This is a genomic window from Variovorax sp. 10L426, assembly GCF_056395305.1.
The window spans coordinates 220221-383722 of sequence record NZ_JBFTJF010000004.1; the positions used below are offsets into that span (position 1 = coordinate 220221).

At 64.0% G+C, this 163502-nt stretch carries 160 protein-coding genes, 2 tRNA genes, 1 pseudogene and 1 riboswitch (1 of these 164 only partly in view); of the genes and pseudogenes, 99 read left to right on the forward strand and 64 right to left on the reverse strand.

Going from position 1 to position 163502, the window contains the following annotated elements; genetic code table 11:
- From ppsA to dnaB, 7 genes are all read left to right on the forward strand, one after another.
- Positions 1 to 999 carry the 3' end of a phosphoenolpyruvate synthase gene (gene ppsA / locus AC1DHL_RS07675; RefSeq protein WP_478161586.1) on the forward strand. 1395 nt of this gene lie to the left of the window's left edge, so only the last 999 of its 2394 coding nucleotides appear in the window; its start codon lies off the left edge, out of view; its stop codon occupies positions 997 to 999.
- 210 nt (positions 1000 to 1209) lie between these two features.
- Positions 1210 to 1710, forward strand: a complete 501-nt coding sequence (locus AC1DHL_RS07680) for a hypothetical protein (RefSeq protein WP_478161587.1) — start codon at positions 1210 to 1212, stop codon at positions 1708 to 1710.
- A 101-nt stretch (positions 1711 to 1811) separates the two neighbouring features.
- Positions 1812 to 2186: a 30S ribosomal protein S6 gene (rpsF, locus tag AC1DHL_RS07685; RefSeq protein ID WP_093109828.1), complete on the forward strand. Its 375-nt coding sequence runs from the start codon at positions 1812 to 1814 to the stop codon at positions 2184 to 2186.
- A gap of 4 nt (positions 2187 to 2190) precedes the next feature.
- The gene (gene priB / locus AC1DHL_RS07690; protein WP_478097136.1) at positions 2191 to 2493 is read left to right on the forward strand and encodes a primosomal replication protein N; all 303 of its coding nucleotides are present in this window, start codon (positions 2191 to 2193) and stop codon (positions 2491 to 2493) included.
- 21 nt (positions 2494 to 2514) lie between these two features.
- Positions 2515 to 2796 carry a 30S ribosomal protein S18 gene (gene rpsR, locus AC1DHL_RS07695; protein ID WP_007830781.1) on the forward strand — a complete coding sequence of 94 codons (282 nt, stop codon included), beginning with the start codon at positions 2515 to 2517 and terminating at the stop codon, positions 2794 to 2796.
- A 12-nt stretch (positions 2797 to 2808) separates the two neighbouring features.
- Entirely contained in the window at positions 2809 to 3261 is a 453-nt protein-coding gene (rplI, locus tag AC1DHL_RS07700; protein ID WP_478097134.1) for a 50S ribosomal protein L9, read from the forward strand.
- Between the two features lie 167 nt (positions 3262 to 3428).
- On the forward strand, positions 3429 to 4832 hold the full coding sequence (dnaB, locus tag AC1DHL_RS07705; protein WP_478097133.1) for a replicative DNA helicase: 1404 nt from the start codon (positions 3429 to 3431) through the stop codon (positions 4830 to 4832).
- On the opposite strand, the gene AC1DHL_RS07710 is transcribed toward dnaB, so the two are convergent.
- From AC1DHL_RS07710 to AC1DHL_RS07745, 8 genes are all read right to left on the reverse strand, one after another.
- Entirely contained in the window at positions 4833 to 5549 is a 717-nt protein-coding gene (locus AC1DHL_RS07710) for a helix-turn-helix transcriptional regulator (RefSeq protein ID WP_478161588.1), read from the reverse strand. It lies immediately after the preceding gene.
- A gap of 8 nt (positions 5550 to 5557) precedes the next feature.
- Positions 5558 to 6043, reverse strand: a complete 486-nt coding sequence (locus AC1DHL_RS07715; RefSeq protein WP_478161589.1) for an MGMT family protein — start codon at positions 6041 to 6043, stop codon at positions 5558 to 5560.
- Between the two features lies 1 nt (position 6044).
- Complete coding sequence (locus tag AC1DHL_RS07720; protein ID WP_478161590.1) at positions 6045 to 6500, reverse strand: GyrI-like domain-containing protein; 456 nt, start codon at positions 6498 to 6500, stop codon at positions 6045 to 6047.
- Positions 6501 to 6519: 19 nt separating this feature from the next.
- A complete protein-coding gene (locus tag AC1DHL_RS07725) occupies positions 6520 to 6969 on the reverse strand; it encodes an EVE domain-containing protein (protein WP_478097127.1) in 450 nt (149 codons plus the stop codon).
- 5 nt (positions 6970 to 6974) lie between these two features.
- Entirely contained in the window at positions 6975 to 7346 is a 372-nt protein-coding gene (locus AC1DHL_RS07730) for a VOC family protein (RefSeq protein WP_478097125.1), read from the reverse strand.
- A 126-nt stretch (positions 7347 to 7472) separates the two neighbouring features.
- On the reverse strand, positions 7473 to 9215 hold the full coding sequence (locus tag AC1DHL_RS07735) for a PhoH family protein (protein WP_478097123.1): 1743 nt from the start codon (positions 9213 to 9215) through the stop codon (positions 7473 to 7475).
- A 191-nt stretch (positions 9216 to 9406) separates the two neighbouring features.
- A complete protein-coding gene (locus AC1DHL_RS07740) occupies positions 9407 to 9883 on the reverse strand; it encodes a peroxiredoxin (RefSeq protein WP_021006537.1) in 477 nt (158 codons plus the stop codon).
- Positions 9884 to 10012: 129 nt separating this feature from the next.
- On the reverse strand, positions 10013 to 10399 hold the full coding sequence (locus AC1DHL_RS07745; protein ID WP_478097121.1) for an Mth938-like domain-containing protein: 387 nt from the start codon (positions 10397 to 10399) through the stop codon (positions 10013 to 10015).
- Positions 10400 to 10465: 66 nt separating this feature from the next.
- On the opposite strand from AC1DHL_RS07745, the gene AC1DHL_RS07750 reads away from it, so the two are divergent.
- From AC1DHL_RS07750 to moaD, 6 genes are read left to right on the forward strand one after another with little or no spacing between them, the layout of a single operon-like run.
- Positions 10466 to 11689: a pyridoxal phosphate-dependent aminotransferase gene (locus AC1DHL_RS07750; RefSeq protein ID WP_478097119.1), complete on the forward strand. Its 1224-nt coding sequence runs from the start codon at positions 10466 to 10468 to the stop codon at positions 11687 to 11689.
- Between the two features lie 51 nt (positions 11690 to 11740).
- Positions 11741 to 13063, forward strand: a complete 1323-nt coding sequence (locus AC1DHL_RS07755) for a homoserine dehydrogenase (protein ID WP_478161591.1) — start codon at positions 11741 to 11743, stop codon at positions 13061 to 13063.
- Positions 13063 to 14559, forward strand: coding sequence for a threonine synthase (locus AC1DHL_RS07760; RefSeq protein ID WP_478161592.1), 1497 nt, complete (start codon positions 13063 to 13065; stop codon positions 14557 to 14559). The genes AC1DHL_RS07755 and AC1DHL_RS07760 overlap by 1 nt, the downstream gene beginning before the upstream one ends.
- A 13-nt stretch (positions 14560 to 14572) precedes the next feature.
- Positions 14573 to 15118: a molybdopterin-guanine dinucleotide biosynthesis protein B gene (mobB, locus tag AC1DHL_RS07765; RefSeq protein ID WP_478097113.1), complete on the forward strand. Its 546-nt coding sequence runs from the start codon at positions 14573 to 14575 to the stop codon at positions 15116 to 15118.
- Positions 15111 to 16358, forward strand: coding sequence for a molybdopterin molybdotransferase MoeA (locus AC1DHL_RS07770; RefSeq protein ID WP_478161593.1), 1248 nt, complete (start codon positions 15111 to 15113; stop codon positions 16356 to 16358). The genes mobB and AC1DHL_RS07770 overlap by 8 nt, the downstream gene beginning before the upstream one ends.
- Positions 16359 to 16360: 2 nt before the next feature.
- The gene (gene moaD, locus AC1DHL_RS07775) at positions 16361 to 16612 is read left to right on the forward strand and encodes a molybdopterin converting factor subunit 1 (RefSeq protein ID WP_478097109.1); all 252 of its coding nucleotides are present in this window, start codon (positions 16361 to 16363) and stop codon (positions 16610 to 16612) included.
- Here the strand turns inward: moaD and dapA are convergent.
- Entirely contained in the window at positions 16599 to 17486 is an 888-nt protein-coding gene (dapA, locus tag AC1DHL_RS07780) for a 4-hydroxy-tetrahydrodipicolinate synthase (protein WP_478161594.1), read from the reverse strand. The two genes, moaD and dapA, sit on opposite strands and share 14 nt — an antisense overlap.
- A gap of 251 nt (positions 17487 to 17737) precedes the next feature.
- Here dapA and AC1DHL_RS07785 point away from each other — a divergent pair, with 251 nt between their 5' ends.
- Positions 17738 to 18214: a molybdenum cofactor biosynthesis protein MoaE gene (locus AC1DHL_RS07785; RefSeq protein ID WP_478161595.1), complete on the forward strand. Its 477-nt coding sequence runs from the start codon at positions 17738 to 17740 to the stop codon at positions 18212 to 18214.
- A gap of 5 nt (positions 18215 to 18219) precedes the next feature.
- On the opposite strand, the gene AC1DHL_RS07790 is transcribed toward AC1DHL_RS07785, so the two are convergent.
- Positions 18220 to 19212 (reverse strand): Bug family tripartite tricarboxylate transporter substrate binding protein, encoded by a 993-nt coding sequence (locus tag AC1DHL_RS07790; RefSeq protein WP_478161596.1) that lies wholly within the window; start codon positions 19210 to 19212, stop codon positions 18220 to 18222.
- A gap of 91 nt (positions 19213 to 19303) precedes the next feature.
- Between AC1DHL_RS07790 and clpB the strand changes: the two genes are divergently transcribed.
- Genes clpB through arfB form a run of 3 tightly spaced genes read left to right on the forward strand, consistent with a single transcriptional unit; the run spans position 19304 to position 22676 of the window.
- A complete protein-coding gene (clpB, locus tag AC1DHL_RS07795) occupies positions 19304 to 21925 on the forward strand; it encodes an ATP-dependent chaperone ClpB (RefSeq protein WP_478161597.1) in 2622 nt (873 codons plus the stop codon).
- A gap of 5 nt (positions 21926 to 21930) precedes the next feature.
- Positions 21931 to 22260 carry a hypothetical protein gene (locus AC1DHL_RS07800; protein ID WP_478097099.1) on the forward strand — a complete coding sequence of 110 codons (330 nt, stop codon included), beginning with the start codon at positions 21931 to 21933 and terminating at the stop codon, positions 22258 to 22260.
- Between the two features lie 8 nt (positions 22261 to 22268).
- On the forward strand, positions 22269 to 22676 hold the full coding sequence (arfB, locus tag AC1DHL_RS07805; protein WP_478097528.1) for an alternative ribosome rescue aminoacyl-tRNA hydrolase ArfB: 408 nt from the start codon (positions 22269 to 22271) through the stop codon (positions 22674 to 22676).
- On the opposite strand, the gene AC1DHL_RS07810 is transcribed toward arfB, so the two are convergent.
- Both AC1DHL_RS07810 and AC1DHL_RS07815 read right to left on the reverse strand, forming a co-directional pair.
- Positions 22645 to 24366 carry a SulP family inorganic anion transporter gene (locus AC1DHL_RS07810; protein ID WP_478161598.1) on the reverse strand — a complete coding sequence of 574 codons (1722 nt, stop codon included), beginning with the start codon at positions 24364 to 24366 and terminating at the stop codon, positions 22645 to 22647. The two genes, arfB and AC1DHL_RS07810, sit on opposite strands and share 32 nt — an antisense overlap.
- Before the next feature lie 75 nt (positions 24367 to 24441).
- Positions 24442 to 25320: an AraC family transcriptional regulator gene (locus AC1DHL_RS07815; protein ID WP_478097095.1), complete on the reverse strand. Its 879-nt coding sequence runs from the start codon at positions 25318 to 25320 to the stop codon at positions 24442 to 24444.
- 89 nt (positions 25321 to 25409) lie between these two features.
- Between AC1DHL_RS07815 and AC1DHL_RS07820 the strand changes: the two genes are divergently transcribed.
- Positions 25410 to 26651 (forward strand): MFS transporter, encoded by a 1242-nt coding sequence (locus AC1DHL_RS07820; protein ID WP_478161599.1) that lies wholly within the window; start codon positions 25410 to 25412, stop codon positions 26649 to 26651.
- A gap of 33 nt (positions 26652 to 26684) precedes the next feature.
- On the opposite strand, the pseudogene arsC reads toward AC1DHL_RS07820, so the two are convergent.
- From arsC to AC1DHL_RS07835, 3 genes and pseudogenes are all read right to left on the reverse strand, one after another.
- Positions 26685 to 27050: pseudogene (arsC, locus tag AC1DHL_RS07825) on the reverse strand (arsenate reductase (glutaredoxin)); the annotation flags it as partial.
- A 33-nt stretch (positions 27051 to 27083) separates the two neighbouring features.
- Complete coding sequence (locus AC1DHL_RS07830) at positions 27084 to 27596, reverse strand: 6,7-dimethyl-8-ribityllumazine synthase (protein WP_478161600.1); 513 nt, start codon at positions 27594 to 27596, stop codon at positions 27084 to 27086.
- An 86-nt stretch (positions 27597 to 27682) separates the two neighbouring features.
- Positions 27683 to 27840, reverse strand: a riboswitch (FMN riboswitch).
- A gap of 57 nt (positions 27841 to 27897) precedes the next feature.
- Positions 27898 to 29028, reverse strand: coding sequence for a DNA glycosylase AlkZ-like family protein (locus AC1DHL_RS07835; protein WP_478161601.1), 1131 nt, complete (start codon positions 29026 to 29028; stop codon positions 27898 to 27900).
- A 115-nt stretch (positions 29029 to 29143) separates the two neighbouring features.
- Between AC1DHL_RS07835 and AC1DHL_RS07840 the strand changes: the two genes are divergently transcribed.
- A complete protein-coding gene (locus tag AC1DHL_RS07840; protein WP_478161602.1) occupies positions 29144 to 29611 on the forward strand; it encodes a C40 family peptidase in 468 nt (155 codons plus the stop codon).
- A gap of 18 nt (positions 29612 to 29629) precedes the next feature.
- Here the strand turns inward: AC1DHL_RS07840 and AC1DHL_RS07845 are convergent, their stop codons facing one another.
- The 8 genes from AC1DHL_RS07845 to AC1DHL_RS07880 all read right to left on the reverse strand — a co-directional run bounded on the left by AC1DHL_RS07845 (position 29630) and on the right by AC1DHL_RS07880 (position 37778).
- Positions 29630 to 30508: a sugar phosphate isomerase/epimerase family protein gene (locus AC1DHL_RS07845; RefSeq protein ID WP_478161603.1), complete on the reverse strand. Its 879-nt coding sequence runs from the start codon at positions 30506 to 30508 to the stop codon at positions 29630 to 29632.
- A 6-nt stretch (positions 30509 to 30514) separates the two neighbouring features.
- Positions 30515 to 31702 (reverse strand): dihydrodipicolinate synthase family protein, encoded by a 1188-nt coding sequence (locus tag AC1DHL_RS07850; RefSeq protein WP_478161604.1) that lies wholly within the window; start codon positions 31700 to 31702, stop codon positions 30515 to 30517.
- An 8-nt stretch (positions 31703 to 31710) separates the two neighbouring features.
- Positions 31711 to 32874: a Gfo/Idh/MocA family protein gene (locus AC1DHL_RS07855; protein ID WP_478161605.1), complete on the reverse strand. Its 1164-nt coding sequence runs from the start codon at positions 32872 to 32874 to the stop codon at positions 31711 to 31713.
- 38 nt (positions 32875 to 32912) lie between these two features.
- Positions 32913 to 34283 carry an enolase C-terminal domain-like protein gene (locus AC1DHL_RS07860; protein ID WP_478161606.1) on the reverse strand — a complete coding sequence of 457 codons (1371 nt, stop codon included), beginning with the start codon at positions 34281 to 34283 and terminating at the stop codon, positions 32913 to 32915.
- A 78-nt stretch (positions 34284 to 34361) separates the two neighbouring features.
- Positions 34362 to 35144, reverse strand: a complete 783-nt coding sequence (locus tag AC1DHL_RS07865; protein WP_478161607.1) for an ABC transporter ATP-binding protein — start codon at positions 35142 to 35144, stop codon at positions 34362 to 34364.
- 65 nt (positions 35145 to 35209) lie between these two features.
- Positions 35210 to 36211, reverse strand: coding sequence for an ABC transporter substrate-binding protein (locus AC1DHL_RS07870; protein ID WP_478097075.1), 1002 nt, complete (start codon positions 36209 to 36211; stop codon positions 35210 to 35212).
- Between the two features lie 34 nt (positions 36212 to 36245).
- Positions 36246 to 37019 (reverse strand): ABC transporter permease, encoded by a 774-nt coding sequence (locus tag AC1DHL_RS07875; protein ID WP_478097073.1) that lies wholly within the window; start codon positions 37017 to 37019, stop codon positions 36246 to 36248.
- 105 nt (positions 37020 to 37124) lie between these two features.
- Positions 37125 to 37778, reverse strand: a complete 654-nt coding sequence (locus tag AC1DHL_RS07880) for a TetR/AcrR family transcriptional regulator (RefSeq protein ID WP_478161608.1) — start codon at positions 37776 to 37778, stop codon at positions 37125 to 37127.
- Positions 37779 to 37874: 96 nt separating this feature from the next.
- Between AC1DHL_RS07880 and AC1DHL_RS07885 the strand changes: the two genes are divergently transcribed.
- On the forward strand, positions 37875 to 39593 hold the full coding sequence (locus tag AC1DHL_RS07885) for a thiamine pyrophosphate-binding protein (RefSeq protein WP_478161609.1): 1719 nt from the start codon (positions 37875 to 37877) through the stop codon (positions 39591 to 39593).
- Between the two features lie 78 nt (positions 39594 to 39671).
- On the opposite strand, the gene AC1DHL_RS07890 is transcribed toward AC1DHL_RS07885, so the two are convergent.
- Both AC1DHL_RS07890 and AC1DHL_RS07895 read right to left on the reverse strand, forming a co-directional pair.
- Entirely contained in the window at positions 39672 to 40091 is a 420-nt protein-coding gene (locus AC1DHL_RS07890; protein ID WP_478097067.1) for an SWIB/MDM2 domain-containing protein, read from the reverse strand.
- Positions 40092 to 40274: 183 nt separating this feature from the next.
- Positions 40275 to 41141: a DMT family transporter gene (locus AC1DHL_RS07895; RefSeq protein ID WP_478161610.1), complete on the reverse strand. Its 867-nt coding sequence runs from the start codon at positions 41139 to 41141 to the stop codon at positions 40275 to 40277.
- A gap of 91 nt (positions 41142 to 41232) precedes the next feature.
- On the opposite strand from AC1DHL_RS07895, the gene AC1DHL_RS07900 reads away from it, so the two are divergent.
- Together AC1DHL_RS07900 and aceA are read left to right on the forward strand one after the other, a co-directional pair.
- On the forward strand, positions 41233 to 41628 hold the full coding sequence (locus AC1DHL_RS07900; RefSeq protein WP_478161611.1) for a gamma-glutamylcyclotransferase family protein: 396 nt from the start codon (positions 41233 to 41235) through the stop codon (positions 41626 to 41628).
- A 244-nt stretch (positions 41629 to 41872) separates the two neighbouring features.
- Positions 41873 to 43204, forward strand: a complete 1332-nt coding sequence (aceA, locus tag AC1DHL_RS07905) for an isocitrate lyase (protein WP_478097061.1) — start codon at positions 41873 to 41875, stop codon at positions 43202 to 43204.
- 69 nt (positions 43205 to 43273) lie between these two features.
- Here the strand turns inward: aceA and AC1DHL_RS07910 are convergent, their stop codons facing one another.
- On the reverse strand, positions 43274 to 44236 hold the full coding sequence (locus AC1DHL_RS07910) for a GlxA family transcriptional regulator (protein WP_478161612.1): 963 nt from the start codon (positions 44234 to 44236) through the stop codon (positions 43274 to 43276).
- 116 nt (positions 44237 to 44352) lie between these two features.
- Here AC1DHL_RS07910 and AC1DHL_RS07915 point away from each other — a divergent pair, with 116 nt between their 5' ends.
- From AC1DHL_RS07915 to AC1DHL_RS07960, 10 genes are all read left to right on the forward strand, one after another.
- A complete protein-coding gene (locus AC1DHL_RS07915) occupies positions 44353 to 44664 on the forward strand; it encodes a putative quinol monooxygenase (RefSeq protein ID WP_478097057.1) in 312 nt (103 codons plus the stop codon).
- 214 nt (positions 44665 to 44878) lie between these two features.
- Positions 44879 to 46786 carry a threonine--tRNA ligase gene (gene thrS, locus AC1DHL_RS07920; RefSeq protein WP_478097055.1) on the forward strand — a complete coding sequence of 636 codons (1908 nt, stop codon included), beginning with the start codon at positions 44879 to 44881 and terminating at the stop codon, positions 46784 to 46786.
- Between the two features lie 96 nt (positions 46787 to 46882).
- Positions 46883 to 47494, forward strand: a complete 612-nt coding sequence (gene infC / locus AC1DHL_RS07925) for a translation initiation factor IF-3 (protein WP_478097526.1) — start codon at positions 46883 to 46885, stop codon at positions 47492 to 47494.
- Positions 47495 to 47648: 154 nt separating this feature from the next.
- Complete coding sequence (gene rpmI, locus AC1DHL_RS07930; RefSeq protein ID WP_028253491.1) at positions 47649 to 47852, forward strand: 50S ribosomal protein L35; 204 nt, start codon at positions 47649 to 47651, stop codon at positions 47850 to 47852.
- A gap of 24 nt (positions 47853 to 47876) precedes the next feature.
- On the forward strand, positions 47877 to 48236 hold the full coding sequence (rplT, locus tag AC1DHL_RS07935; RefSeq protein WP_028253492.1) for a 50S ribosomal protein L20: 360 nt from the start codon (positions 47877 to 47879) through the stop codon (positions 48234 to 48236).
- 130 nt (positions 48237 to 48366) lie between these two features.
- A complete protein-coding gene (gene pheS, locus AC1DHL_RS07940) occupies positions 48367 to 49443 on the forward strand; it encodes a phenylalanine--tRNA ligase subunit alpha (RefSeq protein ID WP_478097052.1) in 1077 nt (358 codons plus the stop codon).
- A gap of 19 nt (positions 49444 to 49462) precedes the next feature.
- Positions 49463 to 51898: a phenylalanine--tRNA ligase subunit beta gene (pheT, locus tag AC1DHL_RS07945; RefSeq protein ID WP_478161613.1), complete on the forward strand. Its 2436-nt coding sequence runs from the start codon at positions 49463 to 49465 to the stop codon at positions 51896 to 51898.
- Positions 51895 to 52266, forward strand: a complete 372-nt coding sequence (locus AC1DHL_RS07950; RefSeq protein WP_478161614.1) for an integration host factor subunit alpha — start codon at positions 51895 to 51897, stop codon at positions 52264 to 52266. The genes pheT and AC1DHL_RS07950 overlap by 4 nt, the downstream gene beginning before the upstream one ends.
- Positions 52267 to 52331: 65 nt before the next feature.
- Positions 52332 to 52805: a MerR family transcriptional regulator gene (locus AC1DHL_RS07955; protein WP_478097524.1), complete on the forward strand. Its 474-nt coding sequence runs from the start codon at positions 52332 to 52334 to the stop codon at positions 52803 to 52805.
- A 26-nt stretch (positions 52806 to 52831) separates the two neighbouring features.
- Positions 52832 to 52908, forward strand: a tRNA-Pro gene (locus AC1DHL_RS07960).
- Between the two features lie 1054 nt (positions 52909 to 53962).
- Here AC1DHL_RS07960 and AC1DHL_RS07965 read toward each other — a convergent pair.
- The 4 genes from AC1DHL_RS07965 to AC1DHL_RS07980 all read right to left on the reverse strand — a co-directional run bounded on the left by AC1DHL_RS07965 (position 53963) and on the right by AC1DHL_RS07980 (position 56252).
- Positions 53963 to 54760, reverse strand: coding sequence for a YceI family protein (locus AC1DHL_RS07965; protein ID WP_478161615.1), 798 nt, complete (start codon positions 54758 to 54760; stop codon positions 53963 to 53965).
- 1 nt (position 54761) lies between these two features.
- Complete coding sequence (locus tag AC1DHL_RS07970; protein WP_478161616.1) at positions 54762 to 55322, reverse strand: YceI family protein; 561 nt, start codon at positions 55320 to 55322, stop codon at positions 54762 to 54764.
- Between the two features lie 2 nt (positions 55323 to 55324).
- Complete coding sequence (locus tag AC1DHL_RS07975) at positions 55325 to 55891, reverse strand: cytochrome b (protein WP_478161617.1); 567 nt, start codon at positions 55889 to 55891, stop codon at positions 55325 to 55327.
- A 73-nt stretch (positions 55892 to 55964) separates the two neighbouring features.
- A complete protein-coding gene (locus AC1DHL_RS07980; protein ID WP_478161618.1) occupies positions 55965 to 56252 on the reverse strand; it encodes a hypothetical protein in 288 nt (95 codons plus the stop codon).
- Positions 56253 to 56361: 109 nt separating this feature from the next.
- Here AC1DHL_RS07980 and AC1DHL_RS07985 point away from each other — a divergent pair, with 109 nt between their 5' ends.
- Complete coding sequence (locus AC1DHL_RS07985; RefSeq protein WP_478161619.1) at positions 56362 to 56796, forward strand: DUF1810 domain-containing protein; 435 nt, start codon at positions 56362 to 56364, stop codon at positions 56794 to 56796.
- On the opposite strand, the gene AC1DHL_RS07990 is transcribed toward AC1DHL_RS07985, so the two are convergent.
- From AC1DHL_RS07990 to AC1DHL_RS08005, 4 genes are all read right to left on the reverse strand, one after another.
- Positions 56793 to 57329: a murein hydrolase activator EnvC family protein gene (locus AC1DHL_RS07990; protein WP_478161620.1), complete on the reverse strand. Its 537-nt coding sequence runs from the start codon at positions 57327 to 57329 to the stop codon at positions 56793 to 56795. The two genes, AC1DHL_RS07985 and AC1DHL_RS07990, sit on opposite strands and share 4 nt — an antisense overlap.
- Before the next feature lie 105 nt (positions 57330 to 57434).
- The gene (locus tag AC1DHL_RS07995; RefSeq protein WP_478161621.1) at positions 57435 to 57911 is read right to left on the reverse strand and encodes a CreA family protein; all 477 of its coding nucleotides are present in this window, start codon (positions 57909 to 57911) and stop codon (positions 57435 to 57437) included.
- Positions 57908 to 58459, reverse strand: coding sequence for an NUDIX hydrolase (locus AC1DHL_RS08000; RefSeq protein ID WP_478161622.1), 552 nt, complete (start codon positions 58457 to 58459; stop codon positions 57908 to 57910). The genes AC1DHL_RS07995 and AC1DHL_RS08000 overlap by 4 nt, the downstream gene beginning before the upstream one ends.
- 15 nt (positions 58460 to 58474) lie before the next feature.
- Positions 58475 to 59176 (reverse strand): fumarylacetoacetate hydrolase family protein, encoded by a 702-nt coding sequence (locus AC1DHL_RS08005; RefSeq protein WP_478161623.1) that lies wholly within the window; start codon positions 59174 to 59176, stop codon positions 58475 to 58477.
- Between the two features lie 103 nt (positions 59177 to 59279).
- Here AC1DHL_RS08005 and maiA point away from each other — a divergent pair, with 103 nt between their 5' ends.
- Positions 59280 to 59918: a maleylacetoacetate isomerase gene (gene maiA, locus AC1DHL_RS08010; protein ID WP_478097522.1), complete on the forward strand. Its 639-nt coding sequence runs from the start codon at positions 59280 to 59282 to the stop codon at positions 59916 to 59918.
- On the forward strand, positions 59915 to 60670 hold the full coding sequence (pgeF, locus tag AC1DHL_RS08015; protein ID WP_478161624.1) for a peptidoglycan editing factor PgeF: 756 nt from the start codon (positions 59915 to 59917) through the stop codon (positions 60668 to 60670). The genes maiA and pgeF overlap by 4 nt, the downstream gene beginning before the upstream one ends.
- Here the strand turns inward: pgeF and AC1DHL_RS08020 are convergent.
- Positions 60602 to 60889: a hypothetical protein gene (locus AC1DHL_RS08020; protein WP_478096995.1), complete on the reverse strand. Its 288-nt coding sequence runs from the start codon at positions 60887 to 60889 to the stop codon at positions 60602 to 60604. The two genes, pgeF and AC1DHL_RS08020, sit on opposite strands and share 69 nt — an antisense overlap.
- A gap of 105 nt (positions 60890 to 60994) precedes the next feature.
- On the opposite strand from AC1DHL_RS08020, the gene phaC reads away from it, so the two are divergent.
- The 4 genes from phaC to AC1DHL_RS08040 all read left to right on the forward strand — a co-directional run bounded on the left by phaC (position 60995) and on the right by AC1DHL_RS08040 (position 65948).
- Positions 60995 to 62728 (forward strand): class I poly(R)-hydroxyalkanoic acid synthase, encoded by a 1734-nt coding sequence (gene phaC, locus AC1DHL_RS08025; protein ID WP_478161625.1) that lies wholly within the window; start codon positions 60995 to 60997, stop codon positions 62726 to 62728.
- A 59-nt stretch (positions 62729 to 62787) separates the two neighbouring features.
- Positions 62788 to 63966, forward strand: coding sequence for an acetyl-CoA C-acetyltransferase (locus AC1DHL_RS08030; RefSeq protein WP_478096991.1), 1179 nt, complete (start codon positions 62788 to 62790; stop codon positions 63964 to 63966).
- A gap of 114 nt (positions 63967 to 64080) precedes the next feature.
- Positions 64081 to 64764, forward strand: a complete 684-nt coding sequence (locus AC1DHL_RS08035; RefSeq protein ID WP_478096989.1) for an RraA family protein — start codon at positions 64081 to 64083, stop codon at positions 64762 to 64764.
- Positions 64765 to 64910: 146 nt separating this feature from the next.
- On the forward strand, positions 64911 to 65948 hold the full coding sequence (locus AC1DHL_RS08040; protein ID WP_478161626.1) for a tripartite tricarboxylate transporter substrate-binding protein: 1038 nt from the start codon (positions 64911 to 64913) through the stop codon (positions 65946 to 65948).
- 22 nt (positions 65949 to 65970) lie between these two features.
- On the opposite strand, the gene AC1DHL_RS08045 is transcribed toward AC1DHL_RS08040, so the two are convergent.
- The 5 genes from AC1DHL_RS08045 to AC1DHL_RS08065 are packed head-to-tail and all read right to left on the reverse strand — an operon-like array spanning position 65971 to position 71046.
- Positions 65971 to 66846, reverse strand: coding sequence for an endonuclease/exonuclease/phosphatase family protein (locus tag AC1DHL_RS08045; RefSeq protein WP_478161627.1), 876 nt, complete (start codon positions 66844 to 66846; stop codon positions 65971 to 65973).
- Positions 66843 to 67682 carry a carbohydrate ABC transporter permease gene (locus AC1DHL_RS08050; RefSeq protein WP_478096979.1) on the reverse strand — a complete coding sequence of 280 codons (840 nt, stop codon included), beginning with the start codon at positions 67680 to 67682 and terminating at the stop codon, positions 66843 to 66845. Before AC1DHL_RS08050 ends, AC1DHL_RS08045 begins: the two co-directional genes overlap by 4 nt.
- A 58-nt stretch (positions 67683 to 67740) precedes the next feature.
- Positions 67741 to 68643 carry a carbohydrate ABC transporter permease gene (locus AC1DHL_RS08055; protein ID WP_478161628.1) on the reverse strand — a complete coding sequence of 301 codons (903 nt, stop codon included), beginning with the start codon at positions 68641 to 68643 and terminating at the stop codon, positions 67741 to 67743.
- 14 nt (positions 68644 to 68657) lie between these two features.
- On the reverse strand, positions 68658 to 69962 hold the full coding sequence (locus AC1DHL_RS08060; protein ID WP_478161629.1) for an ABC transporter substrate-binding protein: 1305 nt from the start codon (positions 69960 to 69962) through the stop codon (positions 68658 to 68660).
- Between the two features lie 43 nt (positions 69963 to 70005).
- Positions 70006 to 71046 (reverse strand): ABC transporter ATP-binding protein, encoded by a 1041-nt coding sequence (locus AC1DHL_RS08065; RefSeq protein ID WP_478161630.1) that lies wholly within the window; start codon positions 71044 to 71046, stop codon positions 70006 to 70008.
- Positions 71047 to 71179: 133 nt separating this feature from the next.
- Between AC1DHL_RS08065 and phbB the strand changes: the two genes are divergently transcribed.
- The 3 genes from phbB (at position 71180) to AC1DHL_RS08080 (ending at position 75122) form a co-directional block, all read left to right on the forward strand.
- Positions 71180 to 71917: an acetoacetyl-CoA reductase gene (gene phbB, locus AC1DHL_RS08070; protein ID WP_478096972.1), complete on the forward strand. Its 738-nt coding sequence runs from the start codon at positions 71180 to 71182 to the stop codon at positions 71915 to 71917.
- Between the two features lie 135 nt (positions 71918 to 72052).
- On the forward strand, positions 72053 to 73393 hold the full coding sequence (locus AC1DHL_RS08075) for a dicarboxylate/amino acid:cation symporter (RefSeq protein ID WP_478096970.1): 1341 nt from the start codon (positions 72053 to 72055) through the stop codon (positions 73391 to 73393).
- Positions 73394 to 73430: 37 nt separating this feature from the next.
- On the forward strand, positions 73431 to 75122 hold the full coding sequence (locus AC1DHL_RS08080) for a cation:proton antiporter domain-containing protein (RefSeq protein WP_478161631.1): 1692 nt from the start codon (positions 73431 to 73433) through the stop codon (positions 75120 to 75122).
- A gap of 5 nt (positions 75123 to 75127) precedes the next feature.
- On the opposite strand, the gene AC1DHL_RS08085 is transcribed toward AC1DHL_RS08080, so the two are convergent.
- The gene (locus AC1DHL_RS08085; RefSeq protein WP_478161632.1) at positions 75128 to 75532 is read right to left on the reverse strand and encodes a hypothetical protein; all 405 of its coding nucleotides are present in this window, start codon (positions 75530 to 75532) and stop codon (positions 75128 to 75130) included.
- A gap of 222 nt (positions 75533 to 75754) precedes the next feature.
- Between AC1DHL_RS08085 and AC1DHL_RS08090 the strand changes: the two genes are divergently transcribed.
- Both AC1DHL_RS08090 and AC1DHL_RS08095 read left to right on the forward strand, forming a co-directional pair.
- On the forward strand, positions 75755 to 75973 hold the full coding sequence (locus tag AC1DHL_RS08090; protein WP_478096964.1) for a hypothetical protein: 219 nt from the start codon (positions 75755 to 75757) through the stop codon (positions 75971 to 75973).
- Positions 75974 to 76002: 29 nt separating this feature from the next.
- Complete coding sequence (locus tag AC1DHL_RS08095; RefSeq protein ID WP_478096962.1) at positions 76003 to 76575, forward strand: hypothetical protein; 573 nt, start codon at positions 76003 to 76005, stop codon at positions 76573 to 76575.
- Positions 76576 to 76578: 3 nt separating this feature from the next.
- Here the strand turns inward: AC1DHL_RS08095 and xylB are convergent, their stop codons facing one another.
- From xylB to AC1DHL_RS08145, 10 genes are all read right to left on the reverse strand, one after another.
- Positions 76579 to 78045, reverse strand: coding sequence for a xylulokinase (gene xylB / locus AC1DHL_RS08100; protein WP_478161633.1), 1467 nt, complete (start codon positions 78043 to 78045; stop codon positions 76579 to 76581).
- Positions 78046 to 78060: 15 nt separating this feature from the next.
- The gene (locus AC1DHL_RS08105) at positions 78061 to 78999 is read right to left on the reverse strand and encodes an AraC family transcriptional regulator (protein WP_478096958.1); all 939 of its coding nucleotides are present in this window, start codon (positions 78997 to 78999) and stop codon (positions 78061 to 78063) included.
- Between the two features lie 22 nt (positions 79000 to 79021).
- Positions 79022 to 79810 (reverse strand): L-iditol 2-dehydrogenase, encoded by a 789-nt coding sequence (locus AC1DHL_RS08110; RefSeq protein WP_478161634.1) that lies wholly within the window; start codon positions 79808 to 79810, stop codon positions 79022 to 79024.
- Positions 79807 to 81225 carry a D-arabinitol 4-dehydrogenase gene (gene dalD, locus AC1DHL_RS08115; protein ID WP_478161635.1) on the reverse strand — a complete coding sequence of 473 codons (1419 nt, stop codon included), beginning with the start codon at positions 81223 to 81225 and terminating at the stop codon, positions 79807 to 79809. The genes AC1DHL_RS08110 and dalD overlap by 4 nt, the downstream gene beginning before the upstream one ends.
- 9 nt (positions 81226 to 81234) lie before the next feature.
- A complete protein-coding gene (locus AC1DHL_RS08120) occupies positions 81235 to 82269 on the reverse strand; it encodes an ABC transporter ATP-binding protein (RefSeq protein ID WP_478161636.1) in 1035 nt (344 codons plus the stop codon).
- A 17-nt stretch (positions 82270 to 82286) separates the two neighbouring features.
- Positions 82287 to 83111 carry a carbohydrate ABC transporter permease gene (locus AC1DHL_RS08125; RefSeq protein WP_478161637.1) on the reverse strand — a complete coding sequence of 275 codons (825 nt, stop codon included), beginning with the start codon at positions 83109 to 83111 and terminating at the stop codon, positions 82287 to 82289.
- A 10-nt stretch (positions 83112 to 83121) separates the two neighbouring features.
- Positions 83122 to 83979: a carbohydrate ABC transporter permease gene (locus AC1DHL_RS08130; protein WP_478161638.1), complete on the reverse strand. Its 858-nt coding sequence runs from the start codon at positions 83977 to 83979 to the stop codon at positions 83122 to 83124.
- Positions 83980 to 84016: 37 nt separating this feature from the next.
- The gene (locus AC1DHL_RS08135) at positions 84017 to 85324 is read right to left on the reverse strand and encodes an ABC transporter substrate-binding protein (protein WP_478161639.1); all 1308 of its coding nucleotides are present in this window, start codon (positions 85322 to 85324) and stop codon (positions 84017 to 84019) included.
- A gap of 171 nt (positions 85325 to 85495) precedes the next feature.
- On the reverse strand, positions 85496 to 86659 hold the full coding sequence (locus tag AC1DHL_RS08140) for an MFS transporter (protein WP_478097520.1): 1164 nt from the start codon (positions 86657 to 86659) through the stop codon (positions 85496 to 85498).
- A gap of 84 nt (positions 86660 to 86743) precedes the next feature.
- On the reverse strand, positions 86744 to 87949 hold the full coding sequence (locus AC1DHL_RS08145; RefSeq protein WP_478161640.1) for an MFS transporter: 1206 nt from the start codon (positions 87947 to 87949) through the stop codon (positions 86744 to 86746).
- 193 nt (positions 87950 to 88142) lie between these two features.
- Between AC1DHL_RS08145 and AC1DHL_RS08150 the strand changes: the two genes are divergently transcribed.
- Positions 88143 to 89291 (forward strand): DUF2235 domain-containing protein, encoded by a 1149-nt coding sequence (locus AC1DHL_RS08150; RefSeq protein ID WP_478161641.1) that lies wholly within the window; start codon positions 88143 to 88145, stop codon positions 89289 to 89291.
- Between the two features lie 3 nt (positions 89292 to 89294).
- On the opposite strand, the gene AC1DHL_RS08155 is transcribed toward AC1DHL_RS08150, so the two are convergent.
- A complete protein-coding gene (locus AC1DHL_RS08155; protein WP_478161642.1) occupies positions 89295 to 90851 on the reverse strand; it encodes an aryl-sulfate sulfotransferase in 1557 nt (518 codons plus the stop codon).
- Between the two features lie 189 nt (positions 90852 to 91040).
- Between AC1DHL_RS08155 and dusA the strand changes: the two genes are divergently transcribed.
- Entirely contained in the window at positions 91041 to 92045 is a 1005-nt protein-coding gene (gene dusA, locus AC1DHL_RS08160; RefSeq protein ID WP_478161643.1) for a tRNA dihydrouridine(20/20a) synthase DusA, read from the forward strand.
- On the opposite strand, the gene AC1DHL_RS08165 is transcribed toward dusA, so the two are convergent.
- From AC1DHL_RS08165 to AC1DHL_RS08185, 5 genes are all read right to left on the reverse strand, one after another.
- Positions 92018 to 92797: an amino acid ABC transporter ATP-binding protein gene (locus AC1DHL_RS08165; protein ID WP_478161706.1), complete on the reverse strand. Its 780-nt coding sequence runs from the start codon at positions 92795 to 92797 to the stop codon at positions 92018 to 92020. The two genes, dusA and AC1DHL_RS08165, sit on opposite strands and share 28 nt — an antisense overlap.
- Positions 92798 to 92811: 14 nt before the next feature.
- Entirely contained in the window at positions 92812 to 93480 is a 669-nt protein-coding gene (locus AC1DHL_RS08170; RefSeq protein ID WP_478161644.1) for an amino acid ABC transporter permease, read from the reverse strand.
- Between the two features lie 13 nt (positions 93481 to 93493).
- Positions 93494 to 94333, reverse strand: coding sequence for a transporter substrate-binding domain-containing protein (locus AC1DHL_RS08175; protein ID WP_478096931.1), 840 nt, complete (start codon positions 94331 to 94333; stop codon positions 93494 to 93496).
- Between the two features lie 42 nt (positions 94334 to 94375).
- Positions 94376 to 95113 carry an SDR family NAD(P)-dependent oxidoreductase gene (locus tag AC1DHL_RS08180; RefSeq protein ID WP_478161645.1) on the reverse strand — a complete coding sequence of 246 codons (738 nt, stop codon included), beginning with the start codon at positions 95111 to 95113 and terminating at the stop codon, positions 94376 to 94378.
- A 113-nt stretch (positions 95114 to 95226) separates the two neighbouring features.
- Positions 95227 to 95874 carry a GntR family transcriptional regulator gene (locus tag AC1DHL_RS08185; protein ID WP_478161646.1) on the reverse strand — a complete coding sequence of 216 codons (648 nt, stop codon included), beginning with the start codon at positions 95872 to 95874 and terminating at the stop codon, positions 95227 to 95229.
- 126 nt (positions 95875 to 96000) lie between these two features.
- On the opposite strand from AC1DHL_RS08185, the gene scpA reads away from it, so the two are divergent.
- The 5 genes from scpA (at position 96001) to AC1DHL_RS08210 (ending at position 103419) form a co-directional block, all read left to right on the forward strand.
- Entirely contained in the window at positions 96001 to 98160 is a 2160-nt protein-coding gene (gene scpA / locus AC1DHL_RS08190; protein ID WP_478161647.1) for a methylmalonyl-CoA mutase, read from the forward strand.
- A 78-nt stretch (positions 98161 to 98238) separates the two neighbouring features.
- Positions 98239 to 99297: a methylmalonyl Co-A mutase-associated GTPase MeaB gene (gene meaB, locus AC1DHL_RS08195; protein WP_478161648.1), complete on the forward strand. Its 1059-nt coding sequence runs from the start codon at positions 98239 to 98241 to the stop codon at positions 99295 to 99297.
- A gap of 47 nt (positions 99298 to 99344) precedes the next feature.
- Positions 99345 to 100877, forward strand: coding sequence for an acyl-CoA carboxylase subunit beta (locus AC1DHL_RS08200; protein ID WP_478161649.1), 1533 nt, complete (start codon positions 99345 to 99347; stop codon positions 100875 to 100877).
- 17 nt (positions 100878 to 100894) lie between these two features.
- Positions 100895 to 102943, forward strand: a complete 2049-nt coding sequence (locus AC1DHL_RS08205) for an acetyl-CoA carboxylase biotin carboxylase subunit (protein WP_478161650.1) — start codon at positions 100895 to 100897, stop codon at positions 102941 to 102943.
- A complete protein-coding gene (locus AC1DHL_RS08210) occupies positions 102943 to 103419 on the forward strand; it encodes a VOC family protein (protein ID WP_478161651.1) in 477 nt (158 codons plus the stop codon). The genes AC1DHL_RS08205 and AC1DHL_RS08210 overlap by 1 nt, the downstream gene beginning before the upstream one ends.
- 133 nt (positions 103420 to 103552) lie before the next feature.
- Here AC1DHL_RS08210 and AC1DHL_RS08215 read toward each other — a convergent pair whose 3' ends face one another.
- The 4 genes from AC1DHL_RS08215 to AC1DHL_RS08230 form a co-directional block, all read right to left on the reverse strand.
- Positions 103553 to 104182, reverse strand: a complete 630-nt coding sequence (locus AC1DHL_RS08215) for a LysE family translocator (RefSeq protein WP_478161652.1) — start codon at positions 104180 to 104182, stop codon at positions 103553 to 103555.
- Positions 104179 to 104814, reverse strand: a complete 636-nt coding sequence (locus tag AC1DHL_RS08220; protein ID WP_478161653.1) for an RnfABCDGE type electron transport complex subunit B — start codon at positions 104812 to 104814, stop codon at positions 104179 to 104181. The genes AC1DHL_RS08215 and AC1DHL_RS08220 overlap by 4 nt, the downstream gene beginning before the upstream one ends.
- 4 nt (positions 104815 to 104818) lie before the next feature.
- Positions 104819 to 106225, reverse strand: a complete 1407-nt coding sequence (locus AC1DHL_RS08225) for a polyhydroxyalkanoate depolymerase (RefSeq protein WP_478161654.1) — start codon at positions 106223 to 106225, stop codon at positions 104819 to 104821.
- Positions 106226 to 106416: 191 nt separating this feature from the next.
- Positions 106417 to 107613 (reverse strand): amino acid aminotransferase, encoded by a 1197-nt coding sequence (locus tag AC1DHL_RS08230; protein WP_478161655.1) that lies wholly within the window; start codon positions 107611 to 107613, stop codon positions 106417 to 106419.
- Positions 107614 to 107726: 113 nt separating this feature from the next.
- Between AC1DHL_RS08230 and uvrB the strand changes: the two genes are divergently transcribed.
- The 36 genes from uvrB (at position 107727) to AC1DHL_RS08410 (ending at position 138111) form a co-directional block, all read left to right on the forward strand.
- Positions 107727 to 109859, forward strand: a complete 2133-nt coding sequence (gene uvrB / locus AC1DHL_RS08235; RefSeq protein WP_478096907.1) for an excinuclease ABC subunit UvrB — start codon at positions 107727 to 107729, stop codon at positions 109857 to 109859.
- A gap of 214 nt (positions 109860 to 110073) precedes the next feature.
- The gene (gene iscR, locus AC1DHL_RS08240; RefSeq protein WP_028253560.1) at positions 110074 to 110610 is read left to right on the forward strand and encodes a Fe-S cluster assembly transcriptional regulator IscR; all 537 of its coding nucleotides are present in this window, start codon (positions 110074 to 110076) and stop codon (positions 110608 to 110610) included.
- 72 nt (positions 110611 to 110682) lie between these two features.
- Complete coding sequence (locus AC1DHL_RS08245) at positions 110683 to 111903, forward strand: IscS subfamily cysteine desulfurase (RefSeq protein ID WP_478161656.1); 1221 nt, start codon at positions 110683 to 110685, stop codon at positions 111901 to 111903.
- A 19-nt stretch (positions 111904 to 111922) separates the two neighbouring features.
- Positions 111923 to 112336 (forward strand): Fe-S cluster assembly scaffold IscU, encoded by a 414-nt coding sequence (gene iscU, locus AC1DHL_RS08250; RefSeq protein WP_478096903.1) that lies wholly within the window; start codon positions 111923 to 111925, stop codon positions 112334 to 112336.
- A 1-nt stretch (position 112337) separates the two neighbouring features.
- The gene (gene iscA, locus AC1DHL_RS08255; protein ID WP_184524123.1) at positions 112338 to 112661 is read left to right on the forward strand and encodes an iron-sulfur cluster assembly protein IscA; all 324 of its coding nucleotides are present in this window, start codon (positions 112338 to 112340) and stop codon (positions 112659 to 112661) included.
- A gap of 58 nt (positions 112662 to 112719) precedes the next feature.
- Positions 112720 to 113238 carry a Fe-S protein assembly co-chaperone HscB gene (hscB, locus tag AC1DHL_RS08260; protein ID WP_478161657.1) on the forward strand — a complete coding sequence of 173 codons (519 nt, stop codon included), beginning with the start codon at positions 112720 to 112722 and terminating at the stop codon, positions 113236 to 113238.
- A gap of 4 nt (positions 113239 to 113242) precedes the next feature.
- Positions 113243 to 115099: a Fe-S protein assembly chaperone HscA gene (hscA, locus tag AC1DHL_RS08265; protein WP_478161658.1), complete on the forward strand. Its 1857-nt coding sequence runs from the start codon at positions 113243 to 113245 to the stop codon at positions 115097 to 115099.
- A gap of 8 nt (positions 115100 to 115107) precedes the next feature.
- Positions 115108 to 115446 carry an ISC system 2Fe-2S type ferredoxin gene (fdx, locus tag AC1DHL_RS08270; RefSeq protein WP_478161659.1) on the forward strand — a complete coding sequence of 113 codons (339 nt, stop codon included), beginning with the start codon at positions 115108 to 115110 and terminating at the stop codon, positions 115444 to 115446.
- Positions 115446 to 116165, forward strand: a complete 720-nt coding sequence (gene dnaQ, locus AC1DHL_RS08275; RefSeq protein ID WP_478161660.1) for a DNA polymerase III subunit epsilon — start codon at positions 115446 to 115448, stop codon at positions 116163 to 116165. Before fdx ends, dnaQ begins: the two co-directional genes overlap by 1 nt.
- Positions 116166 to 116228: 63 nt before the next feature.
- Positions 116229 to 116303 (forward strand) — tRNA-Val (locus tag AC1DHL_RS08280).
- Between the two features lie 355 nt (positions 116304 to 116658).
- The gene (locus AC1DHL_RS08285; protein WP_478161661.1) at positions 116659 to 116925 is read left to right on the forward strand and encodes a flagellar biosynthetic protein FliQ; all 267 of its coding nucleotides are present in this window, start codon (positions 116659 to 116661) and stop codon (positions 116923 to 116925) included.
- A gap of 12 nt (positions 116926 to 116937) precedes the next feature.
- Positions 116938 to 117759 carry a flagellar biosynthetic protein FliR gene (locus tag AC1DHL_RS08290; RefSeq protein ID WP_478161662.1) on the forward strand — a complete coding sequence of 274 codons (822 nt, stop codon included), beginning with the start codon at positions 116938 to 116940 and terminating at the stop codon, positions 117757 to 117759.
- Entirely contained in the window at positions 117759 to 118850 is a 1092-nt protein-coding gene (locus AC1DHL_RS08295; RefSeq protein ID WP_478161663.1) for an EscU/YscU/HrcU family type III secretion system export apparatus switch protein, read from the forward strand. The genes AC1DHL_RS08290 and AC1DHL_RS08295 overlap by 1 nt, the downstream gene beginning before the upstream one ends.
- Complete coding sequence (gene flhA, locus AC1DHL_RS08300; protein ID WP_478161664.1) at positions 118847 to 120946, forward strand: flagellar biosynthesis protein FlhA; 2100 nt, start codon at positions 118847 to 118849, stop codon at positions 120944 to 120946. The genes AC1DHL_RS08295 and flhA overlap by 4 nt, the downstream gene beginning before the upstream one ends.
- 20 nt (positions 120947 to 120966) lie before the next feature.
- Positions 120967 to 121743, forward strand: coding sequence for a flagellar hook-basal body protein (locus AC1DHL_RS08305; protein WP_478161665.1), 777 nt, complete (start codon positions 120967 to 120969; stop codon positions 121741 to 121743).
- 52 nt (positions 121744 to 121795) lie between these two features.
- On the forward strand, positions 121796 to 122581 hold the full coding sequence (gene flgG, locus AC1DHL_RS08310; RefSeq protein ID WP_478096886.1) for a flagellar basal-body rod protein FlgG: 786 nt from the start codon (positions 121796 to 121798) through the stop codon (positions 122579 to 122581).
- The gene (gene flgA, locus AC1DHL_RS08315; protein WP_478161666.1) at positions 122565 to 123611 is read left to right on the forward strand and encodes a flagellar basal body P-ring formation chaperone FlgA; all 1047 of its coding nucleotides are present in this window, start codon (positions 122565 to 122567) and stop codon (positions 123609 to 123611) included. Before flgG ends, flgA begins: the two co-directional genes overlap by 17 nt.
- Entirely contained in the window at positions 123608 to 124189 is a 582-nt protein-coding gene (locus tag AC1DHL_RS08320; protein WP_478161667.1) for a flagellar basal body L-ring protein FlgH, read from the forward strand. The genes flgA and AC1DHL_RS08320 overlap by 4 nt, the downstream gene beginning before the upstream one ends.
- A complete protein-coding gene (locus tag AC1DHL_RS08325) occupies positions 124189 to 125322 on the forward strand; it encodes a flagellar basal body P-ring protein FlgI (protein WP_478161668.1) in 1134 nt (377 codons plus the stop codon). Before AC1DHL_RS08320 ends, AC1DHL_RS08325 begins: the two co-directional genes overlap by 1 nt.
- A 49-nt stretch (positions 125323 to 125371) precedes the next feature.
- Positions 125372 to 125755, forward strand: a complete 384-nt coding sequence (flgB, locus tag AC1DHL_RS08330) for a flagellar basal body rod protein FlgB (protein WP_478096878.1) — start codon at positions 125372 to 125374, stop codon at positions 125753 to 125755.
- A 2-nt stretch (positions 125756 to 125757) separates the two neighbouring features.
- A complete protein-coding gene (gene flgC, locus AC1DHL_RS08335; RefSeq protein WP_478161669.1) occupies positions 125758 to 126225 on the forward strand; it encodes a flagellar basal body rod protein FlgC in 468 nt (155 codons plus the stop codon).
- Positions 126222 to 126563 (forward strand): flagellar hook-basal body complex protein FliE, encoded by a 342-nt coding sequence (gene fliE, locus AC1DHL_RS08340; RefSeq protein WP_478161670.1) that lies wholly within the window; start codon positions 126222 to 126224, stop codon positions 126561 to 126563. The genes flgC and fliE overlap by 4 nt, the downstream gene beginning before the upstream one ends.
- Positions 126560 to 128017, forward strand: coding sequence for a flagellar basal-body MS-ring/collar protein FliF (gene fliF / locus AC1DHL_RS08345; RefSeq protein ID WP_478161671.1), 1458 nt, complete (start codon positions 126560 to 126562; stop codon positions 128015 to 128017). Before fliE ends, fliF begins: the two co-directional genes overlap by 4 nt.
- Positions 128018 to 128136: 119 nt before the next feature.
- A complete protein-coding gene (locus AC1DHL_RS08350) occupies positions 128137 to 128613 on the forward strand; it encodes a hypothetical protein (protein ID WP_478161672.1) in 477 nt (158 codons plus the stop codon).
- Positions 128610 to 129371, forward strand: a complete 762-nt coding sequence (locus AC1DHL_RS08355) for a FliH/SctL family protein (RefSeq protein WP_478161673.1) — start codon at positions 128610 to 128612, stop codon at positions 129369 to 129371. The genes AC1DHL_RS08350 and AC1DHL_RS08355 overlap by 4 nt, the downstream gene beginning before the upstream one ends.
- A 1-nt stretch (position 129372) precedes the next feature.
- Positions 129373 to 130731 carry a FliI/YscN family ATPase gene (locus tag AC1DHL_RS08360; RefSeq protein ID WP_478161674.1) on the forward strand — a complete coding sequence of 453 codons (1359 nt, stop codon included), beginning with the start codon at positions 129373 to 129375 and terminating at the stop codon, positions 130729 to 130731.
- The gene (locus AC1DHL_RS08365; protein ID WP_478161675.1) at positions 130728 to 131237 is read left to right on the forward strand and encodes a hypothetical protein; all 510 of its coding nucleotides are present in this window, start codon (positions 130728 to 130730) and stop codon (positions 131235 to 131237) included. Before AC1DHL_RS08360 ends, AC1DHL_RS08365 begins: the two co-directional genes overlap by 4 nt.
- Entirely contained in the window at positions 131234 to 132022 is a 789-nt protein-coding gene (locus AC1DHL_RS08370) for a hypothetical protein (RefSeq protein WP_478161676.1), read from the forward strand. The genes AC1DHL_RS08365 and AC1DHL_RS08370 overlap by 4 nt, the downstream gene beginning before the upstream one ends.
- A complete protein-coding gene (locus AC1DHL_RS08375; protein WP_478161677.1) occupies positions 132022 to 132423 on the forward strand; it encodes a flagellar hook capping FlgD N-terminal domain-containing protein in 402 nt (133 codons plus the stop codon). Before AC1DHL_RS08370 ends, AC1DHL_RS08375 begins: the two co-directional genes overlap by 1 nt.
- 27 nt (positions 132424 to 132450) lie before the next feature.
- Complete coding sequence (locus AC1DHL_RS08380; protein WP_478161678.1) at positions 132451 to 133641, forward strand: flagellar hook protein FlgE; 1191 nt, start codon at positions 132451 to 132453, stop codon at positions 133639 to 133641.
- An 8-nt stretch (positions 133642 to 133649) separates the two neighbouring features.
- The gene (locus tag AC1DHL_RS08385) at positions 133650 to 134519 is read left to right on the forward strand and encodes a FliM/FliN family flagellar motor switch protein (RefSeq protein ID WP_478161679.1); all 870 of its coding nucleotides are present in this window, start codon (positions 133650 to 133652) and stop codon (positions 134517 to 134519) included.
- 13 nt (positions 134520 to 134532) lie between these two features.
- The gene (locus tag AC1DHL_RS08390; protein ID WP_478161680.1) at positions 134533 to 134886 is read left to right on the forward strand and encodes a FliM/FliN family flagellar motor switch protein; all 354 of its coding nucleotides are present in this window, start codon (positions 134533 to 134535) and stop codon (positions 134884 to 134886) included.
- Between the two features lie 3 nt (positions 134887 to 134889).
- Positions 134890 to 135348: a flagellar biosynthetic protein FliO gene (locus AC1DHL_RS08395; protein WP_478161681.1), complete on the forward strand. Its 459-nt coding sequence runs from the start codon at positions 134890 to 134892 to the stop codon at positions 135346 to 135348.
- Positions 135345 to 136070: a flagellar type III secretion system pore protein FliP gene (fliP, locus tag AC1DHL_RS08400; RefSeq protein ID WP_478161682.1), complete on the forward strand. Its 726-nt coding sequence runs from the start codon at positions 135345 to 135347 to the stop codon at positions 136068 to 136070. Before AC1DHL_RS08395 ends, fliP begins: the two co-directional genes overlap by 4 nt.
- Before the next feature lie 10 nt (positions 136071 to 136080).
- The gene (locus AC1DHL_RS08405) at positions 136081 to 136848 is read left to right on the forward strand and encodes a sigma-70 family RNA polymerase sigma factor (protein WP_478161683.1); all 768 of its coding nucleotides are present in this window, start codon (positions 136081 to 136083) and stop codon (positions 136846 to 136848) included.
- Positions 136849 to 136887: 39 nt separating this feature from the next.
- Positions 136888 to 138111 (forward strand): tetratricopeptide repeat protein, encoded by a 1224-nt coding sequence (locus AC1DHL_RS08410; protein WP_478161684.1) that lies wholly within the window; start codon positions 136888 to 136890, stop codon positions 138109 to 138111.
- Here the strand turns inward: AC1DHL_RS08410 and AC1DHL_RS08415 are convergent.
- Both AC1DHL_RS08415 and AC1DHL_RS08420 read right to left on the reverse strand, forming a co-directional pair.
- Positions 138108 to 138485, reverse strand: a complete 378-nt coding sequence (locus AC1DHL_RS08415; RefSeq protein WP_478161685.1) for a hypothetical protein — start codon at positions 138483 to 138485, stop codon at positions 138108 to 138110. The genes AC1DHL_RS08410 and AC1DHL_RS08415 overlap by 4 nt on opposite strands.
- Before the next feature lie 18 nt (positions 138486 to 138503).
- The gene (locus tag AC1DHL_RS08420; protein ID WP_478161686.1) at positions 138504 to 139091 is read right to left on the reverse strand and encodes a hypothetical protein; all 588 of its coding nucleotides are present in this window, start codon (positions 139089 to 139091) and stop codon (positions 138504 to 138506) included.
- 146 nt (positions 139092 to 139237) lie between these two features.
- Here AC1DHL_RS08420 and AC1DHL_RS08425 point away from each other — a divergent pair, with 146 nt between their 5' ends.
- The 4 genes from AC1DHL_RS08425 (at position 139238) to AC1DHL_RS08440 (ending at position 158815) form a co-directional block, all read left to right on the forward strand.
- Entirely contained in the window at positions 139238 to 154279 is a 15042-nt protein-coding gene (locus AC1DHL_RS08425; RefSeq protein ID WP_478161687.1) for a LysM peptidoglycan-binding domain-containing protein, read from the forward strand.
- Positions 154263 to 154856, forward strand: a complete 594-nt coding sequence (locus AC1DHL_RS08430; protein ID WP_478096834.1) for a hypothetical protein — start codon at positions 154263 to 154265, stop codon at positions 154854 to 154856. The genes AC1DHL_RS08425 and AC1DHL_RS08430 overlap by 17 nt, the downstream gene beginning before the upstream one ends.
- A gap of 217 nt (positions 154857 to 155073) precedes the next feature.
- On the forward strand, positions 155074 to 158511 hold the full coding sequence (locus AC1DHL_RS08435; RefSeq protein ID WP_478161688.1) for a LysM peptidoglycan-binding domain-containing protein: 3438 nt from the start codon (positions 155074 to 155076) through the stop codon (positions 158509 to 158511).
- A 7-nt stretch (positions 158512 to 158518) separates the two neighbouring features.
- Complete coding sequence (locus tag AC1DHL_RS08440) at positions 158519 to 158815, forward strand: hypothetical protein (protein WP_478161689.1); 297 nt, start codon at positions 158519 to 158521, stop codon at positions 158813 to 158815.
- On the opposite strand, the gene AC1DHL_RS08445 is transcribed toward AC1DHL_RS08440, so the two are convergent.
- Positions 158806 to 159117 carry a hypothetical protein gene (locus AC1DHL_RS08445; protein ID WP_478161690.1) on the reverse strand — a complete coding sequence of 104 codons (312 nt, stop codon included), beginning with the start codon at positions 159115 to 159117 and terminating at the stop codon, positions 158806 to 158808. The two genes, AC1DHL_RS08440 and AC1DHL_RS08445, sit on opposite strands and share 10 nt — an antisense overlap.
- Between AC1DHL_RS08445 and AC1DHL_RS08450 the strand changes: the two genes are divergently transcribed.
- The 8 genes from AC1DHL_RS08450 (at position 159116) to AC1DHL_RS08485 (ending at position 163319) form a co-directional block, all read left to right on the forward strand.
- Entirely contained in the window at positions 159116 to 159376 is a 261-nt protein-coding gene (locus AC1DHL_RS08450; protein WP_478161691.1) for a hypothetical protein, read from the forward strand. The two genes, AC1DHL_RS08445 and AC1DHL_RS08450, sit on opposite strands and share 2 nt — an antisense overlap.
- Positions 159377 to 159383: 7 nt before the next feature.
- Complete coding sequence (locus AC1DHL_RS08455) at positions 159384 to 159620, forward strand: hypothetical protein (RefSeq protein WP_478161692.1); 237 nt, start codon at positions 159384 to 159386, stop codon at positions 159618 to 159620.
- A 44-nt stretch (positions 159621 to 159664) separates the two neighbouring features.
- On the forward strand, positions 159665 to 160114 hold the full coding sequence (locus AC1DHL_RS08460; RefSeq protein WP_478161693.1) for a hypothetical protein: 450 nt from the start codon (positions 159665 to 159667) through the stop codon (positions 160112 to 160114).
- 365 nt (positions 160115 to 160479) lie between these two features.
- Positions 160480 to 160692, forward strand: coding sequence for a hypothetical protein (locus AC1DHL_RS08465; RefSeq protein ID WP_478161694.1), 213 nt, complete (start codon positions 160480 to 160482; stop codon positions 160690 to 160692).
- Positions 160693 to 160881: 189 nt separating this feature from the next.
- Positions 160882 to 161172 carry a Mu transposase domain-containing protein gene (locus tag AC1DHL_RS08470; RefSeq protein WP_478161695.1) on the forward strand — a complete coding sequence of 97 codons (291 nt, stop codon included), beginning with the start codon at positions 160882 to 160884 and terminating at the stop codon, positions 161170 to 161172.
- 503 nt (positions 161173 to 161675) lie between these two features.
- On the forward strand, positions 161676 to 162365 hold the full coding sequence (locus AC1DHL_RS08475) for a hypothetical protein (RefSeq protein ID WP_478161696.1): 690 nt from the start codon (positions 161676 to 161678) through the stop codon (positions 162363 to 162365).
- A 154-nt stretch (positions 162366 to 162519) separates the two neighbouring features.
- Positions 162520 to 162717, forward strand: coding sequence for a hypothetical protein (locus tag AC1DHL_RS08480; RefSeq protein WP_478161697.1), 198 nt, complete (start codon positions 162520 to 162522; stop codon positions 162715 to 162717).
- 11 nt (positions 162718 to 162728) lie between these two features.
- On the forward strand, positions 162729 to 163319 hold the full coding sequence (locus AC1DHL_RS08485) for a hypothetical protein (protein WP_478161698.1): 591 nt from the start codon (positions 162729 to 162731) through the stop codon (positions 163317 to 163319).
- The last annotated feature ends 183 nt before the right edge of the window (positions 163320 to 163502 follow it).

Consider the following 163502-nt stretch of genomic DNA (forward strand, 5'->3'; position numbering starts at 1 on the left):
TTCATCTACGACGGGCTCCTCGAAACCGAAGTGACTGAAGTCAAGCGGGGAGAGATGCCGGACATCGACCTCAAGGTGATGATGAATGTCGGCAATCCGCAATTGGCCTTCGACTTCGCTCAATTGCCGAACCATGGCGTCGGTCTGGCGCGGCTGGAATTCATCATCAACAACAACATCGGAGTGCACCCCAAGGCGATCCTCGACTACCCGAATGTCGACGCCGATCTCAAGAAGGCGGTCGAATCGGTCGCGCGTGGGCATGCATCCCCGCGTGCGTTCTACGTCGACAAGGTGGCGGAGGGTATCGCGACCATCGGCGCCGCTTTCTGGCCGAAGCCGGTGATTGTTCGCCTGTCCGACTTCAAGTCGAACGAATACCGCAAGCTGATCGGTGGAAGCCGCTACGAACCCGAGGAAGAAAACCCGATGCTCGGCTTCCGTGGTGCAGCACGCTATCTCAGCGAGGATTTTGGCGAGGCGTTTGCCATGGAGTGCGAGGCGCTCAAGCGCGTGCGCAATGAAATGGGCCTGACCAATGTCCAGATCATGGTGCCTTTCGTGCGCACGCTCGGCCAAGCCCAGCGGGTGACGGAGCTATTGGGCGAACACGGCCTGAGGCGAGGGGAAAACGAACTCAAGCTGATCATGATGTGTGAGGTGCCGAGCAATGCCGTCCTGCCGGAGGAGTTCCTGGAGTTCTTCGACGGCTTCTCGATCGGATCCAACGATCTGACCCAGCTTACGCTGGGTCTTGATCGCGACTCCGGACTCGAATTGCTCGCAGCGGACTTCGATGAGCGCGATCCGGCCGTCAAGGCTTTGCTCAGTCGCGTGATCAAGGCCTGCAAGGCGCAGGGCAAGTACGTCGGCATCTGTGGACAGGGCCCCAGCGACCATCCCGACTTTGCCCTGTGGTTGGCGGAGCAGGGTATCGAGTCGATTTCGCTCAACCCTGACAGCGTGATTGATACCTGGAAGCAACTTGCTCAACGCTAAAGGGAAGGCGCGGCGGGGACGACCGAACTGTCACCGCTGCGCAACGACTTAGGTCACACGGATCGTTGTAATCCCTATGTCAGCTTGTTGTATTTGCAACCAGATGCATCTTTGATGTCAAACTTGCCTCCCAAGGGGGCGCAGTACAGGGGGCGTACACGCTGGTCGGCTGACCAGCGTTGAGTGCGTTCCGACTTTGGCGTCGAAAGCATGATTCTTGTCAAGACAGAAGCTGGGCACCAGGTGCTCAAGGATCGATCGTTGCGGCTGACCGCGCGACAGCGCTCCGCGTTCATTCTTTTTGACGGCAAGCGGTCCGTGAGCGATGTGATCGATGCCGGGGTAGGCATCACCCGAGAGGTGATAGATCAACTTGTCCAACTCGGGTTGCTCGAGAATTCACATGGATCGGTGGGGAGCGCCAGCTCAGGCGCGGTGCCGGCGCAGCTCCGATCCGTTTCCGCGGAGCCGGCGCCGGCGGCCATCGTCCCTCAGCCAGTTGATGGTCGCTCGAATCAGCAGCGCTACAAGGATGCGTATCCCATCGCGACGCAGCTCACCGGAGGGCTCGGATTGCGCGGATTCAGGCTCAACCTGTCGGTGGAGAAGACCTCTACCTATGAGGAATTGCTCGACCTACTTCCAAAAATCCGGGGTGCCGTGGGCCCGGAGAAGGTCGTGGCGCTGGAGCGCGCATTGATCGGCGATTGAACGGGCAAGCGCCTGCTATAATTTCTGGCTTTGCCTTGCCACACCGCGACCGACGCTGCGGGTGGCTTAATCCCTTCTACGGAAGACCCACAAGGAGCGCTATGCGTCACTACGAAATCATCTTGCTGATCCACCCGGATCAAAGCGAACAAGTTCCAGCCATGCTGGAGCGCTACAAAGGCCTGATCACGGCCGGCGGCGGCAAGGTCCACCGCGTTGAAGACTGGGGCCGTCGTCAACTGGCCTATCAGATCAACAAGCTCAACAAGGCGCACTACCTGTGCGTGAACATCGAAGCTGAACAAGCTGTGATGGCCGAACTGGAGCATGCGTTCAAGTTCAACGACGCCGTTCTGCGCCACCTCACCGTGGTCAAGAAGAAGGCCGAAACCGGCCCTTCGTCGATGATGAAGACGGTCGAGCGCGAAGAGGCCCGCAAGGCCCAGCAGGCCGAATACGCCGCCAACAACAACTGATTGTGTGAGTGCCGCCGCAGTCAATCAGCTCGTGCTGACTGCCTGCGTCGCCGAAATCGGAGTTCTGCGTTTTACGCCCGCCGGTCTACCCGCTGTCGATTTGAGACTCGAACACGAGTCGACGATTTCCGAGGCAGGACAGCTCAGGCAGGTTAAAACGGCCCTCAAAGCCGTTGCGTTCGGCGTAGTTGCCGAACGACTCGCAAGGCAGGCTCTTGGAAGTCTCTGGCGTTTTCAGGGTTTCCTCGCCACTCCGGGCAACGGCAAGCATGCGGTTCTACACATCCAGGACTTTCAGCAAGATTAATTTTCGATAAGAGGTCCCCAAATGGCCACGTTCAAGAAATTCAACAAAGACAAGCGCCCGAAGCGCAATACCCAGTCGCTGCTGTTCAAGCGCAAGCGCTTCTGCCGCTTCACCGTCGCTGGTGTCGAAGAAATCGACTACAAGGACATCGACACCCTGCGCGATTTCATCAGCGAAAACGGCAAGATCATTCCCGCTCGCCTGACCGGCACGCGCGCTATCTATCAGCGTCAGCTCAACACTGCGATCAAGCGCGCGCGCTTCCTCGCAATGGTGCCGTACAGCGACCAACACCGCGTCTAAGGAGCAGACAACATGCAAGTCATTCTTCTCGACAAGGTTGTGAACCTCGGTGTGCTGGGCGAGATCGTCAAGGTCAAGGACGGCTACGCACGGAATTTTCTGATTCCTACGGGCCGTGCTCGCCGCGCAACTGAAGCCAACAAGGCCGAATTCGAAGCCAAGCGCGTCGAGCTCGAAAAGGCGGCGGCGGCCAAGTTGGCCGAATCGCAAGCCCAGGGCGAAAAGCTCACAGGCACTACAGTCAAGCTGACGCAGAAGGCTGGCGTTGACGGCCGTCTGTTCGGCTCTGTGACCAACCATGACATCGCTGACGAACTCAACAAGCTCGGCTACAAGGTTGCAAAGTCGCAGGTGCGTATGCCCAACGGTCCGATCAAGATCGTCGGCGACAGCACCGTCAGCGTTGCACTGCATACCGACGTGGTGGTTGAAATCGCCGTGACGGTGTACGGCGAAAGCGCCTGATCGCATTGCGGGCTCACACCCGTGCCAAGAGCCGCCTTCGGGCGGCTTTTTTTTCGGCCGGCCGTGTTGTCCCGCACGCTGCACCGGAAGATCACCGTTTATTCACAGCCTTGTCCACGTGACGCCGAGCGATGCGCGGCTTAGCATGCAGGGTTGCAAGGAACTCAATGTCCGCTGTTTTTTCCTACGCCGATAACGACCCGTCGACAGATCGCCAGATCGCGCAGCTACGCATCCCCCCGCATTCGATTGAAGCCGAATCGAGCGTGCTCGGCGGCCTTCTGCTCGACAACGGCGCTTGGGACCGCATGGGTGACGTTGTGGTGGACAGCGATTTCTATCGGCATGAGCACAAGCTGATCTATGCGGCCATCGGCACGCTGATCAACGCCAGCAAGCCTGCGGACGTGATCACCGTCTACGAGCAGTTGCAGAACCTCGGCAAGGCCGAGGAGATCGGTGGTCTTGCCTATCTCAATTCGCTCGCGCAGTACGTGCCGAGCGCGAGCAACATCCGCCGCTATGCAGAGATCGTGCGCGAGCGCTCGATCTTGCGAAAGTTGGTGAGCGCCAGCGACGAGATCGCGACCAACGCGTTCAACACGCAGGGCAAGCCGGTCGACAAGATCCTGGACGAGGCTGAGCAGAAGATCTTCAATATCGGCGAAGAAGGCTCGCGCATGAAGCAAGGCTTCCAGGGCATGGACTCCCTGGTGGTCGAGTTGCTTGACCGCGTGACCGAGATGGCCGAGAACCCCAACGACATTACTGGTGTCCGCACAGGTTTCTACGAATTCGACAAGATGACCTCGGGCCTGCAGCCGGGCGACATGATCGTGCTGGCCGCACGTCCGTCCATGGGCAAGACGTCGCTGGCAATCAATATTGCCGAGCACGTCGCGCTCAACGAAGGGTTGCCGGTTGCGGTGTTCTCGATGGAAATGGGTGCCTCGCAGCTCGCGGTGCGTATCGTCGGTTCAATCGGGCGAATCGACCAAGGGCACCTGCGGACCGGCAAGCTCACTGACGAAGAATGGCCGCGCTTGACCGAGGCGATCGAGAAGTTGCGCAACGTGTCGCTGCACATCGACGAAACACCGGGTCTCACCACCAGCGAACTGCGCGCCAATGCCCGTCGGCTCGCCCGGCAGTACGGGAAACTTGGCCTGATCGTGGTCGACTACCTTCAGCTGATGAGTGTGTCGAGCAGCATGAACGACGAGAATCGAGCCACCGCCGTTGGTGAAATCTCGCGTGGATTGAAGATGCTGGCGAAGGAGCTCAAATGCCCCGTGATCGCGCTGTCGCAGCTCAGCCGCGGGGTGGAAAGCCGGACTGACAAGCGCCCCATGATGAGCGATCTGCGCGAGTCCGGTGCCATCGAGCAGGACGCCGACATCATCATGTTCATCTACCGCGACGACTACTACGACAAGAACAGCAAAGAGCCGGGCGTCGCCGAAGTGATCATCAGCAAGCACCGGAACGGCCCGACCGGCACCGTCAAGCTTGCATTCCTCAAGCCGCTCACCAAGTTTGAAAATCTCGCCATGGGTAGCGACGATTTTTGATCAGCTGTTTTGGCGCTCGGGCGAATTTGCTTTTTGCGAGTCCGACTGGAGTCGCCGAAGCATGTCGGCCAGGGTTTTGCCTGGTTCGTCGCGAAAACGCTCCGGCAGGACTTCGATCTGATTGATGCGATCGATCCTGAAGCCGCGAAAGTCCTCGCGAAGTTCGCACCAGGCGGAGAAGGTCCATACCTTGCCCCAATAGAAGCAGCCCAGCGGTCGCACTGTGCGCTGGCTCGGCGCTCCGGTGACATCGCGATAGTCCATGCGCAGCTTCTGGCGTGCCTGCACCGCTTCGCGCAATGTCTGCAACCGGGCGCGTGTGCCGTCGTCGAGTGAATACGCTGGCGCATAAAGCGCGAGGCTCTCGGCCGACACGCGCGCCGCAGGCGGCAGTACCGACAGAATTTTTCCCAGCGCCGATTCGATGTCGCGCGCCATGGCAGCATCCACCCAACTCTGCGCCAAGCGCGCCGATGCGACCAATGCCGCGGCTTCGTCCTGGGTGAACATAAGCGGTGGCAGATCGAAGCCCGAGCCTAGTCGATAGCCGACGCCCGCTTCGCCTTCGACCGGCACTCCTTGAAGCTGCAGGTCGGCGATGTCGCGGTAAACGGTGCGTTCGGAAATCTCCAGGCGCTGTGCGAGAAAAGCGGCCGTCGTGAGACGGCGTCCGCGAATGATCTGGACGATCTGGAAAAGGCGGTCGGCACGGCGCATAGCAACGATCAGCTTCCGATCAGCTTCTTCTCGAAGTCTTCGACGAAATAGCGCCGTCCGCGCTGGACCACGGTGTGGCCCTCGGATTCGAGCCGCTGCATGAGTTCATCGAGACCGCCCGGGTATTTGAGATTCAACTCGCCGTTGCCTTTCAGGGTTCGCCAGTACGGAGTGATTTCTGTCAGACCCGCCTTTTTGTCTTCGTCCGCTGCCCGCGCCGCCATGCTCGCGAAGATCGCAGTGGTCACCGCGCAGCCGATGGTTGTGCCGTGTTCACGGGCGAGATGATCGTTGATGCCAAGCACGGTGGCGAGGCGGCCTTCGGGTACCCGCCTCATTGCCGCGTCGACTTCACGCGGCGAGGGTGTCACGATGGTTCCATACCCGAATCGCCCCTGCATGCGTTCCGGAATCGGTTTGACGTTCGGCAGGTGCGCGTAGCCTGCGAGTCGTTCTCGCCAGCTCTTGCCGCGCCTGTCGGGGGTCGATTTCATGTCAGTCCAACTGCACCCCGATGTGGATGGCCACCTGCTCGGGGCCGCTGTAGGCCTCGAAGTCGCTGCGGTAGCAACGTTTGATTTCGGGATGTGCCTCGAAATACTGCCAGATCGTCTGCCACACGGCGAGCACCATTTGCGGCATTTCACCCTGTCCAGTAAAGACCAGGTAGTCGCCGCCTTCGATGCGCACCGCTGCAGGCGCATCAGTGACTGCAACGCCGGTGGTGATGTCGAAGGCACCGTGCGCGTCGGTCTCGTAGCCCGAATAGACGCCGTAGAGGTGCATGTCGGCCTTGCGATTCGGCGTTTTCTCGTAGATGCGCTCGTCGAAGAAGCGGGTCCACAGTGAGCCGATTCGCGCATTTTGCGGATTGGTTTCGTCGCGATTGGTGGTGCGCGTTGTGAGGCCGGCGACGTGGAAGGCATCCAGCCGCTGAAGTTCGGGTTGCATGCTTTTCTCCATGAAGAAATCAAAATTCCAATGACTGGAGGTCGGCGTTCATCGCGCCGGCGATCAGACGAATATCGTGCTCATCGACTTCGAACAGGCCGAAGCGAAACTTGGAACTCCATCGCGTGGGGTCTTCGACGAAGTCGAACCGGTCAATCAGAGGCAGGATCGGTGCTTCGCGCGCTGCCGCGTAACGTACGTCCCGACGCCATGGCACGAAGCCATTGCCCATAGCTGCTTCGTAGGGCGTGTCTCCGTGAACGACACCAATCGACACGAAGCTTTGCAGTTTGTCGGCGCGGCCGAGTTCGGTCGTGGGTGAGTAGTAGGCAACGCGGTCGCCGGCGGAGATGCGTTTGAGGGGCGCGAGCTGGCCGTGCCCCACCTGCATGAAGCCGCCTTTCGGATCGTCGCGGCCGCGACGAGCGTGCTCCGCGCTCGCGACCGCGATCCAATTCTTGCGTGTCATCGCCTTCAGACCAGCGCGTGCAGGCCGACCTCGTTGCCCTCGGTATCGCGCAGATGAGCGAAGAAGCCCATTCCCGCCGGCAATTCGGTTTTCAGGAGAATGACTTGCCCGCCCGCCTCCGCCACGCGCCCAAGTGCGGCATCGATGCTCGGTGCGCAGTCGAGGTAGATGCGGACCCCGCTGCCCGATGCAGCCACCTTGGTGGCGCCGGCCGTCAGGCATCCGCCGGTTGCGGGGCTTTCATACGGAAAGACGGCCATGACGCCGCCGCCGAAATCCTCGCGCTTCAGTGTCCGACCAAGAACCTTTTCGTAGAACGACTGCGCGCGATCCATGTTGGCAACCGGGATTTCGAACCAATTGATGGATGTGGTCATGAGTGGCTTCCTCAAGCAGTGAATGAAGCCCTCATGCTGCGCGACAGCTCCTGACAGCGTGTTGTCAGGAGCGTTGGCAGAGGCAAAAAAGGGCGCCTCAGCGCCCTGGGAGCAAGCGGCTGCGGCCTACAGAACGTCGCTCGCGAAGTCCGCCAGGCGTGAGCGTTCGCCGCGCGCCAGGGTGATGTGCCCGCTGTGCGGCCAACCCTTGAACTTGTCGACCGCGAAAGTCAGGCCCGACGAACCTTCCGTGAGATAGGGTGTATCGATCTGTGCCAGATTGCCCATGCAGATGATCTTGGTGCCAGGACCTGCACGGGTGACCAGCGTTTTCATCTGCTTCGGCGTCAGATTCTGCGCCTCGTCGATGATCACGTACTTGTTGAGGAAGGTACGCCCTCGCATGAAGTTCATGCTCTTGATCTTGATCTTGCTGCGGATCAGCTCATTGGTGGCGGCGCGGCCCCATTCGCCCGCGCCGCCGCCATCGCCCTTGGCGAGGAATTCGAGGTTGTCGTCGAGCGCACCCATCCAAGGGCCCATCTTTTCTTCTTCCGTGCCCGGAAGGAAGCCGATGTCCTCGCCCACGCTCACGGTCGCGCGAGTCATGATGATCTCCGTGTAGCGACGATCGTCGAGGACCTGCGTCAGGCCGGAGGCCAGCGCCATCAACGTCTTGCCAGTCCCTGCCGTGCCGGTCAGTGTGACGAAATCGACTTCGGGATCCATCAGCAGGTTCATCGCAAAGTTCTGCTCGCGATTGCGCGTGTTTACGCCCCAGACCGCGTTCTTGACCGAACCGTAGTCCTTGAGCGTCTTGAGGACAGCCGTCTTGTCCCGAATTTCGGTCACTCGCGCATACATGCTCGGCTCGCCAGGCGCCTCGAAGTAGACGAATTGATTGATGTACAGGTTAGGAACGATGGGTCCGCTGATCCGGTAGAACGTGCTGCTACCGCTCTGCCAGCTTTCGATCGTCTTGCTCTGGCGAGTCCAGAAGTCCGCCGGCAACGCGAGCGACCCGGAATACAGGAGGTCTCCATCTTCCAGGGTCTTGTCGTTTTGGTAGTCGTCGGCGGCGAGGCCGAGCGCGCGTGCCTTGACGCGCATGTTGATGTCCTTCGACACCAGCACTACTTCCTGCTTCGGGCGGCCCGGCGCATCCTTGACGTAGAGGTCGCGCAGCGCCTGGACCACACCCAGAATCTGGTTGTCCGCCTTGCCCTGCGGCAGGCTGGTCGGCAAGGAATAGTCCAGCGGGGCCGTCTGGAAGAACAGCTTGCCGCCGGCCTCGCGGTGACCGGTGGTGTCGAGCTTCAACCCCTTGCCGATGTCGGCGCCTTGCGCGGCGGCCAGTGCATCGAGGGTACGGCTGGTCTGGCGGCCGTTCCGTGCGACTTCCGTTGTCCCTTTTTTATGGCCGTCGAGTTCTTCCAGGACGATCATCGGCAGGAAGATGTCGTGCTCCTCGAAGCGGAAGAGGCACATCGGGTCGTGCAGCAGCACATTGGTATCCAGAACGAAAAGCTTGGCGGGGCCATTCGCCTTGCTGCGTTTGGAGCGAGTGTGGCCTTGCTGCTCCGGGACGAGCGCGCTTGCGCGTGGCTCTATGCGACGAGGCGGCGCTTCTTGCGGTACAGGTGCAGGCGTCTTCGCCCTGGGCAGCGGCGGTGCTTCAATGGCGCCTCCGCCTTCGGCGGCGTGCCGGTCGAACAGTTCAAGTGGCCGAGGCCCGTTCGTTCCGGCTTCTTCCGACCTGCGATCAGAGGAGCGACGGCCACTCCTTCCGTGCGAGGAGCGGGCCGGTGCATCGTGTGCGTCCGGCGAAAGCAATGCGGCGCGTTTTGTAGGGGCGGGGGGCAGAGGCATGGGGCGGTTTGCTCGCAAAAGTGGAGGGGCCAGAAAGCGAAAAAGCCGCCTGAAGACCTGGGCGGCTTTGTTCGGTGGATGCGGTCGCGGAGCTCAACGGCATGGGGCCATTATGCACATCGCGTGTGTCGCCTCCTGTGTTCGTTGCGCGCCGCCAACGCGACTGCGCAAAACCTCACACACTTTGCAGATCAGGCTGCTTTCTTGAGCGCCTTGACAGCTTTGAGCACGTCGTCAACGTGGCCTGGGACCTTGAGCCCGCGCCATTCCGCCTTCAGCACACCATCGGCGCCGATGAGAAAGGTGCTGCGCTCGATGCCCTTGACTTTCTTGCCGTACATGATCTTGTTCTTGACCACGCCGAACATGTGACACATCTTTTCTTCGGTGTCTGCGATCAGTTCGAAGGGAAGTTCGAGCTTGGCCTTGAATTCGTCGTGCGACTTCATGTTGTCGCGCGACACGCCGAACACCGTAGCGCCGGCTTTTTCGAAATCCTTGTATCGGTCCCTGAACTGCATGGCTTCGGTGGTGCAGCCTGGCGTGTTGTCCTTGGGATAAAAGTACATGACCAGAACGTGGCCGAGATGAGAGGTGTTCGAGACCTTCAGGCCGCCGGTGGCATTGGCGTCGAATTCGGGGATGGGTTTGTTGACAACGATCGCCATGAAACTTGTTTTCTCCGTTTGATTCCATGCCCGCCCACATCGGATGCGTCGGGTTCATGGAGGATTGGTCGTTGCTAACTGAGGGCTGGCCGCCGGTTTGCAACCCGCGATTTTACCTCGAAAAGCCTCCTACTGCCCAGCGGCAGGCCTCTCGACCAACAGGGCCGCCACGACGTGCCGTCCTTCGCTCGCGAGGATGTTGTAGGTGCGGCAGGCTGCGGGCGTATCCATGGTTTCTACGCCGGTGCGCTGCGCCATGAGCGGTTGAAGCCAGGCGGCCTGCGGAAAACGGATGCGCCCACCGCTGCCGAAGATGATCAATTCGGCACCCAGGGAGGCCAACTGGGCGAAGTGTTCTGGGCCCAGTTGATCGAAACGGCTGCAATCCCATTCGAAACGCTCGCCGCGAGAGCCAACGACGACGCTCGATTCAACCCGTTCGTTGTTGATGGCCACCCAGCCCGGGCCGTGTGCAGTGAGTGTCTGGACGTCGGATTTGTCGGGCTGGAGCTTCATCTGGAGGGGCGGGGAACTGTGGTCAAATTATAGGTTTTCCCCTGCGCTGACCCCCTTGGAGGGACTTTGAAACCGCTGAAGAAATCGGCCAAGCTGGCCAATGTGCTCTACGACATCCGCGGTCCGATCATGGACGCCGCCAAGCAGATGGAGGAAGAGGGCCAGAAGATCATCAAGCTCAACATCGGCAACCTCGCCGTGTTCGGCTTCGATGCGCCTGAAGAGGTCCAGCAGGACATGATCCGCAACCTGCCGGCCTCGGCCGGCTATTCGGATAGCAAGGGTATTTTTGCGGCACGCAAGGCCGTGATGCACGAGACGCAGAAGCAGGGCATCGCGGGCGTGACGCTGGACGATATCTATCTCGGCAACGGTGCCAGCGAACTGATCGCCATGGCCACCAACGCGCTGCTCAACGACGGTGACGAGTTGCTGCTGCCGACGCCGGACTATCCCCTCTGGACCGCCGTCGCCAGCCTGTCGGGCGGCAAGCCGGTGCACTACCTCTGCGACGAGGACAACGGCTGGATGCCGAGCCTCGACGACATTCGCTCCAAGATCACTTCCCGCACCAAGGGGATCGTGGTCATCAACCCGAACAATCCGACGGGTGCGCTGTATTCCACCGACTTGCTAAAGGGCATCGTGGCTATTGCGCGCGAGCACGGGCTCGTGATCTTCGCCGACGAGGTTTACGACAAGGTGCTGTACGACGGCGTCAAGCACACCGCCATCGCGAGCCTGTCGACGGATGTGCTCACGCTCACTTTCAATTCGCTGTCCAAGAGCTACCGCTCGTGCGGCTATCGGTCAGGCTGGGTCGTGGTGTCAGGCGACAAGAAGTTGGCGCGCGACTATATCGAGGGGCTGAACATGCTCTCGAACATGCGCCTGTGCGCCAACGTGCCGGGCCAGTGGGCGATCCAGACGGCGCTGGGCGGCTATCAGAGCATCAACGACCTTGTGGGCGCCGGTGGCCGGCTGCGTCGTCAGCGGGATCTGGCTTACGAGTTGATCACGGCGATTCCGGGCGTGACTTGCGTCAAGCCTAGCGCAGCGCTCTACATGTTCCCGAAACTCGATCCGAAGGTTTACCCGATCGAGGATGACCGCCAGTTCTTCCTCGACTTGCTGAAGGAAACCAAGGTGATGCTCGTGCAGGGCACCGGCTTCAACTGGCCGACACCGGACCACTTCCGTATCGTGTTCCTGCCTCACGAAGAAGACCTGCGCGAAGCTGTCGGGCGTATCGCCGGTTTCCTCGAGCGCTATCGAACCCGGCTCGCCTGAGCGTCCGAGCGCCAGGTCTTTCCGAACATCCTTGCTTTCCAAGACGAACCCATGAAACCCATTCAAGTTGGCCTGCTCGGCATCGGCACGGTCGGTAGCGGCACCTTCAACGTGCTCCAGCGCAACCAGGAAGAGATCAAGCGTCGCGCGGGCCGTGGCATCGAGATCACGATGGTTGCGGACCTCGACACGGTGCGCGCCGAGGCCGTGGTCGGCGACAGCGTGAAAGTGGTCGGCGACGCACGTGAGGTGATCGCCAACCCCGACATCGACATCGTGATCGAACTGATCGGCGGCTACGGCATCGCCAAACAACTGGTGCTCGAGGCGATCGCTGCCGGCAAGCACGTGGTGACGGCCAACAAGGCCCTGCTTGCGGTGCACGGCACCGAGATCTTCGCGGCCGCGCACGACAGGGGTGTGATGGTGGCGTTCGAAGCCGCCGTGGCGGGCGGAATCCCGATCATCAAGGCGCTGCGTGAAGGCCTTACGGCCAACAGCATCCAGTGGATCGCCGGGATCATCAACGGCACCACCAATTTCATCCTGTCGGAGATGCGTGACAAGGGTCTGGACTTCGCCACCGTGCTGAAAGAAGCGCAACGCCTGGGCTATGCCGAGGCCGATCCGACCTTCGACATCGAGGGCGTCGACGCCGCGCACAAGGTCACGCTGATGAGCGCCATCGCTTTCGGCATCCCGGTGCAGTTCGACAAGGCCCACGTCGAGGGCATCACGAAGTTGGCCGCACAGGACATCAAGTATGCCGAGCAACTTGGTTACCGCATCAAGCTGCTGGGCGTGACCAAACGCGTGGCGCAGGGCATCGAGTTGCGCGTGCATCCAGCACTGGTGCCGTCCAAACGATTGCTTGCCAACGTCGAGGGGGCCATGAACGCGGTGGTGGTCAACGGCGACGCCGTCGGCACCACGCTCTACTACGGCAAGGGCGCCGGCAGCGAGCCGACCGCCAGCGCGGTGATCGCCGACCTCGTCGATATCGCGCGACTGCACACGGCCGACGCGGCGCATCGTGTTCCTCACCTTGCCTTCCATCCGGATGCGATGAGCGACCTGAAGGTCCTGCCGATGTCCGAGGTGGTGACCAGCTACTACCTGCGCTTGCGCGTGGCCGACGAGGCCGGCGTGCTCGCGAAGGTCACCGGTTTGCTGGCCAATGCCGGCATCAGCATCGATGCAGTGCTGCAGCGCGAAGCGGACGAAGTGGGCGGCGAAGGTTCGACGCAGACCGACCTGATCATCCTGACGCACGACACCCGCGAAGGCACGCTCGACGCCGCGCTGGTCGAGTTGCAGGCCCTGCCGACCGTGCTGGCGCCGATCGTTCGGCTTCGCAAGGAAGAGCTGTCCTGATGCGCTACCTTTCCACGCGCGGCCACCCCGACCGCCGCCGCTTCTGCGAAATCCTCCTGGAAGGCCTCGCGCCCGACGGCGGTTTGTACCTGCCCGAGCAATACCCCGCAGTCGACGCCGCCTTGCTAGCCAAATGGCGGGGACTGAGCTATGCCGAACTCGCCTTCGAGATCCTCTCGCTCTACATCGACGACATCCCGTCGCCCGATCTGAAAGCCATCTGCGCCAAGACCTATACCGCCGAGGTGTTCGGTACCGCGGAGATCGTGCCGCTGCGCGAACTGGAAGACGGCGTCTACCTCGAAGCGCTGTCCAACGGCCCGACGCTGGCCTTCAAGGACATGGCGATGCAACTGCTCGGCAACTTGTTCGAGTACGAACTGGCCCGTCGCGGTGAAGAGCTGAACATCCTCGGCGCGACGAGCGGAGACACCGGCAGCGCTGCCGAATACGCGATGCGTGGGAAGAAGGGCGTGCGCGTCTTCATGACCTCGCCCGACGGCCGCATGAGTCCTTTCCAGCAGGCGCAGATGTTCAGCCTGCAGGACGCGAACATCCACAACCTCGCGATCACAGGCGTTTTCGACGATTGCCAGGACATCGTCAAGGCTGTGTCGAACGACCTGGCCTTCAAGCGCAAGTACAAGATCGGCACTGTCAATTCGATCAACTGGGCGCGGCTGCTGGCGCAGGTTGTCTACTACTTTGCCGGCTATTTCCAGGCTACACCAGCCCCCACCCTCGGCACCGGCGTGTCCTCGCTGCCCCCCGAGGGGGTTCTTTCGTCTTGGGGCGGCCCGGCGACGAAAGGCAGCAACGACAAGCAGGTGAGCTTCACGGTGCCCTCGGGCAACTTCGGCAATGTCTGCGCCGGTCACGTGGCTCGCATGATGGGGCTGCCGATTCGCACCCTCGTGGTTGCGACCAACGAGAACGACGTGCTCGACGAGTTCTTCCGTACCGGCGTCTACCGTGTGCGCTCGGCGGCCGACACACACGAGACGTCGAGTCCATCGATGGATATTTCCAAGGCCAGCAATTTCGAGCGTTTCATGTTCGATCTCGTGGGGCGCGATGCGGTCAAAGCGCGTGGCCTGTTCGAAGGCGAACTTGGCCGTGCCGGCCGCTTCGACCTGAGCGGGGACCCGGACTTTGCACAGGCTGCGACGCGCTTCGGCTTTGCCAGCAGCCGCAGCACGCACGCGGACCGGCTTGCGACCATCCGTGATACCGACAAGCGCTTCGCCACGCTGATCGACACGCACACGGCCGACGGCCTGAAGGCCGCGCGCGAACATCTCACACCGGGCGTGCCGATGATCGTCCTTGAGACCGCACTGCCGATCAAGTTCGCCGAGACCATCGTCGAGGCGCTGGGCCACGAGCCCGAGCGGCCGGCGCGCTTCCAGGGGATCGAGGCACTTCCCAAACGGGTCGTCAAGCTGCCGGCCAATGTCGAAGCAGTCAAGACCTATATCGCCACACACTGCGACTGACGCCGCAGGACGCATGAAAGTCATCGGCTTCGCGGGCTTCTCGGGAGCGGGAAAGACGACGCTGGTCGAGCAACTCATCCCTGCGCTCAAGCGCAAAGGTCAGCGCGTTTCGGTGGTCAAGCATGCCCACCACAAGTTCGACATCGACCATCCCGGCAAGGACACGTACCGCCATCGCGAAGCGGGCGCCTTCGAGGTCGTGGTCGCATCGGACAAGCGGCTCGCGCTCATTCGCGAGTTCGAGCAGCCGACCCAGCTCGATGTGCATGACCTGATCGCTGAACTCGACGGGCGTGTCGACTGGGTGCTGGTCGAAGGCTTCAAGCACAGCGATCTGCTCAAGATCGAGGTGTGGCGAGAACCGGCGGAAGGCGAGGAGCCGCGACCGGCGCGCTATACCGAAGATCGCTTTATTGTCGGCATCGCGACCGACACGCCGGACAGGCTGCCCCAGCACACTGAATTGCCGATCTTTGACCTCGACGACATCGATGGCATCTGCGCGTGGCTGCTGCTGCATACCGATCGTTTCGACTACAAGGTGAATCACCATGGCTGAGACTTCCTCGCGCCCCCCCCTGATGGCCCTCGACGAGGCGCTGGCTCGCCTGCTGGCTGCGGCTTCGCCGTTGCTCGGCGCAGAGAGTGTTTCGACCTTCGATGCCGACGGCCGCGTGCTGGCGCAAGACGTCACGTCGGGCCTCACAGTGCCGCCTCGCGACAACAGCTCGATGGATGGCTACGCGGTTCGCGCGGGTGATTGCGCCGCGGCTGGCGCCGTCATGCGAGTGGCCCAGCGCATTCCGGCCGGGACCGTCGGCACGCCTCTCGAGGCCGGCACTGCCGCACGTATCTTCACGGGCGCACAGATCCCCGAAGGGGCCGATGCAGTAGTGATGCAGGAAGACACGAGCGCGTTGCCCGAAGAGGGCGGTCTTGGCAGCGTGCGGATAGACATCGTGCCGACCGCCGGGCAGTGGATCCGCCGTGCCGGTGAAGACGTTGCCGCCGGCGACGTGGTGCTGTCGAAAGGCGAACGGCTCACGCCCGCAGGGCTAGGCTTGGCCGCGAGTGTGGGCCTGGCCAAGCTTCTGGTTTCGAGGCGGCCGCGTGTTGCCCTGCTGTCGACCGGCGACGAACTCGTCATGCCGGGCGAGGTTGCACCCGGAGCGATGAAAGCGGGTTCCATCTACAACTCCAACCGTTTCTTCATGCGGGCGCTGCTGAAGCGATTCGGCTGCGAGGTCAACGATCTCGGCATCGTGCCGGATCGCCGCGAAGCGACCATCGAGGCGCTGCGCGAGGCGGCGCTCCACAACGACCTGATCATCACCACCGGCGGTGTCTCCGTCGGCGAGGAAGATCACATCAAGGCGGCGGTGCAGCATCTGGGCCAACTGGATCTCTGGTCGCTGTCGATGAAGCCCGGCAAACCCTTCGCCTACGGGCGAATCGGCAATGCCCACCTCACCGGCCTGCCAGGCAATCCGGTGTCGAGTTTCCTGACTTTCCTGCTGCTGGTGCGACCGTTCCTGCTCACCCTCCAGGGTGCGAAACGCGTGGCGGTCGAGCCTGTCGCGATGCGCGCTGATTTCGACTGGCCGCGCGCCGACCGGAGGCGCGAATTCCTGCGTGCGCGGCGCAACGCAGCGGGCGGCCTTGACGTCTTCTCGAACCAGAGTTCCGGTGTGTTGACCTCGACCGTCTGGGGCGATGGCGTGATTGATACGCCCGCCAGCCAGCCATTCAAAGCGGGAGACACGGTGCAGTTCATTCCCTTCGCGTCGCTGCTGGCCTGAACATGAAGGTCAACGTTCGCTACTTCGCCTCGGTGCGCGAGGCGCTCGGAACCGGCGCCGAGTCCATCGAAACCGACGCGCGGGACCTCGGCGCGCTGCGCAATGAACTCATCGCGCGCGGCGAACCGCACGCCAGCGTTCTCGCGCGAGGCCGGGTCGTGCGGATGGCGCTCGACCAGATCATGAGCGGCGAGAGTGCCCCGCTGCGCGACGGCAGCGAGGTCGCCTTCTTCCCGCCCGTCACTGGCGGCTGATCGAGGCCTGGATTTCCAGCAGGCGTTCGCGCAAGTCGGCGGGCGCGCGCGTCATCGGCGAACGCAACTCGTCGAGCAGCAAGCCCTCGTGAGCCAGAACGGCCTTCAGCGGCCCCGGGTTTGCATCCGCGAACAGTGATTCGATGAGCGGCAGCAGTGGGCTCCACATCTGCCGCGCTTGTGTCAGCTTCCCCTCGCGAAGCATGCGAATCACGTTGACGAAGCGCTCAGTCTGCAGGTGGGCGCTGGCGGCAATCGCACCCGCACCGCCTTCGGCGACGGTGCTGAAGATCTGGCCATCCTCCCCTGCGAGCACCTGGAGCCGGCCGTCTGCGATCAGGGCTCGGGTCTTCGCCGCATCGCCACCGCAGTCCTTGATCGCCCGGATGCGTGGATGCGCCGCAAGCGTAAGGAGCGTCTCGCGCGTTGTTGAAACCCCGGTGCGGTAAGGGATGTCGTAGATCAGGATGGGTGCCGCGCTGGCGTCCGAGATGGCACGGAACCAATCCAGCAGGCCAGCCTGCGAGGGCCGGATGTAGCTCGGCGCAGGCACAAGCACGCCGGCGATTTCTTGCTCGCCCAGTCGTCGCACCCAAGCTAGCGTCTTGCCGAGGTGGTAGCCGGAAATCCCCATGATCCGCGGCGTGGCGGGCGCGGCGCGGGCGACGGTCGCCAGAACTTCCAGTTGCTCGCTCTCGTCGAGCGCGGCCGCTTCGCCCGTCGAGCCGCAGACCACGAAGCCCGCAATGCCAGTGGGCGCAAGCCGCTCGACCAGGCGCTTCAGCGCGACATGGTCCACCGCACCGTCACGGAATGGCGTGACCAGCGGAATCCAGAGTCCGGAGAAATCGGGGGAGGGTGATGTGTCTTGCACGCAAGTTTCCTTTCGGGAGTCGACCGATGGAAGAAACCACCGTCGGATGCGCGCACACAACCAGCTTCGGCCCGGGCCTTGCAGTTCCGTCGCTCATCCGACGACGGAACCGAAGCTCCGGTCAGACGAGCTTGGGTTTTTTGGCTTTGCCTTGCAGGCGCGTGCAAGCCTGTTCTTCGCGAGAAGAAGGGAAGCGTTGCAGGGTGCTGGAAGGCATCGCGCGAGTCTATCGCAGTGCCACAATCCACGACATGGCTGCCGCACGCGTTTCGATTCAAGTGGAAAACTTCGACCTTCAAAGGGAGATCGCCATGCTCCGCGGCGGCGATGCACGCGTCGGCGCGGTTTGCAGCTTCATCGGCACGGTACGCGACCGGAATGACGGCAGCGCGGTCGCTTCGATGGAACTCGAGCACTATCCCGGCATGACCGAGAAGGCGATCGAAGCCATGATCGACGAGGCCCATCGGCGCTTCGACATCCTCGGCGCGCGGGTGGTCCATCGCGTGGGGCTGCTGCAGCCGCAGGACCAGATCATGATGGTGGCGGTGATTTCCGCGCATCGCGGCCAGTGCTTCCAGGCTTGCGAGTTCCTCATGGACTATCTCAAGACCCAGGCGCCGTTCTGGAAAAAGGAACAGACGCCCGAAGGCGCCCGCTGGGTCGATGCCAGGGTCGACGACGATGCGGCGCTGGCGCGCTGGGGCATCGTCGTCAACAACGCCTGATCGGCTTACTGCGGCGTGAAGCCGCTTTCCTTGATGATCTGCGCCCAGGTCTGCGTGTAGCTCCGCACGCGGCCGGCGAACTGGCCCTGCGGCATGAAGCCTACAGTGAGGCCCATGGCTGTGAGTCGGTCGCGCACATCAGGCATCGCGAGCACCTTGGCCAGCGCATTGTTGAAGCGGTCGATGACTGGCTGCGGCGTGCCGACCGGTGCAAAGATGCCGTAGTAGGGCAGGTCTTCCAGGCCAGCAAGCCCGAGTTCGGCGAAAGTGGGCACCTGCGGCAGGACGGCTTGGCGCTTGTCGCCGATGACGGCCACGACGCGGATCTTCCCGGCCTTCTGGTTTTCGATGAAGTCGGGGATGGAACCGATGCCGGCCGCGATCTGGTTGCCCAGCATGTCGGACATCATCGGCGCGCTGCCGCGATAGGGCGCGGCCTGCAGGTCGAGCTTGTACTTGGCGCCGACCAGCTTGACCAGGAATTCGGGGATCGATGCCGGCGCCGGCACGCCGATCGTGTCCTTGCCGCCGCGTTGGTTCCTGACCCAGGCCACATATTCGTTCATCGACTTGGCCGGCGTTCCTCCCGAAACGGCCAGCGCATTGGCGAAAGTCGCAAAACCGGAGACGGGCACGAAGTCGTGTGCTGGGTCGAAGCCCGGGTTCTTCACCACCTGCGGCAGGATCGAGATCGTATGGTCGTGTGTCAGGAAGAGAGTGTGGCCGTCCGCTGGCGAACCCTTGAGCACCTGTGCCGCGATCTGCCCGCCGGCGCCGGCGCGGTTGTCCACCACGATCGACGTGCCCAGTTCGTCCTTGAGCTTGTCCGCCAGCATGCGCGCAATGACGTCGGTGCCGCCGCCCGCCGGAAAACCGACCAGCAGGCGTATCGGCGTTGAGGACATCTGCGCGGACGCCATGCCGCCGGCGGCCAGCAGGCCTGCCGCGAAAACGCCGAGCATCAGGCGCCTGGCGCCACCCCATGTTGACTTGAACATCTATCGACTCCAAAGATTGCTGGTGTAAAAAAATCCGGGCGGTCTTGATATCGCCTCGGAACAGCCCTATTTTGAATGCAGGAATCAAGCCATGCGTCAAGACAAACTCACCACCAAATTCCAGGAAGCCCTCGCCGACGCTCAGTCGCTCGCATTGGGCAACGACAACGCCTATATAGAACCCGTCCATTTGCTGGTCGCCATGCTGCGCCAGGACGATGGTCCGCGCGCGTTGCTGGAGCGAGCCGGGGCCAACGTGCCCGGATTGCTTCAAGCCGCCGAAGTGGTCATCAAGAAGCTGCCGCAGGTACAAGGCCATGACCAGGTCCAGGTCGGCCCCGAACTTGGCAAGCTGCTGCAGGCGACAGAGAAAGAGTCCATCAAACGCAATGACCAGTTCATCGCCAGCGAACTCTTTCTGCTCGCCGTGGCGGACAGCAAGGCCGACATCGGCAATCTCGCGCGCAGCCACGGCGTGACGCGCAAGTCGCTCGAGGCCGCCATCGACGCGGTTCGCGGCGGGCAGGGCGTGAACAGCGCCGATGCCGAAGGCCAGCGCGAGGCGCTCAAGAAATACTGCCTCGACCTCACCGAGCGCGCGCGGCTGGGCAAGCTCGACCCCGTCATCGGCCGCGACGAAGAGATTCGCCGCGCCATTCAGGTACTCCAGCGTCGCACCAAGAACAATCCTGTGTTGATCGGCGAGCCGGGCGTCGGCAAGACGGCGATCGTCGAAGGCCTTGCGCAGCGCATCGTCGCTGGCGAGGTGCCCGATTCGCTCAAGGGCAAGCGCGTGCTGTCGCTCGACATGGCGGCGCTGCTTGCGGGCGCCAAGTACCGCGGTGAATTCGAGGAGCGCTTGAAGAGCGTGCTCAATGAGCTCGCCAAGGACGAAGGCCAGACCATCGTCTTCATCGACGAGCTCCACACCATGGTCGGCGCGGGCAAGGCCGAAGGCGCGATGGATGCCGGCAACATGCTCAAGCCCGCGCTTGCACGGGGTGAACTGCATTGCGTCGGTGCGACCACGCTCGACGAATACCGCAAGTACATCGAGAAGGACGCCGCGCTGGAGCGCCGCTTCCAGAAGATCCTCGTGGGCGAACCGAGTGTGGAGGCGACGGTCGCGATCTTGCGCGGCCTGAAGGAAAAGTACGAGGTCCACCACGGTGTCGACATCACCGACCCGGCGATCGTTGCCGCGGCCGAGTTGTCTGACCGCTACGTCACCGACCGCTTCCTGCCCGACAAGGCGATCGATCTGATCGACGAGGCGGCAGCCAAGATCAAGATCGAGATGGATTCCAAGCCCGAGGTCATGGACCGGCTCGACAGGCGCCTGATCCAACTGCAGATCGAACGCGAAGCCGTGCGTCGCGAGAAGGACGAAGCCTCGCAGAAGCGCTTCGCGCTGATCGAGGAGGACATCGCCCGTCTGCAGAAGGAAATCGCCGACCTCGACGAGATCTGGCAGGCCGAGAAGGCGCAGGCCCAAGGCAGCGCGCAGATCCGCGAAGAGATCGACAAGATCAAGTTCCAGATCGCCGAATTCACGAGCAAGGGTGACTTCAACAAGGTGGCCGAGCTTCAGTACGGCAAGCTGCCGGGGCTGGAGAAACGCCTGAAGGAAGCGCAGGAGACCGAAGCCGACAAGGGCAAGTCCAGCGCGCCGAAGTTGCTGCGCACGCAGGTCGGTGCGGAGGAAATCGCCGAAGTCGTGGCGCGCGCCACGGGCATTCCGGTGTCCAAGCTGATGCAGGGCGAGCGCGACAAGCTGCTCATGATGGAAGACAAGCTGCACGAGCGCGTGGTCGGCCAAGACGAGGCCATCGGTGCGGTTGCCAATGCAATCCGCCGCTCGCGCTCCGGTCTGTCGGACCCGAACCGTCCCACCGGCTCCTTTCTGTTCCTCGGCCCGACGGGCGTGGGCAAGACCGAGCTGTGCAAGGCCTTGGCTGGCTTCTTGTTTGACAGCGAGGATCACCTGATCCGCGTCGACATGAGCGAGTTCATGGAGAAGCATTCGGTCGCGCGCCTGATCGGCGCGCCGCCCGGCTACGTGGGCTATGAAGAGGGCGGCCACCTGACCGAAGCCGTGCGCCGCAAGCCCTACAGCGTGCTGCTGCTCGACGAGGTGGAGAAGGCACATCCCGATGTCTTCAACATCCTGCTGCAAGTGCTCGACGACGGCCGGCTCACGGACGGCCAGGGCCGCACCGTGAACTTCAAGAACACGGTGATCGTCATGACCAGCAACATCGGCTCGCCGATCATCCAGTCGATGGTGGGTCGGCCGTCCGAGGAGATCAAGGACGCTGTCTGGGACGAGTTGAAGAACTACTTCAGGCCTGAGTTCCTGAACCGCATCGACGAGACGGTGGTGTTCCATGCGCTCGACGCGAAGAACATCGAGGCGATCGCCGCGATCCAGCTGAAGGTGTTGCAGGAGCGCTTGGCGAAGATGGATCTGGGGCTGGAGGTGTCGCCGGCTGCATTGGCTGAAATCGCAAAGGTCGGTTTCGACCCGGTGTTCGGTGCGCGGCCGCTCAAGCGGGCAATCCAGCAGCGCATCGAGAATCCGTTGTCGAAGCTGCTGCTCGACGGCACCTTCGGGCCGAAGGACACGATCGTCGTGACCACCGATCCGATCCGCGCCCCCGGCCAGTTCAGCTTCGGCACGGCCGGGGAACCAAGGGCCGAGGCCGTGGCCTAAGAGCGATGGTCAATTTTCTCGTCCGCCTGATTCTGTTCTTGTTCGGCCTCGTGTTCGCGGTCAGCCTGGCCGTTGCCGTGCTCTTGCTGGCGATGGTCTGGGGTCTGCGTTACGCCTGGGCTCGGCTCACCGGGAAGCCGGTGACGCCCTGGGTCATGCGCTTCGACCCGCGCGGCGGTTTCGACCGCTTCCGCGCGGCGGGGCGCCCGCATGAGCCGACGGCGGCCGATGTCGCGGGCGCGCGAGCGCGAGGGCAAGCGACCGACAGTCCGGTGCGCCTGGTTGAGCCTGGCAGTGTGACCGACGTGCCGGTCAAGCCTGCGCGCGGCGAGTGACCGTCTCCATGCTGCGGGCCTCGGTCCTGGTCGAACCCGCAGAGGTCGAGTTCAGCGCCATTCGCGCGCAAGGCGCCGGCGGCCAGAACGTCAACAAGGTGTCCAGCGCGGTGCATCTGCGCTATGACATCCCCGCCAGTTCGCTTCCCGAAGACGTCAAGGTGCGACTGCTCGCATCGCGCGACAGCCGCATCACGAGCGAGGGCGTTCTCGTGCTCAAGGCGCAGCGGCATCGAAGCCAGGACATGAATCGCGCCGATGCGCTTGCGCGTCTGCAGGAACTGGTCGATGGCTTTGCAACGCCGCCACGCGTGCGGCGCGCCACGAAGCCGACCTATGGCTCGCGCCAGCGGCGGCTCGAAGGCAAGAGCCAGCGCTCGGCGATCAAGAGCCTGCGTGGGCCAGTGAAGGATTGAGGTCGATCTGCGGTTCGGCCATCGCAACGTTGCGCTCGATGGCCGCCAGCGCTTCGCCATCGGTCCGGTAACTGAAGAGCATGGGACCCGGCGCGAGCAACCCGGCCCGTTCGAGCACCTGTTGCGCAGGCAGCTTGAGCCCCGAGACGTGCAGCCGCACCCCCTGCGATTCGAGCAGCCGGCGGATGCTCCCGAAGACCTCTGCGCCCGTGATGTCCACGCGGTTGATCGGGTATGCGAACAGGCAGACGTCGGTCAGACCTGGCCGCTCGGCCAGCGCCACGGTGACCGCGCGTTCGAGCGTGCTCGCCGACGCGAAGTCCAGTTCGGCATCCATGCGCAGCGCATAAAGATTGGGCGCGAGCAGCGGCAAATGCCACAGATGCCGGTCGCGCAAGCTGCCGTCGGGATGCAACCCCACCTCGATGATCCGCGGATGGAGATGGCGGTACATGTAGTGCGCCAGCGCCGCGAGAAGGCCGCCGAGCACACCCCAGTAGATCGACGGCGCCGTTGCAATCGTGAGCGCGAAGGTCGCCAGCGCGATCGCCGCTTCGATGCGCGAGATTCGCCATAGTGCGACGAACGCCGAAGGGCGCAATAGCCCAAGGGTCGCCGTTGCCACGATGGAAGCCAGCACCGCCTGCGGCACGTGATAGAGCAGCGGCATGGCCCACAGCAAGGCGGCCGCAACCACCGCCACGCTGAACAACGTCGACCACTGCGTCTTGGCGCCGGCGTAGAGCGTGATGGCCGATCGAGAAAAAGATGAACTGGTGGGGAATGCCCCGGTGAGCCCCGATGCAATCTTGCCGAGACCCTGGCCGATCAGATCCTGGTTTTCGTTCCACAGCTTGCCGGCGCGGGCGTTGTCGACCTTGGCGCTCGATGCCGTCTCCAGGAAGCTTACGAGCGTGATGAGGAACGCGGGCAACAGCAGGTTGCCCAGGTCGTTCATCGACAGTCCGCCAGGCCAGTAGAAGGATGGCAGCCCCGAGGGCAGCTTGCCGATGACGGCGCCACCGCGCAGCGCATAGTCGACGGCCGCGCTGATGGCCGCCGCCGCCGCGACGAGGGCCATGGTGGTCGGAAAGCGCGGCGCCATGCGCTTGCCCAACCACAGCGCTGCCATCCCGCCGAGGCCGAACGCGATGGCAATGAAATCCGGCGGCGGTCCGTGCAGCAATTGCGCGTAGGAGCGCCCTGTGAAGCCCAGCAGCGCCGGCAACTGCGACAGTGTGATGAGCACCGCCGCACCTTGCGTGAAGCCCATCAGCACGGGCGAATTGACCATGCGCAGCAGCCAGCCGAATCGCGCTGCGCCCAGCACCACCTGCATCACGCCGGACAGCAACGTCAGCCAGACGGCGAGGGCCACCCATTCGCTGCTACCCGGAATCGCCAGCGGCGCGAGCGATGCGCCGACCAAGAGGCTCGTCAGCGCCGTGGGCCCCACGGACAGTCGAGCCGACGAACTGAAAAGGACGGCGATCAACGCGGGCAGGAGCGCGGCATAAACGCCGGTGACCAGCGGCATGCCCGCCAGCGCTGCGTAAGCCACACCCTGTGGGATGACCATGAGCGCGACCGTGACGCCGGCAGCGGCTTCATTCACGAGCAGGGCGCGGTCAGGGCGCGGCCACGCCAGAAAAGGAAGCCAGCGCGCGAGCCGGTCGCGGTTCACGGCCATGGCTTCAAGACGCAAGGGGTTGGAAAGTGCACCTGTCGATGATACGTACCAAGGGAAGGCGGACTTTGTGCGGCGCTACGGCCGTCGCTTGTGCTGGAACGCCGTGGGCGACTGGCCGGTGGCCGCCTTGAACATCGCGCAGAAGGCGCTATCGGTGGCATAGCCGCTGGCGGATGCAACCTGGCTCACCGCCATGCCGCGTGCCAGCAGCGGCAGCGCATGCGCGAGCACCGCCTGCTGGCGCCACTGCTGCCAGCTCATGCCGAGCTGGTCGCGAAACAGCCGCGCCACCGTCCGTTCGCTGGCGCCAATGGCGTCGGCGCGCTCGGCGAGGGTGGCGCGGTTGGCGGGATTGCGCAGGAGGGCCTCGCACAACTGGCGCAGGCGCTTGTCGGCGGGCAGCGGCACATCGATGCGGATTTGCGTCGCGCGTTCGAGTTCGTCCACGAGCAGCGGAGCGATCCATCGCTCGCGTTGCGCAGCATGCGGGTCGGCGGGCGGCAGCCCATCAGGCGTGGTGTCGAGGGCCAGCATCAGCGCACGCAGCAACGGGCTGATTTCGAGCACTTCGCATTTCTCCCATACCGGGCCCAGCCAGCTGTGGAGGTACACCGTACGCAGTTCGGCGTCCTCGATCAGCGTGATGCTGTGCGACATGTCGGCCGGTACCCAGAGCGCCCGGGACGGCGGCACGATGTAGCTTCCGTCTTCCGTGCTCAGGCGGATCACGCCGCGGGTCGAGAAAGTCAGTTGCGGCCAGGGATGCCTGTGTAGTTCGACCAGCGTGTCTGCCTTCAGGAAATGTTCCTTGGCGCGCAACGGGCGCAGCGCGTCCGGTGCATAGAGATGGGGCGTGAGCGGGCCGACGCTGACGGAAGGCGCTGTGCCGGGCGGGGGCGTGCGCCTGGACGGCGTGTCAACGGGCGCCTGGGCCTGGGCGGCTGTAGACGGCATAGTTTCGACAAATGTTGTCTCTGTATCGCCATTCTGCCGCGTCGAGCCGGCTTAGGATCGGTGCCCAACCCAGATTCTTGTTGCAATCCATGTCTTCCTCCAACGCGACTGCCGCCGCCACACCCTCGCTGGGTTCGGACGCCAAGTTGATCGGCCTCGTCGGCCTCGCGCATGCCGTCAGCCATTTCAGCCAACTCATCCTGCCGCCGCTGTTCCCGTGGCTGAAAGACGCGTTCAACGTGAGCTACACCGAACTCGGTGCCGTGCTGACGGTGTTCTTCGTCGTCTCGTGCATGGTGCAGGCAGCGTCGGGTTTCATCGTTGACAAACTGGGTCCTCGCCCGGTGCTGTTCGTGGGGCTTGGCGTGCTGAGCCTGGCTGCCTTTGGCTACGCCACGGCGCAAAGCTATTGGATGCTGCTGCTCTGCGCGGTGGCAGCGGGGGTGGGCAACGGCGTGTTCCATCCGGTCGACTACACGCTCTTCAATCGCAAGGTGGCGCCCACGCGCCTGGGTCACGCCTATAGCGTGCATGGCATCACCGGCAGCCTGGGCTGGGCGCTGGCACCGGCCTTCGTAGTGCCGCTGGCCATGGCCTTCTCGTGGCGCGTGGCGCTGGCTTCGGCCGGCGCGTTGGCTGTCGTGGTGCTGCTCATCCTGTGGGCCAACCGCAGCGTGCTGTCGCTCGACGTGAAGGCTGTGCACAAGGCGACCGGGTCCGACGCGGCCGGCAGCGAGTTTGCTTTCCTCAAGATCCCAGCCGTATGGATGTGCTTCGGGTTTTTCTTTTTCTACGCGATGGCCTTGAGCGTCGTGCAGACCTTCGCTCCGGCAGCGGCTGGGCGGCTGCATGCGGTTCCGGTGACGCTGATCGCGATCTGCCTGACGGTCTACATGGTCGCGAGTGCAGCAGGCATGGTGGTCGGCGGTTTCCTGGCGTCGGACCCGTCGCGTTGCGAGCGCATCGTGGGCGCGGGCTTCGGCGTCGCGGCAGCCATCGCGCTCGTGCTGGCGTTCGCCGACTTCGCGCCTTTCCTGGTGCCGGTGATGTTCGGCGCCATGGGATTCGCGGCGGGCATCGCCGGGCCCTCGCGCGACCTGCTGGTCAAGCGCTCGACGCCGGCCAACGCGTCCGGGCGTGTCTACGGCGTGGTTTATGCCGGACTCGACATTGGACAGGCTTTCGCGCCGCTGATCTTCGGTCGGCTGATGGACCACGGCCAGTACGCAAGCGTGATCATCGGCCTCGCGATGGTGCAGGGCGTGCTGATCGTGAGCGCATTCAATGTGCGTCGCGTGCGACGCGAGGCGCTCGTCCCCGCGTCCGCCTGAACCACGCCGGCAGCCGCGGACCGCGGACTACTTCTTCGGCAGGATGTCGAGCACCAGGTCCGCGGGACGGCACAGCCGCGTGCCGAGCGGCGTGGCGACGATGGGCCGGTTCATCAGGATCGGATGTTCGACGATGAAGTCGAGCAGTTGGTCGTCAGTCCATTTCGGGTCGCCCAGCCCGAGATCTTCGTAGGGCGTTCCCTTCTGCCGCAGGACATCGCGGACCGGAATCCCCATGGCCTTCACGCGCGCGCGCAGCTTGGCCTTGGTCGGCGGCGTCTTGAGGTATTCGACCACCTCGGGCTCGATACCGTGTTCGCGAATCAGCGCAAGCGTATTGCGCGAAGTCCCGCAGGCGGGGTTATGAAAAATGGTGACGGAGGACGGATTGGATTGCATCGATCCATTGTCCTCCGACGCAGTTCGGCGAACTCAGGCGGCGATCAGCGCGTCCACGCGGCGCAGGCCTTCGATGGTCTTGACGCACGCTTCGGCCGCCTCCGTGCCCTTGACCGCGAAATGGCGATGGAAGTACTTGCGGTGTTCCACATGCTCGTGGAAGTGATGCGGCGTGAGCACGGCCGACAGGATCGGCACGTTGGTTTCCAGTTGCACCGTCATCAGCGAGTTCACCACCGTGCTGGCGACGAATTCGTGCCGGTAGATGCCGCCGTCGACGACGAGCGCACAGCCGACGATCGCGGCATAGCGGCCGGAGGTCGCGAGTCGTTTGGCGTGCAAGGGGATCTCGAATGCGCCGGGCACATCGAACACGTCAATGGTGTCGAGCGGCACGCCTTGACGCTTCATTTCTGCGAGGAAAGCGTCGCGCGCCTGGTGGACGATGTCCGAATGCCATTGCGCCTGCACGAATGCGATGCGCTGGCCGCGCGGTTCGTCCGAAGCCTGGACGGCGGAGAGGGGAAGGTCGTTGATCTGACTCATGGTATGCCTTTGAAGGGTTTCCTGAATCAGGGCGCACGAACCCGAAACCGAGGCACGCGCACGAATGCAGCTGCCCGGCAACGGGGTCGCGCTCTCTTTCATCCGGACTGTGACCGTCGGCCCCGGGATCTCACCGGGTCTGCTGACCCCGCTGCGCATGGCGCGCCGCGGGCGCTCGCGGGCTTGTGCGGCTTTTGCCGCCATCACCGCCGGTGGGGAATTCCACCCCGCCCTGAGAACGCTTGCTCCGGCTTTGAGCCGGAGCAGCACGGATTCTAGGCAAGACGCGGCGGTCGCGCTGTCACGCAAGCGGCAAGACCTTTGAGGCGGGGACGGGATCGGGCCGTCGGTCCAGGAACATTGTGAGGCGCTGCAACTCGTCGTCGAGTGCCGCTCGAAATGCGGGCTCGGTCGGCTTCCTGCCGGCATAGCCGAATGTCGGCTCGATTTGTCCTTCGCGGACCGAGACGTTGGCCCAGCCGATCACTCGATCGCGTTGCAGCAGCGGTAGCGCGTAGTAACCGAACTGCCTTTTCGGCGCCGGCGTGTAGGCCTCGAACTTGTACGGCCAGTTCCATAGCAATTCGAAGCGCAAGCGGTCCCACACCACGGGATCGAAAGGCGCAAGCAGGCGGAGCGTCTCGTCGGGCGCGTGGCGTCGCGAACTCGGGTTCTCGTCGGCTGGCCAGTACCAGGTGATGCCGTCGATGCAGCAACTCGCAAGCTGGTCGCGCGCCAGGCGCAAGGCTGCCTGCGTCTGTATCGAGAGATGTGGTGCGCCGTATCCCAGCAGACGCACGAGATAGGTCAGGCTGGCCCCCGGCAGTGGTGCGTACTTGCGCACGACCAAATCGACCAGTGCAGCCGCGCGTTGGGTGCGGCCGTCGGGGCTGTCATCGGCGGGCGGGTGCGTCACCGCCTCATAGATTCGCGTGCCGCCCTCGCGCCGCTTCACGCGCAGCATGCCGCGGTAGTGCATGTCGTCGAGCAGGTGTGTGGTTGCATTGATCGAGCCGCCCCAGTAGTTCGTCACGCGCCCGTGGGCAAAGCGCTGCTCCACCAGTCGCGGATGCACGGGCCCGTTCTCGCGAACGAAGGCGAGCACATCTGCGGCCCTGCGGCGCGTCTCCGCGTCCCAGGCGCGCCGGGCTTCGCGCGGGTGCATCAGCACCAGGTGTTCCCGCGGCAGGAAACCGTAGTTGACGAGGCAATCCTCTTCAATCGGCAGACGCGCATAGCGCTGCTCCAGATCGCCGGCGCGATAGTCTGCGACGCGATGCCGCAGCGTCAGGTCTTGCGCGCGTGCCGGTGCCCGGATCGGATCAGCCTGCACGAAGCCCAACCGCCGGATCGCGCCTGGCAACGTGGTCGGCTTGAAGAGGGTGCGCGCCACGGCATAGCGTCGCAATGCGTCGAGATTCGGTTCGGGCATGTGGCGAATTGCAGCACATGCGGCAGAAAATCGTGTAGCGACTCCACGGCGGGCGATGCCTATGGCATGCTCGCGGGCGATGTCTCATGCCCCTGTTGTCATCGCGAGTTCCCGCATGCTTTTTCGGCTCTTGTCGATGGGGGCCATCCTCCTGGTGCTGGGTTGCGCGAGCCCGCCGGGGAGGTTGCCGGGCGGCGGCCCCGCCTTGTTGACCGCCGATCAATCGAACGACGTCGCCGTGCATGCGCTGGGCTTGGTCGGTACGCCGTATCGCTATGGCGGAAATACGCCAGAGGGCGGTTTCGATTGCAGCGGGCTCATCGGCTATGTCTATCAAAAGAGCGTGGGGCAGGCGACGCCGCGGACGGTGGCGCGGATGGCCAGCTTCGGCCGCCCAGTGGCCATGGCTGACTTGCGCTCGGGCGATCTGGTTCTCTTCGGCGCATCCACGCCGTCGCACGCGGGCATCTACGTCGGAGAGGGCCGTTTCGTGCATGCGCCTTCGACGGGAGGGGAAGTGAGGCTCGATCGTCTGGACGGCGTCTACTGGTCGCGCCAGCCGGTGCAGGCGCGCCGACTCTGAGGCAACGGCGCGATCCGCTCAGACTGCGCTGCGATGCCGCTGGATGCAGGTATCCAGCGTTTCATCGCCGGAGCGTTGCCACCAGTCGAGCGTCGAGAAGATCTCGACTTCGCTGAATCCCTCAAAGCCGGCAGCCTCGACCCAACCCCGAACCTTCCGCAGTTCGACCACGCCGTCGCCCATCATCCCGCGATCCGACAGCAGATCACGCGTCGGCGTGAGCCAGTCGCATACGTGGTAGGCCAGCAGGCGTTGCTTGCCCGCGCGCGCGATCTGCTGTTGGAGCTTGGGGTCCCACCACACGTGATAGATGTCCACCGCCACGCCGAGCATTCCTGAACGCGACGCGTCGAGCTCATCGCAGAGATCGAGCGCGTGCTCCAGCGTGTTGATGCAGGCGCGGTCCGCGGCCTGCATTGGGTGCAGGGGCTCGATGGCCAGCGGCATGCCGACCTGGCGCGCGTATTCGAGCGAGGCGGCGATGCCGTCGCGCACTTCGCTGCGCGCTCGACCGATGTCCTTGTAGAGTGCCTTGCCCTCGAGTGCACCCGGGAGGCCGCCGACGACCAGCACGAGGCAGGGGGCGCCGAGCGTCTTCGCCTCGTCGATGGCGCGCCGGTTGTCGTCGAGCGCGGCTTGGCGCCCCGCCGCGTCGGGCGCGGGAAAGAAGCCGCCGCGGCAGTATCCCGAAAGCCCGATGCCGTTCGCCTTGAGCTGCTTCGCGATCTTGTCGAGCCCGACGGCCGCGACCTGATCGCGCCAGGGGCTGATGGCGCGGATGCCGCGAGCGGCGCACTGGTCGATGATCCGGTCCAGCGGAATTTCGGCGCCGTGCTGCTTGCGGATGGTCGCCGTGTTGATCGACAGCCAGTCGTGGTTTTTCGAAAAATCGCGCATCGCTGTTCAGCCTTCGACACCGTGCAGGGCCAGCAGTGTCTTCATGCGCCGAACCGCCAGTTCCGGCTGCTCCATCAGATTCGCCGCGTCGGCCAGCCGGAAGAGTTCAGCGAGATGCGGCAGGGAGCGCGTGCTCTGCTGTCCGCCGACCATCGTGAAATGGCTCTGATGGCCGTTGAGCCATGCCATGAAGACCACGCCGGTCTTGTAGAAGCGCGTCGGCGCCGCAAAGATGTGACGCGACAGCGGCACTGTCGGTCCGAGGATCGAATGGAACTTATCGACGTTGCCGAGCGCGAGTTCGCCGAGCGCGGCGCTGGCGGCCGGTGCGATCGCGTCGAAGATGCCGAGCAGCGCATCGCTCTTGCCGTGTGTCGGTTCGCTACCGTGTCCGTCGCCCGCGATCAGCTCGGCGTAGTTGAAGTCGTCGCCGGTGTACATGCGAACGCCCGGCGGCAGGCGGCGGCGCATCGCGATTTCCTTGTCCTTGTCGAGCAGGGAGATCTTGATGCCATCGACCTTGTCCGGATGCGCCGCAATGATGCCGAGCGCCGTGTCCATCGCGCGGTCGATGTCCGCCGTGCCCCAGTAGCCGGCGAGCGCCGGATCGAACATGTCGCCGAGCCAATGCAGCACGACGGGTTGCCTGGCCTGACTGAGGATGCGGTCGTAGACGCGCTCGTAGTCTGCCGGCCCTTTTGCGACGCGGGCGAGCGCACGGCTCGCCATCACGATCAGCTTGCCGCCGAGTGCCTCGATTGCGGCCATCTGCTCCTCGTAGCCGCGGATAACGTCGTCAGTGGTCTTGACCTTGTCGATGTCCAGGTGATCGGTGCCGCAGCCGGAAGCGATCAGCGCGCCCGGCACGTGCTTCGCGGCTTCGAGCGAGCGGCGGATCAGCTCGAGCGATGTCGGCCAATCCAGGCCCATGCCGCGCTGTGCGGTGTCCATCGCTTCGGCCACGCCGAGACCCAGCGCCCAAAGACGGCGGCGGTAGTCGATGGTGGCATCCCAGTCGACTGCGCATTGCAGCCACGGGTCGATGGATGCCTTGGGATCGGCCACGACGTGCGCAGCCGAATAGGCGATGCGATCGAACGTGACGCCCGCCGGCGGCTTGACGGGCGTGCTTCCGCGCAGCGCGTAGGGCGCGAGCGAGCCGCTCGCCGTGGGGAGGGTGAGTGCGAGGGCCATGGCAAGACTCAGATCCTGAGTTCGGGCACGTCGACCCAGCGGCGGTCCTTCCAGCTTTCGAGCGCAGCCTCGACAAGCTGCACACCCTTGGCGCCTTCCGGCAGCGTCCACTTGTAGGGCGCGTTTTCCACGACATGGCGGATGAAGTGTTCCCACTGGATCTTGAAGCCGTTGTCGTAGACCTGCGAATCCGGAATCTCCTGCCACTGGTCGAAGAAGTTCATGGTCTGCTTCTCGTCCGGGTTCCAGACGGGGCGTGGCGTCGCAACGCGCGATTGTGCGCGGCACGACGACAGGCCCGCGACAGCCGAGCCGTCGGTGCCATCCACATGGAAGGTGACGAGATCGTCGCGCCGCACGCGCGTGACCCAGCTCATGTTGATCTGGGCGATCACTGGCTCACCGTTGTGGCCCTTGAGCTGGCAGGTCGCGTAGGCCGCATCGTCGGCGGTGGCCTCGTAGGGCTTGCCCTCTTCGTCCCAGCGCTTCGGGATGTGGGTGGTCCCGAGACAGGACACGGACTTGACTTCGCCGAACAGGTTGTCCAGCACATAGCGCCAGTGGCACATCATGTCCAGGATCATCCCGCCGCCGTCTTCCTTGCGGTAGTTCCACGACGGGCGCTGGATGGGTTGCAAGTCGCCTTCGAACACCCAGTAGCCGAATTCGAGCCGCACCGAGAGCATGCGGCCGAAGAAGCCTGCGCGGCGCAGCATGTCGAGCTTGCGCAGGCCGGGCAGGAAGAGCTTGTCTTGCACCGCGCCGTGCTTGAGGCCGGAACCTTCGGCAAGGCGGGCGATTTCGACGGCTTCGTTCAGGTTGGTCGCGATCGGCTTTTCGCAATAGACGTGCTTGCCGGCACGGATGGCCTTGGCCAGCAGGGCGGGGCGCATCTGCGTGGTGCCTGCGTCGAAGAAGATGGTGTCGTCCTTGTTCTCCAGCGCGCGGTCGAGGTCGGTGCCCCAGCGCGCGATGCCGTAGGCCTTGGCCAGTGCTTCGATCTTCTCGGCGTTGCGTCCGATCAGGATCGGGTCGGGCATGACCTTGTCGCCGTTGGACAGCGTCACGCCGCCTTGTGCCCGGATGGCGACGATGGAGCGGATCAGGTGCTGGTTCGTGCCCATGCGCCCCGTGACGCCGTGCATGATGATTCCGAGTCGTTGTGTTGTCATGGTGTTCTCCGCTGTAAGTGAGGGGTGAGCGCGGGCGTCTAGACGAATGTGGACGCTTGCGAGAGGGGTTGCAGGCTGGCGAAATCGGGGACGGCGGTGTGGGCGAAGCCGGGCTGCGCCAGCGTACCGATCGCGATCCGGCCATCGCGGATGGCCAGGCGAGGCCTGCCGGCGGTGGTTTCGTAGAGGTCGCCGTGTGCGGCGGCGAAAGCGGCCTGCTCATCTGCTGGCGCACTTCCAAAGCCGTCGACGTAGTGGTGGCCGTTTCGTTCACAGTGCTGCAGGCCGAGCAGCGAAGCGAGCGCCAGGTCCTGCTGGACCGCCAGCCCGGCCTGGCAAGTCAGGTCTTCGGCGGACATGAAATAGCGTCCGACAGCATTGATGGAATTCCATCGGTCGCAACGTGCGCGATTGATGACTGCCTTGTAGAAGCCTTTGCAGGCCTTGCTCGACACACCGCGCCATCCGTGCGCACGGCCAGTGGGGAATGCGTCGAGCGTCCCATCCGCTTCGTCGAGCAGGAGCGGCGCAGGTGTCCGCAATTCGCGCAGCGCCGGGTCCATGCTGCCGTCGCGCGGCAGGGGTTGCTCCAGATAGAGCAGCGCTTCGGGTCTGGCGGCAAGCCGCGGCAACAGACGCAGGCCATCGCAGAGTGCGCGCAGTGCGTGCGCATCGGCGTATTGCTCGTTGCCATCAAGGGTGAAACGATGGCAGGGCGCGATGGTGTCGAGTGCCGCAAGCACGGCGTCGAGCCGCTGGAGGTCGGCGTCGGGATTGCCGCCCAGCTTGATCTTGAAGTAGCGATGGCCATAGCGCCGCACCACGGCCGGCAGGCTGACGGGCAGACCCACCGCGTCCTCCGCATTGCCTTCGAGGACATCGAGCAGGCCGATGGTATGGCGCGCCTGCAGATGGTCCGCAGGCGCGCGATTCGCGAGCCAGCCGTTCCAGTCCCAGCTGCGGAGGTCATCCATCAGTGGCGTGTCGGCGATGCCGACCATGTTGCGCTGCATCGCGGTGTAGACCGACACCTGCGTCGCGCGACATAGCGCGTCGAGGACTGCACGGTCCATCACGGCTTGGCCGAAGGCGGTCGAGAGTGCCGTATGACCCAACGCCGCGCCGCGTGCCATCAAGGATTCATAGTGCCGAGCGAAAAGCGCGAATGCAGGAGCTGCCTCGGCTGCCGTGTAGGCATCGGCGGCGGCTTCCAGTGCCTGCCGAAGGTGAAGGACGTTGTCCGCCTGGGTCTGGTCCGGCCGTTTGTCGAACCAGCGCGGCACCATCAGCTCTGCCGCAAGGCCCTCGGTCGTGCCGTGCGCGCCGCAGTCGACTGTGGCGCGCACAAACACCTGCGGACAACGCGTGAGTGTCACCGCGCCAAACTTGAACGGCAGCCGAAGCGTCATCGGCCGAACCCCAAATTCAACGGCTAGCACGCGCACGGGCGGCGAGGAGGAGAGGGTCGCGGCAGGCACGGCGAAGCCTCAGTGCGCGTCCAGGTGGCCTTGCGCGAAGAAATGCGCGCGCAAGGTGCGGGCGTAGGCGGCAAAGCGCTCGGTGCCCATCACGTCCAACGGGCGTGGGCGCGGCAAGTCGATGTCGTAGATCGCGGCAATCGAGCCAGGACGCTCGCTCATCACGATCACGCGATCCGACAGAAAGATCGCTTCGGGAATGCTGTGCGTGATCAGCAGCACCGTCTTCTTCGAGGCGGACCAGATGCGCTGGAGTTCGAGATTCATCTTCTCGCGCGTCATCGCGTCGAGCGCACCGAAGGGCTCGTCCATCAGCAGCACGGAGGGATCGTGCAGCAGCGCGCGGCAGATCGATGCGCGCTGCTGCATGCCGCCGGAGAGCTGCCAGGGGTACTTGTTCTCGAATCCGGTGAGCCCGGCCATTTTCATCAGTTCACGCGCGCGCTCGCGTGCCGCGGCCTTCGGCAGATGCCGGATCTCCGCCTGCAGGAGGATGTTGTCTTCGACGCTGCGCCACGCCAGAAGCACCGCGCTCTGGAAGACGATGCCCACGTCCTTCTGCGGCCCCTTGATCGGGTGGCCTGCGAGCGAGAGCGTCCCACCGCTGATCGGCAGCAGCCCTGCCACCATCTTCAGCAGCGTGCTCTTGCCGCAGCCGGACGGCCCGACCACGGAGACGAACTCCCCTTCGCGAATCGAGAAGTCCAGAGGCTTCAGCGATTCGACCGGGCCGTCCTTGCTTTGGTAGATCTTCGAGACGCCGCGCGCTTCGATCAGAACATCAGGAGTCATGAATCTTGGAAAAGGCAGAGTAAGTGCGCAGCCTGGGAGTGAACCTGCTTTTTGGGGTGAACTGGCTACGGCAGGAAGTCGAGCGTCACATAGTCTTCGGGCTTGCCGCGCGTGGCTGCATCCATGCCGCCGTACTGCACGAGCAGGTCGAGCGAGTCGTTGACGTTCTTCATTGCGACCCGGTAGGGGCGCTGGTTCGCCGTGTCCTTGGTGTGATAAAGCGCGACGCTCTGCTTCATGCCGATGATGAGCGTGTCGCGCACGCCGGCCTTCGGGTTGGCCTTGAGCATGGCGTCGACGGCTGCGGCGGGATCTTTCTCGGCGTCTTCGGCAGCGCGCGTGGAGGCACGCATGAAGCGCTTCACGAGGTCGGGGTTCTCGGTCAGCAGGTTCTTGTTGACGATGATCCCGGAACTGATCTGGTTGACACCCGAATCGGCGAACCGGATCGGCGTGACGGGCTTGCCGGTGGCATCCTGGAGCTTGATGGCCTGGTCCATCACGTAACCGAGCAGCAAGTCGGCCTGGCCGGTGGTCACGGCGTTGAGCTTGGTCTGCGCATCACCCGACACGATCTTGACCTGGTCCGGCTGGATGTTGTTGACCTTCAGGAAGAGGGGCCACATCTGCGACATCGAGTCGCCCGGCGTGGTGGCGACGGTCTTGCCGATGATGTCCTTCGGCGTCTTGATGTTCTTCTCGGAGAAGCCCATGACCGACATCGGGCTGACTTGGAACAGCACGCCGGTCGACTTCAGCGGCGCGCCTTTGGCGGCGGCCTTGATCATCGTCGTGACGTCGATGTAGCCGAAGGTCGCGGACTTGGCGGCCACGGCCTGCGCGGTGACGGCCGAACCGCGGCCTTCCTGGATGTCCAGGTCGATGCCTTCTTCCGCGTAGTAGCCGCGCTCCTTGCCGAGGAAGAACGGCGCGTGCTCGCTGTAGAGATACCAGTTGAGCATCAGCGTGACCTTGTCCTGCGGCTTGTTCTGCGCATGCGCAGGGGTCAAGGCGAGGACCAGCGCCGCGGTGGCGCCGGCGACGAGGGAGGTGAGCATCTTCTTCATGGTTGTCTCCTGGGAAGAGTGGTTGCAATGGAACTCACTGGGCGTGGCGCTGCGAGGCATGCCACGGAATCATCAGCCGCTCGACCAGATCGACGGCCACGAAAAGAATCACGCCGATGCTCGACAACACGACCAGCGCGGCGAACATCAACGGCAGGTCGAAGTTGCCGTTGGCAACCTGCAGCACATAGCCGATGCCCGAGTTGGAGCCGACGAATTCGCCGACCACCGCGCCGACGACGGCGAGCGTGACCGACACCTTGAGGCCGCTGAAGATCGCGGGCATCGCCTGCGGCAGGCTGATCTTGAAGAAAGTCTGCAGGCGGGACGCACCCATGGAGCGGGCCAGGTCCAGCATGTCGGGTTCGACCGACTTGAAACCCATCACGGTCGATACCACCACCGGGAAGAAGCCCAGCAGAAAGGCCGAGATGACCTTCGGGAAGATGCCGAAGCCGAACCACACGACGAACAGCGGCGCGATCGCGACCTTCGGAATGCTCTGCGAGAACACCAGCAACGGGTAGACGTAGGACTCCACCAGCCGCGAGTAGGCGATCACCATCGCGATCGGGATGCCGATCACGATCGTCAAGGCAAAGCCGCCGAGCGTGGCGAGCGTGGTCTTCCAGCTTTCGGCAATGAGGCGCGGCCACTCGGCGATCAATTGCTGCACGACCTGAATCGGCGGAGGGATCAGGTAGGCCGGGACCTTGAAGAGGCGGATCGCGAGGTCCCATAGCACCAGCAGCATCAGGATGAGCAGAAAGGGCCGAAGCGCAGGTGAGAGGAGAAGGTTGCGAAGCATCGACAAGGATGTGTGTTGAGCTTTCAATTCACCGATAAGTGAATTAACAATTCTAGAAAGCCACTTGCGACGGCGCAACGAGCGCGTGCCTAGGAGATACCCGTATCAGCGCAGAACGTAGCCGAGCACCAGATCGGTCATGTGCGAAAGGCGTTGCGCCATCGCTTTGGGGGCGCGCAGATTGCGGCCGAAGACGGCCGACAGCGTGTCGTTGTTCGACAGGTAGAAGTAGCAGAGTGAGGCGATAGAGATGTAGAGCTGCACCGGATCGACTCCCGCCCGGAATAGGTTGTCGCGCTTGCCCCGTTCCAGCACGTTGTCGAGCAGTTGGACGAGCGGCGAGTTCATCTCCTGGATGCGGTCGGAGCGCTTGAGATGCTCGGCGCGATGGAGGTTTTCGCTGTTGAGCAGCGTAATGAACTCCGGATGCTCCAGGTAGTAGTGCCAGGTGAACGAGATCAGCCGACGGATCGCCTCGACCGGTTCGATCTCGTCGAGGTGCAAGCGCTGTTCGGCCTGACGGATGTCGGCGTAGGTGCCTTCGAGCACGGCCAGGAAGAGGTCGTCCTTGCTGCCGAAGTAGTAGTAGATCAGCCGCTTGTTCAGGCCTGCGCGCTCGGCAATGCTGTCCATGCGCGCACCGGTGAGGCCGTGTTGGGCGAATTCGTCGCGAGCCGATGCAAGGATGGCCTGCTGCGATCGGTCGGCGTCGCGTGAACGTGGCTCGTGGGGCGCGTGGTGTCTGGCTTTCGTGCGCATGCGACGAATTTAACCAATTGGGGAATTAAGGCAAGCCGGCGCGTTGCGCGCGGATAATTCGCGCAACCTTGTTGCAGCAAAAGAGGCGTGTCGCAAATGAGCTCATCACAACCCGCGGGCCACCTGATTGTCGAGTGCCTCGTCGAGCAGGGGGTCGAACTGGCCTTTGGCGTTCCTGGAGAAAGCTTCCTGGCCGTGCTCGACGGCTTTCATGCTTACGGCGAGCGCATTCGATTCATCGTGAATCGTCAGGAAGGCGGCGCGGCCTTCATGGCGGAGGCGCACGGCAAGCTCACCGGAAGGCCGGGCGTGTGTTTCGTCACGCGCGGGCCGGGAGCGACCAACGCATCGATCGGCGTGCACAACGCGTTCCAGGACTCGACGCCGATGGTGCTCTTCGTCGGCGACGTTGGCAGCGATTTCCGCGATCGTGAGGCGTTCCAGGAGGTCGACTACGGTAGCTTCTTCGGGCCCAGCACCAAGGGTTTCGCCAAGCGCGTGGAGCGGATCGACGATGCCGAGCGCATTCCTGAATACGTGGCACGGGCCTTCGCGACGGCGATGAACGGGCGTCCCGGCCCGGTCGTGGTCGTGTTGCCTGAGGACATGTTGCGCAAAACCACTGCCGCGCGACCCCTGCGGCGCGTGGAGGCGGTGGAGCCCTGGAGCGACCCTGGAGCCTTGCGGACTCTGCGCGAGTTGCTGTTGAAGTCCCTGCGCCCGCTTGTGATCGCCGGAGGCGGCGGCTGGACAACGCAGGCCGCCCAGGCGCTGCAGCGCTTCGCGGAGAACTGGAGACTGCCCGTCGCCAACGCGTTCCGCTTTCAGGACACTTTTGACAACCACCATCCGCTGTATGCGGGCGACGTGGGCATCGCGATCAACCACAAGCTCGCCGATCGGGTCCGGCAAAGCGATCTCATCCTCGCGATAGGTCCGCGACTCGGCGAGATGACGACCAGCGGCTACACGCTGCTCGAAGCGCCGAAGCCGAAGCAGACCCTGGTGCACATTCACGCCAGCGCGGAAGAGCTCAATCGCGTCTATCAGGCCGACCTGGCGATCAACGCCGGCATGAGTTCGGCCGCACGCAGCCTGGAAGTGTTGAGCGCTCCGACCGAACTGCCTTGGGAGGCCTGGACCGTTGCAGCGCATGCCGACTACGTCGCGAACCTGGAGCCGCAGCCGCTTGCGGGCCTGCCGGCCGACTCGCCGCGCGGTGCCGTCGACATGGTGACCGTCGTCAGGCTGCTCCAGAAGCACTTGCCGCCGGACACCGCGATCACCAACGGCGCGGGCAACTTCGCGAGCTGGGTGCATCGCTACTTCCGCTATCACGGGCTCGCAAAGGGCGCCAAGACGCAGCTGGCGCCCACCAGCGGGGCGATGGGCTACGGCGTGCCCGCCGGCATTGCTGCGAACCTCGCGACGGGCCGCGTTGCCTTCACGATCGCCGGCGACGGCGATTTCCTCATGACCGGGCAGGAGCTCGCCACGGCTTCGCAGCACGGTGCCAAGAGCATCATCGTCCTGCTCAACAACGGCATGTTCGGCACGATCCGTATGCACCAGGAGCGCGAATATCCCGCCAAGGTGAGCGGCACCGATTTGCGAAACCCCGACTTCTGCGCGCTGGCCAAAGCCTACGGCTACGCGGCGGAACGCGTGACGGAAACTGCGCAGTTCGAGGGTGCGTTGATGCGCGCGTTGGCGGCCGATACGGGCACGCTGATCGAGATCCCGCTGGATCCTGAGGTGATCACCACGCGTGGCACGTTGAGTGCGATCAGAAAGGCCGCGCAGGCCAGGGGGTGAGTCCCTCCGCGTACACAAAAAAAAGCCGGCGGATGCCGGCTTTTTTATTCAAGCGCGCGAGGCGCCCGAGAAGCTTCCTTACTTGACGTGCTTGCCGATCAACGCAGCCAGTTCGAACATCGAAACTTGCGACTTGCCGAAGATTTCCTTCAGCTTTGCGTCGGCGTTGATGTTGCGCTTGTTGGCCTTGTCTTGAAGGTTGTTCTTCTTGATGTAGTCCCACAGCTTGCTCACGACAGCGGTGCGCGGCAGAGGCGTCGAGCCGACCACGGCGGCGAGCGCCGGGCTGGGGGTCAGTGCCTTCATGAACGCAGCGTTGGGAGTGCGCTTCTTCGCGGGAGCCTTCTTTGCAGCAGCCTTCTTGGCCGGAGCCGCCTTCTTGGCGGGTGCTGCCTTCTTCGCAGGAGCAGCCTTCTTTGCCGGTGCGGCTGCCTTCTTTGCAGGAGCAGCCTTCTTTGCCGGCGCTTTCTTGGCCGGAGCCTTCTTTGCAGTTGCCATGGTTGATTTCCTTTTTTGGTTGGACACTTTCACCAATGAAAAGCAGTGTCTCCATCGGCATTGCGGATGCTAAAGGAGAAGAAACGCGTTTCCAAGGGAAAAAGGGGTTTTTTCATTGGGAGTTGTTGTTTTTTCAGAGGGAGAAGCGCAGTGGTTTCCCCTAGGAGGTACCAACAGATGCCTTCAGGCGCGACGCGATGGCCAAGTCGCGAGCACCACGCCGAGCAGTGCAAGCGCGAATGCGACGACTTGCGGCATCGACAGATCCTCTCCGAGGACGACCACGCCGACGACCGCCGCGCTCACCGGAAGCATCACGGTGAAGACGCCTGCCTGCGACGCGGGGACGCCTTTGAGGCCCGTCATCCAGAGCCAAACGGTCCAGATGCTCGCCGCGAGTGCATAGACGATCAGCAGGCCCCAGATGCCAAAGGAGACTGCGCCGAAGTCGAAGTGCAGCGCGAACCAGATCCCGAACGGCGTCGAGAGTGCAAATCCCCAGAGGTTGATCAGCGACGAAATCCGCTTGGGCCCGAGGCGACCCGTCAGCGATTTGCCGATCACTGCATAGGAGGCCTCGCACACCACCGCAGCGAAGACGAGCAAATTGCCAAGCCACGGCATGCTGGCAGGCGACGCGTTGGTCGCATGCGCCGTGGCCTGCGCTGGCGCGAGCGCAAGCAGTCCGATGCCGAAGGCCGCGCATGCGATCGCCAGTCCGATCCGCACGGTGACGCGCTCGCGCAGAAACATCCAACTGCCGATCGCGACCACGGCGGGAATCGAAGCCATGATGACGCCGGCCGACACCGCGCTCGTCAGGCTGACACCGAAGAGCATGCAGATCGAGAACATGAAGTTGCCCAGGAACGACTCGAGGAAGACCAGTCCGCGCGTATGCCGCGTCATGGGCGGCTCGTCCGCAGGCCGCCGGAGCCAGTGAGGCATGGCAAGCGCCGCGATGCCGAAGCGCATCCATGCGAGCAGCAGCACAGGAAATGCAGTGACCAGCGGTTTCGAGAGGGCGACGTAGCTGCCTACGAGCGACATGCTCAAGGCCAGGCAGCCGTAGGCAACAAGACGGCGAGGTGCCGGGAGTGCGGTGTTCAATAGACTGGAGGGCGTAGAGAGGATTGATTCGATGATGCCGCATTCCGCCACGAGGTCTCGCTACGTGTTCGTCTACGGCACGCTCCGGGCCGGAGGCCGCAATGACATCGCACGCTTCACGCCGGCGCCCGAGCGAGTGGCGGATGCGCGAATCGCGGGCACGCTGTATGACCTCGGTGCCTATCCCGGTGCAGTGCTGGGCGGGGATGGAAGGGTGAAGGGGGAGATTTATCGGATCACGGCCGCCCTCGAAGCTCAATTGGATGTGCTCGAGGAGGTGCGGTCGGACGACACGGGCGAGTACGTCAGGCGCGAAGTCCTCGTCGAGGCAGGTGGACGCCAACTGCCTTGCCTCGTCTATGAGATCCATCCCAAGCGCATTGCGGGGAGGTCAGTGATTGCGAGCGGGGATTGGTTCGGGCGTTGATCGCTTTCGATGTTTTCATGCGCGAAAAATCGATTGCGCATGGTGGAATGACCAAGTGTTGCGCCGCAATATTTTTTCTCAATACAAGAAAAATAATTTCGCATTGAGAAAAAGATCTGTAAGTCATTGATTTTGCTGGATCAAATATATGTCTTCTATAAGACATAAGAGTGGAGACCTTGACGTACAGTGGGTCTCAACGGCAGCGAAAGCGCCCCCCTCTTAATCAACCCTCGGAGTGACCATGCCACAGACCCTTACCGAACAACTCAGCCGCGAACAGCAAATTGCCGCCCTCGAAAAAGACTGGGCGACCAACCCCCGCTGGAAGGGCGTCAAGCGCGGTTACAGCGCAGCAGACGTGGTGCGCCTGCGCGGCTCGCTGCCGATCGAACACACGCTGGCTCGCCGCGGTGCCGAGAAGCTGTGGGAGAAGATCAACGGCGGCGCCAAGAAAGGCTACGTGAACGCCTTCGGCGCCATCTCCGCCGGCCAGGCCATGCAGCAGGCAAAGGCCGGCCTCGAGGCCGTCTATCTGTCGGGCTGGCAAGTCGCCGCCGATGGCAACACCTCGGAAACCATGTATCCGGACCAGTCGCTCTATGCGTACGACTCGGTGCCGACCATGGTGCGCCGGATCAACAACACCTTCAAGCGCGCCGACGAGATCCAATGGTCGCGTGGCGTCAATCCCGGCGACAAGGAGTTCATCGACTACTTCCTGCCGATCGTGGCTGACGCGGAAGCCGGCTTCGGCGGCGTGCTCAACGCTTTCGAACTGATGAAGAACATGGTCGCAGCGGGCGCCGCCGGCGTCCACTTCGAAGACCAACTCGCCGCAGTGAAGAAGTGCGGCCACATGGGCGGCAAGGTGCTGGTTCCGACCCAGGAAGCTTGCGAGAAGTTGATCTCGGCGCGTTTCGCTGCCGACGTGATGGGCGTTTCGACCATCGTGCTGGCCCGTACGGACGCCGAAGCAGCCAACCTGATCACGTCCGATCACGACGCCAACGACAAGCCTTTCCTCACCGGCGAGCGCACCCAGGAAGGTTTCTATCGCGTGAAGAATGGCCTCGAGCAAGCCATCAGCCGCGGCGTCGCCTACGCGCCCTATGCCGACCTCGTGTGGTGCGAGACCGGTACGCCTGACCTCGGTTTTGCGCGCGAGTTCGCTCAGGCCGTGCATGCCGCAAGCCCCGGCAAGCTGCTGTCGTACAACTGCTCGCCTTCCTTCAATTGGAGGAAGAACCTCGACGACAAGACCATCGCCGCGTTCCAGGACGAACTCTCGGCGCTTGGCTATAAGTACCAGTTCATCACGCTCGCTGGCATCCACATCAACTGGTACAACACCTTCAAGTTCGCGCATGCCTATGCGAACGGCGAAGGCATGAAGCACTACGTCGAAATGGTCCAGGAGCCGGAATTCGCGGCGCGCGAGCAGGGCTATACCTTCGTCTCGCACCAGCAGGAAGTCGGCGCGGGCTACTTCGACGACGTGACGACCGTGATCCAGGGCGGCTCTTCCAGCGTGAAGGCGCTGACCGGTTCGACCGAAGAAGAGCAGTTCCACTGATCTGAATCGACCCCAAGCAAAATCCCCGCGTGAGCGATCCGCGGGGATTTTTTTCGTCTGCATGTGCCGTTACTCGATCGTGCGAAGGTCGCGCACGCCGCGGCCGAGACGTTGGCGTAGCAGCGCGCGCAGCGTCACGCCTTCGGCGTATCCCACCAGGGTCGCGATCTGTTCGAGGCTCTTGTCGCTCGTCTTCAGCAGGTGCACGGCGCGCTCGACGCGCAGATCCTGGAAGTAGGAAAGCGGTGATTTGCCGAGCACCTGCCGCATCCGGCGCGCCAGAGTGCGCTTGCTCGTTCCGGCGGCGGAGGCTGCGTCGTCGAGCGAAAACCCATCAGCGAGACGCCCGCGCGCCCAGCGCTCGAAGCGTTCGACGGTCGGGTCCGAATGACTCAGGTGGTCCGTGATGACGTAGGCCGATTGTGAAGGGCGGGAGTCGACGATGAGGTATTTCGCGACCATTGCGGCAAGTTCAGGACTCGCCTGGCGCACGAGAAACAGCGCCATGTCTACATGGCTCAACGCGGCTCCGGCGGTCACGAAGGCGCCGGAACTCACGAGCATGTGCGATTCGTCGAGCCGCACCGTCGGGTAGCGCTGGCGGAACAACGACGACAGCCACCAGGTGGTCGTTGCTCGCTGGTGATCGAGAAGGCCGGATTCGGCCAGGACAAAGGTGCCGATGCACGCGGCCGCGAATCGTGTTCCACGCTCGGATTTTTTGCGCAAGATGGCTGCAGCATCCGCGATGTCTCGGCGGCGCAGCGCGACCTGGAGACCTTCTGCCATCTTCTCGCCGATGGCGGGAATGACGAACCAGTCCGGATCACCGCACTCGGCGAGCGACTTGACCGGTACGCGCAGTCCTTGGGATGTATGTACGCTCTTCCGCATACCGACGACTGAGACGTCGAAGCGCGCTTCGCCGATTCCCAACATCCCGGCCAGTTCGTTGGCAGTGGTAAAGACATCCAGCACCGTGGCAAGGCCCGTGTCGAACGCGCCATCCAGGGCGAGCACATGAATCTTCATGGCAATAACAATATCAAAGATGTCAAAAATGCCAATAGGGCAGATCCGCCGTGAAGCCTAGAGTGCTCGTCGGTCGGCGCAATCTCGCGCAGCCGTATTCACTGGAGTCCCACATCATGATCAAGTACGCACTGTTCGCCCGTCTCGAAGCCAAGCCGGGCAAGGAGGCCGAAGTCCAGCAGTTCCTCGAGGCCGGACTGGCGATGGCTCGCGATGAGAAGACGACGCCGATCTGGTTCGCTCTGCGGCTTTCCCCCACGACCTTCGGCATCTTCGACGCATTCGAAGACGAGGCCGGCCGGCAGGCGCATCTCAGCGGACCGATCGCGAAGGCGCTCATGGCGAAGGCGCCGGACCTCTTCGCCAAGGCTCCGTCCATCGAGTCGATCGACGTACTCGGGCTCAAGAACGCGGCCCCCGCATCCTGAGTTGCCGAGGATAGAATCACCAGCTTCGTCCAGCACCAACAAGAGCGAGAAAGGCATTTTGGTTATGACACCGCGAACTACGCCGCAAGGAATCAGCGGCCTTTTCCTTCAGGGAAGAGGCCGGTAGGCCGCGCATGCCGGAAATCTCCGGCACATCAACCAAGCCAAGCGCGGTCCAGGACCGCGCTTTTTTGTTTTTCGCCGAGGTTTTTTCATGATCCAGATCACGCTCCCCGACAACTCGCGCCGCGAGTTCCCTGGCCCGGTTTCGGTGGCCGACGTCGCCAAATCCATCGGTCCCGGGCTTGCGAAGATGACCCTCGCCGGCAAGGTCGACGGCCGTCTGGTCGATGCGAGCGACGTGATCGACCATGACGCAAAGTTGCAGATCATCACGCCGAAAGACGAAGAAGGACTGGAGATCATCCGGCACTCGACGGCCCACCTCGTCGGCCATGCAGTGAAGCAGCTCTATCCGACGGCGAAGATGGTGATTGGCCCGGTCATCGATGAGGGCTTCTATTACGACATCTCCTACGAGCGCCCCTTCACGCCGGAAGACATGGAAGCGATCGAGGCGCGCATGCGGCAACTGATCGCGCAGGACTACGACGTGATCAAGAAGATGACGCCGCGCGATGAAGTCATCTCGGTGTTCAAGTCCCGCGGTGAGGACTACAAGCTGCGGCTGGTGGAAGACATGCCTGACGAGAAGGCGATGGGCTTGTACTACCACCAGGAGTACGTCGACATGTGCCGCGGCCCGCACGTGCCCAACACGCGATTCCTCAAGGTCTTCAAGCTGACGAAGCTCGCCGGTGCCTATTGGCGCGGCGATGCGAAGAACGAGCAACTGCAGCGCATCTACGGGACAGCTTGGGCCGACAAGAAGCAACTCGACGACTACATCCGCCGCATCGAGGAAGCCGAGAAACGCGACCATCGCCGCCTCGGAAAGGAGCTCGACCTGTTCCACATCGATGAGGCGGCGCCAGGGGTGGTGTTCTGGCATCCGAAGGGCTGGGCCATTTGGCAGCAAGTCGAGCAGTACATGCGCCGGGTGTACCGCGACACGGGCTACCAGGAGGTCAAGGGACCGCAAATCCTGGACAAGAGCCTGTGGGAGAAAACGGGCCACTGGCAGAACTACCGCGAAAACATGTTCACGACGGAATCGGAGAAGCGCGAGTACGCGCTCAAGCCGATGAACTGCCCCGGTCATGTGCTCATCTTCAAGTCTGACCTGCGGAGCTACCGCGATCTGCCGCTGCGCTACGGCGAGTTCGGTCAATGCCATCGCAACGAGCCGAGCGGTGCGTTGCACGGCATCATGCGTGTACGCGGGTTCACGCAGGACGATGGTCACGTCTTCTGCACGGAGGACCAGATCCTCGAGGAGTGCGTCGCGTATACGGCGCAACTGCAGAAGGTCTATGCGGACTTCGGCTTCACGGACATTCTCTACAAGGTCGCGACGCGGCCCGACAACCGCGTCGGTTCGGACGAGTTATGGGACAAGGCAGAGTTTGCAGTCATGGAAGCGCTGCGTCGCTCAGGCGTGGACTTCGTCATTTCGCCTGGCGAAGGTGCGTTCTACGGGCCGAAGATCGAGTACACGCTCAAGGACGCCATCGGGCGGCAATGGCAGTGCGGAACGATGCAGGTCGACTTCAACACGGCCGAGCGCCTCGGCGGGGAGTATGTGACGGAGACGAGTGAGCGGGCCTATCCGGTGATGCTTCATCGCGCGATCGTCGGGAGCCTGGAGCGTTTCATTGGCATGCTGATCGAACACCATGCGGGCGCATTGCCAGCCTGGCTCGCACCGGTACAGGTCGCAGTCCTCAATATCAGCGAGGGACAAGCGGAGTACGCGTCTCAAGTTGCGAAAACGCTGCTAGATCAAGGGCTTAGAGTTTCGCTTGATCTGCACAACGAGAAGATTACGTATAAAATACGGAAGCATTCGTTGCAAAAGCTCCCATACATCCTGGTCGTAGGCGACAAGGAGAAGGAAGCAGGAGCCGTCGCAGTGCGCGCCCGAGGTAATCTTGATCTCGGTGCCATGTCGGTAGAGGCGTTCTCCCAAAAGATCGCTCACGACATCCAACACAAGCTTTGAATTGGAAAGAGTTCAAAGGCTGATTTTTTCGATCAGGCTGCTTGTGGGCGTGAACTCTACGGCAATCGCTACATTCTGTAGCAATTTGTTTAAAGGATTCTGACCATCGCTACTGCATTTCGCGACCGCCGCCACCGCGAGGAACGCCAACACCGCCTGAACCGGGAAATCATGGCCCCGGAAGTCCGCCTGATCGGGCCCGACAACGAGCAATTGGGTGTCGTGAGTCTTGCCGAGGCGTTGCGCCTTGCCGGCGAGCAGGATGTGGATTTGGTGGAAGTCGTCGCAGCGGCCAATCCGCCGGTTTGCCGTCTGATCGAGTACGGCAAGTTCAAATACCACGAGCAGAAGAAGGCGGCCGAAGCGAAATCGAAGCAGAAGGTCATCGAGGTCAAGGAAATCAAATTCCGCCCGGGAACCGACGACGGCGACTACAACATCAAGATGCGCAACATCCGTCGCTTCCTGGAAGACGGTGACAAGTGCAAGATCACGCTTCGCTTCCGCGGTCGGGAAATCACGCACCAGGAACTTGGCTTGGCGCTGTTGCAGCGCATTCGCGATGAGCTTGGCGATCTGATCCTCGTCGAGCAGTTCCCGAAGTTGGAAGGCCGGCAGATGATCATGATGATCGCCCCGGGCCGCAAGAAGGCGGGCGGAGCGGCAAAGCCTGCGACAGAGCCGACGACGGCACCTGCCGCAGCATAGGCTTCACTGCGAGTCGCAAGAAGTTTTTGAAGGGATTTCGTCTTTGCCAGCACCTTGAGGGTACAGGCGAGGCGGGACGTAGAAGTGTCTCGGGGCCAACAAGCCCGCGGAGTATCCGCGGCGCCTCACGAGCACAAACAAAAGGAGCATTTACATGCCCAAAATGAAGACCAAGAGCAGCGCGAAAAAGCGCTTCCGCGTTCGTCCAGGTGGCACCGTCAAGCGCGGTCAAGCCTTCAAGCGTCACATCCTGACGAAGAAGACCACCAAGAACAAGCGTCACCTGCGTGGTGCAACGGCAGTGCATGAGACCAACATGGTTTCAATGGCCGCTATGTTGCCCGGCAGCGGCATCTAACCCAGACGAACAAGGAGTACACACATGCCTCGCGTCAAACGTGGTGTAACGGCTCGCGCCCGCCACAAGAAGGTTCTCGCACTCGCCAAGGGTTTCCGTGGTCGCCGCGGCAATGTCTTCCGCATCGCCAAGCAGGCGGTGATGAAGGCTGGCCAATATGCCTACCGTGACCGTCGGACCAAGAAGCGCGTGTTCCGCCAACTGTGGATTGCGCGTATCAACGCCGCTTCGCGTGAACTGGGCCTCACTTACAGCCAGTTCGCCAACGGCATCCGCAAGGCCGGTATCGAAATCGACCGCAAGGTCCTCGCCGATATCGCCGTGCACGACAAGGCCGCTTTTGCCGGCATCGTGGAGCAGGTCAAGGCCAAGCTGGCAGCTTGATTCCGCACAGCAGGTCACCGTCCATGATGGCGGCCTGCGCCCACGGCATAAGGGCTGGCGCTTGAAAGGGCACCAGCCCTTTTTTCGTCGTTCCCCGGCCTGTTTCTCTTTCACCCTCCAAGAATTCCTCATGAACGAGTTGGACTCCCTGGTCGACACCGCACGCGCAACCTTTGCCGAAGCGACGGCTCCGGCCGAACTGGAGAACGCCAAGGCGCAATTTCTCGGCAAAGCTGGCCGCATCACCGAGCTGATGAAAGGAATGGCTGCGTTGAGCGTTGACGAGAAGAAATCTCGTGGTGCTGCGATCAACGTCGCCAAACAGGCCATCGAGGCTGCTCTGGCTGAGCGTCGTCAGCAACTCGCCGACGAGGAACTCGCATTGCAACTCCGCGCCGAAGCGCTTGACGTGACCTTGCCTGGTCGCAAGCGCGTCTCAGGCGGTCTGCATCCCGTCAGTCGAACCATGGAGCGCATCGAAGCGATCTTCTCGAGCATGGGCTTCGACGTCGCTGACGGCCCTGAAATCGAAAGCGATTGGCACAGTTTCACTTCGCTGAACAACCCGCCGAACCATCCGGCCCGTTCGATGCAGGACACGTTTTATGTCGACATCAACGGTGAGGACGGAATCCCCTACAACCTGCGTCCGCACACGAGCCCGATGCAGGTCCGCTACGCGCATCAGCACATCAAGAAATACGCTGCGCAGTTCGAGGCTGCAGCGGCGGACGCCACCGGCTCGATCAAGGCACCCGAAATTCGCGTGATTGCGCCCGGACGCACCTATCGCGTCGACAGCGACGCGACGCACTCACCCATGTTCCACCAGTGCGAGGGCCTGTGGCTCGGTGAGAACGTGAGCTTCAAGGATCTCAAGGTCGTATTCACGGATTTCTGCCGCACCTTCTTCGAGAGCGACGATCTGGTGCTGCGTTTCCGGCCCAGCTTCTTTCCATTCACCGAGCCCAGTGCCGAGATCGATATCCAGTTCCAGAGCGGTCCGCTCGCCGGCCGGTGGCTCGAAGTCGCAGGGTCGGGGCAAGTGCATCCGAACGTCGTTCGCAACATGGGTCTGGACCCCGAGCGCTACATCGGTTTCGCCTTCGGGATGGGGCCCGATCGACTGACGATGCTGCGATACGGCGTCAACGACCTGCGCCATTTCTTCGACGGCGACCTGCGCTTCTTGCGCCAATTCCAGTAAACAGAACGAGAACGACGAGATGCAATTTCCCGAGTCCTGGTTGCGCGAGTTCTGCAACCCGCCGCTCAGTAGCGCCGAACTGGCCGAGACGCTCACGATGGGCGGCTTCGAGGTTGAAGAACGTCGGCCCGCCGCGCCGCCTTTCACCAAGGTCGTTGTCGGCGAGATCAAGGAAGCGGTTCAGCACCCGAACGCCGACCGGCTGCGCGTTTGCCAGGTCGATGCCGGGCAGGGTGCCCTGCTGAACATTGTTTGCGGCGCACCCAACGCCCGCGTCGGCATCAAGGTGCCATTGGCGCTGGTCGGGGCCGAGCTCCCGCCGGGCGAAGATGGAAAGCCTTTTCTCATCAAGCTCGGCCAGCTGCGCGGCGTCGAGAGCCAGGGCATGCTGTGCTCGGCCCGCGAATTGAAGCTCAACGAAGACCACGGCGGCCTGCTTGAATTGGCGGCGGATGCCCCGGTGGGCACCGACGTGCGCGAGGTCTTGAAGCTTGACGATGCGTTGCTCACGCTCAAGTTGACGCCAAATCTTGCGCATGGCCTCAGCGTCTACGGCATTGCGCGCGAACTGGCTGCCTTGACGGGTGCACCGCTCAAGACGCCGATGATCGCACCTGCGGCAGCAACCGTCTCCGACAAGCTCGCCGTCAAGATCGAGGCGCCCGAACTGTGCGGCCGTTTCTCCGGTCGCGTCGTCCGCGGCGTCGATACCAAGGTCACCACTCCCGCATGGATGGTCGACCGGCTGGCCCGTTGCGGGCAGCGCAGCGTCTCGCCGCTGGTCGACATTTCGAACTACGTGATGTTCGAGTACGGGCAGCCGACCCACATCTTCGACCTGGACAAGATTCACGGCGGACTGACCGTGCGCTGGGGCAAGCCGGGCGAGCAACTGAAGTTGCTCAACGGAAATACCGTCACAGTCGACGAGAAAGTCGGCGTCATCGCCGACGAGCGCGAGGTCGAGTCGCTCGCCGGCATCATGGGCGGTGATGCGACGGCCGTATCGGACGATACGCGCAACATCTATCTCGAAGCCGCCTTCTGGTGGCCTGAGAGCATTCAGGGGCGTTCGCGTAGGTTCAATTTCTCGACCGACGCGGGTCATCGTTTCGAGCGGGGCGTGGACCCGAGCCGCACGGTGCAGATCATCGAACGGATCACGCAGTTGGTCACCGACATCTGCGGCGGCGAAGCCGGTCCGATCGATGACCAGATCTTGCGTCTGCCGGAAGCCAAGCCTGTGACCCTGCGCACAGCGCGCGCGGCGCGGGTGATCGGCATGCCGCTCACGCAAGCGCAATGCGCGGGTGCCTTGCGCCGCCTTGCTCTGCCAATGGAGGAAGGTGACGGCACATTGATCGTCACGCCGCCGCCGCACCGTTTCGATCTGCTGATTGAGGAAGACTTGATCGAAGAGGTCGCTCGCCTCATCGGCTACAACAACCTTCCCACAACGCCGCCGCTGGCACCGATCACCGCCCGCGCACGGCCCGAGGCACAGCGCAGCGGTTCCGCCGTGCGGCAGCGTCTGGCCGCATTGGGCTATCAGGAGACGATCAACTTCAGTTTCGTCGAAGCCCATTGGGAACAAGACCTTGCGGGCAACGCCAACCCGATCAAACTTCTGAATCCGATTGCCAGTCAGATGAGCGTCATGCGTTCTTCGCTGATCGGTTCACTGCTGCAGGTTCTGAAGTTCAACCTCGACCGCAAGGCGCCGCGGGCGCGCGTTTTCGAGTTGGGCCGTGTCTTCATGCGCGACGATGCCGTCTCCACGACCGACAGCACCGTCAAGGGTATCCGGCAGCCGATGCGCGTGGCGGGCTTGGCCTGGGGCGATGCTGAAGATGCACGTTGGGAGGGCAAGGCGCATCGTTCCGATTTCTTTGACATCAAGGGCGACGTCGAAGCGCTGCTGGCGCCGCGCGTCGCGACGTTCGAGCCCGCCGAGCATCCCGCGCTGCATCCGGGGCGTGCCGCGCGCGTGCTGCTGGATGGCCATTCCGTCGGAGTGATCGGAGAACTGCATCCACGTTGGCGTCAGAAGTGGGACTTTGCGCATGCGCCGGTGCTGTTTGAACTCGATCTCGATTCCGTCACCGCGCGACCGGTGCCTGAGGCGCAGCCGGTGGCCAAGCACCAGGTCGTCGAACGCGATATCGCGGTCGTGGTCTCCGAGGCGGTCACCCACGGTGCGCTGATGAGCGCGATCCGGGCCGCATCGGATCCCGGTCTTTTGCGTGAACTCACGCTCTTCGACATCTACCGCCCGACCATCGCCCGCGACGGGTCCGTCGCCGCCGGTGGACTTGCGCAAGGTGAGAAGAGCATGGCGGTGCGACTCAGCTTCAACAGCGACGCAGCGACGTTGACCGATGAGCAGGTCGAAGCGGCGGTACGCGCGATCGTCGATCAACTCGGTGCTCGGCTCGGCGCGCGCCTGCGGGTATGAACGCCATGGAATTCACGCTCGAAGCCCTTGAAACACCGGCGCTCACCAAGGCGCATCTGGCCGATCTGCTGTTCGAGCAGATCGGCTTGAACAAGCGCGAGTCCAAGGACATGGTCGAGGCCTTCTTCGACCTGATTGCCAACAGCCTTATTGAAGGCACGGACGTCAAGATTTCGGGCTTCGGCAATTTCCAGATTCGAGTCAAGGCGCCACGGCCGGGGCGCAATCCGCGCACCGGAGAGGCCATTCCAATCGGTGAGCGCAGGGTGGCGACTTTTCATGCGAGCGCCAAGCTGAAGGAACAAATCCACGGAAGCATCGCCGAAGATGCACCGCAGGAAGTCGAATGGAGCCTTGGCTCCGAATAAGGGCTTGGCGCCGCGTGTGCAGGTGGAGTAACCTCTGAGGTTTCGCTCGCACCGTCTTGATTTCAATGGAGAAAACCCTCCCACCGATTCCCGTCAAACGCTACTTCACGATCGGTGAGGTGGGGGAGTTGTGCGGCGTCAAGCCGCACGTGCTGCGCTATTGGGAGCAGGAGTTCACGCAGCTGCGTCCCATGAAGCGACGTGGCAATCGACGTTATTACCAGCACCACGAAGTGCTGATGATTCGCCGTATCCGCGACCTGTTGTATGACCAGGGCTTCACCATCAGTGGCGCCCGCAACAAGCTCCAGGAGATGGTCCAGTCTGACCGCGAGCGCCGCAAGGCCGGCGATGTGCCGCTCGAGGGCATGGAAGCGATCGAGATCGATCAAGAAGAGTTCGATGCAGCGGTGCAGGGGGACGTGGATGTTCCGCCCCCGCTGTCGCAGTTGCCGGCCCGCACGGTCGATCTGTCGCAGCTGCTACACCTTCGGCGCGAACTGAACGAAATTCGCGAGCTGCTAACCACAAGTCATTGAATTCAGGCCGCTATAATCGAAAGCTTCGGTGTGTGGCGCAGCCTGGTAGCGCACTTGCATGGGGTGCAAGGGGTCGAAGGTTCGAATCCTTTCACACCGACCAGAATCGTTAGATGGAACAACGGCTTACGCCCACAAGGTGTAAGCCGTTTTTCTTTGCCCCACGTCACCCCATCAACGTCGGATTGCGCCGCGCTTCATCGATCTTGCGCTGACGAAGGGCCTGCCGGCATTGCCCGAAGCGTGAGGCGCCCGGCTCTGCGCAGCGGGTGTTGATGCAGATGGCGCGTGCGAAGAAGCCCTGGCTTTTACACGCTGCCAGCGGGTCCGATGTGACGCGGACGGTTCGGGGGCGGCTTGACGCCTTTCGCGGCGAGGACGAGGAGGGGGCCGCAAGCGCCTCCGAATCGTCGTCACCCCGGGCTGCTGGCTCCTCAGGCCACGGCGCGACATTCGCTGCGCTGGGACTGATCTCCGGGGTCGTCATGGCGATTTCCTGCAATTGTTTTCGCGGCCCGAGCGAAGGAAGAGGCACGGTGGGCGTGACGGGCTGCACTTGGGCCAACCTTGCAGGCTCGGACAGCGTTCTTGCGCGAGACATCTGCCACCCAACGAATCCTGAAGAAAGCAACACTGCGGGCGCCAAGACCAGGAACAGGACGTTGCGAAGCGGACGACTATTGGTGAGTAGGAGATCGGCCTTGCCGTTTGCGCCTCGCGGTAGCGACGCTTCGATCTGCTCGTCGACTGCGGAAGGCATGGCCTCGCCGCAGGCATGGCAACGCGTGACGCGCCCTCTGTTCACCGTGTGACAAGAGGGACAACTGGAAGCTGCCACGCCGCGGTGAAAGATCATTCCGAAGTAGTCGCTTATCTCCACATAGGCGACAGATGTGTCCGGCGCTGCAGGCCAGGCGGATACAGCAGACTGAGTCATCATCAGGGCCCCCTTTGCTTGCAGTCTCGTGCCGGTCCACGGAAAAATGCTCCGTTCGGGCGACAGAGTCCGGGCAAGCAGGCTTTATCGGAGCACAACTCGACGCCGTTTGTAAGACGACGCCTGAACCTCTACGGGAATGGCGCCCTACGCGGTCACCAACACGCAATGATCGGCGGGACCGGAGGATCGAACATCAGCCGTCCGCTGTAGGACAGGCTCACACGCCTCCGTGGGCAAGTTCTCCAACGTGGAGTGGCCCTCTTTGGCCCGGACGCGACGCTGCGTCCTGATGTCCTCCGCGAACTGCGCTGATCGCAAAGCGCAGGCTCAACGCGTCCTTGACCTGAATCGCACCGCCGAGGATCGAGAAGGGCACGATGCCGAAATCCGACTGATTGAATTCGATCGAGCCGGTCACGCGCATCTTGTCGCCGGTAGCTTCCACTTGCATGGGCACTGAAAAGGTCCGCGTGGTTCCATGCAACGTGATCGCAACCGCCAGCTGGGCACCGGCAGAACTTTGCCCGTTGCCATTGACCCGTATCAGCGAAAACGGAAACTGCTGCACTTCGAGCACTTTGTCGAGCATGTTGGATCGCGTGCCTGCGATGTCCGATTCGGTAGGCTGGGTGTCTAGGCCGGCCTCCGTGCGAAGTGCCGCTTCGTCGACCGTGAGTTCTGCGAGGGGAACGAACAGATCGGCGCGGCCCGCTTCCGGCGCGACGTAGCCCTGCACTGCGCGGCTCGCGACCACATGGTCGTGCCCCAGACGCGCCATCGAGCCGGCGCGCCTCACTGTCACGGCGACGAGCGAATTCGCCGTATCGACGCGGTAGACCGGTTGGCCCCGCGCCGCCGCCTGCTCGTAAAAACTGGCGGGAAACTCCCTGGGCGCTTGCGAAAGACCGGGTTTCGGCTCACCCGCAGGTCCGCCAACGGGCGCAGCGCACGCTGCGAGCAGGGTCGCCAACAGCACTGCAAACAGATGCAGAGGTGCGCGGCGCGAAATCTTCATCTCACGAGACTTTGCGCAGCCGCACATGAAATGTCACCGTGACATCCGGGCCGATGACGTTGGTCGCGACCCATTCGCCCGTGCCGATGCCGAAGGGCCCGCGCTTGACAGTGATCTTGCCGTCCATGGTCGCGCCGTCGGCCGATTCGCTCCAACTGAAGGGAACCTCCACGGGCTGCTGCACGCCCTTGAGCGCCAGCGTGCCGTGCGCGACGTAGTTGTTGGCCTGCGAGCGGCGAATGTCGGTCGCATGGAATTCGGCCTGCGGGAACTTGGCAAAGTCGAACCATTCGGGCCCGGCGATGGCCTTGTTGATGTCGGCGTTCGTCATATCGGCGCTCGCGACCTTGATGACCACGTCGAGTCGCCCGCCTCCGGCCTTTTCCGGGTCGAGGTTGAGCTGTACGTCGAATTGCCTGAAAACGCCCGGGGCCGGCGTGGTTTCGAACGTGGCTGCGAACTCCAACCGGCTGGCGGGAACGTCCATCTTCCACTCGGCCGCGTGCGCGGATTGGAGCGCGGCACCGGCGAGCAGCAAGGCAACGTGGACGAGGTTCTTCATGGCTACGGATTCCTCGCAGGCAGCATACGTGCGAGCACGTCGTCCCGCTTGATGAAGTGATGCCGCAGTGCAGCACCGACGTGCAGGACCAGCAATGCGATCAACAGAATGCCCAGCGAGAAATGCACGGCGGATGCCAGGTCGGCGACGTGCTTGTCAGTCGCCACGATCGCGGGCAGCGGAATCCGCCAGTAGATGCGAAAGGGCACGCCGGCTGCCGAGCTGATCACCCAGCCGGCGAGCGGCATGGCGAGCATCAAGACGTAGAGCAGGCCGTGGCTCGCATGCGCGGATGCGCGCTCCCATCGAGGCATGTCCACAGGCAGGGCCGGCGCCCGGTGCGACAAGCGCCACGCCACGCGCACCAGCACGAGCATGAGGATCAGCATGCCGGTCGACTTGTGCCAGACGAAGAGATCGAGCTTCGTCGGCGAAAGGCGCCAGCTCGTGGCCAGCCAACCGAGCGCGAACTGCGCGAATATCAAGAGCGCGATGAACCAGTGCAAGAATTTCGCGACCGGATTCCAGGATCCCGGCCCGGGTCCGGCGGACATGAGGTTCGATCGCATCGGTCGAGTGTCGCAGCTAGCTGCGGACTCCGACAAGCGATGCGATCAATCGTTCGCGCGCGCGGACGATGCTTCACACGCAATGTATTTCGGCTGCCGAGCGGGACAGGAAATCTGCAGCGTCCAACATGACCGGCAGGAAAGGCGCCGCGCGATAGCGCGCCAGGGCCTTCGCTTCGATCACGTCGAAACAGGCATCGCAGGCCTCGACCAGCCCTTCTTCGTCGTCGGCTGCGCCGAACAATTCATGAAGTACCTCGTCGGACACATGAGCGATGATGCGGGGTCCATCGAAGCCATCCGGGTAAATCGCAAACCTGACCGTTTCCGTGTCAGGGCAATGGATCGCTTCGCAGTGCATGGTGGGCTCCTTTTTTCCAGCTCATGGATTTCACGCTTCCACGATCGGGAATGCACGCGGCATACTTCGTCACACGCAGACAGATGCCGCCTACAGGAGGTGCTCGTCCATGAACGACCCCTTCGATTTGCAACGTTTCGCGGATGCCCAGGCCGGCGTGATCGACCGTGTCATGGACGAACTGCGCGCAGGCCACAAGCGCAGTCACTGGATGTGGTTCATCTTCCCGCAACTGGCGGGCCTGGGACGAAGCGCGATAGCGCAGCGCTATGCCATTTCATCGCTGGAGGAAGCGCGCGCTTACTTGGCGCATCCGGTTCTTGGTGCGCGGCTGAAGGCATGTAGCGAGCTCGTTTTGGCCGTCGAAGGTCGCGGCGTGGCCGACATCTTCGGGGCGCCGGATGACCAGAAATTCTGGTCATCGATGACCCTGTTCTCGATCACCGCGGACGCGTCGACGGCGGTCTTTCGCGCATGCCTTCAAAAGTACTTTGGCGGGAGTACCGACCGCGGGACCCTGCTGTTGCTGCAGGGTGGCAGCTAGTGCAGATCGCCGTTGAGGTAAGGCTCGGGGTCCACCGCCACGCCTTGCTTGCGGATCTCGAAGTGGAGCTTGACGCGGTCGGCGCCGCTGTTGCCGATCTCCGCGATCTTCTGGCCTTGCCGGACCACTTCGTTCTCTTTCACCACGATGGTTTGCGCATGCGCATACGCGGTCAGGAAGGTGTCGTTGTGCTTGACGATGACCATGTTGCCGTAGCCGCGCAACTCGCCACCGACATAGACGACGCGCCCATCGGCCGCGGCGACCACAGGGTCGCCCATGTTGCCGGCGATGTCGATGCCCTTGTTCTGCGTACCGTTGAAAGTGGAGAGCGTGCGGCCAGGTGCCGGGCGGATGAATGTTGCCTGCGGCTTGGGCGCCGGCGGAGCGGGTCGCGCGGTCCCGGCAGGGGGCAAGGGGTAGAAACCGGGTGCCGGGGCTTGGCTCTGCGGCGTCGTGGTCGTACAGGCGACCAGGGAGGCTGCTGCAGTTGCGGCGATTGCGACTCGAAGGAAGTAGGTCTGAACTGGCATGGCGTTTTTTTGGAACGAGTTCAAGGCGAGGGGTTCCTCGGCCTCACGGCAAGGGCGCAGTTTTAGCACGGTGAGTGCGCTGGCGGTCATGCGCGGGTGTTCGGGCTATTTCTGCGGAATCGGCGTCACGCGGTCGATGGGAACGGCGGTGACGCTGTTCTTCGGGGATCCATCGATGAGGAGATCGGAATAGGTCAGGTACACCAGCGTGTTGCGTTTGGCGTCGACCATGCGCACGACACGAAGCCGCTTGAACATGACCGACAGTCGCTCGCTGAAGACCTCCTCGCGCTTGGGCAGCGCTTGGGTGATGCTCACCGGGCCGACCTGCCGGCACGCGATCGAAGCCTCGGACTTGTCTTCGGCCAGTCCGAGTGCGCCCGAGACGCCTCCCGTCTTGGCGCGCGAGACATAGCAGGTCACGCCGTTCACCTTGGGGTCGTCGTAGGCCTCGACCACGATCTTGTGATCGGGGCCGATCAGCTTGAAGGCGGTGTCGACGTCGCCAATCATCTCGGCGTGTGCCAGCGCCGCCACGGCCGCGAAGCCGAGGAGCACGGCGCAGGATTGCGGCCGCTTCATGCGATGTCCAGCGTGTGGACGCGGTCGAAACTGCCGCGGCGGCGGTCTTCGAAGTAGAACTCGAGCGCGGCCTTGACCGTGCGGAACGCGATCTCGTCCCACGGAATCTCTTCCTCGGTGAAGAGCCGTGCCTCGAGCGTCTCGTGGCCCGGATCGAACCTGTCGCTCAAGAGCCGAGCGCGGTAGAACAGATGAACCTGCCCCACGCGCACGACGCTCATCACGGCGAACAGGCCCTCCATCTCGTACTCGGCGCCGGCTTCCTCGTCGGTTTCCCGCGCCGCGCCCTGCTCGGTGGTTTCGTTGAGCTCCATGAAGCCGGCCGGCAACGTCCACTTGCCCCATCGCGGTTCGATGTTCCGCTTGCACAGCAGCACGCGATCGCCCAACACGGGGATCGTGCCGACCACGTTCAGCGGGTTCTCGTAGTGGATTGTGTTGCAGGCCGGGCAGACGGCGCGCTCCTTGGTGTCGCCGTCGTCCGGGATGCGGTAGACCACCGCGGTGCCGCAGTTCTTGCAGTGCTTGATGGGAACGCGCAGGAACATTGTTGGCTCAGACCCTCAGACCACCTTGACAGTCAGCGAGGGCAGGCCGGTGATTTCGCCGACGAGCGTGTCCCCGGCCACCACCGCGGCGACGCCCTCGGGCGTGCCCGTGAAGATCAGGTCACCGGGTTGCAGTTCCCAGGCGGCCGACAGGTGCTCGATCGTCTCGGCGATGTTCCAGATCAGCTTGCTCACATTGCTGCGCTGGCGGTCGGCGCCGCCCACCTTCACGGAGATCTCGGCCTTTTCGACGTCACCTGCCTGTGCGACCGGCACGATCGGACCGATGGGCGCGCTCTGCTCGAAGCTCTTGCCGATGTCCCAGGGGCGGCCCTGTTTCTTCATGTCGTTCTGCAGGTCGCGGCGGGTCATGTCCAGGCCCACGGCGTAGCCGAAGATGTGCTTGTGCGCGTCGGCGGCCACAATGTTCTTGCCACCCGTGCCAATGGCTGCGACGAGTTCGATCTCGTGGTGCAGGTTCTTCGTGAGCGTCGGGTAGGCCATGGTACCGGTCGTCCCGTCGTCGACCACCACGACGGCATCGGCCGGTTTCATGAAGAAGAAGGGCGGTTCGCGCCCGGTGAAGCCCATTTCCTTGGCGTGTTCCTCGTAGTTGCGGCCGACGCAATAGATGCGGTGCACCGGGAAACGGGCCGGCTGGCCGACGACGGGGATCGAAACGACGGGGTGGGGCGTGAAAACGTACTCGGAGGCCATGGGTAAAACGTCCTTTTCAGCGAAAACGGCAGTGTGCCAGAGGGCAGGGCGCGTTGTCCGCTGCCACGCCGTGGACGTTCGGCGGGGATATGCTTGCGCCATGATGAAGCTCCACAACTATTTCCGATCTTCCGCCTCGTTTCGCGTGCGCATCGCCCTGAATCTCAAGGGCCTGGACTACGACTACATTCCGGTGCACATCGCCCGCGGCGAGCACAAGACCGGTCCTTTCTCGGCCATCTCCCCCGACATGCTGGTGCCGCTTCTGGAAGACGAGGGTGAGCGCTTCACGCAATCGATGGCCATCATCGAATACCTCGATGAAATCCACCCCGAGCCGGCGCTTCTGCCGCACGATCCGGTGGGCCGGGCACGCGTGCGTGCGCTGTCGGAATCGATTGCCTGCGAAATCCATCCTCTCAACAACCTCCGCGTGCTGAAGTACCTCGTGCGCGAACTCAAGCTCGACGACGACGCCAAGAACGCCTGGTACCGCCACTGGGTGCGCGAGGGCATGCTGGCGTTCGAGCGCCAACTTGCGCTGCTACCGGTCGGCACCTATTGCTACGGCAACACGCCCACCATGGCCGATTGCTGCCTGGTACCCCAGGTTTTCAACGGCCAGCGATTCGACTGTGACTTCAGCGGCCTGCCGCGCACCATGGCCGCGTTCGAGGCGTGCATGCAGCTCGAAGCGTTCCAGCGCGCCCAACCTTCGCAGTGTCCCGACGCCGAAACGTGACCGACCCCGACTGGCTCGTTCCCCAGTGGCCGGCGCCGCGCGGCGTGCACGCCGTGTGCACGACGCGTTCCGGTGGCGTGTCGACTGCGAACTACCGGGGCCTGAACCTGGGAGACCACGTCGGCGACGATCTGCCGGCAGTGCAATCGAACCGGCAGTTTCTTCGCGACGCGATCGGCGTGCGGCCGGTTTTTCTTCAGCAAGTCCATGGAACGCGGGTGGTGGCACTGGATGCCGCCAGCGCCGATGGCGTCGCCGCGGATGCCTGCACGACGGTCGAAAGCGGTGTCGCCTGCACGATCATGGTGGCCGACTGCCTGCCCGTGTTGTTCACTGATGAAACGGGCCATCGAGTCGCCGCGGCGCATGCGGGGTGGCGCGGCCTTTCCGCCGGCGTGCTCGAACGCACGCTGGAGGCCTTCGCAGCCGATGGCGGCACTCGGCGGGTCATGGCGTGGCTCGGCCCCTGCATCGGCCCCGATGCCTTCGAAGTCGGCGACGAGGTTCGCGCGGCATTCGAGGCCGGCTCACCGGATGCGCGTCAGTGCTTCAAGCCGTCGAGCACGGCGGGCAAGTGCATGGCTGATCTTGCGGGACTGGCTCGTCAGCGCCTCAGCGCCGCCGGCGTGACGCAACTGCACGGAAATGACAGCAGCGATGCCTGGTGCACGGTCCACAACCCGTTACGCTTTTTCTCGCACCGGCGGGACCGCGTCAGCGGGCGCTTCGCCGCCTGCATCTGGCTTGGCTGAATGCGCCCGAATCGCCACCTCTCGCTCCGCATCTTCACGCGCCTTGAGCGCGCGGCGGCGCGCCGGGGTGGCCATCAGGTAAACCACCAGTGCCACCGGCGCCAAGCCGTAGAGTAGAAAGGTGAAGACCGCGCCCAGTACGGTGCCGTTGGTGTTGGTGGCCTCTGCGACCGCCATCATCAGGGCAACATAGAGCCACGCAATCACGACGAGGTGCATAGACGATGTTGTTTCAGGAAGTTATCGGGAGGCTTGCTGGTGGGGCCTTCGCGAATGCAGCATACTCAAATCCCGTTCTGAAGAGGTGAGGCAGCAGGAGACATCATGAAACAACAACACGCCACGGCGGCAGATACCTTCGCGCCGTTTCAGCAGGCGCTTTCCCAGGGGTGGAGCAAGGCGCTCGCATCGTTTCAATCCATGGGTGCGCAAGGTGCGCAAGGTAACGGGCACAACGCGCCCTGGGAACTTCCAAAATTCTCCCTGGCGCCAGAGAAGCTCCAGGAACTGCAGCAGCAGTACGTCAGCGAAGCCACCGAACTCTGGCGCCAGGACATGGCCAACAGGGCCACCGGCGACAAGCGTTTCGCTGGTGAAGCATGGAGCAGCAATCCCTTTTCATCCTTTGCCGCCGCTGTCTACCTGTTGAACGCGCGCACGCTCCTGGGCATGGCCGAGGCCGTCGATGCCGACAACAAGACGCGCGCGCGCCTTCGCTTCGCCGTCGAGCAATGGATGGCAGCTTCCTCGCCGAGCAATTACCTTGCATTCAACGCCGAAGCCCAGAAGAAGGCGATCGACACGCAAGGCGAGAGCATCGCCAAGGGCATCCAGAACCTTCTTCACGACGTGCAACAGGGCCACCTGAGCATGACCGACGAAAGCGCCTTCGAAGTGGGCCGCAATGTCGGTACCACCGAAGGTGCGGTGGTGTTCGAGAACGACCTGTTCCAGCTGCTTGAATACAAGCCGCTCACGGCCAAGGTCTACGAGCGGCCACTGTTGCTGGTGCCGCCGTGCATCAACAAGTTCTACATACTCGACCTGCAGCCCGAGAACTCGGTGATCCGCTACGCGGTGGAGCAGGGCCATCGCGTGTTCGTCGTGAGCTGGCGCAATCCGGATTCGTCGATGGCGCAATACACCTGGGACCAGTACATCGAGGATGCCGCGATCAAGGCGATCCATGTCACACAGGAAATCACCGGCCAGGATAAGAGGGGCGGAAAGATCGACACGCTCGGCTTCTGCGTCGGCGGCACCATCCTGAGCACGGCGCTGGCCGTGTTGGCCGCGCGCGGCGAGCAGCCGGCTTCTTCGGTGACGTTGTTGACCACCTTGCTCAACTTCACCGACACCGGGGTGCTCGATATCTTCATCGACGAAGGCTTCGTGCAGTTCCGCGAAATGCAGATGGGCAAGGGTGGCCTGCTGAAAGGCGGCGAACTCGCGTCGACCTTCAGCTTCCTTCGGCCCAACGATCTCGTCTGGAACTACGTCGTCGGCAACTACCTGAAGGGCGAGACGCCGCCGCCGTTCGACCTGCTCTACTGGAACAGCGACGCGACCAACCTGCCGGGCCCCATGTACTGCTGGTACCTGCGCAACACCTACCACGAGAACAAGCTGGCCACGCCCGGTGCGCTGACCGTTGCAGGCGAGAAAGTGGACCTCGGCGCGATCGATGCGCCGGTCTATATCTACGGCTCGCGCGAAGACCACATCGTGCCGATCGGCGGCGCCTATGCGTCGACGCAAGTGCTTTCCGGCAAGAAGCGCTTCGTGATGGGCGCATCCGGCCACATCGCCGGCGTGATCAACCCGCCTGTGAAGAAAAAGCGCAGCCACTGGATTCGTGCGGACGGCAAGCTGCCGACGACGCAGGCCGAGTGGCTCAGCGGCGCAACCGAGCATCCCGGCAGCTGGTGGACCGATTGGTCCAACTGGCTCAAGACCCACGCGGGCAAGCAGATCCCTGCCCCCAAGACCTACGGCAAGGGCAGCGCCTACAAGGCGACGGAGCCCGCGCCGGGCCGCTACGTCAAGGCGAAAGCCTGATCCCTTTTCCTTTCATTTCAATCCCAATCCCAACCCCAATCCACGCATCGGAGCACACCATGGAAGACATCGTCATCGTTTCAGCCGCACGTACCGCTGTCGGCAAGTTCGGCGGATCGCTGGCCAACATTCCGGCCACCGAGCTGGGGGCCATCGTCATCAAGGAAGTGCTGGCACGTGCCAAGGTCGGCAACGATCAGATCGGCGAAGTCATCATGGGTCAGGTCCTGACGGCGGGCAGCGGACAGAACCCTGCGCGCCAGGCGCTGTTGAAGAGCGGCATCGTCAACTCGACGCCGGCGCTCACGATCAATGCCGTCTGCGGCTCGGGCCTGAAGGCGGTGATGCTGGCGGCGCAGGCCGTGGCCACCGGCGACAGCGAGATCGTCGTCGCAGGCGGACAGGAAAGCATGAGCCTCGCGCCCCATGTGCTGCCCAACTCGCGCAACGGTCAACGCATGGGCGACTGGAAGCTGATCGACTCGATGATCGTCGACGGCCTGTGGGACGTCTACAACCAGTACCACATGGGCATCACGGCAGAGAACGTGGCCAAGAAATACGACATCAGCCGCGCTGCCCAGGATGAACTCGCGCTCGGCAGCCAGACCAAGGCCGCGGCCGCGCAGGACGCCGGCAAGTTCAAGGACGAGATCGTCGCCGTGAACATTCCGCAGAAGAAGGGCGACCCGGTTGTCTTCGACAAGGATGAGTTCATCAATCGCAAGACCAACGCCGAAGGCCTCGCGGGCTTGCGCCCCGCCTTCGACAAGGCAGGCGGCGTGACGGCCGGCAATGCCTCGGGTCTGAACGACGGTGCCGCTGCGGTGATGGTGATGACCGCCAAGAAGGCGGCGGCGCTGGGCCTCAAGCCGCTCGGCCGCATCGCCAGCTACGCAAGCACTGGCCTCGATCCGGCCTTCATGGGCATGGGCCCGGTGCCGGCATCTCAGAAGGCGCTGCAGCGTGCTGGCTGGAAGCCCCAGGACCTCGACGTGCTCGAAATCAACGAAGCCTTTGCGGCGCAGGCCTGCGCGGTCAATCGCGAGATGGGCTGGGATGTGAACAAGGTCAACGTGAACGGCGGTGCCATCGCCATCGGCCACCCGATCGGTGCGTCCGGCTGCCGCATCCTGGTGACCTTGCTGCACGAGATGCAGCGGCAGAACGCCAAGAAGGGTATTGCCTCGCTGTGCATTGGCGGTGGCATGGGTGTCGCATTGACGATCGAACGGTAACCCTCGGCCTCGCCCACTTCGTGTGGCTCTGACTCCCCCTTGCAGGGGGAACACCAGCGGACCGGCAGAGCCGGTCCGCTGTGTTTCTGGCACTTGTATTTCTGAGGAGACGCTTTGGACGAAAAAGATGCCGAGCTGTTTCGGGTGATTCGGGACGAGCTCTTTGTCGCGGCTGTGGGTGATGTGCTGGACACGATGGGGTATCAGCATCAGTTCTTGCCGGCGGGGATCATGCCGCTGGAGAAATCGATGCGGATTGTCGGGCGTGCGATGCCGGTGCTTGAAGCGGATGTCATCAACGACGGCAATCGGTCGGCGGGGCCGCTGTCGGGCAAGCCCTTCGGGTTGATGCTGGAGGCGCTGGACGACCTGAAGGCAGGCGAAATCTACATCGCCACCGGCGCGTCGTTGCGTTATGCACTCTGGGGTGGATTGATGTCGACGCGGGCACAACACCTGAAGGCGGCAGGTGCGATTCTTGACGGCTATGTGCGCGACGCAGATGAGATCGAGCGTCTGGGATTCAACGTGTTTTGCCGCGGAACCTACGCGCAGGATCAGGGCGTGCGTGGGCAGGTGATCGACTATCGCTGCACCATCGAAATCGACAGCGTACGCATCGCGCCGGGCGACCTGCTCTTCGGCGACCGCGAGGGCGTGCTGGTCATTCCTCGGGCGGTCGAGGCGGAAGCCGTGGCCAAGGCACTGGACAAGGTGCGCACCGAGAACAAGGTGGCGGATGCGATCCGCGGCGGCATGAGCGCCTGCGAGGCACTGGCGACCTTCGGCGTGATGTAGGCGCCCTCGCGGCCCATCGCCGGCACGCTGGCGATCCGCTTGAGGCGGTTCATTCCATCGAACATACTTTTGACGCCCTTTGTTAGGGAAAACATAAGCCCCTCTTCCGCAAACGCTAATTGCGCGCTCGCGTTTCCGCAATGACCATGACGCCTCCATTTTCGATCGAACAAGGAGGCAACTTGAGAAAGAGCGCATTGGGTCTGAGGGCCCTTATTTGGACCGGTTTGGCTACCTGCCTGCTGGGTGGACAGGCACCCGCAGCCGCACAGGGCACCTGGCCCGAGAAGCCCGTCACGATGGTCGTGCCGTACTCGGCGGGCGGACCCACCGACGTCGTGGCGCGCATGCTCGCGATCCCGATGGGCAAGTCGCTGGGGCAGCCCGTCGTGGTCGAAAACACCGTCGGCGCGGGCGGCACCATCGCGCCGGCACGGGTGGCGAGGGCTGCACCCAACGGCTACACGATCCTCATCCACCACATGGGCATGGCGACCGCGCCGGCGCTGTACAAGAAGCTGGCGTACGACCCGCTCAAGGACTTCGAATATGTCGGCCAGGTCCTGGACGTGCCGATGACGCTCCTGTCGCGCAAGGACTTTCCGGCCAACAACTTCCAGGAACTGCTCGCCTACGTGAAGGCGAACAAGGACAAGGTGTCCCTCGCCAATGCCGGCGTCGGCGCGGTGTCGCAGTTGTGCGGCCTGTTGTTCACGAGCCAGATCGGTGTCGAGCTCACGACGGTGCCCTACAAGGGCGCCGGTCCGGCGCTCAACGATCTGATGGGCGGGCAGGTCGATCTGCTGTGCGACCAGACCACGCAGACCGCGCCCGTCATCAAGCAAGGCAATCGCGTGAAGGTGTTCGGCGTGACCACGCCGACGCGCCTGTCCAGCATGTCCGACATTCCGACGCTCGACGAGCAGGGCCTCAAAGGTTTCGACGTGCGCGTATGGCACGGCATCTACGCGCCCAAGGGCACGCCGCCTGCCGTGATCAACAAGCTCAACGCCGCCTTGCGTGTGGCGCTGCAGGACGACATGGTCAAGCAGCGCCTCGCCGACCTGAGTTCTGAAATCGTGCCGATGGACAAGGTGACACCGGATGCCTTGCATCGTCATTTGGAAGCCGAGGTCGCCAAATGGGGCAAGGTCATCCGCGAAGCCGGCATTCAAGGCGAATGACACGGGTTCGCCCTGGGGCTCGTCAATCCGAGAGGTCGATCAGCACCGGTTGATGGTCGGACGCCTGCGTCTGCAGATCGACCTCGACGCGGCGCACGCGCGGCGCCAGGGCGTTGCTCACGAACACGAAATCGCAGGCGATCGGATCGGGGCCGTAGGTGCGATCGAAAAGCCGGAAGGTCGCGTCGTGCGGACGATCGGGACGGGCCAGTGGCCACGCATCCTGGAGGCGTTTGTCGGGCGTGCCGCCCGCAGGCAGCGTTGGGTCCGTGAAGGGCTCCTGGAGTGCCTCATAGGCAGGGTCGGAAGCCGCCATGTTGAAGTCACCGCAAAGGATCGCTTGCGGCGTGTGCAGCTTGGGCTGGAAAGGCGAGCCGAGCGGATCGGCGACCGGCGGCGTTGCGGCCTGCTCGCAGGCTTGCAGGTGCAGGTCACGCACGGCGCGGGCTTGCGCGAGACGCTGCGCCGCCGAGTAGTACTCCAGGTGGGTGGTCATCACGCGCAGCGCGCCCAATTCGGGGCTGGTCAGCGTGACGACGGTGCACATGCGCGGCATGCTCGTCACACTCGGGTCCGCCGGCCAAGGCAAGGGGTGGTGCTGCACGCGAGAAACCGGCAGACGGGTCGCGATCAGGTTGCCGAATCGCTGGCGTCTGCCCTTGTCGTCGAACTCGTCCACGGCCGCGCCGAAGAAGACCTGGAAATCGGGAAGCAGCGCCTGGAATTCGGCCGGTTGGTCGCCCGGCCGGCCTGGCATCTCGTCGAATCCGGATGCGATCTCCTGAAGGCACAGCACGTCGAAGTCGCCCATGGCGCGTGCGCCGTCGACGATGCGTCGTGGACTCACGACCCCGTCGAGGCCGCAGCACCATTGGGTATTCCAGGTCACCAGTTTCATTTGATGCCAGCCCTCATGAAGCTCTGGACGAACTGTCGCTGAAAGAGCAGGAACGCGATCAGCAACGGCGCCGATGTCATCAATGTCGCCGCGGTGATGACCGACCAGTCGACGCCCTGGTCGACCGACGAGAACACCTGCAACCCCACCGTCAATGGCCGCGCGTTGACGCTGTTCGTGATGATCAGCGGCCAGAGGAAGTTGTTCCAGTGAAAGCTGATCGACACCAGCGCGAAGGCGGTATAGACGGGCTTCGCGAGCGGCACGTAGACGCGCCACAGCGTCTGCATCGCGCTTGCGCCTTCCACGCGCGCGGCTTCGTCGAGTTCCTTCGGAATGCCCATGAAAGTCTGCCGCAACAAGAAGATCGCGAAGGCGGAGGCGAAGTAGGGCAGTCCGATCGCGACCAGGGTGTCGACGAGGCCGAGTCGTGCCATGGTCTTGTAGTTCTCGACCACCAGGATGTCCGGCATGATCATCAACTGCACCAGCACGAGCGCGAAGGCGATGCCGCGGCCCTTGAATTCGTAGCGCGCGAAGGCATAGGCGGCCAGCGTGCCCAGCACCAGTTGCACAACGAGCACCATCGCGACCAGCAGCGTGGTGTTGAGGAAGTAGCGAGCGAAGGGGGCGGCTTCCCAGGCGCGGCGGAAGTTGTCGAGCGTGAGCGGCGCGGCCAGTGCGAAGCGCGTCGAATATTCGGCGGGATGAAAGGCCGTCCATACCGCGTAGGCGAGCGGCAGGATCCACAGCAGCGCCAATAGCCAGGCCGCCACCGTGTCGAGCCAGGTCGGCTCGTTGAAGGCCAGCCGTTGTGCGGGAACGGCCGCGCTCATAAGCTAACCTCCGTGCTGCGCACTGCGGTGCGAGCGCCTTCGGGCGGCCGGGCGGCGCTCATTGGTAGTGAACCTTCTTGTCCAGCACGAAGAACTGGAGGAGCGCGATGCCCGCGAGCACCACCACCAGCACGACCGTGATCGCCGACGCGTACGCCGTATCCCAGAAGCTGAACCCGACCTCGTACAGGTGATAGAGCAGCAGGATCGACGCGTTGTCCGGCCCGCCACGCGTGAGCACGAAAAGGTGGTCGACCATCCGGAATGCGTTGATGAAGGCATTGACCAGCACGAACAGCGTGGTCGGCATGAGCAGCGGCCACTGCACGCGGCGGAAGAAGTACCAGCGCGATGCACCTTCGATGGCTGCGGCCTCACGCAGGCTCGGATTGAGCGACTGCAGCGCGGCCAGGTAGAAGATCATGAAGAAGCCGGCTTCCTTCCAGATGGCTACGAGCGTCACTGCGCCAAGTGCAGTCGAAGGGCTTCCCAGCCAGTTGTGCGAAGGCAGGCCGAGCGCGCCGGTGATCTGTTCGAGCAGGCCGTATTGCGGCGTATAGAAGAAGAGCCAGATGTTGGCCACCGCAATCATCGGCAGCACCGTCGGCGTGAAGTAGGCCATGCGCAGGAAGGCGCGGCCTGCGATGCGTTCGTTGACCCACAGCGCCATGACGAGCGCGAGCCCGATCGACAGCGGAATGGTCGCGCCCGCGAACCAGAGGTTGTTGCGCACGGCCTTCCAGAAGACCGGGTCGCTGGTCATCACCGCGTAGTTCTCGAGGCCGACCCACACGCCCGGGCGCTTGCCCTTGGGCGTGGAAAAGAAGCTGTCGATCAGCGTCGAGACGGCCGGCCAGTGCGTGAAGGCGACAAGCAGCACCAATGCGGGCAGCAGCATCAACCACGCGTGGATGGCATTGCGCGATGCGGTGCTTCCGGCGGCGACGCTGTGACGGGCCATCCTCGCGCCGGTCCTTACTTGAACGAGCGAAGGATGCGGTCGGCCTCGCGTTGTGCGTCCTGCATGGCTTGCGCCGGTGTCTTGGTGCCGGTCAGCGCGGCCTGGAGACCGTCGTTGAGCGCCTTGGTCACGCGCTGGTTGTCATGCGTGGAGAACTCGGCAACGGACACCGGCAATTGGTCGCGCGCCACCAGCGCAGCCGGGAAATCGCGCCCGTACTTCTTCAGCGTGTCGGTTTCGTAGGCAGCCGGCGAGACGGCGACGTAGCCCGTGTCCATGCTCCATTGCGCGGCGCGCTCGGGCTGGGTGATCCACTTGATGAACTTGAAGGCCGCCTCTTGCTGCGCGGGCGTCGACTTCTTGAAGATGTAGAAGTTGCCGCCGCCAGTCGGCGAACCCTTGCGCCGGTTGCCCGGGATCATGCCGACGCCGAAATCGAACTTGGCATTGGCCTTGATGTTGGTGAGGTTGCCGGTGGTCGTGAAGATGATCGCGGCCTTCTTCTCGAAGAAGTCCTTGGGCGTCGTGCCCCACTCGACCACCCCGGGCGGGTGGACGCCGGCCTTGCCGAGGTCGACCCAGTACTGCAAGGCTTCGACGACCTTCGGGTCGTCGAACCTGACTGCCGTACCGGCCTCGTTGGCGAGGATCGTGTCGTTCGGCGTCGTCAGGGTCTGGAACAGCCAGTACGGGAAGCCGCTCGACGGAATCTGCACGCCCCATTGCGTGACATTGCCGCTCGCATCCTTCTTCGTCAGCTTGGTCGCGGCGTCCTTGAGTTCGGCCCAGTTCGTCGGCGGCTTGTTGGGGTCGAGGCCGGCCTCCTTGAACGTTTCCTTGTTCCAGTACATCACGACGGTCGAGCGCTGGAACGGAATTCCCCAGGTCTTGCCGCCGGTCTGGCTGTTCATCATGAAAGCCTTGTAGAAGCCGCCGAGCCAAGCCTTGTCGTCGGCCGTCTTCACGAAGTCGTCGAAGGGAATGATCGCGTCTTCGTCGATCAGCGTGAACATGTCCGTGGACAGCAGCACCGAGGTCACCGGCGGCGTGCCGGACTTGTGCGCCGTCAGGGCTTTGACGATGGTTTCCTGGTAGGTGCCCGCGTAGATCGGCGAGACCTTCACGCCGGGGTTTTCCTTCATGAAGCCGGCCGCGAAGCCGTCGATGGTCTTGGCGATCGGGCCGCCCACGGCGACGGGGTAGTAGAACTGGAGTTCCACCGGCGTCTGCGCGTGCAGCAGACCCGACGCGCCCGCGAAAAGGCCGCCGGCCGCCAGGAAGGGGGCTGCGAGCGTCTTGATGAAAGTCTTGCGTTGCATGGTCTTCTTTTTCCTTGGAAGTAAGGGTCAGTCGTTCAATCGTTCAATCGTTCAATCGTTCAATCACTCGATCGATTCGCAGGCCGGCGGTGTCGAAGCCGTGGGCGTCCTCGCTCGCCCAGCGCAGGCCGACGCGGTCGCCCGGCTCGGCGTGATGCCGCCCGTCCGTGCGCACCAGCAGCGTCTCGGTCCCGATCAGGCAGCGCAAGACCAGGTCGGCCCCCAGGTATTCCACGCTTTGCACGGTGGCGGCGATGCCCTGCGGGTCGAGCGCGATGGCTTCGGGCCGCACGCCGAGCGTCGCAGCATGCAGGCCGGTGTCCGTGTCGCTGCCCGCGATGCGTCCGGCTTGCAGCGCAACGAGGTTCATCGGTGGCGTGCCGATGAAGCGGGCCGAGAACGTGGTCGCCGGTTGCGCATAGAGGTCGCGCGGCGCGCCGGCCTGTTCGACGCGGCCCCGGTTGAGCAGCACGACCTGGTCGGCCATGCTCATCGCCTCGGCCTGGTCGTGGGTGACGTAGATGACCGTGAGGCCGAGTTGCCGTTGCAGGTCGCGCAGTTCGCGGCGCATGTCCTGGCGCAGTTGGGCGTCGAGGTTGGACAGAGGCTCGTCCATCAGGCACACCTTGGCCTGCGCCACCAACGCGCGGCCGAGCGCCACGCGCTGTTGCTGGCCGCCCGAGAGTTGCGAAGGCTTGCGGTCGAGCAGCCCGCCCAGGCCGAGCAGTTCGGCGGCGTGCTTCAACCGTTCCGCGCGCCTGGCGGGCGGCGTCTTGCGGACGGAGAGTCCAAAGGTGATGTTGTCGGCGACGCTCATGTGCGGAAAGAGCGCGTAGTTCTGGAACACCATGGCGATCCCGCGCCGAGCGGGCGGCAGGGCGGTGACGTCGTGGCCGTCGATCAGCACCCGTCCGCCGGTCGCGGTCTCGAGCCCGGCAACAATCCGCAGGGTCGTTGACTTGCCGCAACCCGACGGACCGAGCAGGACGCAAAATGAGCCGGGCTGGATATTTAGATTGACCGCATGCAGGGCAGTGCTCTCGCCCCAGGATTTGGCGATGTCGATCAACGCGATGGAGGACATCGAATCAGTATATGGATCGCTTGTGACACCCGGTTGCAAAGAAGGCTCAGTGTTTTCCTGATCGAAAGTTGGTGAGAAACTTCGCTACAGTGATCTCGCCTGTCCAGGCTTGCACACATCAAGGAACACTCTTATGAGCAAAAAAGTCGCATACGTCACCGGAGGCATGGGAGGCATTGGAACGGCCATTTGCCAGCGCCTTCACAAGGACGGTTTCACCGTCATCGCGGGCTGCGGCCCCACCAGGGACTACGCCAAGTGGCTCGGGGAACAGAAGGCCGAAGGCTTCGATTTCCACGCGTCGGTCGGCAACGTCGGCGATTGGCAGTCCACGGTCGAGGCCTTCACCAAAGCCAAGGCCGAGCACGGCAGCATCGACGTCCTGGTCAACAACGCGGGTATCACCCGCGACCGCATGTTCCTCAAGATGACCCCCGAGGACTGGAGTTCGGTGATCGAGACCAACCTCAACAGCATGTTCAACGTCACCAAGCAGGTGGTGGGCGACATGGTCGAAAAGGGCTGGGGCCGCATCATCAACATCAGTTCGGTCAATGGCGCCAAGGGCCAGGCCGGCCAGACCAACTACTCGGCTGCCAAGGCCGGCATGCACGGCTTCACGATGGCGCTGGCGCAGGAACTCGCCAACAAGGGCGTGACGGTCAATACCGTGAGCCCGGGCTACATCGGCACGGACATGGTCAAGGCGATCCGCCAGGAAGTGCTGGACAAGATCGTCGCCACCATCCCGGTCAAGCGCCTGGGCGAGCCGAGCGAGATCGCGTCGATCATCGCGTGGCTCGCGACCGATGAAGGCGGGTACTCCACGGGGGCCGACTTTTCGGTCAACGGCGGATTGCACATGCATTGAGGTCGACTCGCGCCGAAGCCTCGAAGAAGACCCGCCCCGGCGGGTTTTTCATTTTGGGCGGCATCATCTTTCGCGGCTAAAGTCACACCTGTTCCCGTCTCTCATTCATAACGGCCAACAGCAAGGAGACCCACAATGAGTCCAGCCGCACCGGCGAAAGCGAAGCCGCCGATCTACAAATCCCTCTATGCGCAGGTGATCACCGCCGTGATCATCGGCGTGCTCCTCGGGCACTTCTATCCCTCGGTGGGCGAAACGATGAAGCCGCTGGGCGATGCCTTCATCAAGCTCATCAAGATGATGATTGCGCCCATCATCTTCTGCACGGTCGTGCTCGGCATCGCCGGCATGGAAGACATGAAGAAGGTCGGCAAGACCGGTGGCCTCGCGCTCCTGTATTTCGAGATCGTGAGCAGCATCGCGCTCTTGGTCGGCCTGCTGTTGGTCAACTTGATCAAGCCCGGGGCGGGAATGAACGTCGATCCGGCGTCGCTCGACACGCGGGCGCTCGCGGCCTACACCGGCCCCGGCAAGATGGAAGGCACGGTCGACTTCCTGATGCACATCATTCCCAACACCGTGGTCGATGCGTTCGCCAAGGGCGAGATCCTTCAGGTGCTGCTGATCGCAGTGCTTTTCGGCTTCGCGCTGCACCGCTTCGGGGGCCGCGGCACCCTGGTATTTGACGTGATCGAGAAGGGCTCGCACGTGCTCTTCGTGATCATCGGCTACATCATGAAGCTGGCGCCCATCGGGGCCTTCGGCGCGATGGCCTTCACCATCGGCAAATACGGCATCGGCTCGTTGTTCCAGCTCGGCAAGCTGATGGGCACTTTCTATCTGACCTGCCTGCTGTTCATCTTCGTGGTGCTCGGCACGATCGCGCGCTTCCACGGCTTCAGCATCTGGAAGTTCATCAAGTACATCAAGGAAGAACTGCTGATCGTGCTCGGCACTTCGTCGTCCGAATCGGTGCTGCCGCGGATGATGGAGAAGATGGAGAACCTCGGCGCGAACAAGACGACCGTCGGCCTGGTGATCCCGACGGGGTATTCCTTCAATCTCGACGGCACTTCGATCTACCTCACGATGGCGGCGGTGTTCATCGCGCAGGCCACCAACACACCGATGACCCTCATGCAGGAGATCACCTTGCTGGCCGTCCTGCTGCTGACCTCGAAAGGAGCGGCCGGCGTCACCGGCAGCGGCTTCATCGTGCTGGCGGCCACGCTGTCGGCGGTTGGGCATGTGCCGGTAGCCGGGCTGGCGTTGATCCTGGGCATCGACCGCTTCATGTCCGAGGCGAGAGCGCTCACCAACCTGATCGGCAACGGCGTCGCGACCCTCGTGGTTGCCAAGTGGACGGACGAACTCGACATGGCGAGGCTGCAGGCCGGCCTGAACAACGAGACCTGGATCGAAGCACAGGAACCGGAAGAACTGGTCACAGCCCGTACGGGAAAGGTGGCTACTTGAGTCGGCCAGGGGCATCGTTCTTGCAGAATGCAAGGCGATGCCCCATAGCGTTTCACTGATCAATACCGTCGCGGCAGGCCTGGGCCTGGCGTTGCTGCTCGGCTTTCTGGCAGCGCGCTTGCGGCTGCCGGCCTTGGTGGGCTACTTGCTGGCGGGCGTGATCATCGGCCCGTTCACGCCCGGCTTCGTCGCCGATGCCGGCATCGCCGCGCAGCTCGCCGAGATCGGCGTCATGCTGCTCATGTTCGGTGTGGGCCTGCATTTCTCGCTCGACGACCTGCTCGCGGTTCGGAAGATCGCGCTGCCCGGCGCCCTGGTCCAGATGGCCGTGGCGACGTTGCTCGGCGGCACGCTGGCCACGTGGTGGGGCTGGAGTCCGGGTGGTGCGTTGGTGTTCGGCCTGGCGCTTTCGGTCGCCAGCACGGTGGTCCTGCTGCGCGCGCTCGAAAACCTCGGCTTCCTCGATTCGTTCACCGGCCGGATCGCTGTGGGGTGGCTGGTGGTGGAAGACCTCGCGATGGTGCTCGTGCTGGTGCTGCTGCCACCGCTGGCGGGCGCGATGGGCGGCGTGGATGCGGGCGCCCAGGAGTTGCCGATCTGGCAGACGCTGGGCCTCACGCTGCTGCAGGTCGGTGGATTCGTCGCGCTGATGCTGGTGGTGGGGCGAAGAGTCTTTCCTTGGCTCCTGTGGCAGGTCACCCGAACCGGCTCGCGCGAGTTGTTCACGCTCTGCGTGGTCGCGGCCGCGGTCGGCATCGCGTTTGCATCGGCTTCGCTGTTCGGCGTCTCGTTCGCGTTGGGCGCTTTCTTCGCGGGGATGGTGATGCGCGAGTCGGAGTTCAGCCACCGGGCGGCCCAGGAGTCGCTTCCGTTGCGGGATGCCTTTGCGGTGCTGTTCTTCGTCTCGGTCGGCATGCTGTTCGATCCGGCCGTGCTGATCGAGCGTCCTCTCCAGGTGCTCGCTGTAGTGCTGGTGATCGTGGTGGGCAAGTCGGTGGCGGCATGTGCGCTGGTGCTGCTGCTTCGTTATCCCCTGGGCACGGCGCTCACGGTGAGCGCGAGCCTGGCGCAGATCGGCGAGTTCTCATTCATTCTGGCTGCGCTGGGTGCACGACTGGGGCTCCTGCCGCCCGAGGGCCAGAGCCTGCTGCTCGCCGGCGCGCTGATCTCCATCGCGACCAATCCGCTGTGGTTCACCCTGATCGCGCCGCTGCAGAAATGGCTGCATGCCCATTCGTCCGTAGCGCGCGGGCTGGAAGCCCGCGATGACCCGTTGGCCGAGTTGCCGACGACTACGGCGGCGCGCTACTTGTCACGGCAGGTTGTGTTGGTCGGCTACGGGCGCGTGGGCCGGCGCATTGCCGCGGCGCTCGCGGCGCACGACGTTCCTTTCGTCGTGGCCGAGCAGAATCGCGAACTCGTCGAGAAGCTGCGTGACCAGGGCATTGCAGCCGTCTGGGGCGACGCCGCCGATCCGGGGGTGCTGATCCAGGCGCACATCGCGCGGGCACGTGTCCTGGTCGTGGCCACGGCCGACGCGATCAATGTGCGACAGATGATCGAAGCGGCGCGAACCCTCAATCCGGCCATCGAGACCGTGATCCGCAGCCACAACGAAGACGAGGCCAGTCTGCTCGTGAAGGAGGCCTCAGCCACTGTATTTATCGGCGAGCACGAGCTTGCCCAGGCGATGGCGCGGGAAGTGCTGTCGCATGCCGCGAGCGCCTGAGTTCTTCAGAGGTCTTCGATCACGAGCGTCCGGTAGCGCTGGGCGATCGAATAGGGCACTTCTCTCACAAGCACCATGAGTCGGTTCGCCGTGGCTTCGTCCTGGGTGCGGACGAGCAGCGCCGTGTGACCTTCGCGCGCCAGCTTGGTGTAGGCCCTCACCGTCGCGGCATCGGTGCCTGCGGAGGGGAGTGGACTGTCCGAGTCGTGCACCGTGGGCGTGATCTGTTCCAGGACGATGTGCGGCGGGATCAAATAGACCTCGTCGCCGCTGAAGCCGTTCTCGATGAGCTGGTGGCCGACCCGGCTTGCGTCGGCCGCGTCCGGAAACATCACCACTGAATGACCCCTGGGGTAGAACGCTCCGCCAACGGCCGCGGTCATGTGGGAGGTAAGGGTGAAATGCTTCATGTCTCCTCCTGAGGGTGGATGGACGAACAGTGAGCTTAGGCTGCGCAATGGTCAAGTGCTGTAGGGAAAGATTGGTGGCCGGGAGCAGTCCATCGAGGTTGTTGGGGTTTGCCAAAACTCATACTAATGGTCACATTTGTGACGTTTCGTGATATTGTGGTTAGGCTTTGTCGACCCGGTTGAATAGGATCACCGCTTACCTCGATACCCGCCGCTAACCCCATGTCGCAATTGCGAAATATCGCTCTGACCGTCCAGGAACTCGAAGAAGGCGAGTTCTATTGGGTGTTGATGGAGGCGACTGACAGCGCGGTGGAAGAGGCCTTCTCTTATCTGCCGATCGAAGCGGCGACCGACCCGTACGTCACCTACTCCAATGCCTTGGTCGCGGGCGTGGCGGCGATCCGAAAAATGTTTGGCAAGGACGGCCCGCGGACCTGACCGGGGCGGCCGTCGAATCTGGGGAAACCATGCGGAAACTGGGAGCGGCCATTGCTGCGGGCGTTGTGGTGCTGCTTGCCGCAGGCTGGTTCTACCGACCGATGACTTCGGCGGAATTCGCCGCGTGGGTGCAAACGCTCGGTGTGCTGGCGGCCATCCTCTGGGCGGTCCGGCTGCAGGTGACGGCATCGAAGCAGAGTCTGCGGCAGGCCGGGCAGGTCGCCGCCATTTTCGCGAGCCACATGCACTGGGTTTTCCGTGAGTTGAGCGATGCTTGCGGCAAGCGCAGCTGGGCCGACTACACCGTGCATCGGCGCATCCTGCAGGAGGTTCTCTCGCAAGGGCGCGAAGTGACCTTGCAAATGCTGGACGGGCGTTCGCTGGCCATGGTGAGCAGCCTGCGCACCATCGCCGTGGAAGCGCTCGAGATGACCGAAGGCCACACCGATGCCGGCAACTGGCCGCAATTGCATCAATATTTCGAGCGACGGTTGCCGAGCATCGCCGCGTGGTTATCTGCCACCGGCAACCCGCCGGAGAGCAGTGGTCCGACCGACTACGCGGGTCTGCGGACTTCCTTGGGGCAACTCGGCAATCACTGAGCGCTAACTGCTCAGCAACGCAAAGCTCGGTCGCAGGGCCGCATACAGCGCCTTGAAGCGTGCATGGCGGGCGGTCAGCATGCCGGCGTTGGATGGAGTCGGCGCAAAGCGCTGCCGTACCGGCGGGCGTGTGCAGACTTCAGCTTCAGAACCCCCATCCGCCAGCCAGGCCAGCCGCGCAGCACCCATCGCACCGCCGGCCTCCCCGCCTTCGCACACGGCGAGCGATACCTCGAGGATGTCGGCCAGCAACTGCGACCACCACGCGCTCCGCGCGCCGCCCCCGACAAGCACCAGATCGCCGGCCGGCTTCGCGAGGGTGTCCAGGCCATCCCGAAGGCCGAAGCTCACGCCTTCCACCACTGCATAGGCGACCTCGGCGGGTCCGTGCGCGTGCGTCAGGCCGAAGAGCACGCCTTGCGCGTGAGCATCGTTGTGCGGCGAGCGCTCGCCGGAGAGATAGGGGAGAAAGAAGGGCGCATGCCTGCGCGCATCGGCATTCAGCGTCGCAGCGGCTGCCAGAAGGGCGGCCTCGTTGCCCAGACCGAAACTGCGGGCGCCCCAGGTCATGGCGCTCGATGCCGACAACATGACCGACATCTGATGCCAGCGTCCCGGCAGGGCATGGCAGAAGGCGTGTACGGCGCGCGATGGATCGGGCGCGAATCGGTCCCCACACACGAAGATGACACCCGAGGTGCCCAGGGAGACGAAACCTTGGCCGGCCTCCACCAGGCCCATGCCCACCGCGCTGGCCGCGTTGTCGCCACCGCCGCCGGCGATCGGTATGCCCGCGGCGAGGCCCCATCGCGCGGCCAGTTCGGGCCTGAGTCGGCCGGCGATGGCGCTGCCTTCGACAAGGGCTGGCATGTGCTGGCGATCGAGCCCGCAGGCAGCGAGCAGTTCGTCCGACCAGTCACGTGCGGCCACATCGAGCCAGAGCGTGCCTGACGCGTCGGACATGTCGCTGGCGCGCGTGCCGCTCAGCATGAAGCGCAGCCAGTCCTTGGGCAGCAGCACGCAGTCGGTTCGCTTGAACAATTCTGGCTCGTGCTCGCGCATCCACAGCAGCTTGGGGGCAGTGAAGCCCGGCATCGCAAGATTGCCCGCGATGGCGGTGAGCCGTGGCACGCGCGCCATGAGGGCTTCGCACTGTGCGGCGCTGCGGCCATCGTTCCAGAGGATGGCGGGCCGCAGAACCTCGCCCACGGCGTCGATCGTCACGGCGCCGTGCATCTGGCCGGAAAGCCCGATGGCGCGGACAGCGGCCAGCGCGTCGGCATTGCTTCGATGCAGCGCCGCCAAGACCGTCTCGAGCGCTTCCCACCACTGCTTGGGCGCCTGCTCCGACCACAGTGGCGCCGGCCGGCTCACGGTCAGCGGCGCGCGGGCCAGCGCGACGATGCGATGGTCCGCGCCCAGCAGCAGCGCCTTCAACTCCGACGTGCCGAGGTCGAGTCCGAGGTACACGGCAGTTCCTTCACTTCAGGCAAGACTGCCGAAGCGGCTGTCGCTCTGGCGCCGGAACTCGGTCGGCGTCATGCCCTTGATTTCCAGGAAGCGCCGGTTGAAGTTCGCGACATTGTTGAAGCCCACCTGATAGCAGATGTCGGTCACGTAGTGGTCGGTCTGCATGAGCAGGTGGCAGGCGCTGTTGATCCGCACGCGGTTCACGAAATCGGTGAAGCTGTTGCCGGTGGAGCGCTTGAAGAATCGGCTGAATCGGCTTTCGCTCATGCCGAGCTCGTTGGCAATGTCGGCCATCACGATGGGCTCCGCTAGATTGGACGTGATGCGGTTGACGATGACGTTGATCTGGTCGACCTCGACATCACCTTCCACGCCCTGCATCTGCACATTGGAAAGCAGCCGGTAGTCCGTGCAATGGACGAGGTCGTCGAGGTATTCGAGGAAGCGCGAGAGGCGCTGCAGGCCATGTGCTGCTTTCACCGCATCCCAGTGGGCCAGGGCGCGGTCGGCAAGGCCGAAGAACTCGATGCCGTGCCGTGCGCGTTCCAGCAACTGGAGCGTCTCGCGCAGCTCCGGGATCTCCGCCGCCGCTCGCTCGATCGGATCGTGGCGGAACTGGATCACGAGATCCCGCCCGGCGACGCCGCCTTCGGGCGCATCGAGCGATATCCAGTTGTGCGGCAGCCGCGGCCCGCACAGCACGAGGTGGCCGGGCTGGAACGGGCCGATCCAGTCGCCCACGAAGGCGCGGCCGGACGTCTCGGTGATGAGGTGGAGCTCGTACTCTTCGTGGAAATGCCAGCGCACCAGCGGACTCGGGAAGCCGTGCGCAAGGCAACGCACGAGTCCGGTTTCTTCCGGCGCTTCGTAGCCCAGCGATGGCGAGCGCGTGATGTCGCGCTCGAGCTCGGGCTCTCGATGGCGGGGCAGATGACGTTGACGCGCCGATGTCATGGAACGGACCTTCTCATGAACCTCAGCTCATGACATTACCACCGTCGACGTTGAGCGTTTGCGCCGTGATGTAGCGGGCCTCGTCGCTCGCCAGGAATACGGCCGCGCAGGCGATGTCGTCCGGTCTTCCCATGCGCCCAAGAGGGACTTCGAGCCCGACCTGGCGTTTCTTCTCGCCCGGCTGGAGATCCTGGTATTTCGCAAAGAGCGAATCGACATGGGTCCACATCGGTGTGTCGACCACGCCCGGCGAAATCGCATTGACGCGAATGCCGTGCGGCGCCATGGCCAGCGCCGCGCTCTGCGTGTAGCTGATGACCGCCGCCTTGGTCGCGCAGTAGTGCGACACGAGCGCCTCGCCCCGCCGACCGGCCTGCGAGGCCATGTTGATCACCGAGCCGCCTTGCACGCCGGCGTCGACCATGTGCTGAAGCACGCGCTGCATCACGAAGAACATGCCCTTGACGTTGACGGCGAAGAGGCGGTCGAACGAAGCCTCGTCGCTTTGCAGCAGCGGCGCCATGTCGAAGAGCGCGGCATTGTTGACGAGCGTGTGGATCGGCCCGTGCGCTGCCTGTGCCGCATACAGCATGCCGCCCACGGAGGGCATGTCGGTCACGTCGACTTCCACGTAGGCCAGCGCTTTCGGGTGCTGTCGCCGAAGCAACGCCACGCCATCGGAAGGCTGCACCGATCGGTCGGCCAAGGTGCAGTTCGCGCCCTCGGCAAGACAGGCTTCGGCAATCGCCAGCCCGATGCCGCCACCGGCACCCGTGATCAGCACATGGCGTTGCGCGAGGCGACCTGTCATTTCCCGGCTCCCTGGATGAATGCTTGAACGCGTCCGTTTGCCTTGCGCATGGCTTCGACCAACCGCGCATCGCCCGCCGCATCGGCCCACAAGGTGCGGTCCGCGCACACAGCGGCGATTGGATCGGCCGCTTCGCAGATCGCGTGCGCCGCGGCTTCGTCCATGCCCTGGTCCTGGTAGACGTAGGGCAGTGTCTTCGCGTGCCAGCGTTGCAGGAACGCCAGGAAGAGGGCGGGCAGCATCGCAACGCTGTCGATGGACTCCCCGCGCCCCAGGCGCTCGCGCACCGTGGGTGCAATGAAGCCGGGGATCTTCGAGAAGCCGTCCATGGCCACGCGTTGGTTGGTGTCGCGGATCGCGGGATTGCCGAAGCGATCGAGCACCACGTCGCGGTACGCCGGCAGGTCGACCGGACTCGGTTTCCCGGGGGCGTTCAGGCAGGGGATGACATCGTCCGTCACGTAGTCAAATGCCATGCGCCGGATCGCCGCGTTGTGCGTGCCTTCGTGGATGTACTGCAGGCCCACCAGCGTTCCGGCCCAGGCGATGCAGCTATGGCTCGCGTTGAGGATGCGGATCTTCGCTTCTTCGTAGGGTGAGACCGAATCAACCAACTGCACGCCGACGCGTCCCCAATCGGGCCGCCCATTCACGAAGTCGTCTTCGATCACCCACTGAATGAAGCTTTCGCCGGTCACCGGCGCAGCGTCATCCCAGCCAGTGGCTTGCAGCACGCGCTGGCGCAATTCGGGTGGCGGTCGGGGCGTGATGCGGTCGACCATTGCGTTCGGGCAGCGCGTCTGCGTGCGCACCCATTCGAGCAGATCAGTTTCGCCGGCGCGCTCGATGAATTCCAGCAGTCCCTTGCGGAAGCGCTCGCCGTTGTGGCGGAGGTTGTCGCAATTGAGCAGCGTCACCGGGCCTGCGTTGGCGGCGCGGCGCGCACGCAGGATCGCGCAGACCGCGCCGTAGATGGTGGTTCCGGCCTGGCCTTTGCGCGCGCGTTCCAGGTCCGTCGCGAGATCGGCCGAAGCGAAATCGAGCCGGTCGTGCGGATCGAGGTAGTAGCCGGCCTCGGTCACGGTGAACGAGATCACACGCGTGCGCGTTTCAGCGCCACGCGCGACGACCTCGGCAAGGTCCGGGTCATAGGCCAGCACTTCGCGGATCGATGCGACGCGCTGGTAGCGGTACTCGCCGGCGGGCGATACCGTTTCGAGCGTGTACTGTCCGCCCTGCGCGCGCAGCGCGTTCTCGACATCGGCCATGTCGGACCGCAGGTTCGCGCCGACCAGTGACCAGCGCGTGTCGCCGGCGTCGATCAGCGCTTGCAGGTACACCGCCTGGTGCGCGCGATGAAATGAGCCGAGTCCGAGGTGGAGCACCACGAATTCGGACGAGATGGACTGAGTCATGGAGGCAACTCACGCAGCGACGGTGCGGCCTTCGCGGTTGAAGAAATGAAGTACCGAAGGGTCCAACTCCACGCTGACGGCATCGCCCGCCTGCAAGTCGGTGCGCTCGTTCTGCCGCGCCACCAGCGGCACACCGCCGACATCGATGTGGATCAATGTGTCGGCGCCGAGCGCTTCGATGAGCTCCACGCGAGCCGGCGCGCCAGTGCCATGACCGTTGTGATGCACGCGCAGGCCCTCCGGCCGCACGCCGAGAAAGCCATCCTGCGGCAGGCGTCCGCCTGTCAGCGCCGAGAAGCTCGGTATCGCCTTCGCCTCCACCATGTTCATCGACGGCATGCCGATGAACTGAGCGACAAATTGATTGGCGGGGCGGTCGTACAGCTCCATCGGCGTGCCGACCTGCTCGATCAGCCCGTCGCGCAGCACGACGACACGGTCGGCCAGCGTCATGGCCTCGACCTGGTCGTGCGTCACGTAGATGCTGGTCGCGCCGAGTGCGCGGTGCAACTTGTGGATTTCCACGCGCGTGTTGCCGCGCAGGGCTGCATCGAGATTGGAAAGCGGCTCGTCGAAGAGAAACACCTTGGGCGCCCGCACGATCGCGCGACCGATCGCGACCCGCTGCCGCTGTCCGCCCGAGAGCTCCTTTGGCGTTCGGTTCAGGTATTGCGTGAGGTTCAGCGTCTTCGCGGCGTATTCGACCTTCGTCTTGATCACGTCCTTGGCCGCCTTCGCGAGCTTGAGCGCGAAAGACATGTTGTCGTACACGCTCATGTGCGGATAGAGCGCGTAGCTCTGGAACACCATCGCGAGATCGCGCTTGCCCGATGGCGTGTGCGTGATGTCCTTGCCGTCGAGCAACAGCTTGCCGCTGGTGATCGATTCGAGTCCTGCGATCAGGCGCAGCAGCGTCGACTTGCCGCAGCCCGAGGGACCGACGAACACGATGAACTCGCCCTTGTCGATCTCGAGGTTCACGCCCTTGATGACATGCGTCTCACCGAAGCTCTTCTGGATGTTGTCGAGTTGGAGGTAGGCCATTTGAATTTCCTTGTTCCTTACTTGACGGCGCCGAAGGTCAGGCCTTGAACGAGCTGCTTTTGACTGAACCACCCGAACACCACGATGGGCGCGATCGCCATCACCGAAGCGGCGGAGAGCTTGGCCCAGAACAGGCCTTCGGGACTGGAATACTGCGAGATCAGCGTGGCCAGCGTGCCTGCCTTGGCCGACACGAGGTTCAGCGCCCAGAAGGCTTCGTTCCAGCTCAGCACCAGGCACAGCAGGCCCGTGGAGGCGAGCCCGCCGATCGACAGCGGGAGCACCACGTTCCGGAACTCGGTCCACAGATTGGCGCCGTCCATGCGCGCGGCTTCGAGGATCTCGGGCGGGATGTCCTTGTAGCTCGTGTAGAGCATCCACACCATGATCGGCAGGTTCGACAGCGTGAAGACGATGGTGAGCGCCGTGCGTGTGTCGAGCATGCCCGCGGTCTGCGCGATCACGTAGATCGGCACCAGTGCGCCCACGGCCGGCATCATCTTGGTGGAGAGCATCCACATGAGGATGTCGCGCGTGCGCTTCGTGCGGAAGAAGGCCATCGAATACGCAGCCGGTGCGGCAATCAGCAGGCCGATGATCGTCGAGCCGATGCTCGTGATGAGCGAGTTCTTCGCATAGAGCAGGTAGTCGCTGCGACGCTGCACTTCGGTGAAGTTCTCCAGCGTCGGCTCGAAGAAGAAGAGCGGCGGCACGTGGATGGCCTGCAACTCGGTCTTGAACGAAGTCAGCAGCAGCCAGCCCAGCGGGAAGAACAGCAGCAGCGTGAGCGCCCACGCGACGACGGAGCGAAGCACCAGGGGGAAGATGTTGTCGGTTTGCATGCTGCGGCCCTCAGTCGAGGTTCTTTCCGATGATGCGGATCAGGAAGGCCGCCACGATGTTGGCCAGCACCACCGCGAAGAGCGCACCCGCGGAAGCCACGCCGACGTCGAAGTTCATCAGTGACTGCTTGAAGATCAGGTAGGTGAGGTTGGTGCTCTCGTTGCCGGGTCCGCCGTTGGTCGTGACGGCAATCTCCGCGAACACGGAGAGCAGAAAGATCATCTCGATCATGATCACCACCGCCATCGGCCGGCCGAGGTGGGGCAGGGTGAGGTAACCGAAGCGCTGGAAGGCGGTGGCGCCGTCCATGCGCGCGGCCTCCATCTGCTCGCGGTCGAGCGATTGCAGGGATGTGATGAAGATCAGGCAGGCGAATGGAAGCCACTGCCAGGCCACCATGACGATGACCGAGAACAGCGGCACGTCCGTCAGCCAGTCGACCGGCTCCGCGCCGAACGTGCGCCACAGGTCCGCGAGCACGCCGTAGATCGGGTTCATCATCATGTGCTTCCACAGCAGCGCATTCACCGTGGGCATCACGAAGAAGGGCGAGATGAGCAGAACCCGCACGATGCCGCGCCCCGGAAAGGGCTCGTTCACCAGCAGGGCGAGCGCCACGCCCAGCACCACCGTGATGATGATCACGCTGCCGATCAGCACCAGCGTGTTCCACACCGCCGGCCAGAAGTCGGGGTCGGTGACGAAGTAGCTGAAGTTCGCCAGCCCATTGAACGTGCGCTCGCCGGGCTGCATCAGGTTGTAGTTGACGAACGAGAAGTAGATCGACATCAGCAGCGGCGCGAGCATCCAGAGGACGAGCGCAATCACGGCCGGCGCCATCAGCGTCCGGGGCAGAAGTCGGGTCATGGTGCGGACCGGCGGTTGTTCTTCTTGCCGTGCCGGGCTACTTGTAGTAACCGCCCTTTTTCATTTCCCGCTCGGCGGCGGTCTGCGATGTTTTCAGTGCCTGGTCGACAGTGACCTTCCCCGAGAGCGCCGCGCTCATCTGCTGGCCGACCGCGACGCCGATGGCCTGGAACTCCGGAATGGCCGCGTACTGCACGCCGACGTAGGGCGACTTGGGCAGCGTGCTGTCATTCGGGTTGGCCGTGTCGATCGCCTTCTTCTCGGCTTCGGCGAAGCGCGCCGCCTTGACGAACTCGGGCGATGCATAGGTCGACTTGCGCGTGCCGGTCGGCACCGAACCCCAGCCTTCTTCCTTGGCGACGAGCTTGATGTAGTCCTTGGACGTCGCCCACTTCACGAAGGTCTGTGCTGCATCGACCTTCTGCGAACTGGCCGGAATCGCCAGCGCCCAGGCCCACAGCCAGTTTGCGCCCTTGGGCGTCACCGCCACCGGAGCCTGCGCGAAGGCGACCTTGTCGGCCACCTGCGATTGCTTCGGATTGCTCACGAACGAAGCCGCGATGGTCGCGTCGACCCACATGCCGCACTTGCCTGCGTTGAAGAGCGCGAGGTTCTCGTTGAAGCTGTTGGCCGAGGCGCCGGGCGGGCCGTAGGCCTTCATCAGGTCGACGTAGAAGCTGATTGCGTCATGCCACGGCTTGGTGTCGATCTGCGGCTTCCAGCTCATGTCGAACCACTGGCCGCCGTTGGTGTTGACCATTGTCGTGAGGAGCGCCATGTTGTCGCCCCAGCCCGGCTTGCCGCGCAGGCAGATGCCGTAGACGCCGGCCTTCGGGTCGTGGATCTTGCCGGCCAGTTCCTTCACCTGTGTCCAGGTCGGCTGGTCGGGCATCTTGAAGCCCACCTTGTCGGCCAGGTCCTTGCGGTACATGAGCATCGAGCTCTCGCCGTAGAAGGGCGAGGCGTAAAGTTTGCCGTCCGCCGAGAGGCCGCTGCGCATCGCGGGCAGCAGGTCGTCGGCGTCATAGGCCGCGTCGGTCGCGATGGGCAGCAGCCAGCCCTTCTTGGCCCAGATCGGCGTCTCGTACATGCCGATCGTCATCACGTCGAACTGGCCGCCCTTGGTGGCGATGTCTGTCGTCACACGCTGGCGCAGCGTGCCTTCTTCCAGCGTGACCCACTTGAGCTTGATGTCCGGATGCGCCTGCTCGAAGAACTTGGTGAGCTTCTGCATCTCGATCATGTGGTCGTTGTTCACTGTCGCAATGACAAGTTCGGTCTCGGCGTGCGCGAAGCCTGCGCCTGCGATCGCGAGCACCAGGCCCGCCTTCAGAAAACGCTTCATGTTGTCTCCTTTGTTCGACGACAGGCGGTCGCCGTGTCCAAATTCTGGAGACTCTGGATTGCGGGTTTGGTACTTCTTCGGCCTCAGTCGATACTTAAATGCACCAGTTGATTGGTGACTTCCCTAGTTTGAGCAAGAAGGGATGTGCGAATCGATGGGCTTCGGTGCCGGTCAGGCGGCTTGCAGCGAAGGGGCGCGGTCGCCGAGACGGCTGCTCCATGCCGCGAGTGCCAATGCGCCGAGCGTGATGGCGGCGCCGGCCCAGGGGAGATCGGCCAATGGCGCGCCGGCGGCGAGCATGCCGCTGCCGATCCATGCGCCCGTTGCATTGCCGAGGTTGAAAGCGCCCTGGTTCAGCGTCGACGCCAGATTGGGCGCGGCGTTCGCGTGCTGGACGATCAACGTCTGCAGCAGCGGGACGAGCGCGAAGGACAGCGTGGTCCACACCAGCATCAGCATGACGGTCGATGATCTCATCGGCAATACGAAATGCAGGAGTGCCAGCACCACGGCGTTGAGGCCAAGCACCAGCAGCAACGAAGGCACGAGCCGCCGGTCGCCGAGGCGCCCGCCCACGGTGCTGCCGATCGTCAGCCCGACGCCCAACAGGAGCAGGATGGGCGCCACGGCCGCCTCCGAGAAACCGCTCACCTGCGTCAGCAGCGGTGCAATGTAGGTGAAGACGCAAAACAGGCTTGCCGATGTCAGCGCGCTCGTGGCGAGTGCCAGCAGGACCCGCCCGTCCGCCAGCACCGTGAATTCGCGCAGGATGTTGCCCTTCTGCATCTCGATGTGCCGAGGCAGCAACACGATCAGCGAAGCCACCGCGCTCATGGCGATCACGACAATGGCCGCGAAGGTCATTCGCCAGCCGTAGTGCTCGCCGATGATGCGGCCCAGCGGCACGCCCAGCACGTTGGCCAGCGTCAGGCCGGTGAACATGAGCGCGATGGCCTGGGACCGCTTGTTGGGCGCCACGAGCCCGGCCGCGACGACCGAGCCGATGCCGAAGAAAGTGCCGTGCGCGAGCGCGGTGATCACGCGGGCTGCCATCAGCAGTGCGTAGTTGGGGGCGAGCGCGCACAGGAGATTGCCCACGACGAAGAGCGAAGCCAGCGCAATGAGCGTCGCCTTGCGCGGCAGGCGCGCCGTCGCGACGGCAAAGACGGGTGCCCCGATGACGACACCCATCGCGTAGCCGGTGACGAGCAGGCCCGCTTGGGAAAGCGTCACGCCGAGATCGAGCGCCATGTCGGGCAACAGGCCCATGACGACGAATTCGCTGGTGCCGATCGCGAATGCTGCGGCAGCGAGCGCCAGCAGGGCAATGGGCATGCGCGACGAAGCGGCGGACGGCGTATCGGTGGGCTTGGTCATGAGATGGATAAGGGTTAACCCTGATTATCCCGGACCCCTGTGTCAAGTCGCCGGCAAAAAGGAATTCCGGCGGAACTCCGTGGCATAAAACAACAGTGCCACCACCGCGAATGCCGCACCCAGCAGGCTCAGGCCGTCCCATCCGTGGAAGGTGTAGATGGCCGCCGCCAAGCCCGAAGCCACCGCCGCGCACATGAAGATGAAGGTCAGGAAAAGCCCGTTCAGCCGCCCGCGCAATTCCGGCGCCAACACATAGAGGCTGCGCAGACTGAGTACGTTGCACAGCTGGACCGCACCGTCGAGCAGGACGCCCGCCGCAACCAGCCCTACCAGCGAGTGGAAATGCACCGAGACGGCGCCCAGGGTAAATGACAGGAGCGCCGCGCCGATCGCGATGCCGGTCGCCGGCCGTGAGAGGCCGCGGTCGGCCAGCCGGCCCGCCCAGGGTGCAGCGAGTGCGCCCGCCGCACCGGCCAATGCGAACAGCGCGATGCCGCCTTGGCCCATGTTGAATTCACGTGACAGCGCCAGCGGCACGGTGGTCCAGAACGCCTGGAAGCCGGCGAACATCATCCCCTGGTAGAAGGCCCGGCGGCGCAGCAGCGGCGTTCGCCAGACGATGCCCGGCAGCGAGGCCATCGTGCGCGCGTAGCCCATCGATGCGTGCGGGCGGCGCCGAGGCAGCGCGCGCCACATGACCACCGCCAGCGTGGCCATGAGCACAGCGGAAATCCCGAACACGGCGCGCCACCCGAAGGCTGCGGCGACCATGCTGGAGAAGGGACGCGCCAGCATGATGCCGGCCAGCAGTCCCGCCATGATGTTGCCCACGACCTTGCCGCGCGTTGCCTCCGGCACGAGGTGCGAGGCCAGCGGAACCAGAACCTGCGCAGCCACGGCGCAGGTTCCGACGAGAAACGACGCTGCGAGAAAGGTGGATGCCGACCCGGACAGGGTGATGCCGACCAGCCCGATGACAGCGCCGGCCATCGCGAAAGTGATCAGCCGACGGTTTTCGACCACGTCGGCCAGCGGCACCAGCAGAAGCAGTCCGGTGCCGTAGCCGAGTTGGGTCAGCGTCATGATCAGTCCGGCCAGCCCGGCGTGCAGTTGCAGTGTGGCGGCAATCGGCCCGATGAGCGGCTGCGCGAAGTAGATGTTGGCGACGCAGAGTCCGCATGCCACGGCGAACAGGATCGTCAGGCCGGTGGAAAGCCCGGTGGCTGCGGGCGCTTGGGTGTGAGGCAAGGGGAAGATCTCGCGGTGGGTTTAGGGGTTAACCCGAAAAGGCTTGGCACCTTAGCATTTCTCTCGTGGCCGTGCAGGCCGGCCGGCGTGGTGTCACCGCCCGACATACCGCGAACGGCGCATGGCCTGCCCGCCGGGAAGAGGCCAAACTGCCCGGTAACGGCCTTGCGCAAACCCCGGAAAGGAGCCCGCTGTGGCAAAGAACATCGTTTTTTGTGCCGACGGCACGTGGAACGGGCTCGGTCAGGGCGACGCCCAGGATCTCCAGGCCAGGGCGACCAACGTGCTGCGCCTCTTTGCGGCGCTGGCGGGGGACGTCACGCCGGATTCACTGCGAAAACAGGACGAGCAGGAAAAGGTCGCCGCAGGCCCGGACGCCAAGATCACGCAGATCGCGAAATACCTGCACGGCGTCGGCGATTCGCAGAACGCCATCCGGAAGATCCTCGGCGGCGTTTTCGGCGAGGGCTTCATCGAGCGCATTGTTCGCGGCTACACCTTCCTCTCCCGCAACTACGCGCCGGGCGATCGCATCTACCTCGCCGGCTTCAGCCGTGGCGCTTATACGGTCAGGGCGCTTGCCGGCATGGTCGCGAAGATGGGGTTGCTGCCGCAGGACGCGATGCAGGATGCCGGCGGCGACCATGACGCGGAGACCGCCTACAAGCTCGGCATCTTCGTCTGGAGCCGCTACCGCAAGGCCTTGGGAAAACAGAGCACCTTGCTCGGCTACCTCGAAGAGTTCAAGGCCGAGTCCATCGACCTGAGTCGGCTGGTGCAGGGTGTCGGCATGGAGGCTATCGGCGTCTGGGACACGGTGGGCGCCCTCGGCGTGCCGACCTACGGCCTGGACGATGCATCGAAAGTGGACATCTTCGAATTCGCGGACCGTGTGCTGTCGGCCAAGGTGAAGGCCGGCTTCCACGCGCTCGCGATCGACGAGCAGCGCGTCGACTTCGAGCCGACGCTGTGGGATGACAGGGACGGCATCCAGCAGCGGTGGTTCTGCGGCGCGCATGCCGACGTCGGCGGTGGCTATCCGACATGGGACCTGGCCACCTGCTCGCTCGACTGGATGATCTCGCACCTGCGCGATGCGGGCGTCGCCATCTCGCCGCAGTACAAGGTGACCGATGCCTTCGATTTCGGCCCGATCCATACGCCGTTCAAGGAGCCGCCTTTCGACCTGCGCCCGCACGCGCCGAGGCAGATCCCCAAGGACGCGCGATTTCATCCGAGCGTGCAGCTCTATCTCACGCAGTTCGCGGCTTATCAGCCGTCGTCCAGTCTGGGGCCGTGGCTCAACGGCCGGCAACTCGCCGCTGGGGTCGTGAAGATTTAGCGGCTATCCGTTGAAGCGCATCGCTTCGAACGGAATCGGTTGCGCGTTCCAACTGGTATTGCATCCCGAGCTCGCATACTCGAAATCAAATGCCACGTTCTGACTGGCGTCCAGGCCGACAAGGCGCGCATGCGTACCGTTGTCTGCGTCGGCATAGCTGATCAGCATCGCGTTGCCCTCGGGTGCCTGATAGGCACTGGAGCAGAAGCTGGAAAAGATGCTCTGGCCGTAGTCGAAGCGCCGTGCCTCGACCGCGCTGTGCTGGGTCGCATCGATCGAATAAGCCGACACGGCGCTGTAGGTTCGGGTCTCGCCGGACGGCGCTCCGGTGGGTTGATTGACCGAGCCCTCGCCGTCGTTGAACACTTGCAGCAATCCGTCATGGGTGATGGACACGGCGTGCTGTCCTATCGGATAGAGGCCGCCGGATGCAAGCGTCAGGCTCTTGGCAGCAAGCGACGGAAAGCTGTGCCAGTACTTCGTCGGGTCGCCCAGGATCCAGATCAAGCCGCCGCTGGTGTAGTCGATCTTCACGACAAAGTTTTCCCGACTGGAGATGATCAGCGTGTCGTCGCTCGGGTCATACGTTGCCGAATTCATGTGAAACCAGTCTGTGCCTGGCCGCACGAACGACGTCGGGTCGTCTCCCTGGCTCCGCATGAAGCCCGACAGGATGTTGGCCAAGTCCCATCGCATCAGCACGTTGCCGGTATCTCCGTCGAACTCGATCAGCGTGCTCTCGACGTCCGCCACTCCGTTGTGCGTGGCATCCGCCTCGGACAGCAGGCCGACCTTGCCTGGGTCGATGTTGTGATTGAAGTCGGTGAGATCGGACGCGTCGAGGGATGTCTCGTTCGTTGTGCCATCCAGTTCCAGGCGCTGGAGCCGAGTCGACGCGGCGTCGCCGATGACGAAGCGGTTGCCGACGAACAGCGATGTGAGCGAGATCATGTTCAGAGGCGCCACCCAGCGTATCTGGCCGTCGGTATCGAGCACCACTGGGCTGCCCAGACCGGACTTCATGTAGAAGTAGTCGAAGCCAAGCGAATCGTCAGCCGCGCGAGACTTCAGGATCGTCGGCCGGTCGTAGACGCCGTTCGGATCGGAGTAGGCGGGTGTGTCGATCTCGACGCGCAGCGCTTGCTCAACGCCGTCTGCCGGTTGAACGTCGATGTCGACCTCGTTCTGGTAGTTGGCATACAAGCCGAAGACCGGAACCGTGATGGTGTCGCCGCCGGTCGGGGCATACCCGCGCCGCTGCAGGTAGGCCATCGCATAGTTCACGTCGACGGGCTGTGACACGCTGCCCGGCTTGGGCTCGATGCGGTAGTGGACCATGGTCAAGGTTCCTGCGACGGGAAGATGCAGGTCCACGAACGCGATGAAGGGTGAAACCCCGGTGCGCACGGCGGCGACACTGGGCTGCGGCAAACCGGCCTCGACTGTCACGAAATTGTTGCCCCCACCACCACCGCCGCACCCGCCGAGCGCAAGTGCCGCCGCGGCGAACGGAATCAGCTTCGGACGCGAAGCGGTTATCAAGCGCGCAAGATGGGACACGATGCACCCTCCGCTACTTGTTGGTTCTTGTCAGGCGCGCCAATGATGCCGATGCATTTGTTAGCTGAAAATTAGCTCGCTGTCCGACGGGCACCTGCTGGCGCTGAGAAAATGGCGCTCTTGCGCCGTGGGAGTTCGACCGCCTCAGGCGAACGTAGAAAGCAAGAACCTTTTATGAATCAAGGAGTTATGTCGGCTTTGATCTCCGTGGCCCCGATGATGGATTGGACGGACCGCCACTGCCGTTTCTTCCATCGACTCCTCACGCGCCGCACGCTGCTCTACACAGAAATGGTGACGACCGGCGCGCTGATCCATGGTGACGTCCCGCGACACCTGCGCTTCAATGACGAAGAGCACCCTGCCGCGCTGCAACTCGGCGGCAGCGAGCCGGCCGATCTGGCCCATTGCGCGAAGCTGGGCGAGGAATGGGGTTACGACGAGATCAACATCAACTGCGGTTGCCCGAGCGAACGTGTACAGCGCGGCGCGTTCGGCGCTTGTCTGATGAACGAACCGGCGCTCGTGGCGGATTGCGTGAAGGCCATGGTGGATGTGGTCAATGTGCCCGTCACCGTCAAGCACCGTATCGGCATCGACAAGGTAGAAAGCTACGACTTCGTGCGCGACTTCGTTGGCAGGGTGAGCGAGGCAGGTTGCGAGACCTTCATCGTTCATGCGCGCAATGCCTGGCTCAAGGGCCTGTCGCCCAAGCAGAACCGCGAGGTGCCGCCGCTGCGCTATGAGCTGGTGCACCGCCTGAAGCACGACTTCCCGGCGCTGCGTTTCTCGATCAACGGCGGCTTCAACGACATCGCGCAAATGCAGGCGCACCTGCGGCTATTGGACGGCGTGATGGTCGGGCGCGAGGCTTATCACAACCCGTGGTGGCTGGCCGAGTGGGACGCGATCTTCTACGGCGAGCCGCCCTCGACGCTCACGCGCGAAGAGGTCGAGCTTCGGATGTGCGACTACATGGTGCGTGAGGCCGAGGCGCACGGCACGCCGTGGTCGAACATCGCGCGCCACATGCTCGGGCTGCGAAACGGCCTTCCGGGCGCCCGCCGCTGGCGGCAGGTCTGGAGCGACCATCGGCTCAAGACGCTGTCGCCCTACGAAGTGATGGCGCAGGCGCACGCACTGCAGCCGGACGGCGAGGAGCCCGCTCAGGCGCTGGCCGGCCTGCCTTCGTGAAAGCGCGTGAGGAAGGTGCGCGTCGCCGGCTGGGCCGGGTCGTCGATCACCTGGCGTGCCGGCCCGAATTCGACAATGACGCCGTCGCGCATGAACGCCACCTGATCGGCGACCTCCCGCGCAAAGGCCATTTCGTGGGTGACGAGCACCATGGTCATGCCTTCCTCGGCCAGCACCTTGATGACGCGCAACACCTCGCCGACCAGTTCGGGGTCGAGCGCGGACGTCACCTCGTCGAACAGCATCACCTGCGGCTCCATCGCCATCGCGCGTGCGATGGCGACGCGTTGCTTCTGCCCGCCTGACAGTTGGTCCGGCCACGCGTCAGCCTTGTCCTGGAGGCCGACCTTGCCAAGCAGCAGCCTTGCCTTGGCTTCGGCCTGCGCCTTGGGTTGCCTGAGCACGGTCACCGGTCCTTCCATGACATTGCCCAGCACGCTCATGTGCGGAAAGAGGTTGAAGTGCTGGAAGACCATCCCGGTGCGCGCGCGGAATGCGGCGAGCACCGCATCCTTGGGCAGGCGTGTCGCCGCGCCCTTGAACGCCATCGTCTGGTCGCCGACGCGCACCGTGCCTTCGTCGGGCGCGGCCAGCAGGTTCAGGCAGCGCAGGAGCGTCGATTTGCCTGAGCCCGAGGGCCCGATGAGCGCCACGACCTCGCCCTTGCCGACCGACAGTGACACGTCGCGCAGGACGCGGTTGTCGCCGAAGCTCTTGCCGAGATGGCTCACCTCGATCATGGGAGCATTCATGGAGGACGTGCGGGTCATGCTTGAGCAGTCTTCGAGAGGCGGGTTTCCGCACGCTTGACCAGGATCGTGGCCGGCAGCAGGACGATGAAATAAGCGAGCGCCACGACGGTGTAGGTCTCCAGCGGGCGATAGGTCTCGTGCGCGATGCTCTGGCCCTGGTAGAGCAGGTCGGGCAGCGCGAGCACCGAGAGCAAAGATGTGTTCTTGAGCTGCAGGATCGACTGATTGAGCAGCGGCGGCACCATGCGCCTGAAGGCCTGCGGCAGAACCACCCGGCGCATCACCTGGAAGCGGCGCATTCCGAGCGCGCGCGCGGCATCACTCTGCTCTGGATCGATTGAGATGATGCCGCCGCGAATGATCTCCGAGAAGAACGAACTGCCGTAGAGCGACAGCGCCAGAATGGCCGCGAGCGCGGCGGAAATCTGGATGCCCGTCAGCACAGGCAGCGCGTAGTAGAACCACACCAATTGCACCAGCACCGGCGTGCAGCGGAAGATTTCGACGTAGCCCCGCAGCGGCGCGCGCAGCCAGCCATGCCGCGACAGTCGGCCCATGGCGACCGCCAGCCCGATCAGCAGCCCGAGCAGCGTACAGATCACCGTGTAGGCGGCTGTATAGCCCAGGCCGATGAAGAGGAGCCGGCGAAAGCCCCAGAGAAATTCAAAGTCCCACTGGTACACGGCGGCCCTGGTGTCAGAAGCTGATTTCGGTTGGCACCTGATCGGGCTTCACGCCCGACAGTGTTTGCATGTTGGCCAGCACCACTTGCTTGACCTTGCCGCTCGCGCGCGTCTGGGCGATCCACTTGTTGACGTATTCGACCCACTGGCGGTCGGTTTCCTTGCGGAAGCCGAGGTTCGTCGTGGTTGCCTGCGTCGGCGTGGGCAGCACGATGTGGCCGATGGTCGGGTTCTTGCTCATGACCGTGAGCGCGAGCACCACCGCCAGCACTTGGCAGTCGGCGCGCCCGGTCTGCACCGCCAGCGTGGCGTCGGCGGCCTTTTCGAGCCGGATGATCTGCGCATTGGGCAGCGTCTTGGTCACCATCTGGTCGTGCGAGGAACCGATGTCCACTGCGACCTTCACGTCGGGCTTGTTCAGCTCTTCCCAGGTCTTGGGGTTGAAGTCCTTGCGCGCCACGAGCACGAAGGCGTTGTTGAAGAGCGGATCCGAAAAGTCGACCACCAGCGCGCGCTGGGGCGTCGGGTTGAGGCCGAAGAACACATCGATCTTGTTCGACTGGAGATCGAGCACCGAATTGCCCCACGTGGTCTCGTTGATGTCGAGCTTGGCGTTCAGGCTGCCTGCCAGGCTCTTCGCGAAGTCGATCATGAAGCCTTGCCATTCGCCCGTTGCCAGATCCTTGTGATAGTAAGGCGCCGCGCCGGCGACCGCGCCGATGCGCAGCACCTTCGTGCGGTGGATGCGCGCCCAGGCACTTTCGGTCTCCGCTTGCGCGAAGGCCTGGCTGGCCCAACTCGACGCGGCACCGGCTGCGGCGACGCTGGCAATGAATTGGCGACGGTTTGTCATCGGTTTGTTCTCCATCGGTTGAAAAAACGGGGTGCGCTGGGTCTACAAGGTCATGCCGCCGTCGACGTGCAGCACCTGTCCGGTGATGAACGCGGCTTCGGGGCTCAGCAAGAAGGCGATCGGCGCCGCGATGTCGTCGGGCGTGGCGAGCCGGCCAGCGGGSACGCGTGACARYGCCTGCTTCCATTGATCRGCGGTCAGGGCGCCGCTGTTCGGGCGRTCCTTTTGAACATAGCCCGGGGCKACSGCGTTGACGGTCACGCCGCGCGCGGCAACCTCGGCCGCGGCCGCTTTCACCAGCGCTTCGACGCCGGCCTTGGCCGCCGCGGTGGCGGGAAAACTGGAGGCGCCCAGTGTGAAACGATGCGCGACGAACGAACTGACGGCGACGAATCGCCCGTGCGAAGCCTGTTCGAGCAGCGGCAGGGATTTGCGCAGGAGGTGGGCGAGCGAAACGACCATGGTGCGCAGTGAGCGCTCGACGATCTCGTCGTCGAGTTGGGCCAGCGTGCGCCGGTCGGCGAAGCCCGCGTTGGCGACGACGCCGCGCAATCCGCCGAGCGCCTGTGCCGCGTCGAGCAGCGCATCGACCGTGCGTGCGTCGGCCATGTCGCCGGTCACCACCGTGCTGCGCACAGCGCCGCATTCGCGCGCCACTGCCGCTGCGGCTTCGCGCTGGCTGCCGGTGTGGATCACGAGATCGATCCCCTGTGCCGCCAGGCGCCTGCATGTCGCCGCGCCGATGCCCGAACCCGCGCCGGTCACGACCACACTACTCATTCACGATGCTTTCTCTTCGGATCGCCGGAGCGGCGCCGCTTGCGTTTATCGAAGCAAGTATTGTGCAAGCAAATGATGCTGCCGGGCCGCGTCACCGAGCGCGGCAGGCGCACTCAGTTCGCTGCTTCGAGTCCGTTGCTGAAGTGCTCTTGCATCCGGGCCATGGCGATGGCTGGATTGCGTCCCTTGAGCGCCGCCATGATGGCCCGATGCTCATTCAGCGATTCCGCGATGCGCCCGGACTTCAGCAGCGAGTTGTGCCGATTGAGCTTCATCACCTTGCGCAGGTCGGCCACCATCTGGTCGCGCCAGCGGTTGTCGGCGATGGCGAGCAGCCGCATGTGAAAGCGCTCGTTGACCGCGAAGAAGTTCTGGCGGTTCACGTTGCCCGGCGCGGCGGCCGCTTCGAGTTCGGCATGCAGCGCTTCGAGGTCGGCCAGTTCGGCGTTGGAGGCGCGTTCGGCGACCACGCCGGCGGCGTCGCTCTCCAGCAGGCTGAGCAGGTGATAGACGTCCGCCAGGTCCTTGTCGGAAACCTCGGTCACGTAGGCACCGCGCCGGACCTTCATGGTGACCAGCCCCTCGGCCGCCAGCACCTTGAGCGCCTCGCGCAGCGGCGTGCGGCTGATGCCGTATTCATCGGCCAGCTTCAATTCGTCGATCCAGCTACCGGGTTCGAGTTCGCGGTTGAAGATGCGTTGGCGAAGCAGTTCCGCCACTTCTTCGTAGAGCGCGCGAGGAGTGAGGGTGAGGGCAGACATGGGGGGAATGTACCGCAAGTCAGATTGTTTGAATTAATAATTACAGATAGGGTAAACTCCCGCACCGATCCGTGCCGCACCTGTGCGGACTTCCCCGAATTCGCACGACCTTTCAAAGCCTCGCCCATGAGCAAACTCGAACCTCAATTTTCCAACGCCACCCTCGAAGCCTGGGCCAAGGCCGCCGCCAAATCCGCTCCTGGCGGCGATGTCAATGCTTTGAACTGGATCACGCCGGACGGCATCGCCGTCAAGCCGCTCTACACGTCCGCCGACCTGCAGGGCCTGAAATACACCGACACGCTGCCGGGTTTCGAGCCCTATCTGCGCGGACCGCAAGCCACGATGTACGCGGTGCGTCCCTGGACCATCCGCCAGTATGCGGGCTTCTCGACGGCAGAAGAGTCGAACGCCTTCTATCGCAAGGCGCTGGCTGCCGGTGGCCAGGGCGTGAGCGTCGCGTTCGACCTCGCGACGCACCGCGGCTACGACAGCGATCACCCGCGCGTGACCGGGGACGTCGGCAAGGCCGGCGTGGCCATCGATTCGGTCGAGGACATGAAGATCCTCTTCGACCAGATTCCCCTCGACAAGGTCAGCGTCTCGATGACGATGAACGGCGCCGTGCTGCCGGTGCTCGCCGGCTACGTGGTGGCGGCGGAAGAGCAGGGCGTCTCGCAGGACAAGCTCAGCGGAACCATCCAGAACGACATCCTCAAGGAGTTCATGGTCCGCAACACCTACATCTTTCCGCCGCAGCCGTCGATGCGGATCATCGGCGACATCATCGAGTACACGGCCAGGAACATGCCGAAGTTCAACTCGATCTCGATCAGCGGCTATCACATGCAGGAAGCCGGTGCGAACCAGGCGCTGGAGTTGGCCTTCACGCTGGCGGACGGCAAGGAGTACGTCAAGACCGCGCTCGCCAAGGGCCTGGACGTCGACGACTTCGCGGGCCGGCTGAGCTTCTTCTGGGCCATCGGCATGAACTTCTACCTGGAAGTCGCCAAGATGCGCGCCGCCCGCCTGCTCTGGTGCCGGATCATGAAGGAGTTCAACCCCAAGAACCCCAAGAGCCTGATGCTGCGCACGCACTGCCAGACCTCGGGCTGGTCGCTGACCGAGCAGGACCCCTACAACAACGTGGTGCGCACCACCATCGAAGCCATGGCCGCGGTGTTCGGCGGCACGCAGAGCCTGCACACCAATGCGCTCGACGAAGCCATCGCGCTGCCCACCGAATTCAGCGCCCGCATCGCGCGCAACACGCAGCTCATCATCCAGGAAGAGACCCACATCACGAACGTGATCGACCCTTGGGCCGGCAGCTACATGATGGAAAAGCTCACGCAGGACATGGCCGATGCTGCCTGGACCATCATCGAAGAAGTCGAGGCAATGGGCGGCATGACCAAGGCGGTCGACAGCGGCTGGGCCAAGCTCAAGATCGAGGCCGCCGCCGCCGACAAGCAGGCGCGCATCGATTCGGGCAAGGATGTGATCGTGGGCGTCAACAAGTACAAGCTCAAGAACGAGGACACGCACGACATCCTGCAGATCGACAACGTCAAGGTGCGTGACGGTCAGATCGCCAAGCTCAATGCCATCCGCGAGAAGCGCGACAGCGCCGCCGTGCAGGCTGCGCTCGACGCGCTGACCGCGGCCGCCGAGAGCGGCGAGGGCAACCTGCTCGAACTGAGCATCAAGGCCGTGCGCCTGCGTGCCACCGTCGGCGAGATCAGCGATGCGCTCGAGAAGGTCTACGGCCGCCATCGCGCCGATACGCAGAAGGTGACGGGCGTCTACGCCGCTGCCTACGACTCCGCCGAAGGCTGGGAAGCACTCCAGAACGAGATCGCGGCCTTTGCCGAAGAGCAGGGCCGGCGTCCGCGCGTGATGATCTCCAAGGTGGGCCAGGACGGACACGATCGCGGCGCGAAGGTTGTTGCCACCGCGTTCGCCGACCTCGGCTTCGACGTCGACATGGGACCGCTGTTCCAGACGCCCGAAGAATGCGCGCGGCAGGCGATCGAGAACGATGTGCACGCGGTCGGCGTGAGCACGCTCGCCGCGGGTCACAAGACGCTGGTGCCGGCGATCATCGAGGAACTGAAGAAGCAGGGCGCTGACGACATCATCGTCTTCGTGGGTGGCGTGATCCCGCGCCAGGACTACGAGTTTCTCTACGACGCCGGCGTGAAGGGCATCTACGGCCCGGGCACCCCGATTCCTGCCAGCGCGAAAGACGTGCTCGAGCAAATTCGCGCGGCGGTTGCGGTCTGATGAGCCCCCACGCTCACTTCGTTCGCTGCCCCCCGAGGGGGCGCTCCGCGCCCTTCGGGCGGCCGGGCGGGCGCTGACATGCCGGTTCGAACACGGGTCACGGCCGAGTCGTTGGTGACGTCGGACGGTCCTTCGCAGCGGCGCGCGATTGCCAAGGCAATCACGCTGCTCGAATCGACCCGCGATGACCATCGCGCGCAGGCCGATGAACTTCTGACCGCGCTGCTGCCGCACACAGGCAAGTCCTTCCGGCTCGGCATCTCGGGCGTGCCCGGCGTGGGCAAGTCGACCTTCATCGAGACGCTGGGCCTGTTCCTGATCGAGCGCGGCCATCGCGTCGCGGTGCTCACGATCGATCCTTCATCCACCGTGTCCGGCGGCTCCATCCTGGGTGACAAGACGCGGATGGAAAAGCTCTCGGTGCACGAGCGCGCCTACATCCGCCCGAGCCCTTCGTCGGGCACGCTGGGTGGCGTCGCCGAGAAGACGCGCGAGGCGATGCTGGTGTGCGAGGCCGCCGGCTACGACATCGTGATCGTCGAGACAGTGGGCGTGGGCCAGAGCGAGACGGCGGTCTCGGGCATGACCGACATGTTCGTGCTGCTGCAGTTGCCGAACGCCGGTGACGACCTGCAGGCGATCAAGAAGGGCGTGATGGAGCTCGCTGACCTGGTCGTCATCAACAAGGCCGATATCGACAAGGACGCCGCAACGCGTGCGCAGGCGCAAATCACTTCGGCGCTGCGGCTCTTTGGCCACCACGGCAATCCGGCGCATGCGCACATCGTTCATGCGGCGCACGCCGAGCCGGGATCGCCGGAGTCGGAAGTTCGCCTCTGGTTGCCCAAGGTGATCCAGCTCAGTGCGCTGGCCGGAACGGGCATCGATGCCTTCTGGGATTCGGTGCTGCAGTTCAAGGCGCTGCAGACCGCCAATGGCAGGCTTTCGACGCGCCGCGAAAAGCAGGCGCTCGCATGGATGTGGGAGCGCATCGAAGCGGGCCTGAAGCATGCGTTTCGCCACCATCCAGGGGTGCGCGAACTGCTTCCACAGGCCGTGGCCCAGGTCGCGGCCGGGACGCTCCCTGCATCGACCGCCGCACGAAATCTTCTCGCCGCGCAAGCGGGGCAGGCGTAGCCTGCCGAACCCATACACCCAACAAGATCAACCTCCAATAGAACATCATGAAAGAAATACTCGAACACCTTGAAAAGCGCCGCGAACAGGCACGCTTCGGCGGCGGGCAGAAGCGCATCGATGCCCAGCATGCCAAGGGCAAGCTCACCGCGCGCGAACGCATCGAACTCCTGCTCGACGACAACACCTTCGAAGAATGGGACATGTTCGTCGAACACCGGTCGAGCGACTTCGGCATGGCCGACACCAAGATCCCGGGCGACGGCGTCGTCACCGGCTACGGCATGATCAACGGCCGCCTGGTCTTCGTCTTCAGCCAGGACTTCACCGTCTTCGGCGGCGCGCTCAGCGAAGCCCATGCCGAGAAGATCTGCAAGGTGATGGACCAGGCCATGAAGGTCGGCGCGCCGGTCATCGGCCTCAACGATTCGGGCGGCGCGCGCATCCAGGAAGGCGTGGCTTCGCTCGGCGGCTATGCCGAAGTGTTCCAGCGCAACGTGATGGCTTCCGGCGTCGTGCCGCAGATCAGCATGATCATGGGCCCTTGCGCCGGCGGTGCGGTGTATTCGCCGGCCATGACCGACTTCATCTTCATGGTGAAGGACAGCTCATACATGTTTGTCACCGGCCCCGAGGTGGTGAAGACGGTCACGCACGAAGACGTGACGGCCGAGGAACTGGGCGGCGCTTCCACGCATACCAGCAAGAGCGGAGTGGCCGACATGGCCTTCGAGAACGACATCGAGGCGCTGATGATGCTTCGCCGGCTCTACAACTACCTGCCGCTCAACAATCGCGAGAAGCCGCCGGTGCGCCCGAGCGGTGATCCGGCCGAGCGCGCCGACCTCTCGCTCGACACGCTGGTCCCCGACAACCCGAACAAGCCCTACGACATGAAGGAGCTGATTGCGAAGGTGGTCGACGACGGCGACTTCTTCGAGCTGCAGCCCGACTACGCGAAGAACATCGTGATCGGCTTCGCCCGCATGGAGGGGCAGAGCGTTGGTATCGTCGCCAACCAGCCCCTGGTGCTGGCGGGTTGCCTGGATATCAAGTCGTCGATCAAGGCGGCGCGCTTCGTGCGCTTCTGCGATGCGTTCAACATTCCGGTCGTGACCTTCGTCGATGTGCCCGGGTTCATGCCCGGCACCAGCCAGGAGTACGGCGGCATCATCAAGCACGGCGCCAAGCTGCTCTACGCCTACGCCGAGTGCACGGTGCCGAAGATCACCGTCATCACGCGCAAGGCCTACGGCGGTGCCTATGACGTGATGGCGTCGAAGCACTTGCGCGGCGACGTCAATCTCGCATGGCCGCGCGCAGAGATCGCGGTGATGGGCGCCAAGGGCGCGGTGGAAATCATCTTCCGCGAGGACAAGAATGACCCCGAGAAGCTCGCGGCGCGCGAGGCCGAATACAAGGCGCGCTTTGCCAATCCGTACGTCGCCAGCACGCGCGGCTATATCGACGATGTGATCCTGCCCAGCGAGACGCGCAAGCGCATCTGCCGCAGCCTCGTGATGCTTCGTGAGAAGAAACTCGACAACCCGTGGCGCAAGCACGGCAACATCCCCCTCTGAGTCCGGGAGAAAAGAACATGTTCAAGAAGATCCTGATCGCCAACCGCGGCGAAATCGCATGCCGCGTCATCAAGACGGCCAAGAAGATGGGCATCCTCACGGTTGCCGTCTATTCCGACGCCGACAAGGAAGCTCGCCACGTCGAACTGGCCGACGAAGCCGTGTACATCGGCGCATCGCCGAGCCGCGAGAGCTACCTGCAGGCCGACCGCATCATCGCGGCGTGCAAGCAGACCGGCGCCGAAGCGGTGCACCCCGGCTACGGCTTCCTCTCGGAGAACGAAGCCTTCGCCAAGAAGGTGGAGGACGAGGGCATCGCCTTCATCGGCCCCAAGCACTATTCGATCGCCGCCATGGGCGACAAGATCGCGTCGAAGAAGCTCGCAAACGAGGCCAAGGTCAACACCATTCCAGGCTGGAACGATGCCATCGACACGGCAGAGCGTGCCGTCGAGATCGCCAAGGACATCGGCTACCCGGTGATGATCAAGGCCTCGGCCGGGGGGGGCGGCAAGGGCCTGCGCGTGGCCTACAACGACAAGGACGCGTTCGAAGGCTTCACCTCGTGCCGCAACGAGGCGCGCAACAGCTTCGGCGACGACCGCGTGTTCATCGAGAAGTTTGTCGAAGAGCCGCGCCACATCGAGATCCAGGTTCTCGGCGATTCGCACGGCAACGTGATCTACCTGAACGAGCGCGAATGTTCCATCCAGCGCCGGCACCAGAAGGTGATCGAGGAAGCACCGTCGCCCTTCATCAGCGAAGCGACTCGCAAGGCCATGGGCGAGCAGGCCGTGGCGTTGGCCAAGGCAGTGAAGTACCAGAGCGCGGGAACGGTCGAGTTCGTGGTCGGCAAGGACCAGAGCTTCTATTTCCTGGAGATGAACACACGCCTGCAGGTGGAGCATCCGGTGACCGAAGCCATCACCGGTCTCGATCTGGTGGAACTGATGATCCGCGTCGCCGCCGGCGAGAAGCTGCCGCTGGCGCAAAAGGACGTGAAGCGCGAGGGCTGGGCCATCGAATGCCGCATCAATGCGGAAGACCCGTTCCGCAACTTCTTGCCGTCGACCGGCCGCCTCGTGCGCTTCCAGCCGCCGAAGGAGACCATGTTCTCCGCGGACACCGAGCATCTGTATGGCGTGCGAGTCGACACTGGCGTGTACGACGGCGGCGAGATCCCGATGTTCTACGACTCGATGATCGCCAAGCTGATCGTCCATGGGCGTGATCGCGCGCACGCCATCGCCCTGATGCGTGAGGCACTCAACGGATTCGTGATTCGGGGCATCAGCAGCAACATTCCTTTCCAGGCGGCGCTGCTGGCTCATCCGAAGTTCGTCGCGGGCGACTTCAACACGGGCTTCATCGCCGAGCACTACGGCAAGGGCTTTCATGCGGAGGACGTGCCGCATGACGATCCCGACTTTCTCGTGGCGCTCGCGGCCTACATGAACCGACGCTATCGTGCCCGTGCATCGGGCATCAGCGGCCAGCTCGAAGGCCACGGCGTCAAGGTCGGCGAGCAATTCGTGGTGGTCGTGCTCGACGACAACGGCCAGCACGTGCACAAGCCGGTGTCAGTCACCGACTTTCACGGGCAGACGGGGTCGAGCGCCGTTGCGGTGGGTGGCAACAGCTACAAAATCGACAGCAGGTCCGCCCTGGGCAGCGTCCGTGTCGAAGGGACGGTGAATGGTCGTGCCTTCACCGCTCAGGTCGAGCGCGGGGCCGGCAAGAATCCGCTTTCGCAGCGTGTCTCGCACAACGGCACGCAGATCGAGGCGATGGTTTTGTCGCCACTCGGCGCCCGGCTGTTGAAGCTCATGCCCTACAAGGCGCCGCCGGACCTGAGCAAGTTCCTCATGTCGCCGATGCCCGGCCTGCTGGTCGAGGTGGCGGTGCAGCCCGGTCAGCGCGTCCAGGCGGGCGAGAAGCTGGCGGTGATCGAAGCAATGAAGATGGAGAACGTGCTGTTCGCGACACAGGACGGCGTGGTCGGCAACATCGCGGCCGCCAAGGGCGAATCGTTGTCGGTCGATCAGGTGATCATGGAGTTCGCGTGATGAGCCGCCCATTCAAGGTGCTGGGCATCCAGCAGATCGCCATCGGCGGCGCCGACAAGACACGGCTGCAGAAGCTGTGGGTCGAGATGCTGGGCCTCGAAGTCACGGGCATGTTCAAGAGCGAGCGCGAGAACGTCGACGAAGACATCTGTGCGATCGGCAGCGGGCCGTTCAAGGTCGAGGTCGATCTCATGCAACCGCTGGACCCCGAGAAGAAGCCCGCGGTCCACGCGACGCCGCTGAATCATGTGGGCCTGTGGATCGATGATCTGCCCAAGGCGGTCGAATGGCTGGCTGCGCGGGGCGTTCGCTTTGCGCCGGGCGGCATCCGTGCGGGCGCATCTGGCTTCGACATCTGCTTCCTCCACCCCAAAGCCAACGACGAGTTCCCGATTTCGGGCGAGGGCGTCCTGATCGAACTCGTGCAGGCACCGCCCGAGGTCGTCAGCGCCTTCTCGGCCCTGGCCGCCCGCTGATATCGCGCTCCCTCGCGGCCGGCGCAGCCAGGCCCGTTGGTGAAACGCCGCGGAACCGGCTCTGCCGGGCCGCTGGTGCTGCCCCCGGCAGGGGGTGGGCGGCTACACGAAGTGAGCCAACCTGGGGGCGAGCCTACTTCCTGCGCCAGATCGCGAGCGTCCCGGCGAGCAGCCACAAACCCACGGCGCAGCCTCGATTGAGCGTGCGCAGGCTGCGCTGCGAAAGCCAGCGCACGGCCTGCGTTCCGGCCGTGGCGTAGCCCAGCATCACGCAGGTGTCGAGGCAGACGAAGATGGCGCCAAGCAAGAGGTATTGCGGTCCTTGTGCCTGGGTCGTGTCGACGAATTGGGGCAGAAAGGCGGCAAAGAACAACAGGGACTTCGGGTTGGACAGCGCCACCGCGAGGCTGCGCAGCATCGCGAGCCGGCCGCGCAGCGGTTTGGCCGCTGACGCTGCAAGTTCGTTCGCAATGTCGGGTGCCGGAGCGCGCCAGAGCTTGATGCCGAGCCAGACCAGGTAGGCGACGCCCCCGATACGGATCGCGTTGAAAAGCCACTCGGAAGCTGCAAGCAGCGAGCCCAGGCCCAGCGCGACGGTGGTGATCACGATGGTGCTGCCCAGCGAAGCGCCGGCGACGCCCCATCCCGCTGCGCGCATGCCGCCTCCGATGCCGTTGGACAGCGCAAGCAGCATGGTCGGACCGGGCGTGATCGCGAGCGCGATCGAGGCGAACGTGAAGAGGAGGAGAGTGTGGGTGTTCATGACTTCCCGCTGCCGGTTTTGGATGCGCTCGCCGCACGAGCGCGCGCCAGGGCTGCTTCGATGATGGCCCGTTTGCGGTCCGTTGGGGGCGTCGCGTCAGCCGTAGCCACCGGCGCCGACGCGGTGACGGGGGCCTGCTTGCTGCTCCGCAACTTATGCGCCTCATAGCGCTGGCGTGCGTGATCGGCCTGCTCTTGCGACCACGCGTGCCAACCGCTTCGGCCGGGCGTGGCTACCTCGAGTGAAATGCAATCGACCGGGCAGACTGGAATGCAGAGTTCGCATCCTGTGCAATGGACTTCGATCACCGTGTGCATGCGCTTGTGAATGCCGACGATCGCGTCTGTCGGACAAGCATCCAGGCACAGCGTGCAGCCTATGCACCATGCCTCGTCGATCACCGCCATTGCGCGGGGCCCCTCGACACCGAACCGTGGATCGATGCCCCGCGCCGGATGGCCCGTGAGTCGGGATAGCCGCGCAACGCCCTCGGCACCGCCAGGGGGACATTGGTCGATCCCTGCCTCGCCGTCTTCGATGGCCCGTGCGTAGCCCGCGCAATCTGGATAGCCGCAGCGCGTGCACTGCGTTTGCGGCAGCGCCTCGAGAAGGCGCACGGCCAGACCGCTCACGGCATCACGACGACTTGCGCTTCGCTGTGCGTGACCGGGGTGCGGGCGCAGTCTTGCGCGCCGCTGCCGATGTCGCGCGCTTTTTGGGCGCGGAGGGCTTGGTGACGGCATCTTCCTGGGCCAGCACCACGTGCGATGCGCGCGTCTGCGGCTCGTCGTGCGCCGCGATGAACGTCTTGACCTCGGGGTAGACCCGCTCTCGCCAACGGCGTCCGCTGAAGATGCCGTAGTGCCCGGCACCCTTGACTTCGAGATGCTTCTGCTCGTCGGCAGAAATCCCCGTACACAGATCGTGTGCTGCGCGGGTTTGGCCCGCACCCGAGATGTCGTCGAGTTCGCCCTCGACCGTCAACAGGCCCGTCGAATGGATGTCCTGCGGACGCACGGGCTCCCGCTCGCCTTCGAGGTTCTTCACCTCCCACGTGCCGTTGACAAGGTCAAAGTCCTGGAAGACGGTCCGGATGGTCTCGAGGTAGTAGTCCGCATCCATGTCGAGGACGGCGTTGTACTCGTCGTAGAAAGTGCGATGCGCATCGGCACTCGCGTCGTCACCCTTGATCAGGTTCTTGAAGTAGTCGTAGTGACTGCTCGCGTGGCGGTCGGGGTTCATCGCAACGAAGCCCGTGTGCTGCAGGAATCCTGGGTACACGCGACGCCCGGCGCCCGGAAAGCCGTCCGGCACGCGGTAGATCACGTTGTTCTCGAACCACTCGAAGCTCTTGTTCATCGCCAGGTTGTTCACGGCCGTCGGTGACTTGCGGGCGTCGATCGGGCCACCCATCATGGTCATCGACAGCGGTGCCCTTTCCCCGCGGCTCGTCATCAGGGACACCGCCGCAAGCACCGGCACCGTGGGCTGGCAAACGCTGATCACGTGGCAATTGCCGTACTCGGTCTGCAGATAGCGGATGAAGTCTTCGACGTAGTTGATGTAGTCGTCGAGGTGGAATTCGCCTTCGGACAGCGGCACCAGGCGCGCGTTGACCCAGTCGGTGATGTAGACCTTGTGGTCCTGCAACATGGTGCGCACGGTATCGCGCAGCAGCGTTGCGTAGTGGCCCGACAGCGGCGCCACGATCAGGACCACCGGCTGGCTCTTGAGGGTCTGGAGGATCTTCGGTTCGTCAGTGAAGCGCTTGAAGCGGCGCAAATGGCAAAAAGGCTTCTCGACTTCGATGCTCTCGTGGATCACGACGTCACGGCCCTCGACCTTGACCGTCTTGATTCCGAATTCCGGCTTTTCGTAATCCTTGCCCAATCGGTAGAGCAGGTCGTAACCGGCGGCCATCCGTTGAGCGATGGGTGTCTGGCCAAAGACGGCGCCTTGCCCATAGAGTTTGGAGGCGGCTTGCGCGAAGTCCGCGAACGGCTCCATCAGGGAGCGTTGCGCTTCATACAGTTGGTAGAGCATCGGGAGGCCCGGTTAGTTATTGCAGTGCAATATATCAGTTGCACCTTTCTGTAAATAGAGTGTGTGTTCAACTTGACAAGGGTGCGCGTGACATTCAGATCACTGCGTGCACCTATTTTTTGGCGGCGCAGTCGACCCTGTTCAGCCCGCGATGAGGGGGCGGCGCCACGAACGTGCGCCGCCGTTCAGGTTCAGAGGACCTTGGCGATGCTCTGGCAGACGTAGTCGATGTTCTTGCTGTTCAGCGCCGCCACGCACATGCGGCCGGTGTCGGTGCCGTAGACGCCGAATTCCTCGCGCAGGCGCACCATCTGGTCCTTGGTCAGCCCGGAGTAGCTGAACATGCCGATCTGCGAGGTGATGAAGCTCATGTCCTGCTTCACGCCGGCGGCCTTGAGCCCGTCGACCAACTTTTGGCGCATGGCCTTGATACGCACGCGCATCTCTGCGAGTTCGTTTTCCCAGACTGCACGTCGCGCAGGGTCGTTGAGCACCGCGGCCACCACCGCACCGCCGTGGATCGGCGGGTTGCTGTAGTTGGTGCGGATCGCGACCTTGAGCTGCGAGAGGACTCGGGCGGCTTCATCCTTGTTTTGGCACAGGACGGAGAGGGCGCCGACGCGCTCGCCGTACAGGCTGAAGCTTTTCGAAAAGGAGGTCGAAACGAAGAAAGTCAGACCCGCTTCCACGAACTTGCCGATCACGGCGCCGTCTTCTGCGATGCCATTGCCGAAGCCTTGGTAGGCCATGTCGAGAAAGGGCGTCAGGTTGCCGGCCTTGACCGCGGCGATGACCTGATCCCACTGTGCGGCAGTGATGTCGTAGCCGGTCGGGTTGTGGCAGCAGGCATGCAGGACAACGATGGTGCCGGATGGGGCCGCCTTCAGCGCAGCGAGCATGCCTTCGAAGTTGATGCCGCGCTTGGCGGCGTCGTAGTAGGGGTACGTTTCGACTTCGAATCCGGCGTTGGTGAACAGGGCGCGATGGTTTTCCCAACTCGGATCGCTGATCAGCACCTTGGCCTGGGGACTGAGCTTCTTGAGGAAGTCCGCGCCGACCTTGAGCCCGCCCGTGCCGCCGATGGCCTGGATGGTGGCGACGCGGCCGGATTTCACCGGTTCGCTGTCTGCGCCGAACACGAGACCCTTGACTGCGTTGTCGTAGGCGACGATGCCGTCGATCGGCAGATAGCCGCGCGCGCTGGGCGCCTTCATCATGTCTTCTTCCGCAGCCTGCACGCATTTCAGCAGGGGCAGCTTGCCGTTGTCGTCGTAGTACACGCCCACGCCGAGGTTGACTTTTTGCGGATTGCTGTCGGCGGCGTAGTGCTCGTTGAGGCCCAGGATCGGGTCGCGTGGCGCCATCTCGACGGCGGTGAACATAGACATGGGAGAAATCCTTTTGGGGGGTGGTCGATTCGCGTGAACCCCGGAGCTGCGTTACGCTTTCCGGTTCGCTTGAATTTTACCGGCCGCGGCCGCATCTCTCCCGAGTCCACGCCATGCCAGAAACGTCCGAAGTCATTCCTGAGTCGCAACACGCCGATCCGGTGGGTCCCGCCAAGGAGGGCGAATTCATCAGGTTCCCCGGTTCTCCGTTCGAGCTCTACCAGCCCTATCCGCCGGCGGGTGACCAGCCCACTGCGATCGCCGGCCTTGTCGAAGGTGTCCAGGATGGCGAGGTGTATCAGACGCTGCTGGGCGTCACCGGCTCCGGCAAGACCTTCACCATGGCCAACGTGATCGCCCGCCTGGGTCGGCCGGCGATCGTGTTTGCACCCAACAAGACGCTGGCGGCGCAGTTGTATAGCGAGTTCCGGGAGTTCTTTCCGAAGAATGCCGTCGAGTACTTCGTCAGCTACTACGACTATTACCAGCCTGAGGCCTACGTTCCTCAGCGTGACCTGTTCATCGAGAAGGACAGTTCGATCAACGAGCACATCGAGCAGATGCGGCTGTCGGCCACAAAAAGCGTGCTGGAACGGCGCGACACGGTGATCGTGGCGACGGTGAGCGCCATCTACGGCATCGGCACCCCCGAGGACTACACGCAGATGCGCTTCATCATGCGAACGGGCGACAAGATCGGCCAACGCGACGTGATCGGGCGGCTCATTCGTATGCAATACACGCGAAACGAGCAGGATTTTTCGCGCGGCACCTTCCGCGTGCGCGGCGACACGATCGACGTCTTTCCGGCAGAGCACAGCGAGTTGGCGATCCGCATCGAGCTGTTCGATGACGAGATCGAGTCTCTGCAATTGTTCGATCCGCTCACGGGCCGCATTCGGCAGAAGATTCCGCGCTTCACCGTCTACCCCTCGAGCCACTACGTCACGCCGCGCGACAAGGTGTTGAATGCGGTGGAAACCATCAAGTTGGAACTCGACGAACGGCTGAAGTTTTTCCTGGCCGAGGGCAAGCTGGTCGAGGCGCAGCGAATCGAGCAGCGCACGCGTTTCGATCTCGAAATGTTGGCCGAGATCGGGCACTGCAAGGGCATCGAAAACTACACCCGCCATCTGTCAGGTGCTGCGCCGGGGGAACCGCCAGCCACGCTGACCGACTATCTTCCGAAGGATGCCCTGATGTTCCTCGACGAGAGCCACCAGATGATCGGGCAGCTCGGCGGCATGTACAACGGTGACCGGGCGCGCAAGACGACGCTCGTCGAATACGGCTTCCGGCTGCCCTCGGCACTCGACAACCGGCCGCTGAAGTTCGAGGAATTCGAAACCCGCATGCGTCAGTGCATCTTCGTGTCCGCCACGCCGGCGCAATACGAAAAGGACAACGCCGGCAATGTGGTGGAGCAATTGGTGCGTCCGACAGGCTTGATCGACCCCGAGGTCGAAGTCCGTCCGGCCACGCACCAGGTGGATGATGTGTTGCAGGAAATCCGTCTGCGGGTGGACAAGAACGAGCGGGTGCTGATCACGACCTTGACCAAGCGAATGGCCGAACAGCTGACCGACTACCTGGGCGATAACGGCGTCAAGGTGCGTTACCTGCACAGCGATGTGGATACCGTCGAGCGCGTCGAGATCCTTCGCGACCTCCGCCTCGGGACGTTCGACGTGCTGGTCGGCATCAACCTCCTCAGGGAAGGGCTGGATATTCCCGAGGTGTCGTTGGTCGCGATTCTCGATGCTGACAAGGAAGGCTTCTTGCGTGCCGAGCGCTCGCTGATCCAGACCATCGGCCGCGCGGCTCGAAACCTCCATGGCAAGGCGATTCTTTATGGCGATCGCGTCACCGATTCGATGAAGAAAGCCATCGACGAGACGGAGCGTCGACGCGCCCGCCAGATCGCCCATAACGAGGCGAACGGCATCACGCCGCGAAGTATCGTCAAACAGGTTCGGGACCTGATTGACGGGGTGTATAGCGAAAAATCCGGGAAGGAAGCCGCAAAGCGTGACCTTGAGCGTGCAAAGGTGGAGGACATGTCCGAAAAGGACATCGCGCGCGAGATCAAGCGGCTTGAAAAGACCATGCTTGAACACGCGCGCAATCTCGAATTCGAGAAGGCTGCACGTGTCCGGGATCAGCTGGCGTTGCTGCGCGAGCAAGCGTTTGGAGCCTCGGGGCACGACAATATTGCGGTTCCGTCGTCAGGCGACGCGACCGCCTGAGTCGCCGCAGGACTGCAATCGGGTTTACCCCAGCAGTCCGAAGGGCCTTCTGCTATACTTGAGCAAAACACTCAACAACAAAGAAACTTCGCGATGAAGGGCCGACTCCCAATAACTGGTTCACCAGTGAAGCAGGGGTCGGGCAGGGCGGAGACGACGTCACCCAGGCCTCGGCCAAGGTGTCATTTCAACGGTAAGCACTAAGGAGCTTGCGATGCGTCTCACTACCAAAGGCCGCTTTGCGGTTACAGCCATGATCGATCTGGCGCTGCGCCAGAACACCGGTCCGGTCACGCTGGCCGCAATCAGCCAGCGGCAGCAGATTTCGTTGTCGTATCTCGAACAACTCTTCGGCAAGCTGCGTCGCCACGAACTGGTCGAGTCGACCCGCGGCCCCGGCGGCGGCTATTCGCTCGGTCGCAAGGCTGCAGATATCACCGTGGCCGACATCATTGTTTCCGTCGATGAGCCCATTGATGCCACCCAGTGCGGCGGCAAGGAAAACTGCCTTGGAGAAGCCGGTCGATGCATGACCCACGAACTGTGGGCTTCGCTCAACCAGCGCATGGTCGAATTTCTCGACTCGGTGACGTTGCAGAAGCTGGTTGACGACCAGATCGCCAAGGGCGTCCAGATTGAGAACAAACCAGCCGTCAAGCGCGCGATTTCGAGCCAGCCGGTCGTCAAGCCGATCAGGGTGAATGCGCCGAATTCGGTATTCGCATTGGGCAATGCGTTCGCCAAATCGTGATCTGTAGGCGCCTTCGGGCGCCGCTGCTTCCAGCTTCCACAAAGATAAACCCCACGCCAGCCTGAGCCAGCCATGGACGTCACTCCTCATTTCCCGATCTATCTTGACTATGGCGCCACGACGCCGGTTGATCCGCGCGTGGTCGACGCGATGATTCCCTGGTTGCGTGAGCACTTCGGCAATCCGGCGTCGCGTAGCCATGCATGGGGATGGGAGGCCGAGGAGGCCGTCGAAAAGGCGCGTGTCGACGTGGCCGACCTGATCGGCGCGGATCCGCGCGAAATCGTCTGGACTTCCGGCGCCACCGAATCGAACAATCTCGCGCTCAAGGGTGCCGCCCACTTCTACAAGGGCAAGGGAAAGCACCTCATCACGGTGAAGACGGAGCACAAGGCCGTGCTCGACACTATGCGCGAACTCGAGCGACAGGGCTTCGAAGTGACCTACCTGGACGTCCAGGAAGACGGCCTGCTCGACCTGGAAGTGTTCAAGGCCGCGATCCGTCCGGACACCATCCTTGCGAGCGTGATGTTCGTGAACAACGAGATCGGTGTGATCCAGGACTTGGTTGCGCTCGGCAACATCTGTCGTGAAAAGGGCGTGATCTTCCATGTCGACGCGGCGCAGGCGACCGGCAAGGTCGAAATCGATGTCAAGAACCTGCCGATCGACCTGATGAGCCTGGCTTCCCACAAGACTTACGGGCCAAAGGGCATCGGCGCGCTGTATGTGCGCCGCAAGCCGCGCGTGCGTCTCGAAGCTCAGATGCATGGTGGCGGCCATGAGCGTGGCATGCGTTCGGGCACGCTGCCCACGCACCAGATCGTGGGTATGGGCGAGGCCTTCCGACTCGCCAAGCTTGAAATGAAGCAAGACATTGCCAAGGCGCAGGCGCTCCAGAAGCGCCTTCTCGATGGCCTGAAGGATGTCGAGCAGGTGTTCATCAATGGCGATCTCGAGCACCGCGTCCCGCACAACCTGAACATGAGCTTCAACTACGTCGAAGGCGAGTCGCTGATCATGGGCATCAAGGGTTTGGCGGTGTCCAGCGGCTCCGCCTGCACCTCGGCCAGCCTCGAGCCCAGCTATGTGCTGCGCGCGCTGGGCCGCAGCGACGAACTCGCGCACAGCAGCTTGCGCATGACGATCGGCCGGTTCACGACCGAAGAAGAGATCGACTACGCGATCTCGACCATCAAGCACAACGTGGCCAAGCTCCGGGAACTGAGCCCGTTGTGGGAGATGTTCCAGGACGGCATCGACATCAGCACGATCCAGTGGTCGGCTCACTAGAAATCAATGAGGTATCCCCATGGCATATTCATCCAAGGTCATTGACCACTACGAAAATCCCCGCAATGTCGGCTCTTTCGAAAAGGGCGACGAGTCGGTGGGCACCGGCATGGTGGGCGCGCCTGCCTGCGGTGACGTCATGAAGCTCCAGATCAAGGTCAACCCCGAAACCGGGGTGATCGAGGACGCACGCTTCAAGACATACGGCTGCGGCTCGGCAATTGCCTCGTCTTCGCTCGTGACCGAATGGGTCAAGGGCAAGACGCTCGACGAAGCGGCCGCGCTGAAGAACGCGCAGATAGCCGAAGAGCTGGCGTTGCCGCCCGTCAAGATCCACTGCTCGATCCTCGCGGAAGACGCGATCAAGGCGGCGGTCAGCGATTACAAGGCCAAGCATGGCGTTGCCGCATCGGCGACGGAGGCTGCTCACTGACATGGCTGTGACTCTCACCGAATCGGCCGCGCGCCACGTCACGCGCTACCTCGGCAAGCGAGGTAAGGGTGTAGGTGTGCGGCTGGGCGTCAAGACCACCGGCTGCTCGGGGCTCGCCTACAAGCTCGAGTACGTCGATGAGTTGTCGCCCGAAGACGTGGTGTTCGAAGACCACGGCGTGAAGGTGCTGGTTGACCCCAAAAGCCTCGCCTACATCGACGGGACCCAACTCGATTTTGTGCGTGAAGGTCTCAACGAGGGCTTCAAGTTCAACAATCCGAACGAACGCGACCGCTGCGGTTGCGGCGAGAGCTTTCGCATCTGACTTCACCGGCATCGAGCCCGAGCCGCCACCATGTCATGTGCTGGCGGCTTTTTGACGCATGAACCTCACTGACAACGATTTCGACCTCTTCGCGGTACCTGTCCGCTTTGGACAAGACCGCGCCAAGTTGGACGTCCGCTGGAAAGAATTGCAGCGCGAAGCGCATCCAGATCGCTTCGCTGCGCAAGGCACTGCGGCGCAACGGGTGGCGATGCAGTGGTCGGTGCGCATCAACGAGGCCTACCAGCGCCTGAAGGATCCGATCAAGCGTGCTGGATACCTTTGCCAGTTGAACGGCGCTCCGATCAACGCCGAGAACAATACGGCGATGCCGGCGGATTTTCTGATGCACCAGATCGAGTGGCGCGAAGAACTCGATGAAGCGCGCGGCGTGGCCGATATCGAGAAACTGCGTGCCGAAGTCGACGCCGGCCGCGCGCGGGCGCTGTCCTCGCTTGACTGGCTCATCGACGAAAAGGGCGACTATCCCGCTGCGGCGCTGCAGGTCAGAGCCCTCATGTTCATAGAGCGCTTTGCCGAGGACATCGAGGCGAAGTCGGAGCAATTGGGACAATAGCGCCATGGCATTGCTCCAGATTTCAGAACCCGGCCAGGCGCCTGACCCGCACCAGCGCCGTATCGCGGTCGGCATCGACCTTGGAACCACGCACTCCCTCGTGGCGGCGGTGCGCAACGGCGTGTCCGAATGCCTGCCCGATACAGAAGGCCGTGTGGTGCTGCCCTCGGCGGTGCGCTATCTCGACAAGGACCGGCGCCAGATCGGCTTCGACGCGCTGGCTGCGCGTGTCGGCGATCCCGCAAATGTCATCACGTCTGTCAAGCGCTTGATGGGTCGCGGCATCCAGGACATTGTCAATCGGGATGCGATGGCCTACCACCTGACGGACGACGCAGGCATGGTCCGCGTTCGGACTGCGGCCGGCGAGAAATCCCCGATCGAAGTCAGCGCCGAGATCCTCGCGACCCTGCGCTATCGCGCCGAGGACACTTTTGACGACGATCTGTATGGCGCCGTGATCACGGTGCCGGCCTACTTTGACGAAGGTCAACGCCAAGCCACCAAGGACGCCGCGCAACTCGCGGGACTCAACGTGCTGCGCCTCATCAGCGAACCGACAGCGGCCGCGATTGCCTATGGGCTGGACAATGCGAGCGAGGGCGTCTATGCCGTCTACGACCTGGGTGGCGGCACGTTCGACATTTCGATCCTGCGACTGACTCAGGGTGTATTCGAGGTCATTGCGACCGGCGGTGACTCGGCCCTGGGGGGCGACGACTACGACCACGCGCTGGCCGACCTGGTCCTCGCGCAAACCGGCCACAAGGTGCACAGCGATGCCGACAAGGCCGCGCTGCTGGTATCGGCGCGAGTCGTCAAGGAAGCGCTGTCGTCGGCGGAGTCGGCGACGTTCTCGGCGAGCCTGGAAACAGCGAAAGTGTCCGTTGAAATTCGACGTGCGCAATTCGAAGCGGCCACCGAGTCCCTTACCGCGCGGACGATCGTGGCAGTCCGCAAAGCGCTGCGTGACGCAAAGCTGCAGCCGGCCGAACTGCAAGGCATCGTGCTGGTCGGCGGCGCCACGCGCATGCCGCAAATCCGGTGCGCGGTCGGTCGTTTCTTTGGTCGCGAGCCTTTGACCAATCTCAATCCCGACGAGGTCGTGGCACTTGGTGCGGCGATCCAGGCCAACCAGCTCGCCGGTAATGCCGGTGCGGACGACTTGTTGCTGCTCGACGTGATTCCCCTTTCGCTTGGCATCGAAACGATGGGCGGACTTGTCGAACGCATCGTGCCGCGCAACCAGACCATTCCGACGGCGATGGCCCAGGATTTCACGACCTACAAGGACGGCCAGACGGCGCTGGCGCTGCACGTGGTGCAAGGTGAACGTGATCTCGTCGCAGACTGCCGAAGCCTGGCTCGGTTCGAACTGCGTGGCATACCGCCGATGGTCGCGGGTGCTGCGCGCATCCGGGTCACTTTCACCATCGATGCCGACGGCCTGCTCAGCGTGAGCGCCAAGGAGCAGGGCAGCGGCGTGGAGGCCAGCGTCACCATCAAGCCCTCCTATGGGCTTTCGGACGACCAGATCGCCGCCATGCTGCAGGACAGCTTCTCGACCGCGCAGCAGGACATGCAGGCGCGCGCGCTGGCGGAGGCGCGCGTAGACGCCGATCGCATGCTGCTGGCGACACAGAGTGCGCTGGATGCGGACGGTACGCTTCTGTCCTCCGATGAACGCGCCGCGATCAGTGCGCTGATGGATGCGCTGCGCGAAACTCGATCCATCGGCGACGCAGCCGCTGTCGAAGCAGCAACCAAGGCGCTCGCCGACGGCACCGAAGCCTTCGCGGCTGAACGGATGAACGCAGGCATTGCGCGCGCGCTTGCGGGTCGCCAGATCGAATCCCTCTAGAACATCCAATGCCCAAGATCAAGATCCTTCCCCACCCAGAGTACTGTCCGCAAGGCGCCGAGATCACCGCGCCCGCCGGCACCTCGATCTGCGAGGCCTTGCTGGAGAATCACATCAACATCGAACATGCCTGCGAGATGAGCTGCGCATGCACGACCTGCCACGTGGTGGTCCGCAAGGGACTCGAGTCGCTGAACGATGCCGAGGAAGAGGAAGAAGACCTGCTCGACCGCGCGTGGGGCCTCGAGCCTCAATCGCGCCTGAGCTGCCAGGCGATCCTTGCACAATCGGACCTGACCGTCGAAATCCCGAAGTACTCGATCAACCACGCGAAAGAAAATCACTGATGACCAGGCAGATCGTTCTCGATACCGAAACCACGGGCCTCTCGGCTGAAAACGGCGATCGCATCATCGAACTCGGTTGCGTCGAGCTGTTCAACCGCAAGCTCACCGGGAACGACCTGCACATCTACTTCAATCCTGAGCGCGAGAGCCATGAGGACGCGCTCAAGGTGCACGGCCTGACGACCGACTTTCTGCGCGACAAGCCGAAGTTTGCGACGCTTGCCAACGACATCGTCGACTATCTGCGCGATGCCGAACTGATCATCCACAACGCGGCCTTCGACGTCGGGTTTCTCAACAAGGAGTTCGAGCTCGCCGGCCTGCCCCGCCTGCAAAGTTTCGTTGGAGAGGTGACCGACACGCTGGCCATGGCGAAGATGGTGTATCCCGGCAAGCGCAATTCTCTCGACGCGCTGTGTGATCGCTTCGGGGTGGACCGGTCGAACCGAACCTTCCACGGCGCCAAGCTTGACGCGCAACTGCTGGCTGACGTCTACATCAACCTCACGCGCGGCCAGGATGCCCTGCTGATTGACGTCGCCTCGAACGAGCCGGCGCAGGGGGCTATTGTTCTGGTTGAACTGAGCACGTTCGAGTTGCCGGTGCTGATTGCGACCGAACATGAACTTGCCGCGCACGAGGAAGTGCTGGCCCAACTCGACAAGGCCAGCAATGGCCGCACGCTTTTTCGACAGTTTTCGGAAAATGCTGTGGCATAATCGCAAGCTTCGCGCCACGCGGTGCGGAAATCCAAAGGCGCACGTATTCGACATGTGCGCCACGGGCGGTTAGCTCAGGGGTAGAGCACAGCATTCACACTGCTGGGGTCGGAGGTTCGAAGCCTCCACCGCCCACCAAATTCCCCCTCTCTCACATTGCCAGTGCTGGCCCTCAGGGTTTGCGCTGTGCGTTGCCGCGCGCGCAGCTTTCCGAATCTTCGGCTTGACTCGTCCCTGGCGTCTTGGCTCGAGGCGCTGTGCGGGAAATTTCGCGCCATCTTCGAGACGGGTTCCCCCTGTTTTGGAGAGCCGGCCGACATTCAAAAGCAGGGCGGATCGGCACAATTCCTCTTCTTGATTCCGCGCTGCAAAGACTGAATTCGACTTCAGCACGCGCCGCGCGGGAGGGCGCCAGGGAAACGCTCCGCAAGGGCGCCCGACAACATGCCCGCAACCAAACACCAGCAAACACCGATAGACGGACCACGGGTTCATGCACGCCGATCTCGCCTTGAAGATGATGACAGACCTGTTCTGGACAGGGCTGCTGGTGTGCCTGCCTCTGCTGGGTTTGACCATGCTGGTTGGCATCGTGATCAGCGTGGTTCAGGTCGTGACGCAGGTGCAGGAGATGTCGCTCACATTCGTTCCCAAACTCTTCACTGCCGCAGCGGTGCTGATCCTGGCGGGCCCCTGGATGTTGCGCAAGTTGACTCAGTTCACCGTGCAACTCTGGAGCGGTATCCCCGCGATGTTCTGAGGCAGGCGACTTGTGAACGCGTTGTCATCGACGGCGGTGCCGACCGCATTTGCCGCGGCGGGGATTGGCGTGGACTGGCTGGCTCGTGTCAGCTTGTTGGCGCTGCGCGTCGCGGCGACGTTTGTCATGACGCCCGTGCTGTATGCGGTGCCGTTGCCGACCTCGGTGCGCATGCTGTTGGTTCTGGCCTTGTCCTTTGCGTTGGCTTCGGGCCTGTCCGTGCCCGGCGGGGAGTGGACGGGGTGGAGCGACTTCCTCGTGGCCGCCATGGCCGAAATCGCCTTGGGCGCGACACTGGGCCTCGGCATTCTGATGGCCTTCGCCGCGTTTTCCGTTGCGGGGCAACTGCTCGATGTGCAGTTGGGTTTCGGCATGGCGCAGATCATCGATCCGGTCACGAAGCGGCCCGTTCCGATCCTGACCTCGGCCTTCGAGTACCTCGGCGTCCTCGTTTTCTTCCTGGTCAATGGACACCACGCGCTGCTGCGCGGCCTTCGGTACAGCGTGGAGCGCTTTCCGGTCGGCGTGCCGTGGTCTGTGGCGCAGGCGGTGGCGCCGGTGCTCAAGCAGGCGGGCGGGCTGTTCAGTCTTGGCTTTGCCTTGGCGGCACCGGTGGTGTTCTGCATTCTGCTCACCGAATTCGTCCTGGGCGTCGTGGCCCGCAACCTGCCGCAGATGAACATGTTCACGATGGGCATTCCCGTCAAGATCGTCGTGGGACTGGTTGCGCTATCGGTGTGGTTCGCGGGTGTGGGCGGCACCGTGACGAGGGTTTATGCCAGCATCACCATCGTGTGGAGCGACGTCTTCGTGGCGGCGGAGAGAGGGCGCTGATGGCGGATCAGGATCTAGATCGCAGTCAGGCTGCCACGCCGCACAAGCTGAAGCGCGCACGCGAGCGCGGGCAAACTGCCAAGAGCACCGATCTCGTGTCTGCCATCGTGTTTGCCGTCGCTGTGGTCTATATGACGGGGCAGGGGTTCGATGCCGTCTCGACGCAATTCCGCCTTGATCTGGCGCTCTTGCTGCAAGCTGGCCGGATGGATCCTTCGGGCGCAATGCTGTGGCCGATGATCGATCACGTTCTGCGATCGACGCTGCTGCTGATGGCGCCGTTCCTCGCGACGGTCATGCTGGCGGCCATTGCCGGCAACATGCTGCAGACGGGACCCATTCTTTCGTTCGAGCCCCTGAAAGCCGATTTCGACCGGATCAATCCTGTCAACGGCCTGAAGCGCCTGTTCGCGATGCGGGTGCTGTTCGACGCCGCGCGTGCGCTGGTCAAGCTGGGCTTGCTGTCGCTCGTCGCGCTCCTGGGACTCGAGGCGCTGACAGGGCAGTTCCATGCGCTGCCCTCGCTGTCTCCTGTCGGCTATCTGCGCGCGCTATTGAACGACCTTGCCAGCCTCGGCCTCAAGATGGCGTTGATTCTGGGGTTGGTCGCGCTGGTCGACCTCATGTACACACGGCACGCCTTCGCCAGGAAGATGCGCATGAGCCAGCGCGAACTCAAGGATGAGATCAAGCAGCGGGAGGGCGATCCGCGCATTCGCGCGCGCGTGCGCGAACTGCGCCGCGAAATGCTCAAGCGCAGCCAGGCGTTGCGGCAGACCCGGAATGCAGACGTGCTGATTACCAATCCGACCCATCTTGCGGTTGCATTGAAGTATGAGCACGGCCGCATGGCGTCGCCGCAATTGCTGGCGAAGGGCGCGGGTCATCTGGCCACAGCCATGCGCGATATCGCCGCGCGTCACCGGATTCCCGTCGTACGGAACCCGCCATTGGCGCGGAGCCTGTTCCGCGACCTCCCGGTGGACCACCCCGTTCCGCCGGAACTCTATGCGCAGGTAGCGCGCATCATCGTATGGGTCTTCGCGATGCGCGAGAAAAACCAGGGAGCTTCCGTGGGAGCGCGGTCATGAAGGCATTGAGCCGCATGGTCGTAAGGCATAGCGACATTGCGCTGGTGCTGCTCGTGCTCGGTGTGCTGGTGGTGCTCTTTGCGCCGATCCCCAGCGGGCTGCTCGACTTCCTCATCCTGAGCAACTTCAGCTTTGCCTTCCTGGTCCTGCTGCTGACCTTCTACATGGCCCGGCCGGTTGAGTTCTCGACCTTTCCGTCGCTGTTGCTGATCGCGACCCTCTTCCGTCTTTCGCTCAACGTGGCGGCTACGCGGCTCATCTTGTCGGACGGCGACGCGGGCCGCGTCATCGGGGCGATCGGCGCCTTTGTCGTCGGTGGCAATTACGTCATCGGCCTGATCATTTTCCTGATCCTCATCGTGGTGCAGTACGTGGTGGTAACCAGCGGTGCGCAGCGCGTGTCGGAAGTCGCGGCGCGCTTCACGCTCGACAGCATGCCGGGCCAGCAGATGAGCATCGACGCCGATCTCAACATGGGTTTCATCGACCAGGCCGAGGCCCAGCGGCGTCGCAAGAATCTCGAGAAGGAAGCCGGCTTCTATGGCGCCATGGACGGGGCCAGCAAGTTCGTCAAGGGCGATGCGATCGCCGGCATCGTGATCCTGCTGATCAACATCGTCGGCGGTCTGGTCATCGGCGTGATGCAGCACGGCATGCCGTGGGGTCGGGCGCTGCAAACCTACACCCTGCTGACCATCGGCGACGGCATCGTGACCCAGGTGCCCGCGCTCGTCATCGCGGTGGGCACCGGCATCATCGTCACGCGCTCGTCGTCCGACACGAACCTGAGCCGCGAAGCCTTGCGCCAGATCGGTTCCTTTCCAAAGACGCTCCTGCTCGTGGCGATGGCGCTTGGCGGTCTGTTGCTGTTGCCGGGCATTCCGGCTGTGCCGACGCTGCTGCTGACGTCGTCGCTCCTTCTCACCGCGATGCTGCTCTATCGCGCGTCGAAGTCCGGCACCCCGCCCGGCGAAGCGGGCGATATGGTGGCGGGTCAGGCGCTCGACAGTGCACCCGTATCGAATCCGGATGGCATGCCGGCTGCGGCGCAGGATGATCCCTACGCACTGCTTCAAGTGGAGCCCATCGAGGTGCACCTGGGAAGTCGCTGGGTGCCGCTGGTCAATCAGCCGGGCAGCGTCTTCATGGAGCGCATCAGCGCCTTCCGCAAGCAGCACGCGCAGGAATTCGGCCTGGTGTTGCCGCGCGTGCGCTTCAAGGACTCGGCGAGGCTCTCGGCCGACCGGTACGAGATCCAGATCGACGGCGTGCTGGTCGGCAAGGGCGAGGTGCGTGCGGACAAGCTTCTCGCGATCCATCCCTCCGGCGACACCAAGGCCGTGCCGGGCGAGCCGACACGCGATCCCACCTATGGATTGCCCGCCTTGTGGATCGACGAAAGCCAGCGCGAAGCGGCAGGCAAGGCCAATTTCACGCTGGTGGACGGCCCCACGGTCTTCATGACGCATCTCACGGAGATGCTGCGCCGCGAGTCCGCGACACTGCTGACGCGTGCCGAGATCGACCGGCTGCTGGGGCGCGTGCGACAAGCCCAGCCGGGCCTCGTCGAGGAATTGATCCCGACCGTTCTTTCGTCCAGCGAAGTGCAGAAGGTGCTTCAGAACCTCCTGCGCGAGAAGGTGTCGATCCGCCACATCGAGGCCATCCTCGAAACCCTGGCCGACGCCGGTCGCTCCACCCGCGACGCCAACCAGCTCACCGAAGCCGTACGCCAGCGGCTGGGCCATGCAATCTGCCAGGGGCTTCTGGGCGAGGCGAATTCGCTCCAGGTGCTCACGCTCGATCCGGCGATCGAAAGCCAGTTCCTCCAAAGCATCCAGTCGGCCACGGAAGAAGGAGGAGGGCAAGCCTTTGCGCTCGATCCGCGTCTGACGGAGCAACTCGTGAAGCGCCTCGTGCAGCAGGCCGAACGCATGATGAAGAGCAACCTGCTGCCGGTGCTGCTTTGCGCGCCGGAATTGCGTCGCCATGTGCGCGCGCTGTCCGAGCGCGTGATGCCGCATTTGCGCGTCCTGTCCATGACCGAAGTGCCTCATGCCGTCGAGCTCAAGTCCTTTGGCGTCATTCAACCCTGAACCCTGCGAGGACCGCATCAATGACCGACGTTCTAGCCATCAGCCTGCGCAGCATGCAGCACGACATGGCGCGCCTCGAGCGCATCAGCATGAACATGGCGAACGCCATGACCCCGGGCTACAAACGGGAAATGCCCGCGGCCCTGCCCTTGGCGGCCAGCGGATTCATCGATGCGATGCGTTCGATCGATGCGTCGGCGGCGCGAACCCTGACGGCCGCGACGCCCTCGGCCGGCGCGTTGATGGTCCGGACCGACATGCGCCCGGGCACGCTCAAGTCGACCGGTCAGGATCTCGATGTGGCGCTCGGCGGAACCGGCTTCTTCGAGGTGAACACCGACAGCGGCCCGGCCTACACGCGCCAAGGCAACTGGCAAGTGGATGCACGCGGCCGTCTGGTGACAGCGCAGGGACATCCGGTGATGGGCGTGGGCGGGGAAATCCTCCTGTCGAATCCTCGGCCGCGCATCGACGCGACCGGCCAAGTGTTCGATGCAATGGTCGACGGACGCGCCGATGCAGCCCCCGTTGCACAGCTGAAGGTCGTCCGGTTCGACGATGTCCGAGACCTGGAGCGCATCGGCGACGGTCTCGTGCGATCCCCCGTCCCTCCGCAGCAGCTCGTCGACAGCGAGGTTCAGGTGCACCAGGGCTTCCTCGAGAACTCCAACGTCAACTCGATGCAGGAGATGGTGCAGCTGATCCAGTCGATGCGGCACTTCGAGTCCATGCAGAAAGTGGCCCTGGGCTACGACGAAATGATCGGCGCCGCCGTGCGCAAGCTCGGCGAGATCTGAGCGCCGATCCTCCCCAGAGCTCCCAAGATTCCTCTGATCGAAGAAATGACTCATGTTTGACGCCCTCTATATCAGCGCCACGGGCATGCAGGCCCAGCAGCTCAACGTCGACACCATCGCCAACAACCTGGCCAATGTCAGCACCCCCGGATTCAAGAAGAGCAAGGTCGGCTTCACCGACCTGATGGTGCGTGAGGCCGCTCGGCTCACGCCGTCGCAGGTCGCAGGGCCGCTCGGCGGCGAGACGCGCTTGGGAGCAGGCGTAGGCATCACCGGCGTCGCGAAGCTCTTCGACATGGGCGACCTCAAGAAAACCGAGTCGGCCTTCGATCTTGCGATCCAGGGCGAAGGTTTTCTCGAGGTGAGCATGCCCGACGGATCGAGTGCCTACACGCGCGGCGGTACTTTCAAGATCAATCGCGAGGGCCTGTTGGCGACGCCGGGAGGCTTCCCGCTCAAGCCGATTCTCTCGATTCCCGACAACGCCGAGAGCATGGTGATCGAAGCCGATGGCCGTGTGCAGGTCCAGGTGCCAGGTCGGGCTTCACCCATCGATCTGGGCCAGCTTGAGCTGGTTCGCTTCACCAATCCATCCGGCTTGCTGGCGCAAGGCGACAACCTCTATCGCTCGAGCGTCGACTCGGGCGAGGCCATTGCCGCGAAGCCGGCGGAAGACGGCATGGGCAGCCTGGCGCAAGGTTTTCTCGAAGGGTCGAACGTCAAGCTGACCGAGGAAATGGTCAATCTCATGGTGGCGCAGCGCGTGTACGAGGCCAATGTCAAGGTCGTGCAGGCTTCCGACGAGATGCTGGCAATGATCAATGGCCTGCGTCGATAGAAACCCGGCCGCTGCGCGCGCGAGCGCACTGGCCCTCGCGTTGTGCGTGGCGACGTCGCTGGGCATCCACGCCTCCGCATCCGCAATCCCGAGGCCGAGCCCGACCGTCACCATCGAGTTGCGACCGGGCGTGAAGATCGGCCGGTCGCAGGTACGCCTGGGCGACGTCGCCTATCTCACGACGCATGACCTGCCCACGCTGCGCCAGTTGATGGCCTTGCCGATGGGCGCCGCGCCGCGGCCGGGTTCTCCTGCGGTGCTCGATCGCGAGACGGTCGAGCGCTGGATCCATGCAAAGAGCGGCTTGTTCGCCATTCGCTGGGAGGGGCCGATCGAGGTCGAAGTCGAAAGCGCCGCGTTGCAATTACCCGGCGACACCGTGATCGACGCGGCTCAGTCCGCGCTCACGCGGTGGCTGTCGGAGCGTAGCCTGCGTGCCGAAGTCCGGCCCGTGTCGACGGCGCGCGATCTCGTTCTGCCGGCCGGGAAGCCCACGCTGCATGTGCGGCCGATCGCAAGCCAGGCGTTGCCGTCGAAGCGCATGTTGGTGTGGGTCGATGCCTGGGTGGACGACCGGTTCGTGCGGACGACTGCGGTGAGCTTCGAGGTGAGTGCCTGGGCATTGGTGACGGTGGCAGCAGCGGATGTCGATCGCGGCGTGACAGTCGATCCGGTTGTGCGCCATGGTGCGCTGCAAGAGCGAGAGGTCGATCTGACGACGCTCCGTCAAGGAAAGCCGGCCGCTTCCGCCAAGAGCCGTACCACCGTGGCGGAGAGCAACCAGCAGTTGCGCCGTCCGTTGCGCAGCGGCGAGGCGCTCACCGAGTCGCATCTGGAGCCGGCGCTTGCGGTCGCGCGCGGTAGCTCGGCCGAGTTGACGGCCCGCAGCGGCGATGTCGCGATCCAGAGCCGTGTCGAGGTGTTGCAGGACGGCCGTCCCGGGCAGATTGTCCGCGTCAAGGTGCCGGGCGCCAGCGGCGAGGTCTTGGCGCGCGTGACCGGGCCGGGTCAGGTCGAGGTGCAGCCGTGACATTGCGTTGGTTGAATCTGTTCGCTCTCACGGCGATGCTGTGTGTGCCGTCGGCGATGGCGGAAAGTCTTTATCAGGAGGGCAGTTTCCAGCCACTGACTGCCGACAACAAGGCCTTTCGTGTTGGCGATTCGCTCACCGTGCAGGTCTACGAGAACTCGTCCGCGACGAGCAGCGCCGATACCGGCACCCGCCGCGGCAACGACCTGTCCGGCTCTGTCACCCACAACGGCGGCAAGCTGGTCGGCCAGTTCGGCATCGGCATCGCCGGCAATTTCGACGGCGGCGGCCGGACCCAGCGAACCAACAAGCTGCTGGCGACGCTCAGCGTGACCGTGATCGAAGTTCTGCCGAACCGCGAGTTGCGCGTGGCTGGCGAGCAGTTGCTGACGGTCAACGACGAACTGCAGAGAGTCAATCTCGAAGGGCGCGTGCGGCCGCAGGATATCTCCAGCGGCAACGTAGTCTTGTCGACACGGCTGGCCGACGCGCGCATCACCTATGTGGGTGAGGGTGACGTGTCCGACCGCGCCCGGCGCAGCGCATGGCGGCGGATTCTGGATTGGCTTGGGCTGTGATGAAAACAGGAGTCTCTCGAATCGCCTCGTGCGTGGGACTGGTGTGCGCGCTGGTGATCATCGGCCTCCCGTCCGCGCATGCTGAAGGAATGCGCGTCAAGGACCTCGGCAAGCTCAAGGGCTGGCGCGACAACGCGCTGGTCGGCACGGGCATCGTCACCGGCCTCGCCGGCACCGGCGATTCGCCTGCCAACCGCACGACACGGCAATCGCTCTCGAACGTGCTGTCGCAGTTCGACCTGACCATTGCGCCGGAGCAGATTCAGAGCCGCAACGTCGCGATCGTCATGGTCAGCGCCTCGCTGCCGACCTTCGCGCGCGAAGGCGATACGCTCGACCTCACGGTGAGCTCCGCCGGCGATGCGCGCAGCCTCGTGGGCGGCACGCTGCTGATGACCCCATTGCGGGGTGCCAATGGCCGCACCTATGCACTGGGGCAGGGGCCGCTGTCGGTGGGCGGATATCGCTACGACGCCAACGGCAACGTGGTGCAGAAGAACCACCCGACCACGGCTTCGATTCCCAATGGCGCGACAGTGGAAGTCGGCGTGACCGCCGAGATGCTCGACGCACAGAAGAGCGTGACCTTCGTTCTTTCGGAGCCGGACTACACGACCGCCAACCGTGTCGCCGCGGCGATCAACAAGCAACTCGGCGAGCCGATCGCGCGGGCGAAAGATGCATCCGGCATCGAGATCGCGGTGCCGCCGGCGCAACGCGGCGACGTCGTGGCGCTGTTCACCCGCATCGAGAACGTGACGGTCGAGCCCGACCGGCGCGCCAAGGTCGTGATCAACGAACGCACCGGCACGGTGGTGTCGGGCGGCGATGTGCGGATCTCGAAGGTCGCGATCTCGCATGGCGGCATCAAGATCGCGATCTCCAGCGAGAACACCGCCTCGCAACCCTTCGACGTCATCGGCGCCGGGCCCGACGTTCGCACGGCGATCGTCACCAACACCCGCATCGAAGTCGAGGAGCAGAACGGCACCGGCTTCGTGAGTGGGTCCAACACCGTGTCGGACCTCGTGCAGTCGCTCGCCCGCCTCAAGACCAGCACACGCGACGTGATCTCCATCCTGCGCGCCGTCAAGGCTGCGGGTGCGCTTCATGGCGAACTCATCGTGCAGTGACCGGCACGCATCCACTGAATCTTCATTCATCTTCCCTGAACAGCATCCCATGACAGATGGAATCGAAGCCGTCACCCGATCGGCACTCTCGCTGGCGCTCGACGCTGCCGCCCTGCGCCAGCAGGCCATCGCCACAAACATCGCCAATGCCGACACGGTCGGCTATGTGCCGCGGCACGTGAACTTCGAGGCGCAGCTCGCTGACGCACGGCGCAGCCTGCGCCAATCCGGAAGGCTTGACGCTTTCGCGCTGGGTGATGTGCGCCCGCGCATCGAAGCGGCGCGCGATGGAAACGGTCTCCAGGCGCAGGTCCGGCTCGATGTGGAGTCAGCCGAGATGGCGCGCAATGCCGTGCACTACCAGGCGCTCGCCAAGGGGCTTGCGCGTCACTACGCGATTCTTTCGATGGCCGTCGGCGACGGAAGGAAATAAGCATGGACTACGCCCGATCTTTCGCCATCAGTGCCGTCGGCATGAACATCGAGCGTGCGCGCGTCGATGTCGCGGCACTCAACCTCGCCAATGCCAACACCGTTCAGGGTGTGGGCGGCGTCACGTACCGGCCGCTGCGCGTGGTGGCCCAGGCGCACACGGGGACACCCGCCGCAGGCGATGGCGTCCGCGCTTTTGATGCGATGGTCAGTCCCGGCATGGACACGGCAACGCAGGTGGCAACTTCGGTGCGCATCGTGCCTGCCGACGTTTCGCCGCGGCGTATGTACGAGCCCGGACATCCCATGGCCGATGAGCGCGGCTTTGTTTCCTACGCCGGTGTCGATCCGGCGACCGAAATGGTGAGCCTGATGAGCGCGACGCGCGCCTACGAGGCCAACGTCGCGGCGATGAACACGACCCGCGCCCTGGCGCTGCGGGCGCTCGACATTGGAGGACAGAACGCATGACCGGATTCCTTCCGATCGAGGCACTGGCCTCGCTGTCGCCGGCGGCGCAGAACATGGTGAGCATGGCCAACGCCAACGCGTTGGGCACGGCGGTGCCACCGACGCTGCAAGGCGCGGACGGATCCTTCGGAAAGCTCGTGACCGACGGAATCGCGCAGGTCAACAGCCGCTTGATCGACAGCCAGGTCGATTTGCAGAAGCTCGCCGTGGGCGACGCGCAGAACCTGCATCAGATCATGATGAAGCTCGAGGAAAGCCGCCTTTCGTTCCAACTGATGATGCAAGTCCGCAGCCGGCTGCTTGAGGCCTATCAAGACATCATGAAGATGCCGATATGAGCTTCTGGCAAGGACTGACGCAGCGTGCGCGATTCGGCCTGGTCGCCGGTGTGCTGGCCATCCTCGTGGCGACTTCGGTCGCCGGATGGTGGCTGTTGCGCACGGAATACCAGGCGCTTTTCACAGACCTGAAGCCGCAGGACGCGCAAGCGATGACCGCGGAGCTTGAGCGCCTCAAGATCCCCTACCGCCTGGGCGACAGCGGCACGGCGATCCTGGTGGACAAGGCCACCGTGCATGCGACGCGCATCAAGCTCATGGGCAAGGATCTGCCGCTGCACGGCGCGGTCGGGCTGGAACTCTTCAACAACACGGACTTCGGCATGACCGAGTTCGCACAGAAGATCAACTACCAGCGCGCCTTGCAGGGTGAACTCACGCGCACGATCCAGTCGCTCTCCGAAGTGCGCGAAGTGCGCGTCCTGCTGGCGCTTCCGGAACAGGGCCTGTTCAAGCAGGCGACTTCCAAGGCCAAGGCATCGATCACCGTGAGCCTGCGGCAGGGGCAGTCGCTGCGGCCCGAACAGGTGACCGGCATCCAGCGCCTCGTTGCGGCGGCCGTGCCCGGCATGACGAACCAGGACGTCACGATCGTCGACAGCCACGGCGTGGCCTTGACCCGTTCGGATTCGGGGGAGGCGGCCGATGGCCTCGACAGCGCTCGCCTGGACCTGAAGCGCGACACCGAGATTTACCTCGCCCGCAAGGCCACTGCCGTGCTGGACAAGACTTTTGGACCGGGACAGGCGCTCGCCAGCGTGGATGTGACACTCAACATGGATCAGATTCGCGTGACCACCGAAGACGTGTTGCCGGCCGCGTCGCGGGCCGGGCTGCAGGCCGCAGGCGTGATCGTGCGCGAGCGCGAAACGCTGCGTGACGCAGGAGCGATCGACACCCGGAACCCCGATGCCGGCGGAAGCGCGCAGCGCGATGTGGAGTACGCCGTGGGGCGGCGCGTCGAACAGGTGGTCAGCCAGCCCGGCTCCATCCGGCGCATTCAAGTGGTGGCCGTGGTGCGCAGCGCGCTCGACGTTTCGCAAGAAGAGCAGCTTGCCAAGGTCATTGCCGCAGCCGTCGGCGCCTCCACGGATCGTGGAGACACCGTGGTCGTGCAGTCGCTGACCGGCGGGGCCGTGGGGGCGACGCAACCGGCAGCAGCAACGTCGGCCGGCTTGTCGGTCGAACTGGCGCCGGAGGCATCGACTGTTCAGGATGCCGACTCCTGGCTTGGAGGACTCGACGGTGCATCGGCCCTTCGGTGGCTGCTCGGCGCTGCGCTGATGGCGATAGCGGCATTGCTGATCTATCGCATGAACCGTTCGACGCTGCGCCAGCGAGCATTCGATCAGCCGGTTCTGTCGGAGGCGGAACGAGCCGCCGCGTTGCAGCGGATGCGCGACTGGATGGCGGTAGATGCGCGCGCAGCCATGATTCCGGGGAGAAAGCCTTGATCGTCGAAGGCGGCCTCGCGCCTCGCCTTCACGACGGCCGTGCCGGCCCAGGCGAAACAGCCGGAGCGCGGCAGGCCGCGCTGCTCCTGCATGCCATGTCCCCGATCGATCGGACGTGGATGCTCGATGCCATGCCGGAGCGAGAGAGAGAAACATTGCAAGCGTTGCTGGCGGAATTGGCGTCCCTGGGCATCGCCAGTGACCCGACACTGATCGCGGATGCGACGATGCCGTCGTCCGATGAAGACGTGCTTCTCTCACTCGCCGGAGGCCGCCTCGACACCGTGATCAGGGCGCTGCGAAGCGAGCCGGCCGCCCTGATCGTCAGTTGGTTGCGCGTGGCCAACTGGCCTTGGCGCGAAGACCTGCTGCAAGCCCTTGAGCCCGACCAACGATCGCGTGTGCAGGCGCTGTTGGCATCGACGACTGCCGGCCCGGTGCCGCCAGCACTTCGCTCCGCCCTCATCGCCGCCGTTGTGGCGCGCCTTCGTGGGCCGGTACGGTATGAGCCGTTGCCGAGGCGGTGGCATGCCGTCCGGGAATCCTTGCGTGGGTTCTGGCGGCGGGCACGTGTCTCACAAGGAATATCCGGATGAGCGGTGAAGTCTCGTCGCGAGTGCTGTGCGATGTGGTGGTGCAGGGGCGTCGGGCGCTTGCGCGTCCGCAAGCGCCAGCCCTCGTGGCAGCTCCGACCGTGCAGAACCAGCCGGACTCTCGCCCGGCCGCCGCGCAACGCGATGACGAGGCCTGTCGCCGCGGCTATGACGAGGGTTTTGCCAAGGGGGTCGCCGAAGGCCTTGCGCAGGGGACCGAAAAAGCGAAGCAACGGGCACGTCAGGCGGCAGAGCAGGCCGAACGCGATCTCTTCGTGCAGAACGAACGTCTGGTCCAGGAACTGAAGCAGGAAGCCCAGGCCGACTGCGACGCACGCCTCGCACAACTGGACAAGCTGATCGCCGCGCTCGCGCCACAGATCGACGCCAGGGTGCAAGCGGCGGAGGACGACATCCTGGCGCTTTGCTTCGAGGTCGTCTGCCGGTTGCTGGGCGAACACGCACCCCGGCCCGAGGCGCTCCAGGCCCAATTGAAGCAGGCGACGGAGGCCATGCGGAATGGGCAACTGGTGGCCATCCATTTGCATCCCGAAGATCTCGCTGTGCTGGAGAAAGCTGGCGTGGCGCCGGCGGAAAGCGGCGAGCGCGACGGTGTTCAATGGATTGGCAGCAACGAAGTTGTACTCGGCGGCTGCATCCTGCAGTCTCCCGAAGGCGGACTCGATGCGCGCTTCGAGACGCAATTGCAAGCGTTGCGAGAACTCCTCCAGCGCAGCCGCGCCATGGTTCGTGGGTCCTGACATGAGCGCACTATCGGCTTGTCGCGAAGCGCTGCGCAACACTGAACTGCATCGCCGCATCGGCTGGGTCCGGGAGATGCAGGGGCTGGCCATCGATGCATTGGGCCCCGACGCCGCAGTCGGCGAACTGTGCCGCATCAAGGTGCGCAGGCATTCGCAGTCCGACCCCACAGGCGACGTGCTCGCGGAGGTCGTCGGGCTCAAGCAGGGCCGCGTCACGCTGATGCCCTATGGCTCGGCCGAGGGCATTGCATCGGGCTGCGAGGTCCAGGCGCTGGGCGCGAGATCGCAGATCGATGTCGGCCCGGCATTGCTTGGCCGCGTGGTGGACGGATTCGGCGATCCGCTGGACGGTGGGCCCCGCCCGGCCACGTCCATGCGCAGGCCGCTCAAGGCGGCGCCCATCAACCCGATGCGGCGCCCGCCGATCGACCGCATCCTCGAAACCGGCATCCGCAGCATCGACGGCCTGCTCACATTGGGCGAGGGACAGCGGATCGGCATCTTCGCGGGCAGCGGTGTAGGCAAGAGCACGCTACTGGGCATGCTGGCGCGACACCTGGGCCAGCATGCGGGCGCCGACGCGGAAGCCGTCAACGTGATCGCGCTCATCGGCGAACGCGGGCGCGAAGTGCGGGAGTTCATCGAAAAGCAACTCGGCCCCGTTGGACTTGCGCATTCGGTCGTCGTGGTCGCCACATCCGACCAGCCAGCGCTGGCCCGCCTGCGGGCGGCCTATGCGGCGTTGGCGATCGCTGAGCATTTCCGCGACGAGGGCCGCAAGGTTCTCCTGACCATGGACTCGGTCACGCGCTTTGCAATGGCGCGGCGGGAGGTGGGGCTGTCCGCCGGCGAACCACCCACGGCGCGGGGCTACACGCCCTCCGTGTTTGCGGAGCTGCCCGAGTTGTGCGAGCGCTGCGGCACCGCGCCGGGCGGTGGGTCGATCACCGCGCTGCTCACGGTGCTGGTGGAAGGCGACGATTTCAACGAGCCGGTGTCGGACGCCTTGCGCGCGATACTCGACGGACACATCGTGCTCTCCCGGCACCTGGCCCATCGCGGGCACTATCCGGCGATCGACGTACTCAAGAGCGTCAGCCGGCTGATGCCCGAGTTGGCCGATGCCGACCAGCGTGCACTTGCCGTGACGGCGGTGAACCAGTTGGCCGTGCTCGAGCGCAATCGCCAGATGGTCGACATCGGTGCCTATGAGAGAGGCTCGAACCCCGAACTCGACGCAGCGTTGCAGATCGAGCCTGCGTTGCAAGCATGGCTGCGGCAGAGCACCGGGGGCGCAACGCGTGCGGAAGCGCTCAGCGGGCTTCGAGCCATTCTGGCGGAGCAGAAGAAGCCATGAGCAGGACCCTTGCAGAGACCACTGCCGCCCGGGATGCCGACGTTCGCGGCTTCGCGTACACGCTCGAACCCGTGAGGCAGAAGCAGCAGTGGCGTCTGGAGAGGCTGACGGCCGATCTCGCCCGAACGCAGCAGGCACTCGCTCGTGTCGAAGCACAAGTGGAGGAACTGCGGCGAATGCACGATACGCAGGCCGATGCCGTCGGCCATGCGTTGACGCAACGGGTCGATCCAGCGGCCCATCGGTACGCACTGAACCATCTGGCCCGCCTGTACGAGCGGACTTGTGAGCTCGACGAAGAACGCAAGTCGTTGAATCAGCGCTGCGCCTCACTGAGAAAGGCTTGCGTGGCGCAGCAACTCCGCATCGAAGGGCTCGTGCGCCACAAGGAAGAGGCGCTTGCCGAATACGCGCACGAGATGCGCCTGCGTGCGAGTGCCGAGCAGGACCGGGACTGGCTTGCGCGTCCGGCTACCGGCCGTGTCGTCGGAGGGCGCGGGCGATGAGTTCGCAAGTTTCAGTAGCGCTCGCGCGTGTCACTCAGCCGGCCCAGCAGGGTGGCGGCGCCGTGTCGACCGGCCGCGACGCCCGACAGCATCAAATTGCATGGCAGCGCGAGATGGAGTGGGCGCAGTTGACGTCCTGGTTCAAGGCGAACCCTGTCGCCGGGGAGAACGCGGAGCCGCCGCCGGAGAGCCGCACAGCAGCACACGCTGCCGCTCACCGCCATGGCGGCGAGAAGCGCGGCAGCGCGCCGCCCGGTGCGTCGCGGACGAATCCATTCCCGGCAGTGCCAGCGTCGAGGACATCGAATGCTGGACACATGTCGACGGCGTCGACGGCGCCCTGGATTTCTTCTGGCCCGATGTCGATGCAGGCTGCGCCGAGCAAGACGCTGCGCCCCGCAGAGGGTCCGCAACGACCCGAGGCGTATCAGCTGCCACCCATGACCGGTTTGCCTGCGAATGTGCGAAGGGCGTTTCCCGCATCCATCACAGAAAGCGCATCACGCTCGCAACCGTCGATGCAAATCATGGAGCCGTCCGCGCTCCTGCGTCTGCATGGGGAGGAACGCCCCGAAGGCCATGCCGTATGGATCGCCATGCGTGCGAACGACGAAGCGCTTCGCGCCATGTTGCCCGGCATCGTGGCGGATCTGCAGCGCGGGCTCAGGGATCGCGGCGAGCGTCTGCACCTCGTGGTCTGCAACGGCCAGCCGGTCTGGCGCGACGGCGTTGCGCTGATTCCTCAAGACACCCCTCACGATCAACTTCACCCAAGGGAGGCCTGATGGCCATCGATTCAATCGGCGCAGCCGGCGCAAGCAACCTTCAGGCAAGCAGCCTGGGCATGGAGGACTTCCTCAAGATCCTTCTGACCCAATTGACCTACCAAGACCCGCTGAAACCCATGGACAACCAGGAGTTCATGGCGCAGATGGCGCAGTTCACGAGCCTGGAGCAAACCCAGCAACTCAACAACAAGATCGAAACGCTGATCACCAACCAGGCGGCGCTGCAGTCAGTAGGGCTGATCGGCCGCACGGTCGATATCACCGTCAGTGAGGGGCAACTGAGCGGCACGGTCAAGGCGCTCTCGCTGTCGGGCGATGCGCCGCTGCTCACCATCGAGACCACGGCGGGGGCCACGCTCGGCGATATCTCCTTGAGCCAACTCGTCGCCGTGCGTTGATCGCCTGAACATCCGGAAGAAATCACCATGCTCGAATCCATCTACGTCGGAATGACGGGGCTGCTGGGCTATTCGCGCGGCCTGCGTGTCATCGCCAACAACACGGCCAACATGAACACGCCGGGCTTCAAGAGCTCCAGTCTTCAGTTCGCCGACGTGTTCTACACCGGAGGCAATCTCAGCGGCGGCGTCACCAGCCAGAACAACAACCAGCTGGGCTTCGGCCTCAATACCATCGGAACGACGATGTCGTTCAAGCAAGGCGAGTTGCGCCAGACCGGCAACGAGCTCGACATGGCGGTCGACGGCCAAGGTCTCTTCGTGCTCAAGGGAGACGATGGCAGCCTCGTCTACACCCGCGCCGGCCAGTTCCGCTTCGACGCCGATGGTGTGCTCGTGAGCCGAAGCACCGGCGAGAAGGTGATGGGGCAGGACAGCAATGGACAGCTTGTCGAGATCAGCGTCGCCGGGCACATGACGCAAGCTGGCAAGGCAACCACCCGGGTGAAGTTCAGCGGCAACCTTTCGAGCACGGCGACCGAGCAGGAAGTGGGCAACATCACCGTGCTCGACGCGATGGGCGGAAGCCACACGCTGACGCTGAAGTTCACCAATACGGACAGCGTCGAGGCCGGCAGTTGGAGCGTGGATGTCATGGATGGCACCACCGTGCTCTCCACCGGGCGCATCGTGTTCGCCGATGGCCGACCCGTCGCGGATGCGGCCATCGTGCAGGCCACTTATACGCCGCCGGGCCAGCCGCCGATGGCGCTGACGCTGGATTTCAGCTCGGATGTGACGTCATTCGCGTCGGGCAATCTGTCGACGCTTGCGATGACTCTTCAGGATGGTGTCGGGCCCGGCACCCTGAGCGGCGTGGCCTTCGACGCCAATGGCGTGCTTTCCATCAGCTACTCGAACGGCGAATCGCGCAACGGGGCTCGCATCGCGCTCGCGCGCTTCGACTCGCAGGATGCGATGGCGGCGCTGGGAGACAACCAGTTTCGCATGCTCGACGAGCGCGCCTGGCACTTCGGCGCGGCCGGTGAGGGCGCGTTCGGCAAGGTGCGTACCGGCGCGGTCGAGATCTCGAACGTGGACCTGTCACAGGAGTTCTCTGATCTGGTCGTGATGCAGCGCGGTTACCAAGCCAGTTCGCAGGTCATCTCGACGGCCAGCGACATGCTGCAGGAACTTTTCTCGATGAAGAGCCGATGAATACGGCGATGTCTTCCGCTCTGCTCGATCCGGTGGCGTCGGCGCGCCGGGCGCGCCCGCTGCGGCATTGGTCAAGGGTCCGGCAGGATCTTGTGTGCTCGCAATTTGCCGCGGTCCATCGCGCCTGGTGTGCGGATTGGCTGCCGGCAGACGAGGTCGCGGCGCTTGACGCCGATGTGTTGGTCAGCGAAAGCGATGCGGGCATGGAGCACGTGCCGGAAGACGCTGTCTGGTGGTCCTTCGCTGATACGCCGGCGGTGACAAGCGGCGACACCGCGACCCGTGCGGTGGCGCGCGCGATGTTCGGAACCGATGTGACGACGACCGCACCGCGCCGCGAGGCATCGGCCATCGCCGAAGGCATGGTGCGCGCGGCGTGGAACGACTGGCTGCATCGCATCGCTTCATCGCCCGCGCTCGTCGGGAGCGAATTGCGGGAATCGCCGCTGGTGCGGGGTGCGTCGGCCGTTGCCGCCAAGCCCTGGTCCGGCGCCTTGTGGCTGCGTTGGCGCTGGTGCGGTGGTGTCTGGCGAATGGGATTGCCGTATCGCGCGGTGGCTGCACTTGTTGGCAGCGAGCCCGCGAAGGAGACCGCACAGGCAGCCGCCACCGCGGCAATACCACTCGAACAGGCCTTGGCGCGGGAGCGGATTGCGTTGCGCGTCATGCTGGCGGGCGCCGAATTGAATCTTGGCCAGTTGCAGGCGCTGCGTCCCGGCGATGTCATCCCGTTGAAGCATCTGCTCGACGCGCCGCTCAAGGTCATTGCCGCGGATGGTGCATCACTCTGCGACGGCTGGCTCGGGCAGCGCCAAGGGCGAATCGCCGTCGAAATGGCGCGGCCGGCCGCACCCCCCCATCCAACAATCATTCAGTGAAGGAAAAGAACCGATGACGAATGCCATCGAAGGAATCGTGACCGCGCAGACCGTCGTGCTGCCGGACCTGCCGGCCCATGTCGATGGCGATGCCAGCAGCGCCACCATCCTGCGGGACTGGAATCCGCTGCATCACATCAAGGCCAAAGTGCAGGTGTGCGTTGGCGAGGCATCTCTCTCCGTGGGCGAACTGCTGGCAGCCAAGGAAAACCAGGTTCTGTGTCTCGACCGCACCATCGATCAGCCGGTGGACCTGACGATCGAGGGCAAGGTCGTCGCGCGTGGGCAGCTGGTGGCGGTGGACGATCACTTTGCGGTGCGCATCACTGACCTGCCGGTGGCCCTGAACCTGAGCCGGGGCGCCTGATCGATGAATGTTGTCGATGCGGGGCTGCGGCGGGCCGGCCTTCCCGGTTTGTGGCTGGCTTGCCTGATGGCGCTCGGCCTGTGGTTCGCGACGGGGGCCGGTGCGCAGACCGTGGCGCCGGCGGTCGCGGCGACCGCCCGTACGGCCAGCCTGCCATCCAGCATTCCGGTCATGCGCGAACCGACGGAGGATGATGGGGCGCGTGGTCCAGGTGTCGGATCGCTCGCCATCGCGGCCGTATTCGTCCTCGTGGCGGCTGCGGTGTACGTGGCGCGAAAGAAGACGCGCACCGTGGCGCCGCCTTCCGAACTCGCGCGCTCGTCCTGCATGCGGCTCACGCCTCGCCACAGCCTGCATGTCGTGGAGTGGGAAGGCCGCCGCCTCCTCGTGGGATGCAGCGAGCAAACCATCTGTCTCGTGGCCGAGTCGCCGCGCGTGCCCGCCGCGGAAGAATCGGCATGAGATTCAGGTCTGCACCGTTGTTGCTGGGCGTGATGCTGCTCGGAGCCGCGGCCCAGGCGGCGGCGCCCGCTGCGGCACCGAGCGTCGCGGCCGCCGAAACTTCGCAGGCATTGCGCGTGGTGCTGGGCCTGACCGTGTTGGCCGTCCTGCCGGCGCTGATGGTCTGCCTCACCAGCTTCCTGCGCATCATCGTCGTACTGTCGATGTTGCGCCACGCCATCGGCATGAACGAGACGCCGCCCAATACCGTCCTGATCGGGCTGGCCCTGTTCCTCACGTTGTTCACCATGTCGCCGGTGCTTCAGACGCTCGGCCAGGATGCGTTCGAGCCCTTCATGGCGGGCAAGCTCTCGGTCGAGGAGGGCTACCAGAAGGGCGTCGGTCCGCTGCGCGAATTCATGGTCCGGCAGACCCGCGAGGCCGACCTTGCATTGATGGTGGAGCTTTCGAACGCACCGGTACCGGCATCGATGGACGACATCGGCAATGTGCAGCTCATTCCCGCCTTCATGCTGTCGGAGCTGCGCTCGGCATTCCAGATCGGCTTCGTGATCTTCCTGCCGTTCCTGCTCATCGACCTGATCGTCTCCAGCATTCTGATGGCGCTGGGAATGATGATGATGCCGCCGACCACCATCGCGCTGCCGCTGAAGATACTGATGTTCATCCTGGTCGACGGCTGGAGCCTGGTGCTCAAGGCACTCGTGGGCAGCTTTCACTGAGTGACGCGCGATGTCTTGCGAAGAATCGGCACCGCTGTGGGTTTACTGGAGGGAGGAGGGCGATGCGGCCGCCCGCGAGCGCCTCATCTGCCTGCATCTGCCCTACGCGCGCATGCTCGCGGCCACGCTCTTTGCCCGGCGCGTGCACGGCGGTGTCGAGTTCGGCGACTACCTGCAGCTTGCGCGCATCGGCCTCATGGAGGCGGTCGACCGCTTCGATCCGGCGCAGGGCGCCAGCTTCAGGACCTATGCCTCCAAGCGCATCCAGGGCGCGATGCTCAACGGCCTGGTCCGGTTGACCGAAATGAACCAGCAGAGCAATGTCATGGCCCGGCTTCGACAGGAGCGGCTGGAGGTCGTGAAGGAGGCCGCAACGGATGCCGCTGGCGCATCGGTCTCGTCTGCCGACCCGGACGCCTTGTTTCGCTATCTGGCGGACGTGGGCATTGGCCTTGCAATCGGCGTCCTGCTGGAAGACACGGGCATGATCGATGCGGATGCCTTCGAGAGCGATGCGCGCATGCCTTCGCCCGAAGTGAGTTATTTCCGCAAGACCGAGATCCTGCGACTCCGCGAGGCCCTGCGCGACATGGTCGACCAGCTGCCGGTGCAGCAGAAGAAGGTGATCGCCTGCCACTATCTGCAGGAGATGCCCTTCGAACACATCGCGCGCCTCCTGCGTGTTACGCGCGCACGCGTCGCGCAATTGCACCGGCAGGGCCTGTCGCGGTTGCGCGAGTTGCTCGGCAAGGACGCGCATTGCGACGTCTCGTGGTGACCTTTCCTATCGTCCTTCAACCGGTATCCTTTGCTCTTCATGACCCAGCCGACGCCATCCTCCGTTGCCGCCCGTCAACGCCTTGACCGGCTCGACGGTTTCCTGCGCGAAGACCCCTCGAACAACAGCCTGCTGATCGACGCTTTCGAAACCGCGTTGGCATGCGGGGAGTGGGAGCGCGCCAGGTTCCATCTGCAGCATGGAGATTCATTGGGTACCGAGCCGCTCGCGTGGCGTCTGCGCGAGGGCGACTACTGGCTCGCGCAGCAGCGCTACGACGAAGCGCAGCGTGTGCTGGAAGCCCTGGCGCGAACGCCGAACCCGCCCGCGGGATTTGCCGAAGTACTGCTTCACAACCGTGCCTTCATCGATTTGCGCCGCGGCCGCCATGCGGAATGCATCGCCCGGCTTGCGCCGTCGCTGGAGACATCGGCCGATGGTCGAGACGGCGTTGTTCGGCATCCGGCGACCGCAGCGCGCGCGTTGCAGCAACTGTGGCTGCGTGCGCTGCACCTCCAAGGCGATCTCGACCGCGCCATCGCCTGGGCGAAGGAGGCGGAGAGGCAGAACGGGCTCGATCCGCAGGCCGCGGGGGTCGCCAGCCTCATCGCCATCGATGCAGCTGATTTCGTTGCGGCGAAGCGCTGGTCGGTCGCCAGTCTCCAAGCGGGAAACCCCGCGGACCATCCGCCCGAAGCCCTCGTGACGCAGGCTTCGCTTGCACTGGCGGCGCGCGATGCCAGGCACGCGGCCCGATTCGCCGATCTCGCACTGCAGCGGCATCCCGACGACGGTCGGGCCTGGTCGACGCGGGGATTTGCCGCACTGTTGGCCGGCGATCTTCAGGTGGCCCATGCGGCCTTCATTCGCGCGCTGGCGGTTCTGGGCAAGCACATCGGCACATGGCACGGCCTGGGATGGACGCAGATCCTTCAAGGCGACTTGCCGGCGGCCCGTGCCAGCTTCGAGGCGGCACTGGCGCTGGACCGCAACTTCGCCGAGAGTCACGGCGGGCTTGCTGTCGTCCTGGCGATGCAGCAGATTCTGCAGGAAGCGGAAACGCACGCCGAGACGGCGCTGCGGCTCGACAGGGGCAATTTGTCCGGTCGATATGCCCGTGCGCTGTTGAACGGTGAAGTGAAAGATGCCGAAGATCTTCAGCGCCTCGCCCGACGTCTGCTCGGCGGCCGCGAAGCGCCACTAGGCGGCGACATGGCTGACTTGCTGCCGAAGCAGCAGGCCGTCGATCCGGAAGCAGACTAGTCCGAGCGGCAGGGCGCCGGCATCACATCGGCGAGCAAGAGATCGCCTGCCTCGCGCAATGCCGCTTCGAGCGCGGGATCGCCTTCCATCCGATGCAGCACCGTGTCGACCAGTTGATCGAACCCGTGGTCCTCAGGCCGCCTGCGGCCCAGGGCCTCCACCAGTACCGATTCCAGAAAAATCCGAACGGCCTTGCGTCGACGTTGCGGATCGTCCGGCGACAACGCCCGCACGCGCAGTGCGGGCGTCCGCTGAATCGTGGCGTCGCCATGGCCGGCGTGCCGCTGCGCAGGATCGCGCCGCGCGGGAACGCGTCGCTGCGCGCCCAACTGCGCGCGAACCGTGGCGGCCAGTTGCGATGGCGGATCAATCATGCAGATGACGCTGGCCGATCAATGCGCGGGGCCACGCTGCCGATAGCCCGCGAGCAGCACGTGCGCTTCGGACTCTGACAACGGCTGGGGCGTGATTTCCGGCCCCGGCACCGAGTTGCGCATCAGGGTGCGGATACCGTCGATGACCTTCTCGATATCGCTCGTCAGCGCGACATTGCCCGTGTTGAGCGCGATGCCCTGCTGGAAATCGTGCAGCGCATCTTCGAAGCGGTCCTGCGCCAGCGACGCAAAGCCGGCCACGAAATGGGGCAATGGATCGGTATCGGGCAATTGCAGCAGCGGTTGCCAGGTGAGCAGTGCGGTGGCCGCGCGGCCCGAGCTGAACTGCAGCAGGCCCAACTGATAGCGGGCCATGGGCAACCCCGGCGCGAGGCGCGTGGCGTTGGCGAAGGCGGTCTCCGCCGCGCTCATATCGCCCAGCGCGGCGAACTCCGCACCCAACAGGAACTGAGGCAAGCCGGCCTCGGGTGCCGCCGCGCTTGCCTTCTGGAAGCAGGCGATGGCCCGTTCGGCATCGTCGGCCTGGCTGGCAGCCAGGCCTTCTGCGATCAGGCCATCGAGTGAATTGGATTCGGGCGTTGTCATGACAAGTTATCCAGCGTTTTGCGCTTCTGTTAAGAACCCTTCGATCGCGCTGGGTCATTCGCTTAACGATTTCCGAAATCCCTGGATGTATTGGTTGAGAGCCGTGCGTGACGGCTCACCAGATATCAGCAAGGGACGGAATAAAAATGGTAGCAATCGTCAGCGGCAACAGCCTGGGCCTGAGCATGAGCTCCTTCGCCACCCTGGGCCAGCGCGGCGTCATCGACACCGCGGCACAGGGCCGCAACGGCGAGCAATCCTTCGTCAATGTGGCTACCGGCAACCTGGTGCTGCAGGACCGCGACGACACCTTCATGGGCCGGGGCCTAGATTTCACGGCCTTGCGCACGTACAACAGCCAGGGCCTGATGAACGACGACAACGCCGACAACTGGCTCGTCGGCGTCGCCGCGCAGCGCATTGAACTCACCGGAATTGTCGGCACGGCCGGCAGTTCGGTCACCGTCACCGGACGCGATGGCGCCCGATCCGTCTACCACTGGGATGCCGCCCGCAAGCTGTATGTCGGCACCGCCGGCGCGGGCGCGTTCAACACGGTGAGCTACGACCCCGCTGCCGCCCAGTTCGTATGGACCGATGGCAACACGGGCCTCGTGGAGCGCTATCAATCGACAGGCCAGGGCCACCTGGTGTCCTCGCAAGACCTGAACGGCAACACCCTCACGTACAGCTACAACCCAAATGGCACCCTGCAGAAGGCCGCCGACGCCAACGGCGAGACCACCTTGTTCGACTACACGGGAGTGAACCTCACGCAGATCCACACGGTCTCGGGCGGCGTCGCCACGACCACGGTGCGCTACGGCTACGACGCGCAGAACCGCCTCGCGAGCGTCACCGTGGACCTGTCTCCCGAGGACGGTTCGATCGACGACGGCAACGTCTACCTCACCACCTACACGTACGACGGGGCGAGCACGCGCATTGCGAGCATCACCCAGAGCGATGGCAGCTCGCTGGCCTTCACCTATGTGCAGTCCGGCGGCGTCGACAAGGTCGCCAGCGTCACCGATGCGCTCGGAGCGGTCACCCGCTACAGCTACGACACGACGGCCAACACCACCACCGTCACCGACCCGCTAGGTGCGCAGTCGATCTTCCGCTATGACGCCCAAGGCCAGTTGCTGGAGGTGCGCGAGGGTGCGACGGCCGCCCACCCCGAGGGCCTGACCCGCACGAGCTTCGCCTATGACGACCAAGGCAATGTCACGAGCACCACGGATGGCGCCGGCAACACCACCGTCTTCGGCTACGACGCTCAAGGCAACCAGGTCTTGCAGCGCGACGCCGCGGGCAACACCATCACGCGCACGTTCAACGAGCGCAATCAACTGCTGACCGAGACCGTCCATGCGGCACCGGACCCCGATGGGGCGGGGCCTGCTCAACCTTCGTTGCCCCTCACCACGCGCTACATCCACGACGCTGCTGCAAAAAATCAGCTGCGCTTCGCCATCAGCGCCGAGGGCCGTGTGGTCGAGTACCGTTATGACAGCCATGGCGAGCTGGTGACCACCATCGAGTACGCCGGCCAGACCTACCCCACCGCCGGGCTGGGCGCGACGCAGGTCCCCACCGAGGCGCAGTTCGTCATCTGGACCGGGCTCCAGGACAAGACCAAGACCCTGCGCACCGACCTGGCGTACGACGCGCTCGGGCAGCTGAAATCCAGGACCACCTACGCCCAGGTAGGCACCGACGGGCTCGGCGTCGTCAGCACGGGATCGATCACGCAGTACGTCTTTGACCGCCGAGGCCTCCTGATTCAGGAGATCGCGCCGGACTATGTCGGGGTCACGACCTACGCGTACGACGGACTGGGCCGCCTGCTCGCGGTCACGCGCCCGTCGCTGGATGGGGTGACGCCGAACACGACGATCACAAGTCATGACGACGCCAACGGCAGGACCACCCTCACGCTCGCCAACGGCTTGGTGACCACCCAGGCCTTCGACAAGGCTGGGCGGCTCGTGAGCGTGACGCAATCGAGCGTCGGCACCGGCGTTCTGGGCACCACCCGCTACGTTTACGACGCTGACGGTCACCTGCTCATGGTGGAGGACCCGACGGGCGCGCGGCGCTTCATGCTCTACGACGAAGCCGGCCGCAAGGTCGCCGATATCGATCCCACGGGGGCGGTGACCGAATACCTCTACGGCGCGGATGGCCAGTTGCGCGAAACGATCGCCTATGCCACCGCGATCGACACCGCCCCGCTTTCCACCGGCGGCTCGCCGCTGGACTTGGCGGCCAACCTGGCAGCTGTAAGGCCCGAGGCCACTGCGCAGGACCAGAAACTCTGGCGTCTCTACGACGCGGCCGGCCGCCTCTCCTTCGAGGTCGATGCGCTTGGCTACGTGACGCAAACGAGCTACGACGGCGCCTCGCGCGTCACCTCGGTGACGCAGTTTGCCAAGCCACTGACCGCGATCCAGCTGGACCAGCTCGACACCGGCGCCGCCCTCCAGCTCGTCTCCATCGTCGACACAATCGCCGACCCCGCCAACGATCGCACCACCACCTCGCTCTACGACGGCGACAACCGCCTGATCGGGGTCATCGACGGCGAAGACTACCTCACCGAATACCTGTACGACGCCGCAGGCCGGTTGGTCGAGACCGTCTTCTACACCGCCCGGTGCGCCTTCAACAGCGCCGCGCAGCGCACCGCTGCCATGGCAGTCGCCCGCGCGAGTCATGACCTCGCAAGCGTGCGACCCGCTCCCGCCTACAACGCCATCCCCCTTCACGTCTACAACTTCTACGACGCCCGGGGGCAACTGGTCGGGCAGATGGATGCGGACCGCTATGTCACGGAGAACTTCTACGACACGCGCGGCAATGTCGTGAAGACCATCCGCTATGCGCGCCCCGGCTATCAGGGGTATCTCGTCGCGGGTGTTGCCCCGACGCTGGAGGGCGTGCGCCTGCTCAATCCAGGGCAGGACCAGATCGTCACCCAGACCTGGGACGCGGCCGGCCAGCTCGTCTCGCGTACCAACGTCGAAGGAACGGTAACGCGATTCGTCTACGACAGCGTGGGCCAACTGGTGGAGACCACCACGGCGCTGGGCACCAGCGACGAGCGCACGTCCAAGCTGCGCTACGACCTCCAGGGGCGCCTGATCGGCGAACTCGACGGCCGCGGCAGTCTGGCGGTCGGCGCCTCTTCGAGCCTGGCCGACTGGGTGGCGAACGGCACCACCCACAGCTTCGACGCGGCGGGCCGCCTCGCGAGCAGCACGGACGCCAACGGCAATCGGACCCTCTTCTTCTACGACGCGGTGGGGCGCCTGAGCTACACCGTCAACGCGATGGGCGAGGTGAGGGAGAGCCGCTACAACGCCCTGGGCCAGCTGGCCGACGAGGTGACCTACGGCACGCGCATCGATGTCGCGGTGCTCGCGACCACCAGTCCCGGCGGTCTGGTAACGGCCACCATCACGGGCGCCATCGCCGCGATTGCCGACGCGAGCAAGGACAGCCATGTCCTTCGCCGCTACAACGCTACCGGCACCGAGGCCAGCAGAACCGACCCGCTGGGCCATGTGACGAGCTACTCCTACAACGCGTTCCGCGAGGCCGTCGAGAGCAGCCAGGCGCTGGCGAGCGGCTACGTCGTCGTCGACACCGCCACATTCGATCGCCGCGGCCTGCAGATCCGCTCCATCCGGGATGTCTCGGGCACCAACGTCGAGCAGTACAGCCTGTACGATGCCTTTGGGCGACTGATCGAAACCCGCAACGCCTACGGTCGGGTGAGCCAGCAGTCCTACGACGCGCGCGGCAACCTCGTGGGGAGTGCCAACGGAGTCGGCGCGATTCGGCGCACCTCCTTCGACGCCCTTGGCAGGGTGGGCAGCTATAACGACGCGTTGACTTCCGACGCTGGTCGCTCTACCTATTCCTATTACTACGACACCGCCCAGCGCAGCGTGACGGTCAACTGGGCGGGCAAGGTCTCCACGACGGTGCATAACCGCGAGGGCCAGGTCCAGGTCGAGATCGATGAGTGCGGCAACGCCACGAACCACAGCTACGACCTGAGCGGCAACCGCGTCGAGACCCAGGACGCGCTTGCCGGCAAGACCACCAGCACCTACGACAAGGCCAACCGCCTCACCGCCACCACCGACGCCAACGGCGTGGTCACCACCTACGCCTACGATGCGGCCAACCGCCTTGTGAGTTCGACGATCGACCCGGGCGGGTTGGACCTCACGACCCGCTACGAGTACGACGCCAAGGGCCAGCGCGTGAGCGTCACCGACCCCAGGGGCGTGGTCACCACGATCGAGTTCGACCTCGCCGGCCAGGTCGTACGCCAGACCGAGGACGCGGGGGGCCTCAACCTGGAGACCGTCTACACCCACGACACCAATGGCACGGTGCTCACCGTGACCGACCCGAACGGCACGCTCACGCGCTACACCTACGACGGCGCGGGACAGCGCGTGAAGGAGCAGGTCGATCCGCTCGGCCTGAACCTCACGCGCAGCTACGTCTACGACAAGGCGGGCAACGTCGTGAAGGCGGTGGACGCCAACGGCAACGCGACGCTCTATGTGTACGACCAGGCCAACCAGTTGATCTACACCATCGATGCGCTGGGCTACGTCAAGGAGAACACCTATAACGCCGAAGGCTGGTTGACGCGGGAGACTTCGTACCCGGCGCCGCTGTCCGTGCAGACCCTGGCCAGCCTGGGCGCCACGGTAAGCTCCGCGCTCAACTTCCAGCACAACTACCTGCCGGCGCTCGGCACGGCAAGCGTCACGCAAAGGCGCGACTATGACTATGCCGGGCGCCTGACCTACACGATCGACGGCGAAGGCCGGGTCACCGGCTACACCTACGACGCTGCGGGCAATGTGTACCAGATCACCTCGTACGCCAACCGGGTCGATCCCACCACCCCGCCCGTGCTCAACCCGACCGTGGACACCGAGATCGTGGTCCGCGATCGCGCGCGCGACGAGGTCGTGTGGTTCTACTACGACGCGCTGAACCGGCTGGAATCCAAGGTCGACGCCACGGGCGCCGTCACACGCTACATCTACGACGCCAACAGCAACCTGATCGAGACGCGGACCTACGCCGCGGTCGTCAGCGCCGCGGACATGGCGAATTACGTCTGGCGGGGCAAGATGCCGGAGGTGACCGCCGACGCGACGCTCGACCAGCGCGTGCGCACCGTCTTCGATCACGCGAACCGTCCGGTCTGGCGCGTGGACGGCGCCGGGAATGTGACGGGCTTCGCCTATGACGCCGTGGGCAATGTGATCGAGGAGCGCCGCTACGCGACGCCGCTCACGCCCGCGCAACTCGCGGCCTGGGACGGCAAGAGTGCCCCCCCGGTGGCGGCCGACGACGCGCGCGACGCCGATGTGCGCACGGTCTATGACGCGGTCAACCGCCAGACCTGGCGCATCGACGGCGCGGGCTCGGTCGTGCACTCCCAGTACGACAGCAACGGCAACCTGATCGACCAGCGCGCCTTCGCCCATGCCGTGGCGCCCGGCACGCCCGCAGACGCCCAAGCGCTCGCCCTGGCCACGGCGGGCCTGATCGACGATGCCCACGACCGCCACCTGCGCTATGTCTACGACGCGGTGAACCGCGCCACCTGGAGCGTCGAAGGCGGCGCAGGGGGCACCGGGGCCTTGGTGCACGTCCAGTACGACGCCAACGGCAATGTGGTGGACCGGCGCGCCTATGCGAATGCGGTTTCCCTGCCTCCGGTTCTTGACGCAGCCTCGCTGGCGGCGGCGACGGCCGCCAGCGTCGACGACGTGCGCGACGTTCACACGCGCAGCGTCTACGACATCACGAACCGCGTCGCCTGGCAGGCCGATGGCACCGGGGCGGTCACGGGCTTCGCCTACGACGGCTTTGGCAATCTCGTGCGCACGGTCCAGTACGCCACGGCCATCGCGCCCGATGCGGCCCCCTCCAGCGTGGTGGCGAGCGCCAACGATCGCATCACCGTCATGGCCTATGACGCGTCGCGACGGCTCACCTTCGTGGTCGATGCGTTGGGCGGCGTCACGCGCACGGTCTACGATGTCTTCGGCAACGTGACGCAACGCATCGCCTACGCCAATCCGGTTGCCGCGCCTGGTGCGCAGACCACCTACACCGACGCGGCCCTGCAGGGCATGGTGAGTGCCAACCCGAGCGCGGACCGGGTGCAGCGGTACGCCTACGATCATTCCAATCGCCTGGTCTTCTCGATCGACGCCCAGGGCGGCGTGGTCGAGTCCACCTATGACGGCTTTGGCAATGTCGTGCGCACGACCGCCTATGCGCGCGTGGTAGACGTCGTGGGCCTGAGCGCAACGGCCGACGCCGCCGAGGTGCGCATGCGCATCGTGAACAGCAACGTCGCGGACGCGGCCAACGACCGGGTGACCCTGGGCGCCTTCGACGGCGCGCGGCGCCAGGTCTACGAGGTCGATGCGCTGGGCTACGTCACCCAGTTCGCGCACGACGGCCTCGGCCATACGGTGGCCACCACGCGCTACGCGCTGGCGATCCCCGCCACCACGGCCGGCACGGTGGCGGGCATCGCCGCGGCCATCCGCACGAACACGAACGATCGCACGACGAGCCAGACCTTCGACGCCGCCGGGCGCGTCCTCTCCAGCACCGACGCCATGGGATTTGTCGAATCCTGGAGCTACGACGCGGTGGGCAACAGGCTCTCGTACACCAACGCGAGCGGCTCGGTGTGGACTTACAGCTACGACAGCGCCGGGCGCATGACGACGGAGTGGGCGCCGCCCGTGGCGTTGACCACGGTTGTCCCCGGCGCCCCCAGCGAGGGAGGCAAGCTCGCGGTAGACGAGGCGGCGAGCGGTGCAGCCAGCATCGTGACAGCTCTCGCCTACGACAGCCTGGGCAACCTCCTGAGCCGCACCGAGGCGCAGGGCCGCCCCGAGGAGCGCACCACGAGCTACGTCTACGACGCGCTGGGCCGCCAGGTGAAGGTGATCTATCCCCCAGTGGGCGTGTACGACGCGGCGGCGGACGCGGTCACTGCGCAAACCCTCTACACCGAGACCACCTACGACGCGCTCGGCAACGCCATCGCCAACCGCGACATCGGCGGCAACTTCAGCTACAAGACCTACGACCTGCTAGGCCAGGTGGCCTTCGACGTCGATGCGCTCGGCTACGTCACCGGGTACCAGCGCAACGCCTTCGGCGAGGTGAGCGACCTCGCGCGCCACGGCACGGCCACCACGCTCGCGCTGTCCAGGCCCGCGAGCCTGCAGACCGCGCAGGTGCGGGGCGCCCTCGATGCGCAGAGCCAGGCCGAGCGTGCCGCCGACCGCACGCTGCATACCCGGTATGACCGCCTGGGCCGCGCCATCGAGGTGGTCGAGTCCACCGGCTTCGTGTTCGACAGCAGCCTCACTGCCGAGCAGCAGTACGGCTCGGGCGCGAAGACCACCCGCAACACGTTCAGCACCTTCGGCGACCTGATGCAGGTCGCGCAGCTCAAGGGCAAGGATGTCGCGGGTGCTGACATCTGGACGCTCACCACGCATGCCTTCGACAAGCGTGGCCAGGAAGTCGCCAGCATCGACGCGCTCGGCTATGTGACGACCCAGGCCTTCGACGCCGCGGGCAACATGGTCGATCGCGTGGAGTACGCCAAGGCAGCAACGGGATGGGCGGGGACGAGCACGCTCGGGGGCTGGACGGGCCAGGCCAATCCGACCGACGTGCCGACGATGCCGACGCCGCTGATCGACCTCGTCAACGACCGCCACACCGGCATCACCTTCGACCTCGCCAACCGCAAGACCAGCGAGACCCGCTTCAACGTCGAGTTCAGCACCGCGTCCAACGGCACCAGCCAGCGTGGCAACCTGACGACGAGCTACGGCTACGACGCGGTGGGCAATTTGACGCGCACGACCGATGCTGCGGGCGCCTCGACCTACAGCTACTACGATGCCCTGGGCCGTGTCACGGCGGTGGTGGAACCCACGCGCACGAGCACCGAGACCGGCGAGGCCCTCGCGCCGCTGACCGTTTATCGGCGAGATGCGTACGGCAACGTGGTCCTGAAGACCGAATACGCCAATGGCGCCTCGATGGTGCCGGGCCTGGAGGGCACCCCCCTCGACCCGCGGTCCGCGCCGCAGCCCACGGTCGTCGTCGCGCCCAACCCGGAAATCGAGCACCTCACACAAGCCGCTCAAGGCTACTCCGACTACGGCGTGACCGGCTACATCTCTCTCGCGCCTTTCGAGGGCGGAGTCCCTCTGTATCGACTCTCTCAGGGCACCCAGCACTACTACACGGGCTCGGCGCAACTGCGTGACCTCAAGGTGGGCGAAGGCTTCACGGACGAGGGCATCGTCGGCTACACCGCTGCCGCGGGAACCCCTGGCACCCGAAGCCTGGTGCGCTTGGTGAAGTTCGACCCCAACCTGGGCACCCTCTACACCCTCGTGTCCGACCCCGCCGAATTCGCCTTGCTGGTCGGGGGTGGTTGGGTCGCCGACATCCTCGCCCCCGATGGTGGAAACGCAGGCTGGGTTGCGCAAGGACCGGACGCCACGCTGGGCGAACCCCTGAAGCACCTGGCCAACCTCAGCCCGTTCCTGGGCGACAACATCTTCGTGACCGGCAATACCGTGCAGGTGCTGCCGCCCGACCTCGCCGCCGTTGTGCGCTCCGACCGAGAGAGCTTCGCCCAGTACGACAGCCTGGGCCATGTCGTCCAGAGCACCGACGCCTCCGGCGCCAACCACTACAGCGCCTACAACGCGCAGGGGTTATTGGCCAAGGAGTGGCAGACCGACGCCATCCAGTACCTGCCCGGCGCACCGCCGCCCACGGACATCCAGGTGCCCGCGCAAGGCATGCCTGTCATCTCCGGCGTCAGCGTCGGCCTCGTGGATGCACCGGCTGTAGGCCCCGGCGGCGACGTGGACCAGTGGACCAGCTACCTGTCCCTGCGTTGGCCGCCGCCGCTGGGGTCGGGGCTGCGCTCCTTCGTCGAGATCCATCCCCAGGGCAGCCCCGAGACCGTCTACATCTCGCCCTTCGGAAGCACGGCCTCGTACGACTTCATCGACCTCTCCCGCTATGGCGGGGTCTTGGACTACCGCATCGTCTACCGCGACGCCGGGGGTCAGGAGTACTACCAGGCCACAGGCACCTTGACCATCCCTGGCGGCGACGGCGACCCGTCCATCGTCGACACCACGCCGGCGTACATACCGGCTCACACGGAGCGCGTGCCGGAGAACATCCAGACCCTCTACCGTGCCTACCAGTACGACGCCCTGGGCCGCCAGACCCATGTGTTGGAGCCTGGTGTCGACAGCGAGCTACGCTACAACGCCTTCGGCGAAGTGGTCGCCAAGAGCGTGAACGGCGAGCAAGGCGAGTACTTCGACTACGACAACGCCGGACGCCTGTGGCGCAGCAACGCCGGGGACGGCGTCGACAAGATCGCGCTCTACGACCTGCAAGGCCACCAGACGGCCGAGATCCGCAGCGCCGGCAGCGGCCGCGCCGACCTCGACCTGCGCCAGATCGGAAGTGCCCAGGCCGCCGCGCAGCTCGCCGACGTGCGCCGCACCGACACCACCTACGACCTGCTGGGCCGCGTCGTCAGCCAAGCGCTGCCCGAGCGGCTGGAGACCCAGGGCGGCGCGACAGTGCGCAACGACACGCTCACGAGTCGCATCAACGCCGACTCGGTCCGGCTTGACTGGCCGGACTTCCTGGCCGGCCTCGGCAGCGGCGACGTGGAGGTCACGCTGGGCTATGCCACCGGCGACGGGACGGTCCGGAACGAAACGCAGCGCTTCGACGCCAACCAGGCGGCCAACGGGGTGACGCTGGCTTTGAGTGGGGTTCAACAGATCACCCACGTCACGGTGCGCAAGAAAGACCCGTTCGGCAACTGGCAGGTCATGCTCGATCGCGATGGCGCGCACGCCTCGGGCGGCTCGATCGGCCAGAGCGTCGCGATTGCGGCACCGGCGGCGGTGGTCGGCCCCGTGCCCGGCTCCGAATACCCGGGCGCCCAGGTGATCATGCAGGTGCGCGCCGCCGGCAGTCCCGGCGACAGTGGCTGGAGCACCGTCGCGCTCACGAACTTCGGCGACAGCCTGCGCTACGACGCCACGGGCCTCGCGCGCGGCGACTACGAATACAAGGTCACCACGATGGTGCCCGGGCAGGCCGACCAAGTGACCGCGAGCGGTCTCCTGAGCGTGACGCCGCTGCCCCTGGGCAACATCAACGTCGCGATGGGCGTCAATCCGGGCGCGCAGACCTTCGAGTGGCAGGGCCCGGGCGCCGGCGACATCCAGGTCCTGCGCCTGCGCCTGGCCGGTTCCGCCGGTACGTGGGTGGAGCAGCGCATCGACCACCCCGCCGGCAACGAGTGGAGCGCAGTCAACCTCGCGGGTCTGGCGGGTGGCCTGTACGAATACGAGTTGCTCTGGAGCCACCCGGGCCTGGGCGCGGAAGGCGGCCCCTACGCGCACGCCACCGGCCAGATCAGCAAGGTCGCAGGCACCCCCGACCAGCACGTGCCCGGCACCCCGGGCACCCCCGCCGTGGGCGTACCGACCATCGGCGACATCACGGTGGTAGGAAACGGGGACGGGAGCTATTCGCTGCGAGTGCCCGAGCCGCCCTCGGGCATCGCCACGCTCGTCATTGCGTCGATCAACGCCTACCCTCCCTTGAGTGCGTTCATGGAGACGCAGGCCTTCTTCGGGTACGCCTATGCGTCCTTCGACGCCGGGCGAGGCTTGATGGGCGGCTATGCCTATGCTCCCGGCGACTATGAGGTCACCTACGCCTACTGCCCCGTGCCGGGGGCGGATGCGACGCAACTATGGAAGGCCCGCATCACCATTCACGAGGATCGCAGCGTCACGATGGAAGTGATTGCGCTGCCCTACGACCCCGGCACGCCGGAGATTCCGGGCTACACCATCCCCGGCGACCCCGCGCAGTACGCCCAGGCCGCCACCGACCGGGGCGCCTACGCCGTGAGCCAGGACCCGATGGCGAGCGGCCGGCTGATCAGCCAGGTCGCGGACATCAACGGCGTGAACGGCTATCAGCGCCCGGTTGTGAACCAGAACGTCGACCGCTGGGGCAACGTGATCGCCATCAGCGACCCGCGCTCGGCCGACTGGGTGACCACCTACCGCTACAACGCCAACAACCAGCTCATCGAGCAGGTGCAGGTCGCCGGCATCGTCACCAGCATCTACCACGATGAGATGGGCCGCCAGGTGGCGGTGAGGGATGCCAACGGGAACGTGAACGGCAACGTCTACGACGCCGGGGGCAACCTCGTTCAGGAGCTGCATGCCGACGGCGGCGTGGTGAGCCACGCCTATGACGCCTTCGGCAACAAGGTCCTCACCATCGACGCGGAGCACAACCCCACCTGGTACCTGCAGGACAAACTCAACCGCCTGATCCGCACCACCCGGGCCAACGGCGTCCAGGAGAGCCAGACCTGGGACGAGGCCGGGCGGCTGGTCGCCATCACCAACGGCAATGGCGAGACCATCCGCTACGCCTACGACCTGCGCGGCAACCTCGTTCGCACCACGCTGGCGATGGGGCAGAAGACCGAGTTCGCCTACGACGCGCTCAACCGCAAGATCTCGGAGACCGATGCCAACGGCAACACCGCGACCTGGACGTATGACTACTTCGGTCAACTGAAGGACCATACCGACATCGGCGGGGCGAGCTACACGTATGCCTACGACAACGCGCGCCAGCTCACCACGCAGAGCAACACGCGCGGGCAGAACCAGTCCTTCGAATACGACGCGGCCGGCCAGCTTGTGCACATCAAGGAAGTGGTGAACCCCGGCGTCTTCAGGGACACCTTCTATCGCTACGACCTCGCGGGCCGCCACATCCGCGAGACGACCGTGCAGGATGAGGTGACCTACCAGGACAACTTCATCGCCTACGACGCGCTCGGGCGCATGCGCTGGGTGGGCGATACGCGGGCGCTGGTCACCATCGACTACGACCTGGCGGGCAACCGCACCCACGTTCACACGCACCTGACCGACTTGGTGGGCGGGGAGATCGACACCGTTTACCAGTACGACGCGATGAACCGCCAGACGGCCATCACCACGTCGCAAGTGGTCAATGGGGTCGCCTCGCTGGACAGCCACACCCTGAGCTATGACGCGAACGGCAACCGCAGGAGCGACACCCACAACGGCTCGACGGAGACGTACGAATACGATGCGCTCAACCGCCTGCGCGACACCTGGCGCGACGGCGTGCTCGTGGACCATCGGGAGTACGACAACGCCAACCGCGTGCTGTCGAGCGGCAACGCCACCGAAGGCCGCTTCAACACGTACGACGCCAACGGCCGTCTGAAGAGCCAGGACGTGATCGAGCCGGGCAAGGCCTGGACCCACGTGGAGTACACCTACGACGACGTGGGCAACGTGAAGAGCTATCGCGCGGCCGATCTGGTGGGTCAAGCGATCTCCATGACCGAGAACACGCTGCGCGTGGGCGAGGGCTACCAGATCAGCGAGAGCAAGACCACGGGCCAGAGCGCCGGCGCCCTGGTCTACAAGTACGACGCCAACGACCGCCTGTGGAGCACCGACGACCCCGGCCAGACCATCGCCCCCGGCTTGCGCATCCACGACTACGTCAGCGATGCGGCGGGCAACGTGCTGTACGCCTACTACACCGACGAGAGCCACCAGCAGCGCAACAACGCGCAGCGGCAATTGATCGTCAACGGCGAGGTGCTCGGGCGCTACGGCGACGTGGCGGGCGAGCGCATCCTTGACGGGCGGTTGCCGACCTTCTCGCCGCAGGTGGACTTCAGCTTCGGCTACCAGCCCATCGATGGGAACTACCCGGCGGGCAGTCCCGGCACCTACGCGGTGGGCGCGGGCGACACGCTGCAGACCATCGCCAAGGGGGCCTATGGGGACGCGAGCCTCTGGTACCTGATCGCGGAGGCCAACGGGCTTGGCAGCAGCGCGGACCTGCGAGTGGGCCAGATGCTGACGATCCCGACGCGGGTAACGAGCGCGAACAACGCGAGCACCTTCAAGCCCTACGACCCGTCGAGGATCGTTAACGACACCCCGACCATGCTGGCCGCGCCGGGCAACCAGGGCGGGTGCGGGGGAATCGGACAGGTCCTTGTGGCAGTGATCGTGGTCGTGGTGGCGGTAGTCAGCCAGCAGTACTGGTTGGCGAACTACGGCACAGCGATTGGTGCGACAACTGCGGGTCCGGCCGTCCTGAGCGGCGCCGGAGCGACAGCGGGGGTCGCCGCTGGCACTGCCACGTGGACTACCGGGTCGCTGCTCGCGGCAGGTGCTGTGGGCGGCGCGGTCGGATCGGTTGCAGGCCAGGCTGTTGGCAACGCTCTCGGTGTGCAAGATGGCTTTAGCTGGAAGCAGGTCGCTCTCAGTGCAGTGGGCGCGGGCGTCACCGCTGGGCTGGGTGGCAGCGGCCTCGTCAACACCGGAAATGTGGTGGGCGATGCGGTCATTCGCGGCGCTGTTGCCAACGCAGCGACGCAAGGCATCGCGGTGGCGACCGGGCTGCAGTCGAGCTTTAGCTGGAAGTCCGTCGCGGCCTCGGCGGTGAGCGCTGGTGCGGCGCGGGGCCTGAACGCCGCCCTCGATTACAACCCGGCAGTCTCAGGCTTCGATCTCGGCAAGAGTCTCGTGACCGGCATCGGCGGCAGCCTCGTCGGCCAGGCGGTGCGCGGCGGCAGGATTGACGCGGCGACGGTCGCCACTGACGCGTTTGGCAATGTGTTGGGGGACAGCCTCGCAGCGGCGAATGGGCAGAAGGCGCAGGGCGTCGGGCCTTGGTCGGATGCGGACTACGAAAACGGCTCCGACGTGCAGGACAGCATCGCGGCAGCCAACCGGGGCGGCGCGGGCGCGCGGGTGTTCAACGAGCCGGATTGGAGCCGCGTGCCGGGCTCTGCGGGGTATGCGTACGGTCTCGGCGACAACGGCATCACGGACTGGCAAGGCAATGCAGCGGCCAAGGGCGAGCACAGCGCCTCGCTGGAGCGCGTGGCGGGCTCTGAACTTGGCAAGGAGCCGGGCGCCTCGAACGAGGATGCCTTCGTCGGCGAGATGAACGCCCAGCGCGACCTCAACATGTCGGTGGCGCGTCGGGCGGCCAACACGGCCTACAACGGCGACTCAGCGATAGCGTCGTACCAGTTGCTTGGCGGTGGGCCAGGCGGGATCACGAACGTCAAGCCGTTGAATTCAGGTGCTGGCGATCGCTGGTATCCCGATGCTGAGGGCTTAGGGGGAACAGTGGTTGGCCAACGCATGACAGCGGCCGAGATGGCGGCGTTTGATGCACTTGATGCGCAGACATCGAGCCCGCAGAGCTTTGGCGAGTTCGTCAACCCGAGCGGTCAACCTGCCTACAACGCGAACTGGCAGGCGGACCTCATTCGGAACACGCTCGACAATGCGATGGCACATCAAGCTCGCGAAAACAGCGCACCGGTGCCTATGGCGCCTAGCCCGGCGGCGTATCCGAGATCTGTTTCAACGTCGAGTCGCGGCAGTCTGAACTACGAGTCGATCAGCGGCGCTGCAGGAAGATCCGGCGCAGTGATCGGTGCGATTGACAACGCTGGAACGGCCGTCGGTAAGGCATCCGCTATCGCTATCCTTCAAAGGGCCGGATCATTGCACATCGATCGCATGGCTCAGATTGGGAGGGCTGCTGAACTTTCGGGCGCGATGAATGCGGTCAGCTCAGCCTCGAAATCTGGCCAAGCGATGGCCCGTACAGCACGAGCGACGAAGGGATTGGGCCCTCTGGGATTTGTCGCCGGCGCTGCAGAAATTTCGGCCGATGTTGCCGGTGCTCCGGTGAACCAAAGAGTGGAGACGTTTGCTTCGTCTACGACAAGCGCTGCCGTGGGAGGCGTCGCAGTGCTGGGGGCGGCCCAGTTGGGTGCGAGCTTAGGGCTGGCGGTGACTTTCGGTAACCCGATCGGAGGGGTGATTGGCGGCGGATTGTTCGGAATCGGTGCAGCTTTAGGCTATGAATTTGGCGGTGGATCTAATGCTGTAAAGGGCTTTGTTAAGGATGAATTACTGGAATTCAATGGGAAAAACAAATAAATCAAGGCAGTCAATTTATGCGTGGATCGCCGGCACGATGATTGCGTTTGTGCTGGCTCCGCTGCTTGCGACGAATTCGATGAGCATTCCTTTTGTATATAGAGAAAAGTGGCTTTTCTTTACAATTCTTGCTTATTTTCAATTGGGTCTATTGAGTGGCTACTTGCTGGTACGAGTGGTTCCAAGCGGCTTTTGGAATCGACTTCCAAAGCGTGAACGCTGGGGAGCCGTTGGTGGTCTTGTGATTGGGCCGCTGCTGCTGTCTTATCTCTTGCTCTTGCTATTCCCGTTAGTGGGAAACAGCCTCGCCGTTGAAGTCGTCGACAGGAGCTTTACCTATGTTTCGTCAAAGCCGTACGCAGGAACATCGCGTGGCCTCGTTCAACTAGAGCTTCTGGACAGTGGGGGCGCTAGCCACTGGGTGGTGTTCACGAAAGAGCGCGCAGAGAAGTTGGCCATGAAATGCGGCGATATCTTGGTAGCACGGGGCAGAAACTCATTTATCGGATATGTGATCGACGGTGAAGCCAAGACACGCGAAAGTGCCGAACCGTGCTTGCGCGACCGGCAGCCCTGAATGTGCTGCCCACATGCACACATGACCTTTGCGTTGCCGCCGGATGGCGGCGCTTCTGTTGTAGAGCCACGGGCCATACCGACATCGGACGAGCTGCACCTGCGACAACGCCCGTCAGCTGATTGCGCAGAGCAGTCGCAACCAGGATGGTGAGCTTCGACAGAACCAGCGCTTCGACTACGACGCGGCCGGCCAGCTTGTGCACATCAAGGAAGTGGTGAACCCTGGCGTCTTCAGAGACACGTTCTACCGCTACGACCTCGCGGGCCGCCACATCCGCGAGACCACCGTGCAGGATGAGGTGACCTACCAGGACAACTTCATCGCCTACGACGCGCTCGGGCGCATGCGCTGGATCGCGGATGCGCGCGCGGCGATCACCATCGACTACGACGCAGTGGGCAAACGCACGCACATCCACACCCACGTCAACGATCTCGTCGCCGAGGACACCGATCGGTATTACCAATACGACGCGATGAACCGCCAGACGGTGGTCGATGCGGTGGATGCGGCCGGCAACCTCGGTGCCACGGGCCATCGGCTCACCTACGACAAGAACGGCAATCGAACCAGCGATACCCACAACGGCCTGCGTTTGGTGGAAGCCGGCGGGCCGGGCAGCGGCCTGTGGGCGGCGCAGGCGGGCGAGACCCAGGAGGTCTACGGCTATGACGCGCTGGGACGCCTGGAGACCACCGATCGCGATGGCGTGAGAGTAGACCGTCGGACCTACGATGCGGCGAATCGGGTCATCTCCAGCGGGCCGGAGGCGCTGCCTGCGGCGTACATGGCGCTGCATCGCATGCACATGGGCACCACGGGCAACGACCCGCTGCAGGGGCGCCGCAACGAGTACGACGCCAACGGCTGGCTCAGGCACCAGGACACCTTCGAGTACGGCGTGTCGCTCACCGGCGTGAACTACGACTATGACGACGTGGGGAACGTCGTGAAGACGCTGGCGGTGCCGGTGGAAGCGGATCCGGAGAAACGGGCCTTCACCACGACGACGTACGAGTTGACGCGCTTCGAGGGCTATCAGGTCGTCAACAGCGTCAGCGCGACGCGCAAGACCGCCGACGAATACGACGTCCCGCAGTCGCTCGCGGGCCTGGCCTATGCCTACGACGTCAACGGCCACCTGCTCTCCACCGGCGACGCCGGCCAGATCACGCATCCGACCCTGCGCACGCACAACTTCGTGAACGACGCCGCAGGCAACGCGCTGTACGCCTCCTACTCGGCCGAAGGCGCCGGGCAGCATGAGCACGCCCAGCGCCAGCTGGTGGTCAACGGCGAGGTGCTCGGGCGCTATGGTGAGGTGGCGGACCAGCGCTTCGAGGGCTTCCCGATTCCGCAATTCAAGGGCGAGGCGCAGTTCAGCTTCGGCTACCAGCCCATCAACGGGAGCTACCCGGCGGGCAGTCCGGGCACCTATGCGGTGGCTGCCGGGGACACGCTCAAGAGCATCGCCAAGGGGGCCTATGGGGATGCGAGCCTGTGGTACCTGATCGCGGACGCGAACGGGCTCTCCAGCGACGCGGACCTGAGGACGGGCCAGGTGCTGACGATTCCCACGCGGGTCTCGAGTGCCAACAACGCGAGCACCTTCAAGCCCTACGACCCGACGAAGATCGCCCACGACACGCCCACGATGATGGCCGCGCCGGGCAACCAGGGCGGCTGCGGGGGGATCGGGCAAGTGATCGTTGCAGTTATCGCTGTGGTGGTTACCGTCTATACGGCCGGCCTGGCGAGCGGCGCCTCGGGCGCATTCTTGGCGACGATGCAAGCTGGCGCAACGACCCTGGCCGGTGCGGGCGCCGCCAGCGGGACGGCATTGGTGGCAACGGCTGCCGGCTCGGCGGCTGTTGGCTCGATCGTGAGCCAGGGCGTTGGCGTTGCCATCGGCGCGCAGGATTCCTTCAGCTGGAAGCAGGTGGCGCTGAGTGCGGTCGGCGGCGGAGTGACCGCTGGGCTTGGTGGCTTCGCGCCGACCGGCAACGTGTTTGCGGATGCGGTCATTCGTGGCGCTGTTGCCAATGCGGCGACGCAGGGCGTTGCTGTGGCGACCGGGTTGCAGTCGAGCTTCAACTGGCGATCTGTCGCGGCCTCGGCGGTGAGTTCGGGCGTGGCGAAGGGTCTGAATGCGGCCATGGGTTACAACCCGGTGAACGGCTTCGAGTTCGGAAAGAGCCTTGTGACCGGCATCGGCGGCAGCGTGATCGGGCAGGCGGTGCGCGGCGGCAAGGTCAGTGCGGCAACGCTGGCGACGGACGCCTTCGGAAATATCCTCGGAGACTACCTGGCAGCGGCTAACGGCCAAAAAAGCGTGCCCGCCCCGGTGGGCGAGAACGAGCGGCAGGCCATCATGGGGTTGTTCGATGGCTCGGGCACCGGCAGCAGCGCTGCGCTGGCCTACCTCGCGAACAACAGGTGGTCCGGCATGAGCGACACGTCGGCGCCCGCGTCGATCGGAAGCCGCTATGACGAAACGTTTGGTCGTGGCACTTCGTCGGTGGCCGATCGGTTGCGCCTCGGCTCCGACGATCTGGACACCGAGATCGCGGGGGCCAAGGCGTTCCTCGACCACATGAATGCGCAGAGCGAGCTCAACAAGTCGCCGGCTCGTCTGGCCGCCAATGCGGCCTACAACGGCGATTCCGCGCAAGCGTCGCGCGAACTGCTCGGTGGTGGACCGGGCGGGATCGCCGAGGTCAAGCCGTTGAATTCGGACGCGAGCTATGGGTTCACGAATGCCGAGCTCGCGTCGATGCACACTGAAAACACCAATCGAGCTCAGCAACTCGCCGCTGAGAGTGCGGCGGCCAGCGGCGGCGGCGCATCGATGTGGGTTGATGGCAGTGGTGTCCCGCACATCGTGATGAGCGGTGTAGGGAGCACCGGCTCGCCCGTCAACGCCGCCGAAACCGCCGCCCCGTGGCAGCCTGCGCCGGTGTCCAGCCTGGAGGCGTTCGGCCAGGGCTGGCGCGGGGACGGGTGGGGCGTGCTGGAGCACGGCACGCAGCCCAAGCCGTTTACGTACGGGCTGGGCGGCGGGACGCGCGCGGTGGTCGATAGCCTGACCGGTGCGGGCGCGATCAACCGGGCACGGCAAGCCTTCGCCAACGGGCAGAACACGCGCGGCGTGATCTACAGCATGCAGGGCTTTGGTGAGGCTGGCTTGACGGCGATGTCATTGGGGAGCTACGCGCTGGCCAAGACGGCAGTCATGGGAGCGATCGGCGCGCGCGGGTCGGTCGGCGCCATAGACGCTGTCGGCGCTTCGGCGAAAGGTTCGGCAAATGCAGGCACATCAAAGAGCATTGGTGAAGCTTCGGTGATCGGTGACTTGGCCGACGCGTCCTTGCCTTTGGGAAGCAAGCGCCTTCAGCTCAACCAGCCGAAGAGTCCTGCGTACCAGCCGGTCCGCAATGGCCCGATGACTATCGGTGGCACTAACTATTCTGGGCACGCCGTCGACCGTATGCAGGACCGTGGCCTCATGCCTTCCGTCGTTCAGCACACAATTGATGCAGGCGCATCGAGCCCTTCGCGTTTGGGGACGACGGTTCACTATGACCCCGTCAATAACGTCTCGGTAGTGGTGAACTCGCTCGGCAAAGTCGTTACGGTCAAACATGGAAAGTGAAAATCACATGAAGCAAGCTGACTTCGATAGCTTTGCCGCCCACGCTGCGGATAGCGTGTTCACGTTTGCCGAGTTCGCCAAGCGAACAGAGCAGTTGTTTGCAGATTCGGAGAGCGCAGAAGCACTCGAACCGTACAGAAGTGCCTGGTTTGAACTCGAAATCGTAAATGCGACCGCACTGGACGAGTGGGAGTCGGACGGTCGACCCGGAAAGTGGAATGAGAAATGGAATGAAAAATATAAGAACGATGCCATCGAGACCGTAAATTTGATCCGGGACGCTGCACTGCGGCTTTACGGGTAAAGGTTCACCAATACTTCCATCTCTTGCGGCATGCCTTTGGCAACGCTCTCGGTGTGCAAGATGGCTTTAGCTGGAAGCAGGTCGCTCTCAGTGCCGTGGGCGCGGGCGTCACCGCCGGGCTGGGCGGCAGCGGCCTCGTCGACACCGGAAATGTGGTGGGCGATGCGGTCATTCGCGGCGCTGTTGCCAACGCAGCGACGCAAGGCATCGCGGGCGACCGGGCTGCAGTCGAGCTTCAGCTGGCGATCCGTCGCAGCCTCGGCGGCGAGCGCGGGCGCGGCGCAGGGACTGAACGCGGCCATGGGTTACAACCCGGTGAACGGCTTCGAGTTCGGAAAGAGCCTTGTGACCGGCATCGGCGGCAGCGTGATCGGGCAGGCGGTGCGCGGCGGCAAGGTCAGCTATGACACCTTGCTCGCAGTCGATTTGCCAGCTGGGACCAAGATCATGACGCCTCGTCCCGTGTGGTCGCTCTTCGGCAGACCGGGCGGTGGCTTAGAGACGCGGGTCTACGCGCCGGTGACCAGCGATATGTATCGGACAATTCCTGCTCCAAGCTGAATTTCCAATGGCAAAAATCGAGATACCGGCTGCGTTGCAAAAAAAGCTTGGCCCAGAAATGAAAATGGATATCCATTGGATTGATGTAAAACTTCGGGACGGCCAAGTGTTGAAAAATCTAACCGTACGCGGTGGGCGGTACATCACTGGGCGCGACGATGATCCCGATGGAGAGGGACCTCTCGCCTTCACAACAGCAGACATCGTGAAAATCCGGCGTCACAGCATCTTTCCTTTCTGGTGATGCTGTCTACGACAGGTTTACGTCGGCCGAATGCGTTTGGCAATGTGTTGTGGGACAGCCTCGCAGCGGCGAATGGGCAGCGGACGCAGGGCGTTGGGCCGTGGTCGGATTCGGGCTACGAAAACGGCGCCGACGTGCAGGACAGCATCGCCGCTGCCAACCGGGGCGGCGCGGGTGCGCAGGTGTTCAACGAGCCGGGTTGGGGCCGCATGCTGGACTCTCCGGGGTATGCCTACGGTCTCGGCGGCAACGGCATCGCGGACTGGCAATGGCAAGGCAATGCAGCGGCCAAGGCCGAGCACAGCGCCTCGCTGGAGCGCGTGGCGCGCTCGGAACTTGGCAAGGAGCCGGGAGCCTCGAACGAGGATGGCGGAGGTGTCAATCACTCCTATGGCGGCAAGACCGCAATCGAGATCGGGGTGTCTGTTCCTCCGGGCGCCGGCGTCAATCCCGCCGGCTATGGCTTCGAGTTGAAAAACTTCAAAGCAAAGTAGAAGGGCTCGACCATGGCAGGACCTGGAATGAGCAATGCGAAATACGCATCGCTGACAAAATCCCAAAAGAGGCTGTACTGGCTCTTGATCGCCGCAGCAGGCGCGTTCATCGGATACATGTGGTTCTTCTACTAAGGAACGGCGCTATAGATCTGACGCGCTCTTAGCCGCGAAAATCAGAGCCCTCACCACCCAGCCCACGCGGCCGGGTTCGTGAGGGCTTCTTCGTTGGCGGTGCTCGTCGATTCGACGCCCACCGCGAAGCCATGCAAGAACGGACAATGGCCTGGACGAGGCGCCCTGTCTCGTGTGAGCGCCATCGAGGGCACTGGAGGCCCTGCTATGACCGAGGACGAGGCATCGTGATGGACAGACCGCTGATCGAGCTGCCGCCCGGCCTCGCCAAGCGCTGGGCCACCGCCCAGGCCCGAGCGGCGATCGCGGGCGCCATCGGAATGATCTACCACGCCATCGATGGCGCCCTCGTGTTCGCGATCAGTCATGCCGGCCTCGTTCGCGAGTTCCACGACCTCGACGACTTCGAGATCCACCTCGGCCACATCGAGAGCAAGGCGTGACGGCGCCGGCCGAGAAGGTGCTCGCGGTCGCCCAGGGCGTCAAGCCAGCTTCGGCGGCGAGGGGAAGGCTTCATCCCTCTCATGCGCGCGCCCATTGCCATAGGTAGCTGCTAAAGAAAAAGGCCTTCCCCAATCCCCTAGCCGCTGAGGGCTGGGGTTCCGGAGGTGATCGCAAGATGCGACCACCTGGTGGAGCGCACGCAGTTGCAGCCGCTGCCGGCGGTCGCGCCGGATCTGGGAGCGTGGCACAAGGTGTCGGTGCACCGCGATTGCCATGTCGCGCACGATTGCGTTCTGTATTCGGTGCCGTTCACGCTGGTGGGCAAGACGCTGTGGATGCGCGCGACCGACTCCACGATGTTCCTGTACCAGGATCACCAGCTGGTGGCCACGCGATTGAAGGTGCAGGGGAAACGCAGCGCATCCAATTCATTCGCGCTTCAAGAATTTGCCTTGTCGAAAAAGAGACTTGGCCTATAGCGCGCGAGCGTGCTCACTTGGTAGCCTCAACGTTGCATGAAGGCCAGCCGCTTGATCGCTTGATGAGCGGCCTTCCCATTCCCACCGTCAATAAAACCCTTGCATGGAATTGCTCCGTTCTACCCCCAACTCGCGCGCTCACATACGCGCATGCGCTCGCAATCTTCTAAGCCGCGCGACCAGGCTCGGTCAGTTGGCCATATTGGCCACCGTCATGCGACGGTCGCGCATGCAATATGGCCCAGGGCTGGTTTGTTGTTGACGCGGCGATCTACGTCGGCACGACGTTGAAGTCGATCGACCTTCGATTCGAGCAGCACTGTGAGGGCGTCATGCCAGCATTGCGCGGGAAGATTCACTGGGTGTTCTGACTCAGCCGTCACAGGTGCCTTTTGGGGGCCTCGAGATGAATGAGGCACCCCGCTGCGCGACCCTTCGTCGTTCCGCTTCTGGATCACAACGCCGACACGCTATGTGATCGGGCCGTCGTGGCGAAGAAGGCCATGACGCCCGCCACGTCTTCGTGTTGCAGCGATCAGTTCGCCCTGATTCCGACCGCGGCCATCCTCGCAGCATCGAAAACCACTCACCGCTGCGACGCCAACAACCAATTCAAAAAGTCGTTCGCAGGCCGACTTCGGAAGCCGGTCTCTTCACTATTTTTAACCAGGGAACCAACAATGAATTTTCGCTATTACGTCGCCGTTGCTGCGCTGACCCAGACTGTGGGTTGCGCCTCGATCGTCGGCGGTGTCAATCAAAGTATCTCGGTCCAGACACTGGATGCTGATGGGCCAGTCGCCGGTGCGACATGCAAATTGGAAAACAAGGAAGGAGCATGGTTCGTCACCACGCCTGGCTCGACTATCGTTCATCGCGCCTATGGCGATCTTGCGGTGAGCTGCGACAAGGAGCCGTATGCGACGGGGACAGCTACCGCCAAATCGAGCACCAAGGCCTTGGCTGTTGGCAACGTGCTTTTCGGGGGCGTCATCGGGGTGGGGGTAGATGCGGCGACTGGAGCGGCATATGACTATCCCGAACTTATTACGGTAACGATGGGCGCAAAGCCTGCGCCCCTTGCAATCCCAAAGGCCGAGCCGCCAATCTCCGTGGTGATTTCGCCGACGCCCGTCGCGGGGCTGGATGCGCCCGTCGCGAGCGATTCAATGCCCCCTTCGATCGCCAAGTAAGAACTCGCGAGGGAGATGCTTTGGTCAAGGCAGCGATGCCTTCGGCCCTTCTCTCAACAAGTAGATCGTCCAGCAGCGCTGCCTGATCGTCCCGGAATTTCACTTCAAGAAACGCCATGTTCCTGAAGGTGGAATCGCTACTGGCAGTGGCTTCATGGAGGTGGAACTGACTGTGACGCGTGATGGCTCGCAGCGCCTGTACAAAAGCTACGCCGCGCGCACAACTTTCGAATCCAGTTTTGCTGGCGCGGTGGCCATTCCGAAAGGACAGATCGAGTATCCGAACCTGGTTCGGGCGCTGTTGCGCGAGGTCTATTCCGATCCTGAGTTCGTCGTTGCTCTGGGCAAGTGAGGAAACTGTTCATGACGACTTTGCGTTTGGTTCGCCTGGCTCTCGCATCTGCCTTGGTTGGCTTGCTTGCCGCTTGTGCCCACCCCATTTCAATTAGTCCGGAATCGACACCGCCGCGCGTGGAGGGGCAACTCATTCAGAAGAAGGTCGCCTACGCCATCAGCGATGCTGACCTCGCCAAGGAAGTCATCTCGCCCGGAGGTGGTGGCGACCGTGTGAGTTACTACCCTCATCGCGATCTGGAAAAGGCCATGCGAGATGCGCTGCGCTCGGTCTATCAGGACGTCGTGGCCATTGGATCTCCGACGGAGCCCAATGGGGTGAGTCGATCGGGTGTGGATCTCGTCTTCATCCCGGAGGTCAAGACTACGTCCAGTTCGCCGTCGCCCTTCACTTGGCCGCCGACTCGTTTCACGAGCGAAATCTCATGCCTTGTGACCGATGCGGATGGCGTTGAACTCACGCGCGTTCGCGCTATTGGGGAAGGCAACGCTGAGTTTGACGAATTCAAGAGCAACTTCAGCCTTGCGGCAAACCGGGCGGGAACGGATTTGGCTGCGAAGCTGGTACAGGAAATTCGCGGCAACGAGAAGTTGCGGTGAATCCATTTGGCGGCGCCGCCTCAATGTTCCGGGGGCTAGCCCGGAAATTTCACCAGTAGAGGGTCGGCAGCCTCGTGCCGGAGCGCGTTGACATTGGTATCTGACGCCAATTTCAACCGAGGACTGCCGATGCCAAAGTGTACCGATGGGACGATGGATTTGGGGCGCCTGGGGCGCCGCGTC

Bases quoted from the DNA above. Each gene is read 5' to 3' on its own strand.
- AC1DHL_RS08360 (WP_478161674.1), top strand. From the start codon at position 129,373: ATGAGCGCACTATCGGCTTGTCGCGAAGCGCTGCGCAACACTGAACTG.
- AC1DHL_RS07800 (WP_478097099.1), top strand. From the start codon at position 21,931: ATGGTCAATTTTCTCGTCCGCCTGATTCTGTTCTTGTTCGGCCTCGTG.
- AC1DHL_RS08425 (WP_478161687.1), top strand. From the start codon at position 139,238: ATGGTAGCAATCGTCAGCGGCAACAGCCTGGGCCTGAGCATGAGCTCC.
- flhA (WP_478161664.1), top strand. From the start codon at position 118,847: ATGAAGGCATTGAGCCGCATGGTCGTAAGGCATAGCGACATTGCGCTG.
- AC1DHL_RS07845 (WP_478161603.1), bottom strand. From the start codon at position 30,508: ATGCGCGATTTTTCGAAAAACCACGACTGGCTGTCGATCAACACGGCG.
- AC1DHL_RS07885 (WP_478161609.1), top strand. From the start codon at position 37,875: ATGAGCTCATCACAACCCGCGGGCCACCTGATTGTCGAGTGCCTCGTC.
- rpsF (WP_093109828.1), top strand. From the start codon at position 1,812: ATGCGTCACTACGAAATCATCTTGCTGATCCACCCGGATCAAAGCGAA.
- clpB (WP_478161597.1), top strand. From the start codon at position 19,304: ATGCGTCAAGACAAACTCACCACCAAATTCCAGGAAGCCCTCGCCGAC.
- AC1DHL_RS08475 (WP_478161696.1), top strand. From the start codon at position 161,676: ATGACGCCCGCCACGTCTTCGTGTTGCAGCGATCAGTTCGCCCTGATT.
- AC1DHL_RS08445 (WP_478161690.1), bottom strand. From the start codon at position 159,117: ATGGCCGCGTTCAGTCCCTGCGCCGCGCCCGCGCTCGCCGCCGAGGCT.
- AC1DHL_RS08480 (WP_478161697.1), top strand. From the start codon at position 162,520: ATGGAGGTGGAACTGACTGTGACGCGTGATGGCTCGCAGCGCCTGTAC.
- AC1DHL_RS07980 (WP_478161618.1), bottom strand. From the start codon at position 56,252: ATGCACTGCGAAGCGATCCATTGCCCTGACACGGAAACGGTCAGGTTT.
- AC1DHL_RS07720 (WP_478161590.1), bottom strand. From the start codon at position 6,500: ATGCAACCCGAACTTCAGCGGCTGGATGCCTTCCACGTCGCCGGCCTC.
- AC1DHL_RS08040 (WP_478161626.1), top strand. From the start codon at position 64,911: ATGACGCCTCCATTTTCGATCGAACAAGGAGGCAACTTGAGAAAGAGC.
- AC1DHL_RS08365 (WP_478161675.1), top strand. From the start codon at position 130,728: ATGAGCAGGACCCTTGCAGAGACCACTGCCGCCCGGGATGCCGACGTT.
- maiA (WP_478097522.1), top strand. From the start codon at position 59,280: ATGAAGCTCCACAACTATTTCCGATCTTCCGCCTCGTTTCGCGTGCGC.
- hscB (WP_478161657.1), top strand. From the start codon at position 112,720: ATGAACCTCACTGACAACGATTTCGACCTCTTCGCGGTACCTGTCCGC.
- AC1DHL_RS07730 (WP_478097125.1), bottom strand. From the start codon at position 7,346: ATGACCACATCCATCAATTGGTTCGAAATCCCGGTTGCCAACATGGAT.
- mobB (WP_478097113.1), top strand. From the start codon at position 14,573: ATGAAAGTCATCGGCTTCGCGGGCTTCTCGGGAGCGGGAAAGACGACG.
- flgB (WP_478096878.1), top strand. From the start codon at position 125,372: ATGACAGATGGAATCGAAGCCGTCACCCGATCGGCACTCTCGCTGGCG.
- AC1DHL_RS08380 (WP_478161678.1), top strand. From the start codon at position 132,451: ATGCTCGAATCCATCTACGTCGGAATGACGGGGCTGCTGGGCTATTCG.
- AC1DHL_RS08205 (WP_478161650.1), top strand. From the start codon at position 100,895: ATGTTCAAGAAGATCCTGATCGCCAACCGCGGCGAAATCGCATGCCGC.
- AC1DHL_RS07835 (WP_478161601.1), bottom strand. From the start codon at position 29,028: ATGCCCGAACCGAATCTCGACGCATTGCGACGCTATGCCGTGGCGCGC.
- AC1DHL_RS08110 (WP_478161634.1), bottom strand. From the start codon at position 79,810: ATGACAGGTCGCCTCGCGCAACGCCATGTGCTGATCACGGGTGCCGGT.
- rplI (WP_478097134.1), top strand. From the start codon at position 2,809: ATGCAAGTCATTCTTCTCGACAAGGTTGTGAACCTCGGTGTGCTGGGC.
- AC1DHL_RS08065 (WP_478161630.1), bottom strand. From the start codon at position 71,046: ATGTCCTCCATCGCGTTGATCGACATCGCCAAATCCTGGGGCGAGAGC.
- hscA (WP_478161658.1), top strand. From the start codon at position 113,243: ATGGCATTGCTCCAGATTTCAGAACCCGGCCAGGCGCCTGACCCGCAC.
- AC1DHL_RS07950 (WP_478161614.1), top strand. From the start codon at position 51,895: ATGAACGCCATGGAATTCACGCTCGAAGCCCTTGAAACACCGGCGCTC.
- AC1DHL_RS08120 (WP_478161636.1), bottom strand. From the start codon at position 82,269: ATGGCCTACCTCCAACTCGACAACATCCAGAAGAGCTTCGGTGAGACG.
- AC1DHL_RS08355 (WP_478161673.1), top strand. From the start codon at position 128,610: ATGAGCGGTGAAGTCTCGTCGCGAGTGCTGTGCGATGTGGTGGTGCAG.
- AC1DHL_RS08230 (WP_478161655.1), bottom strand. From the start codon at position 107,613: ATGTCTATGTTCACCGCCGTCGAGATGGCGCCACGCGACCCGATCCTG.
- AC1DHL_RS08080 (WP_478161631.1), top strand. From the start codon at position 73,431: ATGCCCCATAGCGTTTCACTGATCAATACCGTCGCGGCAGGCCTGGGC.
- AC1DHL_RS07755 (WP_478161591.1), top strand. From the start codon at position 11,741: ATGAAACCCATTCAAGTTGGCCTGCTCGGCATCGGCACGGTCGGTAGC.
- AC1DHL_RS07900 (WP_478161611.1), top strand. From the start codon at position 41,233: ATGATGCCGCATTCCGCCACGAGGTCTCGCTACGTGTTCGTCTACGGC.
- AC1DHL_RS08395 (WP_478161681.1), top strand. From the start codon at position 134,890: ATGAATGTTGTCGATGCGGGGCTGCGGCGGGCCGGCCTTCCCGGTTTG.
- phbB (WP_478096972.1), top strand. From the start codon at position 71,180: ATGAGCAAAAAAGTCGCATACGTCACCGGAGGCATGGGAGGCATTGGA.
- rpsR (WP_007830781.1), top strand. From the start codon at position 2,515: ATGGCCACGTTCAAGAAATTCAACAAAGACAAGCGCCCGAAGCGCAAT.
- thrS (WP_478097055.1), top strand. From the start codon at position 44,879: ATGATCCAGATCACGCTCCCCGACAACTCGCGCCGCGAGTTCCCTGGC.
- AC1DHL_RS08295 (WP_478161663.1), top strand. From the start codon at position 117,759: ATGGCGGATCAGGATCTAGATCGCAGTCAGGCTGCCACGCCGCACAAG.
- AC1DHL_RS08325 (WP_478161668.1), top strand. From the start codon at position 124,189: ATGAAAACAGGAGTCTCTCGAATCGCCTCGTGCGTGGGACTGGTGTGC.
- AC1DHL_RS08305 (WP_478161665.1), top strand. From the start codon at position 120,967: ATGACCGACGTTCTAGCCATCAGCCTGCGCAGCATGCAGCACGACATG.
- AC1DHL_RS08075 (WP_478096970.1), top strand. From the start codon at position 72,053: ATGAGTCCAGCCGCACCGGCGAAAGCGAAGCCGCCGATCTACAAATCC.
- AC1DHL_RS07770 (WP_478161593.1), top strand. From the start codon at position 15,111: ATGGCTGAGACTTCCTCGCGCCCCCCCCTGATGGCCCTCGACGAGGCG.
- AC1DHL_RS08350 (WP_478161672.1), top strand. From the start codon at position 128,137: ATGCTCGATGCCATGCCGGAGCGAGAGAGAGAAACATTGCAAGCGTTG.
- dusA (WP_478161643.1), top strand. From the start codon at position 91,041: ATGTCGGCTTTGATCTCCGTGGCCCCGATGATGGATTGGACGGACCGC.
- AC1DHL_RS08455 (WP_478161692.1), top strand. From the start codon at position 159,384: ATGGCAAAAATCGAGATACCGGCTGCGTTGCAAAAAAAGCTTGGCCCA.
- AC1DHL_RS08045 (WP_478161627.1), bottom strand. From the start codon at position 66,846: ATGAAACTGGTGACCTGGAATACCCAATGGTGCTGCGGCCTCGACGGG.
- AC1DHL_RS07870 (WP_478097075.1), bottom strand. From the start codon at position 36,211: ATGAAGAAGATGCTCACCTCCCTCGTCGCCGGCGCCACCGCGGCGCTG.
- AC1DHL_RS08095 (WP_478096962.1), top strand. From the start codon at position 76,003: ATGCGGAAACTGGGAGCGGCCATTGCTGCGGGCGTTGTGGTGCTGCTT.
- AC1DHL_RS07860 (WP_478161606.1), bottom strand. From the start codon at position 34,283: ATGACGCTTCGGCTGCCGTTCAAGTTTGGCGCGGTGACACTCACGCGT.
- AC1DHL_RS08245 (WP_478161656.1), top strand. From the start codon at position 110,683: ATGGACGTCACTCCTCATTTCCCGATCTATCTTGACTATGGCGCCACG.
- iscU (WP_478096903.1), top strand. From the start codon at position 111,923: ATGGCATATTCATCCAAGGTCATTGACCACTACGAAAATCCCCGCAAT.
- AC1DHL_RS08050 (WP_478096979.1), bottom strand. From the start codon at position 67,682: ATGAGCGCGGCCGTTCCCGCACAACGGCTGGCCTTCAACGAGCCGACC.
- AC1DHL_RS08185 (WP_478161646.1), bottom strand. From the start codon at position 95,874: ATGTCTGCCCTCACCCTCACTCCTCGCGCGCTCTACGAAGAAGTGGCG.
- AC1DHL_RS07970 (WP_478161616.1), bottom strand. From the start codon at position 55,322: ATGAAGAACCTCGTCCACGTTGCCTTGCTGCTCGCCGGTGCCGCGCTC.
- pheS (WP_478097052.1), top strand. From the start codon at position 48,367: ATGAACGAGTTGGACTCCCTGGTCGACACCGCACGCGCAACCTTTGCC.
- AC1DHL_RS08200 (WP_478161649.1), top strand. From the start codon at position 99,345: ATGAAAGAAATACTCGAACACCTTGAAAAGCGCCGCGAACAGGCACGC.
- dnaQ (WP_478161660.1), top strand. From the start codon at position 115,446: ATGACCAGGCAGATCGTTCTCGATACCGAAACCACGGGCCTCTCGGCT.
- AC1DHL_RS08140 (WP_478097520.1), bottom strand. From the start codon at position 86,659: ATGCCCATTGCCCTGCTGGCGCTCGCTGCCGCAGCATTCGCGATCGGC.
- AC1DHL_RS07725 (WP_478097127.1), bottom strand. From the start codon at position 6,969: ATGACACGCAAGAATTGGATCGCGGTCGCGAGCGCGGAGCACGCTCGT.
- AC1DHL_RS08030 (WP_478096991.1), top strand. From the start codon at position 62,788: ATGGAAGACATCGTCATCGTTTCAGCCGCACGTACCGCTGTCGGCAAG.
- AC1DHL_RS07830 (WP_478161600.1), bottom strand. From the start codon at position 27,596: ATGAGTCAGATCAACGACCTTCCCCTCTCCGCCGTCCAGGCTTCGGAC.
- dnaB (WP_478097133.1), top strand. From the start codon at position 3,429: ATGTCCGCTGTTTTTTCCTACGCCGATAACGACCCGTCGACAGATCGC.
- AC1DHL_RS07740 (WP_021006537.1), bottom strand. From the start codon at position 9,883: ATGGCGATCGTTGTCAACAAACCCATCCCCGAATTCGACGCCAATGCC.
- pheT (WP_478161613.1), top strand. From the start codon at position 49,463: ATGCAATTTCCCGAGTCCTGGTTGCGCGAGTTCTGCAACCCGCCGCTC.
- AC1DHL_RS07840 (WP_478161602.1), top strand. From the start codon at position 29,144: ATGCTTTTTCGGCTCTTGTCGATGGGGGCCATCCTCCTGGTGCTGGGT.
- AC1DHL_RS07735 (WP_478097123.1), bottom strand. From the start codon at position 9,215: ATGCCTCTGCCCCCCGCCCCTACAAAACGCGCCGCATTGCTTTCGCCG.
- rplT (WP_028253492.1), top strand. From the start codon at position 47,877: ATGCCTCGCGTCAAACGTGGTGTAACGGCTCGCGCCCGCCACAAGAAG.
- moaD (WP_478097109.1), top strand. From the start codon at position 16,361: ATGAAGGTCAACGTTCGCTACTTCGCCTCGGTGCGCGAGGCGCTCGGA.
- AC1DHL_RS07785 (WP_478161595.1), top strand. From the start codon at position 17,738: ATGGCTGCCGCACGCGTTTCGATTCAAGTGGAAAACTTCGACCTTCAA.
- fliF (WP_478161671.1), top strand. From the start codon at position 126,560: ATGAGCTTCTGGCAAGGACTGACGCAGCGTGCGCGATTCGGCCTGGTC.
- AC1DHL_RS08060 (WP_478161629.1), bottom strand. From the start codon at position 69,962: ATGCAACGCAAGACTTTCATCAAGACGCTCGCAGCCCCCTTCCTGGCG.
- AC1DHL_RS07680 (WP_478161587.1), top strand. From the start codon at position 1,210: ATGATTCTTGTCAAGACAGAAGCTGGGCACCAGGTGCTCAAGGATCGA.
- AC1DHL_RS07760 (WP_478161592.1), top strand. From the start codon at position 13,063: ATGCGCTACCTTTCCACGCGCGGCCACCCCGACCGCCGCCGCTTCTGC.
- phaC (WP_478161625.1), top strand. From the start codon at position 60,995: ATGAAACAACAACACGCCACGGCGGCAGATACCTTCGCGCCGTTTCAG.
- fliP (WP_478161682.1), top strand. From the start codon at position 135,345: ATGAGATTCAGGTCTGCACCGTTGTTGCTGGGCGTGATGCTGCTCGGA.
- AC1DHL_RS08440 (WP_478161689.1), top strand. From the start codon at position 158,519: ATGAAGCAAGCTGACTTCGATAGCTTTGCCGCCCACGCTGCGGATAGC.
- AC1DHL_RS08130 (WP_478161638.1), bottom strand. From the start codon at position 83,979: ATGACCCGACTTCTGCCCCGGACGCTGATGGCGCCGGCCGTGATTGCG.
- fdx (WP_478161659.1), top strand. From the start codon at position 115,108: ATGCCCAAGATCAAGATCCTTCCCCACCCAGAGTACTGTCCGCAAGGC.
- AC1DHL_RS07985 (WP_478161619.1), top strand. From the start codon at position 56,362: ATGAACGACCCCTTCGATTTGCAACGTTTCGCGGATGCCCAGGCCGGC.
- AC1DHL_RS07910 (WP_478161612.1), bottom strand. From the start codon at position 44,236: ATGAAGATTCATGTGCTCGCCCTGGATGGCGCGTTCGACACGGGCCTT.
- AC1DHL_RS07820 (WP_478161599.1), top strand. From the start codon at position 25,410: ATGTCTTCCTCCAACGCGACTGCCGCCGCCACACCCTCGCTGGGTTCG.
- flgC (WP_478161669.1), top strand. From the start codon at position 125,758: ATGGACTACGCCCGATCTTTCGCCATCAGTGCCGTCGGCATGAACATC.
- AC1DHL_RS07875 (WP_478097073.1), bottom strand. From the start codon at position 37,019: ATGCTTCGCAACCTTCTCCTCTCACCTGCGCTTCGGCCCTTTCTGCTC.
- fliE (WP_478161670.1), top strand. From the start codon at position 126,222: ATGACCGGATTCCTTCCGATCGAGGCACTGGCCTCGCTGTCGCCGGCG.
- AC1DHL_RS07710 (WP_478161588.1), bottom strand. From the start codon at position 5,549: ATGCGCCGTGCCGACCGCCTTTTCCAGATCGTCCAGATCATTCGCGGA.
- AC1DHL_RS07790 (WP_478161596.1), bottom strand. From the start codon at position 19,212: ATGTTCAAGTCAACATGGGGTGGCGCCAGGCGCCTGATGCTCGGCGTT.
- AC1DHL_RS08420 (WP_478161686.1), bottom strand. From the start codon at position 139,091: ATGACAACGCCCGAATCCAATTCACTCGATGGCCTGATCGCAGAAGGC.
- AC1DHL_RS08085 (WP_478161632.1), bottom strand. From the start codon at position 75,532: ATGAAGCATTTCACCCTTACCTCCCACATGACCGCGGCCGTTGGCGGA.
- AC1DHL_RS08225 (WP_478161654.1), bottom strand. From the start codon at position 106,225: ATGCTCTACCAACTGTATGAAGCGCAACGCTCCCTGATGGAGCCGTTC.
- AC1DHL_RS08405 (WP_478161683.1), top strand. From the start codon at position 136,081: ATGTCTTGCGAAGAATCGGCACCGCTGTGGGTTTACTGGAGGGAGGAG.
- dalD (WP_478161635.1), bottom strand. From the start codon at position 81,225: ATGACTCAGTCCATCTCGTCCGAATTCGTGGTGCTCCACCTCGGACTC.
- AC1DHL_RS07990 (WP_478161620.1), bottom strand. From the start codon at position 57,329: ATGCCAGTTCAGACCTACTTCCTTCGAGTCGCAATCGCCGCAACTGCA.
- AC1DHL_RS08135 (WP_478161639.1), bottom strand. From the start codon at position 85,324: ATGAAGCGTTTTCTGAAGGCGGGCCTGGTGCTCGCGATCGCAGGCGCA.
- AC1DHL_RS07915 (WP_478097057.1), top strand. From the start codon at position 44,353: ATGATCAAGTACGCACTGTTCGCCCGTCTCGAAGCCAAGCCGGGCAAG.
- AC1DHL_RS08165 (WP_478161706.1), bottom strand. From the start codon at position 92,797: ATGAATGCTCCCATGATCGAGGTGAGCCATCTCGGCAAGAGCTTCGGC.
- AC1DHL_RS08055 (WP_478161628.1), bottom strand. From the start codon at position 68,643: ATGGCCCGTCACAGCGTCGCCGCCGGAAGCACCGCATCGCGCAATGCC.
- AC1DHL_RS08485 (WP_478161698.1), top strand. From the start codon at position 162,729: ATGACGACTTTGCGTTTGGTTCGCCTGGCTCTCGCATCTGCCTTGGTT.
- uvrB (WP_478096907.1), top strand. From the start codon at position 107,727: ATGCCAGAAACGTCCGAAGTCATTCCTGAGTCGCAACACGCCGATCCG.
- iscR (WP_028253560.1), top strand. From the start codon at position 110,074: ATGCGTCTCACTACCAAAGGCCGCTTTGCGGTTACAGCCATGATCGAT.
- AC1DHL_RS08000 (WP_478161622.1), bottom strand. From the start codon at position 58,459: ATGTTCCTGCGCGTTCCCATCAAGCACTGCAAGAACTGCGGCACCGCG.
- AC1DHL_RS07880 (WP_478161608.1), bottom strand. From the start codon at position 37,778: ATGCGCACGAAAGCCAGACACCACGCGCCCCACGAGCCACGTTCACGC.
- AC1DHL_RS08215 (WP_478161652.1), bottom strand. From the start codon at position 104,182: ATGAACACCCACACTCTCCTCCTCTTCACGTTCGCCTCGATCGCGCTC.
- AC1DHL_RS07850 (WP_478161604.1), bottom strand. From the start codon at position 31,702: ATGGCCCTCGCACTCACCCTCCCCACGGCGAGCGGCTCGCTCGCGCCC.
- AC1DHL_RS07855 (WP_478161605.1), bottom strand. From the start codon at position 32,874: ATGACAACACAACGACTCGGAATCATCATGCACGGCGTCACGGGGCGC.
- AC1DHL_RS07995 (WP_478161621.1), bottom strand. From the start codon at position 57,911: ATGAAGCGGCCGCAATCCTGCGCCGTGCTCCTCGGCTTCGCGGCCGTG.
- AC1DHL_RS08430 (WP_478096834.1), top strand. From the start codon at position 154,263: ATGGGAAAAACAAATAAATCAAGGCAGTCAATTTATGCGTGGATCGCC.
- AC1DHL_RS08450 (WP_478161691.1), top strand. From the start codon at position 159,116: ATGGGTTACAACCCGGTGAACGGCTTCGAGTTCGGAAAGAGCCTTGTG.
- AC1DHL_RS08415 (WP_478161685.1), bottom strand. From the start codon at position 138,485: ATGATTGATCCGCCATCGCAACTGGCCGCCACGGTTCGCGCGCAGTTG.
- meaB (WP_478161648.1), top strand. From the start codon at position 98,239: ATGCCGGTTCGAACACGGGTCACGGCCGAGTCGTTGGTGACGTCGGAC.
- AC1DHL_RS07895 (WP_478161610.1), bottom strand. From the start codon at position 41,141: ATGTCGCTCGTAGGCAGCTACGTCGCCCTCTCGAAACCGCTGGTCACT.
- AC1DHL_RS08370 (WP_478161676.1), top strand. From the start codon at position 131,234: ATGAGTTCGCAAGTTTCAGTAGCGCTCGCGCGTGTCACTCAGCCGGCC.
- AC1DHL_RS07815 (WP_478097095.1), bottom strand. From the start codon at position 25,320: ATGCCGTCTACAGCCGCCCAGGCCCAGGCGCCCGTTGACACGCCGTCC.
- AC1DHL_RS07745 (WP_478097121.1), bottom strand. From the start codon at position 10,399: ATGAAGCTCCAGCCCGACAAATCCGACGTCCAGACACTCACTGCACAC.
- AC1DHL_RS07810 (WP_478161598.1), bottom strand. From the start codon at position 24,366: ATGGCCGTGAACCGCGACCGGCTCGCGCGCTGGCTTCCTTTTCTGGCG.
- flgA (WP_478161666.1), top strand. From the start codon at position 122,565: ATGGCCTGCGTCGATAGAAACCCGGCCGCTGCGCGCGCGAGCGCACTG.
- AC1DHL_RS08390 (WP_478161680.1), top strand. From the start codon at position 134,533: ATGACGAATGCCATCGAAGGAATCGTGACCGCGCAGACCGTCGTGCTG.
- AC1DHL_RS08005 (WP_478161623.1), bottom strand. From the start codon at position 59,176: ATGGCCTCCGAGTACGTTTTCACGCCCCACCCCGTCGTTTCGATCCCC.
- AC1DHL_RS08210 (WP_478161651.1), top strand. From the start codon at position 102,943: ATGAGCCGCCCATTCAAGGTGCTGGGCATCCAGCAGATCGCCATCGGC.
- AC1DHL_RS08410 (WP_478161684.1), top strand. From the start codon at position 136,888: ATGACCCAGCCGACGCCATCCTCCGTTGCCGCCCGTCAACGCCTTGAC.
- AC1DHL_RS08175 (WP_478096931.1), bottom strand. From the start codon at position 94,333: ATGACAAACCGTCGCCAATTCATTGCCAGCGTCGCCGCAGCCGGTGCC.
- AC1DHL_RS08090 (WP_478096964.1), top strand. From the start codon at position 75,755: ATGTCGCAATTGCGAAATATCGCTCTGACCGTCCAGGAACTCGAAGAA.
- AC1DHL_RS07965 (WP_478161615.1), bottom strand. From the start codon at position 54,760: ATGAAGATTTCGCGCCGCGCACCTCTGCATCTGTTTGCAGTGCTGTTG.
- AC1DHL_RS08375 (WP_478161677.1), top strand. From the start codon at position 132,022: ATGGCCATCGATTCAATCGGCGCAGCCGGCGCAAGCAACCTTCAGGCA.
- AC1DHL_RS07865 (WP_478161607.1), bottom strand. From the start codon at position 35,144: ATGACTCCTGATGTTCTGATCGAAGCGCGCGGCGTCTCGAAGATCTAC.
- iscA (WP_184524123.1), top strand. From the start codon at position 112,338: ATGGCTGTGACTCTCACCGAATCGGCCGCGCGCCACGTCACGCGCTAC.
- AC1DHL_RS08125 (WP_478161637.1), bottom strand. From the start codon at position 83,111: ATGCAAACCGACAACATCTTCCCCCTGGTGCTTCGCTCCGTCGTCGCG.
- AC1DHL_RS08020 (WP_478096995.1), bottom strand. From the start codon at position 60,889: ATGCACCTCGTCGTGATTGCGTGGCTCTATGTTGCCCTGATGATGGCG.
- scpA (WP_478161647.1), top strand. From the start codon at position 96,001: ATGAGCAAACTCGAACCTCAATTTTCCAACGCCACCCTCGAAGCCTGG.
- AC1DHL_RS08465 (WP_478161694.1), top strand. From the start codon at position 160,480: ATGGACAGACCGCTGATCGAGCTGCCGCCCGGCCTCGCCAAGCGCTGG.
- AC1DHL_RS07955 (WP_478097524.1), top strand. From the start codon at position 52,332: ATGGAGAAAACCCTCCCACCGATTCCCGTCAAACGCTACTTCACGATC.
- aceA (WP_478097061.1), top strand. From the start codon at position 41,873: ATGCCACAGACCCTTACCGAACAACTCAGCCGCGAACAGCAAATTGCC.
- AC1DHL_RS07715 (WP_478161589.1), bottom strand. From the start codon at position 6,043: ATGAAATCGACCCCCGACAGGCGCGGCAAGAGCTGGCGAGAACGACTC.
- rpmI (WP_028253491.1), top strand. From the start codon at position 47,649: ATGCCCAAAATGAAGACCAAGAGCAGCGCGAAAAAGCGCTTCCGCGTT.
- AC1DHL_RS08385 (WP_478161679.1), top strand. From the start codon at position 133,650: ATGTCTTCCGCTCTGCTCGATCCGGTGGCGTCGGCGCGCCGGGCGCGC.
- arfB (WP_478097528.1), top strand. From the start codon at position 22,269: ATGCTGCGGGCCTCGGTCCTGGTCGAACCCGCAGAGGTCGAGTTCAGC.
- flgG (WP_478096886.1), top strand. From the start codon at position 121,796: ATGTTTGACGCCCTCTATATCAGCGCCACGGGCATGCAGGCCCAGCAG.
- AC1DHL_RS07975 (WP_478161617.1), bottom strand. From the start codon at position 55,891: ATGCGATCGAACCTCATGTCCGCCGGACCCGGGCCGGGATCCTGGAAT.
- AC1DHL_RS08105 (WP_478096958.1), bottom strand. From the start codon at position 78,999: ATGACATCGGCGCGTCAACGTCATCTGCCCCGCCATCGAGAGCCCGAG.
- AC1DHL_RS08285 (WP_478161661.1), top strand. From the start codon at position 116,659: ATGCACGCCGATCTCGCCTTGAAGATGATGACAGACCTGTTCTGGACA.
- AC1DHL_RS07890 (WP_478097067.1), bottom strand. From the start codon at position 40,091: ATGGCAACTGCAAAGAAGGCTCCGGCCAAGAAAGCGCCGGCAAAGAAG.